Below are 229,890 nucleotides of genomic sequence, written 5' to 3' on the forward strand. Positions count from 1 at the left end.
GTCAGCATGAAGGGAGCGAGGGTGCTGCGGATCACCCTGTGGGTGTTCTGGGGCTTATGGGCAGCCGCCTGTGTGGTGTTGGCGGTGGGCGCTGTGGCCAACCACCTGGCCTCACGAACGCAGACCCTGCCGCTGGTGCTGAGCCCCGGTGCGAGCGCGGAGATTGTGGTCTACCGCTTCATCGACGATCGCCTGCGGTTGCGGCTGCGCTACCCGCCCAACGCTACCGACCCGGCCCTCGATCCCGACGTGCTGATGCGCATCGAAACGCCCAACGAGCACGCGGACTTCCGCGCAAGCGTGCGATCAGGCCCGCCCGCGACGGAGGTCGTGCGCAGGGTGGAAACCGTTGAAACGGCAGGTTTCACCGCCGCGTACTTCGGCTATGGCCGCGGTGACGCATTGCCCCGTGGCCGATCCTGGCTGCGGGTGACCGTGCTGGAGGTGGAGCCGGCGCTGCTCGGCAGGCCGGCAACGATCGAAGTGCAGCCGCCGCTGGATCTTCTGAAACTGACCGACCTGGACTACATCTGGCTGTGGCCGTTCTTCTTCTGGAAACTGGTGGCGCTGTTGCTGCTGATTCCCGGCATCGCACTGGTGATCTTCACCATCGCGCTGCGCAGGCAGCGTCCGCGCGCTGTATAGGCGCCCCGAAAAGAACGTGCGGGTTGCGGCTTATTCCCCTCCGTCACCTTTTTTCAGCAGCGGATAGGGGTTGAGCGACTCACCCTTCCACCACTGCTTCTCCGGCCCCAGCGTGTGCACTTCGAAATGCAGATGGGGCGCTTCGGGGTTGGCATTGCCGGTGCTGCCGACGTAGCCGATCACATCACCGCGCTTGATGGTCTGCTTCTCGGCCAGGCCGTCGGCGTAGCGCTGCAGGTGTGCGTAGTAGTAGCACCAGCGGCCGCTGGGTTCGAACTGGTAGAGGGTGAGGCCGCCGCGTTTGCTGTCGAACAGTTTCTCGACATGGCCATCGGCCACGGCCAGCACCGGCGTGCCGGCAGCGGCCATGATGTCGATGGCATCGTGCACACGGCCTTCGCTGCGTGCGTCGGTGAAGGTGTCCTGCAGTTGCGACGGCGCAATGCCCTGTACCGGCAGCAGCAGGCCGGAGGGTGTGTCGCCCGTTACCGCTGGGGCGGGCGCAGCGATTGCCGTCGCTGCCTGCTCCGCGGGTACGGCAGGGGCCTTGTCCGCCGCAGCCGAAGTCGGCGCCACTGTAAGGGGGCGGGCAGCCGTGTCATCGGACGGCTCGCCATCGCGCTGCAGCCACCATCCGGCGGCCACGCCCATCACCAGTCCCAGCACGATCAGTTGCGCAAGTCGCATCGGCTTACTCCTGCATCACCACGACAACCGAGGTATCCACCGCCGCGGCCACGCGCAATGCATCCCAGTTGGTCATGCGCACGCAGCCGTGTGATTCAGTCTTGCCGACATGGCCGGGCACCGGCGTGCCGTGCAGGCCGTAATGCGGCTTGGACAGGTCGATCCAGACCCGGCCGACGGGATTGTTCGGGCCGGGCGGAATCGTCGCCTTGCGATCGCCCTTCTTTGCGTCCCAGAACAGTTTCGGGTTGTAGTGGAATGGCGGATCCGGGTACACGCCGAGGATCTTCCACTCACCGATCGGCAGCGGGTCATGCTCGCTGCCCGACGACACCGGCACCTGCGCGATCACCTTGCCCTGCGCGTCCAGCAGTTGCAGGGTGGAGTCGGATTTGTCGACCACCAGCTTGGCCGCTTTGGGCAAAGCGGCAGGCGCAATGTTGGGCACCTGGATGCGAGTGCCGGCCTTGCTCAGATCCACGCCGGGATTGAGGGCCTTCAGCAGCGCCGGGGCGGCATGGAAACGCTCGCCCAGTGATTCTTCGATACTGCTGAAGCCCAGGGATTTCAGCTTGGCTTGTTCGGCCGGCTTCTTCGGGATGGCGACAAACGGACCGGCCACGTCTTCGGCGGTCAGCGTATAGCTGGCCAGCGGAGTGACCGTATCGGCCTGCAGGGCTTTCCAGGTAGCGTCGTCCAGTTCACCGCTGACGGTCAGCCCGTGCGCAGCCTGGAAGCCGGACACCGCACGCCGCTGGTTGCTGCCCACCTCGCCATCGATCTCGCCCGGAGAGAAATTCGCACGGTCGAGCAGGACCTGCGCATGCAGGGGCGAGTGCGCCGCCGTGTCAGGGCCTGCTTTCTCGGCAATCGGTGCTGGCAGGCCGGCGGGTGGCGGGGCCTGCGCGAAGGCGGGCGACATCAGCAGCGAAAGCGCAAGCAGGGCGGGGCGGCATACGGGCATGGGCATCTCCAGGCAGATAACGCCTTCACCCTGCCTGCAAACGCTGCGTAGCTGCCGTGAAAAGGAACTGATGCCGGCATGAGCAGCTGGGTCGCATCGCTACGCCAAAGACCCACCGCAGAAGGGGAGGGTGGCACCTCACCAAGGTGAACGGCTTCCGACGCAGGCGAGCGTGGGGCGATCAAGATTCCCGGTCGACAGGCCGATATGGGCGCATCCCCCCCGTTTTGGATTCACCCCATGAACTACTTGAGGAACGTCAGGGTTGCCTGGCGTCTTGGGCTTGGCTTTGGCCTGTTGTTGCTGCTGGTTGCCGCCGTGGTGGCCACCGGCGCTACCGCCACCACCGTGCAGAAGCGCGCGATGGAGCAGGTGGTCGAGGTTGGCGTAGCCAAGGTACGGCTGCTGTCGGAGATGCTCGATGCCAACAACCAGATGATGGTCGTGCGTCGCGAGATGCTGATCCGCCAGGGCGAAGACCGTGCCAACGACGAGCAGCGCATCGCCGATCTGGTCAAGCGCTACGAGGCCAGCTGGACTGCCTACCAGGCCCTGCCCGGCGATGCTGAGGGCAAGGTGATCGGCGAGACCATCGCCGCCAAGCGTGCGCTCGCCCGTCCGCTCAACAAGCAGACCAGTGAGCTGATGGAGCAGGGCGATTTCCCCGGTGCCGTGGCGCTGACCCTGGGCCCGGTGCAGGAAGCGGCCAATGGCTGGAACAAGGCCCTGGCCGACGGCGTGGCCTATGAGGAAAAGGAAAGCCGCGAGGCCGCTGCCGAGGCCATCCGCCTGGGCGAGCGCAGCCTGCTGCAGCTGCTGGCGCTGGGCGGCGTGGCCCTGCTGGTCGGCGTTGCCGCGTCGGTGTTGATCGGCCGCAGCATGACCGGCCCGCTGGCACGTGCGGTGCAGTTGGCCGAGCGCCTGTCCAAGGGCGAACTGGACCAGGAATTCCGCCTTGGCGGTCGTGACGAGCTGACCCAGCTTGGTGAGGCCATGGCCAGCGTGCGCCAGAGTGTTCAGGCCGCGATCGGCGCGCAGCTGCAGATGGCCGAGCAGCATGAAGCCGGTGCGATCCGTTATCGGATGGATGCCAGCGCGTTCCCCGGCGACTTCGGCCGCATGGTGCAGGCCACCAATCACCTGGTTGAATCGCACGTGCAGGTGCAGCTGCTGATGGCCGAGGTGATGCAGCGCTATGCGATCGGCGATCTCAGCCGCGATCTGCCCGAGTACCCGGGCGAGAAGGGCACGCTGACCCGCACCCTGGCGGCGGTCAAGCAGAGCCTGATGGCGATCAACGCGCAGATCGATGAACTGGCCCGTGCCGCGCGCGCTGGCGACTTCAGCATGCGTGGCGACGCTGCAGCATTCCAGTACCAGTTCCAGGCGATGGTGAACCACCTCAACGGCATGATGGCCAGCTCGCAGGCCAGCATCGCCGATGTTTCCGACGTGCTGCGCGCCATCTCGCATGGCAACCTCACCGCGCGCATGGACGGCGAGTACGAAGGTGTGTTCGCGCGCATGCGTGATGATGCCAATACCACTACCACGCAGCTGACCGGTATCGTGCGTGGCATCCAGGTGGCCGCCGACAGCATCAACAACGCGGCGCAGGAACTGGCGGCCGGCAACAACGATCTGTCGCGCCGTACCGAGCAGCAGGCCGCGAATCTGGAAGAGGCTGCTGCCTCGATGGAAGAGCTGACCTCGACCGTGCGCCAGAACGCCGAGCTGGCGCGCCAGGCCGACAGCGAAGCGCACGCGGCCGGTGTTGCCGTGCGCGAGACCGAGCAGGCCATGGCGCAGATGGCCACGGTGATGGGCGAGATCGATCAGTCTTCCGCGCGCATTTCGGAGATCTCCACGGTGATCGATGGCATCGCCTTCCAGACCAATATCCTGGCGTTGAATGCCGCGGTGGAAGCAGCGCGTGCCGGTGAACAGGGCCGTGGCTTTGCCGTGGTCGCCAGTGAGGTGCGTACGCTGGCCCAGCGTGCGGGTGTGGCCGCCAAGGAGATCAAGGAATTGATCGAGGACGCCGCCGCCAAGGTGCAGAGCGGCCTGGCGGTGACCGTGCAATCCGAAGCCGCGATTGCGCGCGTGGCCCAGGCCAGCTCGCGTACCACCTTGCTGATGAGCGATATCGCCGCCGCCAGCAAGGAACAGGCGGCCGGCATCGAACAGGTCAACCAGGTAGTGGTGCAGATGGACCAGGTGACCCAGCAGAACGCGGCCCTGGTGGAAGAAGCCACCGCTGCCAGCCGTGCGCTGGAGGAGCAGGCACATGCGCTGACCACGTCGGTGTCGGTGTTCCAGCTGGAGCAGGGTGTTCGCAAGCTCGCCGTGTCCGCGCGCGCGGCGTAAGCAGTCCGTAGCTGGATGTTGGATGACGCCCTGCATGCGATGGCCCGCATGCAGGGTGTCAATGCACGCAACGAGTGGGCACAGCTAACGCCCGCGCGCAGAGCGTTCGATCAACCAGCCAGCCGCGTACAGCAACAGCAGCGTTGGCGGAACCAGCACCGCATACGCGGTCGACCAAGGCTTGCCGTACAACAGGCCGCCTGCGCCGATGGCATCAAGCGCGGCAGACTGCAGAGTGATGGGCAGCGCCATCAGGATGTAGGTACCTTTCGGGTCCGCATCCGACTGTGCGCCATGAACCAGCCACGCGGTAAACAGCAGGTAGGCCACGCACAGCGCCAGGCCGGCCCAGCTAAGGAGTCGTCGCTTCTTCATCCGCAGGCCTCCTTTCAACGGACCTCGAAGCGCGACTGCAGCGGCAGGCTCACACCCCGCAACAGATCCCTGACCACCACCTGTGCGGTCCACGTGCCCTTCGGATCACCTGCCTCGGCGACGAATTTCAGCTGCACGTTGGTCATGTACAACAAGGTGGGTGGACCCGGCAGACGGGCGGTGAAGCAGGGAACATCGCGCTCATCCGCGCTGGCGCTGCCGTCCGGGCGCAGCATGCGCACGTCGCAGTGGACCTTGGCTGCGCCATCCTCGCCCAGTTGCGGGTTGGACAGGAACGTCAGTACGAACAACTCTCCGCCCAGCTGCACGTCGCTGGCCTCGGTGAAGTTCGGCGTGGTGTCCGCTGGAGTTTCCCACTTGGCCCGCCAATCGGCGTCGGAGGTGACCAGCAGTGATGCCGCAAATCCATCCCTGGACTTCATGGCATCGGTCTGCGGCACCGCCTTGCCGTCGCCATTTATCCAGCCATCGCCGGCAAAGGTGGTCAGTGGCAGCATCAGGGCCATCATGGCCAGTGCGTAGGTCCATCGCATCAACAGCTCTCCCGGGTAGCCGCATCCTGCGGCGAAGCCGCCAGTATCGCGCAACCTTGACCGGCACAGCAGGGGAGCGCCAAAGAAGAGGTTTCTTCGCCCGCCGATCCGGGTGATGCTTGCCAGCAAAGGAGATGGCATGGGAATTGGACGCGAGGAAAAGCAGGGCGGTGATGCCGCGTCGACCACGCCGCTGCACGTAGTGATGCTGCCTGGCCTGGATGGCACCGGCAGGATGTCGACCTCATTCCTGTCCGCACTGCAGGCTCATGGGCTGACGACGCAGGCGATCGCGCTGCCTGCGCAAGGAGGGCAGGGTTACGCCACGCTTGCCGAATGGCTGTGGCCGCAGCTGCCACACCAACCATTCGTACTGCTTGCCGAGTCTTTCTTAGGCCCCTTGGCGATTCAACTCGCCGCACGACAGCCCGCCGGCCTGCGCGGACTGGTGCTGGCCGCGACTTTCGCGCGTCGGCCCGTGCCAATGCCGGCAGCCGGCGCGGCACTGCTGTCGCCGGCCTGGCCGATGCCTCCTGTGGCATTGCTGTCACGCCTGTTGCTGGGGCGATGGCGCAACTGCCAGCACCTGTCGATGCTGCACGATGTGTTGGCTCAGCTCCCGGCGGCCACGTTGCGGCAGCGCGCCGCAGCGACCCTGCGGGTGGACGTACGCGGGTTGCTGCCGCAGATCACGGTGCCGACGCTGTGCCTGCAGGCGCGTCAGGACCGGTTGCTGTGGCCGCCGAGCGTGGCCGAGCTGCAGGTTCTTTTGCCGGATGCGCGGCACATTGCCCTGGAAGGGCCGCATCTGCTGCTGCAGGCCTGCGCCGACCCGGCCGCCGCGGTGGTGGCCGGTTGGGGGAGGGCGCTGCCCGCTACCGGCTAACTACCGGCGCGGGTACGTGCGGCCTTCTTCGCCGCGGTCTTGCGTACCGCCTTGTTTGCCGCACGTGTCTTCGCGGCCTTCTTTGCTGCGGTGCTGCGTGAGGCGGTCTTCTGCGTTGCCGTCCTGGCGGTCGCCTTCTTTGCAGCTGACTGCTTCGCAGGAGCCTTCTTCAGCGCCTTCTTTGCAGCAGACTTCCTGGTGGCAGCGTTCTTTGCAGGCGTCTTCTTCGCAGCGGTCGTCTTCGCCACCTTCTTTGCAGGCGCCTTGCTGGCCGAAGTCTTCTTCGCAGTTGCCTTTTTGACTACCTTCTTCGTTTCCTTGCGCGCGCTGCCGCTGCGCTTGCCACCGCCATCCTGCTTGTTCACGGTAGCCCAGGCGATACGCTCTGCGGTGCCTTCGCTGGCACCGCGCTCGCGCTCGCTCTCTTCGATGTGCTCGGCCTGGCGCTTCTGCTTGTCGGTATAGGCGGATTTGTCACCTCGGGGCATGAGCGTTCTCCTGTCGGATGATCAGGCCAGCAGGCGCAGCTTCGGCTCGCGCGCCCACTGTCGGGTAGCGGCAGCGGCAAGGAACGCCTTGCTGTCTTCCGCCTCGACGGTGCCGGCATCGTTGCCGACGCGCGCTGCTTTCAGCAGCGCCTGTGCGCCTTCGTCACTGGCGATGGCTTTCAGGTGCGCCCAGGCGTCGCTGACGAAGCCAACGGCCGCCGCTTCCTTGGCCAGCGCTTTGCCGGCGTCGGCACTCAGCACCACGGCCACGGCATCAAACACCACCGACGGGGTACCGGCCAGCTGTCCATCGGCGGCCTGCACCTTGCCGTCGCTGAGCGTGGCGCCACCGACTTTCGGTGCGACCAGCTTGACGCTGGCGCCGGCCTTTTCAGCGGCTTTGCGCAGGTTGGCGATCACTCGTGCATCGGAACCTTCATCGAACAGGATGCCGATGCAGCGCCCCTGCAGCACTGGCTTGTTGCGGCCGATCACCCGTACTTCGGGGGCGACGGGCAGGTCCTGAGCGGGGGTTGCCGTCGGTGCCGGGTCGGGCAGGGTACGCAGGGCCAGCCCATCGGCCACGCGTTTGGCCAGTCCTTCGTCGATGTTGCGCAGATGGCTGACGGTGCGCACGCGCACCTTCTCCGTTTCCACCTTCGACAGCTCGAACACCAGCGCCGAGGCCAGGTGCGCCTGTTCCGGTTTTTCCAGGCTGCGGAAGAACATCCGTGCCTGGCTGTAGTGGTCGGCAAAGCTTTCTGCACGGGTGCGGCCCTTGCGCCCGTCATCGGCGCTGGCGTGGCTGCGGAAACCGGCGGGGGTCTCGCGCGGGCTGTCCTCCTGCAGCGAACTGGGATCGTAGGCTACGCGTCCCTTCGGCACCTGCATCTGCATGTGGCCATCGCGCTGGTGGTTGGCGAACGGGCACTTCGGTGCGTTGATCGGGATCTGGTTGAAGTTCGGCCCGCCCAGGCGGATCAGCTGGGTATCCAGATAGGAGAACAGCCGTCCCTGCAGCAACGGATCGTTGCTGAAGTCGATGCCGGGCGGCACGTTGGCCGGGCAGAACGCAACCTGCTCGGTCTCGGCGAAGAAGTTGTCCGGCCATCGGTCCAGCACCATGCGTCCGATCACCTGCAGCGGCACCAGCGACTCGGGGATGATCTTGGTCGGGTCCAAGTGGTCGAACGGGAAGCCGTCGGCCTGTTCCTCGCTGAACAACTGCACCGCCAGCTCCCACTCGGGGAAGTCGCCACGCTGGATCGCTTCGAACAGGTCGCGGCGGTGGAAATCGTTGTCGGCGGCCTGCAGTTTCAGCGCCTCGTCCCAGATCGTGGACTGCAGCCCCAGCTTCGGCCGCCAGTGGAATTTGACGAAGGTGGAGTTTCCTTCGTCATCCAGCAGGCGGAAGCTGTGGATGCCGAAGCCTTCGATGGTGCGCAGCGAGCGCGGAATCGTGCGGTCGCTCATCGCCCACATGATCATGTGCATCGATTCGGGCATCAGCGAGACGAAATCCCAGAACGTGTCGTGCGCGCTGGCGGCCTGCGGGAACGCGCGGTCCGGTTCCATCTTCACCGCATGGATCAGGTCGGGGAACTTGATCGCATCCTGGATGAAGAACACCGGGATGTTGTTGCCGACCAGGTCCCAGTTGCCTTCCTTCGTGTAGAACTTCACCGCGAAGCCGCGCACGTCGCGCGGGGTGTCGACCGAACCGGCGCCGCCGGCGACGGTGGAGAAGCGGGTGAACACCGGCGTCTTCACCCCGACTTCGGTGAGGATCTTGGCCCGCGTCACCTTGCCCAGCGACTTGGTCAGTTCGAAGAAGCCATGGGCGGCCGAACCGCGCGCGTGGACGATGCGCTCGGGAATGCGCTCGTGGTCGAAGTGGGTGATCTTCTCGCGCAGCAGGAAGTCCTCCAGCAGGGTCGGGCCACGCGGCCCCTGGCGCAGGGAATTCTGGTTGTCGGCAACCGGGATGCCCTGGTTGCTGGTCAGTACCGGATGTTCTCCTCCCGCCAGTTGATGCAGTTCATCGCCCTGGCCGCGGCTGTCACGGTCGGCGGCGGGGGTGGCGGGAGCGCGCTTGCCGGTCGGCTTGCTGGCGGCCATGGAGGATCTCCTGGAGCGGGTAGGGGGCAGACCCCAGACACTGGCGCCGTCGGCGTTAATGCAGGGTCCCGTGGGAGTGAACGCGCAGACAAATCGGCGGCTCGGGTATGCTTGCCGCATGCGAGTCGAACCCGCCGACATCGAAGCCCTGTTCGACGCCATTCCGGACGTGCTGTTCTTCATGAAGGACCGCCAGGGCCGCTACACCTACGTCAACCAGACCATGCTGCGACGGCTGGGCCTGCGTGCGCGCAAGGACGTGATCGGCCGCACCGCAGCCGAGATCTACCCCACCGGCCTGAGTGCGGACTATGTCGACCAGGACGCCCGCGTGCTGTCCGGCGAGGTGATCGAGAACCTGATGGAGCTGCACCTGTTCGCCAACCGCGAACCGGGCTGGTGCCTGACCTGCAAGCGCCCGCTGGTGGTCGACGGGCAGGTGGAAGGGCTGATCGGCATCTCCCGCGACCTCGGCCAGAAGGACAGCCTGGGCACCCAGTACGAGCAGCTGCGGCTGGCCCTGGCGCACCTCAATACGCACTACGCCGAGAACGTGCGGATGCAGACTCTGCTGGACATCACCGGTTTTTCGTTGTCCAAGCTGGAGCGCAGCTTCCGCAAGGTGTTCCAGATGACCCCGCAGCAGGTGCTGACCCGGCTGCGGATCCAGATGGCCATGCACCTGCTGCATGGCAACGAGAGCATCGCCTGCATCGGCCAGGCCTGCGGTTTCAGCGACCAGAGCGCGTTCACCCGCAAGTTCAAGGCTGAAACCGGTTTCTCACCACGCGCCTATCGGGCCCGTATTGGTGGCAATGTCGGCGAGCCGGTACCGGCCTGAGTTTCCTGCTGCGCTGTGCCTATCCCCGCAGCGGCTGGACACGGTAAGGTGTCGCCCTTGTCGCCGCCGCCAGCCCTGCCGATGCCCGCCACCCCCGATCAGACCGCTTCGCCCTCCCGCCTCGGCCATTCGCTCAAGCCACGCCAGCTGATCATGATGGGGCTGGGCAGCGCCATCGGCGCCGGCCTGTTCCTCGGCTCCGGCGTAGGCGTGCAGGCGGCCGGCCCGGCGGTGCTGGTGTCCTACCTGGTGGCCGGTGCGCTGGTGATCATCGTGATGAACGCACTGGGCGAAATGGCCGCCGCCAAGCCGACCAGCGGTGCGTTCTCGGTGTATGCGGCCGATGCCATGGGCGCCACCGCCGGCGCCACCGTGGGCTGGCTGTGGTGGGTGCAGCTGGTCATCGTCATCGCCGCCGAGGCGGTGGGCGCGGCCGGATTGCTGGCCACGGTCTGGCCGGTGGTGCCGGTACCGATGGCGGCACTGGCCTTCATGTTGTTCTTCACCGCGATCAACCTGCTCGGGGTGAAGAACTTCGGTGAGTTCGAATTCTGGTTCGCCATCCTCAAAGTGGCGGCGATCCTGGCCTTCATCGCCGTTGGCGTGGCGCTGCTGATGGGCTGGCTGCCGCAGGTGGCCTCGCCGGGCCTGAGCAACTTCACCGAGCACGGTGGCTTCGCGCCGAAGGGCCTGGCCGGTATCGGTGCGGCGCTGCTGGTGGTGGTGTTCGCCTTCGGCGGCACCGAGATCGTGGCCGTCGCGGCGGCGGAGACCGAAGACCCCGAGCGCAGCATCGCCCGTGCCATCCGCACCGTTGCCTGGCGCATCCTGGTGTTCTACATCGGTTCGCTGAGCGTGATCATCGCCGTGGTGCCATGGACCAGTGAAGCGCTGAAGTCGCCGTTCGCCGCGGTTCTCGATGTCGCCAATATCCCGGGGGCAGCCACGGCCATCACTCTGATCGCGGTGATCGCCCTGCTGTCGGCGCTCAACGCCAATCTCTACGGCGCCTCGCGCATGATGTATTCGCTGGCGCAACGCCGCGAAGCACCGGCCGTGCTGGGCTGGACCGACCCGCGCCAGGTGCCGGTGATCGCGGTGCTGGCCAGCGTCCTGTTCGGCTTCGCTGCCACCATCATGGAACTGCTGTTCCCGGACAAGGTGTTGCCGGTGCTGCTGAACATCGTCGGTTCCACCTGCCTGCTGGTGTGGACGCTGTCGCTGGTCTCGCAGCTGGTGCTGCGCCGTCGCGCCGACCGCCTGGGCACGCGCCTGCCGTTCCGCATGGCGGGCTTCCCGTGGCTGACCGTCTGCGCGCTGGGCATCCTTGCGTTGATTTTCGGCCTGCTGCTGAGTGAAGCGCATACGCGCCTGCAGTTCCTGTCGATGGTGGCGCTGACGGCGACCATCGCGGCCAGCAGCGCCATCGCCCGGCGCATGCGCGAGGCTTGATCCTGTAGAGCCGACCCTATGGTCGGCTGCGGTCGCCGAATTTTCTGTAGAGCCGACCCTATGGTCGGCTGCTGTCTGCGTGGTCGCTGGCCGAGCATGGGCTCGGCTCTACAGCAGGCATACATCGGCCGTGCCATCCTGATCGCGTGGGCCATCACCGGCCCGACGAACGGGAGCACCGCATGCTGCGCAGCCGTCCCTTCCTGATGTTCACCGGCCAGGCCGAAGCCGCGCTGGCCCTGTACGCCGAAGCCTTCGCCGAATTCCGCCTGCTGGCCCTGCAGCGCCATCCGGACGGGGCGGGTGCGGGCATACCCGGTCAGGTCCGCCAGGCCATTTTCCTGCTCGGCGGCACCCACTACCTGTGCTTCGACAGCCTGGATGTGCACGACTTCACGTTCACGCCCTCGATGTCGCTGTTCGTGGAATGTGCGGGTGCCGAATCGTTCGAACGTGCCGCGCGCGTGCTGGGCGACGGCGGGCATTGGCTGATGCCGGTGGGCGACTACGAGTTCAGCAGCCGCTACGGCTGGGTGCAGGACCGTTTCGGCGTGTCGTGGCAATTGAGCCTGGGTCAGATGCCCGACCCATGATGGCAAAGCATCCACGCATGGCGTGGATCTACTACCTGCCATGGCGCACTCTCCAGTAGATCCACGCCATGCGTGGATGGAAACGAAAACGGCCCGCTTGCGCGGGCCGTTCTGTTACCGATGCCGCGAAGGCTTACGCCTCGACTTCATCGTCCTTGTAGGCATCGACCGGGATGCAGGCGCACATCACGTTCTTGTCGCCGTACACGTTGTCGACGCGGGCCACCGGCGGCCAGTACTTCTGCAGCTTCAGGCTCGGCAGCGGGAAGGCGGCCAGTTCACGCGGGTAGGCGTGGGTCCATTCGCTGGCGGTCACTGCCGTGGCCGTGTGCGGGGCGTTCTTCAGCGGGTTGTCCTCGCGGTCCAGGCGGCCGTCTTCGATCGCGGTGATCTCTTCGCGGATCTGGATCATCGCGTCGATGAAGCGGTCCAGCTCGTGCAGCGATTCGCTTTCGGTCGGCTCGACCATCAGCGTGCCGGCCACCGGGAAGCTCAGGGTCGGGGCATGGAAGCCGAAGTCGATCAGGCGCTTGGCCACGTCTTCGGCACCGATGCCGCTGGTCTTCTCCAGCGGACGCACGTCGAGGATGCACTCGTGCGCGACCAGGCCGTTGCGGCCGGTGTACAGGGTCTTGAAGTGCGGGGCCAGGCGCTTGGCGATGTAGTTGGCGTTGAGCTGGGCGACCTGGGTGGCCTTGCGCAGGCCTTCGGTGCCCATCATCGCGATGTACATCCAGCTGATCGGCAGGATCGAGGCGCTGCCGAAGCTGGCGGCGCTGACCATGCCGACCGGGCCGTTGTCACCCAGCTTGCCCGGCAGGAACGGGGCAAGGTGCGACTTGACCGCACACGGGCCAACGCCCGGGCCGCCGCCGCCGTGCGGGATGCAGAAGGTCTTGTGCAGGTTCAGGTGCGAAACGTCTGAACCCCACTTGCCCGGCTTGGCCACGCCGACCAAGGCGTTCATGTTGGCACCGTCGGTGTACACCTGGCCGCCGTGCTTGTGGATGATCTCGCAGATCTCCACGACTTCTTCCTCGAACACGCCATGCGTGGACGGGTAGGTCATCATGATCGCGGCCAGGCGGTCGCTGTATTTCTCGGCGTTGAGGCGGATGTCCTCGACGTCGACATTGCCGTTGGCATCGGTCTTGGTGACCACGACCTTCATCCCGCACATCTGTGCCGAGGCCGGGTTGGTGCCGTGCGCCGAATCCGGAATCAGGCAGATGTCACGGTGATCTTCGCCGCGCGAGCGGTGGTAGGCGCGGATCGCCAGCAGGCCGGCGTACTCGCCCTGCGCGCCGGAGTTCGGCTGCAGGCTGACGGCGTCGTAGCCGGTGCACTCGACCAGCATTGCTTCCAGCGAATCGATCAGTTCCTTGTAGCCCAGCGCCTGCTCGGCCGGCACCAGCGGGTGGATCTGCGAGAACTCCGGCCAGGTCACCGGGATCATCTCGGCGGTGGCGTTGAGCTTCATGGTGCACGAGCCCAGCGGGATCATCGTGCGGTCCATCGCCAGGTCCTTGTCGGCCAGCGAACGCAGGTAGCGCAGCAGCTCGTGCTCGCTGTGGTGGGTGTTGAACACCGGGTGGGTCAGGAACGCGGACTGGCGCAGCAGGCCGGCCGGCAGCGCGTCGGCGGTGCTGGCATCCAGCGCGTCCACATCAACGTTGGCACCGAACAGCGCGCCCACGGCGATGATGTCGGCGCGGGTGGTGGTCTCGTCCAGGCTGATGCCCACCGAGCTGCTGTCGATCGCACGCAGGTTGTAGCCGGCCGCACGGGCCTTGGCATGGATCGCGTCGGCGTCGACACCGGTCACGTGCAGCGTGTCGAAGAAGTCGGCGCCGACCTGCACACCGGCGGTGCGCAGCGCGCTGGCCAGGATCGCGGCCAGGCGATGGGTGCGGCGGGCGATGCGGGTCAGGCCTTCCGGACCGTGATAGACGGCGTACATCGAGGCCATCACCGCCAGCAGCACCTGTGCGGTACAGATGTTGGAGGTGGCCTTCTCGCGGCGGATGTGCTGTTCGCGGGTCTGCAGGGTCAGGCGGTAGGCCGGGTTGCCCTGCGCGTCGATGGAGACGCCGATCAGGCGGCCCGGCATCGAACGCTTGTAGGCGTCACGGCAGGCCATGAACGCCGCATGCGGGCCACCGAAACCGAACGGCACGCCGAAACGCTGGCTGTTGCCGACTACGATGTCCGCACCCCATTCGCCCGGGGCGGCCAGCAGGGTCAGGGCCAGCAGGTCGGTGGCCACGGCCACCAGGCCGCCGCGCGCGTGCACGGCATCGACCAGCGCCTTGTAGTCGCCGACCTGGCCGAAGGTATCCGGGTACTGCAGCAGCAGGCCGAAGGCTTCCGCTTCCAGCGCTTCGGCCGGGGTGCCCACGCGCAGCACGATGCCCATGGGCTCGGCGCGGGTACGCAGCAGTTCCAGCGTCTGCGGGTGCACGGCATCGTGCACGAAGAAGGTGTCCGACTTCGACTTGGCCGAGCGCTTGGCCAGGGTCATCGCTTCAGCAGCGGCAGTGGCTTCGTCCAGCAGCGAGGCGTTGGCGATTTCCATGCCGGTCAGGTCGGCGCACAGGGTCTGGAAGTTGATCAGCGCTTCCATGCGGCCCTGCGAGATTTCCGCCTGGTACGGGGTGTAGGCGGTGTACCAGGCCGGGTTTTCCAGGATGTTGCGCAGGATCACGTTCGGCGTGTGGGTACCGTAATAGCCCTGGCCGATGAAGCTGCGCAGCACGGTGTTCTTGTCGGCGATCGCGCGGATCTTCGCCAGCGCCTGCACTTCGGTGATCGACTCCGGCAACGCCAGCGGTGCCGGCGACTTGATCTTGGCCGGGACGATGGCATCGGTCATCGCATCCAGCGATGCGTGGCCGATGACGCCGAGCATCTGCGCGATCTCGGCATCGTTGGGGCCGATGTGGCGCTCGACGAACGCCGAATGGTGCTCGAGCTCACGCAGGGAAGGGGTGTTCTGGGACATGGCGAAGGATCCGTCAGGAAAGGGCACACGCACGGGCACAAGCCGCCGGTCGGCGGTCTGCGGGCGCCCCTCTGTCCTTTTGCCTGAGAGTTTAAAAGCGCGGAAAACCGCAGCTTCGTGCCCCTTCGGCGCCGGATCGAACCGGTCTCTCCAGAGTTCTGTTACGGGTGGTATCGGGCCTGAGCGATTACGGGCGTTGCGCCTTCGGCAGCGGTGACCTGCTTCTCCCACCGTGTTGCCCGCCGATTATAGCCTCTTGCCGGCGCCCGACGGTGGCCCGCAGCGGCCTCACAGGCCTGAATGGCCGATGGCCCGGGCGTGCGTTCTGTGCACCCGTGCATGGCGTCGCACGCATTCCCCACCTATGATGGTCGGATTCTCGTATTCATCTGGCGCCGTCCCTGCCGCAGGGGATCGGCGCCCGCCGTGCGTGTCACGCATGGCCCTGCCGGACGCTTGCCCGATGACCGCCGCTGTTGCTCCTTCCACCCGCCGCATGGCCCTGTTGCTCGCTGGCCTGGCCATGTTCGGTCCGTTCTCGATCGACACCATCTTTCCTGCGTTTCCGCAGCTGGCCCAGCGCCTGGCGGTGGACGAGGTGGCGGTGCAGCAGACCATCAGCGTCTACCTGCTGTTCTACGGCCTGATGAGCCTGGCCCACGGCCCGCTGTCCGATGCGTGGGGGCGCAAGCGGGTGATCCTCGGCGGCCTGGTGATCTTCGTCGGCGCCTCGGTGGGCTGCGCGTTGTCCACCGACCTGACCACGCTGCTGGCGTTCCGCGCGCTGCAGGGCCTGTCTGCCGGTGTCGGCATGATCGTCGGCCGCGCGGTGATCCGCGACCTTTACCACGGCCACGACGCGCAGCGGCTGATGAGCCAGGTGTCGATGCTGTTCGGCATCGCCCCGGCCATCGCGCCGATCATCGGCGGCTGGATCCTGCTCAGTGGTGCCGGCTGGCCGCTGATCTTCTGGTTCCTGGTGGTATTCGCGCTGGTGCTGCTGGCGGCCACCGCGCGCTTCCTGCCGGAAACCCATCCGGCGCAGGCACGGGTCGCACTGTCGCCACGCACGTTGATGCGCGACTACGTGCGCATCGGTTTCAACCCGCGTTTCCTGCGCCTGGCGCTGGCTGGCAGCATCGGCTTCGGCGGCATCTTCCTGTACATCTCCTCGGCCCCGGCGATCGTGATGCAGCACCTGCATCTGGGTGAAGGCGGCTTTGCCTGGCTGTTCATTCCCACCATCGGCGGCATGACCACCGGTTCGTTCCTGTCCGGGCGCATGGCCGGGCACAGCACACCGACGCGGCAGGTGGCCCTCGGCTTCACCTTGTGTGCGGTCTCTGCCGTGTTGAACATCGGCTACGTCAGCCTGGCGCCGCAGTTCGCGTTGCCGTGGGCGGTGATGCCGATCTTCCTGGGCGGTATGGGCATGGCGCTGATCTTCCCGATCCTGGCGCTGGCGGTGCTGGACATGTATCCGCAGCAGCGCGGCCTGGCCTCGTCGCTGCAGGCGTTCGTGCAGCTGATGATCAGCACCGTGGTGGCCGGCGTGGTATCGCCACTGCTGCACGACAGCCCGCTGCATCTGGCACTGGGACAGGCGGCCTTCTTCGCGGCCGGCTTCGTGTTCTGGTACTGGGAGCACCAGCGCGAGCGCGCAGCAGAGGCAGCCGGCACGGCGCTTTGAGCGTCGCGCAGGGGTAGGGCACAGCATCACGCAGCGCCCCCTTGCGACGCTGCGCGCAGGGACTAGGCTGGGGTTTCCAGCAAGCCGGTTCGTGGATGCACGACAGCCAGCCATCCCGATGTCGTCGCATGAGGTATCCCATGGCTGCGCAGCAGACCTACCGCCTGTTCGAGGTGGCGCTGAAGGAGCGCCGCGTTCTTTCTCCTTCCCTGGACCGCATGGTGTTCACCGGCGCCGACGTGGCGCGCATGAAGACCGAAGGCCCGGACCAACGCATCAAGGTGTTCTTCCCCTTGCCCGGCCAGGACGCGCCGGACGTGCCCAGCGGCGAAGACTGGTACGCCCGTTACCGGGCACTGCCCGATGACGCGCGGCCGCCGATGCGCACCTTTACCCTCCGCCAACTGCGCGCCGGCGAGTGCGAGGTCGACGTCGACTTCGTGCTGCATGGCGAGACCGGACCGGCCTCGCGCTGGGCCACGCACGCACGGCCGGGCGACCGCGTGGTGCTGCTGGCCCCCGACGCTGACTGCGCGGACAGCAGCGAAGGCTGGGAATGGAAGCCGCCAGCCGGGGTCGGCCAGGTGTTGCTGGTGGCCGATGAGACCGCATTGCCGGCGGTGGCCGGCATCCTCGAGGAACTGGCCGGGCTGGTCGATCCGCCGCGCACGCTGGCCCTGCTGGAGATCGCCCAGGCGGGCGATGCGGTGCCATTGAAGGCACCGGTCACGGCCGAACTGGTGTGGTTGCCGCGCGGGCAACAGGCCCATGGGCAGCGGTTGCTGCAGGCCGTGCAGGCGCGGCTGGCGGCAGCCCCGGCCGTGGCCGAGGGCGCCGAACTGGACGACATCGACGTCGATGCGCAGATCCTGTGGGAGCAGGCTGACGCCAGCGCAGACGGCGCGATGTATGCCTGGGTGGCGGGCGAGGCCGGCGCGGTGATGGCGATCCGCCGGTATCTGGTGAAGGACTGCGGCCTGGATCGCCGCGCGATCACCTTCATGGGCTACTGGCGGCAGGGGCGGGTGCTGGACTGAGCCGACGCCGTACCGGTGTGAACCAGCATGCAGGGGGCGTGGGTTATCCTTGCGCCCCCGCAATGCAAGCCCCACCGATGTCGACCTCTTCCAAATCCCGCCGCGACCAGCGCCGTCGCCAGGAACAGCAGGCTGCCAACAAGGCCGCCGCCACCGCCTCGCCCGTCGAGCCGCACGCCGAACTGCGCGACACCCAGCGCACGCTGCTGGCCGGGGTCGTCCGTCGCGATGGCGAATGGGTGCTGGGCATGGATGGCCGCATTGCCGGCCAGAGCGAAAGTGCGGCGCAGGTGCTGGCGCTGATCATGCAGGCCGGTGAACTGCACGAACGGCAGGGCACGCCGGTGCGCTTGATCTATTCGGATGCGCTGCGCGATGCGGCGCAGGCCGAAGCCAACGAGAAGGGTCAGACCTTCGAGGAATTCAAGGCCGCGCTGGCTGCGCAGCTGGCGGCGAAGAAGAGCAACTGATCGCGCCGAATCTGTAGAGCCGAGCCATGCTCGGCTGCTTTTCCACCGTGCTGCGCACGGTAAGCCGAGCATGGCTCGGCTCTACAACACCTGGAAAGGGGCGGATCCTCGCGGACCCGCCCCTTCTTTCATTTCGCCGTCGCTGCCGGTGCCGCGCTGGCCTGCCAGCCGCACATCTGGCCTTCGTTCTGTTGCTTCAACCAGGCATTGACCGGGCTGAAGTACTCGATCATCGGGCCGGCATCGAGCTTGTCCGAGCCGGTCAGTTCCTTCAGCGTGGCCTGCCACGGCTGGCTGGCGCCCTTGCTCAGCATCGCCCAGTACTTCTGCCCCGCTTCCTTGTTGCCGTAGAAGGTGCACTCGTGCAGCGGGCCCTTGAAGCCGGCGGCATCGCACAGGCCCTTGTAGAACTGGAACTGCAGGATGCGCGCCAGGAAGTAGCGGGTGTACGGGGTGTTGCCCGGCACGTGGTACTTGGCACCCGGGTCGAAGAACTCCTCGCCACGGGTGCTGGCCGGTGCCACGCCCTGGTACTTGGCCTTCAGGTCCCACCAGGCCTTGTTGTAGTTGTCCGCGGTGATCGAACCATCGAACACGCCCCAGCGCCAGCGGTCGATCATCAGCCCGAACGGCAGGAACGACACGCCCGACAGCGCCATGCGCATCTGGTTGTTGATGACCGCCTCGCGGCTTTCGGTCGGCGCGTCGACCAGCCCGATCGAGCTGAGGTACTTCGGCGTCATCGCCAGCACGATGGTGTCGCCGATCGCTTCATGGAAGCCATCGTTGGCACCGCCCTGGAACAGCGGCGGCAACGGGTTGTAGGCCAGGTCGTAATAGATGTGGCCCAGCTCGTGGTAGATGGTGGTGAAGTTCTCTTCGTTGGGCTTGATGCACATCTTGGTGCGCACGTCGCCTTCCATGTTCATGTCCCAGGCACTGGCGTGGCAGACCACGTCGCGGTCATCGGGCTTGATGAACTGGGTCTTGTCCCAGTACGACTGCGGCAACGACGGCATGCCCAGCGACACGTAGAAATCCTGCGCACGCTCGGTCATCTGCTTGGCGGTGCGCAGTTCGGCTTCGCGCTGCGCCTTGTACTGGGCGGCCACGTTCGCATCCTTGCCGGCCTTGGCCAGCGCCGCGCTCAGGTTGGTCTGGTACTGCTTTTCCAGTGCCGCGGTGATGTCCAGGCTGCCGGCACCCGGGTACGGTTCCAGCTGGTCCCACAGGTTGGACCAGTCCTGCTGCCACATGTTGCCCATCAGGTGCGCGGCGATCAGGCCGTTGCCCACCTCGGCCTTGTCCTTGCCATAGGTCTTGTCCAGCTTGCCGCGCGCATAGCAGTGCAGCTGCTCGTACATCGGCTTGACCTGTTCCCACAGGCGATCGGTTTCCGGGCCGATCTGCTCCGGCGGCATGTCATAGCCACTGCGCCACATCTGCCCGGCATCGGTGAAGCCCATGCCCTTGGCACCTTCGTTCACCAGGCCGACGAACTTCTGGTAATCACCGCGCATGCTCTTGGTGGTGCTGTGCCAGCCCTGCCAGGCATCGAGCTGCTGGTCGTAATCGCGGCTGCGCGCCAGCACCTGCTCCAGCTCGCCCAGCTGGCGGCAGGAGTTCGGATCGTTGGCGTCGGTGCAGTACTTGCCTGCGCCGTAGCTGCCTTCCATGCGGGTGGCGATCTGGGTCAGCTCGGCCAGCTTGGCCGGATCGCGCGGCGCCGGCATCGAGGACATCAGCTTCAGCAGATGGATCGCGCGCTTGCTGTCCTCGCTCATCGGCTTGCCATCGAACTTGGCGGCCTGCTCGATCCAGCTGTTGAGCTGGGTCAGCGAACGCTCGTTGGCCTTGGCCGCGATGCGCTCTGAATCACTGTTGATGTAGGTGGAGGACAGCCACTGGGCCGAGGTCATCTCCGGGTAGGCCGCCTTGAATTCGGCATTGATGCGGGCCACGAACTGGTCAGCGGTTTCGCCGGCCGGTGCGCTGCTGCTGGCGGTGTCGGTGCCTGGGGCTGCTTCCTTCTTGCAGGCGGCCAGGGCCAGCGTAGCGGCGGCGATTGCCGCGGCCAGCAGGAGATGACGGTGTTTCACAGGCGATCCTTGGGTGGTGAACGACCGCCGAAGGCTAGTGGGCAGGGCTTGCCACCGCAAGTGGCGGAAGTCGGCCGGGCGGCGCCCGGCACCCGCAGAGGCCTTTAGGCAACGGCAAAAGCCGGAGCAACAGCAAGAGCGGGCCATCTGTGGTTTGGCGGGGTGGTGTGGGCTTGCAGGACACGCCGTAAACCCATCCATGGGGGCTCGATGGCGCCATCCATGGCGCCAACGGTCCTGCAAGCCCACACCGCCCCACCTCTGACAGATCGCCGCGGCTGTTGGTGGGTGTCGACCTTGGTCGACACATCTGTCAGGTATCGACAATAAAAACGGGGTCAGATCCGTTTTCCTCCGGAAAACGGATCTGACCCCGAGAGATGGCCTGACAGATTGCGGCCAACTGTCGAAGGCGGGGTGGGGCCGGTGGCGGGAGTGTCCGCGGCATGGATGCCGCGGCCAAGCCCCCATGGACGGGTTTACGGCGTCTCCCGCCACCGGACCCACCCCGCCATCCCACAGGAAACCAGCCTTTGCTGTTGCTTCGGCCGTTGCCGTTGCCTGAAGGCCTCTGCGGGTGCAGGGCGCAGCCCTGCCGACAAACCCTAACTCTCGCAGTTGGCGAACAGGTCGCGGTCGCGCTCGTACAGCGAGGTCTTCACCTGCATCAGCCCCAGCACCGACGGGAACAGGTTGTCGTGGTCGGTGTAGCTGGCCGCGCGCTTGCGCACGCACTGCAGGTCCAGCCCGCGGCTGCTGGCAAAGCCCGGTGAGAACCACATCGTCATTGGTACCCGGGTCTGCTCGGCCGGTGCGATCGCGTATGGCACGCCGTGCAGGTACAGGCCCTTTTCGCCCAGCGACTCACCGTGGTCGGACAGGTAGATCATCGCCGTGTCGTAATCCTGCAGGCCCTGCAGCGTGCCGATGGTCTTGCTCAGGAAATGATCGGTGTACAGCACGGCGTTGTCGTAGCTGTTGGTGATTTCTTCGCGCGTGCAGCGGCCGATGTCGCGGGTATCGCAGGTCGGGGTGAAACGGCGGAAGGCGGGCGGGTAGCGCTCGAAATAGGCCGGGCCATGGTTGCCCAGCTGGTGCATCACCACCACCCGGTCACCCGGGCGCGCACGCACCTGGGTCGCCAGGTCCTGCAGCAGGATTTCGTCCATGCAACGGCCATCGGCACACAGCCCCGGCGTGGTCGCGTCCGACAGTGACTGGAAGTCCAGGCCCTCGCATACGCCCTTGCAGCCGGACTGGTTGTCGCGCCACAGCGGTGCGATGCCCGCGCGGTTCAGTACATGCAGCAGCGATTGGTGCGCACGGATCTTCTTTTCGTCGTACTCGTGGCGTCCCCACGGCGAGAACAGGCACGGCAGCGAGACCTCGGTACTGGTGCCGCAGGAGTGCATGTCGGGGAAATTGACCACCGCCGCCTGGGCCAGCTCCGGCGTGGTGTTGCGGCCGCCATTCAAGCCCCAGTTCTGCGCGCGTACCGTTTCGCCCATCACGATCACCAGCAGGCGTGGCTTGCTGGTCGGTGCGCGCCGGGTCGCCTTGGCATCGGTACCGATCGGCAGCTTCGGCGCGCGTTGTACCGGGTTTTCGCCGCGCAGCGCACGCGGCAGCCCCAGCAGCACATTGGCGGGCGTTGCCAGGTAGCGCACTTCGCGCTGGTTGCGCATCAGGGCCGACACATCTTGGAAGGACACCAGTGCGCCACCGAGTGCGGTGGCCGCAGCGACCAGCAGGAAGCCGATGCGCCACAGCAGGCCGCGGCCCCAACTGCGGCGGCGCAGTTCAACGCGCCACAGCACCACCATCGGTAGCGCGGCCAGCAGCAGTACCGGCCACAGCAGCGACACCGTCATCAGTTCGCGGCTTTCCTTCGGGTCGGTGGCCAGCACGTTGCGCAGCATGTCCGCATCCAGATAGATGTGGTAACGGCTCATGTAGTGCGCGGCGAACGCGGTGACGAGCAGCAGTACGCTGATCACCACCTTGGCATTCCAGCGCCACACCAGGATGCCCAGCAGCACGCCGTGTGCACCCAGCAGCAGCAACAGCAGCGAAAGCGCATAACGCAGGCTGCCTGGATGGCTGGCCATGGCGCTGTGCCAGAACAGGCCATTGCCGGCCACAGCGAAGAACAGGCTGGTGAGAATGATCAGCGCTTCGGTGGACAGCTGCGGCCGCCATGCGCGGATGCTGGCCAGTGTCGGCAACCGGAAGGACCGTTGGACCGATGCGTTCATGCAATTGCCTCCTGGCGGGTCGAGCGGTCCAACTGGCGGCGGACCATCAGGTACAGGCCCAGCGACAGCAGCCAACATATCAATGCGGTAGCAACGTCATGCGAAAGGAAATGGGCGCCGCGAAGCTGCTGGCCGATGCCGAACACCAGGCCACTGCCGAGGCCGATCCACAGCCCGGCCCGGCGCCACGACGGTCGCCACAGCAGCGCGAAGAAATACAGGCACAGCCACGCGTATCCCGCGCTGGCGTGGCCGCCGGGGAAGCAGGCACGGGCAGCCATCCCAGTTGGGCGGCTGCTGAAAAGACCGACGAAAGGGTCGTGTCCGCCGTAGCGCAGCAGATCCCACGGGCAGTCCATCGGCACCAGCGACTTCAGCAGGGAAATCACCCCGGTACCCAGAGCCATGGCAATCACGACGTACAGCAGCGCCCAGCGCAGCGTGCGATCGCGACCACGACGCCAGTGGTGGAAGCACAGCAGCATCACCACCAGGGCCGCAGCCGTGCTCAGCCATTTGCCGCCCTTGTGCACGACCGAACGGGTCAGCCAGCTGTTCTGCAGGGCCCATTGACCGCCCTCCAGGCGGAACAGATGATCGGCCAGCCACTGGTCACCGCCGAAGCCCATCAGCATGGTGAACAGAGGGAGGCCGATCGCGACAGGCAGCCAGAAATGAGTGACGGCAAATCTTGACGCCAGTGGCGAAGACGCGAGCGGAACTACCGGGGCGAGAGGACGGACAGGCATGCAGGCATGAGGTCGGTGCGGGAAACCGTGGCCATGCTCGTCACCTTGATGTCGGAGAAGGGTCGTACGCTCGTTCGTGTCGGGTTAATGATTCACCGGCACGTGTGAATGTTCAGTCTTCGTCATCGTTGGCGCCGGCGCGTTCGGCGTGACACGCCGGGTCCCACGCGGTGCCCGGAAGCAACTGCCAACGATTGCGATTTGCAACACCGATCTCGATGACCTGGGCCGGGTCGACGCAGGGGCTCATCGCCTTGTCCAGCACCAGCAGCCAGCGCTTGTCCGGGGCCTCGGCCAACCATGGGCCGGCGTCCTGCCACTGCTCCGCCCAGGGGCGCTTGAAGCCGAACTCGCGCACCGGCCGGTCGGCCTGCAGCAGGTTCTGTTCGCGCCAGGCCACCAGCGCCAGTTCCGCATCGGGGCCGATCCGCATGCCCACCCGGCGCATCACCGCCGACGCCGAGGCATAGGGGTCCAGCGCCGGTATCAGCACCAGTCCATACAGCATCCACAGCAGGCCGTGGGTGAGCAGTACCAGCGTGGCCGCGCGTCGTACCCGCAGCCACACCGCCAGTGTCGCCACGGCGATGGCGAAGGTCAGCAGGCCGTCGCCGAACGCGGGCAGCAACGTGTCGGGCATCGCCCGCCGCGCCAGCTGCGCCTGCGCCCAGGGGCTGTCGGTCAGCATCATCACGCCCAGCGCGCCGGTGACCAGCATCAGCAGCAGGCTGTAGCTGAACAGGTAGCGACGCACGCACAGGCGACGCAGCAGGCCGGGCAGCAACGGTGCCACTGCCAGTGCCATCGCCGGCAACATCGGCAGCACATACACCTCACGCTTGCCGGGGCTGGCAGTGAAGAACAGCAGGACCAGCGCGGCCCAGCCCAGCAGCAGCCATTGGCGCTGGTCACCGCGACGCAGGCGACGCCACCACGGCTTGATCATCAGCGGCAGCAGCAGGGCGCCGGGCAGCCACAGGGTGGCGATCACCTGCAGGTAATACCAGGCCGGCTGGCGATGGTGCCAGGCGTTGGCATAGCGGGTGCCGGTCTGCTTGAACAGCAGCTCGTGTGCGTACGACTGCAGCGATGCACTGGGTTCATGCAGCAGCGCCCAGCCCAGCGGCGCCAGCCATACCGCCGTGCCCAGCAGGAACGCCGGAACCAGCCACAGCAGGCTGGCGGGGTGGGGGCCGTCCACCGGCTGGCCGCGACGGCGCTGGTACAGCCACCAGCCGAACCAGGGCAGCACCATCAGCAGCGGCAGGAAACCCACCCCCTTGGTCACCGTGCCGACGCCGGCGGCGAAGCCGGCCAGCCACAGTGCCGGCAGGTTGCGGCGCTCGCAGAGATGGCGCAGCAGGCCCCACAGGGCCAGCGTGGTCATGCCCACCAGCACCATGTCGATCTGCGCACGCTTGGCCATCAGTCCGAACTGCAGGGTGCAGAACAGTGCGCCCAGTGCGTACAGCGAATGACGTGGCGACCACAGCCGGCGCGCCAGGTCTGAAACCAGCCACAGGCTGAGCAGCGCGGCCAGCAGCGACGGCAGCAGGAACGACCACTGCCAGCTGCCGACCACCTGATGGGCAGCGGCCTGCAGCCACATGAACACGGGCGGCTTTTCGGCGTACAGCTCGCTGCCGCGGTGCGGCAGCAGCCACTCGCCGCTCTCCACCATGGCCCGCGCGGCCAACACGAAGCGGGGTTCGTCCGGCGGCTGCGGCTGGCGCATGCCGAGACCGGCCGCCAGCGCCACCACGATCAACAGCCACAGCAGGGGCAGGTGCCAACGGCGGGGCAGGGCTACGGGCACGGCGGGCTCCGGGAGCAAAACGGCCATACTGATGGAGGGCACGTGGGAAAGCCGTCAGAGCCGCCGCCACGGCGACCGCATTCCGACATCCCCAGCGCTACCATGGTGGCACTTCCCGTGGATGTTTCGTGCATGCGCCTGTTGGTGATCGAGGACAACCGCCAGCTGGTGGCCAACCTGTTCGACTATTTCGAGTCGCGCGGGCATGTGCTCGACGTTGCCCCGGACGGCATCACCGGCCTGCACCTGGCTGGCAGCCACCCGTATGACGCGGTGATCCTTGACTGGATGCTGCCGCGCATGGAAGGCCCGGAGGTGCTACGGCGGCTGCGCTCCGAGCACGCCTCGGAAGTGCCGGTGATCATGCTGACCGCGCGCGACGAACTGCCGGACAAGATCGCGGGCTTCCGTGCCGGCGCGGATGACTACCTGACCAAGCCATTCGCCTTGCCGGAACTGGAAGTGCGCCTGGAGGCGCTGCTGCTGCGGGCGCAGGGGCGCAATCCGCGCAAGCGCCTGCAGGTGGGCGACCTGGTGCTGGACCTGGCGACCCTGGAGGCGCAGCGTGCCGGCCAGGTGCTGCACCTGTACCCGGCCTGCCGCAAGCTGCTGGAGGTGCTGATGCGGGCCAGCCCGGGTGCGGTGACCCGGCAGCAGCTGGAATTCGCTCTGTGGGGGGATGAACCGCCGGACGGCGACCTGCTGCGCTCGCATGTGTACGAGCTGCGCCGCAGCGTGGACGGCCCGTTTGCCGACAAGCTGATCCACACCCTGCCGCGCGTGGGCTACCGGCTGGCGTCCACCGCAGGCGCCGATGCACGGAACGATGACGATGGCGCGTAAACCGGGCCCGCTGTACCGGCGGGTGGTGTGGTGGTTGCTGGGCTACCTGGCGCTGATCTCGCTGGCGGTGTTCAGCGTGGGCAACTATGTGCACGAACACGCCGAGCACGCGGCATGGCGCGCGCTGCTCAATTCCGAACTGGACAGCATTGTCGACCACACCGAGCACGAGCCGCACTATCGCTGGCAGGACTCGGACACGCTCAGCCTGTTCCGTTTCAATGAAGCCAACATGCCCGCCAGCCTGCGCAGCCTGCATCCGGGCCTGCATGACGGGGTGATGATCGGCGAGCGCGAGACGGCGGTGATGGTGCGCGATACCGGTTCGATGGGACGGGTTGCGCTGGCCCTGGACATCTCCGACTTCCACGACCTGGAACAGTTCGCCACGCGCTGGGTGATGCTCGCCGGCATCATCATGATCTTCGTCACCGTGTTGATGGCCTCGTTCGGCATGGAGCGCATGGTGCGCCCGCTGAGCCTGCTGGCCCAGCACATCGGTGCACTGCGGCCGGGCGTGCAGGGCCAGCGCATCCACGTCGATCCGCGCGGTAGTTCCGAGCTGCACACCATTGCCGATGCGCTGAACGACTACCTTGATCGCAACGAGCAGTTCGTCGAGCGCGAGCGGGTGTTCATCAGCACCGCAAGCCATGAACTGCGCACGCCGATCGCGGTGATGACCGGTGCCGCCGAACTGGCGCTGGAACAGCCGGGCCTGCCTGAGCGCGCACGCCAGCAGATGCAGCGCGTACTACGTACCGCGCAGGGCGTCGAGCAGCTGATCGAGTTGCTGCTGGTGCTGGCGCGTGATCCCGCACGCCTGGCCAGCCGCGCCGAGCGCATCGCCCTGGACCAGCTGCTGCCGGAGATCGTCGACGACCATCGCCACCTGCTGGGCGACAAGGACCTGAGCATCGGCATCCAGGCCGCGCCGGTGGACATCGTCGCTCCTCTTGCCGTGGTGCAGGCGGCGATCGGCAACCTGCTGCGCAATGCCATCGAGAACAGTGGCCGTGGTCATATCGAGCTGCGCCTGACCTCGGCGGCGGTGCTGACCCTGCAGGACCCCGGCCATGGCATGAGTCCGGAAGAGATCGCTGCGATCCACGCGCGGATGGCGCGCGGCGGGCGGAGCGATCGCGGTGGCATCGGCCTGGAACTGATCGCGCGGCTGTGCGAGCACCTGGGCTGGACCCTGCAACTGCAGCCCTGTGAACCGCGCGGTACCCTGGCTTCGCTCGACTTTGGTACATCGCGGCCAGGCTGACCTGTCCGTCGACCGAGGTCGACGCCTACCAGGCAATGGCCGCGTGCGTTCTGGTAGGTGCCAACCTTGGTTGGCACGCTGGCCGCGTCACCGCGCCGTCGGCCGCGGCACATGCTGGTCGATCAGGATCACGTTGCCATCCGGATCGGCCAACTGCAGGTAGCCCGTGCCCTGGCCATCAGGATCGGTGCGGAGCGCCAGTTCAATGCCCTTGGCATCCAGTTCGGCCTGTATCTCGCGGACGTCCTGGAAGGATGCCAGTTCCTGCTTGTGCTGGTCCCAGCCGGGGTTGAAGGTCAGCAGGTTGCCCTCGAACATGCCCTGGAACAGGCCGACCACGATGCCGTTGTTGCGCAGTACCAGCCAGTTCTGCGCCGTATCACCCCCGGTTACCGAGAATCCGAGCGCCTCATAGAACGCACGCGAGGTGGCCAGGTCCTTCACCGCCAGGCTGACTGAAAAAGCGCCGAGTTGCATGGGGCAGGCTCCAGAAGGGAATGCTGCGATTCTCGACAGGCCCGCGCGCTGCCGCAAGCAGCGCAGCATGACCCTGCGTGAAGACTATGTTAATTTCGACCCGCGCCGCTTATGCGGCGCTTTTCTTTTCCGCTCTTTCGATCGACAGAGGATCCCATGCCGACCGAACCCGCTGCCGCTACTGCCCTGATCAGCAACGATATCGTTGGCCTTGGTCTGATCGCCGCCACCCTCGCTCTGATCTTCTGGGCTGCCAGCGGCCCAACGCCCTTGCTGAAGAAGATCTTCGCCTGGGTACCCGCACTGCTGCTGTGCTATTTCATCCCCGCCATCTACAACACCGCCGGTATCATCGATGGCCACAACACCTCGCTGTACAACCCGGTCGCACGTGATGTGCTGCTACCGGCGGCACTGGTCCTGCTGACCCTGTCGATCGACCTGAAGGGCATCGCCAAGCTCGGGCCGAAGCTACTGCTGGTGTTCTGCGCCGGCACCGCCGGCATCATGCTCGGCGCCATCGTCTCCTTCCAGGTGATGAAGCTGATCCACCCGGAAACCGTCGCCGGTGACACCTGGGCCGGGATGGCTGCATTGGCCGGCAGCTGGATCGGCGGTGGCGCCAACATGGTCGCCATGCGCGAAGTGTTCGGCACCGATGCCACCACCTTCGGCCAGTTCGCGGTGGTCGACGTGGCCTGCGCCAGCCTGTGGATGGCGATCCTGCTGTTCATGGCCAACCGCGCCCAGCAGATCGATGCCCGCAACGGTGCCGACACCCGCGCCATCGATGAGATGAAGGCACGCATCAGCGCCTACGAGGCGCAGAATGCCCGCATCCCGAGCATGACCGACCTGATGGTGATTGTCGGCGTGGCACTGGGCGGGGTCGGCCTGGCCCATGCCATCGCCGCACCGTTGTCCGGCTGGTTCAAGGCCAATGTCAGCTGGGCCAGCCAGTTCAGCCTCGACAGCCAGTTCGTCTGGGTGATCCTGCTGTCCACCGCGATGGGCCTGACCCTCAGCTTCACCCGCGCGCGGCGGCTGGAAGCTGCCGGTGCTTCGCGGCTGGGCACCGTGTTCCTGTACTTCCTGATCGCCTGCATCGGCATGCAGATGAACCTGCTGTCGCTGCTGGATCGTCCATGGCTGTTCCTGCTCGGTGCGATCTGGATGGCCACCCACGTGCTGGTGCTGTGGATCGTGGCCAAACTGGTGCGCGCGCCGCTGTTCTTCTTCGCGATTGGTTCGCAGGGCAACATCGGCGCGGCAGCGTCGGCACCGGTGGTGGCGGCAGCGTTCCATCCGACGCTGGCGCCGGTGGGCGTGCTGCTCGGCACGGTTGGTTATGCCACCGGTACCGGACTGGCATACGTGACCGGGTTGATCCTGAAGTGGATGGCCAACGGCTGAGCCCTCTCGCGGCCGCCACGGAAGTCAGAAACGGGTAGAGCCGAGCCCACGCTCGGCTGCTTTGCGCAGGATACTGCCGGAACTGTGCGGCACATACCGGAACGTATGGCGCGTGCGACGTAGCGTGGGAAGCTCCTGCCGGCGTTGCCGGCGACGTTCGATGGGGCCGTCGATGACGAAGCAATGGAGGTTTCGGGTTTCCGCACTGGTGCTGTTGCTGGCCAGCACGGGGGCATTCGCGCAGGGACCGGTGAGGGCCGGCGGCGCCGATGTGCAGGTGCTGACCGATGCCGGTGCGCGCGAGGTGGCGGCACTGATCGGCCAGCCAGGGTTCGCCGATGCAGTGCGCAGCTCGCTGCATGCGGCGCCGGAGCAGGGCGTGTCGGTGCAATCGTTGATGGACCGTTTCGATCCGCAGGCGCATACGCTGGCCAGTGCAGCGCTGGCAGCCGGCGATCGCCAGCTGCGCCAGCGCAAGGGGCTCCCGGCACAGGGGCAGGGGCTGCTGCAGCTGCGTGCGTACGTGCCCGAGGGGCACTCGCTGGCGGCCATCAATCCGCATCCGCTATGGGTGGCCAGTCTGCCGCGTGGCAATGATCGCGACTGGACCACGATCACCGCCTACGATGCGCAGGGCCGCGCGCATGTACTGGATGCGAAACAGGCCCCGGATTTTCCGGTGCTGATCGTCGACGTCGACACGCGGCGTGCGGTGCAGGAGGGCATGGCCCTGGTCAATGCGGGGCTGAAGGCCCGCGGCCTGCAATCGCCCGAACGCATCCGGCTGTCGGCTGACGGCACGCAGGCTTCGCTGGATATCACCCGCCTGGACCGCATCCGCCTGGCCGACGACCAGGAGCCCTGGGCGCTGGGGGCGGCCGAGGTGTTCGCTGTTGTTTCCGGCCTGCAGGTGGGCGCCACCGCACCGGAGATGGTGACCGTCGACATGCCGTACCTGGACTACGACGGTACCGACTACACCCCGGAGCAACCGCTGATCATCTGGGGCAACTATCGCTTCAACGCTGCCAACGTACAGCTGTTCGAGGACGACGGCGATACCAATTACCAGGAGCTGCTGGTGGCGCTGAGCAACGGCGTCAAAGCGGCACTGGGCGCCTTCGCCCCTGAGTATGCCGTCATCGCCGACATCGCAGGCGCGATCCTCAAGGCCATGCCGACGTCGTGGTTTGCTAATGACATCGACTATCTCGACAGCTACTACCTGTTGCAGCGCGGCAAGGCCTACCAGGACCGCAGGGGCGCGGCCAACAACGCCAAGGTCACCCTGACCCCGATCACGCTCACGGAGTAGTCCCGCCGGACCGCGCCCGAAACCGCCATCCGCGGATCAATTCCATCGGCATCCACGAACAAAAAGGGGTCGGATCCGTTTTCCAAAGGAAAACGGATCCGACCCCTGATGTTTCCGCACCGTCACCGTAAATCTGTCAAAGGTGGGGCGGTGTGGGCTTGCAGGACCGTTGGCGCCATGGATGGCGCCATCGAGCCCCCATGGACGGGTTTACGGCGTGTCCTGCAAGCCCACACCGCCCCGCCAACCCAACAGAAAGCCAGAGCCGACGCTTCGGCCGTTGCCGTTGCCGTTGCCGTTGCAGTTGCCGTCGCTTCTGCGGGCGCCGGGCTGCAAGCCCGGCACCCACCGAGAACCTCAACAGCAGCGACCACCGTTGCGCCCGCCATACCGCGCTTCCTGCCGCTCGCGGAAGAACGTCTTGTAGTCCATCGGCTCGCGGTCCGGATGCTTCTCCCGCACATGCCGCACATAGTTGTCGTAGTCGGGAATGCCACAGCACAGCCGTGCCGTCTGCACCAGGCGTCGCCACAGGCGGCGATGCGCCTGGTACTGCCCCACCGGAACCAGTTGCGTACTCATTACAGGTCCACCATTTCATGCGGCTTGAGGGCCACGTACGGGGTCTCGCGGTCGCTGCGCTGCGGATTGCGGCGCGCCGCCACGATCGTCTTGATCGAATACACCAGCACCGACGCCACCACCAGCAAGAACAGCGCAGTCAAGCCGGTGTTGACGTACGCATTGACCACGATCTGCTGCATCTGTGCGACCGACTTGGCCGGTGCGGTGATGGTGCCGCTGGCCAGGGCGTCCTGGAACTTGTGTGCCTGGGCCAGGAAGCCCTGCGCCGGGTTGCTGTCGAAGATCTTGATGAAGCCGGCATAGGTGGTGCAGATCAGCAGCCACACCGCAGGCACTGCAGTGACCCACGCGTAGCGGTCACGCTTCATCTTGAACAGCACCACCGTGCCCAGCATCAGCGCGATGCCTGCCAGCATCTGGTTGGAGATGCCGAACAACGGCCACAACGTCTGGATGCCGCCGAACGGATCGACCACGCCGGTGTACAGCAGGTAGCCCCACAGCGCCACGCAGCCGGCAGTACCGATGATGTTCGCGGTCCACGACTCGGTCTTCTTCAGCGCAGGAACGAAGTTGCCGAGCAGGTCCTGCAGCATGAAGCGACCGGCACGGGTACCCGCATCCACAGCGGTGAGGATGAACAGTGCTTCGAACAGGATGGCGAAGTGGTACCAGAACGCCATCATCGCGTCGCTGCTGCTGGGGATCGCCTCATGCAGGATCTGCGCGATGCCCACCGCCAGCGTCGGCGCACCACCGGCACGATGCAGGATGGTCGGTTCACCGATCGCTGCGGCCGTGGCCGTCAGCTGTTCGGGGGTGATGGTGAAGCCCCAGGTATTGGTGATGTAGTGCGCGGCCGAGGCCGCGTCGGCACCGATTACCGCCGCCGGGCTGTTCATGGCGAAGTAGATGCCCGGATCGATGATCGAGGCGGCCACCAGTGCCATCACCGCCACGAACGACTCCATCAACATGCCGCCGTAGCCGATGTAGCGCATGTGCGCTTCATTGGCCAGCAGCTTCGGTGTGGTACCCGAAGAGATCAGTGCATGGAAGCCCGACACCGCGCCGCAGGCGATGGTGATGAACAGGAACGGGAACATCCCGCCCTTCCACACCGGGCCGTCGCCGCTGGCAGCGAACTGGGTCAGCGCCGGCATCTTCAGTTCCGGCATCACCACCAGGATGCCGATGGCCAGCGCGATGATCGTGCCGATCTTCAGGAAGGTCGACAGGTAGTCGCGCGGTGCCAGCAGCAGCCACACCGGCAGCACCGAGGCGACGAAACCGTAGCCGATCAGCATCCAGGTGATCTGGGTGCCGGTGAAGGTGAAGGCTGGGCCCCAGGTCGGGTCTGCCGCCACCTTGCCACCGAACCAGATCGCGGCCAGCAGCAGCACCAGGCCGACCACCGAGATCTCACCGATCTTGCCCGGCCGGATGTAGCGCATGTACACGCCCATCAGGATCGCGATGGGCATCGTGGCGATCACCGTGAACATGCCCCACGGGCTTTCCGCCAGCGCCTTGACCACCACCATCGCCAGCACGGCCAGGATGATGATCATGATCAGGAAGGCACCGAACAAGGCGATGGTACCGGGCACCTGGCCCATCTCCTCGCGCACCAGGTCACCCAGTGAGCGGCCGTTGCGGCGGCTGGACAGGAACAGCACCATGAAGTCCTGCACCGCGCCGGCCAGCACCACGCCGACCACCAGCCACAGCAGGCCGGGCAGGTAGCCCATCTGCGCGGCCAACACCGGGCCGACCAGCGGACCAGCACCGGCAATGGCGGCAAAGTGGTGGCCGAACAGCACGTGCTTGTTGGTCGGCACGTAATCCAGGCCATCGTTGTTGATCACCGCCGGGGTGGCCCGGGTCGGATCGAGCTGCATCACCTTGTCGGCGATGAACAGGCTGTAGAAGCGGTAGGCGACCAGGTACAGCGATACCGCCGCCACCACGATCCACAACGCGTTGATGTGCTCACCGCGCCGCAGCGCCACCGTACCCAGGCAGAACGCGCCGAGCAGGGCGAGGGCCGCCCAGCCTATTTTGGAAAAACCTTTCATGAGGTGCTCTCTCCCGGAAAGACAGGCAAAGAGTCCCGCGTGCCCCTGGCAGGGTCAATGTGCACGGGACCATTCTGCGGTAGTACTTTGGTCGTACATGGGTGTGGCAGGTGGCGATGTTTCCTCGCTGCCCACAACGCAGGCGGTGCCGGCGTGCGGACATGACGCGCGGCGAACACCAGGGATGGAACAATCGGTTGCGACGGCATCCATTGGCGTTGCGCGCTGCAGCGTCCATTTTTACCGGCATCCATCCAACAGGAGTCACCATGAGCCTTCCCGAGCCGGTCCGCGTCCTGCGCACCATCCGTGGCATGCCCACCTCCGACGGTGCCGGTGTTCGCCTGACCCGGGTCATCGGCGGCCCGTCGCTGCCCGACCTCGATCCGTTCCTGCTGCTCGATGAATTCGGCACCGATCGCGCCGAGGACTACATCGCCGGTTTCCCGGAGCATCCGCATCGTGGTTTCGAGACCGTTACCTACATGCTCGATGGCCGCATGCGGCATCGCGACAATCACGGCAACGAAGGCCTGCTGACCCCGGGCAGCGTGCAGTGGATGACCGCCGGCCGTGGCCTGGTGCATTCGGAGATGCCCGAGCAGGAAAGCGGGCAGATGCGCGGCTTCCAGTTGTGGGTGAACCTGCCGGCGCGCGACAAGATGACCGCGCCGAAGTACCAGGAATTCGCTCCGGAAAAGATTCCGGTGGTGCGGCCGGCCGAAGGCGTGCAGGTCAAGGTGATCGCCGGCACGGTCGATGGCACGGCGGGCCCGATCGCGCAGCCCGCCACCGATCCGCTGTACCTGGATATCGAACTGGCCGCCGACCGCGCCTGGACGTATGTGCTGCCGGAAGGCCACAACGCGTTCGTCTATGTGTTCGAAGGCGCGCTGACGGTGGGTGAGCAGGATGCTGCGCGCGACGTGGCACGGCAGGAACTGGCGGTGCTGGGCGGCGGCGAGCAGCTGCATCTGTCGGCAGGTGCTGACGGTGCGCGGTTGATCCTGGTGGCGGGTCGACCGCTGCGCGAGCCGGTGATGCGCCACGGCCCGTTCGTGATGAACACCCGCGAAGAACTGATGCAGGCTTTCGTTGATTTCCAGGAAGGCAGGTTCTGAGCGGTAGCGCCGGGCCATGCCCGGCGGATGCCGGGTGTGCCGGATCCTGCGGGGACGCTGCCAAGCAGTCATCCCCGCACCCTCTCAGCGGCCGTCGGCCACGGCAGACGGCGTCAGGTTCATGCCCTGCGCAAGCTGCTGCAGCGTGCCCAGTTCCTGCGAACTGTCAGGATACAGCGCGATCTGCGCGTAGCGGCCCTTGTCCAGCTTGACCACGCTGATGCGGCGCTCGGCATAGCCCGGCGGCTGCTGGCCGCCAAGATCCGGCTGGTACCAGTACATCGATTCACCGGCAAAGCTGCCCTTTTCCTGGCGCAGCGAGCGGGTCAGCGGAATGCCCGGATCGCGCTGGCTGAGCATCAGGCTCAGCACTTCACGACCATCACTGGTGGCCGCGCGGCAGACCAGGAAACCGGACTGTGCCTGCTGCTGCCATTGCAGGCCGCTGCTGGCGGGCAACGAAGGGCATTCGACCGGGGCCTGCGCGCAGGCAGACGCCGCAACGAACAGCAGGCTCGACAAAACAACAGGCGCGAACTTCATGCATCCCCCAAGGTGGCGTGTCGTTGGCACCGCCGGCGTCACCGGCGGCCGAGGCATCCCATCCCCGGATGCCGTCCTGCCCGGCACAAGCACGGGCGGATGACCAGACCTTAACGGAACGTGAGCGATCGCACAAATCGCGGTTACATCCGTAACCATTGCGGCCGGAGCGCGGCCGCAATGGCACGGTCACGGCTCAGCGGTCGTTGCCGATCCACTTGTAGATGATGCCGCCGATCGCACCGCCCAGCAGCGGGGCGACCCAGAACAGCCACAGCTGGCCGGTGGCGCCGCTGCCGGCGAAGAAGGCCACCGCCGTGGAGCGGGCCGGGTTCACCGAGGTATTGGTGACTGGAATGCTGATCAGGTGGATCAGGGTCAGGGCCAGACCGATGGCCAGCGGCGCGAAGCCCGCCGGCGCCTTGCCATGGGTCGCGCCCATGATCACGATCAGGAACACCGCCGTGAGCACCACTTCGCACAGGAACGCGGCTGCCACGCTGTAGCCACCGGGCGACAGCGCACCATAGCCGTTGCTGGCGAACGCACCGGCCTGGCTGCCATCAACGGCGAAGCCGCTGGCACCGGAGGCGATCTGCAGCAGGATGAAACCCGCCAGCAGGCCGCCGGCCACCTGGGCAATGATGTAGGGCAGCAGATCCTTGGTCGGGAAGCGGCCGCCGGCCCACAGGCCCACGCTGACCGCCGGATTGAAGTGCGCACCGGAGATATGGCCGAACGCGTAGGCGCCGGTCACCACGGTCAGGCCGAAGGCCAGCGCCACGCCGAGGAAACCGATACCCAGCGGATTGCTGTCGCCACCGAACTTGGCGGCGAGCACGGCACTGCCACAGCCACCCAGAACTAGCCAGAACGTGCCGAGGAACTCGGCGGACAAGCGTTTACCCATGCTCATGTGTTGCACTCCTTTGACGGTCGAAAGTGTGATTTATGTCACATTTCAGTGATCAGCGGGTGACTGTAGCGTCAACGCCGGGTGCAGGGATACACCCTCGGATGTGTGCAACACGCGATGCTCAATGCTCGGGCAGGGGAATGAATTCCTTGTCGTCGCCGGGAATGGTGCCGAAACGTCCGGCTTCCCAGTCGTGCTTGGCCTGCTCGATACGTTCCTTCGAACTGGACACGAAGTTCCACCACAGATGGCGCGGCCCATCCAGCGGCTCGCCGCCGAACAGCATCGCCTTTACCGGCGTCTTCGCGCGCAGGCGGCCACGCGCACCGGCTTCGGGAATCACCAGGTGCTGGGCGGGAATGTCCACGCCATCCAGTTGCGCTTCGCCTTCGAGGATGTACAGCGCACGCTCGCGGTGACCGTCATCGATGTCGATCTCTGCATCCGGGTCGAGATCGATCGCCACGTTGAGCGTATCGGCGAACACCTTGACCGGCGACTCCTCGCCATAGGCGCGTCCGGCGATCACCCGCAGCCAGGCGCCGTTGCGACGCTGCTCGGGCAGCGTGGCGGCCGCGTGGTGGTAGAACGCCGGTTCGATTTCCTCATGCGACTTCGGCAACGCCACCCAGGTCTGCATACCGTGGATCGGGTTGTCATGGTCGCGGTCCGGTTGTGGCGTGCGCTCGGAATGGGCGATGCCGCGGCCGGCGGTCATCCAGTTGACGTCGCCGGGGCGGATCACCTGGTCCGAGCCCAGCGTGTCGCGGTGGCCGATGGCGCCCGACCACAGGTAGGTGACGGTGGCCAGGCCGATATGCGGATGCGGGCGCACGTCGATGGCGGTACCGGGGTGCATGAGTGCCGGGCCCATCTGGTCGACGAACACGAACGAGCCGATGCTGCGGGCCTGCAGGGTGGGCACTGCACGGCGCACTTCCAGGCCGCCGATGTCGTGTACGCGCGGGGCGATGATGGTGGTCATGCGGGCGTTCTCGCTGGCAGGGATCAAGGCGGTCAGGATCGCACGCTGTCGTTACGGTGGCATTCCCCGTTCGGGTAACAGGTTGTTCCAGCCAACGGCGCAGCCCCTCGTGGCTGTTGGTTGGTTGGTCGCGCGTAAGGCAGAAGCAAATTCAAAAGCCGCGCTTGGCCGGGCGGGGTGGGTTCGCGGGGGACGCCGTGAATCCGTCCCTGGAGGCTTGGCCGCGGCATCCATGCCGCGGACACCCCCGCGAACCCACCCCGCCCGACCTCTGACAGTTTCCGTGTGCCGTCCAGCCACGGAGAAGAAAAAAGAAAATCAAAATCAAACGCTGGTCGCTTCGCTCGCATCCACGCATGGCGTGGATCAAGTGTGTCGACCAAGGTCGACATCTACCAGCAATCGCAGTTCACCAACCGTCACCGGGAAACTGTCAGGGGTGGGGCGGTGTGGGTTGGCAGGACCGTTGGCGCCATGGATGGCGCCATCGAGCCCCCAGGGATGGGTTTACGGCGTGTCCTGCCAACCCACATCGCCCCGCCCAACAAACAGAAAAGCCAGAGCCGCTTTGGCTCTGGCTTCTGCTGTAGCTGTAGCTGTAGCTGTTGCCTCTGCGGGTGCCGGGCCGCAGGCCCGGCCGTTACACCACCGGTTCGCGCAGGAGCGGGTTGTCCCAGCCCGGGCGCGGGGCGAAGCGGTCGCCGTGACGCTGCTGCAACGCCTTCAGTCGCTCCACGATGGCATCGGCACCGACCGCACGGATGTGCTGGATCGGACCGCCGCGGAACGGTGCGAAACCGGTACCGAAAATTACGCCCGCATCCAGCAGGTCCGCGTCGGCCACCACGCCCTCGTGCAGGCACGCCACTGCCTCGTTCAACAGCGGCAGGATCAGGCGATCTTCCAGATCGGCAGGCGCCTGGTAGTCGCGCGCCACGTCCGGCTTCTTGGCCCGGCCGTTTTCCCAGGTGTAGATGCCCTGGCCATCCTTCTTGCCGCGCTTGTCCGGTTCCACCGCCTGCAGCGCCGCCGGAATCTGCAGGCCCAGGAACGGTGCCAGTTCCTTGCCCACGCCAGCGGCCACGTCCAGGCCCACGGTGTCGATCAGTTCGATCGGGCCCATCGGCATGCCGAACTTCACCGCCGCCTTGTCGATCACCGGCCCCGGAATGCCTTCGGCATACGCGGTGGCGGCTTCCAGCATGTACGGGAACAGCACGCGGTTGACCAGGAAGCCGGGGGTGCCGGCCACCGGCACCGGGAACTTGCCCAGCGCCTTGCAGAAGGCCGCCAGGCGACGCTCGGTCTCAGCGGCCATGCCGTCGTGATGGATGATCTCCACCAGCGGCATCTGCGCCACCGGGTTGAAATAATGCAGGCCGGCGAACTGCGCCGGACGCTGGATGTGATCGCGCAGTTCCACCAGCGGAATCGACGAGGTGTTGGTGGTCAGCAGCGCGTCGAGCTTCATCTTCGGCTCCAGCGTCTGGTACAGCGCACGCTTGGCTTCCGGGTTCTCGATGATCGCTTCGATCACCAGATCGGCCTGGGCCACGCCGTTGCCTTCCAGGTCCGCACGCAGACGCGCGGCTACGGCCGGGCGCTTGCTCTCGTCACGCACCTTCTTGGCAAACAGTGCCTGCGCGCGTTCCATGGCGGGGTCGATGAAACGCTGCTCGCGGTCCTGCAGGGTCACGTCGAAGCCCTTGTAGGCGGCCCACGCTGCGATGTCACCGCCCATCACGCCGGCACCGACCACGTGCACGTGGCGGATGCCGGAATCTCCACCACCGAGGCCCTTCAGGCGTTCGGTGAGGAAGAAGATGCGGATCAGGTTGCGCGCGGTCGGCGTGCTGGCCAGCTTCACCACCGCGCGTCGTTCGGCATCCAGGCGTGCCTGCACCGGCTTGCCGCCGCTGCGCTGCCAGGTGCTGATCAACGCATACGGCGCCGGGTACTGGTCCTTCTTCGCCTTGCGCGCAACCTGCTTGACCATCTGCGGTGCCAGCAGCTGGCGTGCAAGCCAGGTATTGGTCGCCCACGCCGTCGCGCGCTGCTTGAACGGACGGGTGGTGCCGGACAACGCCAACGCCACCGCGGTGTCGAGCACGACGGCCGGTGCCACCACCTTGTCGACCAGGCCGATGCCGCGTGCGGCCGAGGCCGACAACGTGCGTCCGGTCAGCATCATGTCCATCGCCGCGGGTGCGCCGACCAGCTGCGGCAGGCGCGCGCTGCCACCCCAGCCCGGGAAGATGCCCAGCTGGGTTTCCGGCAGGCCGATGCGGGTGGAACTGTCATTGGACGCGACGCGATAGCGGCAGGCCAGGGCCAGCTCGGTGCCGCCGCCCAGGCAATGGCCATGGATGGCGGCCACGGTCGGGCAGGGCAGCTCGGCCAGCTTCTGGTAGGTCGACTGGCCACGACGGATGGCATCGTTGACCGTGCCGCGGCGATCGAACTCCTGGAATTCCTTCAGGTCGGCACCGGCGATGAAGCCTGCCTTCTTGATCGACTGGATCACCACGCCCTTGGGCGGGTCCATGGCGATGCGCTCAAGCAGATCGCCCAGCTCCAGCAGGACATCCTGCGACATTGCGTTGACACTGCTGTCCTGACGATCAAGGGAGAGGACCACCACGCCATCGTCGCGGATCTCGGGGTGCCAGTGGCTGAAGCGGAGACCATCGAAGCTTGAGAGCATGGACGTTCCATCCGGTTGTGTATGGAGAAGGGGGCTATGATCCAGAGGTTGTTTCCCCCGCGTCAAATCCCAATAGCAGGGGTGTGGCGCCCCGGATCGCAGGCCTTGGACCGGAACGTTAACGGAACGGTGGTTAAAAGCTGGTGCGGCGCCAGGTGATCGGCGACTGAACTTTTCCCGGGATTGGCAGTCTCATTGCCCGACGTCGGTTGGGCTGACAGGAGTGCGGCCCCTCATGGCCGATGTTGATACACCACAGGAGCTGGATCTGGAACTGGTCCGGCGCGTGCAGCACGGCGAGAGTGCCGCCTTCGATGTCCTGGTGCGCAAGTACCAGCATCGGGTCGTGGCCCTGGTCGGTCGCTACATCGCCGACTGGAGTGAATGTCAGGACGTGGCCCAGGACACTTTCATCCGTGCCTACCGTGCGATTGGAAGCTTCCGTGGCGACGCCCAGTTCTCAACCTGGTTGCATCGGATCGCCGTGAATACCGCCAAAAATCATCTGGCTTCGCACAATCGCCGCCCGCCGACCGATGACATCGACATCGGTGACGCCGAGCAGTTCGACAGTGGCACACGCCTGCGCGACACCGACACGCCGGAGCGCGAGTTGATGCGCCAGGAGCTGGAACAGACGGTGATGAAGGCCGTCAACGCGCTGCCGGAAGAACTCCGGTCAGCGATCACCCTGCGCGAGGTGGAAGGCCTGAGCTACGAGGAAATCGCGCAGAAGATGGGGTGCCCGATCGGCACCGTGCGTTCCCGGATCTTCCGGGCGCGCGAGGCGATCGACACCGAACTCCGGCCGCTGTTGGACATCGGCAGCGCCACCCGCGAGAAGAGCCGTATATGACCCGCATTCCGAACAACGAATCGCACAACCACCAGTCTCCCGCCGGGCAACGCCTGGACGAACGCCATCGCCAGCAGTTGTCGGCGCTGGTCGACGGCGAGCTGGGGGCAGACGAGGCGCGCTTCCTGGTGCGCCGCATGGAACACGATCCGGAACTGGCCGGCTGCCAGGAACGTTGGCAGCTGCTGGGTGACGTCATGCGTGGCCAGGCGTCACTGCTGGCACCGGCCGGTTTCAGTGCCGCCGTGGCTGCCGCCATCGCCGCCGAGCCTGCGCAGCAGGCCGAGCCGAAGCGTCAGGCCCGCCGCAGTGGTTGGCGTGCCTGGGGTGGCGGCGCACTGGCGGCTTCGGTTGCCGCCGTGGCGCTGTTCGTCGGCCGCGAAAAGCTGCAGGAGGCGCCGCCCGTCGATGTCTCCGCACCGCAGGTGATCGCCAGCCAGGCGCAGTTGCCGCCGGCATCCGGGCAGCCTGCGGCTGTCACCGAGGCGTCGGTGGACACCGCCGCGATGGCCGTGGCCAGCGTGCCGGCGGTGGCCATGGCCGCCGCCAGCCGTCGCCAGGACGTGCGCCGCGCCAGCGCCACCCGCAGCCAGCAGGCCGCACGCGTGGCCCAGCGCGATGACACCCCGTTGCGCGCGGTCGCCAGCCAGGCGCCGCTGACCCCGACCATGCCGGCCGGTAGCGCGCGCAACCTGCCATTTGGCGAGGTCGGCAGCCTGCAGGCACGGCCGTGGCCGCGCTCCAGCCTGGCGCCCGCCGCCGGTGGCGCTCTCAATGCCAGCTTCCCTGCCCATGCCGGTGGCGCCGCGTTCTATCCGTTCGAGCCGCGCCTGCAGGATGATCTGCCGGCGCCGCAGCGCCCGCGCGACTGAGCCGGGTAACGTCACACGCCCCGCCGCCAGCGGGGCGCTTCTTTCCCTTTCCATCCGACCCGGAGGTTGCCGTCCGATGACTCCCCGACTCCGCACACAGGCCATTGGCCTGTTCGCCCTGACCCTGCCGCTGGTGGCCTGCGCCCAACCGGCGGCGCCGACCGCCCCGCCGCAGGCCGCCGCCGCCGCTGCGGCGCCGCGCGCACCGGCGCAACCGCTGGTCAGCGGTCTGCCTGACTTCACCAATCTGGTGGAACAGGTTGGCCCCGGCGTGGTCAACGTCGACACCACCATTGTCCGCAGCAACCGACAGGCACGCGGCGGCATGGGCCCGGGCGATGACGAGATGCCCGAGTTCTTCCGCCGCTTCTTCGGCCCGGATTTCCCGATGCCCGGGCAGGGGCCCGGCGGCCAGGACGGCGGGCCCAGCATCAAGGGCCGCGGGATGGGCTCGGGCTTCATCATTTCGCCTGACGGCTACGTGCTGACCAACTACCACGTGGTCGCCGACGCAAGCGAAGTGAAGGTCAAGCTCGGCGATCGTCGCGAGTTCACCGCCAAGGTGGTCGGCAGCGACCAGCAGTACGACGTGGCCCTGTTGAAGATCGACGGCAAGAACCTGCCGACCGTGCGCGTGGGGGATTCCAACAGCCTGAAGCCCGGCCAGTGGGTTGTCGCGATCGGTTCACCGTTCGGCCTCGACCACTCGGTTACCGCTGGCGTGGTCAGTGCCCTCGGCCGCAACACCGGTGGGCCGGATCAGCGCTATGTGCCATTCATCCAGACCGACGTGGCGATCAACCAGGGCAATTCCGGCGGCCCGTTGCTGAATACCCGTGGTGAAGTGGTCGGCATCAACTCGCAGATCTTCTCGGCCTCGGGCGGCTACATGGGCATCAGCTTCGCGATCCCTATCGACCTGGCGATGAGCGCGGTCGAGCAGATCAAGAAGACCGGCAAGGTCACCCGTGGCCAGCTCGGCGCGGTGGTGCAGGAGATCGACGGCCTGAAGGCACAGGCCATGGGCCTGCCCGACAGCCGCGGCGCGCTGGTCAACCAGATCGTGCCGGACAGCGCTGCGGCCAAGGCCGGGGTCAAGATCGGTGACGTGATCCGCACGGTGAACGGCGCGCCGGTCAACAGCTGGTCCGATCTGCCGCCACTGATCGGTGCGATGGCGCCGGGCAGCCGGGTCACCCTGGGCGTGATCCGCGACGGCAAGCCGCGTGACCTGAGCGCGACCCTGACGGCCCTGGCCGAGGATGCGCAGGGCAACGCCCGCAGCCCGTCCGCAGGCAATGACACGGCAGCCCCGCAGACCGGCGCCAATGCCCTGCTGGGATTGGAGGTTGCCGACCTGACTGCGCCGCAGCGCAAGCAGCTGGGCCTGGAGACGGGCGAAGGCGTCCGCATCACCGCAGTGAAGGGCGAGGGTGCCCGGGATGCCGGCCTGTCCGGCGGCATGGTGATCCTGCAGGTGGCCAGCACCCCGGTCGGCAGCGTGGAAACCCTGAACCGTGCACTTGCCGGGTACAAGAAGGGTGACGTGGTCATGCTGCTGGTCCGTACCGGCAGCGGCAACAGCGCCTTCGTGGCGGTCAAGGCCGGCCCGTAAGAACGGATGGCCGCCTTCACGGCGGCCCATGTGGTATCCCCGAAGCCCCGCCCCGGCGGGGCTTCGGCCATTCCGGGGCTTGCCCGGACAGGTCAACCACGCGGTCACCCTCCGGGCATGCGATAATCGACCGTTACCCTGACGACGCCGCGCGCCGCCGCCACCTCTCTATGTCCTCTGATTCGATGCGGAACATCCGCAACTTCTCCATCATCGCCCACGTCGACCACGGCAAGTCCACGCTGGCCGACCGTATCATCCAGCTCTGTGGCGGCCTCCAGGCCCGCGAGATGGAAGCGCAGGTGCTCGACTCCAACCCGATCGAGCGCGAGCGTGGCATCACCATCAAGGCGCAGTCGGTGTCGCTGCCGTATGTGGCGAAGGACGGCCAGACCTACCATCTGAACTTCATCGATACCCCCGGCCACGTCGACTTCTCCTATGAAGTCAGCCGCTCGCTGGCCGCCTGCGAGGGCGCGCTGCTGGTGGTAGATGCGGCCCAGGGCGTGGAAGCGCAGTCGGTGGCCAACTGCTACACCGCAGTGGAGCAGGGGCTGGAAGTGGTGCCGGTGATCAACAAGATCGACCTGCCCACCGCCGATATCGAGCGCGCCAAGGCCGAGATCGAGGCCGTGATCGGCATCGATGCCAGCGACGCGGTCCCGGTCAGTGCCAAGACCGGCCTGAACGTGGTCGACGTGCTGGAAGCGATCGTGCATCGCATTCCGCCGCCGGTGCCGCGTGATACCGACAAGCTGCAGGCGCTGATCATCGACTCGTGGTTCGACAACTACCTGGGCGTGGTCTCGCTGGTGCGCGTGATGCAGGGCGAGATCAAGGCCGGCGACAAGCTGCAGGTGATGTCCACCGGCCGCAACCACCAGGTCGACAACGTCGGTGTGTTCACCCCCAAGCGCAAGGTGCTGCCGGCACTGCGCGCGGGCGAAGTGGGCTGGGTCACCGCCAGCATCAAGGACGTGCATGGCGCGCCCGTCGGTGACACCCTCACCCTCGCTGCCGACCCGGCGCCGAAGCCGCTGCCGGGCTTCCAGGAAATGCAGCCGCGCGTGTTCGCCGGCCTGTTCCCGGTCGATGCCGAGGATTACCCGGACCTGCGCGAAGCGCTGGACAAGCTGCGCCTGAACGATGCCGCGCTGCGCTTCGAGCCGGAAAGTTCCGAAGCGATGGGCTTTGGTTTCCGCTGCGGCTTCCTCGGCATGCTGCACATGGAAATCGTGCAGGAACGCCTGGAACGCGAATACAACCTGGACCTGATCAGCACCGCGCCGACGGTGGTGTATGAAGTCCTGAAGACCGACGGCACGATCATCAACATGGACAACCCGGCCAAGCTGCCGCCGGTGAACCATGTGCAGGAGATCCGCGAGCCGATCATCCGCGCCAACGTGCTCACCCCCGAGGAGTACATCGGCAACATCATCAAGCTGTGCGAAGAAAAGCGCGGCAGCCAGCTCGGCATCAACTACCTGGGCAGCCAGGTGCAGATCAGCTACGAGCTGCCGATGGCCGAAGTGGTGCTGGATTTCTTCGACAAGCTGAAGTCGGTCAGCCGTGGCTATGCTTCGCTGGACTACCACTTCGTGCGCTTCGATGCCGGTCCGTTCGTGCGCGTTGACGTGCTGATCAACGGTGACAAGGTCGATGCGCTGTCGCTGATCGTGCACCGCAGCCATGCCGATCGTCGCGGCCGCGAGCTGTGCGAGAAGATGAAGGACCTGATCCCGCGCCAGCAGTTCGACGTGGCCATCCAGGCGGCCGTCGGCTCGCAGATCATCTCGCGCACCACGGTCAAGGCCATGCGCAAGAACGTTCTGGCCAAGTGCTATGGTGGCGACGTTTCGCGCAAGAAGAAGCTTCTGGAAAAGCAGAAGGAAGGCAAGAAGCGCATGAAGCAGGTCGGCCGCGTGGAAATTCCGCAGGAAGCCTTCCTGGCCGTGCTGCAGATGGACAACAAATAAGCCCCGAAACCGGCCTTCGGGCCGATCGTCCGGTGACGTTGCAAAGGACCCTGAATGAAACTGTTTGAGATCCTCCTGGTCGTGCTGACCCTGGCCTCCGGCCTGATCCTGCTGGCCGACAAGCTGTACCTGGCCAAGCGGCGCGCCCAGCGCGCCGGCCTGCTCGACACCGAGCCGGTGCTGGTGGACTACTCGCGTGCGTTCTTCCCGGTGCTGGCGATCGTGCTGATCGTGCGCAGCTTCATCGCCGAGCCGTACAAGATCCCGTCCAGCTCGATGATGCCGAACCTGCTGATCGGCGATTTCATCCTGGTCAACAAGTTCTCCTATGGCCTGCGCCTGCCGATCACCAATACCCGCTTCGTGCCGGTCGGCGATCCGGCCCGCGGCGACGTGGTGGTGTTCCACTTCCCCGGCCATGGTGACAACGACCCGGCCAAGGGCGAGAACTTCATCAAGCGCGTGATCGGCGTGCCGGGCGACACCGTCGTGTTCGAAGGCGACGGCGTGATCCTCAACGGCGAGCCGCTGAAGTACGACAACAAGGGTATCTACGCCGGCCACAAGGGCCAGGGCGAGGGCGCCAACCTGCTGGTCGAGCACCTGCCGGGCCGTACCCACACCGTGCTGGAGACCGACTATCCGCGTGGCCAGGGCCAGTGGACCGTGCCGGCCGGCAAGTACCTGGTGATGGGCGACAATCGTGACAACAGCGACGACGGCCGTTTCTGGGGCCTGCTGCCGGAAGAGAACCTGCGCGGCAAGGCATTCCTGATCTGGCTGAACTGCCAGGGCTGGTTCTGCAAGGACGGCTTCGAACCGTCGCGGATCGGCTCGAGCATCAACTGACTTCACATCCACTCGCGTATCTGGGGAGAACGCAATGAAGACGATGAACACGCAGCGCGGCATGACCCTGACCTCGTTCCTGACGGTCCTGATCGTGGTTGGCTTCTTCCTCTACATCGGCATGAAGCTGTTCCCGATGTACCAGGAGTACTACGCGGTGCGCTCGGCGATGAAGAGCCTGGCCAAGGAACCCGGTATCGGCAGCATGGCGCCGGCCAACATCCAGGAGCTGTTCTTCAAGCGGCTGTACATCAATTACTCGGACAACGTGAAGCCGGCCAACGTCAAGTTCGACCGTCGCGACAATGGCTGGACCCTCAAGGTCAACTACGAAGTGCGCCGCCAACTGGTCGGCAACCTGGATGTGGTTGGCAAATTCGATTCTTCCCAGGACCTGACCCGTAGCGGTGCCGAATAAATCTTTCCAACGTGAAGACCTGATCGGTCACGCCTTCCGCGATCCAGGCCTGCTCAAGCAGGCGCTGACCCATCGCAGTGCCGGCGCGCCGCATAACGAGCGGCTGGAGTTCCTTGGCGACAGCATCGTCAACATGATGGTCGCCGAGGCGTTGTACCTGCGCTGGCCCAAGGCGGACGAAGGCGCGATGACCCGCGCCCGCGCCGAGCTGGTGCGCGAGGGTGCACTGGCGGTGATCGCGCGCACCCTGCAGCTGGGTGACCGGCTGACCATGGGGCCCGGCGAGATGAAGTCCGGCGGCCATCGGCGCGACTCGACCCTGGCCGATGCATTCGAGGCCGTGGTCGCGGCGATCTACCTGGATGCCGGCTTTGAAGCCTGCCGGGCGATGGTCCTGCCCTGGTTTGCCGCCTCGATGGAGGCGCTGCCGGCCACCGGGCGACCGGAGAAGGACCCCAAGACGCGCCTGCAGGAATGGCTGCAGGGCCGACAGAAGGCGTTGCCCCAGTACGAACTGGTGTCAGAATCCGGTGACGACCACGCCAAACACTTCCGGGTACGCTGCAACGTAGCCGACCCCGCCGCCAGCACCGAGGGCGAAGGCTCCTCGCGGCGGATTGCCGAACAACAAGCGGCTGCGGCCGTCCTTGAACAACTGGATTCCAAGTGAGCGAACAAACTCCCCATCATTGCGGCAGCGTGGCCGTCATCGGCCGCCCGAACGTGGGCAAATCGACCCTGACCAATGCCCTGGTCGGGGCCAAGGTCAGCATCGTGTCCAACCGGCCGCAGACCACCCGTCACCGCCTGCTGGGCATCGCCACCTACCCGGAAGGGCAGCTGGTGCTGGTCGACACGCCCGGCCTGCACAAGGTGCAGAAGCGTGCGATGAACCGGGTCATGAACCGCGCCGCGCGCGGTTCGCTGGAAGGCGTCGACGCCGGCCTGCTGGTGATCGAAGCCGGACGCTGGGACGAAGAGGACAGCCTGGCCTTCAACGTGCTGCGCGACGCCGGTATCCCGGTGGTGCTGGTGGTCAACAAGATCGACCGCATGAAGGACAAGGGTGCACTGCTGCCGTTCCTGCAGGAAGTGACCGCCGGCCGTGACTTCTCGTCGGTGCATCCGATTTCGGCGCAGAAGCGCAACGGCCTGGAAGCCCTGGTCCGCGACGTGCTGGCACTGTTGCCGGAAGCCCCGCCGATGTTCGGCGAAGACGAAATCACCGACCGCAGCCAGCGCTTCCTGGCCGGCGAACTGGTGCGTGAACAGCTGATGCGCCAGTTGGGCGAAGAGCTGCCGTACGCCACTACGGTGGAGATCGAGCGCTTCACCGAGGACGGCAACCTGCTGCGCATCGGTGCGGTGATCTGGGTCGAGCGCGAAGGCCAGAAGGCGATCGTGATCGGCAAGGGCGGCACCCGCCTGAAGGAGATCGGGGCCAAGTCCCGCCTGCAGATGGAGCGTCTGTTCGGTGCCAAGGTGTTCCTGGAAACCTGGGTGCGCGTGCGTGAGGGCTGGTCCGATGACGAGGCCGCGCTGAAGGCCTTCGGCTACGAATAAGCCGCGACGGTCGCTTCGATGCTGATCGAGGACGACACCGGCTTCGTGCTGCATGCGCGGGCCTATCGCGAGACCAGCCTGCTGGTCGAGGTATTGAGCGCCGAGCACGGCCGTATCGGCCTGCTTGCGCGTGGCGTTTCCACTGCCAAGGGCCAGGTGCTGCGAGCGGCCCTGCAGCCCCTGCAGTGGATCCGCTTCAGCGCGCTGCAGCGTGGCGAACTGGCCCAGCTGCGCGGTGCTGAAGCGCTGGATGTGGCGCCGCGCCTGCTTGGCCAGGCCATGCTGGCCGGGTTCTATCTGAGTGAACTGACCCTGCGGCTGGCGCCACGCCAGGATCCGTTGCCGGAGTTGTACCTGGCCTACGGCGAAGCGCGTGCGCGCTTGGCTGTGGGTGCCGGATTGGCCTGGACCCTGCGTCGTTTCGAGCGCGAGCTGCTGGCAGCGCTGGGTGTGGGCTTCGATCTGGAGACCGCCAGCGATGGCCAGCCGATCGACCCGGCGGCACGCTATGAACTGGACCCGCAGGAAGGACCGCAGCGCCTGCTCAGTGAGCGTGGCGGCGAGCGTCGGGCGGCGGCTACCGGCTCGGCGCTGTTGGCGCTGGCAGCCGACGACGAACCCGACGCAGCCGATCTGGCCAGCCTGCGCCTGCCGATGCGGCGGGTGCTGGCTCATCACCTTGGCGCGCGTGGCTTGAAGTCGTGGGAGATGCTGGAGCAGCTCGCGCCCAGGCGTTGAGGGGTGTTCGGCAGGTCTTGCAGCCCTGCACCTGCCGAATCAACGTCAACGTCAACGTCAACGGCAAGAGCTGGCTATCCGTGGGTAGGCGGGGTGGGTCCGGTGGCAGGGGACGCCGTAAATACGTCCCTGTAGGCTCGGTCGCCGCATCCATGCGGCTCACGCCCCTGCCACCGGACCCACCCCGCCTTCGACAATTGTCCGCGAGCTGTCGGAACGGCTTCCGGCTCTGGTAGGTGTCGACCTTGGTCGACACGTAGATCCACGCCATGCGTGGATGCTCTTCGTTCAATTGTCGAAATCTTCGATTTCGTTGGAGATTCATCCACGCATGGCGTGAATCTACCAGCCATCGGGAAACTGTCAGGGGTGGGGCGGCATGGGCTGGCAGGACCGTTGGCGCCATGGATGGCGCCATCGAGCCCCCAGGGACGGGTTTACGGCGTGTCCTGCCAGCCCATGCCGCCCCGCCATCCCGCAGGAAGCCGCTTTGGCTGTTGCCGTTGCTCCGGCCGTTGCCTCGGCGGGTGCCGGGCGCAGCCCGGCCGAACCCCTCAGTGCAGCAGGGCCGCTACGGCGGCGCGGAACCCCGCTTGTGCCTGCCCCGATTCGGGCATGTGATGCAGCTGCCGCACCGCCCGCGCCAGTCGCGCGGCACCCACGAACCCGCAGCTGGCCTGCAACCGGTGCAACTGGCTGCGCAGCTGGCGCTCGTCGTGCTGGTCCACGGCCTGTTCGACCGCGTCGCGCACGCCCGGCAGTTCGGCCAGGAACAACTCGCGCAGGGCGATCAGGTGGTTGCGCTGGCCATTGAGCGCGGCCAGGGCGGCGGTTTCGTCCCAGTCCTCCAGCGCCAGCTCGACCGCCGCCGGCGGCACCGTGGAACCGGCAGGGCTGTTGACCAGCGCACGGCGGACCGCCTTCAGCAGCTGGTCGCGGCCCAGCGGCTTGACCAGGGTGTCGCTGAAGCCGGCCTCGCGCAGGCGTGCGTGAATGGCGGCATCGCCGTCGGCGGTGTGCGCCAGCGCCGGGGTGTCCGGGTGCGAGCGGCGCAGCTGGTGCAACAGCTGGGCACCATTGCCATCGGGCAGGTTGACGTCGATCAGCCACAGATCGTGGGCACCGGGCTCGGCGCGCGCCAAGGCGCTGGCCAGTGAGTCGGCGGTGTCCACATCCGCTGGTAACGTTTCCAACGCCGCTTTGAAAAAACCGCGGCTGATGATGTCGTCCTCGACAAGCAGGAAGCGGGGTCGACTGGCCCGCGGGGTCATCTGCATCAGGGCTGCCTCCATGTCAGCTGGGGTCAATCATCAAGCACGGCGGCGGCGGGCGCAAGCGGCCAGCGGCCCCGCCGGTCAGGATCTGCGACAATACCGCCCCACTTTTGCCCGCAGCCTGTTGCCACGTGGCCCGATCCCGCTCCCGCATCGACCGTACTCCCTTCCAGACCGAGATCCTCGACCTCAGCCATGATGGCCGCGGTGTTGCCCGCCGTGAAGGCGAGGGCGGCAAGGTCACCTTCATCAGCGGCGCCCTTCCGGGCGAAGTGGTGATGGCCGAACAGACCGCCCGCAGCCGCCACTTCGATGAGGCGCGCACGGTGCAGGTGCTGCAGGCCTCGCCGCAGCGGGTGACCCCCAAGTGCCCGCATTTCGGAACCTGCGCCGGCTGCGTGCTGCAGCACCTGGATGAAGACCAGCAGATCGTCGCCAAGCAGCGCGTGCTGATGGACAACCTGGAGCGCATCGGCCATGTGAAGCCGGGCACCGTGCTGCCGCCGCTGGTCGGCGACAGCTGGGGCTATCGCCGCAAGGGCCGGTTCTCGGTGCGCCGGGTCGAGAAGAAGGACAAGACCCTGGTCGGCTTCCGTGAACAGGATCCGCGTTTCGTCGCGGACCTGCAGCAGTGCCTGACCGTGATCCCGGAGATCGGCACCAAGGTGGAGGTGCTGTCGACTTTCATCGAATCGCTGGACGGCAAACGCGACATTCCGCAGATCGAATTCATCGCCGGTGACCAGGCGGTGGTACTGACCGTGCGCCACCTGCAGCCGCTGAGTGACGCTGATCGCGCTGCCTGGGCGGCCTTTGGCCAGCAGCAGGGCTTTGTCATCTACCTGCAGTCGGGTGGCGTGGACACCGTGCAGCCGCTGGACGGGCAGGGCGTGGCGCTGTCGTTCCGGCTGGCGCCGTGGGATGTCGAACTGGCATTCCGTCCGCTGGATTTCATCCAGGTCAATGCCAAGCTCAACGAGAAGATGATCGCCCACGCGCTGGACCTGCTTGAGCCGGGTGCCGACGAGCGCGTGCTGGACCTGTTCTGTGGCCTGGGCAACTTCACCCTGCCGCTGGCACGCAAGGTGCGCGAAGTGGTGGGCGTGGAAGGTGATGCCGGGCTGGTGGCGCGTGCGCGTGAAAACGCCGAGCGCAACGGACTGGCCAACGCGCAGTTCTACAGCGCCGACCTGACCCAGGACCAGCGCAGCACGCCGTGGATGCGCCAGGGCTTCGACAAGCTGCTGCTGGATCCGCCGCGTTCCGGCGCCATCGAAGTGCTGCAGCAGCTGCCGTTGAAGCAGTTCAAGCGCATCGTCTATGTCAGCTGCCATCCGGGCTCGCTGGCCCGCGATGCCGGCTACCTGGTCAACGAACAGGGCTTCACCCTGGTCAGCGCCGGTGCGATGGACATGTTCCCGCATACCGCGCACGTGGAAAGCATCGCGGTGTTCGAAAAGCGTTGATGCCTGCGGCGCCGGGGTCTACCCGGCGCCTGCCTTGCTGCCTGCACGCAGGCAACGCGCTCAGTCGGCCGGGGCGTTCTGCCACTGGCCGTCCACGCGCACGAAGGCCATCGACTGCTCGCCGTGCTCGCTGCCGTCGCCCGCGCGCACCGTGCATTCGATGACGGCCCTGTCGCTGGCGACGTCGCAGTTCCTCACGTCCTGCACCTGCAGAGTGCCGGCCGCCTGCGCGTAGCGCGTGCGCAGGGCGGGGTCGGCCTGCTGCTGCGCCTGTGCGGCGATCCGTTCCCGCAGCAGGGCCTGCACCCGATCCTTCGGCGGCGCCGGAACTGGGACATCGCGCTGGTCAGGCAGGGTCCACACGCCGGCCACCAGGGCCAGCCGCAGCAGCTGCGGTCGCGAGTTGATGCCTGCGTTGGCGGTGGCGATGCAGTCGACGGCATCGCCGGCCTCGGCGGCTGCGCAGCTGTCCAGGGCCTGCAGGCGGGGCCGGAAGGTCTCGGCAACCAGGCGGCTGCTGTCGCTGGCGGGGCGATCGGCAATGGCCTGATCGAACATCCGGTCCATCGCGGCCTGTGCCTGCTGCAGCGATGGCATCGCCGTTGATGCGGCATTGGCGGCCACACACGGCAGCAGTGCCGACAGGGCAAGACAGCGACGAAGACGACGGGAAAGTGCCATGGGCGACCCTTCCTTGGTTGGGGGCTGCGCAGTGTAGTCGTGCCTGTCGCCGCGCTGATAGGCAGCATCTGGCGTGAGCCGCATACTGTGCCCATGGGCATCGAAATCGAACGCAAATTCCTCGTCACCCATGATGGGTGGCGCACCGCCGCGCACCGGGTCATCCCGATGGCGCAGGGCTACATCAACGATCTGGGCGCGCTCGACCGCGGCACCCAGAACGCCTCGGTGCGGGTCCGCATCGAAGGCGAGAAGGCCGCACTGAACCTGAAGTCGCGAACGCTGGGCCATACCCGGCAGGAGTTCGACTACCCGATCCCGGTGCAGGATGCGCGCGACCTGCTGGCGCTGTGCGTCGGCGGCCTGATCGACAAGCGCCGGCATCTGGTCGCGTACGCCGGCCTGACCTGGGAAGTGGACGAGTTCCTGGGTGACAACGCCGGCCTGGTGGTCGCCGAAGTCGAACTCGACAGCGCCGACCAGGCCATCGACCTGCCGGACTGGGTCGGCGCCGAGGTCACCGACGACGCGCGCTACTACAACGTGGCGCTGGCCAACAATCCCTATTCACAGTGGTGAAATCCTGAAGTGGGGCGAACGGAATAGCGACATTCCTTCCGTCCCCCTTTTTTCGGGGCGAGCAGGCCACATGTCGCAGGGATGAGAATCGACATCTACTCCGACGTGGTCTGCCCCTGGTGCTGGATCGGCAAGCATCGCTTCCAGCAGGGTGTGCAGTTGCTGGGCGCCGACGCGCCCGAACTCGAGATCCACTGGCAGCCGTTCCAGCTCGACCCGGATGCGGACGCCACCCCGGTGCCGCTGCGCGAGGCCTATGTGCGCAAGTTCGGCGGTGCCGAGCGCACCGAGCAGATTCTTGGCCAGACCCAGACCACCGCGCGGGCCGAGGGCCTGCCGATGGACTTCAGCCAGGGCCAGGTGCGGGTAACCACGCTGCCGGCGCATCGCCTGCTGTGGCTGGCGGGCCAGAACGGCGTGCAGGAGGCGGTCGGCGAGGCGCTGTTCCGCGCCCACTTCGAGCATGGACAGAATCTGGCCGACCCGGCAGTGCTGGTCGAGGCCGGCGCTGCGGGTGGCCTGGCTGCAGACGAGATCCAGCAGATGCTGGCCGGCGATCGTGGCCTGGCCGAAGTGGAAGCGGGCCTGGCGCAGGCCCATGCGCTGGGTATCTCCTCGGTGCCCACCTTCGTCATCGACGGTCGCTGGGCTGTATCCGGCGCCCAGCCGCCGGAAGCCTTCGCCAACGCGCTGCGCCAGATTGCCGCCGAGCAGGCGGCAGGGCAGGGCGCGCAGGGTGCCGCGGATGGCAGCGACGACGCCTGCGGCGCGGACGGCTGCAAGGTCTGACCGGACCGCAACAGGGGACGGGGGGGATCAAGTCGTATTCGGCACCAGTGGGCCGATTGCGCGTTAATCCCCTCCGTCCCCTTTTTTGACCACTGCGCCTGTTGGCCGGTTCTGCGACAATGCGGCACTGCGCCATGCGGGCGCCCGTTGTGGAGATCGACCATGCTGCTGATCGGCGTTGCCGGTACTGAACTGACCGCCCAGGAACGTGACTGGCTGCAGCACGATGCTGTGGCCGGGGTGGTGCTGTTCAAGCGCAACTTCGCTTCGCGGCAGCAGGTGACCGAACTGTCGGCGGCGATCCGCGCTGCCGCTCCGCGTCCGCAGTTGATCTGCGTGGACCAGGAGGGGGGGCGCGTGCAGCGCTTCCGTGAGGGCTTCAGCGAGCTGCCGCCGCTGCAGGACATTGGTGTCCAGTACGCCAGGGATCCCGACGCTGCGCTGGCACTTGCCGAGCAGCACGCCTGGCTGATGGCCAGCGAAGTGCGCGCCAGCGGTGTGGACCTGAGCTTCGCGCCGGTGGTCGACCTTGGCCGTGGCAATCGCGCCATCGGCAACCGTGCCTTCAGTGCAGACCCGCAGGTCGTGGCCGCGTTCACCGCCGCCTATGTGCGTGGCATGCACGCGGTCGGCATGGCCGCCACCCTCAAGCATTTCCCCGGCCATGGCACCGTGCTGGAAGACACCCATGTGGATACCGCGATCGATCCGCGTGCGCTGGACGAACTGCGCGCACAGGATCTGGTCCCGTTCGCGGCCGGTATCGCCGCCGGCGCCGATGCGGTGATGATGGCGCACGTGATCTATCCGCAGGTTGCGCCGGAACCGGCTGGCTACTCGCCGCGCTGGATCCAGCAGATCCTGCGTGACGAACTCGGCTTCCGCGGCGTGGTGTTCTCCGATGACATCGGCATGGCCGCCTCGCACAGCGCCGGTGGCGTGCCGGCGCGCGTGCACGCGCACCTGGATGCCGGCTGCGACGTGGTGCTGGTCTGCCACCCGGAACTGGTCGATGAAGCCCTGCACGCGGTGCAGGGACGCTCCCTCAATACCGCTGCGCTGCTGGGCCTGCTCGGCCGCGGCGCACTTGGCTGGGATGGCCTGCTGGCCGATGCCCGCCATGGCGACACCCAATCCCGTCTGCTTCAAACCCTTGGAAGAACCGTCTGATGCCGAACCTCACCATTTCCCAGGCCCTGGCCCAAGCCGACCTGCTGGTCGACCGTCCCACCATCGACAAGGCCATTGCCGGCATCGCCGACGCCATCGCGCGCGATTACCAGGGCGAGGTGCCGCTGTTCCTGTCGATCATGCATGGTGCGCTGCCGTTCGCAGGCCAGCTGGCACTGGAACTGGGCGCGCGTGGCCAGGACGTGCAGTTCGATTACCTGCACGCCACCCGTTACCGCGGCGAGACCACCGGCGGTGACCTGGTGTGGAAGCACAAGCCGGCCACCGCGCTGTTCGGCCGTCGCGTGCTGCTGGTCGATGACATCCTCGACGAGGGTTACACCCTGCAGGGCGTGCGCACCTGGTGCCTGGAGCAGGGCGCGACCGACGTGCGCATTGCCGCGATGACCGTGAAGAAGCACGACCGCGCGCTGCCGGACGTCACCGCCGACTACGCCGGCATCGAACTGCCGGATCGCTACGTGTTCGGTTTCGGCATGGACGTCAACGAAACCCTGCGCTGCGTGCCGGCCATCTACGCGATGAAGGAATAACAACGCGGCCGCCTGCGGCCTGCGTTTCCTGCCGCCGGCATCCTCGGGTGCCGGCGTTCTTTTTTCTCTGGAGTGCTTTTCATGCAACAGATCGCCCTGGCCGTGATTGGCGGCACCGGTGTCTACAACCTGGCCAAGCTTGACGACGTGCAGACCCACGAAGTCTCGACCCGTTTCGGACAGCCGTCCGGCCCGGTGCGGGTCGGGACATTGCTCGGTCATCGCGTGGCTTTCCTGGCGCGCCACGGTGAAGGTCATTCGCTGCCGCCGCACAAGATCAACTACCGCGCCAACCTGGCCGCGCTGCAGCAGATCGGCGCGCAACGGGTATTGGCACTGAATACCGTGGGTGGCATCGGTGACGACTTCGGACCGCGTGTGCTGGCCTGTCCGGATCAGGTAATCGATTACACCTGGGGCCGGATCAGCACGATCTGCGAGGAAGAGGGCACCGACGTGGTGCACGTCGACTTTGGCCATCCGTACACGCCGATGCTGCGCAGCAAGATCCTGGCGGCAGCGAAGGTAACCGGTGTGAAGGTCCACGACGGCGGTTGCTATGGCGCAACGCAGGGCCCGCGACTGGAAACCATCGCTGAAATCGCGCGCATGCGCCGCGATGGCTGCGACCTGGTGGGCATGACCGGCATGCCCGAAGCGGCGCTGGCACGCGAGCTGGGGCTGGATTATGCCTGCCTGGCGATCGTTGCCAATTGGGCCGCCGGGTGCGGTGACGGCGAGGAAATCACCATGGCCGAAGTACTGGCCAATGTGCAGGCCGCCAGCAACGGACTTCCGGAACTGGTCGGCGAATTGGCGCGGGGGTGATTGTCTTCGCGTAACAAGCTTTGCATACTCAGCTTGTGCGCGGGTTCAGCGTACACCACCCATTCATTGCATAAGGTCACGCATCACCATGCCGAACGGTACCGTCAAGTGGTTCAACGACGCCAAGGGATTTGGCTTCATCTCGCCGGAGGACGGCAGCGCCGACGTCTTCGCGCACTTCTCCGCGATCAACTCCAAGGGCTTCCGCAGTCTGCAGGAAGGCCAGAAGGTCACCTACGACGTGACCCAGGGCCCGAAGGGCGCCCAGGCCTCGAACATCGTTCCGGCCGAGTGATCCACTCGATAGTGCGTTGAAAACCCCGCTTCGGCGGGGTTTTTTTTCGGGCCGTGAAGATGCCCTTGCTGCGGGAGCGCCTGTCCTTGCGTGCGAATGTCCCCCGGCGCTGGCCTGCGGCCATCGCCTCCTCCTTTACTTCGCACGCAAGGACAGGCGCTCCCGTTGCGGAATCGCGCGCGCGCCAACAGAGGCCATGAAAGCTGAGCGCCGCCACCACTGCCGGCTCTCCTGCGAAGTAAAGGAGGAGGCAGCCGCGCAGAGGCTGCCGGGGGACATTCGCAGGAGAGCCGGCAGTGGTGGCGGAGCCCGATGCAAATCTGCTCGGAAGAGGAGGCGGTCGATGTACCACCCCTGCGCCGATGGCACAATGCGGGCATGACGGAACGACTGCGCATCGCCGTAATTGGATACGGCACCGCTGGCCAGGCCTTGGCCATCCTGCTCACCCGTGATGGCCACGAGGTGGAGATCTTCGAACGCGTGCCGACGCCAGGGCCGGTGGGCGCAGGGTTCCTGCTGCAACCCAGCGGACTGCAGGTGCTGTGGCAGATGGGCCTGCTCGATGCCGTGCGCAGCTACGCCATGCCGGTGCGCCGGCTGTATGGCGACACGCCGTGCGAGCGCGCGGTGATGGACATGGGCTATGACGGCCTGGATGCGCGCCTGCACGGTCTGGGCATGCAGCGCGGGGCGTTGTTCTCGGTGCTGGACAAAGCGCGTGAAGGCGCCGGCGAACTGCATGTGGGTACGACCATCGTCGAGGTCGACCACCAGCAGGGGCGGCTGCGCGACAGCGACGGCCGCACGCATGGACCGTTCGATCTGGTGGTTGCCGCCGATGGCGCTGCATCCACGCTGCGCAACGGCATCGACGGTGGCGCCGCACTGGATCGGGTGTACCCGTGGGGCGCGCTGTGGTGCCTGTTGCCGGCCGAAGACTGGCCGCACATGCAGCAGTTGCGGCAGCGCTACGTCGCCGCGCGCAAGATGATCGGCCTGCTGCCGGTGGGTACCCGTCCGGGTGACGATACGCCTCGCCTGAGTTTCTTCTGGAGCCTGCCGCGTGCGGATTTCGAGCGTTGGCAGGGCGACGGCATGGCGCCCTGGCTGGAAGAACTGCATGCGCTGTGGCCACAGGCAGGCGCGCGCTTCGCCCATCTGCAGGACGCCGGGCAACTGGCGCGCGCGGTGTACCGCGATGCCGTGATGAAGCGTTGGCATCAGGGCCGGCTGGTACTGGTCGGTGATGCAGCACATGCGATGAGCCCGCAGCTGGGGCAGGGCGTGAACATGGCGCTGCTGGATGCGCTGGCACTGCGCGATGCGTTGCGTACCCACGGTGCAGGCGAACCTGCATTGCAGGCTTACCAAGCGCAACGGCGTGCGCACGTGGCGGTCTATCAGCGCTGGAGCCGCTGGCTGACGCCGCTGTTCCAGTCCGATCGCGATGCGTGGGCGAAGGCGCGCGACGTGCTGCTGGGGCCGATGGGACGACTGCCTGGCGGGCGCGGGCACATGCTGCGCGTGCTCAGCGGTACCCAGCACGGGTGGCTGGGCGCGTTGCCGCTCGATCCGGCATTCATCGAAGCGCTCGCCGCTGCGCCCATGCCGGTACAGGGCGTGGCGATGCCCGCCACTGCGTGAAGCCATTCATCGGCTTAACGATTACCTCACCCCGTATATGCGACAAGAGATGAGCACGCGACAGCCGCGTCGCCCGCTTTCCTTTTCGTGATCGATCATCGCGTGGCCCGGGTGGCGCCGCCGTCGCTGCCTGCTGCGGCCCGGATGCGCCGCACGATGCACGAGGAGGACGCCATGTTGTTCGCGGTCGAGAAGCTGGAATCGGAAATCTGCAAGCTGCGCGGTCTGCTGCGGATGCTGCACGAGGACCAGCCCGACGTACTGGAAGATGTGTTCGAGTTCCATGTCGGCAGTTTGATCAGCCACGCATCACCGGAAAACCACGACCATATCCGCGCCTGCGCCCACGAGATGCTGGTGGCGATACAGGCATTGCCGCGCCACGCCGACGAGGAAGCGCCGGATTTCAGCCTTATGCCCGGGATCGTCGCGCGCCCGTCGTAAGGCAGGGCAGGCCTCGACGCAGGCCTCGACGAATCAGCGAACCGGCAGCGGCACCACGCTGTCTTCCACGCAGGCGAGCAGCTGTTCGCCCGGTGCCAGTACAGGCACGACACCGGCGGTGAATGCCGAGAACGCCGGCAGGATGGTGATGCCCTGGCGCAGCCAGAACGCGGGGAAGCGCCGACGCAGTGCCGGCAACGCCACCTGCGGATGCACATGGCCGGCCAGCACGTGCGCAGAGGCATCGGCCAGCGGCTCGTGCCGCAGCAGGAACGGTCCCAAGCGTGCATCGTCATGCATCTGCACCTGCAGCGCCGCCTTCGGAAGATCACGGTCGTGATTGCCACGCACCACGTGGATGTCCAGCGCATCGTGCTGCTCGCGCCAACCAAGCCATTGCTGGTACCAGGCCGCGCGATGCGCCGGGCCATGCAGGACGTCGCCGAGAATCCACAGTTGCTGGCAGTGGTGGGTGGCCACCAGGTCCTGCAGGCGCTGCAGGTCATCGCCGGTACCGCCGGCCGGCAGGGCGATTCCCGCGCGCCGGAACACGTCCGCCTTGCCCAGGTGCAGGTCGGCGATCAACAACGCGCGACGTGCCGGCCACAGCAGCGCCCGTCCGCCCAGCAGCAGCATCGACTCACCGCCCAGCTGCAGTGGCAGATCAGCGGCCATGGCGGCGCTCCAGCTGTTGCGCGGCACGCTGCACGCGCGTGCGCCAGTCTTCATTGCTGAACTGCCCGCGCAGACGCTCGGCCCATAGCGGAAACGCCAGTGGTGTCAGCGACGATGGCTGCTGCAGCGACAACGAACGTGTGGCGATGCCTGCCAGCACCTGCTGCAGTCCGGGAAGATCCAGGCTGTCGTGCAGCACCTCATGCTCGGCCAATGCCAACAGCAGATGCTCCGGATCATGCTCGCGCAGCACGTCGTGCAGCAGACCGGCGGAAGCCTGCAGCTGGCGCAGCGAGCGTGGCATGCCACCAGGCAGGCTGGGCACCAGCAGGCCCGCCACGCGCGCGATGCCGCGGAACTGACGGCGCGCCAATTCGCCCAGGTTCACCGCTTCGCGCAGGTCCTGCAGCAGGCCGTCAGCATCCAGCATCGCCCGCCAGTCCTGTTCCTGCAGTTGCACCGGCGTCGCCGGAGCGAGCACCAGGCCATGGTCGTTCACCGCATAGCCGATGCTGTTGCGCTGTTGCCGGGTGCAGCGCAGGGCCAGCAGCGCGGCCAGCGCTTCATGCACATGGCGGCCCGCAAAGAGATAGACGAACAGGAACTGGCCCTCGCGCCGACGCACATCTTCCACCAGCAGGTGGCCAGGTGATGGCGGCGCAGACAGCTGCGACTGCAACGCCAGCAGCGGCGCAAGCCAGCGCGACTCCGCACTCTGGTCGGCGCCCGACAGCACCCTCTCCAGTTCGCGCCCCAGTGGCATCGACAACGGCAGCTGCCCGCCCTGCCAGCGCGGCACCACGCCATCGCCGCCACCGCGTGCCACGCGCACGAACGCGGTCATGTCGCGCAGCTGCACCAGCTCCAGCAGACGCCCGGCAAACTGGAAGCGGTCGCCCCGGCGCAGGCGGCTGGCGAACTGCTCTTCCACCGCGCCCAGGCTGCCGCCACGCAGGAACTGCACGCGCACGCTGCCGTCGCTGCTGATGGTGCCGATCGACAACCGATGGCGCAGCGCCTGGCGGCGATCGGGCATGCGGTAGAGACCATCGGCATCGCGTACCACCTTGTGGAACTCCGGATACCGCGACAGCGCACGTCCGCCCTGCACGATGAAATCAAGCACGGCATTCCACTGTGCGTCGTCCAGCGTGGCGAAGGCATGCGTGTCACGAACCTGCTGCAGCAGTGCATCGGCATCGAAGCCGCCAGCCAGTGCGCGGCTGACGGCATGCTGAGCCAGTACATCCAGTGACAAGGTGGGGGGACGTCGTGCTTCGATCACACCATCATGCAGCGCGCGTCGGGCTGCGGCGTACTCAGCCAGTTCCAGCGCATGGCTGGGAATGCACAGTATTTCGCCGCTGGCACCGGGCCGATGGCGTGCACGCCCGGCCCGCTGGCGCAGGCGGGCCACACCCTTCGGGCTGCCCAGCTGCAGCACCTGGTCCACTTCCGGAAAGTCCACGCCCAGATCCAGGCTGGACGTGGCCACCACGCACCGCAGCGTGCCGGCACGCAGTCCGTCTTCCACCTGCTGGCGCAGCGTAGGATCCAATGAGCCGTGGTGCAGGGCGAGCGTGCCGGCATCTTCCGGCCACACCGCCGCGAGGGCCTGGTGCCACAGTTCCGCCTGCGCACGCGTATTGGTGAAGAACAGGCTGCTGCGTGCGCGGAACACTGCATCGAGCACGCGCGGAAGCTGGGAAAGACCGAGATGCCCGGCCCAGGGAAAGCGTTCGCCGGGTTCGGGCAGCAGGCTGCGGATCGTTACCGGCCGCTGCCGTGCACCTTCCACGATGGGTGACTGTGGCCGGTGCGGCAGCAGTACGTCGCGTGCCTGCGGCAGGTTGCCCAATGTTGCCGACAGTCCCCACAGCTGCATCGCGGGCGCCGCCGCACGCAGCAGCGCCAGGTTCAACTGCAGCAGCACGCCGCGCTTGTTGCCCAGCAGTTCGTGCCATTCGTCCACCACCACGCAGCGCAGCTGGCGCATGCGTTCGAGGGTATCGGGATAGCTGAGCAGCAGCGCCAGCGACTCCGGTGTGGTCACCAGCACATCGATGCGACCTTCGCGCGCCAGGCGCCTGTCACGGTTGCTGGCATCGCCGCTGCGCAGCCCCACGCGCCAGCCCAGGCCAAGGCCATCGATAGGCGCCTGCAGCGCGCGTGCGGTATCGCTGGCCAGCGCCCGCAGCGGTGTCACCCACAGCACCTGCAGCGGGCGTACCGCGCTGGCGCGACGCGGTGCGGGGGGCGGGTCGAGCATCGCCTGCAGCAACGGGCCACCGAACATGGCAAGGGTCTTGCCGCTGCCGGTGGGCGTGTGCAGCAGGCCCGATTCGCCGGCCAGGTAGTGTCGCCACATCGCGCGCTGGAAGGGCAGCGGGCGCCAGCCGCGGCTGCCGAACCAGTCGTTCAGTCGCTGCAGCGCATCGCTGCGCTTCATCGCGCCAGCGCCTGCAACTGGGCCAGATGGTCGGCTTCGGCAGCCGGTTTGTCGTGGCGCCAGCGCAGGATGCGTGGAAAGCGCACGGCGATGCCGGACTTGTGCCGCGCGCTGCGGTTGACGGCTTCGAAACCGAGTTCGAACACCTGCTCGGCACTGACGCTGCGCACCGGGCCGAAGCGCTCGCGGGTATGCGCGCGGATCCAGCGGTCGAGGGCGAGGATTTCCTTGTCGTCCAGCCCGGAATAGGCCTTGGCCACGGGAACCAGCGTGTCGCCGTCCCAGACCCCGAAGGTGTAATCGGTGTACAGCGTGCTGCGCCGGCCATGACCCGCCTGCGCATACAGCAGTACGGCATCGATGGTGAGCGGCTCGACCTTCCACTTCCACCAGTCGCCACGACGGCGCCCGGACTGGTAGATCGAATCGCGGCGCTTCAGCATCAGCCCTTCCACGCCGCGCTCGCGCGATGCTTCGCGCAGCTGCGCGGCATGCTGCCAATCGTCGGCGGGCACCTCGGGCGACAGCTGGATGCGCGGATCGCCGAGCGCGCCGACCACCTCGGCCAACTGCGCGCGACGTTGCTGCAGCGGCAGCGCACGCAGGTCCTCACCGTCGCGTTCCAGCAGATCGTAGGCGAGCACGCGCACCGGCGTGTTGCGCAGGGTGGCGGCGCCGGGTTTGCGGCGCTGGATGCGGGTCTGCAGCGCGGTGAATGCACGCGGTAGATTGTCGGCGTCATCCCATGCCAGCAGCTCGCCATCCAGCACGCAGCCATCGGGCAGCGAGGCGGCGGCCTGTTCGATCTCCGGGAAGCGACCGTCCAGCCGTTCTTCGCCGCGCGACCACAACGCCACCTCACCCTGGCGCCGCAGCAACTGCAGGCGGATGCCATCCCACTTCCATTCCAGCAGCCAGTTGCCGATGTCGCCCAGCCGCTCGGTGGGCTCACCTTCCAGCGGCGAGGCCAGGAAGAACGGATAGGGCTGCTGGCGATCGGTCGGCAGTTCTTCGGCAGACAGCAGCGTGGCCAGCAGGCCGGGGGAGGGCACCCAATCGCCGAGCATGCGCTGGGCGATGCGGGCGATGTCCAGCCCGGACCACTCGGCCAATGCCTGCTGCACCACGCGCTGCGACACGCCAACGCGCAGTGCACCGGTCAGCAGCTTGTTGAAGACCAGGCGTTCGGCCGATGCAAGCTGTCGCCAGCCCTCGACTACAGCGGCACGACGCACGGGCTCTGGCTGGTTGGCGACGGCAAGCAGGTGCTGTTCGATCCAGTCGGCCAGGGGGCGATCCTCGCCTTCGCTGGCAGGATCATCCAGCAGCAGCGTGAGCGTCTCCGCAAGGTCGCCGACCTGCGCGTAGCTGTCCTCGACCAGCCATGGCGGCAGCCCGGATTCTTCGGCGATCCACGCCCGCAGTTCGCCACTGCCTGCGATCTTGCGGCGCGCGCCGCCCACCTTGCCACCGCTGAGCAGGTACAGCGCCCACGCCGCGTCGTGCGGACGTGCGTGCTGGAAGTAGTCGATCAGCGCCGCGCGCTTGTCCAGCGTCGCGGTGCTGCGATCCAGCCGCTGGTACAGCGCGGCGAAGGCCTTCACTCCTCGCCTCCGAAATCGGTGCGGAAGGCTTCGGCGGCAATGCCGCGTTCGCGCAGGTACGGAATCAGCGCATCGGTGTTGCCGTGGGTGGCGATGATCCTGCGTGCGCCGGTCTGCGTGATGGTCTGCAGCAGTGCTGGCCAATCAGCATGGTCGGAGATCACGAAGCCGCGGTCGACGTTGCGTCGGCGGCGATTGCCGCGCAACTGCATCCAGCCCGAGGCGAAACCAAGCTGGTGGCGGCCGAACCGGCGCAGCCAGGGCGTGCCGGCGGCCGAGGGTGGCGCCAGGATCAGCTGGCCTGCGGCATCGGGCTGACGTCCCTGTTCGGCAACGGTGAGCGTATCGAGCATCGGCACACCGGCCTGGCGATAGACGGCAACGCCGTTGGCGATGGCACCGTGCAGCCAGGCAGGCTGGTCATCCACCGCGCGCAGCTCGGCCAACACGCGTTGCGCCTTGCCCAGCGCGTAGCAGAGCAGCACGGCCGCTTCCCCGCGTTGCGCGCACTCGCGACGCCAGGCGGCGATCTCGGCCGCCACGGCGCGGGTATCGGGCCAGCGATAGATCGGCAGCGCGAATGTGGCTTCAGTGATGAAGGTATCGCAGGGCACCACTTCGAACGGGGTGCAGGTGGGGTCGGGCTGGCGCTTGTAGTCGCCAGACGCCACCCAGACCTGCTCACCGTCGTCGATGCGCACCTGCGACGAGCCGAGCACGTGCCCGGCCGGATGCAGCGATACCTGCACCCGGCCCAAGGCAAACGGCACGCCCTCGGCATGCGCGTGCAGCGGCACATCGCCCAGGCGCCAGCGCAGGATCGGCACGCTGCCGGTGCTGCAGTGGTATTCGCCCATGCCGGGTCGCGCATGGTCGCCATGGCCATGGGTGATGACCGCACGCGGCACCGGCCGCCAGGGATCGATATGGAAATCGCCTGCCGCGCAGTACAGCCCTTCCGGCCGCAGTACCACCAGATCGTCATTGCCTGCCATGCCGTCACTGTGGCGTGGCGGTCGTGCACGCGGCGAGAATCGGCCTGAACGCGGGGTTGCCGGGCGATACGGCACAATCGGGCCGCACACCTCTTGCCGGCGGGGAAGGAACCGATGAGTGGACCGAGCTTCAACAGCAGCGCTCCCTACGAAACCCACGTGGTGCTCAACCAGCCGCCACCGTTCGCCGGTCGCCAGTTGTGGACCGACGACATCGCACTGATGGAGGCCATACAGCGCGAGGGTGCGGCAGCGTTCGCGCCTCGCCTGGCGGTGTATGGAGGACTGGCCGGCGACGAGCTGTACCGCATCGGCTTCGACGCCAACCGCGACCGCCCACGCCTGCGCACCCATGATGCGCAGGGCCATCGCATCGATACCGTGGAATTCCATCCGGCGTACCACCAGCTGATGCAGGCGGCGAAGGAGCACGGCGTTGCCGGGCTGTCCTGGCACGAGCCACAGCCCGGCGCCCATGTCGCGCGCGCTGCGCTGAGCTACCTGCACCACCAGGCCGAAGCCGGCACCAGCTGCCCGCTGACCATGACCCATGCCGCAGTGGCCGTGCTGCGCGGGCAGCCGCATCTGGGCGAGTGGTCGCGCAAGGCCGCCGCACCGGTATACGACCCGCGTGATGTGCCGGTGGCCGACAAGGCAGGCATCACCCTGGGCATGGGCATGACCGAGAAGCAGGGCGGCTCGGACGTGCGCGCCAACACCACCCGCGCCGAACCCATCGATGGCGAGCGCTATCGGTTGATCGGGCACAAATGGTTCTTCTCTGCGCCCATGTGCGATGGCTTCCTGGTCCTGGCGCAGGCGCCGGCCGGATTGACCTGCCTGCTGATGCCACGGCGGCTGGCCGACGGCGATCGCAATGCGTTCCGCCTGATACGCCTGAAGGACAAGCTGGGCGACTGGGCCAACGCCTCCAGCGAAGTGGAGTTCTGCGGTGCCCAGGCCTGGCGGGTGGGCGAGGAGGGGCGCGGCGTCGCCACCATCATCGGCATGGTGATGATGACCCGGCTGGACTGCATGCTGGGCGCTGCGGCGGAAATGCGCATGGCGCTGGCGCAGGCGCTGCACCACGCGCGGCATCGTCGTACCTTCGGACAGCCATTGATGGACCATCCGCTGATGGGCAACGTGCTGGCCGATCTGGCGCTGGAATCGGAAGCTGCCACGGTGCTGGCGATGCGTATCGCGCGCGCGGTCGATCACGCCGGCAGCGATCCGGTCGAGGCCGCGCTCGCGCGGCTGGGGACGGCATTGGGCAAGTACTGGATATGCAAGCGTGCGCCTGCATTCGTCAACGAAGCGCAGGAATGCCTGGGCGGTGCTGGCTACGTGGAGGAATCGATGTTGCCGCGGCTGTACCGGCAGGCGCCGTTGAATTCGATCTGGGAGGGCAGCGGCAACATCCAGTGCCTGGACGTGCTGCGTGCGCTGGCGCGCGAACCGGAGGTGCTGGCGGCACTGCACGGTGAGCTGGAGGCGGTGGCCGACCGTGATGCGCGCTATGCGGCGGCGCTGCAGCGTTGGCACGATGCGGCGGCACCGGAGGAGGCACAGGCGAGGGTGTTCTGCGAACGCACGGCCCTGCTGCTGCAGGCGGCGTTGTTGCTGCGTGCACGCAGCCCGATGGCCGAAGCGTTCATCCGCAGCCGGCTGCAGGGCGAACATGGGTTGGCATTCGGCACGCTGCCGGCGGGGTTGGATGTGGCGGGGATGCTGGCGCGCGCGCTGCCGTAGCGGCGGCCAACGGCGAAGCCCCTCGTGGTGGGCGCTGCAGGAGCGTGGGCAGGGCCGCGCGGGTGGGCTGCGCAGGGGGCGCTGCAAGTACGTCCCTGTAAGCTCGGTCGCCGCATCCATGCGGCTCACGCCCCTGCGCAGCCCACCCGCGCGGCCTTGGACGGCTTCCGTGCGCGTCCAGCACGGAATCACAGAAGAAGCGAAAAGCGGAAAGCAGAAAGCAGAAAAGCCGCGGCGATGCCGCGGCTTTTCCTGTAGGGCCGAGCCCGTGCTCGGCTTTTCCGGTAGCGCCGGGCCATGCCCGGCGAACGCGAAGGCCTTAGTGCTTGGCTTCTTCCTTGGCGGCAGTGGCCTTGGCATCGTCGGCCACGTCGCGAGCCTTGTCGGCAACCTTCTGCGCGGCATCGGCAGTGGCGTCGCTGGCGTGCGCGGCGGCATCGGTCGCTGCGACCTTGGCCTTGTCAGCCGCGTTGGCGGTCGCGGCGGCAGCGCTGTCCAGCGCCTGCTGGGTGTCGGCGGCAGCCTGCTCGGAGGCGGCGGCGGTCTTGTCGGCGGCCTCACGGGTGGCTGCGGCAGCCTTGTCGACGGCATCGCGTGCGGCAACACCGGCGCTGTCGGCGGCCTGCGCGGCATCCTGCTTGGCCTGTTCGGCTTCCGGGCCCTTGCAGGCAGCCAGTGCGAGCAGCAGGGAGGCGGCCAGCAGGGTGGTGGTCAGCGGGCGAATCTTCATGGCGGTCTCCGGTACTGCAATGGATGGGGACGCCAGCCTATTCATACCGTTGTGAAGACGTGGTGGTGACCTGCGCGCGGAATGGCGCGCAAAGAAAAAGCCGCTGGCGAACCAGCGGCTTCTTCAGAACAGCTTGAAGAAAGAAGTTATTACTTCTTGGCTTCTTCAGCAGCGTCCTTGGCCTTCTCGGCGGTGCCTTCAGCAGCCTTGGCAGCGTCGGCAGCAGCGCCGGCAGCAGCGTCGGTGGCAGCGCCAGCAGCCTGGGCAGCGGCGTCAACCGAAGCGTCAGCAGCGGTGGCGGCGGTGTCAGCGGCCTGCTGGGCAGCGTCGGCGGTCTGGGCGCCAGCAGCGGCGGCCTGGTCGGCAGCAGCCTGGGCTTCGGTGGCGGCCTGGTTGGCCGAAGCAGCGGCGTCCTGGGCAGCTTCCTGCTTCGAGCAGGCGGCCAGGGCCAGAGCCAGGGACATCGCGACCAGCAGCTTGTTGATGCTCATTGTGTAAATCCTCGTCGTTAGAATTAGGCAACGCGCATGCTGCGCGCCGACAACATGATGACAAGCCAAGATTGGGTGTCAAGCGATCCCGCATTCATTTTTGCGAAATAGACGTTAAACCCTTTCAGATCAACTCGATGGCGATAGCCGTCGCTTCGCCGCCGCCGATGCACAGGGTGGCAATGCCGCGCTTGCCGCCGCGCGTGCGCAATGCGTTGACCAAGGTGACCACCAGGCGTGCGCCGGAGGCACCGATCGGATGGCCCAGCGCGCAGGCGCCGCCATTCACGTTGAGCTTGTCATGCGGGATGCCCAGTTCGCGCATCGGTGCCATCGCCACCACGGCGAAGGCCTCGTTGATTTCGAACAGATCGACCTGGTCCAGCGACCAGCCGGTCTTCGCCAGCAGGGTGTGGATGGCGCCGATCGGGGCGGTGGTGAACCACTCCGGTTCCTGCGAATGGGTGGCATGGCCGACGATGCGGGCCAGCGGCTGCAGGCCGCGTGCGGCCGCATCTTCTTCGGTCAGCAGGACCACGGCGGCAGCGCCATCGGAAATGCTGGAGGAGCTGGCGGCGGTCACGCTGCCGTCCTTCTTGAAGGCCGGGCGCAGGGTCGGGATCTTGGCAATGTCCGAGCGGCCGGGTTGTTCGTCGCTGGCGACCTCGACATCACCCTTGCGGGTGGCGACCTTCACCGCAACGATTTCGTCGGCGAAGGCGCCGTTGGCCTGGGCCGCCTGTGCGCGCTTGACCGATTCGATGGAGTAGGCGTCCTGCTCTTCGCGGGTGAACTGGTACTTGTCCACGGCACATTCGGCGAATTCGCCCATGGCCTTGCCGTCGTAGGCATTGACCAGGCCGTCATGGGCCATGTGGTCCACGGCCTGGAAGTTGCCGAAACGGTTGCCGGTGCGCGAGTTGGGCAGCAGGTGCGGGGCGTTGGACATCGATTCCATGCCGCCGGCGACCACGACCTTGGCCGAGCCGGCCTTGATCAGGTCATGGCCGAGCATGATGGCCTTCATGCCCGAACCGCAGACCTTGTTGAGGGTGGTGGCGCCGACCGACAGCGGAATGCCGGCGGCGATCGCCGCCTGGCGGGCAGGGGCCTGGCCGAGGTTGGCCGGCAGCACGCAGCCCATCAGGACTTCGGAGACGTCGCTGGCAGGCACGCCCGACTGTTCCAGCGCGGCGGCGATGGCGGCCGCGCCGAGGGTCGGGGTCGGAACGCCGTTGAACTGGCCGAGGAAGGAGCCGATGGCGGTGCGCTTGGCGGCGGCGATGACGATGTTGGACATGGCAATCTCGTTGATGCGTGAGCAATGTTCGGAAAGGAGACGACGGGCGTTGGATACGGCGCCGTTTCCCGGCAGACTGCGTGGGGGTCGGCCCAGTATAGAGGGTCGGCAAAGACTGCCGCTGGGCAGTACTGGATGCCTGCCCGGATGGCGGCAGGCCAACGTTCATGGGAAGGAAACGATGGAACGTAAGACGATGGGAAGGTCGGTCCTGGCATCGGCGCTGGCGGTGGCGCTGTCGGCGTGTGGCGGTGGAGGCGGCGGCAGCAACGTGCGCATCGACCCGCCTCCGACCACGCCGCCGGTCACCCCACCGGTCACCCCGCCTCCCGCTGCCAGGCCGCTGGAGCCGGCTGTGGATGCGCATCTGGCACAGACCAACGCGCGTGCCGCATTGGCCACGGGCGCGACCGGCCGTGGCGTGCGCATCGGCATCGTCGATTCGGGCGTGCTGCGCAGTGCCGAGGCGCTGAACGGGCGGGTGGTGGCCAACCTCAACTACATCGACCCGAGCCGCAACAATCTCAACGTCGATGACGTGCTTGGCCATGGCACGGCCGTCGCCAGCCTGGCTGCCGGTGCATCGGTGGGCGTCTGGCCGGGCGGCATCGCACCGGGGGCGGAGATCGTCTCGGCACGGATCATTTCCGACACCACGCCCAAGGATGACGGCAGTGGCAAGGGCAATTCCTTCAGCGGCACGCTGGGCGTGGCCGGGGTCCACCAGGACCTGATCAACTACGGCGTGAAGGTGATGAACAATTCCTGGGGCGGCCTGTACTGGACCGACCTCGGCACCACCGCGCAGGTCGCTGGCGAATACCGCCCCTTCATCATCAATCACGGTGGCCTGGTGGTGTTCGCCGCCGGCAACGAGGGGCGCGACCAGCCCAGCAGCGTGGCCGCGCTGCCCAGCCAGCGAGGCGTCGGCGGATCGCTGCCGGCAGCCGACCTGGAGAAGGGCTGGCTGGTGGCCACCGCGATCGATCCGAACAAGCCCGGTGAGCGTGCACCGTGGGCCAATGCCTGTGGCGACGCCGCACGCTATTGCCTGACCGCTCCCGGCAGCGCGGTGTTCCCGGAGCCGGGTACCGGCAAATACCTGTGGAACTACGGCACGTCCTTCGCCGCGCCGCTGATCTCCGGTGCCGCGGCGCTGGTCTGGCAGCGCTACCCGTACTTCGACAACGACCTGGTGCGGCAGACCCTGCTCGGCACCGCCACCGACATCGGGGCGCCGGGCGTCGATCCGATCTACGGCTACGGCATGCTCAATGTCGGCAAGGCGGTGAACGGTCCCGGCCGCTTCGACTGGGGCGATGTCACGGTCAATGTCGATGCGGCTTCCTCTGGCTCGATCTGGAGCAACGACATCGCCGGCGCTGGCGGCCTGGTCAAGCGCGGCGATGGCCGGCTGGAACTGAGCGGCAACAACAGCTACAGCGGTGCCACCCGCATCGAGCGCGGCAGCCTGGCCCTGCGCGGCGGGGCAGTGATCCGTTCCAACGTCAGCATCTCTGGTGCCGGCGGTGCTTCGATGGCCGGCCTGCAGTTCATGCCGGGCACGCCGCGGGTGATCGGCAACGTCGACAACGGCGCCAGCGTGGTGCTGGTCAACGCCAATACCACCGCAACCATCGAAGGCAATTACGCCCAGCGGCCGGATGCGCAGCTGATCGTCGCGTTGGGTGTGAACCCGCTGCAGGTGACCGGCACTGCACGCCTGGCCGGTGGCGTGGTGGTCGATGGCATCGTTTCCGGTTACGTGCCGCAGGTTGGCAGCCGCCAGGGCCTGATCCATGCCAACGGCGGTATCAACGGTACGTTCACCACGCCGGTGGCCAACACCGGGGCCAACGGCCTGACCCTGCTGCAGGCACAGTACGGCTATGGCAGCAACGATGCGTGGATGGACCTGACCCAGGTCAACGTTTCCGCTGCCGCGTCGGGCCTGGGCGCCAATGCGCAGGCGTCGGCACTGCGGGTGGCGTCGGCATTCACCGCGCTGGACCGCAATGCGGATCTGCAGGGTTCGGCATTCGGCGCGGCCGCCGGCGCGCTGCAGCGTACGGCGGGCGGCACCGATGGCCTGTCGGCGAGCCTGGAGAGCCTGTCCGGACAGGCGCATGCGCGTGCCGAAGCCTCGACCTTCGACAGCGTGGACATGTCGCGCCGTGCGGTTGCCGAGCGCTTCGACCGCGTGCAGGCGGCGCCGAAGCTGCGTGGCGCCTGGCAGAGCGCGCTGGGCGAAGCCGGGCAGGGCAGCTTTGCCGGCAACGCCGCCGACAGCCAGGGCTGGATGGCCGGCCAGGACGTGGCACTCGGCAGCAACGGTCTGCTCGGCATGGCCTTCGGCGAAACGCGCAGCAACGGTGGCAGCAACTTCAGCGGTGATCGTGGCCGCGATCGCCAGACGCAGGCGCAGCTGTATGCCGGCTGGAACCTGGGACGTGGCTATGCCCTGGCCCAGTTCGGTACCGGCCAGTTCACCCGTGAGCTGGACCGCCAGTTGCTGCTGGGCGCCGGTGCCTACGGTGTGTCCGCGCGCTACGGCGGGCGTTTCAGCAGTGCCAGCGTCGAAGGCGGCTATCGTTTCGGCCGCATCGGTGCATCGTTCACCCCGTACTTGGGGGCCAGCAGCACGCGTCTGGATACCGACGGCTTCAGCGAGCAGGGGGGCTTCGGCTTCGGCCTGCGCGGGGAGGCGTCACGTGCACAGCGCAGCCAGATGCTGGCGGGCCTGCGTGGCGAGCGGCAGTGGGGGCGTTGGACCCTGCGCGGCCATGCCGAATGGCAGCAACGGCTGGATGGCAGTGAGCAGGACTGGCAGGCAAGCTTCGTCGGCGTTGATGCCTGGGCGCCGTTGGCCGGTGTCGACGCGCCGCGTGGCAGTGCCTTGTTCGGCCTGGCGCTGGAATCGTGGTGGGGCCGCAATGGCCGCCTGAGCCTGGGTATCGACCAGCGCGTGGGTGGCAATGATGCCCGGCAGGCGGCGCTGCGCTACAGCACGGGCTTCTGATCATGGCGCCGGGCTTGCCCGGCGCGTCTATCCGGCGGTGCCGACCTACGGTCGGCACGCGCCCGGTCCGCCAGGGCGGCGATCAGCCGCCGCGCAGATTGCCCAGGCGCGGCGTGCTGCGGCCCAGCGGCATCTTCAGCTTGCCGATCGACAGGATGCGCGCTTCGGCGATCCGGTCGGCGGCGCGCTGCGGGGCGATGTTCTCGCGCTGCGACAGTTCGAAGATGCGCGTCAGGTTGTGGTAGATGCTGCGGATCAGCCGCATCGCGCGCTCGCGGTTGTAACCGTCGATTTCCAGCGACACGTTCATCACGCCACCGGCGTTGACCGCGTAGTCCGGCGCATACAGGATGCCGCGCGCATGAAGCTCGTCGCCGATCTCCAGGCTGGACAGCTGGTTGTTGGCGGTGCCGCAGATGATCTTCGCCTTGATCCGCGGCAGGGTGTCGGCGTTGATCGCGCCTTCCAGCGCGCACGGCGCGAACACATCGGCGTTCACTTCGTGGATCTCGTCCGGCTTGACGGCCTCGGCGCCGAAATCGCTGACTGCACGATCCACCAGCGCGCTGTCCAGATCGGTGACATACAGCTTGGCGCCACGGTCGCGCAGCAGCTTCACCAGTTCCATGCCGATATGGCCCAGACCCTGCACCGCGATGCTGGTCTTGCCCACTTCCTCATGGCCGAACTTGAAGCGCATCGAGGCCATCAGCGCCTGCAGCGCGCCATAGGCGGTGAACGGGGCCGGATCTCCCGAGCCGCCATGGACCTGGTGCACGCCGGTGACGAACTGGCTCTCCAGGTAGATGTTCTCCATGTCGTTGACGTCGGTACCGACATCCTCGGCGGTGATGTAGCGACCGCCCAGCGAATCGACATAGCGGCCGAAGGCGCGGAACAGCACTTCGGTCTTGTCGACCTTGGGGTCGCCGATGATCACCGCCTTGCCGCCACCGACATTGAGACCGGCCAGCGCATTCTTGTAGGTCATCGTGCGGCTCAGCCGCAGCACATCGGCCAGCGCATCGTCGGTGCTGGCGTAGGGGCGCATGCGCACCCCGCCCAGGGCGGGGCCCAGGGTGGTGTTGTGGATGGCGATGATCGCCCGCAGGCCGGCATCCTGGTTGTGGCAGAACACCACCTGTTCGTGGCCGGTGGTTGCGAGGGTTTCGAATAGCATGGGGTCTCCGATGGCGCGATCTGCGGTGAACTGCGGCGAACTGCCAATGAACGGTAGGGTCCGAAAACAAAAAAAGCGACGTCGTCAGTACAGGGGGACGGGTCGCGCGGCGCCATTCTAGTCCATTCGCCCGGGATATGCCGTCGACGCCGGAGGCGCCCGGGTTAAAGAAGATGAAAGTGCGGCCGATGCTGCGACGACGGCAAGTGGCCGGATGTGATGAAGGCGCAGGCAGTGGCAGCAGCAGGACAACGACAGGATGGGCGGCGATGACCGCAGCGTGGTGGCGATCCGTGCTCCGTTGGCTGTCGCGGCTGAGCGGGCAGGCCCCGGCACGCCTGGCCGCAGCCCCCCGCCAGGCCGTGGCTGCGGCGGCGGCCAGCCTGCAGGGTGACGCCTTGCCGGCGGCCGAGGTTGCCGCTCACCTGCAGCGCGGACTGCATGCGCTGGCCCTGTATCCGCGCTTGGCCGGCGAGCCCGCCGAGGTCAGCGCATCGGGTCTGGCCGAGGCGGTGGACCGCGCGCTGCAGGACCGCGACTGGGCCACCCGGCAGCTGCCGCGGCGCCCGCAACTGCTGCCGCAGCTGATCCAGACGGTCAATGACGACGTTGCATCGGCGCGGGTGATGGCGGCGATCATCGGCCAGGATCCGGTGCTGACCGGCAACCTGCTGCGGATCGCCAACAGCCCGGCCTACAAGGTGCACGAGCGGCCCGTGGAAAGCCTGCAGCGGGCGGTGACCCTGGTCGGCACCGAAGGCGTGCGGCAGATCATCAGCGCAGTGCTGGTGCAGCCGGTGATGCAGGTGCAGTGCGAGGTGTTCCCGCAGTTCAGTTCGATCATCTGGGAGCACGCCCTGCTGGCTTCGCGCGCGGCCGCCGACCACGCGCGCACGGTCACCTTCGGCGATGCCTTCGCGGCGCAATGGCTGGGCCTGGTGCAGGGCCTGGGCGCGGCGCTGGTGATGCGGCAACTGCTGCAGGAAGCGCAGGCGCGCGGCGAAGAGGTGGAGCCCGCGCTGGCCCTGCAGTTGCTGCAGCAATGGTCACTACCGCTGGCACAGCGGGTGGCTGCCGCCTGGGAACTACCCGAACCGGTGCATCAGGCCCTGGCGCCTGACGCTGACGGTGCGCTGGCCGACAGCCTGCGCCTGGCCAGTGCCGCTGCGGCGGCCAGCCTGCTGTGCCGGCACGGGCATGCCAGCCAAGGCCGCATGCTGGCCTTGCTGGAGCAGTTGCCGGCAGCGCCGCCGCACGCGCTGCGCTGGATCTGGCGGCGCCTGCACGGGCGCAATGTGGAGACCCTGGACGAGAGCCTGCACGGCGATGGCGAAGGGCCCGCCCGCTGATCGTTACAGCTGGGATTCCAGCGGCAACCAACTGATTACCCGCGCCGTCCAGCGCTTGCCGAGGCTGCTGCCGGGCTCGGCTTCGACCCAGTGCGGTGGTGGCTCGCGCTGCAGCCAGCGCAGTTCGTCATCAGCGCCCAGTGCCAGCCACCAGCTGTGTTCCGGGCTGGCCAGGCGCAGGTATTCCGCGCGCAGCTGCGCACCCAGTACCGGGTCGTCGAACAGCACGCCCATCTCGGTGTTGAGATAGGCCGAACGCGGATCGAGGTTGAACGATCCGACGAAGCCGCGTTGGTCGTCGACCAGCAATGCCTTGGTGTGCAGGCTGGCGCCACTGCTGCCGAACAGGCTGCCGTCACTGCTCTGGCCGCTCGCCTTCAGTTCGTACAGCTGCACGCCGGCCTTCAGCAGCGGCACCCGGTAGCCCATGTAGCCACCGTGCACGGCGGCCACATCGTTGGCCGCCAGTGAGTTGGTCACCACGCCGACCTGGGCGCCACGACCGGCCATCGCCGAAAGGCCGGCCAGCCCTTCGCTGCCCGGCACGAAGTACGGCGAGATCAACAGGGCCTTGTAGCGCGTCGACTGCAGCTGCCGGACCAGTTCGGTGACCAGCCAGTCGTCATGCGCATCGCCGTGGTGCTTCATCGGCGGATCGGACACGATCCGTACCTGCGTGCTCCAGTGCAGCGGCTCGGGGCTGGCGCGCTGGCGCTGGCGCGACTCGGCCACGCGCTGCAGGTACGGTTGCGCCTGCGCATGCAGCGCGTCCAGATCGGACTGGCGTACCAGCTGGCGCAGCTGCGCATCGGTGTAGGTCGCCAGCGCCGAGATCGGAATCGCCGCGTCGCTGTTCCAGTAGTCGTCGAAGATCTGGTTGGCCTGCTGCACGGCCGGGCCGGCCACCACCAGGTCCAGGTCCTGGAAATTCACGTCGCTGCGCGCGCTGAAATATTCCTCACCGATGTTGCGGCCCCCCACGATGGCGATGCGCCCATCGGCGATCCAGCTCTTGTTGTGCATGCGGTGGTTCACGCTGAAGGCGCGCTGCACCAGCTCCAGCGTACGGGCGATACCGCTGCGGTTGCGGAACGGGTTGTACAGGCGAAGCTCGATGTTGGGATGCGCATCGAGCGCCATCATCAGCGCATCCTTGTCCTTGGCGTTCATGTCATCGAGCAGGATGCGCACGCGCACGCCACGTTCGGCAGCGTCGTACAGCGCCTTGGCCATCAGGTGGCCGATCAGGTCGTCGTGCCAGATGTAGTACTGCAGGTCCAGGCTGCGGCCGGCATGTTCGGTGATCATCGCGCGGGCAGCGAATGCATCCATGCCATCGCTGAGGAAGGCCACGCCCGACTGCCCCGGATGGGCAGCCTGCAGCGGCATGATCTGTCGATCGATGGGCGTCTGCGCAGGCTGCAGTGGCAGGACCTGCGACGCTTCACCGCGCGCTTGTGGGGTCAGGTGGTCGGCCAGCAGCAGGCCGGACAGGACCAGCAGAAGCAGGGCGGCGACGATGATCGCGGCGACGCGCAGCAGGCGTCGCCATAGGGGGTTGCGCAGACTCATGACGCCGATGGTAGATCCACGCCACGCGTAGATCCACGCCACGCCTGGACGTAGATCCACGCCATGCGTGGATGAAACACCATCCGTAGATCCACGCCATGCGTGGATGAGTCGCCATCAGTAGATCCACGCCATGCGTGGATGAAGTGCCGTGACTCAGAACCGCTCGTCGCTGCCCAGGTAGCGCCACTGGCCCACGGCCAGCGGACCCAGCGCCACACGGCCAATGCGCAGGCGGCGCACCGCCACAACCTGCAGGCCGGCAGCCGTCACCGCAGTCCTCAGCCCCTTCGCAGTCAGCCCCTTGCCTGCAAAGCGCAGGCGCTGCTCGCTCTGCCAGCTGACCTTGGGGCCGCCGGCTTCATGCTGCAGCCGGGCCATCAGCCATGGGCCACGTTCCGGGCCGCCTTCAGCCACTTCGACCAGATACTCCTGTTCGGTGCGGCCCAGGTTGCGCTGCAGGTGCGCGAGCACCGCCGGATCCTGGCTGACCACCACCAGCCCGTTGTCGTCGGCCGGCAGCGAGGAGGCCAGCTGCAGGCCGTGGAAGTGCCGCTGCAGCGGACGGATGTCACTGGCGTCCAGCTCGCTGCGGGTCTCGGTGCGGATCAGCGCGCACAGGGCGTCGGCCGGTACGCCTGCCGGTTTGTGCAGCAGCATGCTGGCGCGCTCGGCCTTGCTGTCGCTGGCCTGTTCGGCCACCACGATGCTGGCGCTCTCGTCCACCGGACGTTGCGGCTGTTCCACCACCTCGCCATCGACGCTGACCCAGCCGCCCTCTATATAGCGCCGCGCTTCACCACGCGGGATGCCGAGCAGGGCGGACAGGCGTTTGTCGAGTCGGGTCGGTTCCATGGCGAAAGGTCGGGCAGGGGGCGCGCAGTGTAGCCGCTACGCCGGCTCAGCGCTGGCCACGGTTGGCCAGCTCGGTCAGGTACAGCCGGGTATCGAACTCCAGCTGCAGGTAATCGGGCTCCATGTGCTGGCACAGCTGGTAGAAGGCCTTGTTGTGGTCGGCCTCCTTCAGATGGGCCAGTTCATGCACCACGATCATGCGCAGGAAGGCGGCTGGCGCCTGCCGGAACACGGTAGCGATGCGGATCTCGCGGCTGGCCTTGAGCCGGCCACCGTGCACCCGGGAAATGGCGGTGTGGGTGCCCAGGGCGTGCTTGATGACCTCCAGCGTGTTGTCGTAGCAGACCTTGTTGAGCGGTACCGACTTCCGCAGGTAGCGGTCCTTCATGTCCTGGGTGTAGTCGTACAGCTGGCGGTCGCTGCGCACCTCATGCGGGTCGGGGTAGCGCTGCTGCAGCCACGGGCCGAGCTTGCCCTGTGCCAGCAGGTCGCTGACCTGGGCGACCAGGGGTTCGGGGTAGCCGGTGAGGTACTTCAGGACAGCCATGCAGGGGCGTCGGCGCGTCGGTAGAATGGGGCATCCAGATTACACGCGGTACGTATCGACCATGGCAAAGCCCAACGCGCTGCAGGAACAATTGCTCAAGGCCGGCCTGGCCAAGAAGTCGCAGGCCAGCGCCGCCGCGCGTGAACATGCCAAGGCCCGCCAGGGCAAGGCCGAGTCGACGTCGGCGGAAGTCCAGCGTGAAGCTGAACGCGCTCGCGCCGAGAAGGTCGAGCGCGACCGCGCGCTGGCCGCCGAACGCAACGCGCAGGCCAAGCTGGCTGAACAGAAGGCGCAGGCGAAACAGATCATCGCGGCCCACGCCGTGCCGCACAAAGGCGAGGACGAGTACCGCTTCAGCGATGGCGCGGTGATCCGCACCCTGTTGATCGATACCAAGCTGCGCAAGGCGCTGTCGGTGGGCGTGCTGGTCATCGTGGCCCACGGCGACGGCTACGCGGTGCTGCCGCGCGCGGCGGCTGAAAAAGTGCGCGAGCGCGCCCCGGAAGCGATTGTTGTCGACCATGGCACGCCCGGCTCCAGCGCCGAGATTTCCACCGGCAACGCCGAGGACGACGCCTACTACGCGCAGTTCCAGGTTCCCGACGACCTGGTCTGGTAAGGCGGCGCTGAACCGGCCGCAGCGTCCGCCGGGCATGGCCCGGCGCTGCCGATTGCGGCGGGGTGTATTGTCCCCATATCAGGCGACACCCCTGCGGAGGATGGCCATGGCTACCGGTTGGGCCGGAGATGGCGCGGTCCAGGACCAGATCGACGCCACCGTCGACGATGCGATTGCCCGCGCGCGGCGCCAGCTGCGCCAGGGCCCAGGTCTGGAACACTGTGAGGAATGCGACGCGCCGATTCCGTTGGCGCGGCGTCAGGCAGTGCCTGGGGTTCGGCTGTGCGTGAACTGCCAGCAAGCGCACGACGAAGAGGAACAGGCGCAGAGTGGCTACAACCGGCGCGGCAGCAAGGACAGCCAGTTGCGGTAAGGGGGTTCGGCAGGGCTGCGCCCTGCACCCGCCGAGGCCGTCAAGCCACAGCAACAGCGGGATTCCGTGGGATGGTGGGGCGGTGTCGGATTGCGGGGACGCCGCAAGTACGTCCCTGTAGGCTTGGCAGCCGCATCCATGCGGCTGACACCCCGCAATCCGAAACCGCCCCACCTCTGACAGTTTCCTGATGTCTGTTGGATCCACGTGCGCGTGGATGAATTTCGATGGAAATCGAGTATTTCGATATCGGATCGAACAGCATCCACGCATGGTGTGGATCTACGTGTCGACCAAGGTCGACACCCACCAAGGGCAGGCCATGCCGTTCCGACAGCTCGCGGAAAACTGTCGAAGGCGGGGTGGGGCCGGTGGCAGGGGCGTGAGCCGCATGGATGCGGCGACCGAGCTTACATGGACGTACTTGCAGCGGCCCCTGCCGCCGGCCCCACCCCGCCAACCCACAGGAACCCAGCTTTTGCTGTTGAGGTTGCCGGCCAGCGGCCGGCACTACCGCCTCTGCGGGCGCAGGGCGCAGCCCTGCCGACCAACCTAACCTCAGCCGTCGCCCTGGATGCCGCCGGGCGCCTGCGTCGGGTCGCGCCAGCGGCGCACCGTGCGTTGGAAGAACAGGTTGTTCGGCAGCTGCAGCACCGTGCCCTCGTGGCCGTCACCGGTTTCCTGCAGCGTGGTGTAGATCAGGTTGACGTCGATCACCCGGCCCTTCAGCCCGGGCTTTTCGCCGTTCTCCAGCACTTCGATGTAGTCATGCAGGCGGAACGGCCGCGTGGTGAAGATCAGCAGCGTGCAGAAGATGTTGGACAGCACGCTCCAGGCCGCGAAGAACGCCACCGCGCCCACCGCGGCAAAACCGGTGAAGGCCGTCCACAACACCGAGGGCGAGGCGCCGAGCAGGCTGAGGATGTACAGCACCGCGCTGAAATAGACCACGAAACTGGTGATCCGGCGCGCACCCATCACCATTTCCGGTGGCAGCGTGTAGTGGTCGGCGAAGCGGCGGATCAGGCGCCGCGCCAGCACCCGCAGCAGCCAGGCGGCGAGCAGGGTGACCAGGATCTGCAGGGCGATCCCGATGTCATGCAGCCAGGGGTGGGTCCAGGCGGGCAGGTGGTCCTTCAGCGACAACATCATGGGGCGACAACGTGTGACGGAAACGGGGCTTGATGTTACCCGGCGCGTGTCGGCGTTTCGACCGCCTGTGTCCAGGCAAGGCAGACAAGGTCCTGTTTGTGCTGCTGCAGGCAGGCGCGGCCGCTGTCGGTGCGCCAGTGCAGGGAAACGCCGAACGCCTGCAGCAGCATGCAGACCACGATCGCCAGCAGGGCGGCGCAGGAAGGACTGGACATGGGAGGCTCCTGGCCGGGCAGGCCTGCGGGGGACCTGGGATGGATGCAGCCAGCCGCGAAAAGGTTGCAAGCGGAAAGCGCCTCGGCAGATCTAAACCTTTTTCCGGCAGGCTGCATCCAACGGATATGCTCGACACCACCATGCCCGCGCCGCCTGCCGCCATCGACGTCGTCGACGAAACCGCTTTGGTGCGTGCGGCGGCGGCCGGCGATACCGCTGCCTACGAACTGCTGTATCGGCGGCACTCGCCGCGGGTGTTTGCCACCCTGTGGCGGCTGTGCGGCGGCCAGCAGGCACGTGCCGAGGATGCACTGCAGGAGGCGTTCCTGCAGGCATGGAAGGCACTGCCCGGCTTTCGTTTCGAGAGCAGCGTGTCGACCTGGCTGCATCGGTTGGGGGTCAATGCCGCGTTGATGGAACTGCGCGGCCGTGCCGCCGGGCATGACCACGACAGCCTGGACGACGTGGACGGTGGGTTGCCGGAGATGGCGGTGCATGACGGTTGCGCCGGCACCGAACGCGATCTGGAACGCGCATTGGCGACCCTGCCACCGCGCGCACGTGCGGTGCTGGTGCTGCACGATATCGAAGGCTGGAAACACCATGAAATCGCCGGCCAGCTGCAGATGGCGGTCGGTAGTTCCAAGGCACAGCTGCATCGCGCGCGTGGCCTGCTGCGCGCGCGGCTGGGAGACATGACATGAGTACTCACGACCACGATTCCGACCACGACCTTCTGGCCCGGCTGCGCGCGCTGCCGAGCGAACGCAGCGTACCCACCGATGGCTGGGAACGCCTGTCGGCGCGGTTGCCACCCCGCGAACCGGTTGCCGCGCAGGTGCCGACGGACAACGTGGTGGCCTTGCCACTGCGCAGCCGTCGACGCTGGTGGTTGCCGGTTGGCGCGGCGCTGGCGGCCAGCCTCGCGCTCTACGCGGTGGCGCCATGGCGGCATGCGCAGCTGGACGCGCCGGCACCGTCCGCCCTGCAACTGCAGGCCGCGGCGATGACCGAGCAGTACCAGCAGGCCGTGGCTTCGCTGCCTGATGGGCGGGCGCCGGAATGGCAGCCCGCCCTGCACGAACTGGATGAAAGTGCGGCACAGATCCGTGCCGCGCTGGCGCAGGACCCGCGTGCACCGCACCTGCTTGGCCAGCTCAGGCGCACTTACGCGCTGCGGCTGGAACTGACCCGGCAGGCGGCCTATGCCGCCGAATCCGGCTTGACGACCTGAGGAGACCCCCCGATGCGAACCCTTTTCCCCTTCTGCGCGACCCTGCTGCTGGTGCCCACCATGGCGCTGGCCGACACCCGCATCGACGAACGCCACACGCTGGCTGCGGGCGGTCGTATCGAATTGAGCAATGTGGCCGGCAAGGTGAGCGTGCGCGGCTGGGACCGCAACGACGTGCAGCTTACCGGCACGCTCAGCGACGGCCTGCAGCTGCGCCAGGAAAAGAGCGCCAACCGTGTGCGTTGGGAAATCGAGTATCCGCGACGCGGCAACAGTGGCGGCGCCACCCTGACCCTCAACGTGCCGCGCTCGGTGGAACTGCTGCTGAGCACGGTCAGTGCCAGCCAGGACATCAGCGGCATTGACGTGCGCCGACTGCAGGCCGATACGGTCAGTGGCAGCCTGAGTGCATCGGGTCGCAGTGGCGACAGCAAGCTCAATACGGTCAGTGGCAGTGTCAATGCGCGACTGCAGACGCCGAAGCTGGACGTGAACACGGTCAGTGGCCGCATCGAAGCCGGCGGCGGCGTGTCGGGCGATATCGGTGCGCAGACGGTGTCCGGCCGGGTCGAGGTCGACGCCGGTCGCGTGCAGCGGCTTGCGGTGGAAACCGTGTCGGGCAGCATCGACCTGTCGGCGGCCGGGCTGGCACCGGGCGGGCGCATCAACGTGGAGTCGGTCAGTGCATCGGTCAGCCTGCGGCTGCCGCGCACGGTGTCGGCGCAGCTGTCGGTGAACAGCTTCAGCGGGTCGATCAACAGCGACGCCGGCAAGGTCGAGCGGCCGCGCTATGGACCGGGCAGCAGCCTGGATGCCCGCCTGGGCAGCGGCGACGGCGATATCCGCGTGCAGTCGCACTCGGGCAGTGTGCAGGTACGCCTGGACCGCTGAGCGCGGCCCGGCAGGCCGCGGCGGCAGCGCCGCCGCGGTCGGGGGTGGGTCAGCTGGCTTTCTTCAGCGCCCAGGTGGTACCGAGAACTTCAATCTTGCCACCGCTCTTGCGGAACGCGGCCAGGTCGGAGGCGATCGAGTCGCTGTTGACCACGGTGCTGGCGGATGCGCCCTTGCGTTCGCTGCGGATGCTGTTGCTGGCCTTCGCGGGGGTCTTTGCCTTGCGGGGCATGGTTGCTCCTGTCAGGTGGAAGGGGAGGAAAGCGCGCAGGACTCAGCCTGGCGCAGGTAGTCCTGCCGCTCGCGGCGGCAGTCGTCGCCGCCCATCGAGAACTGGCGGCAGATCGCCGGGCGCTGCGAATAGATCGTGCAGCGCAGGTGATACGGATCGATCGCCGCGCACCAGCCTTCCTCGTTGCGCGCCATCACGGCACGGCCGTGGGCGTCGCGCGACAGGAACTGGCCGGGCACGTGATCGCCGGGCTGCAGCAGGACCGGCAACCGGCAACAGACCGCGTCACAACGGCGGCAGTCGATGGGTGCTGGTTCAGCGTCAGGTTGTACGGCCACAGGGGCCTGGCGGGTGCCCAAAGCGGGTCTCGATGGCGGCTCGGGTAGTACGCAGACCATGATCGAGCCAGAGGGCATGGTCGCCAGACCCGCTGGGCGGGGCAGGCTGCACCATGGGTACACACACCGGCGAGGCCAGCGGAAGGTGCAGCGGTTTTCTAGCCGGCCAAGGGTAGCGCAGACCGCGTAACGTTTTGTTAATCCCGGCTGGCTGCCGCCAGCGCAAGGCCCTGGACGACTCCCAACGAGGGCTCGCCGTGGACCATGCGGGCGCCCGGGAAGGCCTCGGCAGCGGCCTGCCGCAGGTAGCCGGCGCGGGACATGCCGCCGGTCAGGAACACCGCGTCCGGGTCGCCGCCGATGTCATTGCGGACCTGCGCAAGCAGTTCGCGGATCTGGGTCAGGTAACCATGGGCGGCGGCGGCCAGACCGTCGGCGCTGTTGTCCACGTGCAGGTCGCGGGCGATGTAGTCCAGTGTGCTGCGATGCTCGCTGGCGCCGCTGAGGGCGATCTTGGCGCGCTCGACATCGCGGTACAGGCGGGCAGTGTTGCCGGTGTCCTGCAGTGCCTGCAGGCGCGCGCCCCACGGCGCATCCACGTTGTCGTAGTTGTGCTGGCGGAACTCGCGCTGGCGGGTCATGTCCTGCACGGTGGCCGCTTCCACGTAGTGGTGGGTGGGTACGCGGGTGATGCCACGGCCGAACAGCGGCATGTAACCGGACAGGCTCAGGGCCAGGTCGATATCGGTACCGCCGCGGGCTATACCCCAGGCGCGGTGGATGCGTGGCGCTTCGCTGCCGCCCACTTCGGCGTGCGCGATGTCGGTGGTGCCGCCGCCGATATCGACGATCACCGCCTGATGGCGATCGCTGCTTTCAGCGTGGTAATGCATCGCGGCGGCAGCGGGTTCTTCAAGGAAGTCGATCTGGTCGAAGCCGGCCTGGCTGGCCGCTTCGCGCAGGATGTCCAGGGCCTGGTCGTTGCCGGCCTCACCGATCGAGCTGCGGAACTGCACCGGGCGGCCGAGCAGGGCGCTGCGCAGCGGCTGGCCGAGCTGGGCGCTGGCAGTCAAGCGGATGTGTTCGAGGATGTGCGCGGCGATGCCGGTGATGGTCTGCCGCGCGCGCGGGTGCAGGTTGTAGCCGAGCATGGACTTCGGGCTCTGCACGAGGTTGCCCTCGTGCTCCTCGAAATACGCTTCCAGCGCGTCGTCGCCATAGACCGCGTTCTGCAGCAGGTCGCTGGCACTGCGTTCCTTTCCAGCGCGCGCCTCCATCCACTCCCGGCGCAGGGCGCGCAAGGCCTCGCGGCGCAGGGCCTGTGGCGTGCGTTCCTGGCCGGCGGCGCGGGCGGCACGGGCGGCGCTGTCGATCAGCTGCTGTAGTTCGTGTTCCTGCCCGGCGTCGAGCTGGAAATCGTCCGGGTCAGGCACCACGCCGGGGAAGTACACGCTGGTACGGAACTGTTCGGCCTCGCCGAAGCGGATCGGCAGCAGCGTCCCATCACGCACGATGGCGGCGGCGGAGTTGCTGGTACCGAAGTCGATGCCGAGGCGCATGGGGAGGTCCGGGGACGATCAGGGGCCGCGCACTCTGCTGGAGTTTGCCGCGCGCTGCAAGTTCCGCTGCCTGCCTTGTGCGGGGGCGGGCGGGGGCCCAGCCGGGACGCCGCCGGAAAATGAACGAAAAGGCCGGGCGGTTACAATGGCGGCTGTTGATTCATTTTGAGGTACTTGCGATGTCTTCTGTTCCCGCCTGCCCGCAGTGCACCCTGGAAAACACCTATGCCGATGGTGCGCTGTGGATCTGCGCCGACTGCGGCTTCGAGTGGACGGCCGAAGAGGGTGCTGGCTCGACCCTGGTCGTGCGTGACAGCAACGGCAATACCCTGCAGACCGGCGACACCGTCACCGTGATCAAGGACCTGAAGGTCAAGGGTTCCTCGATCCCGCTCAAGCAGGGCACCGTGATCCGCAACATCCGCCTGGTCGAAGACGATGCCGAACACATCGAAGGCAACTCGGACAAGATCAAGGGGCTGGTGCTGAAGACCTGCTTCCTCAAGAAGGCCTGATCGCGCCTCAGCGCTTGGCCTGCTGCGCCCGCCAGCGGGCCAGGCTGTCCAGCTTGGCCTGGTAGCGGGCCTGCTGGGTTGAACCGCCCAGTTCCTGCGCCCGCAGCAGTTCGCGGTCTGCACGCTGCAGCCGGCCGGTCAGGAAATACACCCGCGCCAGGCCGAAGTGGAACTGGTGCGCGGTGTCGTACAGGCGCACCGCGCGCCGGTAATAGGTGATCGCTTTGTCCAGGTCGCCAGCGCGTTCGGCCTGGGCACCCTGCATGTACTGTGCGAACGGATCCTCGCGTTGCACCGACTGCAGCTTCTTCTGCATGGCCTGCGCCTGCGCCGTCATGCCGAGCTTGCGATAGAGCGCACTGGCGTTGTTCAGCGCCGCGCTCTGGCGTCCGTCCAGGCGCAGGGCGGTGTCCAGCGCCGTGCGAGCTCCCTGGTCATCGCCCAGGCGGTTGTCGAGCACGCCGATGTTGTTCCACGTCGCGGCGAATGTGGGGTCCTGCGCCAGCGCCGCATCGAAGAAGGCACGCGCGCCGCTCAGGTCGCCATCGGCCAGATGTTCCGCGCCGCGGTTGTTGTAGTAGTGCGCCAATGCCCGCTCACGGCCGATGGGCTGCGGCCCATGGCGGTCGTACAGCACGTTGCGGTCCAGGTCGACGGTGCCGTAGCGGCCGCCGACATCCACGCCGGCGTTGACGTGCCCGACGTTGTAGACCACGCCCTGGTCCTGGTCCTGGTACCACGACACCACCTGGCCGACTTCCTGCACCCGCGCCTGGATGCCGGCCTCACGGGCGAGCGTGACGAACAGCAGGGTGAAGGCGAGGCAGTTGGCGCGCTGGTGCTGCCAGATCTCGCTGACGGTGTAGGTCGCATCGGCGTCGTACTGCAGGTCCAGGCCGTGCTGGCTGAAGATCATTTCCACCAGTGCCTGCAGGCGCTGGTCGCGCGAGTAGCTGCGGCTGATCACCTGCTTCTGCAGCATCTCGCGCATTGCCGGCGGGATCGCGAACACCTGTTCGGGCGTCGGCACGCTGGCGGCGGTGACCTTTACGGCAGAGATGGTCGGAATGGCGGGCGCGGGGGGCGGAGCATCCTGCGCAGACAGGGCTGGCGCGCCGAGCGCAGCCAGGGACAGGAGAAAGCATCGAGCGGCAAGACGGCGCATGACGGTTTCCGGCAGCGGCGGGCGCTCCCGCCTGCGGCCAGTGTAGACCTGCATGTGGCAGTCCGCATCCACTGGCGGTCGGCACGCCGCTCATCCACAGCCGGTGTGGACCAGCACGCGACAAACCTGTGGACAACTGTTGCCAGGCCTTGCCTGGCGCGGCGTGTGAAGTGCTGGTGAAAAAACAGCCAGCTTGCCCGGCGTTGCCAAGGGCGGGATCATCCACGCATGGACTTCGCCCCGCTGACTCTCGCTCCCGCGCATTGGCAGGCATTGCAGGATGCCTATGCGACGCCGCCGCGCGCCTACCACCACTTCGGCCACGTACGCGCGGTGCTGCAGCATTGCCAGGCGGTGGCCGAGGGGCCCGGCTGGCAGCAGCCGGCCGAGGTCTATCTGGCGGCGCTGTACCACGATGCGATCTACCAGGCCGGCCGCAAGGACAACGAGGCAAAGTCGGCCGCGCTGGCGCTGCGGGCCATCGCGGACTCACCGGAGCTGGCATCGGTGGACGCCGGCCGGGTCGAGCAGTTGATCCTGCTTACCGCCCGCCATGGCGAGCTGGGCCCGGCCGATGTCGATGCCGAAGCCGCGTTGTTCCTCGATTGCGACATGGCGATCCTGGCAGCGCCGGAAGCGGTGTTCTCCGCCTACGACCGTGGCGTGGCCGAAGAGTACAAGGGCGTGGTGCCGGGCTTCCTGTACCGCGCCGGACGCCGCCGCTTCCTGCAGGGGCTGCTGCGCGCGCCGCGGATCTTCCTCAGCGACTTTTTCGACCAGCGACTTGATGCTGCCGCGCGGGCCAACCTGCGCCGCCAACTGGGCGCCTGAGCGCGCCGCTACACTATCCACCTGCAATCGCGTGGTGCTGTTTCCAGCCGTGACCGTCTCCGATACCCCTGCCGATCCCCGTCCGCTGCCGCCGGAAGAACCCGGCCCCAACGAATGTTGCGGCAGTGGCTGTCCGCTGTGCGTGCTCGACCTGTACAGCGAGGAGCTGCAGCGTTACCGCAAGGCGCTGGCTGACTGGAAGGCACGGCACCCGGACGCCGACCCATGAGCCGTGCCCGTCCAGCCGCGATGCTGGCGCTGGTGGCACTGCTGTTGTTCGTGGCGACCGCGTTGTGGACGCAGTTCTCGCGCGCGGATCTGGATTGGGTGAAGGCCACCCTGAGCCTGTACCTGCATGGGCCGTGGGGCCTGGCGCTGCGCACGGCCTACTGCCTGCTGGCACTGGCCATCGCCGTGCTGGGCATCGCGTTGTACCGGTACAGCGTGGGGCCACGGCGCAGCGCAGCGGCACCGTTGCTGTTCTGCGTGGCTGCCGGCGGCCTGGCCACCGTTGCCATCGGTGACAGCTGGCTGCCCGAGGCAACACCGTTGCTGGCACCGCTGATCCACGGGCTGGCCGCCAATACCGCGTTTCTGTGCGCCAGCGTGGGCATGCTGCTGCAGGCCTGGTACCTGCGCCGCGAGCCGGGCTGGCAAGGCAATGCGGCGCTGCTGTGGGGCTGGGCATGGCTGGCCTTCGTGCTGCTGTGGATGCACGTGCTCTGGCGCGGGGGACCACCGCGTGGGCTGGGGCAGAAACTGGTGATCGCGGTGATCGTCGGCTGGCTGCTGTGGCTGGCGCTGGCGCTGTATCGCCGCGGGCGTGCCACCGGCATCCGCTGAATCGACCACCTGCTGCGTTGCAGGTCGCCTGTACCGGTACGTGCCGTGCACGCAGTGGCGGCGTATCGTGTGCGCATTCCAACGGGATGCGAAACGATGCGTGCAGGGCTGGGCAGGGCGATGGGACTGGTGTTGACGCTGGCGGCATTGCCAGCGATGGCGGCAGTGCAGCAGGTCAGCCACGGACGCTTCGATCAGGTGCCGGTGCATGTGCCGGCCGGGGCGCCACAACGGGTGGTGATCTGGTTCCATGATGGCGCCGATGCCGGCCATACGCCGATCGAAGCGCTGCGTGCCGATGGTGCGCTGGTCGCCTCGGTGGATGTGGCCCACCTGCGCGGCGTGCTCAAGCGCGAAGGCAACAGCAGTTGCGCGTTCGGGGCGGGCGATGTCGAGAATTTCTCGCGTTGGGTGCAGGCATTCCTGCATCTGCCGGGGTATCACCTGCCGTTGGTTGGCGGCAGCGGTGAAGGTGCTGAACTGGCCTATGCACTGGCAGCACAGGCCGACACCCAGGTCTTTGCCGGCCTGTTGACCTCGGGTTTCTGCCCGGCCCACACGCACGAGCGCATGGTCTGCGGCGATGGCGTGAAGCACGACCGCCTGCAGCCCAGTGAACTGAATTTCCCGTGGTTGAACGCGGCCGGTGCGCCGGGGTGTTCAACCAACAGCGCCGGCCCGTTCGTGCAGCAGGTTGCGATGGCCCGCGAATTCAAGCGCACCGCTGCCGGCGATGCGACACCGGGGCTGGTGGCAGCCGCCCGGGTAATCGGCGCGCAGGCCGGGGTCGCGCTGGCACCGCCGCCGGATGCCCTGAAGGGGCTGCCGGTAGTGGAAGTGCCGGCGCAGGGCAGCGGTGACACACTGGCGGTGTTCGTTTCCGGCGATGGCGGCTGGGCCGGCCTGGACAAGGACGTAGCGGGTGCCCTGGCCGAACATGGCGTGGCGGTGGTCGGCCTCGATTCGCTGCGTTACTTCTGGAGCGAACGCACGCCGCAGGGATTCGCTGTCGATCTGCAGAAGATCATCGGTCACTACCGCCAGCAATGGCAGCGCGACAAGGTGATGTTGATCGGTTTCTCGCAGGGCGCCGATGTGCTGCCGGCCACCATCAACCAGCTGGATGCAGGCACCCGCGCTGGTCTCGAGCGCATCGTGCTGCTGTCGGTGGGCAAGAACGCCGACTTTGAATTCCATGTCAGCAACTGGCTGGGCGGTGGTGGTGGCGGCCTGCCGATCGCGCCGGAAGTGGCCAAGCTGCCGGCGGACAGGACTCTGTGCGTGTACGGCGACAAGGACGAGGACGCGCTGTGCCCGGATCTGCCGAGCAACGATGGCGTGCACAAGGTCAAGCTGCCGGGTGACCATCACTTCGGCGGTGACTACGATCGCCTGGCCGAGGTGATCCTCAAGGGCGGCGCGTAAGCCGCTGGTAGACGCCGACCTTGGTCGGCGCTTGGGCTTGGAACTCCATGGCAGGAAGTGTATCGACCAAGGTCGACACCTACCGGGCGGCAGGTAGCGCCGGGCCATGCCCGGCGGATCGTGACCTCAATTCCGCCGCGGGTCCAGCGAGATCAGGCGCGTGGCATCCAGCAGTGCGGCCGGCAGGTGCATGCCGCCGGGCGCGGCCAGGTAGCGCGGTCGCCACTGCGGATCGAACTTCGACTTGAACCGGCGCAGGCCGCTGAAGCCATAGAAGCGTTCGCCATGCCGTGCGAGCAGGCCGGCCAGGCGGTTCCAGCGACCGGCCAGGCGGTGCTGGGCCAGGCCGGACAGCGGCGCCATGCCCAGCGAGAACCGCGCATACCCCTGCGCGCGCCCCCACAGGAACAGCTCGATGAACAGGAAATCCATCGTGCCCTTCGGCGCGTCGCTGACGTGGCGCATCAGGTCCACTGACAACTCAGCGCCCGCCGGTGCCTGCCACAGGTTGGCAAAGGCCACGATGCGGCCTTCGGCTTCGACCAGGGCGATCGGGAAACGCACCAGATAGTCCGGGTCGTAGCTGCCCAGCGAGAAGCCCTTCTCGTCGCCGGACTTGTCGTCCAGCCACGCGTTGGAAATGGCATGCAGGCGTGGCAGCAGGGCAGGGATCTCTTCCGCTGGTGCTACGCGGAAGGACAGCCCGCCGCGCTTGCCGCGGTTCCAGGCTTGCCGCAGGTCGGCACGCTCGCGGCCATCCAGGCCGAAGTCGTGCAGCGGCACCATGGCCTCTTCACCCAGCTTGACCAGGCCCAGCCCGAGATCGAGATAGGTCTGCCAATACGCTTCACCCACCTGGTAGAACACCGGGCGCAGGCCGAGCCGGTCGGCTTCCTCGCGGAAGCGCCAGATCAGTGCACGCGCCACCTCGGGCGGCCCGACCGGATCGCCCATCGCGATCAGCGAGCCGCCGTAGCGCTGCATCATCACAAAGCCCTTGTGTTCCGCATCGCGCAGCACCGCCTTGTCGGCGGTCAGCACCAGGCAGGCCTGGGTGTCGGTAGCGCCGGCGAGCACCGGTGCCAGTGCCTGCAGGGTTGCATCGTCGGCAGGCGGCAGCGGGCTGCGCGTGCTGTGCAGCAACCGCGCCAGCCCGAACATCACCAAAGCCATCGCCACCAGCAGCAGCGCACGCAGCGCGCGCGGTGCATTGCCGGACACCGCGAACTGCCACCACAGCTCGTTCTGGTATTCGACATGGCTGTAGGTGAAGAACAGCAGCCACGTCACTGCCACCAGCACCAGGCCGAGGTTGCGCAGCCAGGGCCACGACCAGGCTTCGTCCAGCAGCGCGCCCTGGCGATAGAACTCGCGTCGCGCCGCCCACAGCGCCATCGCCACCAGCAGCGCCGACAAGGCGATCAGTGGTTGGCCGCCGCGCAGCCAGATCGGCAGCGGCGCGATCACGCAGATCGCCATCGCCAGCATCCACGCCGCGTGGCTGCGGCGGGCCAGGCCCTGGCCGATCAGCAGCAGGGCGACGCCGCCGAGGCTGCCGATCAGGTGCGAGGTTTCCAGGATCGGCAGTGAGGCATTGATGAGGTGCCGCCGTGGCGTGGGCAGGGTACCGTCGATGACCAGCGCGGCGCCGACACTGAAGGCAGCCAGCGCGATGATCTGCGGCAACCACGGGCGCAACGCGTACCAGCCGGCGCGGGTTGCGCCTGCGCTGGCCTGCAGCGGTTGCCGCAGCGCCGGCGCCAGCGCCAGCACGGTGGCCAGCAGCAGCGGCAGCACGTAGTAGCTGACGCGGTAGATCAATGCCGCCGCCAGCACCGCAGCGGGCGCCACCTGCGGCAGCAGCTTCAGCAGGCTCCACTCGAACACACCCAGACCGGCCGGCACGGTGGAGACCAGGCCGGCCAGCACGGCCACCAGATACAGGCCGACGAAACCGGGCAGGCCGGTCGGCGTGGAATCCGGCAGCAGCACGTAGAACGCGGCGCTGGCCAGCACCAGCTCGACCACGCTGAGCACGGTGACACCCAGCATGGTGCGTCGGTCGGGCAGCCACAGGCCATGGCCGAAGATGCGGAACTGGCGACCGTCGCGGCCGACCAGGATGAAGGTGGCGGCAAAGGCGATCAGTGCAACGATGCCGACCACGCGCACCGCCGCGGGATCCAGCGGCAGTGCAAGCGCGGCAGCGGCCGGCTCCGTGCACAGCGCCACGCCGATCAGCAGCCACGCGCCGAAGATGAAGCCCAGCGTGCTCATCAGCACCACCTGGCCGATCTGCGCCAGATCCAGGCCGGCACTGCGGTAGCCACGCAGGCGCACGGCACCACCGGTGAGTGCGGCAAAGCCCACGGTCTGGCCCAGGGTGTGGGCCAGGAAGGCGGTGATGCCGATCCGCGCCGGGTGCACGCGGATGCCGCTGCGGCGCAGGCCGATTGCATCGAAGCCGATCAGGCACGCGTAGCTGGCCAGGCCGAGCAGCACGGTCAGTGCGATCTGGGCACCGCTGAGCTGACGGAAGGCCTGGCGGATCGCGCGATAGCCGTGCTCATCGAATTCACCGGCCAGCCCGTGCAGGGCCAGCGCCAGGATCAACAATGGAACGACGATGGTGACGACCCGCTTCCAGGTCGGGGCAGAGGCGGCAGGGACGGAATCGGTAGGGGCGGTCATCGGCGCAAGGGTGCGGCAGCAAGGGCGAGGGCGGTGTCAACGCAGGGCGTCGCGCATCGTGCGCCTGCCAGCGCGCTTTGACCAGCGCCACGGCTGTGCCGCCGCTGGCGGTGTTCAGTGGCCGCACAGGGCACACACTTCCAACGCCGGCTGGGTGAGAATGCAGTTCAGACCACCCGCAGGAGCCACGCCCATGATGGAGCGTTACGACGTCGGACCGCGCATGTCCGAGATGACCGTGTACAACAAGGTCGCCTACCTTTCCGGCCAGATTCCGGAAGACACCAGCCAGGACATCACCGGGCAGACCCGTCAGGTGCTGGCCGAGATCGACAAGCTGCTGGCGCTGGTCGCCAGTGACCGCCAGCACGTGCTGCGTGCGGAGATCTTCCTGGCCGACATGGCTGATTTCGAGGGCATGAACAAGGCGTGGGACGAGTGGGTGGTAGAGGGCGCGACCCCGGCCCGCGCCACCGTCGAAGCCAAGCTCGCGCACGCCGAATGGAAGGTCGAGATCATCGTTACGGCGGCCGTGCCGTAATCACCGGACAGGGGTCAGATCCCTTTTCCGGAGGAAAAGGGATCTGACCCCGTTACAGTTTCACCAGCTCGATGCAATCCACCGGACACGGCGGAATACACAACTCGCACCCCGTGCACAGATCGGCGATCACCGTGTGCATGTACTTGGCGCCGCCGACGATCGCATCCACCGGACACGCCTGTATGCACTTCGTGCAGCCGATGCAGTCAGCCTCCACGATCAACGCCACCTGCGGCGCCTTGTGCTCGCCCCGCGATCGATCGAACGGCAGCGCCGGCACACCCAGCACCTGCGCCAACGCACGCGCACCGGCATCGCCACCCGGCGGACAACGATCCACGCCCACCTCGCCACGCGCCATCGCCTGCGCGTACGGGCGGCAGCCGTCGTAGCCGCATTGCCCACATTGGGTCTGCGGCAGCAAGCGGTCCAGGCGTTCGGTCAGGGGCGGAATCAGGCTCATGCGTGGCGAAGGCTGCGCGTGTGGTTACTTCAGGGGTTTGCCGCGGTACCAGCGCTCGTGCGCCAGCGCCAGCATCGGACGATCCTCGGCGCTGTCACCGTAGGCATGGATGCGTGTGTAGCGTGACAGATCGAACTGGCGACGGATGTGCTCGACCTTGCGCGGGCCACAATCGCCGCCGGCGTAGCGGCCGGTCAGGCGTCCGCTTTCGCTTTCCAGTCGATTGCAGATCAGCTGCAGGCCCAGTTGTTCGCACCACGGCCGCAGGTACAGATCCAGTGAACCGGATACCACCACCACGGTGTGCTGCTGCGCCTTGTGCCAGCGGATCTGCTCCAGCATTTCCGGACGCACGACATCGGGCAGGAACTCGCGGGAAAAGCCCGCCGCCAGCGTCTCGATGTCATCGGCGTGGCGCTCGCTGAAGGTCAACCGGGTCACCCGTGCACGGATGCGCTCGGCAGAGATCAGCTTCAGCTTGTACGCCAGCAGCCATGGGCCGACTTTCCACCAGGCCTGTGCCAGCTGTTCGGCGGTGGCGACCCGGCGCAGGAAGCGGCCATAGGTGTCGCAGGTGGTAACGGTGTGGTCGAAGTCGAACAGCGCCAGTTCCAACGCAGCATCTCCCATCACGGTACCTCCCTTCGCGGTGCTCAAGGCTGGGCGCGGCCGGGGCCGCGCCCGTGTTGCATCAACGCACCGGCATGCCCGGCTGCGCGCCGCTGTCGGCGTCCAGCAGGGCCAGCGCGCCGCCATCGAAACCGGCCGACAGGATCATGCCTTCGCTCAGGCCGAAGCGCATCTTGCGCGGGGCCAGGTTGGCGATGAACACCACGCTGCGGCCGACCAGCGCTTCCGGCTCGCCGTAGCTGGCGCGGATGCCGGAGAAGATCTGGCGCTTGCCGAGTTCGCCCGCATCCAGTTCGAAACGCAGCAGCTTGTCCGAACCTTCCACGAACTCGCACACCAGCACCTTGCCGATGCGCAGGTCGAGCTTGGCGAAGTCGTCGATGCCGATGTAGGCCGGCGCGTCAGCGCTGTTTGCTTCGTCCTTGACCACTACCGGTGCGGCAGGCTTTGCGGCTTCCACCTTCGCTGCGGGGGCTGCAGCGGCAGCGGTCAGGGTGTCCTTGGAGGCGTCGATCATGGCGTCAATCTTCTTCGGGTCGATACGGGTGAACAGCGGGGTGTATTCGGTGATGCGGTGGCCCAGCAGCGGCTGCGCCAGCTCGGTCCAGTCATTCACCGGCGCAGCCAGGAAGGCCTCGGCCTGCGCGGCGGTGGCCGGCAGCACCGGCTTCAAGGCGGTGACCAGCACGCGGAACAGGTTCAGGCCCTGGCTGCAGACCGCCTGCAGCTGCGCGTCGGCGCCTTCCTGCTTGGCGATCACCCACGGCTTGACGTCGTCGATGTAGCGGTTGGCTTCATCGGCCAGGGTCATGGTCAGGCGGATCGCCGCGGCCGGGTCGTTGCGCTCGTACGCCTCACGGATCGGCGCCAAACCATCGACGAAGCGCTGGTACTGCGCCGCGTCGGGCAGCTGCGCGGCCAACTGGCCATCGAAGCGCTTGCTGATGAAACCGGCGCAGCGGCTGGCGAGGTTGACGAACTTGCCGACCAGGTCGGCGTTGACGCGGGCGATGAAGTCGCCCAGGTTCAGGTCGAGGTCGTCGACGCCGCCACCGGACTTGGCGGCGAAGTAGTAACGCAGCGCTTCCGGTTCCAGGCCGGCATCCAGGAACGTACGCGCCATCACGAAGGTGCCGCGCGACTTGCTCATCTTCGCGCCATCGACGGTCAGGTAGCCGTTGACGTGCAGGCGCGTCGGCGCGCGGTGGCCGGTGCCGTGCAGCACCGCCGGCCAGAACAGGCCGTGGAAATTGACGATGTCCTTGCCAAGGAAATGATGCAGCTCGGTGCTGGTGCCGGCGCGCAGGTGCGCTTCGAAATCCTCGCCGATCTTGCCGCACAACGTCTGGAAGCTGGACAGGTAGCCGATCGGCGCGTCCAGCCAGACGTAGAAGTACTTGCCCGGCTGGCCGGGGATCTCGAAACCGAAGTACGGCGCATCGCGCGAGATGTCCCACGCGCGCAGGCCACCTTCGGCGTTGAGCCATTCGCCGAGCTTGGCCTTCACGCCGGGCAGGGCGACATCGCCGGCCAGCCAGTCGCGCAGGAAACCGTCGAAGTGGCCGACCTCGAAGAAGAAGTGCTCGGAATCGCGCATTTCCGGGGTGGCCCCGGAGATCACCGAGCGCGGTTCCTTCAGGTCGGTCGGCGCATAGGTGGCGCCGCAGACTTCGCAGTTGTCGCCGTACTGGTCGGCGCTGCCGCAGTTCGGGCAGATGCCCTTGACGTAGCGGTCGGGCAGGAACATGCCCTTGGCCGGGTCGTAGAACTGCGCCACGGAACGACGGCTGATGTGGCCAGCGGCTTCCAGCTTCAGGTAGAACGCCTCGGTCAGTGCCTTGTTGGCCGCCGAATTGGTCGAGTCGTAGTGGTCGAAGGCGACGCCAAATGCGGCGAAATCGCGTTCGTGACTGGCCTGGATGTTGGCGATGAAGGTTTCCGGGGTGACCCCGGCCTTCTCCGCAGCCAGCATGATCGGCGTGCCGTGGGTGTCGTCGGCGCACACGAACCAGGCCTTGCCGCCGCTCATTCGACGCGCACGCACCCAGATGTCAGCCTGGATGTAGCCGACCAGGTGGCCCAGGTGCAGCGGGCCGTTGGCGTAGGGCAGGGCGGTGGTGACGAGCGCGGTACGGGTCATGGTCACGGGGTGCAGCCAGGGGGAACCGAGGATTATCGCATGCCCGCAACGAGGTGACCCGGCCTGGGCCGGGTCACGGGAGCAAGGCGGGGGCCGGGGCGCTTATTCGCGCTGCCAGGTCTGCGCGCGGCAGATGAAGGCGATGCAGCCGGACACGTCCAGCTTGGTGCCGCCGGGCTGCAGTTCCATCTTCGATCGGTAGGTCTTGCCGTTGGCCGGGTCGAGGATGGTGCCGCCGGACCACTTGTTGGCGCCGTCGGCCTTCAGATTCCAGAGGATGGTCATTCCCTTCACCGGCTTGTTCTTGTTGGCGCCCTCACAACCATCGCAGACCGGGTTCGGGCCCTTGTCCGAATGCAGGATCTCGACCACCCGGCCGGTCAGCGTGCCGTTGGCGGCCTGGCTGATCTCGACGATCGACTTCACCTTGCCGGTCTTGTCGTCGATGGTCTTCCAGCGGCCGGCGGCACTGTCGGCGGCCTGCGCGGAGAGCGCGGCCAGGCACAGCGGCAGCGCCAGCAGCAGGGTCTTGAAGGTCTTGCGCATGGTCCCCTCCCAGGGTTCATTCCGGCACGATGCCGGTACGGGTCGACTGTATACCCATTCGGCGGGGTATGGGGAAGAGGGGCTCGGCCGGGCGGCGCCCGGCACCCGCAGAGGCAACGGCCGGAGCAACGGCAAAAGCTGGCGTTCCGTGGGATGGCAGGGTGGGTCCGGTTGCGGGGGACGCTGCCAGTCCCCCTCCGGGGCCCGGCCCAGCCGCTGGCGGCTGTGCGTTCGGGCGCTTGCGAAGCAGTGTTTCGCAAGCAAAGCGCCCTCACCCCTGTAAGCTCGGTCGCCGCATCCATGCGGCTCACGCCCCCGCAACCGGACCCACCCCGCCTTCGACAGAGTCCTGCGATCTGTCGGAATGGCATGGCCTGCTCTCGGTAGGTGTCGACCTTGGTCGACACATGTGGAGGCGATGGGGTCGAGGCGATGGGGTCAGATCCCTTTTACCTTGGAAAAGGGATCTGACCCCGGGGGCCTCAACCGACTTCGTACAGCTCCAGCGGCAGGTCGTCGGGGTCGGCGAAGAAGGTGAAGCGGCGGCCGGTGTATTCGTCCACGCGGATCGGTTCGCAGGCTACGCCGTGGCTGGCCAGGCGTTCGATGAACGGTTCGAGGGCGGCTACCCGGAACGCGAGGTGGCGCAGGCCCTGGGCTTCGGGGCGGCTGGGCCGTGCGGGCGGCGAGGGGAAGGAGAACAGTTCCAGCTGGCCGCCATCGGGCAGGGCCAGGTCCAGCTTCCACGAGTCGCGTGCGGCGCGGTGGTTCTCGGCCATTATGCGCAGGCCCAGCACGCGCACGTAGAAGTCTTTCGAACGGGCGTAGTCGCTGCAGATCAGTGCGGCATGGTGGATGCCCAGCAGGCCGGTGGTAGCGGTGGTCATTGCAGGGTGTCCAGCCAGCGCTGGGCGATCTTCAGCGCCAGCGGATAGGGTTCGGGGGCGTTGCAGTTGCTCAGCACGATCACGGTCAGGTGTTTGTCCGGGTAGCGCAGGATCACGTTGCGGAAGCCGATGCTCTCGCCGCTGTGCCAGTGCATGCGGCCGTTCAAGCGCCAGCCGAAACCGTAGTGCGGTACGTCCGCTTCGGTGGTGGCGGTGGCCGGGCTGAACATCGCTTTGCGCGATGCGGCTGACAGCAGGCGGTCGTCGTACAGGGCCGCATCCCAGCGCGCGAGGTCGTCCAGCGAAGCGTAGATGCCGCCGTCGCCGAGCACGGCGCTGGTCGTGCTCTGGTCGGTACGTTGCCAGCGGCCCTCAACCTCGCTGTAACCATAGGCACGCTGCGCCACCACGTCGACACCGTCCTGGTGGGCGACGGTGTGTGCCATGCCCAGCGGCCGGAAAATGCGCTGCTGCAGGAAGCTGGCAAAGTCGCTGCCGGCGGCGCGGCCGACGATCAGCGCCAGCAATGCGTAGCCGCTGTTGCTGTAGCGATACTGCGTACCGGGTGCGAAGGCGAGCCGATCTTCGCGGGCGAGCAGCGCCAGCACATCAGCGTCGTGCACCTGCCGGGTGTCGGCAGGGTCCATCAGGTCTTCGTAGTCCAGCAGGCCGCTGGTGTGCGACAGCAACTGCCTCAAGGTGATGGCGGCAGCGGCGGGCGGCAGTTCCGGCAGCCAGCGCCGCGCCGGCTGGTCCAGCGCAAGGCGACCATCCTCGACCAGCAACAGCACGGCGGCGGCAGTGAACTGCTTGCTGACCGAGGCCAGGCGGAAGTTGCTGGCCGGCGTCACGGCGCTGCCATCTTCGACCACGGCCAGCCCGTAGCCGCGGCGGAATACCGGCTGCCCATCGTGCAGCACCAGCACGGCCGCGCCCGGCACCTGGCCGTCATAGGCCTGCATCAGTCCATCGATGCCTGCATCCGGCGGCACCACCGGTGCCGCCGCCAGCGTGATCGACGGCAGCAGGGCGAGAACGGTGGCACACAGCAGGGCGGCAGGGCGCATGGCAGCTCCGTGATGGTCAGGGCGCCGGTGCAGGCGTTGCAGCGGCCGGCTGGGCCAGCCAGCGTTCGATCTTGTGGTCCAGCACATCCAATGGCATCGAACCGTCCTTCAGCACTTCGGCATGGAAGCGGCGCAGGTCGAACGCTGCCCCCTGGCGTGCCTTGGCCTTGTCGCGCAGCGCGATGATCGTGGTCAGGCCCGCCACGTTGGACAGTGCCTGGCCCGGCTGGGCCATGATCCGCTCCACTTCCGCATTGGCATCGTCAGCGCTCATGTCGACGGTCTTCTGCAGATAGGTCACGGCCTGCTGCTTGCTCCAGCCCTGCGCATGCACGCCGGTGTCGGCGACCACGCGCGCGGCACGCAACAGGCGCGAATACAGATAGCCGATGCGGTCGTACGGATCGGTGTACACACCGAGGTCTTCGCCGAGGGTTTCCGCATACAGGCCCCAGCCTTCGACGAAGGCGAGGTCACCGCCGAGGCGGCGGAAGCGCGGCAGCTTGGTCAGTTCCTGCTGCAGGCCCAGCTGCACATGGTGGCCGGGAATGGCTTCGTGCAGGTACTGCACCGGCACGTTCCAGCGCTTGCGGCTGGGCAGGTCGCGGGTGTTGACGAACAGCACGCCGGGCTGCCCCGGGGGCGACGGCTGGTAGGAGGCGGCGGCGGCGGTCATGGCACGCTCCGGTTCCACTGCATGGATCTGCAGCGGCGCCTTCGGCAGGGTGTCCAGCACCTGCGGCAGGCGTGCATCAACCTGCTGCTGCACCTGCCGGTAACGGTTGAGCAACGCGTTGGCATCGCTGTACTGGAACTGGCGGTCGTTGCGCATGCTGCGCAGCAGCTTGGCCTGCGAGCTGCGCAGCTTGCCATCGCGCATCACCGTGGTGATCTGTGCCTGCAGCTCCTGCACACGCTGCTCGCCCAGCGCATGCAGCTGCGCGGCGGTCTGCTGGCTGGCAGTGGTCTGCACGATCAGGTTGGCGTACCAGGCCTGGCCGTCGGGCAGGGCACCCAGGCCGCTGCTGCTGCGCGTGGCAGGCAGGTATTCGGTGGCGATGAAGCCACGCAGGGCGCGGTAGGCCGGCATGATGCGCAGTTCGATCATGCGCTTGTACTCGGCGCTGATGCGCGCCTTGTCTTCGGCGGAGATGGACTCCGGCATGGTCCGGATCGGCGACCAGAAGATGCTCTCTTCGGCGGTCGGCTTGATCACCGCGTCCAGCTGCGGGAGTACTTTTTCCATCAGGTCGCGCGGCTGCACCACGCCGGCCTTCATGCCCTGGCGCATGTTGGCGATGGCCTGGTCGAACAGATCGGGAATGCCCAGCGAGCGTCGCGACCAGGTGTCGTAGTCCTTGGCCGTGTTGAACGGCTGCGCGCCGGCACCGGCGCCGAGGATGGCCATGATGCTGCCGACGTTGTAGTACTGGCTGATCGGCATCATCCAGCTCGGATAGCGTTCGGCGGCCAGCGAGGCACGGGCATCACGCACGAAGATCTCGTAGCTGAGCAGGTCCTGTCCCTGCAGGCCATCGCTGCCGATCTTCTCGACCTTGCCCAGCCATTCGGTGGTGAAGTCGTGCGATTGTTGGCGCCAGGCGGCGGACAGGATGTTGGGCAACTGGTCGTTGTAGCGCGGCTCGCCCTGGAAGGTCGCCTGCAGCGGGTTCAACCGCATGGAGGCATCCCAGTATTCGTCGTACAAGCGCTCCAGCTGCACCTGCTTGGGCACTGCGCGGGCTGGGGCGACCGGACGCGGCGCGGCGCGGCGCGCCGAACTGCCGCGGGCCGGCGGGGTGGCACGTGTGCCGGCGCGCGCCTTCGGCTTGGCCGCCTGGCGGGTCTGCGCGGCGGCGGGGCGGCTGCCCTTCTTCTTCGCTGCTTCGGCCGGCGGAACGGCGCTGAACAGGAACAACGCGGCGATGGCGGCGGCCAGGACGCGGGGGGAATACGGCATCAAGAAGCTTCCGTGGAACACAGACCGTGGAGCTTGCACGATCCGCGCGCGTACGGCCAGCGTGAGGGCGCAGTCAGCTTGCGCGCCGCTGGGGCTTCAGTCAGCCGCGGCTGCGGCGCGCAGGTCGGCGGCGCGGTGCTCGCCCAGATAGCGGGTGATTGCACGCCGCATCAGGTACAGCAACGGAATCAGGGCGATCGCGAAGCCCATCTTGTAGACGTAGTTGACGCTGCTCACCGCCAGGAACAGCGATGTCGGCCAGTGCTGCGGGCCGAGCACGAAGGCGATCCAGATCACCACGAAGCTGTCCACCAGCTGCGAGACCGCGGTGGAACCCGTGGCACGCAGCCATACATGGCGCTCGCCGGTGGCCTGGCGGATGCGATGGAACACCGCCACGTCGATCAACTGGCCGAACAGGAACGCCACCAACGAACCGGCGATGGTCCACATGCCCTGTCCGAACACCGCCGCGAACGCGGCCTGGTAATCGGGCACGCCATGGGCATCCATCGAGGTCACCCACCAGCTGGCCGGCGCCAGCGAGATCGCAGCGAAGGCGAACAGGAAACCGTAGGCGATCAGCACCACCGCCAGCCACGAGATGAAACGTACCCCGCGCTTGCCGAAGAATTCGTTGATGGTGTCGGTCATGATGAACACCACCGGCCACAGCAGGGTGCCGGCGGTGAAGCTCAACGAGCCGGTCTGGCCGAACAGGTTCCAGTTCAGCGGATCGATGCCGAGCGTGTCTTCCAGGGCGAAGATCTTCACCCCGATCAGTTCGGCCAGTACCGCGTTGCCACAGAAGAACGCGGCCAGCACGATGAACAGCAGGACCGCGCGGTCCTGCAGCGGGCGCGCGTGCGACGCCTCGCTCATTCGGAACGATCGCCAGCGCGGGTGAACGGAACGCTGGAGGGCGCCACTGCACCGCCGGAAATGATGAAGCTCATCGCCTGGTCCACCGTCCAGTCGGTCGGGGTGAGCAGCTCGACGGGCACGATCTCCAGATAGCCCGAGGTCGGGTTCGGCGTGGTCGGCACGTAGACGGCTGCCAGTTCGCGGTCGGTGCCCTGTTCCTTGATGACCCGGGTGACCAGGCCGACCGATTTCATGTCGCGGTGCGGGAAGTCGATCAGCACCACGCGCTGGGTGCTGCCCGGCTCGGTCTGCAGCATGTCCAGCAGCTTCTTGGCGCTGTCATAGATGATGCTGGCCAGCGGAATGCGCTTGATGATCGCGCCGACCCAGCGCAGCAGGCGCTGGCCGACCACGCGGCGGCTGGCTACGCCCACCGCCAGGATCACCAGCAGGGTGGCCAGCAGGGCGATGGTGTTCTGGATCCATTCGGCGCGGACCCAGCCGAGGTAATGCGGGAAACTGGTCGCGATCTGTTCGGACAGCGGTACCACCAGTGGGCTGGAAATGCCCGACAGCAGCACGAACACGAATTTGACCACCACCCAGGTCAGCCAGATCGGCAACAGGGTCAGCAGGCCGGTCAGGAACAGGCGCTGCAGGGAGGGGCGGGGAACCAGGGCGGGGGCATCGAGCGACATGCGCGCATTGTAGCGGTCGCGGCCGCTCGTTTACGCTGCCCGTTGGCGGCGCTGGCCATGCAGGGAAAGGATGCTGTGTTGAAGATGCTGCGGTGGTTGGGCTGGGCAATGCTGGCCCTGGTGGTGATGGCCGTCGCGGCATGGCTGCTGTCGAGGTTCTGGCCGTTGTCGGCCGCGCAGCGGGAAGACAGGCGTCTGCTTGAGGCCGTGCGACCCAATGAAGGTCGCAACGGCTTCGCCCTGCTGTGGACGCTGCCCTTCGATGGGCTGGACCCGGCCCAGCGTGAGGCGGCATTGGCCGACGATGTGCAGCGCTGGCAGACGACGCCCTCGCAGGCGTCGCATGCCTCGGTGCTGGCCGCCAGGCACGCACCGTTGAAGCTGGATGGGGCAGGTCGTTGTGCCGTCGGGCCCGTCGGCTGCCTGGCACAGGTGCGCGCTGATCCGCAGCGTTTCGCTGACGCTCACGCCGGGCATGCCGGCCTGCACCAGCGACTGGCCCGGTTGGCAGACTTCGATCGTTTCGATTCCCCGTTCCAGCCCAGCGGAATCGAACTCATGCCACTGCCGGCGTACACGCCGCTGTTGGATGGCGCCAGTGCGCAGGCACTGGCCTATCTGCAGGGTGATGTTGCCGGTGCCGTCGAGGGTAGCTGCAGCGCGGTTCGGTTCGGGCGGCGGATGATGCGCACCGGCAGCACGCTGATGGACAGCATGATGGGCGCTGTTGTGGTGAGGACCCATGCCGGGTTGCTGGGCGACATGCTGGTCGAGCAATCACCGGATTACGTCCTGCCCGCCTCCTGCGAGGTGGCGCTGCAGCCGCTGGACGCCGACGAGCAGAGCCTGTGCCAAGCGATGCAGGGCGAATTCGCGATGAACAAGGCTGCCATCGAGGCGTCCACGCAGACGGCAGGCAGCCGCCTGCTGCTGGATCGCGACCACACCCTGGCCCGGATCGCCAGCAATTTCGGTTGGGCATGCCGGCCTGGTGCGGCCACGGCGCTGGCAGCCGATGTCCCGCTCCTAGCCCCGCCATCGCCCCGATGGGACGTGGGCTGCGTGGCCAATCCGCTGGGATGCACAGTGAGCGCCATCGCCGGGCCGTCCTACGCACAGTACGCGGCGCGCAGCCAGGACGCAGCGGCGATGATCCGCCTGCTCGGCGCACAGCGCTGGCTGCGGCAGCAGCCCGGGCCCGCCGACAAGGCGCTGGCGCGGTTGCCGGCGCAGTGGCGTTCGGACGCCCGCATGCCACAACTGTCTGCAGACGGCCGCCACCTGCAGGTACTGCGGCGTGGACCGGCACGCGAAGGCGAGGGTCCGTATCTGTCGATGCCGTTGCAGGCTGACTGACCCGGGCTCAGCCGCCGTCGCCGAGCGGATTGAACGCCCAGCCATCGCCGACGCTGTCCAGTGTCCAGCGCCTGCGGTCACCCAGGGTCTGCCAGCGCACCTGTTCCTTGTCGTCCTGCATGCTGCCTTCGGTCAGCTTCACCTTGTCGGTGGAGTAGTTCACGCTGAGGCCTTCGGTCTGCCCGGAATTGCGCATCATCGAGTCGCGGTCGTAGCCGATCAGCGCGAAGGCGCCTTCCTGCCAGCGGAACGTGAACGTGGTGGTGCTCGTCGACCAGCTGCCCGCGCTGGAGAACGAGTACAGCCCCACCCGCAGCGCGCCGCGCTGGATCGACACGCCGGTGCCTTCGGCCAGCGCATCGCTGAGCACCGGCGAGTCCGGTCGAGGAATGAGGGTGTGGTTCTGCGCGGCCAGCAGGTAACCGGAGGGGCGCGCAAAAGCGATGGCGAGGATGCGCGGGTTGCTGTCATACGGCGACGGCCCGAACCCATCGTGCTCGATGATGTTGCGCTGGTCCTGCTGGCGCAGCACCAGCGCAAGGTCGGCGCGCCCGTCCTGGTCGAGGTCGCCTTCGATCCTGTATTCCAGCGCCCAGCCGGCAGGTACAAAACCCTCGGCCGTAGCGGCGTGCGCCGGCAGGGAGGGATAGCGCACTGGCGGCACGTCCAGTGCGGTGGCGGCGAAGGGCAGGGCGGCCAGTGCCGCAGCAAACAACGAAAGGCGCATTGCAGCCTCCATGGCAGGGCTGCAGAGGATAGCGGGGCGTCGGCCGACCCGCTTTACCGTGCGTGTGGCTTCAGGCGCACATAGACCTGCTTGCGTACCTGCGCGACGACCTCGCCAGCTTCGTCGACCACGTCGTTGCTGAACCAGCGCAGCACTTTTTCGCCGCCGGCCGCCGCCGTACGCAGTTCATCCAGCAGGGCGTCATCGATGCGGAACGAGGTGCGCACCGTTCCGCGGCCGGGCTTGAGGAAATCGATCGCACCGGCGCGATCCCAGACGTAATAGTCACGGCCGAGGGTGTGCATCAGGCCCAGCATCCAGAACGGATCGGTCATCGCGAACAGGCTGCCGCCGAAGTGGGTGCCGACGTAGTTGCGGTTCCAGGGACGCAGGCGCAGTTCCACGTCGATCTGCCGGTAGTCCGGGGTGATCCGGGTGACATGGATGCCGGTGAACAGGAACGGTGGCCACAGATTGATGCCGAAGCGGAACGTGCTGGCTTTCATGCGGGAACCGGGCAGGGGGCGGGGCCCCAGTCTAACCATTCGCATGCGTATGTTGTAGCCCGTAGGGGCCGCATGAGGGCTGCCGGGCGTTACGGTCCGGGCGTGCCGCCGTCGATCACGTAACCGTCGCGGCCATTGTCCTTGGCCCGGTAGAGCGCGTTGTCGGCGCCTTCGACGAAATGATGCGGTTGCAGGTCGCTGTCCGGGACACGGGTGTAGACGCCGATGGTCAGGGTGACACCGGTCTCGCTGCCATCGCCGGGCGGCGGCAGGGCGCGGATGCAGGAGATCAGGTCTTCGATCACCTGCCGAGCGCCTTCCACCGGGGTATCGGGCAGCACCAGGGCGAACTCGTCGCCGCCGTAGCGCGCGGCCATGTCACGGGGGCGTCGGGCATGCGCCTGGATCAGGCGGCCCACTTCGCACAACACGCGATCGCCGACCTGGTGGCCATGGCGATCGTTGTGGTGCTTGAAGTGGTCGACGTCGATCAGGGCCAGGGTCAGTGGCTTGCCACTGCGGCGCGCCGCATCACATTCCTGTTGCAGCGATTGTTCGAAGCGCAGGCGGTTGCCCAGCCCGGTCAGCGCATCGCGGTTGGCCTGGCGGTGCCAGGAGGCGATGCGCCAGGTCGCCCACGCCGTCAGCACCAGCACGATGCCGAGCAGAGCGCTGGCCGGCGCCCACCAGAGGCTGCTGGTGCGCAGCAGCAGCCAGCTCAGCAGCGGCGCGGCCGGCAGCGAGCACAGGGCAACGACCCAGGGCAGGCGCAGCCCGAGCAGCAGTACGCACATCGCCACCAGCACGCCGGCCAGGGTGTCCTGCCAGGCGCGGGGCAACACGTCGATCTGCTTGTCCTGCAGCAGCATCGAGGCGAGGTTGGCCTGGTACTCGCTGCCGCTCATCCAGTATTCGCGGGTGGTGGGTGTCAACAGCCGCAGGGCGATGCCGCTGGCCGTCATGCCGACCACGATGCGCCTGCCACGGAGCATCGAGTCATCCACGCGCCCTTCCAGCACATCGGCGTAGGACACCTGTGGCAAGCGTTCCGGTGGCCCGGCATAACGTACGCGCACGTAATCATTGCGGCGCCATTGATAGGGCGAGTCCAGCGCCGGGTCGGGGTCGGGCAGACCGTGTGCGCGTTGCGGCGGCAGATCGGTCAACGCCAGGCCGAGTGCCGGCCAGTGCGCTTGGCCGATGCCGGCATGCAGGTAGACCCCGCGGGCGACACCATCGCCGTCGACTTCAACGTCGCTGTGGCCCATGGCGGCAGCGCTGGCGGCAATCAACGGGATGGGCAGCATCTCCTCGGCCATGCGGTCGCCGGCCGCCGGCGCGGCCAGCACCGGCAGCACCACGCGGCCGTTGCGACGGATCGCCGCGGCCAGCTCGGCGTCCTGGCGTGCATCGCGGCGGTCGGGCTCGGACAGCATGAGGTCCAGCGCGACGCGCTCGGCACCAGCGTCGGTCAGGCGGTCCAGCAGGCGGGCATGCACCGAGCGCGGCCACGGCCACTGACCCAGCCGCTGCAGGCTGCCCTCGTCGATGGCGACGATCAGCACGCTGGGGTCAGGACGGTAATCCCAGCTGCCGACCATCATGTCGTACGCCGTTTCGTCCTGCCGCCACAGCCATTGGCCGTGGCTGACCACCGCAGTCGCTACACCTGCCAGCAGGGCCAGCAGGATCCGTCGCGACCACGGCAGCGGCGAGCGCCTCACAGCAACAGCCACAGCAGCAGGACACCGCCGCCCGCGCCGTAGCACAGGCGGCACGGCAGCTTGACCTGCTGGGCAGGCGAGAACGGGCCCGCGTGGCCGTCATCGTCGATGTACTGCACACGGATGTGCAGCGTGCCGCGCCACGGGCGCTTGAAGCTGACCTGCGGTTCGTCAACGGTGGTATCGAGCAGCGGCGCGCTGAAATCACCGCGACGATCAACCTGCACCCGGTAGCGCTGGCCATCGCTTCCCGCCTGCCAGCGCAGGGTCAGCTCGCCGTCGATGGCCTCGGGTGGCTGCAGTGCCGGGTCCACCGGTTCATCGCTCAACTGCAGCGCCAACGCCTGGCCATAGCGACCCTGGCGGCCCTGGCCATCACGCGAAGCGATCCGCCAGTAGTACTGGCCGGGCGGCAGCGGCTCACCCAGGCGCAGGTCGGTGCTGCCGGTGCTCTGCTCGCGCAGCGGCTGCAGGAACTGCGGCTCGTCGGCCACCTGCAGCACGCTGCTGCTGGCACCGGGCGCCTGGCTCCAGTGGAAGCGCGGCCGGTCGCTGTTGACCGTCTGTCCCTGCAGCGGGGAAATGGTCAGTGGCGGTGGCGGCTGGTCGCCGAGGAGGAAATTCTCGCTGGCATCGAGACCTTCCACGCCCTGTGCATCCACTGCGCGCAGCAGCAGGCGCAGCGCACCCGGCGGCAGCTCGCCGATCGCCAGCCCGGTGTCGGTGGTGGTGGCCGCAAACAACAGGATTTCCGGAGTGGCGGCCTGCACCACTTCCACCCGGTAGTGGTCGGCACCGGTCACCGGTTCCCAGGCGAGCTGGGCCGGCAAGGCGCCCAGGCGGGTCGCATCGGCGCGCAGGCGCGGTGCCGGCAGCAGGCCGGAAACCGCTTCGGGTGCTGTTGCGCTGCCCGCGCTGCGGCTGGCCTGGCCGGGGTGGACCAGACGCTGGCCATGCGGGTTGCCGACCTGCACCTTGCCCTCCAGTACTTCGGTGGCACCTACATGGGCGTCATCGCCGGCGCTGACCCGGAACACGGTGCCGCGCACGCTGCTGGTGGCCGTGGGTGCATCGATGATGTAGCGCGATGCCGGCCCGCGCGCCGGGGTGACCCGGTTGCTGGCGCGCCCCTGCTGCAGGCGCAGGCGGGTATCGACCATGCCGGTGCGGCCATAGCGGCTGAGCTGGTCCAGGCGCAGGCGTGAGTGTTCGCGCAGCTGCAACCGCGAGGCGTCGGCGAATTCAAGGGTGATGCTGGAATCGGCCTTGGTCTGGATCGCATCGCCGATGTGCAGCTCTTCGCCTGCGCGCACGGCGCGGTTGCTGCTGCCATCGGCTGCGCTCAGTTCAACCTGCCCACGCACGGCGAGTACCCGCGCCGGGGCGGGTTCAACGCGGAGCCAGCCGATCGGGAAGCGCAGCAGTTCGCCCGGCGGCAACCGGTATGGGTTGTCGATGCGGTTGTGCTGCTGCAGCTGCTGCCAGCCCACGCTGGGCTTGAGATAGGCCGCGCCCAGATCCCACAGGGTATCGCCGGGGCGGACCCGGTAGTTCCAGTCCTGCGCGCCGGCAAACGTCGGCAACAGGCAGAGGGCACACAGCAGTGTGCGCAGGAAACGCATGATGAAAGACGACGAGCGGCCAACGGTCACGGATTGCTGTCCCGGCAAAGCGGGGGCGCAGCTGCAAGACCCCATGGCCCCGACCTCATCCCCCCGAACGGATCGTGGCGGCCCTGGGGGCCACCATCGCGGGCATTATTGCCCGCGTTCAGTGCAGGGATTCTGAACGATGCCGGTGCCGTTCAGAACAGCAGGGAGGCCATCCGGCGCCGCGAGCGGCCCACCAGGTCTTCATCGGCGATGACATTGAAGGCGTCGATCAGGGCCTTGCGCGGCAGTCCTTCCTGGAAACCGCGGTCGATCCGCAGCATCTCCAGGAACTGTTCCAGCGCGGCTTCGTCCTCGCCCGCCAGCAGCAGCTGCACACCGCGCAGGTGACGCGCCTGCAGATCCTTGCCATCGGCGGCGATGCGCGCATCCAGCACCTCCGCAGGCGGCGCGTCCTTCAGCGCGGCGGCGAAGGACAGCCGGGCGCGGCCACGCACGGCGCGGTCGTCGGTGGCCAGGTTGGCGGGCAGGGCATCGATCAGCGTGCCGGCCTCGTCCACGCCGCCAACCTGCAGCAGCGCCAGGGCCAAGTCGAGCTTCAGCTCGTCCTTGTCCGGCTCGGCGGCGATCTGCGCGCGCAGTACGTCCACCTGCGCCTGCGGGTCCAGCGGGGCCTCGTCCTCGGCAATGCTGTCGCCGACATCGGCCGGCACCACGCCGTGCTGGGCCAGGAATTCACGCAGCTGGCCTTCCGGCAGGGCGCCGGGGAAGCCGTCCACCAGCTGCCCACCCTTGACCAGGAACACGGTGGGCACCGAACGGATCTGGAAGGCCGCAGCGATCTGCTGTTCCTTGTCCACATCGACCTTGGCCAGTTCGAACGCGCCGTTGTATTCGCCGGCCAGCTTCTCCAGCATCGGGCCGAGGGTCTTGCACGGTTCGCACCAGGTCGCCCAGAAATCCACCAGGACCGGCGTCTGCAGCGACTTCTGCAGCACGTCCGCCTCGAAGGTAGCGGTGGTGGCGTCGAATACGTAGGTCGTCTCGGTCATGGGGCATCGTTCGGCATCTGGAGACCGATTCTATGGTGACGAACCCTGTCGGTCTCAACCCTGGGACCACGTCTCCATGAAATCCGGGACAGCTTGGCGGAGCTGGCAGCTGCCGCGACAATGTGCTGATGTTCTTGTGGAGAGTGGCTGCGATGTCCGTGGTTCGGCTGGATCGTTGGGTGGGCGTGCTCGCCGCAGCCCTGTTCGTGCTGTCGGTGGCCGGCTTCGGTGCGGCGCTGCCGGACTACTCGCAGGCGCTGCATCCGGTGACCTGGCTGGGCGCGCACGGCATTCCCCATGCGCTGGGCTTCAACCTGCTGGGGCTGGTGCTGCCGGGTGCGCTGGCGGTGGTGGTGGCCGAGCGCCTGCGCCGGCAACTACCGGTGGATGCCGCCTGGACGGCACGCGTGGGCAGCCAGATGCTGCTGCTGGCCGCGCTTGCCTTCATCGCGATGGGTCTGCTGCCGCTGGATTTCGAGGACCAGATGGACATGCAGGGCCCGGCCAGCAAGCTGCACGCCAGCGTGTGGATGGTCTGGGCGCTGGCTTTTGTCGCAGGCAGCGTGCTGCTGGGGGCGGCGCGACTGCGGCATCCGGGTGGCCGAAGGCTGGGCCTGCTGGCGCTGGGCTGCGGAACCGGCGCTGGTCTGCTCGCGTTCGGCCTGCCGGGAGTACTGCCGGCGGCGCTGGCGCAACGGCTGGCCTTTGCCTGCTGGGCGCTATGGCTGGCCTTGGCCCTGCCGCTGTCGCGCAGGCGCTGAGACGCGTTCCAGCGCCTCGCCGCGCGCCGGCCCGGCAGGCGGGATTGGAGCCATTTGCCGCACTGCGGTACGCTGTACCGCTTTGCCGCCGCAACCGCGTGTTACATGACCAGCGTCGAACCCAACGTTTACGATCCGCAGCAGGTTGAATCCGCCGCCCAGAAGTACTGGGACGCTACCCGTGCCTTCGAGGTCGATGAAGCCTCGGACAAGCCGAAGTACTACTGCCTGTCGATGCTTCCGTATCCGTCCGGTGCGCTGCACATGGGCCACGTGCGCAATTACACGATCGGCGATGTGATCAGTCGCTACAAGCGCATGACCGGCCACAACGTCCTGCAGCCGATGGGCTGGGACGCGTTCGGCCTGCCGGCGGAAAACGCTGCGATCAAGAACAAGACCGCGCCGGCCGCCTGGACCTACAAGAACATCGACCACATGCGCAGCCAGCTGCAGTCGCTGGGCTATGCCATCGACTGGTCGCGCGAGTTCGCCACCTGCCGCCCGGACTATTACGTCCACGAGCAGCGCATGTTCACCCGCCTGATGCGCAAGGGCCTGGCCTACCGCCGCAACGCGGTGGTGAACTGGGACCCGGTCGACCAGACCGTGCTGGCCAACGAGCAGGTCATCGACGGCCGCGGCTGGCGCTCCGGCGCGCTGGTGGAAAAGCGCGAGATTCCGCAGTGGTTCCTGCGCATCACCGATTACGCCCAGGAACTGCTGGACGGCCTGGATGAGCTGGACGGCTGGCCGGAGTCGGTCAAGACCATGCAGCGCAACTGGATCGGCCGCTCCGAGGGCCTGGAAATCCAGTTCGATGTGCGTGATGTGGATGGCACCGCACTGGATCCGCTGCGCGTGTTCACCACCCGCCCGGATACCGTGATGGGCGTGACCTTCGTGTCGATCGCCGGCGAACACCCGCTGGCCCTGCATGCGGCGAAGAACAACCCGGAACTGGCTGCGCTGCTGTCGGAAATGAAGCAGGGCGGCGTGTCCGAGGCCGAACTGGAAACCCAGGAAAAGCGCGGCATGGATACCGGCCTGCGCGCCGTGCATCCGGTTACCGGTGCCCAGGTGCCGGTGTGGGTCGCCAACTTCGTGCTGATGGGCTACGGCACCGGCGCGGTGATGGCCGTACCGGGCCACGACCAGCGCGACAATGAATTCGCCAACAAGTACAACCTGCCGATCCGCCAGGTCATCGCGCTGAAGTCGCTGCGCAAGGACGAGGGCGCCTACGACGCGACGCGTTGGCAGGACTGGTACGGCGACAAGACCCGCGAGACCGAACTGGTCAACTCCGACGAGTTCGACGGCCTGGATTTCCAGGGCGCCTTCGAGGCGCTGGCCGAACGGTTCGAGCGCAAGGCCCAGGGCCAGCGCCGGGTGAACTACCGCCTGCGCGACTGGGGCGTGAGCCGCCAGCGCTACTGGGGTTGCCCGATTCCGGTGATCTACTGCGACAAGTGTGGCGCGGTCCCGGTGCCGGAAGACCAGCTGCCGGTGGTGCTGCCGGAAGACGTCAACTTCGTCGGCACCGGTTCGCCGATCAAGGCCGATCCGGAATGGCGCAAGACCACCTGCCCGGAATGCGGTGGCGCGGCCGAGCGTGAGACCGACACCTTCGACACCTTCATGGAGTCGAGCTGGTACTACGCCCGCTACACCTCGCCGGGCGCCCGTGATGCGGTCGACAAGCGCGGCAACTACTGGCTGCCGGTGGACCAGTACATCGGTGGCATCGAGCACGCGATCCTGCACCTGATGTATTTCCGCTTCTACCACAAGCTGCTGCGTGACGCGCGGATGGTGGACAGCAACGAGCCGGCGCGCAACCTGCTGTGCCAGGGCATGGTGATCGCCGAGACCTACTACCGCCCGAACCCGGACGGCTCGAAGGACTGGATCAACCCGGCCGATGTGGAAGTGCAGCGCGACGAGCGCGGCCGCATCACCGGCGCCACCCTCATCGCCGACGGTCAGCCGGTGGTGGTCGGTGGTACCGAGAAGATGTCCAAGTCGAAGAACAACGGCGTGGACCCGCAGGCAATGGTCGGCAAGTACGGCGCCGATACCGTGCGCCTGTTCTCGATGTTCGCTGCACCGCCGGAACAGTCGCTGGAATGGAACGAAGCCGGCGTGGACGGCATGGCCCGGTTCCTGCGCCGCCTGTGGGCACAGGTGCAGAAGCACGCTGCCGACGGTGCCGCACCGGCGCTCGACGCGGCCGCGCTGGATGCCGGCCAGAAGGCCCTGCGCCGCAAGACCCACGAGACCATCGGCAAGGTCGGCGACGACTACGGGCGCCGCCACAGCTTCAACACCGCCATTGCCGCGGTGATGGAGCTGATGAACGCGCTGGCCAAGTTCGAGGACGGCAGTGAACAGGGGCGCGCCGTGCGTCAGGAAGCACTGCAGGCCATCGTGCTGCTGCTCAACCCGATCACCCCGCATGCCAGCCACGCCCTGTGGCAGGTGCTGGGCCATGGCGAAACGCTGCTGGAAGACCAGCCGTTCCCGCAGGCCGACAGCAGTGCGCTGGTGCGCGATGCGCTGACCCTGGCCGTGCAGGTCAATGGCAAGCTGCGTGGCACCATCGAGGTCGCCGCAGATGCCGCGCGCGAGCAGATCGAAGCGCTGGCCCTGGCCGAGCCGAACGCGGCCAAGTTCCTGGAAGGCCTGACGGTGCGCAAGATCATCATCGTTCCCGGCAAGATCGTGAACATCGTCGCTGCCTGATGTACCTGGCGCCGGCCGCCATTGTGGCGGCCGGTGCGTTGTCGCCACGCCGGGCGCGCCCGGCCGATGGCCCTGCGTTCACGCGGCCTCGGGCACCCTGTCTGTTGCCGTGATCGCCCGGCTCCGCCAGACTGTCTCCATGACCCGAATCCTGCTTGCCCTCGTTCTCGCCCTCGGCCTCGCCGGCTGCGGTTTCCACCTGCGCAACAAGCTGATGCTGCCGACCGACACGGCACCGGTGAAGGTGGTATCCACCGCGCCCTACAGTGAGCTGGTCAAGCTGTTGAACCGCAGCCTGCTGGCCTCCGGTGCTCGCTTGGCCGATGAGGACAGCAAGGGCCCCAATGCCCAGCTGCAGGTGCTGTCCGAACGCTGGGGCGACCTGCCCATCGCCATCGACTCGCAGGGCCGCGCGCAGGAATACAGCCTGCGCTATGCGGTGATCTTCATCTTCCGCCGCGAAGATGGCAGCGAACTGGTGCCGCAGCAGGTGATCGAACTGTCGCGCGACTACGTGTCGCCGCCGACCGACGCCACCGGTACCACCACCGAACGCGAGATCCTGGCTGACGAACTGCGCCGCGAAATGTCGGCCTCGATCATCCGCCGTATCGACAGCGTGGTCCGCGCCGAACTGGAAAAGGGCGGCAGCCTGTCGGCGCCGAAGCCGGTCGAGCACGATCCGGTCGAGCCCGCACCCGCCGTCCAGCACTGAGCCGGGCGCCTGATGGAACTGCGACCGGAACAGCTGGCCGGGCAGGGCGCTGACACGGCGCTGGCGCCGGTCTATCTGATCGCCGGTCCGGAAACACTGCGTGTGCTGGAGGCGGCTGACGCCGTGCGTGCCCGCGCACGCGCGGCCGGCATCGACGAGCGCGAAGTGTTCGATGCCGATGGCCGCGACTTCGACTGGAACCAGCTCGACGCCAGTTTCCACGCCCCCAGCCTGTTCAGCGCCCGCCGCCTGGTGGAAGTGCGCCTGCCCAGTGGCAAGCCGGGCAAGGACGGTGGCGAGGTGATCAGCCAGTTCTGCGCCAATCCGGCGCCGGACGTGATCCTGATGATCACCGCCAATGAGTGGAGCAAGGCCCACCAGGGCAAGTGGGCCGAGGCGGTGAACCGCGTCGGCGTGCTGTCGGTGGCCTGGGCGATCAAGCCGCACGAGCTGCCGGACTGGATCGAACGGCGCCTGCGCAGCAGAGGCCTGCGCGCCGAGCCCGCCGCCGTGCAACGCCTGGCCGAGCGCGTGGAAGGCAACCTGCTGGCCGCGGCGCAGGAGATCGACAAGCTCGCACTGCTGGCCGATGGCCAGACCCTGGACGTGGAACGGATGGAATCGCTGGTGGCCGATGCCGCCCGCTACGACGTGTTCCGGCTGGTCGAATCCACCTTCTCCGGCCAGCCGCAGGCGGTGCTGAGGATGCTGGCCGGTCTGCGCGGCGAAGGCGAGGCCGTGGCCGCGCTGATGCCGATCGTGATCCGCGAACTGCTGGCTGGTGCCGGCCTGGCACGGGTCCAGGCACGCGGCGGCAACCTGGCTGCGGAGATGAAATCCCGTGGTATCTGGGAATCGCGGCAGGCACCCTACAAGCGTGCGCTGCAGCGGCACCCGGAAGGCAAGCGCTGGGAGCGTTTCGTGGCCGAAGCCGGGCTGGTTGACCGCATCGCCAAGGGGCGAGCCGACGGCGATGCCTGGCTCGCGCTTGAGCGCCTGCTGGTGGCGGTGGCCGAGGCGCGCGCGGTACGGCTGCTCGCCCGGGCCTGATCCATGAGCCTGCGGATCTATTACGGGGGCACCTTCGACCCGGTGCATCTGGGCCATCTGGCGATCGCGCGCGCTGCACGCGATGAACTGCAGGTGGCGGTACGCATGCTGCCTGCCGCCGACCCGCCGCACCGCGCGGTGCCGGGCGCGACCGCCGAACAACGCTGCACCATGCTCGGCCTGGCCATCGGCGATGAGCCGGGCCTGCTGCTGGACCGTCATGAGCTGGATCGGGCCGCGCGCTTTCCCGGCCGGCCGTCCTATACCGTCGATACCCTGCGCGAACTGCGTGCCGAACTTGGCCCCAGCCGCCCGCTGGCGTGGCTGGTGGGGGCCGACAGCCTGCTCGGCCTGCCCAGCTGGCATGAGTGGCAGGCGCTGTTCGGGCTGGCCCATTTCATCGTCGCCGAGCGTCCGGGCAGTCCGCTGCGGGCCAGTGTCGACGGCGCGCTGGGGCAGGCCACCGAGGGCCGCTGGGCCGACAACGAACAGGCGCTGTTTGCCAGCCCGGCCGGTCGCATCCTGCGCCTGCACCACCCGCTGCGCGAGGAATCGGCCAGCGCCGTGCGCACCCAGATCGCCGCGGGTGGTCCCTGGCGGGCCATGCTGGCACCGGCGGTGGCCGACTATGTTTCTGGCCATGGCCTGTACCGCTCCGCCACCTCGTGAATACGGTTGCCGCGCTGTGGCCGTATAATCGCCCCCACGTTTATCGAGTCGACCCGCTTTGAGCAACCAGACCCAGCCCCAGACCATCAAGGTCGATCTGCCCAGCCCGCCGCCCTCCGTGCCGGAACTGCTGGCCAGCGTCCGTCAAGCCACCGAAGACCTGAAGGCCAAGGACCCGGTCGAGATCGACGTGCGCGGCAAGTCCAGCGTCGCCGACTACATGGTGGTCGTGTCGGGTACGTCGACCCGCCATGTGAAGTCCATCGCCGATGAGGTCGTGCGCTTCGCCAAGAAGATCGACGTCATGCCGCTGGGTGTTGAAGGCGAGCGTGAAGCCGAATGGGTGCTGGTCGACCTGGGCGACGTCATCGTGCACGTGATGCTGCCGCGCGTGCGCGAGTTCTACGCGCTCGAGCGCCTGTGGACCGTTGGCGACCAGCCGCCGTCCTACGACGACGACGAAGTGGCCTGAGCCATGCGTTGATGCAGTTCTCGACGGCGCCGATGGCGCCGTCGACGTTTTGGAGGAATGTTGATGAAAGCCCGCCTGATCGCCACCGGCGAACGCGCGCCCAGCTGGGTCGCGCAGGGGTTTGCCGAGTACCAGAAGCGGCTCTCGCACTGGCTGCCCTTCGAGCTGGTGGAGATCGAGCCCGGCCTGCGCGGCAAAGGGCGCGACGCGCGTCGCGCCACCGAAGACGAAGGCAAGCGGGTGATCGCTGCGCTGCCGAAGAATGCCTATGTTGTTGCACTGGACGTACCGGGCCGCCAGCTCAGTTCCGAACAGCTGGCGCAGCGCCTGGAGCACTGGCGCGGACAGGGCAGGGACCTGGCGTTCCTGATTGGTGGGCCGGAAGGCCATTCGCCGGAAGTGTCTGCGCTGGCCGATGAAAAGTGGTCGATCGGCCCGCTGACGCTGCCGCACATGCTGGTGCGGCTGGTGGTGGCCGAACAGTTGTATCGCGCCGCTGCGATGTTGGCCAATCACCCCTACCATCGCGCGTGAAGAGTCGTTATACTGGCGGTCTGCCCGAATAGCTCAGCCGGTTAGAGCACTTGACTGTTAATCAGGGGGTCGTTGGTTCGAGTCCAACTTCGGGCGCCACATTCAAGAGGCCTGCATCGCAAGATGCAGGCCTTTTTTGTTGCGTCGAACCCTGCAGTCGCGTGCGCAGGTAGATCCACGCCATGCGTGGATGCACTGCGCGCACTCTGTCGAGCGAACCCGACTCTACAATGCGGTTTCATCATGTGGATGCTGACGATGCGCGCGATCGGCTTCGCTGTTTCACTGCTGCTGGCCGTGCAGCCGTTCGCTGCATCTGCCGCCGCGCCAGCGACCTGGCAACCGCCCGCCGGCACCACGGAACTGCCGCTCTGGCCGGATGGCCAGGTGATGGCGCCGCCGAAGCTGAAAGGCCCCGAGCAGGTCAGCGAAACCGTCTCCCGGGCCAGTGGCGAGCACTGGATGATGCTGCAGAACGTAGCCGTGCCCACGCTCACCGTGTTCCCGGCGAAAGGCTCGCCCACCGGCACCGCAGTGATGGTGGTGCCGGGCGGTGGCTACAACGTGCTGGCGATGGACCTGGAAGGCAGCGAGATCTGTGATTGGCTCACCGCACAGGGCGTCACCTGCGCGCTGCTGAAGTATCGCGTACCGGCCTCGGGGCCGAACTGGGATCGCGAATGCAACTGCCGCGACATTCCCGCCGTGCCGATGGCATTGCAGGATGCGCAACGGGCAATGGGCCTGCTGCGTGCGCAGGCCGCCCACTGGAAGATCGATCCGCAACGGGTGGGGGTAATCGGCTTCTCGGCCGGCGGCCATGTGGTGGCCGGGTTGAGCACGCATGCGCAGCGCAGCTATGCAGCGCTGGATGCGGCGGATGCGCAGTCCAGCCGGCCGGACTTTGCGATGCTGCTGTATCCGGGGCATCTCTGGGTACGCAAGGATGATTCGCTGGAAAAAGACATCGTGGTCGATGCCAAGGTGCCGCCGACATTCATCGTGCAGGCCGCCGACGACCCCACGGACGATGTCCGTCACGCGTTGACCTATCAGCGTGCACTGATCGAAGCGGGAGTGCCGGTTGAAATGCATCTGTTCGCACGCGGCGGCCACGCGTTCGGCCTGCGCCTGAAAGATGCGCCGGTGTCGGCATGGCCCAGCCTGGCCGAACGCTGGATGCACGACATCGGCATGCTGCCGAAACGCCGGTTGTAGAGCCGAGCCGGGAGGAACATACAAGCCATGCTCGGCTGCCTGTGCGAAGCCGAGCGCGGGCTCGGCTCTACAGCGTCAGCTGGCCTTTCCAGAACGCCACCAGTGTAGCGATGGCCACCACCAGGATCGCGCCGAACAGCACCCACTCCCAGCGCGTGAACACCCGCTCGCCGCGCTGGCGCCGGGTCAACGCGTACAGCACCACGCCCGGCACATACAGCAGTACCGACAGCAGCAGGTTGTCCAGGCCGCCGGCATACACCAGCCACAGCGCATAGGCGCTGGCCAGCAGCGCGACGAGGAAGTCGCGCCAGCGGGCGCCGGCGGCGCTGGCGTACGCCTCGCCCTGCCAGGCCAGCTTCACGCCGAATGCGCTGGACAGGAAGTACGGCACCAGGCTCATCGACGCCGCCAGCAGCACCAGGCTGGTGTAGCTGCCCGAATTGAACAGCACCAGCAGCAGGAACAACTGGATCAGGCCGTTGCTCAGCCACAGCGCATTGGCGGGCACGCCGCGCGTGTTCTCGCGGCCGAGAAAGGCCGGCATCGTGCCATCGCCAGCGGCGGCAAACAGCACTTCGGCGCACAGCAGCACCCACGCCAGCAGCGCGCCCAGCACCGAGATGATCGAGCCGATGATGATCACCGTCGCGCCCCATTCGCCAACGATCGCGCGCAGCACATAGGCCATCGAGGGGTTAGGCAGGCCCGCCAGTTCGGCCTGTGACAACACACCCATCGACAGCAGGCTGACCAGCACCAGCAGCAGCCACACGCCGATGAAGCCGATCACGGTGGCGCGGCCGACATCGGCGCGTCGTGCTGCGCGCCGCGAATAGATGCTGGCGCCCTCGATACCGATGAACACCCACACGGTGACCAGCATCATTCCGCGCAGCTGCTGGCCCATGTCGCCCAACGCGGGAGCGCCGAAGAAGTCGGCGCGGAACACGTCCATGCGGAATGCGCCGGCCGCCAGGATCAGGAACAGCGCGATCGGCACCAGCTTGGCCACGGTGACCAGGCCATTGATGATCGCGGCGGTACGCAGGCCTCGCAGCACCAGCAGGTGCACCGTCCACAGCAGAACGGACGATGCGGCGATGGCAGCGGGAGTATTGCCTTCACCAAACACCGGCGCGAAGTGGCCGAGACCGCTGAAGATCAGCACGAAGAAACTGGCGTTGCCGAGCACCGAAGCCACCCAGTAGCCCCAGGCGGCGGAGAATCCGATGTAGTTGCCGAAGCCTGCGCGCGCATACGCATAGATGCCGGTGTCCAGGTCAGGGCGACGATTGGCCAGGGCCTGGAACACGAAGGCGAGCATCAGCATGCCGGCGCCGCTCACTGCCCAGCCGATCAGCGCGGCCGCCGGGCCGGCGCTGCGCGCCACGTTCTGTGGCAGCGAGAAGATACCGGCACCGACCATCGAGCCGACCACCAGTGCGGTCAGGGCGGCCAGGCCAAGGCGTTGGTTGGAAGAGGGCATCACGCGCGCCGCAGCTGTCGGGGTGCCCATGATGGACGCTGTCGCGTGCGGAAAAAAGCAAAGGCCCGGGCAGGAGCCCGGGCCTTTGCAGGTGATGCTGCAGCAGGATTACTTGAACGTGTACTTGGCGCCGACGGTGAAGTAACGGCCCAGCGCACCGGAGAAGTGCATCGGGTTGTAGTTCACGCCACCGTAGGTGGTCGGATCGAGCGGGGCGATACGGTCGAACACGTTGGCCACCGAGGCATTGAGCTCGAAGGCTTCGGTGATGTTCCAGCGGCCGGACAGATCGAAGGTGGTGAACGAAGAAATCTTCGTCACCGGCGTGCCGTCCTCATAGAACGCCTGGTAGTCGCCACCGCGCTTGTCGGTGTTGTCCATCTTGGCGATGTAGTTGGCAACGCCGCTGACGCTCCATACACCCTGGCGCCAGGTGGTGCCGAAGTTGATCTTGTCCTTCGGCGTGCCGATGCAGTTGGTGACATCGCAGTTGCCGTGGGTTCCGGCATAGTCAACGGTTTCACCGCCTTCGGTACGCTCGAACTTCAGGATGTGGCTCCACTGCAGATCCATCTCCAACTGGCCCGGGCCGATATCGAAGGTCTGGCGGATATCGGTGTCGATGCCGCGAACGCGCGAGGAGCTTGCGTTCACATAGCCGGTGTTGACGGCCAGGATGCTGCCGGAGTTGGCCACGCCGCCGATGTTGTTGGAATCACGCAGCACGCTGCCGGCGAGGATGGCGGCGGCGGTGCTGCCCTGCACGATCTCGTTGGTACGCTTGATCTGCCAGGCATCGACGGTCAGCGAGGTGCTGGAGGTCGGCTGCAGCACCAGGCCCACCGAGTAGCTCTTGGACTCTTCCGGCTTCAGGTCCTTGTTCGGGCGGGTGATGATGGCGACCGAACGCGCGGTGCACTCGGCCGGATCGATGGCGCAGCGCACCGGGTCGCGTGCGTTGGAGAAGGCGGCCAGACCACCGTCACCGTTCTCGGCCGGGTTCGGTGCGCGGAAGCCCTCAGCGTAGCTGGCGCGCAGGGCGATCCAGTCGGCCGGGGTCCACTTCACGCCCAGCTTCGGCGTGGCCTTGCCTTCACCGCTTTCGTACTTGTCGTAACGCAGCGCGGCCGACAGTTCCAGTTGCTCCAGCACCGGTGCGGACAGCTCGACGTAGCCGGCGTACACGTTCTGGGTGCCGTCGTAAGCCGAATAGCCCAGGCCGATGATGTCACCCTGGTCGGTGTAGGTCTGCGGGGTCAGGCTGTTGCTGGTCTTGCGCCATTCGGTACCGAACGCCAGGCCCAGCGGGCCGCCCTTCAGGTCCATCAGGCTGCGCGAGATGGTGAAGTCGAACATGTCCAGGCTGGACTTGGCGCGCGCGCTGATGGTCGGCGAGATGTAGTCGTACAGCGCCTGCGAGTTCTGGCTGGCGTTGTCGCCAATGCGCCAGGTGCCGCCAGCGCAGTTCGGGTTGCCCAGCGCGCACAGCACGGAGCTGTAGCGCAGGAAGCCGGTGCGCTTGTTGGTCAGGTCGGTGCCCGAATGCAGGTAGGCGGTGTCGTAGCTCCAGTCACCCCAGTTGCCCTTGACGCCCACCAGGAAGCGGTTGAACTCGTTGGTGTTGTTGGTCACGCGCGGGCCGACATCCCAGGCGCTGTAGCGCAGGCGCGCGGCGTAGGGCAGCGGATTGTCCGGGTGGCCGGCATACAGCATCGTCGCGCCGGGGCCGCTGCTGGCGTTGACCGGGCCGCCGGGGTAGCCCCAGCCGCCGGACACGCCGGACGGGGTGTTGCTGAAGATGGTTTCCTTCTTCGAGTAGCCGATCTCGGTGTAGACCTCGCCGCCTTCGCCGAAGGCGAAGCTGGCGCGACCGAACACGTTGACGTACTTCTCTTCAGGCGTCAGGTCGCGGTACTGCTGGGCCGGATCCCACAGGCAGCCCTGGGACGCCGCAGTTGCATCGCTCTGGCCCGGGATGGTGCTCAGGTTGGCACAGCCCGGCAGGGCGACCAGGTGCGGCGACGGAGCGTCGTTGTTGAACACCGAACCGTTCGGACCGACGCCGCCGTTGGTGCGGCCGCTGAGGTAGGCGCCGCCAAGGAACTGTGCGTCGGTGGCGTCATAGCCCCACGGACGGGTGTCGCCGGTGCCGATCCACTTGCGATTCTTGCGGTCGCTGATCTTGATGGCGTCGGACTTGCCGACGTCCAGGCTGAAGAACGCGTTCCAGCCATCGCTGGCCAGGTCGCCGGTACCGGCGGTCAGCGTGGCCTTCTTGGTGTCGCCGTCGCTGTCACCGGACAGGCCGTACGAGGCACGCAGGATGGCACCCTGGAAGTCGCTGCGCAGGATGATGTTGACCACGCCGGCGATGGCGTCGGAGCCATAGATCGCCGAGGCGCCGTCCTTCAGTACTTCCACGCGCTCGACCGCGTCGAGGGGGATGGTGCTGAGATCGGTGAACACCTTCTGGCCATCATCGGCCAGGCCGTAGGTGGCCATGCGACGGCCGTTCAACAGCACCAGCGTCGAGCCGGCACCGAGGCCGCGCAGCGAAATGCCGGCGCCGCCGCCGGCGAAGCCGTTGCCGAAGGTCTTGGGGATGGAGCCGGCGCCATCAGCGGTGATGGTCTGCAGGTACTCGGCAAGCGTGGTCTTGCCGGTGCGATCGATTTCCTGGCGGGTCACCACCTGCACCGGTGACGGTGTCTCGGTGTTGGTACGCGGGATGTTCGAACCGGTGACGGTGATCCGGTCAAGGTTGGTGGCCTGCTCCTGCGCGAATGCAGAGGAGGAAGCCACCGCGCCGGCCAGCAGCAGGGCGCCGCCGGTAAGGATATGGGTGATGGACGATGCCAGGTGGTTATGGCGGCGGCTGGCGGGCCGTTGGATCGGGTGTTTCACAGCTTCTCTCCTGACTGGAAAACTCGAGCATTGAGGGCTGTCTCCGGTGTGTCCCGGGACGCGTCAATCTAGGTTTCCAGCAGGTGACGAAGGTGTGAAGTTTTACTAAATTCGTAACGGATTTCCAACGAACTTCAAATAACCGGGCAGCTTGGCCCTGTTCCGGCCCATTCACCGTTACTGCCGGCCCGGCAGGCGCCGGGCCGGCCCTTGGTCAGTTGGGCAGAGAGAACTGCACCGGCACCATGCCGATGGCCGGAACGGCCATGCCGTCACGTTCGGCCGGCACAAACCGCCAGTGGCGCAACACCTGCTGGCGGGCGGCCTGGTCCAGGCTGCGCGAGCCGCTGCTGCGCTCGATGCTGACGTTCACCGGCTGGCCACTGGGGTCCACTTCCACCCGCAGCAGCACCGTGCCCTGCTCGTGGTTGCGCAGCGCCTGGACCGGGTAGCTTGGCGGCGGATTGCTGCGGTACTGCAGCTGGGCGCCGGCCAACGGCGTGGACGGGGCGATCGTCGGTGCCGCCTGCACCGCTGTCGGCTCGGCGGCCGGCAGGATGATGCCCTGGGCCTCCTCGACGGTCGCGGTGGGGGCGGGCAGTGTCTGCGGGGCCGGCACGGCCTGCTTCTTCTGCACCACTTCCACTTTTTCGGGCTTGGGTGGCAGCGGCAGCGGCTCGATCGGCTTGGGCTCTTCCTTCGGAATGAACCGGATCGTGGTCTGGTCGCGGGGAAGTGCGGTGACGGCCTGGTAGGTCGCCGGGATCAGCAGCATCAGGAACGCAAGCAGATGCAGGGCGATGGCCGCACTCCAGGCGGCAACGCGGGCGGGATCGAAGTGCAGGGGTACTACGGGATACGTACGAACCATGGTCCACCTCCATGCCAGTGTCGAAGTCCTCAACGCACCAGGGCCGCCATCGGGGTTGCCGCACGCGGCTGGCAGTCAATCATTAGCGCGCCGCCTCCACCACTGCCTAGAGGCAGGGGCGGCAGCGTTGAGCTGGCCTTCATCTAGCGGGGCGCGCGCGGCGGCGGCGGAAACGAAAACGGCGCCCCGCAGGGCGCCGTTGCAGCAAGCGGGCAGGGGCCTCAGCGGCCCAGTTCGAACACCACGTCCAGGTTCACCGACACGGTCGACTCACCCGGGGCGACCGGGGTCGCCTTGTCCATGGCCATGCCGGCGGCCTGCGCACGCATCATCGGCATCGGGCGGAAACCGCCACCGGAATTCTCGGAGATGCTGACAATACGGCGCACCTGCAGGCCAAGCGATTTCGCATAGGTCTGGGCGCGGGCCTGGGCCTTCTTCAGTGCCGCCAGGCGGGCTTCGTCATAGACAGGTTCGGGCTGGTCGATCTCGAACTGCGGACCGTTGATCTGGTTGGCGCCCTGCGCGGCCAGCGCATCCAGCACTTTGCCGAGCTTGGCGATGTCGCGGACCTTCAGGCTGACGGTGTTGCTGGCCTGGTAGCCGGTGATCTTCGGTGCTTCGTTGTCGGCATAACGGTACTGCGGGTTGAGGCTGACGCCGCTGGTCTGCACGTCGCGCTCGGCGATGCCGGCGGCCTTGATCGCGGCCAGTACCTTGTCCATCTGCTGGGCGTTCTGGCGCATCGCGCTGTTGCCGTCGGCAGCCTGGGTGACCACGCCGGCCGACAGGGTGGCGACGTCCGGCACGCGGGTGGCTTCGGCGTTGGCCGAGATGTTCAGCAGCGTGCCTTCGGCCGCGGCGGCGATCGACGGCGACGACGGGTCGGCATGGGCGGTCATCGAAGCTCCAAGAGCGAGGGACAGGGCAAGCAGCAGCGGGGTGGCGGTGCGGCGCATGGGATCTCCTTGTTGTGGCGGTGAGGGTGGTGTCGTAGCGATGAACGCGCTGTGAGTCCGTTCGGGGTTGCAGGCGCCGGGGACGGATTGTCCGACGATTCAGGTACCGGCGTCAGGTTATGCTGTGTCGATGCTCTATCTTGCTTCCCGCTCCCCCCGACGCAACCAGCTGCTGGCCCGACTCGGACGCCCTTTCCAGGCCTTGGACCTGGAGGTCGTCGAGCAGCGTGCGGCCTCTGAAAGTGCCCAGGACTATGTGTGCCGGGTCGCCGCCGACAAGGCGCGCGCCGGCCTGGCGCGGGTGCTGGCCGATGACCCGCAGGCGCGGGTGCTGGGCTCGGATACCGAAGTGGTGCTCGATGGCGACGTGTTCGGCAAGCCGGCCGACGCCGCCGACGCGCGGGCGATGCTGGCGCGGCTGGCCGGGCGCACCCACCAGGTGATGACCGCCGTGGTGGTGGTGGACGCGCAGGGGCTGGACAGCGAACTGGTCGTTTCCGAGGTCACTTTCGCCGCGATCGATGCGGCCGACATCGCCGCCTACGTTGCCAGCGGCGAGCCGCTGGACAAGGCCGGTGCCTATGCCATCCAGGGCGGCGCCGAGCGCTGGATCGAACACCTTTCCGGCAGCTACTCCGGTGTCATGGGGCTGCCGTTGCTGCATACCGATCGTCTGCTGGCCCGCTGCGGCGTGCTGGCCCCAACTGCTGATGCCGCCAGGGAGGCTGCCGATGTCTGAGGAAATCCTGGTCAATGTGACCCCGCGCGAAACCCGGGTCGCGGTGATCGAGAACGGCATGCTGCAGGAACTGCACATCGAGCGCGGTTGGCGCCGGGGCGTGGTCGGCAACATCTACAAGGGCAAGGTGCAGCGGGTCATGCCGGGCATGCAGGCGGCCTTCGTCGAAGTGGGGCTGGAGCGCGCCGCGTTCCTGCACGCCAACGACGTGGTGCGGCCGGCGCCGGTGGCCAGCGCCGATACCGAGAACACGACCCTGCCGCCGCCGTCCAGCGTGCCGATCGTGGAGCTGCTGCGCGACGGCCAGGACATCGTGGTGCAGGTGGTGAAGGACCCGATCGGGACCAAGGGTGCACGCCTGACCACCCAGATCAGCATTCCCTCGCGCTACATGGTGCTGCTGCCGCAGTCGAAGGTGGTGGGCGTGTCGGCGCGCATCGAGGACGAAGGCGAGCGCGCGCGGCTGAAGGCGCTGGTGACCGAGCTGTCGGCCCAGCACGGCGGCTACGGCTATATCGTGCGCACCAATGCCGAGGGCCAGCCGGCCGAGGCCATCGCCGAAGACATCGCCTACCTGTCTCGGGTGTGGAACGTGGTCGAGCGCCGCGGCCGCGAGGCGGCCTCGTGCAGCAACATCTATGAAGACCTGAGCCTGCCGCTGCGTTCGGTGCGCGACCTGATCCGCAAGGACGTGGACAAGGTGAAGGTGGACTCGAAGGAGACCTTCGCCCAGCTGCAGGCCTTCGTGGCCAAGTACATGCCGGTGCTGGCCGAGAAGATCGAGCTGTACAGCGGCGATCGTCCGATCTTCGACATGTTCGGGGTCGAGGACGAGATCGGCCGTGCACTGGACAAGCAGGTACCGCTGAAGTCGGGGGGCTACCTGGTGATCGACCAGACCGAGGCGATGACCACGATCGACGTCAACACCGGCTCGTTCCTTGGCCAGCGCAACCTGGAAGAAACCGTGTTCCGCACCAACCTGGAGGCCGCGCAGGCGGTGGCCAGGCAGCTGCGCCTGCGCAACCTGGGCGGCATCATCATCATCGACTTCATCGACATGGATGACGCCGAGCATCGCCGCCAGGTGCTGCGTACCCTGGAGAAGGCGCTGGCCCGCGACCACGCCAAGACCACGGTGTACGACTTCTCGCCGCTGGGCCTGGTGGAGATGACCCGCAAGCGCACGGTGGAAAGCCTGGAACGCCAGCTGTCGGAAACCTGCCCGCAGTGCAGTGGCCGCGGCACCATCAAGACCACCGAAACGGTGACCTACGAGATCTTCCGCGAGATCACCCGTGCGGTGCGCCAGTTCGATGCCGCGCGCCTGCTGGTGATTGCCTCCAGCAAGGTGGTGGCGCGGATCACCGATGAGGAATCCACGGCCGTGGCCGAGCTGGAGGAGTTCCTCGGCAAGAGCATCCGCTTCCAGGCGGACGAGCAGTACCTGCAGGAGCAGTTCGATGTTGTTCTGCTCTGATCCAGGCCGACTGTCTGCCTTCGGTGGCCGATGAGCGCGCCGCCGCGCCTGCGACTGCGAAGGATCCGCCGTCATTTCATCGCCGCATGCGCGGTCGGCCTGGTCGGGCTTGCCCTGCTGGTCGGCACCTTCAGCCAGCTGCTGCCGCTGGCTGAGCGCCATCCGGACAGGATCGCGGCCTGGCTGAGCGCGCGTGCCGGACAGCCGGTGCGCTTCGAACGCCTGGACACCACCTGGACCCGTCGCGGTCCATTGCTGCAGTTGAAGGGCCTGCGCATCGGCGCGGGCCAGGGCCTGGCCATCGGTGAAGCCGAAGTACTGGTGTCGATGTACAGCGGCCTGTTGCCGGGCCGCTCGCTGACCGAACTACGCCTGCGCGGCCTGGCGCTGGATCTGCAGCAGGCTGCCGATGGGCGCTGGTCGGTGCGTGGCCTGCCGCAGTCCAGTGCTGGCGGCGATCCACTGGACGCGTTGCGCCGGCTGGGCGAACTGCAGGTGATTGGCGGCCGCCTGGGCGTGCACGCACCTGCGCTGGGCGTGGACACCACCCTGCCGCGCATCGACCTGCGCCTGCGCGTGGATGGCGACCGCCTGCGGGTGGGCGTGCGTGCCTGGGCACAGGCCGACGCCTTGCCGCTGACGGCGGTGCTGGACCTGGATCGCCAGCGCGGCAACGGCCAGGCCTGGGTGGGTGCCGATCCAGTTGATTTCCGCGCCTGGTCGCCGTTGCTGGCGGCCGGTGGCATGCGCCTGCGCGAGGGCAAGGGCGAACTCAACCTGTGGCTGACCCTGCGGGATTTCGCGCCGGTGGCGCTGACCACCGATTCGGACCTGCGCGATCTGCGTATCGAAGGCGCGCCGATGCCCGGCATCGCGGCTCCGCAGATGCAGCTGCAACGGCTGCAGGCGCGCCTGCGCTGGCAGCGGACGGCAGACGGTTGGGCGCTGCAGGTGCCGCGCCTGCGCCTGCAGGCCGATGGCAGCCAGCAGCAGCTGGACGGCCTGCACGTGCGGATGGGCAAGCAGATGCGGGTGCAGGCCGGGGCGGCGCAGGCGGGTATCGCGCTGCGCGCGCTGTCACTCAGCGATCGGCTGGATGCGGGCCTGCGCCATTGGCTGTACCTGGCCACGCCGCAGCTGGATGTGGCGCAGGTGCAGGTGCGCGGTCAGCAGGATGGCCCGTTGTCGGTACAGGGCGAACTGCAGTCGCTGGGCTTTGCCAGCGTTGGCAACTCGCCGGGCCTGCGCGGCCTGGGCGGCCGCTTCGAGGGCGATGCCGATGGCTTCAGCCTGCAGCTGCAGCCGCAACGCCAGCTGCAGTTCGATTGGCCGACCGGTTTCGGCGTGCGGCACGATCTGCACCTGGCCGGACAGATTGTCGGTTGGCGCGACGAGGCCGGTGGCTGGCGCATCGGCACCCCGGCGATGCGCGTGGAAGGCACCGACTACGCCGCCGACGTGCGCGGTGGCCTCTGGTTCCAGGGCGACGGCACCCGGCCGTGGATGCAGCTGGCGGCCAAGCTGGACGACGTGCCGATGACCGCCGCCAAGCGTTTCTGGATCCATTCCAAAATGAGCAAGGGCGCCACCGACTGGCTGGACATGGCCCTGGCCGGCGGCCAGGTGCGCAACGGCATCGGCCTGGTCAGCGGTGACCTGGACGACTGGCCGTTCGACAACAACGATGGCCGCTTCGAGGCCACCGGCCACATCACCAACGGTGACATCCGCTTCCAGCACGACTGGCCGTTGATGAGCCAGGTGGACGCCGATGTCGCCTTCATCGGCCCCGGCTTCCACATGCAGGGTCGCGGCGATCTGGCCGGCGTAGCGGTACAGACGTTCGAAGCCGGCATCCAGGATTTCGGCCAGCAGCCCCTGTACGTGCGCGCCGACAGCCAGGGCGATGCCGGCAAGCTGCTGGCAATGCTGCGGCAGAGCCCGCTGCACAAGGAATACGGCGACACCCTGGACAACCTCGCGGCAAGCGGCCCGGCCAACGTGCATTTCGACCTGCTGCAGCCTCTGCATCATGACCAGGGCGGTGGCCACCTGCAGGGCACGGTGGACCTGGCTGGGCTGAAGCTGGTCGACAAGCGCTTCCAGCTGGAATTCGACAACATGCGCGGGCAGGCCCGCTACAGCAACGCCGGCTTTGCCGCCGAGGAACTGGCGGTGCGCCACCTCGGCCAGGACGGCCGGCTGAGCCTGCGCGCCGGTGGTTTCGTGCGTGACCCCAAGCTGGCCTTCGAATCGGAACTGGCCGCCACGCTCGACGCGGGCGTGCTGATCGACCGCGCACCGGAAATGGCGTGGCTGAAGCCGTACATCAATGGCACCTCGCCGTGGACCATTGCGGTGAATTTGCCGAAGGTGGCACCGGGTGCGCCGGCGCCGCCGAGCGAGCTGCGCCTGCGCTCGGACCTGGTGGGCACCCGCCTGGACCTGCCGGCACCGCTGCAGAAGCCGGCCAGCGAGCCGCTGCCGACCACCGTGGCCGCGCAGTTGCCGATGGGTGCTGGCCGCATCGACGTGGCATTCGGCCAGCGTCTGGCGCTGGCCGCGCGCAGCCACAACAACCAGACCGGCGTGCAGGTCACCCTGGGCAGCGACCGTGTCGACCGCGAGCCACCGCCCAGCGGGCTGACCGTCAATGGCCGCAGCCCGACGCTGGATGCGCTGGAATGGATCGGCCTGGCCCGTGGCGCCGGTGGCGATGGCGATCCGATGCCGCTGCGCGCGGTTGACGTGCAGGTCGGCCAGCTGATGCTGATCGGTGGCGTGTTCGAGCAGACCCGTCTGCAGCTGCATCCCGGCCCGCAGGCGCTGGACGTGCGCCTGGATGGCCCGTCGCTGGCCGGCAAATTGAACGTACCCAACGCCGAGGGCGGCACCATCAGCGGCCAGCTCGAGCGGGTGTACTGGCAATCGCTGCCGACCCTTCCCGGAGCCACTGCGGCACCGGCACGGGTGCAGGCCGGTGCCGACGACATGGACCCGGCCAAACTGCCGCCGTTCGCACTGGACATCGCCGACCTGAAGTTCGGCAAGGTGGTGCTGGGCCAGGCGGTGCTGCGCACGCGGCCGATCGCCAATGGCCTGAGCGTGGAAGAACTGCGCTTCCGTGCCCCCAGCCAGGAGATCGACATCCGTGGCCGTTGGCTCGGCAAGGGCGGCGGCTCGCGCACCGCGCTCGATGCGCAGGTGCGCAGTGAAGACCTGGGCGGGTTGCTGCAGAACCTCGATTACGGCGGCCAGCTGCGCGGCGGCTCCGGCCACGCCCAGCTGCAGGCGTCGTGGCCCGGTGGTCCTTCGGACTTCCAGCTGGGCAACCTGCAGGGCCAGCTTGATGTGAATGCCCGCAATGGCCAGCTGCTGGAGCTGGAGCCAGGTGCCGGCCGCGTGCTGGGCCTGCTCAGCGTCGCCCAGCTGCCGCGGCGGTTGATGTTCGACTTCCGCGACTTCTTCTCCAAGGGCTTCGCGTTCAACCAGGTCGAGGGCAGCGTGCAGTTCGGCGAGGGCATGGCCCGTACCGACAAGGTGCTGATCGAAGGGCCGGCAGCGAACATCACCATCCGTGGCGAAGCCGACCTGCGCAAGCAGCAGTTCGACCAGACCATCGACGTCAACCCGCGCGCGGGCAACCTGCTGACCGTGGTCGGTGCGGTGGCCGGCGGCCCGGTCGGCGCGGCGCTGGGTGCCGCCACCAATGCGGTATTGTCCAAACCACTGGGCGAGATCGGCGCCCGCACCTACAAGGTGACCGGCCCGTGGAAGGAGCCCAAGGTGGAAGTGATCGAGCGCAGCCGCGAACGCGCGCCAGCGCCGGCACCGCCGCCGCGCATCCAACCATTGCCGGCCGCGCCGCCGACCGTCACCGAACCGCCGCCGCCGCGTTGAGCCCGGCGTCCCCGTTTCCCCCGGCGGACTTGCCTGGCCGCCTTCACACCCCCAGATCGAGACCATGACTGACAACGCCCTGACGCTTGCCCAAGACCGCCTGTTGCGCCCCGGTGGCCTGGATACCGCTGGCCTGGAGCGCACCTTCGGCCAACTGCTCGGCCCCGGTGTGGACTTCGGCGACCTGTACTTCCAGCACGCCCGGCGCGAAAGCTGGAGCGTGGAAGACGGCATCGTCAAGGACGGCGCCCATTCCATCGAGCAGGGCGTGGGCGTGCGCGCGATTGCCGGCGAGAAGACCGGCTTTGCCTATTCCGACGACATCCACGCCGGTGCGTTGCTGACTGCGGCGCAGTCGGCACGTGCGATCTCGCGCGAAGGTGGCGCACAGACCGGACGCTCGCTGCTGCGCGGCGATGCGCGCGTGCTGTATCCGGCACTGGACCCGATCGACGGCATCGGCAACGAAGCCAAGGTCGAGGTGCTCAAGCGCCTGGACGGCTACCTGCGCGCGTCCGACCCGCGCGTGAAGCAGGTGATGGTCAGCCTGTCCGGTGGCGTCGATACCGTGCTGGTTGCCCGCACCGATGGTGTGCTGGGCGCCGATGTTCGCCCCCTGGTGCGCTTGAACGTACAGGTGATCGTTGAACAGAACGGTCGCCGTGAGTCGGGTTATTCCGGCGGCGGCGGTCGCTATGGCTACGAAACGCTGTTTGCCGATGGCCGCCCGGAAGCCTTCGCCCGCGAAGCGCTGCGGCAGGCACTGGTCAACCTGGAAGCGGTGCCGGCGCCGGCCGGTGTGATGCCGGTGGTGCTGGGGCCGGGCTGGCCGGGCGTGCTGCTGCACGAGGCGGTCGGGCATGGCCTGGAAGGTGACTTCAACCGCAAGGGCACCAGTGTCTACGCCGGCAGGATCGGCGAGCGCGTGGCTGCCCCGGGCGTGACCATCGTCGACGACGGCACCCTGGATGGGCGCCGTGGTTCACTCAACATCGATGACGAAGGCCATCCGACCCAGTGCACCACGCTGATCGAGGACGGCATCCTGGTCGGCTACATGCAGGACAGCCTCAACGCGCGGCTGATGGGCGTGGCCCCGACCGGCAACGGCCGTCGTGAATCGTTCGCGCACATGACCATGCCGCGCATGACCAACACCTACATGCGCGCCGGCCAGCACGATCCGCAGGAAATGATCCGTTCGGTGAAGAAGGGCCTGTACGCGGTCAATTTCGGCGGCGGCCAGGTCGACATCACCAGCGGCAAGTACGTGTTCTCGGCCACCGAGGCCTACCTGATCGAGGATGGCCGGATCACCGCGCCGGTGAAGGGCGCGACCCTGATCGGCAACGGCCCGGAAACCATGCAGAAGGTGCGCATGGTCGGCAACGACCTGGCCCTGGACGAGGGCGTGGGCATCTGCGGCAAGGACGGGCAGAGTGTGCCGGTCGGTGTCGGCCAGCCGTCGCTGCTGATCGAAGGCATCACCGTCGGCGGTACCCAGGCCTGAGCACGGCGATGGCCACAGCCACCGCCATGCCCGACGGGGACTCAGTCCTCGTCGGCGTCGTCGACCGGCGCGTCTGCCTCGACATCCTCACCGGATGCCTTCAGGCCCAGGGCGGCCGGCAGCATCAGCGCGCGCAGCACCTGGAAAATCTCGCGGTAGGCGCGCGGCGGCTTGTTCTTGGCCTTTTCGGCCTGGGCGTTGCGTACCAGCGTGCGCAGCTGCTGGCGGTCAGCCTGTGGGTAATCGTTGAGCAGTGCGGCCAGCGCGGTATCGCCCTCGGCCAGCAGGCGCTCGCGCCAGTCTTCGGCGCGGTGCATCATCGCCACTTCGCGGCGACCGGTGTCGCTGTTGGCGTCCAGCGCATCGCGGATCGCGTCCAGCGCGGCATCGTCCTCGCGGCGCATGTGCTTGGCCAGGAACGCCAGCTGCCGCTTGTGCGCGATATGCGCGGTGATCCGCTTGCACTCGGCGATGTGCGGCAGCAGGTCCTCCGGGATCGGCAGGCGCGCCAGCTGGGCCGGGGTCAGCGACACCAGCTTCTCGCCCAGGGCCAGGACGTCGAGCGCGTCGCGCCGGTTCTGGCTGCGGCTCTTGTCGTGGAATTCACCGGTTTCTTCGTCGCGTCCGCGCATCGTCCATACCTGATTTCAAAAAAAGTCGCCCGGCGTGATGCCGGGCCCAACCCGCACAGGATAAAGCATTGAACGTGATCGCCCCTGAAGTCGCCGTCGGCGACGACAGCCCGGCCCGGCTGGAACGGCTGGCCGACATCTCCCAGCAGCTGTTGCAGCGTGCCCGCGCGCTGGGCGCCAGCCAGGCCGAGGTCAGCTGCAGCGAGGACCGCGGGCTGGAGGTCAATGTCCGTCTCGGCGAGGTCGAGACCGTGCAATCCACCCGTGACCGCGGCATTGCCGTGACCGTCTACTTCGGCCAGCGCAAGGGCAGTGCCAGCACCGCCGACCTGCATGAGGCCAGCCTGCTGGCCACCGTCGAGCAGGCCTGCGCGATCGCCCGCCATACCGAGGACGACCCGGCTGCGGGGCTGGCCGAGGCCGGCTTGATGGCCCGCGACTTCCCCGAGCTGGACGGCTGGCACCCCTGGGAGCTGCAGGCCGACGAGGCGGTGGACCTGGCACTGGCCTGCGAGGCAGCGGGTCGCGAGGCCGATGCGCAGATCCGCAATTCCGATGGCGCCTCGGTGTCGAGCATGCAGAGCGTGTCGGTCTATGCCAATTCGCATGGGTTCATCGGCCGCGAGCGCGGTACCCATCATTCGATCGGCTGTGCGCTGATTGCCGGCACCGGCGATGGCATGCAGCGCGACGGCTGGTACACCGGCGCACTGGCCCGAGAGGACCTGGAAGATCCGGCCAGCGTCGGTCGCCGCGCCGCAGAGCGCACGGTCGCCCGCCTGCAGCCGCGCTCGCTGCCGACCGGCAGCATGCCGGTGCTGTACGCGCCGGAAGTGGCGCGCAGCCTGGTGGGCCATCTGCTGTCGGCGGTGTCCGGCGGCGCACTGTACCGTCAGGCCAGCTTCCTGCTGGACAGCGTCGACCAGCAGCTGTTCCCCGACTGGATGCAGATCGAGGAGCTGCCGCACCTGCGCCGCGGCCTGCGCTCGGCCGCCTTCGATGGCGACGGCGTGGCCACGCGTGCGTCGGCCCTGGTCCGTGATGGCGTGCTGCAGCGTTACGTGCTGGGCAGCTATTCGGCACGCAAGCTGGGCCTGCAGACCACCGCCAATGCCGGTGGCGTGCACAACCTGCAGCTGGCGGCCAATGCCGGTTCGCTGCAGGACATCGCCGCGCAGATGGGCAACGGCCTGCTGGTGACCGAGCTGATGGGGCAGGGGGTGAACGGGGTGACCGGCGACTACTCGCGCGGCGCCGGCGGCTTCCGCGTGGAGAACGGCCAGATCCAGTATCCGGTGGACGGCATCACCATCGCCGGCAACCTGCGCGACATGTTCATGGCCATCGAGGCGGTCGGCAGCGACGTCGATCCGCGCTCGCATATCCGCACCGGCTCGATCCTGGTGGGACGGATGACGATCGCCGGCAATGATTGATGCCATTGATGGCGTAAGCTAGGCCCGCCTGACGCGACCGGCCTGCCGCCGGTCGGTCAAGACCACCCAATAAAAAGGAGTTTTGTCGTGAGCGAATTCGAGAACGTCCCGGCGGCGAGCAGCGTACCTGCCGACCAGCGCACCATGGCCCTGGCAGCGCACCTGCTGGGCATCTTCACCGGTTTCATCGGCGCGTTGATCATCTGGCTGATCAACAAGGATGACGCCAGCAAGGCCTTCGTCACCGACCAGTCGAAGGAAGCGCTGAACTTCCAGATCACCGTGGCCATCGCAATGGTGGTGTGCATCATCCTGACCATCGTGGTCATCGGCGCGATCCTGATGCCGATCGTCGGCCTGATCAGCCTGGTCTTCAGCATCATCGCTGCGGTCAAGGCCAACAACGGCGAAGCTTACCGTTACCCGTTCGCGCTGCGCCTGATCAAGTAAGACAGGCTGTACGCGGATACGAAAACGCCCGGCACTGCCGGGCGTTTTTTGTTGCTGGCGGCACGCTGCCTCAGTGGTCGCGTTCCACCGCCAGCGTGGCCAGCGCGCGCAGTGCATCGGCTTCGTCGTGATAGCCCGCCAGCGCCTGCTGCATGCGAGCAGACAGTTCGCGCAGCTGCGCCTCGGCACCGTCCATGCCGAGCAGGGCGGGGAAGGTGCTCTTGTCCTGGGCCTGGTCCTTGCCGGCGGTCTTGCCCAGCTGCTCGGAACTGGCTTCGACATCGAGGATGTCGTCGCGGACCTGGAAGGCCAGGCCGAGCGCATCGGCGAAGCCGTCCAGCTGGGCCAGCACGGGTGCGGGCGCATCACCGCACAGCGCGCCCATGCGCACCGCGGCGCGGATCAGCGCACCGGTCTTCAGCGCATGCATGCGGGTCAGGGCTGCCAGCGACTGCTGCCGGCCGGTGGCATCGATGTCCAGCGCCTGGCCACCGCACATGCCGGCCGCACCGGAGGCATGGGCCAGGGTCTGCAGGCACGCCACGCGCAATGCCGCCGGCAGCGGCGCATCGGCCAGCAGGCCGAAGGCACGGGTCTGCAGGGCGTCACCGGCGAGGATCGCGGTGGCTTCGTCGAAGGCGATGTGAGTGGTGGGCTTGCCACGGCGCAGGGCGTCGTCATCCATCGCGGGCAGATCGTCGTGCACCAGAGAGTACGCGTGGATCAGCTCCACCGCCATCGCTGCGGCATCAAGCCTGTCCAGCGGGGCGCCGAACACCTGGCCGGCGGCATAGACCAGCAGGGGGCGCATGCGCTTGCCGCCACCGAGCACGGAATAGCGCATCGCCTGGTGCAGGCGCTGCGGGGCTTCGGCCGGTGAGGGCAGGGCGGCGTCGAGCTGGCTTTCGATACGGTCGCGCCAGCGCGCGAACAACGCCTCAGCCGTCATGGCTGGGCGGATCGAACGGTTCGGCGGTTTCGGGCTGGGCCGGATCGCTGAGCAGGCGCACGCGCAGTTCGGCCTGCTCCAGCGCCTGCTGGCACTGGCGGTACAGACCCACGCCACGTTCGTAAGCACTGAGCGAGGCTTCCAGGCTCAGCTCGCCGGTTTCCATCTGCTCCACCAGTTGTTCCAGCGATTCGAGCGACTGCTCGAACTGGGCGACGGGGGAGGCGTTTTCGGGGGACTTCTTGGCCATGCGACAAGTGTGGACGGCGCGCGCGCGAGGGTCAATTCACCAGCCGCCCGGATGCCACTGCAACTGTGCATGGTGTGCCTGCAGCCAGGCCTGCAGCGGCGCGGCGATGACTACGTCGGCGGCCGCCAGCAGCTGCCCGCCGTCGAACAGCAGGGGCAGCTGTGCGCGCCGCCAGGGCGCCAGGTGTTCGCGCTGCAGGCAGTCCTTCAACGCGGATGAATGCGTACGGCCGGGCAGCACGATGCGTTCGCCGCCCTGGCGGGCGCGCAGTTGCAGCGGGTGCTCGAAGCCGTCCGTGCCAAGCAGGCGCAGCTGGCCGCCGTCGGGCAGCTGCAGCGGCGCGCGGCCGTCCCATGTCGCCTGCCAGTTCTTCGGCAGTACCGGCAGTTCTGTGGGCAGCAGGTAGGCATGCTGGCGCCACTGGTGGATGGCGTGCTGCTGCCAACGCACCTGCGATTGCCGATCGGCACCTGCCGCCATCAACTCGTTCTGCACCTGCCGCAGCACATGCGCCGGCAACGGGGCTGCGTCATGACGGCGCACCCACGCACGCAGCACGCGCGCCGCACGCTCCGGTGCAACCTGGCGCAGCAGCTCCAGCGACAGCACCCGTGGTGCCACTTCCAGGTGAGCGAGCAGCTCGGCGTCTTCTTCATCCAGCAATGCACGGGTCTGCGCGCAATGCGCGGCGCTGCCGGCCAATGCGGCCGTGGCGTGTGGCCAGCGCTGGCGCAGCAGTGGCAACACCCGCAGGCGCAGGAAATTGCGGTCGGCGTGGTCTTCGCTGTTGCTGGGGTCTTCGATCCAGTGCAGGTCGTGTGTGGTGGCGTAGGCCTGCAGCCCGCTGCGAGGCACATCGAGCAATGGCCGCCACAGCCGATGGCCGTCGAGTTGGCTGTCAGCGGTCATCGCCGCCAGCCCATCAATGCCCGAGCCGCGCAGCGCGCGCAGCAGGAAGGTCTCGGCCTGGTCGTCCTGGTGCTGGGCCAGCGCCAGGGTTTCTCCAGCCTGCAATTCGGCGGTGAATGCCGCGCGGCGTGCCAGCCGGGCAGCACCTTCGAGGCCATGGCCGCCCTCACGCGCGACCTGCACGTGGTGCACGGCCAGTTCGATGCCCAGCGCAGCACATTGCTGCTGACAGTGGCGCACCCAATCATCGGCAGCCGGTTGCAGGCCGTGGTGGACATGGATGGCACGCAGTGGTGTGCCGGCGGCCCGCGCCGATTGCCACAGCCAGTGCAGCAGCACGGTCGAATCCAGGCCACCGCTGTAGCCGACCAGCAGCGGTACATCCAGCGGAACGAGGGCGGGGAAGGCGGTCACGGCGGCAAGTATAGGGTGGGTCGGCAGGGCTGCGCCCTGCACCCGCAGAGGCTGGAGCAACAGCCGAAGCAACAGCCGAAGCAACAGCAACAGCGAGCATTCCGTGGGATGGCGGGGTGGGTCCGGTTGCGGGGGACGCTGCAAGTACGTCCATGTAAGCTCGGTCGCGCCATCCATGGCGCTTACGCCCCCGCAACCGGACCCACCCCGCCTTCGACAGTTTCCCGCGATCTGTTGGAATGGCACGGCCTGCCTTTGGTGGGTGTCGACCTTGGTCGACACGGATCTGACCCCAGAATTTCATTCGATATCTGAAAGAGATTCATCCACGCATGGCGTGGATCTACTGGCCACCGGCCAACTGTCGAAGGCGGGGCACTGTGGGTTTGCGGGGTGTGAGCCGCATGGATGCGGCGACCAAGCCTCCATGGGTGAGGGCGCTTTGCTTGCGAAGCACTGCTTCGCAAGCGCCCGAACGCACAGCCGCCAGCGGCTGGGCAGGTCTGGGGATTCACGGCGTCCCCGCAAACCCACAGTGCCCCGCCATCCCACGGAATGCCGCTTTGGCTGTTGCTTCGGCCGTTGCCGTTGCTTCGGCAGGTGCAGGGCGCAGCCCTGCCGATAAACCCCTTACTTCAGCCGGCGACCGGAACGATCGATACGGAACCACTCGCCGCCTTCCATCGGCGTATGCCCGTCGCCATCGGGCGTGCCACGACGGCAGCCGTTGCAGACCTCGGCCACGCCGTCCTGGAACGGCCAGGCAAAATCGAACGTGGCCGCAATCACCTGCTCGAAGGCAGCGTTGAAGTAGCCCACGCGATCACCGACGCGGCCGCGGAACAGGCCTTCCTGCAGCGGATCTGCGCCGTTGTCCCAGGCGATCACCGCCTGGCTGCGGCCGCGACGGTCGACGTAGTGGAAGCCGTCGGCGGTCTGTACCAGCGCCAGGCCATCGCCGTCGTAGGGAAGATCCTGCAGGGTGTCCGCGCTGATCTGCGGCTTGTGATCGACGACTTCGCAGCCAGGCAGCATCCACAACCCGTGTTCTTCGGTCATGACCTTGCAGGCCGGCCCCTGCGCCGACGCCCAGGTGCTGGCCAGCACGCCCAGCAGGGCCAGCCAGCGCGCACGGCGCCGGCTGGCCAGGGCAGGGCGTGCCGGCCGTGCCATCACTTGCTGTCCGCCTTGCGTTCGAAGGTGGCCGGTGCCGGCAGTTCCACCGGTACGCCCTTGTCGTCGCAGGTGCCGGCCTTGCACAGGCGATCGCGCAGGGCCGGGGTGGCCTGCACGATCATGTGGTAGATCGCGTTCTGTTCCAGGGTGCCGCGGATCGCCTTGCTGCCCGGGCCGCGTGCCCAGATGCCGACGTCCTCGCCACCATGCGATTCGGACTTCATCGGGACCAGCGCTTCCTGCATGTAATCCGGATGCTCGGTATCGACATCGTGCAGGTTCGGGCGGCCAGTGGCCGGTTCGAAGCTGCTCGGGTTGTGCGGGTAACGCTTCGGGCCGGCCGGCTGCTGGTTGCTGCTGCCGGTGTGGCCCGGGCCGTTGGCGTAGCTCAGCGTGGTGTACGGCTGGCCGGTGCCGTCCAGCGCGTAATCCAGCTTGCCGGCGCCGTCTTCGCCGCCCTTGTCCTTCACCTTGCCCAGGATCGGGTTGCCACGGGCCGGGTAGCCGACGAAGTTCAGGGTGTGCGAATGGTCGGCGGTGACGATGATCAGGGTGTCGTCGGCCGAGGTCAGCTCGTTGGCCACGCGCACGGCATCGGACAGGGCCACGGTTTCGGTCAGTGCACGGTAGGCGTTGCCGCTGTGGTTGGCGTGGTCGATGCGCGCGCCTTCGATCATCAGCACGTAGCCTTCCTGGTGGCGCGACAGGTTCTTGATCGCTGCAGCGGTCAGCTCGGCCAGGCTCGGCTCACCGGCCGGGTCCTGCGGGCGTTCGTACTCGTAGCGCATGTGGTCCGGCTCGAACAGGCCGAGGATTGCCGGTGCGTTGGCGGCGGCCTGCAGCTGCTTGCTGTTCCACACATAGGCGCCCTGCGGATGCGCCTGCTGCCATTCCTGCACCAGGCTGCGGCCGTCCAGGCGCTGGCCGACCTTGTCGTCGTACTCGGGGTCGCGCTCTTCCACGGTGGTGAACTCACCACGACCGCCACCAAGGGCGACCAGCGGGCCACGGCCGTAACGCGAGGTCGACAGCAGCTGCTGGGCGATGTCCTTGCAGCCGGCGGCCTTGGCCGCTTCGGTCAGGTCGGTGTCGTTTTCCCAGTTGCGCTCGGGCGAGTGCGCATAGGTCGCGGCCGGGGTGGCATGGGTCAGGCGTGCGGTGGAGACCACGCCGGTGGCCAGGCCGGCGCTGTCGGCCAGCTGCAGCCAGGTCAGCAGGCCCTTGGACAGGCTGTCGGCGCAGTCGGTGCGGCTGCCGGCACTGACACCGATCGCACCCATGTGGGTCTTCACGCCGGTGGTGATGGCGGTCATGGTGCCGGCCGAATCCGGCGTCTGCGAATCGGTGTTGTAGGTCTTGCTGAACGCGGTAGCCGGGAAGCGCTCCCACGACAACAGGTTCTCTTCGCCCGAGCCGCCCTTCTGCTGGCCTTCGTAGATACGCGAGGCAGCCACGGTGGTCAGGCTCATGCCGTCACCCAGGAACAGGATGACGTTTTTGGCCTTGCCGGCCATCGCACCATTGGCGGCCGCTTGGGCGGCACCGCTGCGGTACCACCACTGCGGGGTTTCACCGGCAGGATGGGCGACGGGGGCGACGCTGACCTTCAGGCCGGCCGGGGCGGACGCGGGGGCGGTGCTGGCGCAGGCGCCGAGCAGCAGGGTCGTGGCGCAGGCGGCCAACAGGGAGACGGAACGACGCATGGACGCTGGGATCTCACAAAGTGTAACGGGACGTTCATTATGCCCGGCCTCGCAAGGCACGCCGATGACACACTGATTTGCCATGTGGGCGGTCGTTCTGCGGCCCGCCTTGGGCTATCGTGCCAGCATCCCTTCCTACCCCCTTGGATTGCCTATGAAGCTGGTCTCTGCCTGGCTGCGGATTCCATTCTGGCAGCGCGTGGTCGGTGGCTTCGTGCTCGGTGCGTTGGCCGGCTGGGCGCTTGGCCCGGCCGCTGAAACCTGGTTCGGCCCGCTCGGCGAGCTGTACGTCACCCTGATCAAGATGATCGCGGTGCCGCTGGTGTTCTTCGCGGTCATCAACGCGATCTCTTCGCTGCACGGCCAGAAATCGGTGGCCGCGCTCAGCGGGCGCACGTTCCTGTGGTTCGTGATCACCGCCGCGCTCGCGGTATGCGTGGGCCTGGGCGTGGGTACGGTGCTGCAGCCCGGCGCCGGTGGCCTGCAGCTGTCGATGGCCAGCAACTATGTGCCGCGCGAAGTGCCCAGCGTGGTGCAGGTGCTGCTGGATGTGGTGCCGTCCAACGTGTTCTACGCGCTGTCGGGAATCGGCACCAAGGTCAACGCCGCCGGTGAAACCGTGTTGGCCGCAGGCCGTGGTTCGATCCTGCCGGTGATCTTCTTCGCTGGCCTGGTCGGCTTTGCCATCGTCAAGCTCGGCGAGAAGGTGACCGAAGCACGCAAGCTGGTCGGGCAGATGAGCGACATCATGATCCAGGTGACCCGCTTCGTGCTGGAAGTCACCCCGATCGGCACCTTCGGCCTGATCGCCGGCCTGGTCGGCAGCTATGGTTTCGAGAAGCTGCTGCCGCTGGGCCACTTCGTGCTGGCGCTGTACGTGGCCTGCGCGCTGCACATCGTGGTGGTGTACAGCGCGCTGCTGCTGGCGCATGGCCTGAACCCGCTGAAGTTCTTCCGCGGCGCGGCGCCGGGCATGCAGGTGGCGTTCGTCAGCTCCTCCAGCTTCGCGGCGATGCCGGTCGCGCTGCGTTCGATCACCCACAACCTGGGCGTGAACAAGGATTACGGTTCGTTCGCGGTGCCGCTGGGCGCGAGCATCAAGATGGACGGCTGCGGTGCGATCTATCCGGCGCTGTGCGCGGTGTTCATCGCGCAGTACAGCGGTGTGCCGCTGACGCCGGAGCAGTACGTGGTGGTGCTGATCGCTTCGGTGCTGGGCAGCTTCGGTACCGCCGGCGTGCCGGGTACGGCGGTGATCATGGCGACGGTGGTGCTGAGTGCGGCCAACCTGCCGCTGGAAACCATCGGCTATCTGTATGCGATCGACCGCATCCTGGACATGATGCGCACGATGACCAATGTGACGGGCCAGATGCTGGTTCCGGTGATCGTGGCCAAGGAAACGGGCCTGCTCGACCAGGCGGTGTACGACAACCCGTCGACCAGCGTCGGCATCGATGATCCCGACCCGAGCCCGCCGCGCGCCTGAAGCGGCACTGCATCGGGCTGTATCAGTACCTGTAACACTACTGATACAGCCCCGATGGCGCCTTGCGCAGTGGTGTTTCCTGCGCGTTAAGGCCAACGAAATCCGAACGAAGTTGTAACACTGCGGCGTCATGCCGTCGTGCTGTTGCCGGTCAAACCCCTGCTGCGACAGCCTCCCGGAGTTGGCACGAAAGCTGCTCACTCCCTGCGCATAGGCAACGGGAGAGCGGCATGGACGGCAGCACCACCCTTTTCACTGTTTCTGGCCGGCAGCTGGCGCTGCTGCTGGTGCTGATCGTTCCGCTGGCGGCTGCGGCCTCGGGTGCCCGCCAGGGGGTGAAGGCGCAGCCGGGTGAGATCGTCCTGCTGCGCGACGTTGCCACGCGCCCGGCCTACCGCATGGCGCCGCCCGGGGTGGCATTGATCGCCGATCCGAAACCGCAACATGAGATCGCCGCTGCACTCGGCAGCGGTGGCGCCGCCAGCGGCATGGATGAACTCAGCGAGGACGACTACGCCGGCCTCGGCGCTGGCCAGTCCGGCAACGTGCACGCGCACGGCGTCACCACGGTCGAGCGGGTGACCCAACAGGCGCTGGGCGGAACCCTTGGTCGCTCGGGTGAGGGAATGATGAGTGGCAGCAGCCTCAGCGGTGCGATGAGCGGCCCGCTGGGGGCCGTCGGCAATACCACACGCGGCATTGGCGATACGGTGCGCGGCGCACTGTCGCAGTTCCCGCTGGGCGCACCAGCGCAGGCGGGTGGCAAGTGAAGCGCGCAGTGTTGCTTGCGGTCTGGCTGGCAGTGCCGGCCGTAGCCTTGGCCGACGACTACAGCGGCATGCTGGCCTACCTCGATGTGACCCGCATCGACGGCCGCGCACTGGCGGGTGCCAGCGGCGCCATCGCCATCAACCAGGCGGCCGGCGATCTCAACCTCCAGGCCAACCTGCATGGCATGGCCAGCGGTGACCGCGCCGACGTGGCCATCGCCGCACGGCAGCAGCACAGCAACGATGTGGTGCTGTCGGCACCACTGGAAGCCAGCGCGCACATCGCCGGACAGGCACTGGCAGGGGCCAGTGGCATTGCATCGATCAACCAGGCCAGCGGCATCGCCAACACGACGCTCAATGTCGTCAGCGCGACGCTGGCCTGGCAAGGAATACGCGAATCCGATGACACGGCGTTGGCCGCCTCGGACATCGCGTCAGCAGGGGGGCAGGGCGATACCGGTGACGGTGTTGCGGCGGGTATCCGCAGTGTCGGCGTTTCCTCGACGGCACTGCGGGGCTTCGACGGTGTCCTGCAACTCAATCAGATCGCGGGAGCGCGAAACGATACGGCCAATGTTCTGGGCCTGGTCGTGCAGGGCAACCCGTGAGTACCACCCACCCGAACCAATCACCTGATGAGAGAGAGGGCACCATGAAAGCGACTGTCAAAAAGACCGTACTCGCCATGGCAATTGCCACTGCCTCGACCGCTGCTGCGGCCAATGGCTGGGACAACCAGAACGCCAATGCGAACATCAACCACAACCACGTCGTGACCGAAACCCGCAACGACACGCACAACCATACCGACAACGAAGTCCGCAACTGGACCCGCAGCAACACCACGGTACGCAACAACACCGACACCTCGAACGTGACCCGCAATCGTACGGTGAACGTCAACGAGCAGGTGCAGAAGAACAGCAACATCCAGGCCGACGAGCGCAAGGAAAAGAACAACCACGGCGTCGACGTGAACCTGGAGAAGGACCTGCGGCTGAGCTCGGACATCAACTTCTCCGGTGACCCGACCATCAGCGGTGACATCGACCTGGACTCGGCCGCCATCGCCGTGATCGACAACCGCCAGTCGATCAGCAACAACGTCACCGGCAACAGCCTGGTCACCAACAGCGCTTCGATCGCCGATGATGTCGGCGCCGGTGCCTCCGGCAACCTCGGCTTCAACGTGGTGGCTGGCGACAACAACGCGCAGGACAACGCTGCGTCGCTGTCGGCGGCGGATGCCTCCTTCAGCTTCGGCATGGCCGACGCCGAGGTGTTCGTCAACCAGGCCGGCTTCGGCAACACCACCATGAACTCCGGCGTCACCAACGCCGCTGGCCTCGGTGGCAATGCCTTCGGTGGTGCATCGGGCAACATCGGTGTGAACATCGCCTCGGGCAACAACAACGAGCAGAAGAACGCGCTCGCTGCATCGGTAGCCACCAGTGCGATGGCGCAGTCGAGCATCAGCTCCAACCAGGTGTCCACCGGCAACACCGTGTCCAACGCCGGCTTCGTGCAGTCCTACACCGATACGGTGCAGGTCGGCCTGAGCGGTCGCGTCGCTGGCGGTACCCTGGCCGTGGGTGCCGGTACCTATCGCGGCACCGGCAATGCCTACCAGATGGCCAACTACTACCTCGATACGTGGAGTGGCGATCTGCCGCATCCGGGTGGCAACGCGACCGGGCACATCGATCTGGACAACGAGATCCAGAACGCAACGATGAACCCGAACCGGCCGGGCGTGGGTGGCCTGGGCTTCGATACGCGTGAAAGCGGCACCAGCCAGTTCGTCGAGCTGGGCGTGGCCGACCTGTATGCCAGCCTCAGTGGCACGGTCAGCACCACCCGCTGGGTGAACGTCAATGCGACCAACACCTCGGCACTGTCCGGCAGCGCGTTCTCCGGCGCGTCCGGCAATATCGGCGTGAACGTGGCATCGGGTACCGGCAACCTGCAGGCCAACAGCCTGGCATTGGCCGTGGCACAACCGAGCACCGGCGGTGGGACCGGCGGCGGCGAGTGATCCACGGTGTGACCGCTTTCGCAGCGAACCTGCGTTGAGCGCAACAAGCCCGGCCATCCGCCAATGGCCGGGTTCCCCCGGGGGCCCCTGTCCCTCCTCCCCCTTGGGGCAGGGGCTCCTTCCTTCTCGTGGAGAACGGCATGGCCGGTCATCGCTGGTGGTTGCGTTTGCTGCCCTGCCTGCTGCTGTTGACCAGCGCATCTGGCTGGGCAGGCGAGGTGGTGTTCAGCGGGGTGCTGCCCAATGGCGCGCTGCTGCAGCAGAAGGTGGAAAGCATGCAGGAGCGGCGGTATCGCAACCTGGTGCGGCAGCACACCGACTACAGCTGCGGGGCGGCCGCTCTGGCCACCATCCTGCGTTACGCCTACCACCTGGACACCACCGAGGCGACGGTGATCGAGGGAATGATGGGGGTATCCGATCCACAGCTGGTCAAGGAACGTGGTTTCTCGCTGTTGGACATCAAGCGCTATGTCGAATCGCTGGGCATGCGTGGACGCGGCTATCGCATCGATGAATCGCGGCTGCGCACGTTGCGGGTTCCTGGACTGGTGCTGATGGATGTACGCGGCTTCCGGCATTTCGTCGTGCTCAAGCAGGTGCGCGACGGCGTGGTGGAAGTAGCCGATCCGATCCTGGGCAACCGCAGCCTGTCGCTGGCCGAGTTCAGTGCCGCCTGGCCGTCACGCGCCGTTTTCGTCGTGATCGGCAGCGACTTCGATCGCAACACGGTGCTGCTGCAACCCAGCGAACGGCCCAGTGCCCGCGCGTTGTATGCGCGGCAGGGACCGATCACCGATGCCGAACTGGTCGACTTCGGCTTCAGCCACGCCGACCTGTTCTGAAGGAGGCACGATCATGCAATGCCAACGTGTGTTACTCGCCCTGCTGCTGATGCTGCCTTTGTCGCCGTTGATGGCGGCAGACGGCGCACCGGGGCGGGGCCTGAAGGAAATTCCCGATCCCGAACTGAACCTGATGCGTGGCCGCTACACCGTCGGTGGCAACAACGTGGCCTGGTTCGGGGTGACGATGATTTCGCAGTGGCAGGGACCCAACGGTGCGGTGGTGCAGGGCGCGCTGACCCTGGGCATGGATTTCCGCAATGGCGGAACACCGAAGCTGAGTTTCCAGCCCAGCGTCCACGTCACCGCCGCTGACGCACCGTTGCCGACGACGGCGGGGCGCAGCATCGACAGTACCGGTCTGGCCAATGCCAGCGGACTGGTGCAGAGCGTGCAGGTGGCCGGCGATGGCAACACCGCGCGCAACGTGACCACGCTGACCGTGCGTGACGGTGCGGTGCCGACAGCAATGAGCGACGACGGCAGCCGCATGGTGCAGGCACAGCAGGGGGGCGCTACCGCCACGGCCATGCTCGATGGCAACCAGGCGCGCCTGCTGCTGCAGGTCGATGGACAGAGCCTGGTACAGCAGTGGATCCGCAATGGCAGCGTGGGGCAGGGCATTGCCCTGGCCGGCGATGGACAAACCGCCAGCAACCGGCTGCAGCTGGAGCTGGTACGCAATACCGCGGCCAACAACCTGCCCTTGAGCCAGAACGTGGCCCAGGCGATCGGGATGAACCGCGGCATGGGCCCAGGCCAGTAACACGGCCTGGTCGGGGGGAATCGACGTACAACGCAGGTCACCGACATGCACACTCTCTACCGGCTTACTCCGCTGGCGCTGGCGGCGCTGGCGGTCACTGCCTTCGCCCAGCAGCCCGCGCCCAGTGACGGCGCCGACATGCAGGCATTGATCGCGCAACTGGAACAGCTCAAGGCCAATTACGCACAGGAGGTACGCCGCCTGCGCGAACTGGACATGCAGGTGCAGGCGATGCAGGCGCGGCTGAGCGGCCGCGCAGGACCCGCTGCGACCCCCGCTGCACCGTTGGCGTCCGCTGCGGCATCTGCGGTTCCACCCAGCAGCGAAGGCTATGCCAGCAGCGCCGCCGAGGCACAGCAGGCCAAGCAAGAGGCACGGCGCAGCGTGGACGACGTCAAGCAGCAGCAGGCGGCGTTGTTCTCGCGCCGGTTCACCATCGAGAACGGCCTCACCTATGCGCGCTACGACCGCAAGCAGCTCACGCTCAACGGCTTCCTCGCCCTGGATGCGATCTTCCTCGGCAACATCGCGATCGAGAACGTCGAATCCGATTCGTTGACCTACAACCTGGCCGCGCGCTGGGGCGTCAGCCCCAACCTGACCTTGAACATGGACGTACCGTACCTGGCACGGCGCACGGTCTACCAGAAGGGCGGTGCCGGCGGCGCCGCGGCGGCGGTCGCGCAGGAAGAAACCAACGGCAGTGGCATCGGCGATGTCAGCCTGAGTGCCAATTACCGGCTGTTCGCCGAACGCGGCTGGCGCCCGGAGACGGTGCTGACCGGTGGTGTTACCGCGCCGACCGGACGCGCACCCTACGGCCTGGACTGGAAAGTGATCGAGCGCGACGACGATGATTACATCCGCTTCGCGGTGCCGCAGGAACAGCCGACCGGCAACGGTGTGTGGCAGGCCAACCTGGGCGTATCGATGGTGAAGACCGCCGATCCGGCCATCCTGTTCGCCAACGCCGGCTACATCCATTCCTTCCCGCGCGGCTTCAGCGATATCGACAGCAACCCGGATACGGTCAACCCCGGTGACGTGAAGCTGGGTGGTTCGGTGTACTTCGGTGCCGGCGTGGCCTTCGCGTTCAACGAGCGCACCAGCCTGAGCATTTCCTTCAGCGACAAGATCAGCACGCGCGCCTCGACCCGGTTCAAGGGCGGTGAATGGGTGAAGGTGATCGGCAGCGATGCCAATGCGGCCTCGCTCAATCTCGGCGTGACCTACGCGTTGAACCAGCACACCACGCTGGTGACGATGCTGGGCATCGGCCTGACCCCGGATGCGCCGGACTTCACGCTGGCCTTCAAGGTGCCGTACATGTTGTAGGCGGGGCGGCCGGGCCATCCCGGCTGTTTCACGCGGCCAGCGGTCAGCGCTGCGCCGGCAGCTCAAGATGATGTTTGCGGCACAAGCGATAGACCGTCACCCGCGAGATCTGCATGTGCCGCGCGCACGCCGACACGTTGTAGCCATGCTGGCGCAGGGCCTGCAGCAGCACGTCGCGTTCCACCTGGCCACGTGCATCCTGCAGCAGCGCACGCCGTGCGGGCGCATCGGGTTCGGCCAGATCCAGGTCGGCCGCGCTGATCAGTTCGCCCTCCGCCACGATCGCCGCCCGCTGTACCCGGTTCAACAGTTCGCGCACGTTGCCCGGCCAGTCGAACCCGCGCATCGCCTGGTGCGCGCCAGGATCGAAACCACGTGCGCGGCCGGCATGACGTTGGCGGAATGCGCGCAGGAAGTGTTCGGCCAGCAGCAGGACATCGGCGCCACGTTCGCGCAGCGATGGCATCGGCAGGCGCAGCACGTTGAGGCGGTAGTAGAGATCGCGCCGGAAGCGCCCCTGGGCGACCGCCTGCTCCAGTTCGACATGGGTGGCCGCCAGCACGCGCACATCCACCCGCAGTGGCTGGTTGCTGCCCACCCGTTCCAGCGTGCCCTCCTGCAGCACCCGCAGCAGGCTGGTCTGTGCATCGGCCGGCAGGTCGCCGACCTCATCGAGGAATACGGTGCCGCCATGGGCTGTTTCGAACAGGCCGATGCGACGTTGGGAAGCGCCGGTGAAAGCGCCACGCTCGTGGCCGAACAGTTCGGACTGCACCAGGTTGGCGGGAATGGCGCCGCAGTTCACCGCCAGGAAGGGTTTTCCTGCGCGCCCGGACAGCGCATGCAGCGCCTGCGCGGCCAGCTCCTTGCCGGTGCCGGTTTCGCCCGTTACCAGCACCGGCAGCTCGACCGGGGCGAATTTGTGCAGGGCAGTGCGGACGGCCAGCAGGGGGGCGCTGTTGCCGATCAGTGCGGGAAGACCGCCACCGTTGTGGGTCGCGGCAAGTGGCAGATCATCGCCATCGCACTGGCGCTGCAACGCCGACAGCAGGTCGGGAAGCTCCAGCGGCAGCGAGAACTGATCCTGGCAGGCCCGAAGCAACGCGCCCCAGGCGGGAGGAGGGCTGCCCAGCCCGGCGGGCAGCACGGCCAACCACGGCAGGTGATGGTGCTGCTCGACCCACGGCAGCAACAACTGCGCCGCCTCTGCATCCAGATGGCGAAGATCGACGACGGCGACCAGATGATCGCGGCCGCGCAGGCCAATGGCCATGGCAGGTGCAGGGCTGACACAGCGCAGTTGCCATCCTGCGGCTGCCAGCGCATTGCGCTCGGCTGCCGGTGGCTGGCCGAACCAGATCACGCAGCGCGATGGAATCTCCAGGCTTGCCGCCATGCCTCCCCCCAGCATCCGGGCAACGCGGGCGGCTGACAGGTCATCATCGGTGTGCCGCCCCACGCCGCGATGCTGCGGCCACGCGTGGGTGGCCGGTTGCGGCCCAACAGGACCGTGACATCAATGACCAACGCAGCATGCGGCGGACAGCGGCCATGCTTTCGGTCAGCCAACAAAAAAGCCGCTGCAGGGCAGCGGCTGGTCAGGTCACGCGCAGACGGCCTCGAATCAGAGGTCGACCCGGCGGGCCTGCATGAACTTGTTGCCCCAGTAGCCACTGAGCAGGGTGTCGACGCGGACGTCCTTGCCGGTGCTCGGGGCATGCAGGAAGCGGCCGTCGCCCACATAGATGCCGACGTGGTCGACCCGGCCCTTGCGGCCGAAGAACACCAGGTCGCCTGCGGCCAGGGCGGCGCGGTCGTTGATCAGTTCGGCATTGGCGTCATGCGCCATTTCACGCGAGACGCGCGGCAGCTCGATGCCCAGGGCCGAGCGGAACACATAACCGACCAGGCCGCTGCAGTCGAAGCCGCTGTCTGGATTGCTGCCACCCCAACGGTAGGGGGTGCCAAGCAGGGTCATGGCCCGGCGCAGCAGCGACTGCACCTTGCCGTTGTCGGCAGCGTTGCCGACCACGATGCTGCCATTGGCGGCGCTACTGGTGTCGTAATTGGCGAGCAGGCGGCTGAGGTCACCGGCCACCATGGCCGAGCGGTCCATCAGGGGAATGGTGTCATTGGCGGCCAGATGCGGCAGCAGGGCGGCCAGGGTGGCGCTGGCGGCGGCATCGGCGCGGCTGCGCTGCGGAGCGGTGGCGTCGGCCTTGGCGGCTGCGCGGGGGGCGGTCTCGGCGGTCGAAGCCGGGGTCGCATCGGTACGGGTGGGAGCGGACTGCGACCAGGCCGGAAGGCTGGTCAGACACAATGCCAAGCCCAGCAGAAGCGGGCGGACACTACGCGAAGAAGCGGCGGTCTGGCCTTGGCACGTCGGGTCGTTTGTCGTCACGCGTCGGTCACAAGGAAAAAAACGATGGGGCATCATGCCCTGTAAAAGCAGTAATAAGTTAAAAATTCCGTTAGTAAATCGTTAGTTGCATGGTGATGGCTGTCACAGTTTTGAACATATCGCCTGTTCATTTTAGCGAAGGACGCGTTTTGCCCCTGTGTAGTGGTCCTTCCAATAGGGGCCGCTGAGCGAATCCAGGCGGACCGTCCCGCCGGTGCTCGGGGCGTGCACGAATCGACCTTCGCCGACGTAGATCCCCACGTGACTGACATTGCCGCGGCTGCCAAAAAAGACCAGGTCGCCCGTTGCCAGGCGCTTCGGGTCGATCTTCGGGCCCTGTACCGCCGCCAGGTCGCGTGAGGTCCGCGGCAGCTTCAGGTCCAGCATTTCACGGTAGACGTAAGCGACCAGGCCGCTGCAGTCGAAGCCGGATTCGGGCGTGTTGCCGCCGTAGCGGTAGGGCGTGCCGACCAGGCTGATGGCACGCATCAGCACCGAATTGGCGGCCTCGGGGTTGTCCGGTGTGGTGCTGGGCCAGCTTGCCGCAGGCGGTGGCGGTGCGGAACGGACGGCCTTGCCGCCACCACAGGCGGTCAGCAGCAGGGGCAGGGCGAGCAGCAGGGCGGGCGCGAGGCGCCGGCGCGTGCCGGACGAAACTGGCGTGATGTGCATGTTCTCCGGATAATGCGCGACCTTGGATTGGCCGTCATGATGGCGGCGTCCCCGCCGGGCGACAACCCGCCCCAACCCGCCTGCCTCCGGCAGATCCAGACAGAGTTGCGCATGAAGATCGAAAAAGACCGCGTTGTCCGCTTCCACTACACCGTCTCCGAGGCCGGCCAGGAGCCGATCGAATCGTCCAAGGACCGCGGCGAGCCGCTGGCGATCCTGATCGGCCACGGCAACATCATCCCGGGCCTGGAAAACGCCATGATGGACAAGGAAGCCGGCGCGACCTTCGACGTCGACGTCAAGGCGGCCGATGCCTACGGCGAGCGCCGTGATGGCCTGTCCCAGCGCGTGCCGAAGAAGCACTTCGGCACCGCCAAGCTGGTCCCGGGCCAGCAGGTCGTGCTGCAGACCAACTTCGGCCCGCGTGCCGTGACCGTGCAGAAGGTCGGCATGAGCGTGGTCGACGTCGACCTGAACCACCCGATGGCCGGCAAGGACCTGCATTTCGACGTCGAGATCGTCGACGTGCGCGAAGCCGGCAAGGAAGAGCTCGAACACGGCCACGTCCACGGCGACGGCGGTCACCAGCACTGATCGCGCTGCGATCGTGATGGCAGCAACGGCCCGCTTCGGCGGGCCGTTGCGTATCTGGAACAGGAGGGGTCATCCATGGCCCGCAGGCCGGCGGCATAATGACGGACCTGCACGCCGGATGCCCCGTGAACACCGCTTCCCCTTCCCTGCAACCGGTGGCTTCCGGCGAACGCATCGCCCTGCTGGACATACTGCGTGGGTTTGCCCTGCTGGGCATCCTGCTGATGAACATCGAGGCCCTCAGCGGGCCGCTGGACCTGGCCTTCACCGGCATCGACGCGCATTGGCAGGGCATCGACTACTGGGCCGATGCCTTCGTCTATGTGTTCGTGCAGGGAAAATTCTTCACCCTGTTCTCGCTGCTGTTCGGCGCGGGCTTTGCGGTGATGGCCCAGCGTGCCGAGGCAGCGGGGCGCCCGTTCACGCCGTTCTACCTGCGCCGCAGCGCCGGGCTCCTGCTGATCGGCCTGTGCCACGCATTGCTGGTCTGGTCCGGCGACATCCTGGTGTTGTATGCCTTGGCCTCGCTGCCGTTGCTGGCCTGCCGCGAAGCACCGCGCAGCTGGCTGCCGTGGATGGGGCTGCTGGTGTATGCACTGGGTGTCGCGCTGATGCTGCTGGTCGGCGCAATGGTGTCGATGGCCACCCCGCAGGACCTGCAGAAGATGCTGGTCGATGCGCAGCAGGGCATCGACCAGCAACGTCTGGTGTATGGCCAGGGCGACTGGATGCAGGCCAACGTGCAGCGCCTGCATGAGTTCGGCGCGTCGCTGGGCGGCATGTTCATTTCCGGACCCGAAGTGCTGGGTATGTTCCTGCTGGGTGCCTGGTTCGCTGGCAGCGGCGCATTGACCGCGCCGGAGCGTTTCCCCCGGTTGTATGCCGGCCTGCGCTGGGTCGCGCTGCCTGTGGGACTGCTGGTCACCCTGGCGGGTGTGCTGTGGAAGCCCTATCTGGCGCCGGGTGTCTATGACCTGCCGACCACCTCGGCAATGGCGCTGGTGGCCGTGGGCGGCGTGCCGATGTGCCTGGGCTACCTGGCCTGGATCGTGCACTGGCGTGCGCGCATGGGCTTGCTGGCGCCGGTCGGGCGGATGGCGCTGACCCATTACCTTGGTCAGTCGGTGGTCTGTACGTTGCTGTTCTATCACTACGGGCTGGGGTGGTTCGATGCAGTGCCGCGTGCCTGGCAACTGCTGTTCGCCTTGCTGCTGTTCGCTGCGCAGGTAATCCTCAGCCATCTGTGGCTGCGCCGTTTCCGCTTCGGTCCGATGGAATGGCTGTGGCGTGCGATGACCTACCAACAGTGGCCAGCGATGCGCCGTGAGGCCGGGCAGGGGTGATCGATACACGCGGCGCGCCTATCGATCTGCGTGGCTGCGTGCATCGTCAAGCACACCACTGCATACCCTCACGTCTGGCCTGCAGTGGGCCATGGCATGCTCGCAGCAGCATGAGCGCCTGCGCCAGCCAGCTGCCTGTCGATCTTTTCTGCGGGCGCGCGCCCGTCATCGATCCTGTTCCCTGTCGACCCGAGCGATTCCGATGAACACTCCCTCTTATGACTACGATCTGATCGTCCTTGGCGGCGGTTCCGCTGGCCTGGCCGGTGCCATCCGCGCTGCGCAGCATGGCAAGCGTGTTGCCCTGCTGGAGCCGGGTGAACTGGGCGGCACCTGCGTGAATGTAGGCTGCGTGCCGAAGAAGGCGATGTGGCTTGCCGCCGATCTGGCCGAGCGCATCGGCCTGGCCAGCGCGATGGGCTTCGACGTGGAGGCGCGTCCGGCGCTGTCGTGGAAGGAACTGGTGATCCATCGCCAGGCCTACATCAGCAACATCCACACCAGTTACCACAAGCGCCTGGATGAAACCGGCGTGGTGCGCATCCCGGCCCGTGGCCATCTGCTGGATGCGCACACCGTGGCGTGCAGTGATGGCGTGCAGTACAGCGCTGCACACATCCTCATCGCAACCGGGGCGCATCCGCAGCGGCCCGACATTCCCGGCGCCGAACTGGGTCTGGTGTCCGACGATTTCTTCGACCTGCGCGCGGCACCGGCCGAGGTCGCCATCGTCGGCGGCGGCTATATCGCGGTGGAACTTGCCGGGCTGTTGCAGGCGCTGGGCAGCAAGGTGAGCCTGCTGGTGCGCGGCAGTCGCCTGCTCGAGCGCTTCGACTACGAGCTGACCGCGCAGCTGGCCGAGAACCTGCGCCAGCAGGGTGTCCGCATCCACTTCGATTACCGTCTGCGTGAGTTGAAGCGCGACGGCGAACGCGTGCGCGCGTTCGGCCATGACGGTCCGACCGACAGCATGTTCGATGCCGTGTTCTTTGCGACCGGCCGGCGCGGCAACAGCAGGGATCTCGGCCTGGAAGCGCTGGGCATCGGCATCGGCGAGCACCAGCAGGTGGAGGTGGACGAGTGGCAGACCACGGCGGTGCCGAGCGTACATGCGGTCGGTGACATCGCAGGCAAGGTCGGCCTGACGCCGGTCGCCGTGGCTGCATCGCGCCGTCTGATGGATCGTCTGTTCGGCGGTCGCCCGGACGCGAAGATGGACTATGACAACGTGGCCAGCGTGGTGTTCTCGCACCCGCCGCTGGGCGCAGTGGGCATGAGCGAGGAAGACGCACGTGCGCGCTTCGAGCAGGTGACGGTGTACCACAGCCGGTTCCGGCCGATGCTGCAGGCACTGGCCAACGGCACCCAGCGCAGCCTGTTCAAGATGGTGTGTGCCGGGCCGGAAGAACGTGTGGTCGGCGTACACCTGCTGGGCGAGGCGGCCGACGAGATCCTGCAGGGTTTCGCGGTGGCGGTGAAAATGGGTGCGACCAAGGCCCAGTTCGACGACACGGTGGCGATTCACCCGACGTCTGCTGAAGAAGTGGTGTTGATGCGCTGACCCGGGCGGTGGTAGAGCCGAGCCCACGCTCGGCTGCGTTCCGCGCAGACAGGGGGCAGCCGAGCGCGGGCTCGGCTCTACAGGTCAGCAGGCGCCTCCATGCGACAATGATGGTCCCCACGCCTTTCCGGGCCGCCCCGCGCGGCCCGCCGTCGTCCTGATGTCCAGCCCCGCTTCTCGCATCGCCACCCAATCCCCGCGCATCGCCCTGGGCGGCATCGGCCTGGCTGCGATCGGCGCCGTTGCCGCATCGGGCAAGGCCATCATCGTCAAGCTGGGGCTGCGCCATGGCGTGGACGCGACCACGCTGCTGGCGCTGCGCATGCTGATGGCGCTGCCCCTGTTCGCGCTGATGGCGGTGTGGGCTTCGCGCCGTGCGGAGCGATTGTCCTGGGCTGACCGGGCGCGCGTGCTGTGGCTCGGCTTCACCGGGTACTACCTGTCCAGCCTGCTGGATTTCCAGGGCCTGCAGTACATCAGCGTGACCCTGGAACGGTTGATCCTGTACTTGAACCCGACCCTGGTGCTGCTGATCAACGTGCTGCTGGCGCGGCAGCGGCCGGGTCGATGGCAGGTCGGCGCGCTGGTGCTCAGTTATCTCGGTGTGCTTATCGCGTTCGGCCATGACCTGCAGCGCGAAGGTGGGCAGATCATTCTCGGCAGCCTGCTGGTGCTGGGCAGTGCGCTCAGCTATGCGCTCTACCTGTTCGGCAGTGGCCAGGTGGTCGCCCGTATCGGCGCGGTGCGCCTGACCGCCTACGCCAGTTGCGTGGCCAGTGTGCTGGTGCTGCTGCATTTCACCATTACCCACCCGCTGCCGCTGCTGTGGCAGGCACCCGCTGCGGTGCAGTGGCTGTCGCTGATCAATGCGACGGTCTGCACCGTGCTGCCGGTGCTGGCGATCATGCTGGCGGTGCAGCGCGTCGGCTCGTCGCTGGCCGCGCAGGTGGGTATGCTGGGCCCGGTTTCCACCATCGTGATGAGCCTATGGCTGCTCGACGAACCGATGGGGCCGGCGCAGATCGCCGGCACCGTGCTGGTCCTGCTCGGCGTACTGCTGGTGACGCGGCTGCGCCGCTGACGCCGGAGCAGGCGCGTGCGCGCATCCTGGCGGTGATCCACGCGATTCCGTCGGGACAGGTGATGGGCTACGGCCAGGTCGCGATGCGCGCGGGCCTGCCCGGACGTGCCCGGCTGACCGCGCGCATCCTTGGCCAGAATGAGGATCCCGCGTTGCCCTGGCATCGGGTGCTGCGTTCGGATGGGCGCATCGCCATGGCCGAAGGTTCCGCCGGTTGGCGCGAACAGTCGCAGCGGCTGCGTGCCGAGGGTGTCATCGTGGAAAACGGCCGGGTGCGGATGCCCGCGGTCGACCCGGCGGCGGCGCTGGATGCGGCCGTATGGGGGCCGGGCTGATCGCTGCCTGCGACTGAACGGGCGACCGGCCGCTCTGGTCAAAAAGGGCCGGTGCTGCGGCTATGATGGAGGCCGTTCCATGCCGGTGTCCCCATGTTCCCGCGACTGCCAACCGTCACCAAGGCCCTGTTGATCGCCAACGCGATCCTGTTCCTGCTGCAGCAGCCGTTCCTGCTCGGCATGCAGACCTTCGAGCCGTTCATGCTGCAGCCGCTGCAGCAGGGCTTCGATGCGTTCTCGCCGGGCGGCAACTTCCAGCCCTGGCAGCTGCTGACTTACGGCTTCCTGCATGGCAGCTTCTTCCATCTGTTCTTCAACATGCTGGCCGTCTTCATGTTCGGCGCGCCGCTGGAACAGACCTGGGGCGAGAAGCGCTTCCTGATCTACTACCTGGTGTGCGTGGTCGGCGCCGGTCTGTGCCAGTTGCTGGTCGGCACGATGCTCGACAATCCGGCCACGGTGCTGGGCGCTTCCGGTGGTGTGTTCGGCCTGCTGCTGGCCTACGGCATGCTGTTCCCCAACCAGCGGGTGATGCTGCTGTTCCCGCCGATTCCGATGAAGGCGCGTACGTTCGTGATCCTGTTCGGCGTGGGCGAGCTGGTGCTGGGCATGACTGGCTGGCAGCCGGGCGTGGCCCATTTCGCACACCTCGGCGGCATGCTGTTCGGCTGGCTGCTGATCCGCTACTGGCGCGGCCAACCGCCGTTCAACAAGCGTCGTCCCCCCGGCCCGCCGAAGCGCCCGAACCATCTGCGCAGCGTCAAATGATCCTGCGGATCATTTGACGCGGGTAGGTGCCAACCTTGGTTGGCACGCGTTGACGCCGGTAGATGCCAACCTTGGTTGGCAATCACCTCTGCCACGTTGTGCCAACCAAGGTTGGCGCCTACCAACAGCAGGTCATGCAGGCGGCGGGGCATACCGACATCCACGCATGGCGTGGATCTACAGATCCTGCAGCACCACCTGCGCGGCATTGTGTCCCGGCGCACCGGTCACCCCGCCGCCCGGATGCGTGCCCGCGCCGCACAGGTACAGGCCGGGCAGGGCGCCGCGATAGCCGGCCTGGCCCACCATCGGCCGCGCCGAAAACAGCTGGTTGGCGCTGAGCGCACCGTGGAAGATGTCGCCGCCGATCAGCCCGAACGTCCGCTCCAGATCCAACGGTGAAAGCGCCTGCCGACCGAGCACGCTGTCGGCGAAGCCCGGAGCGAAGTGATCGACGGTGGCGATCATCAGGTCGGCGACGGTATCCCGGTGATCATCCCAGTGCCGGCCATCGGGCAGCTCCGGCGCCACGTGCTGGCAGAACAGGCTGGCCACATGCTGCCCGGGCGGCGCCAGCGAATCGTCCAGCGTGCTCGGTATCAGCATCTCCACGATCGGCTCGCGCGACCAGCCATCGCGGCGTGCATCCAGCCAGGCACGGTCCATGTAATCCAGGCTGGGCGCCATGATGATGCCGGCACTGAGGTGGTCGCCGGGGCCGGGCAGGGCGCGGAAATCCGGTAGCCGCGACAGCGCCACGTTCATCCGGAACGTGCCCGAGCCGCAGCGCCAGTTCGCCATGCGTTCGCGGGTGGTGGCGGGAACCTGGGCGGGCTGAAGCAGTTGTTCGTACAGCAGCTTCGGATTGACGTTGGCCACCACCGCACGTGCGCGCAGGCTCTCGCCGCCGGACAGCGCGACGCCGACCACGCGTCCGTCTTCAACCAACAGGCGCTGCACGCCGGCATCCACGCGCAGCTCGGCACCGGCCGCACGCGCGGATGCGGCGATGGCCTGGCTGATCGCACCCATGCCACCGATGGCGTGGCCCCAGGCGCCCTTGACCCCGTTGCACTGGCCGAACACGTGATGCAGCAGCACGTACGCGCTGCCCGGCGTGTAGGGGCTGGCGTAGTTGCCGACAATGCCATCGAACCCGAACAGGGCCTTGATCGGCTCGCTCTCGAACCAGCGGTCCAGGTATTCGGCGGCCGACAGCGTGAACAGATCCAGCAGTTCCTGGCGCAATGCGGGATCAAGCGCGGCCAGCTCGCGCCCGAGCCGGCCCATCTGCCACAGCGCGGGCAGCGCGCGCCAGCCGGCCGTCACCCCGAGGTCGGGCGGCGGACGCAGCGCCCAGTCGCGCAGCACGTCGGCAAATACTTCCAGGCGCGCTTCATAGGCGGGCAGCGCCTGCGCATCGCGCTCGGAGAATTTCGCCACTTCCGCCTGGGTGCGGCCCGGTGCAGACAGCAGGTAGCGACCATCGGGCAATGGCAGGAAGTTGTTGGCCGGCCGCGCGACGATGCGCAGCCCGTGCGCATGCAGCTGCAGCTCCTCGATCACCTTCGGCTGCAGCAGCGATACCGTGTACGAGGCCACCGAGTTGCGGAAGCCGGGATGGAACTCTTCGGTGACCGCCGCGCCGCCGAGTACACCGCGGCGCTCCAGCACCAGCACGCGTTGTCCCGCACGCGCCAGGTACGCCGCACACACCAGCCCGTTGTGGCCGCCGCCAACGATGATCGTGTCCCACGTCGTCATGCGTTGCGGATCGCCGCTTCGATGGTGGCGATGTCGATCTTCTTCATCGGCATCATCGCGTTGAAGGCGCGCTTGGCCAGGGCCTTGTCCTTGCTGGTCACCGCTTCGATCAGCATGCGTGGGCTGATCTGCCAGGAGATGCCCCAGCGGTCCTTGCACCAGCCGCATTGGCTTTCCTGGCCACCGTTGCCGACGATCGCATTCCACAGGCGATCGGTCTCGGCCTGGTCCTCGGTGGAAATCTGGAACGAGAACGCTTCGCTGTGCTTGAAGGTCGGGCCGCCATTGAGCCCGACACAGGGGACACCGCAGACCGTGAACTCGACGGTGAGGACGTCACCCTGCTTGCCATCGGGGAAGTCGCCTGGCGCGTGATGCACGGCGGTTACTTCACTGTCGGGAAAGGTCTTTGCGTAGAACGTGGCGGCCTCGAGCGCACCGTTGTCGTACCAGACGCAGATCGTGTTCTTGTGAGCCATGGCGGGGCTCCGCAGTGGACGAAGGCGCAGCGATAGCACGCGTGGTGTTAATGCCGGATCGTGCTGCACTGCGGGAGCGGGCGGCGCCGCGCTACCATGGCCAGACGACACGACAGGGATGATGCGTGAAGATCCTGATTCTGGGTGGATATGGGGTGTTCGGGGGGCGTCTGGTCCGCTTGCTGGCGGACCTGCCGATGCTGGAACTGCTGATCGGTGGCCGCAACCTGGCGGCGGCACAGGCCTTCTGTGCAAGCTATGTGGGGCAATCGACACTGCGCCCACTGCAGGTCGACCGGCAGCAGCTGGCTGCGGCTTTGCAGGCCGAGCGACCGGAGCTGGTGGTGGATGCCTCCGGTCCTTTCCAGGACTACGGCGAACATCGCTACGGCGCGATCGAAGCCTGCATCGCCGCCGGCATTGATTATCTGGACTTCGCCGACGCGGCGGACTTCGTATTCGGCGTTTCGCAGTACGACGCGCAGGCCAGGGCGGCCGGCATCTACGTGCTGTCGGGCGTCAGCAGCTTCCCGGTGTTGACTGCGGCGGTACTGCGCGAGATGGCCACGCACATGGACATCGTCAGCGTGGAAGGCGGCATCGCGCCATCGCCGTATGCCGGCATCGGCCTGAACGTGATGCGTGCGGTGGTCGGCTATGCCGGTTCACCGGTGAAGCTGCGCCGCAACGGTCGCGACGGGCACGGCATCGGCCTGGCCGAGAGTCGCCGCTTCACCGTCGCGGTGCCGGGGCGGCTGCCGCTGCGCAACCTGCATTTCTCGTTGGTGGATGTGCCTGATCTGCAGGTGCTGCCGCCCGAACATCCGACGATGACCGACATCTGGATGGGGGCTGGCCCGGTACCGGAAATCCTGCATCGCGTGCTGAACCTGCTGGCCAAGGCGCGTCTGCATCTGAAACTGCCGTCGCTGGAGCCGTGCTCGCGGTTGTTCTACACCGTATTGAACCTGATGAAGTTCGGTGAACATCGCGGCGGCATGATCGTACGTGCAGTGGGTACCCGCGATGGTGCGCGTGTCGAACAGAGCTGGCACCTGCTGGCCGAGGCCGATGACGGCCCGTACATTCCGTCGATGGCGATCGAGGCGGTGATCCGCAAGCAACTGGCCGGTGATCGGCCGGCGCCCGGAGCGCGCGCGGCCACACATGCGCTGGAATTGAGCGACTACGACCGGCTGTTTGAAGGCCGCACCATCCACACCGGTTTCCGCCGGGACATGCCGGGTGCCAGCCTGTACCAGCGCGTGCTTGGCAGCGCATACGCGCAACTGTCGGCCAGCGTACAGGCGTTGCACGCACCGTCTGCAGCCAAGCGCTGGAGCGGCACGGCGTCGGTCGAGCGTGGTCGCGGGCTGCTGTCGCGCTTGCTGGGGAAGGTGTTCGGTTTTCCTTCGGCGGGCGCGAGTGTGCCGGTCAGTGTGGAGTTCACCCCGGAGGCGGGTGGTGAGCGCTGGACGCGGACCTTTGCCGGCCGTCGTTTCTCTTCGCTGCAGACGCAGGGGCAGGGGCGCAACGAGGCACTGCTGGTCGAGCGCTTCGGCGTGGTGTCGGTAGCGTTGGCGCTGCTGGTGGAGAACGGGCGGCTGCAACTGGTGCCGCGACGCTGGTCGATCCTGGGCATGCCGTTGCCGCGCGCGCTGCTGCCGGGGGACAACAGCTTCGAGCATGAAGTGGACGGGCGATTCGTGTTCGACGTGGAGATTGGTGCGCCAGTGGTGGGGCGGATCGTGCATTACCGGGGAACGCTGGAGGCGGTGTGACGGGTGTGCGTGCATCGCCAGCTACACCATAGGTGTCGCAACCAGAATGCGGGGCTGTCGTATCGAACGCTTAACGCAACATCTCGACGACGTTGATGTGACGGATATGACCTGTGTTGTCCCGTTGCGGAGGTTGCCAGAGCGATTGCGTTGATTGACTGGAACCTCCTTGTTTCCAGCTGTCTGGCCCGACTCAAGGGCAATGTCGAGGTCCGCTGCCTGACGCTTTTACCGCGGATTCATCGCGCGTTGCGGCACTGCCTCGCAGGGAAAACACGTGCCTATAAATCCCCGTCAGTTTCATCACGGGAGAGAGAGCTTCATGGCATTTGCATCCACACGTCGTGCGCTGAAGCGCAGTGCGCTTTCGGCAGTCTTGTTTTCCATCGTTGGTGCCGTTGCTGCTCAGAGCACGACGGGTACGTTGTACGGCACCGCCGCCGGTGGCGAAGGCGCTACCGTTGTCGCCCAGAGCGACAGCGGTCTGCGGCGGACGGCAGCCATCGATGCACAGGGCCGCTACAGCTTTGGCGCGTTGCCGGTGGGACGCTACAGCGTCAGCGTGCAGCGCGACGGCCGTGTCATCCAGCAGCAGGACAACGTCCAGCTGCGCGTGGGCAGTGGTACCGAAGTGAGCTTCGCCGCACATGACCCGGCCACCACGCTGGACGCGGTCAACGTCACTGCAGCAAACCTGCCGAAGATCGATGTGACCCACACGGTTTCCAAGTCCGTCATCACGTCCGAACAACTGGATGTGCTGCCGCTGGGCCGAAGTGCCGAGGCCATCGCTCTGTTGGCCCCGGGGGTGGTCGCCGGCAGCGGTGAATTCTCCAACGGTTCGCGATCCGTGCTGTCGTTCGGCGGCGCAAGCGTTACCGAGAACGCCTACTACCTCAATGGCTTCAATGTCACCAACCCGCTGAGCAACCTCGGCGGCATCAGCCTGCCCTATGGTTCCATCGATCAGCAGGAGACCTTCACCGGCGGGTATGGCGCCGGCTATGGCCGTTCCACCGGCGGTGTCATCAACCAGCTGGGAAAACGCGGCACCAACCGGTGGCGGTTCGGTGCCCAGGTGACGTGGGCACCGGCGGAGCTTGCCGAGTCGCCGGCATCGGTCAACTACCCCAACATGGCCCTGCCGGATGGGTATGCCTACGAGAACGAGTCCAGGCCGGGCACGTTGTACCGTTACCATCGCGGGGACAAGGCGACCACAACCACCTACAGCGGCTATGTCAGCGGACCGTTGATCGAGGATCGATTGTTCATCCATCTCGCGGCGGAGTCCGAACGGCGCGAAGGCATCTCCACAGCCAGCGAAGCCAGCGCGCAGCAGGCCCGCAACCACTACCGCGTGGATACACCGAAGTTCTACGGCAAGATCGACTGGAACATCAACGACAGCAACACGCTGGAATACACCCGCTTCCAGGACAATGATCGCTATGGCGGGTACTACACGGAGTTCGAATACCCGTCGTTGGCCGAAGGGGGGCGCACCGGCACCTTCCCCAACACCACCAAGGCCAGCACCGATGTCGACATCTTCAAGTACACCGGGTACATCAACGACGACCTGACCTTGAGCGCAGTGTGGGGGCGCACGCGCGTCGGCAACCTGGAGTTCAATCCATTGGATTCGGGCAACCCCTACATCAGTGGTGCCGGGAACCAGGATCCGTCCCTGATTGGTGGAACGCCGGTCCGCAACGACCAGGCCGACCTGTATACCAAGGCCCCCGATGCGGGCAGCAGGACACAGGGCCTACGCATGGATCTGCAGTACCGCATCGGTAACCACGAACTGACCGCCGGCATCGACAACATGGCGTACTGGGCGAACAACGAAGGCCAGTCCATGACCGGCCCCGGTCATGCCTGGATCTACTCCCGCGGCAATCCGGATGCGTCGCCCAACCCAGGCTTCGGCATCGCACCGCCGGGCGGGGAGGGTTACTTCGTGCAGAAGTACATCTTCTCCACCACCACCAGCATGTCGGTGAAACAGAAGGCCTATTACCTGGAAGACCGTTGGCAGCTGACCCCCGATTGGCTGCTGACACTGGGCCTGCGCAATGATCGTTTCACCAACTACAACAGCGATGGGCTTGCGTATGTGGAAAGTGGCGACCAATGGGCGCCGCGATTGGGCGCCAGTTGGGATGTGTTCGGTGACGCATCGCTGAAGGTCTTCGCCAACCTTGGCCGCTACTACCTGGCATTACCCAACAGCGTGGCCATCCGTGGTGCGTCCGCGTCGACCTACACCCGTGAGTACTTCACCTATACCGGCATTGACGCCGACGGCAATCCCACGGGCCTGACGCCTTTGGGCGACGGTCCGGTATCAACCAACAACGAGTACGGCCAAGCTCCGGATCCCCTTTCGGTGGCGCCCACGGACCTGCGTTCCCAGTACCAGGATGAGCTGATCCTGGGCTTCGAAAAAACCTTGGGCACTACCTGGAACAGCGGCGCAAAACTGACCTTCCGCCGGCTGCAGTCGGCCATCGACGATACCTGTGATTCCGGGCGCTTCGCCGACCGGCTCTCTGGCATGGGCCTGGATCCCGACGCGTACGAGCTCCCCGGCTGCGTGATCTTCAACCCGGGGCAGACCAATACGTTCCAGGTGCGCCATCGCGATGGGTCCGGCTATACGCCGGTCAGCATGAGCGCGTCCGATTGGGGTTACGACGGCAAGAAGGCCAAGCGCGACTACGTCGCGGTTGATCTGTTCATCGAACACCCGATGTCCGAGCGTTGGTACGCGCGCCTTGACTACACCTGGTCGCGCAGCTTCGGCAACACCGAAGGGCAGGTGAGGTCCGATATCGGTCAGGATGATGTTTCCAAAACCCAGGATTGGGATGCGGTGTCGCTGATGGAGTATGCCGGTGGCTACCTCGCAAATGATCGCCGGCATCAGTTGAAGGCATTCGGTGCGTATCAGATCAATGACGAGTGGACCGCCTCGGCGACCGTGCGCGTGATGTCCGGCATGCCCAAGAACTGCCTGGGCTACTACGGAAGCGACCAGAGCGATCCGGCGCATGGCTATGGCTCGGCGTACCACTACTGCAACGGCGAACCGTCACGACCCGGCGATGCCGGTCGACAGCCGTGGACGGCGCAACTGGACATGGGAGTGCTGTACCGACCAGCGTTTGCCGACAACCGCCTTGGCCTGGGGTTGAACGTCTTCAACGTACTCAACCAGCGCCGTCAGCTGCAGTCGACGGCGACGTACCAGACAGGTCCGGATACGGTTTCCAATCTCTACGGTATGGGAACCCACTTCACGCCGCCGCGTACGGTTCGCCTGACCGCCTCGTACGATTTCTGACCTGCGCGCATAGCGGCTCACTCTCCGCATGGGTTGGCTTGGCCCTGATCCTTCAGGGCCTTTTTCCAATGCGCACTCAACAGGAAAGGGCGCCCGAAGGCGCCCTTTCCGTTACCGCTATCGCATCAACCTCAGCGCCAGACCTTGATCTGCTCGGCGTCGGTACGCTGCATCGGCTGGCCCGGCTTGCAGCTGAAGCTGGCGCCGAACGCCGGCAGGTTCGACAACGGGCCGTTGGTGCGCCAGCGGCCCGGTGCACGGATGTCGGCGGTCAGGCGGCGTGCGGCCTCGTTCGGCGACAGCTGCTGCGGCCACAGCGCGGCCCAGGCGCGGAAGAAGCCCTGCTGCTGTGCCGGCTTGGCCTTCGGCTCCTGCGCGGTATACGCGGCCCAGGCCAGTTCCAGACCGGCGATATCGGCCAGGTTCTCTTCCTGGGTCAGCGTGCCGTTGACCTTGGCTCCCTTCACGCCGGGGAACTCGTAGCCGCCGTACTGCGTGGCGACACGGCTGCCGAGCAGGGTCCAGGCGGTCTTGTCGGCCGGGGTCCACCAGCTGCGCAGTTCACCCTTGGCATCGACCAGCGCACCCTTGGCGTCGATCGCACGGGTCAGCTCGTGGCCGACCAGGCCACCGAAGCTGCCGAACTTGTCGGCGGCATCGGCCTTGGCGTTGAACACCGGGCCCTGCAGGATCGCGGCGGTGACGATCAGCCGGTTCTGCGCCAGGTCATAGGCCAGCGACGGCTGCTGCGGCAGCACGTCCCAGCGGCGGTCGGCGTTGCCCTTGCCGATGCGCTTCATCTCCTCGCGGTGACGCCAGGTCGAAGCGATCAGCATGTTGCCGCCGAACGAACCACGGCCCATCGGCTGCACGCTGTAATCCAGGTCGCGCAGCGGGGTGCCGATCTCGATCTTCAGCGCGGCCAGCTTGGCCTGCGCTTCGGTCTTGGCCTCGGCGCTCATCCAGCTGTTGTTCTTGACCGCCTCGATCTGCACTTCGCGCACCTTGTCGACGATCCACGCCGCCTGGCGACGGTCTTCGGCAGACAGGTAACGCGCGGCGTATTCGCGGCCGACCATCGGGCCAGCGGCCACGTTGATCGCGTCCAGCACGCTTTCCCAGCGCTGCGGCGGCAGGGTCTCGCCACGCAGCACGCGGCCACGGAATTCGAACTCCGCATCGCGGTAGGCCTTGGACAGGTACGGCGCCATCGAGTCGCCCACGCGCCAGCGCAGGTAGGCCTTCCACTGGTCCGGCTTGAGCTTGGTGACCATGCCGTCGAGCTGCTTGAACAGCGCCGGATCGGCCAGCGAGACCAAGTCATCGTTGACGCCCTGCGCCTTCAGGAACGCATCCAGCTGCAGGTTGCGATAGCGGCTGTTGAGGTCCTTGGTGGAGATCGGCGCGTAGTTGTTGAACGGGTTGTTGATGCCCGCCAGCGACTGCGCGTTGCGGGCCAGTTCGGTTTCCAGCGCGATCACTGCCTGCGACTCGGCGTCCAGCTTGGCCGCCGGGGTGCCGGTCAGTGCCAGGATCTGCTTGACGTAGTTGCGGTAGCGGCCCATCAGCGCGACGGTGTCGGCGTCGGTGCGGGTGTAGAAGGCCGGGTCAGGCAGGCCCATGCCGCCCTGCATGAAGTAACCGATGTGGCGGTCCAATGCCTTCAGGTCCACGTCCGGACCGAAGTTGAAGGCCACCGGGATGCCGACCTGGTGCAGCGCAGCGATCGAGGCGGGAATGTCCTTGGCCTTCTTGATCGCGTTGATGCGGGTCAGCAACGGCGCGATCGGGTTGGAACCATCGGCCTCCACTGCAGCTTCGTCCAGGCCGCTGGCCCAGAAGTCGCCCAGCAGCTTCTGCACGTTGCCCTGCGGCGCCTTCATCGAGGCGTCCAGCAGCTCACGCTGCTGCTGACGGCTGCGGTCGACCAGCTGGCCCAACGCGGTGGCGGCGCCGATCTGCGGCACCGGGTTGGCCTTCAGCCAGCCCGCGTTGGTGGCATCGTAGAAATCGCTGCACTGCGCACTGACGGCCGGGGCGCGCGCGGCCTTCTTCTTGGCGGCGAACGCATCGTGGGTCGGAACCAGGGTCGCCAGGCTGATGCCCAGGGCGATGGCAAGCGGACGGAAGTTGGGCATGTAGAACGAATCCGTGATGGATTGAGGGCGGGCGAACTATAGCAAGCCGGGCATGGGCGCGGCATGCACGCATCACGGTGCATCCGCCGGGCATGGCTCGGCGCTACCGGGTAGGTGGCATGGGCGCGGCATGCACGCATCACGGTGCATCCGCCGGGCATGGCCCGGCGCTACCGGGTAGGTGGCATGGGCGCGGCATGCACGCATCACGGTGCATCCGCCGGGCATGGCCCGGCGCTACCGGGCGGGTGGCATGGGCGCGGCATGCACGCATCACGGTGCATCCGCCGGGCATGGCCCGGCGCTACCGGGTGGGTGGCATGGGCGCGGCATGCACGCATCACGGTGGTTCTTCGCGCCATGCGCCGACCAAGGTCGGCCTCTACCAACGGCGCGGACCGGCAGGCCGCCAGTAGATCCACGCCACGCGTGGATGGTTGGCGCCGCAAAAAAACAAAGGCCCGGAAAATCCCGGGCCTTTGCAGGCAAACCGTGGCCTCAGCCGTGGCTTACCAGATCACCACCTGCGAGTCGCCGGTGCGCGACATCGGCGTACCCGGCTTGCACTGGAAGGCCGCGGTGAAGGTAGGCAGGTTCGACGGCGCACCGATGGCGCGGAACTGCGCCGGCGCGTGCGGGTCGGTCGCCAGGCGGACCTTGGCGTTCTCCGGGGTGTACTTGGTGCGCCACACGGTGGCCCAGTTGAAGAAGAAGCGCTGATCGCGGGTGAAGCCATCGATCTTCGCGTCTTCCTTGCCGGCCGACGCCTTCTGCAGCGCGTCGTAGGCGGTGGCCAGGCCACCCAGGTCGGCGATGTTCTCGCCCAGGGTCAGATGGCCGTTCACGGCCTGGCCGTCGACCTTGTACTGGTCGAACTGCTTGACCAGCTTGCCGGTCAGGCCAGCGAAGTTCTTCGAATCGGCTTCGGTCCACCAGTTCTCGAAGTTGCCGGTCGGCCCGAAGCGGCTGCCCTGGTCGTCGTAACCGTGGGTCATTTCGTGGCCGATGACTGCACCGATACCGCCGTAGTTCAGCGCGTCGTCGGCCTTCGGGTCGAAGAACGGCGGCTGCAGGATGGCGGCCGGGAACACGATCTCGTTCTGCAGCGGGTTGTAGTAGGCGTTGACCGTCTGCGGGGTCATGCCCCACTCGGTCTTGTCCACCGGCTTGCCGATCTTGGCCAGGTTGTACTGGTAGTTGAACGCGGTGGCCGCGCGTACGTTGCCCAGATAGCTGTCACGGTTGGTCTGCAGGCCCGACCAGTCACGCCACTTGTCCGGGTAACCGATCTTCGGAGTGAAGGTTTCCCACTTGGCGATGGCCTTGGCCTTGGTCTCTTCGCTCATCCAGGACAGGCCCTGGATGCGTTCCTTCAGCGAGGCGGCGAGGTTCTTCACCAGCTCTTCCATCTTCGCCTTGGCTTCCGGCGAGAAGGCGACCTTCACGTACAGCTGGCCGAAGGCTTCGCCGGCGTCGCTCTCGATGGTGCCCAGCACGCGCTTCCAGCGCGGCTTCTGTTCCTTCTGGCCATTGAGGGTCTTGCCGTAGAACTCGTAGTTCTCCTGCACGAAGGCATCAGCCAGGTACGGCGAAGCGCTGTCCACGGTGTGGAAGCGCAGGTAGGCGCGCCACACCGACGGATCGGTGTCGCCCAGCGCCTTGCTCACTTCCTGGTGGAAGGCCGGGATGGCCAGCGAGAACTTCTCCGGCGCGGCCACGTTCTGCGACTTGAAGAACTCGGTCCAGCTGAAGTTCGGGGTCAGCGCATCGGCCTCGGCCAGGCTGACCGGGTGGTAGTACAGCGAGACATCGCGCGACAGCTCGACGCTGGACTTGGATGCCTTGGCCAGGCGGGTCTCGAACTTGACGACTTCTTCAGCCTGCTTGGCGGCATCGGCAGCGGCCACGCCGGACAGCTCCAGCACCTTGGCCACGTGGGCCTGGTAGGCCTTCAGCTTGTCGGCCTTGGACGCGTCGGTATAGAAGGTCTTGTCCGGCAGGCCCAGGCCGCCCTGGCTGGCGTAAGCCATGTTCACGGCCGAGTTCTTGAAATCGGCTTCGGCGCCGAAGCCGAACAGCACGTTCTCGCCCTTGGCGGCGCTGCTGCGCAGGTAGTTGGCGATGGCCGCCTTGTCCTGCAGGCCATCGATCGCAGCCAGGTCGGCCTTCAGCGGCTCGATGCCCTGGGCGTTGACCTTGGCTTCGTCCATGCCGGTGGCCCACAGGTCGCCGACGATCTTCTCGATGCCGGCCGGGTTCTTGACCTGCGCGACCTGCTCGGCCAGCTGGTGCTGCACGGCCACCGAGCGCTCGTCGAGGATGGTGAAGGCGCCCCAGCTGGTGCGGTCGCCCGGAATCTCGTTGGCGGCCAGCCACTTGCCGTTGACGTAGTCGCCGAAGGCGGTGCAGGCGTCCAGGTTGCTGTCCAGATCGCTGGCCTGGAAGGCGTTGTAGGCCGGCAGCTTGCTCTCGTCGAGCTTGTAGGTGGTGGCGGCGTCGGCCGCGGCCGGCGTGGAGGCGGTGGCATCCTTTGCCGGGGTTTCGTTCTTGCCGCAGCCGACCAGCGCGGCCGAAACGGCCAGGGTCAGCAGCACGATCTTGGGAGTACGGGTCACTTGAATGGCCTCCAGGCCGAGTGAGTCAGGGAAGGGCCGGGGGAACGGCCGTGGGCCGAACGATACGCCGCCGGCCCACACTGCAAGGGTGTCGAAGGTCATGGCCGGGCGCAAGGGCCTTGCCGGTACCGGAAAAAGACAGACCCGGCAAAAGCCGGGTCTGTCGGGGTACTGCATGTGTTGCTGGATCAGAACTTGTAGGTCGCGCCCATGTACATGTAGCGGCCGATGTTGTCGTACATCGCCGAACCGACGTCGGAGCCGAAGTAGTTCACCGGCGGATCCTTGTCGAAGGCGTTGTCCACGCCCAGGTAGACGTCGATCTTGTCGCCCGGGAAGCGGTAGCCGAACTGGAAGTTGTGGTAGACGTACGAGCCGTTGCGGATCGGGCTGGTCTGGCCCGGGTTGGCCTGGTAGCTCTTCGGCTGCACGCGCAGGTTGCTGCTCACGTAGTTCAGGTCCCACGACGCACGCCACTGACCCAGCGAGTACTTGGTCTGCAGCGAACCGCGCCAGCGCGGGTCGGTCACCCAGGTGACGTTCTCGTCGTACTCGTTCGGGAAGTCCTGGAAGGCCCATTCACGCGACTGCAGCAGGCGGGTACCGACCAGGCGGATCACCGTGTCACCCTCGGCCAGCTTGAACCGGTAGTCCATCTCCAGGTCGACGCCGACGCGACGCGAGCGTGCCAGGTTTTCGTTCAGCGCAACCCAACGGCTGATCGAATGTTCCGGGAAGGTACGACCGCCCGCATCGGTCTTGCCACCGACCGGTGCGCGCTCGATGAAGCCGCAGAAGCTGTTGTTGATGCCCCCCGGCGAATCCACGCAGCGGGTGGCGTTGGTCTGTGCGGTTACTGCACCGATGGCGTCCTTCAGGCTGATCCACCAGTAGTCCACGGACATGCCGAAGCCCTGCAGGAAGTCAGGCTGCCAGACCAGGCCATAGGTGAAGCTGCGCGCGCGTTCCGGCTTCAGGTTCGGGTTGCCGCCGCTGACACCCGGGCGGGTTGCGGTGTAGGTATCGACCCAGCCCACCGGCACGCCCAGCGCCGAGCAGTTGGCCTGGCGCAGGGCCGGGTCCGCTGCGGTGTTGGGGCGGTTGGAATTGGTGGCCAGGTAGTTGCAGGGGTCGTTGACGGTGGCGAAGTTCTCGCTCTGCGGGTTGTACAGTTCGCCGATGCTCGGCGCACGCACCGCCTGCGACAGGGTGCCGCGGGCACGCAGGGACGGGATGATGGTCCAGTCCAGGCCGACCTTCCAGGTGGTGGTCTTGCCGATGCTGCTGTAATCGGACCAGCGACCGGCAGCGTCCATGGTCAGGTTGTAGATGCCCGGGATGTCGGCCAGCAACGGCACGGTGGCTTCGACGAATGCTTCGCGCACGTCGTACTTGCCCATCCGGTTGGGGATCGCGTTGAGGAAGGTCAGGCCCTGCGCTGCCAGCGGATCGGTGATTTCACGGCTCTTCTCGCGACGGTATTCCACGCCGCCGGCCACGCCGACGTCGCCGGCCGGCAGGCTGAACAGCGAGGCGTTGGCCAGCGAGGCGCTGAACACCGACTGCTGCAGGCGCGAGTAGTTGAACGAATCGACGTTCATCCAGTCGCGTGCGGCCTGGGTCACCGCGCCATTGCCGAACACCGAGAACGGCACGCAGCCTTCGCGGGCGAACTGCGAGTACACGCGGTTGGCGTTGTTGGGATTGGTCGCGTTCGGGTTGAGCGTGGTGCGGCAGACGATCTGGCCGGTGGACGGATCGACCACGGTGTCCAGGCCCGCCTGCCAACGCTCGTTGATGCGGTTGTTGAGGTTCCAGCGCTTGACTTCGCTCTGGCCCCAGTTGCCGTACACGTCGTAGGTCCAGTTCTCGGTCAGGTTGCCCTCGACGCCGAGCACGAAGCGCTGGGTGTTGCGCTCCACGTGCTCGCCACGCTGGCCGGCATCGACGTTGAAGCGGCTCAGGGTCAACTGGCTGGCGCCGTTGGCGGCCATCAGCGCGCGCAGCTGCGGCGAAACGTAGGCATTGTCGCGCTGGATGCGCAGGGTCTGGTCGAACGACGGCTGGGCCAGGAAGTCCGACACGGTCTCGGTGTACTTGCCTTCGAAGTACAGGCGATGGTTATCGGTCAGGTCGAAGTTGACGACCGCGTTGACGCTCTTGCGGTCGAAGCCGGGCTGCAGATCGGCCACCGAATTGAGGTCGGCGAAGTCGCAGTTGACGCAGCTGGTGGTGCTCGGCATCACCCCGTCATAGCGCTGCGGGCGGTAGGTGCCATCCGGATTGAACTGGTAACGGTTGCCCCAGGTCGCCTTGTTGTTGGGCGAGAACGCACCCAGCGTGAAGGTGCCGCCGAAGGAGATCGAGTGGTTGCCGCCGGGGCCGCTCAGCACCGTCTGCGGATTGCTTTCGTTGGAGGGCTTGGTCGGGTCGTAGTTCGGGTTCGGCACCGACACCAGGAATTCGTTGCCGATCGCGCGGTCGCTGCGGACAAAGCGGTCCTGCTTGCTGTATTCCAGTGCGATCGCCGCGCTGCCGCGGCCATTGGCGAAGTCGGTACCGGCCGAGGCGCTGATGAAGGAGCGGTTGAAGCCGCCCTCACTGGCCATGCCGGTCTGGGCGCGCACTTCGGCACCGTCGAACGACTTCTTCATGATGAAGTTGACGACGCCGGCCACGGCATCGGCGCCATACACGGCCGAGGCACCACCGGTGATGACTTCAACGCGTTCGATCCACTCGACCGGGATCGTGTTGACGTCCACCGCCGAGGAGCCGGAGGTCGCGCCGACATGGCGGCGACCATTGACCAGCACCAGCGTACGCGAGGTGCCCATGCCGCGCAGGTCCATCAGGCCCACGCCGGCAGTGCCGATGAAGCGGGTGGAATTGCCCAGCGTGTAGGTCGGGCTCAGCGCCGGCAGGCGCGCCATCAGGTCGCCGATGTTGTTGGCGCCGGTGGCGCGGATTTCTTCGGCGGTAATGGCGGTGACCGGCGAGGGGGTCACGAAGCCGGTACGCGCGATGCGCGAGCCGGTCACGCTGACGCGGTCCAGGTCGATCGGGTTGCTGCCGGAGCTGGCCTCCTGGGCCAGGGCCGGGGCCGCGGCGGCCATCATCAGGCCGGCGAGCAGAGCGTTGGTCAGCGGGTGGCGACCGGGCGTGCGGTGGTGCGTCATGTAGTGAATCCCCCTAGTGGATGAAGATCGTCCGCATCCCTGCGGTTGTTACGGTCATGTTCATGGTTTGTCCTGACCTTCATCGAACCTAACACGCTCTTAACAAGAAAAGTACGGTTCCGTCACGCTTTGTCGCCAGAGATATCAATGGGATACATGAAATTGCAACAAATACAGAGACTTGGTCTCAGTTGTGATGTGCTGAGTCTGGCGTCTCGTGTCATATATGAATGGCCTGTTAAGTCCCGCTTTGCGCAAAAAGGTGTCTTGCTGGGACATCGCGCCGCTCCGGCGCGATGGCGGGGAGTAATGCGCGGGGGTGCGTTCAGGAGCCATTTGTGTGCGGCGGAGTGCGGTGTCAACGCTGGCGATGATCAGCGGTCATGGCACGTCGCCGGCGTGGCGCAGGCAAAAGAAAAGGGCGGCCGGAGCCGCCCTTTTCATGTGCTGCAATGCTGCGATCAGAACTTGTAGGACACGCGCGCGAAGAACGTGCGGCCGTACCAGTCGTACTGCGAGGCGTACAGCGGGACGTTGCCGTAGCGGGTGCCGGCGGTGTTGGAGATCGTGTCCGGCGCCTTGTCGAACAGGTTGCGCACGCCGACCATGAAGGTCCAGTCATCCATGTCGTAGGCCACCGAGGCGCTGTGGCGGAGCTGCCAACCGGCCTTGATGTCGCGGGTCGCGTTCTGGTAACCGGAATAGGTGAAGTTCCGGTCCAGGTCCTTGTTCTGGGTGCTGCTGACGTAGGTGCCCTGCCAGTTGAACGTCCAGTCACCGCGTTCCAGGCTGACGCTGGCCAGGCCGACGGTCTTCGGCCGGCCGATGTAGCCGACCTGGTCGGAGGTGTTGACGCCGCTGTCCGACGCCGACCCGAACAACTGGTAGGTATCTTCGATGGTGTAGGTGACCTGCGCTTCAGCGGAAATCTTGCCGAACGAGAAGTCGTTGTCGTAGTTGACCTGCAGGTCGTAGCCGCGGGTGCGCTCGCGGTTGATGTTCACGTATTTGTTGTAGATCGTGGTGATGTTGTTCGGCGCCGACGGGTTGGTCGGGCTGTTGCGCACAATCTGGTCACAGAATGCGTTGGGGAACACCGCCGAGCCGTAGCAGCCGAACACGATGTCGTACTCGTCGAGCTGAGTGATTTCACCGCGCACGTCATAGTCGAAGTAATCCAGCGCCACGTTGAGGTTGGCGAAGGTCGGGCTCCAGACCAGGCCCAGGGTCTTGGCCTTGGACGTTTCCGGCTGCAGGTTGTTCTTGCCGCCGCCGCCGGAGTAGATGGTGGCGCTACTGCCGCCGCCGCCGGTATAGGTGTCCGGAATGCCGGCCGCGCCGCAATTGGCACGGATGAAGGTGTTGTTGCTGTCGCCCCACTGGATGCAGGGGTCGATCTGGGTCTGCGGCAGGAAGCCGGTCTGATCGCCCAGGTACAGCTCGTACAGGCCCGGCGCACGGAACGAGGTGCCCATGGTGCCGCGCACGCGCAGTGACGGGATGATCTGCCAGTTCACGCCGGTCTTCCAGACGTGATCCGAGCCCGGCACCGAGTCGTATTCGAACACGCGGCCGGAGACGTTCACCGACAGCGATTCGATGCCCGGAATGCCCTTCAGCAGTGGCACGTCGACTTCGGCGAAGGCTTCCTTGACCTTGTCGGTGCCGCGGGTCGGGCCGGCAGAGGTGGAGTTCCAGGCGCGGTCGGCGAGTGCGAAATCCGACGGCGTGTCATCGATCTTGTACCTGCGGAACTCGACACCGAATGCCGAGGCGACATCGCCGGCGGGCAGGGTGAACAGGTTGCCGCTGAAGATCGCGTTGGCACTGGTCTGATCGTAGGTGGTCTTGCCGGTGTGGTACTGGCCCACCGCGGCAATCAGCTCGTTCATGCGGGTGCCGTTGAGGAAGCCCGGATCGAAGTAGTTCACCGGCATGTCATCGTCGGTATAGACGAGATCGCCGGCGCGGTCGACATCGATCGACAGCGTGCCGTACTTGCCGGTAGAGCGGCTGAAGCCGGCGTTGACTTCCCAGGTCCAGCTGTCGGTGGACTTGAACTGGCCATCGAACTTGGTGGTGCCGTAGAAGTAGTCGACCGTGATCTTCTGGTCACTCGGGAACGGCATGATGACCTGGAAGTAGTCATCGGCGGCCTCGCTGTAGACCGTCGGGTAGAACTGGCGCCAGCTGTGCGCCTTGGTCTCACGGCGGTTGTACAGGAACTGGGTCTTCCAGTTGAAGCTGTCGAAGCTGAAGTCGGTGGCGGCGTACAGCGAGGCACGCTCACGCTTATTGATCACTTCCTGGTCGTGGTAGAACGGGAAGTTCAGGACATCCTGGTAGTACGCGGTGCCGCCGTTGGCGTAGGTCGGAGTCGGACGCGGGCGCGGGCGGTAGCCCGGGAATGGGCCCACCGTGCTGCCATCGGGCGAGGGCACGTAGCGGATCGCCGGGTTGTTGTAGTTGATGATGGTGTTGGCGTACAGGTTGCCAGTGCTGCAGCCTGCCAGGTTGGTGCCGGCCAGGATCGAGCGATCCTCACGGTCGATGCGTTTGCCGTCAGTGCCCCACACCATGTCTTCAGCGCAGCGGAAGTAATCGCGATCACCCACGGTCAGCGCGTTCAGACGGTCCCACTGCGCGGCCGCCACGACACTGCCCTTCTCGAAGTTCCAGCCGTTGGCGATCGAGGCAGAGAACTGTTCGCCGCCACCATGCTGCGGCACGCTCATGGAGTAGGTCATCTCCGGCCGGTCCATGGTCTTGCGGGTGATCAGATTGACCACGCCAGCAAGCGCATCGGAGCCGTAGATGGAGGAGGAGCCGTCCTTGACGATTTCCAGCCGCTGCAGGATGGCCTGCGGAATGACGTTCAGATCGAACGCGGCGACCTGGCCGCGGGTACCGGCCGGGCCAGGACGCTGGCCGTCGAGCAGGATCAGCGTGCGGTTCGCGCCCAGGCCACGCAGCGAGACCGTCTGCACACCGGTACCGCCTTCGACGACGAAGCCGCCGAACTGGTTGTTCATCTGCGTGGAGCCCGCAGCGATCGAAGACGTCTGCAGGAAGTCGGCGGTATCGAACTGACCGGCAGAGATCGCCTTGTCGATCGAGATGACCTGCACCGGCGACGTGGTCTCGTACTCGGGGCGCTTGATCAGCGAGCCGGTGACGGTGACGGTGTCAAGTTCAGTGGCGCGCTTGGAAGCGGGGGTGGTGCTTGACGAAGCAGCTTCCTGCTGGGGTGTTTCCTGGGCAAAGGCAGGAGCGACATGCAGACAGGCCAGAACCGCGAGGGTCAGCGGGACGCGGCTCGGCTTTGAGAGGCGAATGACGTTGCGCATTTCGGTAATTTCCCTATTTGTTACGCTTCGGTTAACGGAGTGTATGGTTGCCGTAAAGTAAATGCAAGATGAACGAAGCGAAGCTGTAATGCTTTGATGTTTAAGGGGAATTCACCGTTTGAATGCGGAACGCCCCCGCTGGCGGATGGCCGGCGGGGGCGTTCGGTGACGCGATAAACGTGGGTTAGAGGCCGCCCGGACCGCAATCCTTCTTCAGGAAGCCTTCGATAAGGCCCAGCGTTTCGCGCTGCTGGCGTGGGTACCACGGCATGCTGTGCTGCTGGTCGGCAATCAGGTGGTACTGCGCGGGCACCTTGTCCTTCACTGCTTCGTAGAAGCCCTGGGCGTGGAAGGAGGGGGTGCGCACATCGCGGTCGCCGACGAACAGCATCACCGGGATGTTGGCGCTGGCGGTGTTGCGCATCGGATCCATGCCCTTGACCGTCTGCCCCTGCAGGATGCGTTGCAGGCGGTTGTCGCTCCAGCTGGTGCCCAAGCGTGCGAGATCGGTGACCGGAGCGCCGGCAATGGCGCACTGGTAGGGAGAGCCGGGGCGAACCGTGGCGGCCGCGGCGGCGAAGCCGCCGTACGAATAGCCGAAGATGGCGATGCGGTCTTTTGCCGCGAAGCCCTGCGATACCAGCCAGGCGGCGCCGTCATCATTATCGTCGGACATCTTCTGCCCCCATTCTCGATCACCGGCAGTCCACAGCTCGCGGCCCAGGCCGGACGATCCGCGGTACTGCGGACGCAGCACGGCGTAGCCGCGCGAGGTCAACAGCGCGACCCAGCCCGACGCGTCCCACTGCATGTAATCGCGGGCCCAAGGGCCGCCATGCGGATGGATGATGGCCGGCGCGGGGGGAGCGCCTTCCTTCCATCCGGCGGGTAGATCGAGGATGGCCGGAATGACGCGCCCGTCGCGCGCGGTATAGGTGATCCAGCGCTGCTCGCCCACTGCGCCCTTGGCGATCCACGGACGCTCGCTGCCCAGGCTCACCACCTTCTTGCGGTCCAGCAGCAGGTAGTGCGCAGTCGGGGCATCCGGGCCGGTGGCGCGGAACAGGATGCGGGAGAAATCGTCGTTGTAGCGAGTGATCTCGATCTGCCGCCCTGGCGCGGTTTGCTTGAGCGTGTCCTGGATGGATTTCAGTGTCGGGTCGACATACACCGTCTGCAGTGCCGGGCCATCGATGGTGAAGCCGACGACCTGGTTGAACGTGCTCGGCTGGGTGCTGAACACCAGGCTGGCGATGGAGAAGTTGGGGTTGGCCAGCACCGGTTCGGGATCGAACTTCTGCTGTTTGGCGTCGTAAAGGTGGGCCTGCACCTTGTCCGAGAACAAGTCGGTCAGTACGTAGTACTTGCCGGTGGCGTCGTCCACGCCGGCCAGTTCCACGGTGTGCCGGTTGGACAGGCGCGTCTGCAACGGCTTCTGCAGCACGTACTGACCCGAGGCCGCGTCCAGGATCAGCACCTGCTGGTCGTAGTCACCGCTGACCGGCTCGATCTGGCTCTTGGCGAGCACCTTGCCGCTGCGCGGGTCGAACAGCGCCGGCTGGGCGCGGGTGCCGCCGCGGAACAGCAGTTCGGTTTCCTTTGTCTTGAGGTTGTACAGGTAGTAATTGGCGGTCAGCGTTATCTCGCTGAGCTGGCGGATGATGACCCGGTCCGGATCCAGCGGCAGCATGTTGACCAACGATGCGCTGCCACCCAGTTCCAGGCAGCGCTGGGTCTGTTCGCTCACGCCCAGCTTGCGCGTGTTGTCGGCGAAGGCTTCGTTGAAGGTCTTCTGGCTCTGGTCGGTGAGGTAGGTCTTGACCACGAATGTCTTGGTCGCGCCTGATACGCTGCCTTCGCCGCAACCCCCAAGCTGCCCGGTCCACTCCTGGCGGCCGACCGCGAGGATCTGGTCGGACTTGAGGGCGCCCACGGCAATGAACTTCATCCGGTCGCCGGAGGGCGTGACCACCTTCGGTGCGCCTCCCATTGCGTCGGTATCCCAACTGGCCAGTGCGGTTTCTTCCGGGTTGCCCGGAGAGGGGATCAACGCGACCAGATGCTTGCCGTCCGGACTCATCGAGACCGACTGCAGCGCTGGCATGCGTGCCAGGTCCTCGATCGGAATGGGGGCGGCATGTGCCGTGGCGCTGGCCAGGGCCATGGAGAGGGCACCGCACAGGGTGCGAGCGGAAATCACGTGCATGTCTTGTCCTTTTGCTGCGCGTTGATCGGCTGAAACTGACTGGATTATGAACAAGGTCGAAAGGTAGCAGATCAACGACCTTCCTTGGCAGTGCCGCCGTCGCCCCCCTCCCTCCCGCACCGATGTCGCGCAAAGGAAAGACCCCGCCGGGGCGGGGTCTTCTGTTGTACGCGAACGCGCGGATGGATCAGTGGTTGCCGAACTCGTACTTGGCCTGCACGTAGATGGCCCGCCCGTAGGCGTTGTACAGATAGTTGTTGTACGGCTGGCCGCTGGTGCCGGCGAAGCTGTACCGCTGGTTGTCGGGCAGCTTGTTGAACACGTTGTTGACCATCAGCGACAGGGTCAGGTTGTCCATCGCCCGATAGTTCACGCTCAGGTTGTAGGTGGTGTACGAACCCCACTTGCCGGCCTTGTAGCCGGAGCTGTGGACGTAGTCGTAGCCATTGCCCAGGTAGGCCATGTAGTTCGGCGTCTTGCCGATGTAGTTGGCATACAGGGTGGTGGTCCACTTGTCCTTGGCCCAGCCGATCGAACCGTCGGCGCGCACCTTGGCATACGAGTCGTACACCCACATCGCATACGGGTCGCGCAGCAGGTCCAGGTACTCATCGCCCGGCTGCGGCTGCAGTTCGCGCTTGAGCATGTCGGTGTAGTTGCCGGAGAACTGCAGCGAACCGAAGCGGCCGATGTCCTGCACGTACTTGAAGCTGGCCGTCAGCGCCTGCAGGTTCTGGCTGGCCACGTTCATCTTCGGCGTATAGATCTCGTCGAGCACGCCGGAGGAATCGCGGGTGATCCAATCGGTCACGTTCTGGCAGCTGGCCGAGGTGTTGTTGGTCTGCCCATTGCGGCAGTAGTACTCGGCGAGCAGCAGCTGATCGGAGCTGAGGGTGTTGACCTCGTTCTTGATCTTCCAGTTGTAGTAGTCCACCGACACCGACAGGTTGTTGATCGGAGCCCACACGATGCCGGCGTTCCATACATCGGCGGTGATCGGTTCCAGGTCGGGATTGCCGGACTGGGTGCCGAACACCGACACGCTGTCATACGGGCAACCGGTGGTGTTGGCCGGGTCGTAGCCCAGCTGGCCACAACGGTAGTAGTCGGTGGAACCGTTGGCGTAGTAACCGCTGACACCCTGGAAGGCATCGGACAGGGTGGGCGCGCGGAACGCGGTGCCGTACTTGCCGCGGAACAGCAGGCTGTCGATCGGGCGGAACTCCAGGCCGACGCTGTAGGTCGCCTTGTCGATGGTGTTGCCGCCGATCTTGAAGGCGTCGTAGCGGCCGGAACCGGTCACCGTCAGCGACTCCAGCAACGGCATGCGCAGTTCGCTGGTCACCGCGTAGCTGCTGCGATGGCCGGCGCCGGACACCGCCGTGGTGCCCCACACGCTGCCATCCACCAGGCGGGTGTCGGGCGTGTAATCCCAGCCTTCGCTGCCACCTTCGACCACCACTGCGAAGCCGGCATCGCCGCCGGGCAGCTTGAACAACGAACCGTTGGTGACCTGCGCACGCAACAGGTTCTGCCAGGTGCGGCTCTGGCTGTAGGTGTAGCCGGTGAAGCTCTGGAAATCTCCGCTCGGCAGGGGCGAGTAGAACGCTTCCCAGTCCGGGCTGTAGATGTTGTAGCCGGTGCTGGTGGTACCCAGCACCGGACCCAGCACGCGCTGCTCGAAATAGTCGTTGATCGGATCGTTCCAGCGCACGAAGTTGCGCTCGGTCAGCTTGTACTCGCCGCGGGTGAAGCTTGCGCTGTAGTCCCAGTTGCCGGCCGTGCCGCGACCGCCGAGCGTGACCTGGTAGGCCTTGTTGCGATCGGTGTTCATGATGTCGCGGTAGCCGCCGCCGCCGATGTCCTCCGGCGCGAACACGCGCTGCAGGTTCATGTACTGGCCGCTGTCCTGATCATAGAAGCGGCCCCAGCCGGAGGAGGTGCCCCACCAGGTGTAGCCGGAGCCGGTGGCGTACTTCACTTCTTCCAGGCTGTAGAGCGCGTCGCCGAACAACTGGAAGTTGTCGTTCACATCGAAGGTCATCGAGCTGTAGATCTGCCCGCTTTCCTTGCCGTTCTTGATGGTCTTGTAGCCGGTGCCATACACCGAACCACAGGCCTGGCCGGTCGGGCGGGTGCCGAGCACGGTGGTGCCGTCGAACTGGCCCGCGACGTTGGCGCACAGGTTCGGGTCCATCATCGCGTAGCGGTTGCTGTTGGCCGGCAGCAGCACCAGGAAGTCGTTGGAGACGTACTGCGGGCTGTAGCCGTCGGGATTGTTGACCTTGGTCAGGTCGCGCTGGTAGCCCCAGATCGGGCTGGTCTTTTCGTACTGCACGTTGACCAGCGCATGGAATCGATCATCGACTCCGTTGAAACCGCGCGCCGCACTGACACGCACGCTGTTGCCGCCGCCTTCGGAGTAGGCGCCGCCGCGGACGTTGAGCACGCCGCCATCCATGCGCTCCTTGAGGATGATGTTGACCACGCCGGCGATCGCATCCGAACCGTACAGCGACGACTGGCCGCCCGGCAGGATCTCGATGCGTTCGACGATGTCGATCGGAATGCCGCTGATGTTGTTGAAACTGTCGCTGCCGTTGTACAGCGCCGGATACGAGAGCATCGGGCGGCCGTTGATCAGGTACTTGGTGTAGCCGGGGCTGAGCCCGAACATGCCGGCTGCCTCGGCACCCTGGGTGAACGAAGCGGATGTCTGTCCGCCCTGCAGGCCGCCGGTCGACAGCGAGGACTGCTGCAGGACGTCGGCGACACTGGTGAAGCCGCGGGTCTGGATGTCCTCGGCGGTAACGGTCAGGACCGGGGTGTGGTTCTCGATCTGCGTCTGCGGGATCAGTGAACCGGTGACGGTGACGCGGTCAAGCTGGGTTGGCCCGTTGTCCTGCGCGTGGACTGCACCGGAGGCGAGCAGGGTGCCGATCAGGGCGAGGGTCAAGGGGTGACGCGAAGGCGTGGAACGATGGCGAGACATGATGGATCCCCGTGTGAGCGATGTCGTCTGGCTGATGTCCTCCCTGACATCTTCATGACCTGTTCAGTTGCAATCCGTTCAGCCGGACCGTAACACGACGTTCACGCTGTCAAAATGAGGCCGTCACACGGATGTGCAAGGTATTTCCGGAAAATTCCTTTGCAATCAACCAATAAGCAGGTTTGTCTGGGAATGTTTCAAAATGTTGCGGTGCAGAACAGTATCGGTCAGTAACAAGTTTCTGCTTTTGATTCAAAGGCTTAGAGAGGTCCTAGGGGGCTTTTCAATTAATTAATTTATGGGACTTTCAACTCTTGCCCGTCTCAATTCGCATGCATGAAAAAAGGCCCCGCCGAAGCGGGGCCTTTGGGTACCTCGGGACCGGCGCTTACTTCTTGCCGAACTCGTACTTGGCCTGCACGTAGACCGCACGGCCGTACGGGTTGTAGATGTTGCTGTTGTATGGCGCACCGATGTTGCCGGCGTAGCTGTGGGCCTGGCCGTCGGGCATCTTGTTGAACACGTTGTTGACCATCATCGACAGGGTCAGGTTGTCCATCGCCTGGTAGTTCACGCTCAGGTTGTAGGTGGTGTACGAGCCCCACTTGCCGGCCTCGTACCCAGACGGATGCACGTAGTCGTAGCCCTTGCCCAGGTACGCCATGCGGTTGGGCGTCTTGCCGATATAGTTGAAGTACAGGGTGGTGGTCCACTTGTCCTTCGCCCAGCCCACCGCACCATCTGCGCGCACCTTGGCGTACTGGTCGTAGTTCCACATCGCGTACGGGTCACGCAGCAGGTCCAGGTAATCGTCGCCCGGCTGCGGCTGCAGTTCGCGCTTGATCATGTTGGTGTAGTTGCTGGAGAACTGCAGCGCACCGAAGCGGCCGATGTCCTGCACGTACTTGAAGCTGGCCGTCACCGCCTGCAGGTTCTGGCTGGCGATGTTCATCTTCGGCGTGTAGATCTGCTCCAGCTTGCCGGTGCCGTCACGGGTGATCCAGTCGCTCACGTTCTGGCAGCTGGCCGAGGTGTTGTTGGTCTGGCCGTTGCGGCAGTAGTACTCGGCCAGCAGCAACTGGTCGGAACTGAGGGTGTTGACCTCGTTCTTGATCTTCCAGTTGTAGTAGTCCACCGACACCGACAGGTTGTTGATGGGGGCCCACACGATGCCTGCGTTCCAGACGTCGGCGGTGATCGCTTCCAGATCGGGGTTGCCGGACTGTTCGCCGAACACCGACTCGTTGGCGTACGGGCACCCGACGGTGTCGCTGGGGTTGAAGCCAAGCTGGCCACAGCGGTAGTAGTCGACCGAACTGTTGGCGTAGTAACCGCTGCGGCCCTGGAACGCGTCGGACAGGCTGGGCGCGCGGAAGGCAGTGCCGTACTTGCCGCGGAACAGCAGGCTTTCAATGGGACGGAATTCCACACCGATGCTGTAGGTCGACTTGTCGACGGTCTTGTCGGCGATCTTGAACGCGTCGTAGCGGCCGGAGGCGGTCACGGTCAGTGACTCCAGCAGCGGCATGCGCAGCTCGCTGGTCAGCGCGTAGTTGCTGCGATGGCCGGCGCCGGCGACCGAGGTGGTGCCCCACACGCTGCCATCGAGCAGGCGCTGGTCCGGCGTATACGACCAGCCTTCGCTGCCGGCTTCGGCGACCACGGCCAAGCCCGCATCGCCACCGGGCAGCTTGAACAGCGAACCGTTGGTGATCTGCGCGCGGCCCAGGTTCTGCCAGGTGCGGCTCTTGTTGTAGGTGAAGCCGGTGAAGGTCTGGAAATCACCTGCCGGCAGCGGCGAATAGAACGCGCCCCAGTTCGGGTTGTAGATGTTGTAGCCGTCGTCGCTGACGCCCAGTACCGGACCCAGCACGCGGTCTTCGAAGTAGCTGTCGATCTCGTTGGCCCAGCGCGCGAAGCTGCGCTCGGTCAGCTTGTACTCGCCGCGGCTGAAGCTGGCGCTGTAATCCCAGTTGCCGACGTTGCCACGACCACCGAGGGTGACCTGGTAGGCCTTGTTGCGATCGGTGCTCATGATGTCGCGGTAGCCGGCGGCGCTGATGTCCTCTGGCGCGAACGCGCGCTGCAGGTTCATGTATTCGCCACTGGCCTGGTCGACGAACGCACCGAAGCCGACATCGCTGCCCCAGAAGGCATAGCCCGAACCGGCGTTGTACTGCACCTCTTCCAGGCTGTACAGCGCATCGGCGAACAGCTGGAAGTTGTCGTTGACGTCGAAGGACATCGACGAATAGATCTGGCTGCTTTCCTTGCCGTTCTTCAGGGTCTTGTAGCCGGCACTGAAGGGCGAACCACAGGATTCACCGGTGGCTCGCGTGCCCAGTACGGTGGTGCCGCCGAACTGGCCGGCTACGTTGGCGCAGCGGGTCGGGTCCATCATCACGTAAGCGTTCTGCTGGCCCGGCAGGTAGACCAGGAAGTCGTTGGTCGGCACCTGCGGCGTATAGCCCTTGGTGTTGTTCTGCTTGGTCAGGTCACGCTGGTAACCCCAGATCGGGCTGCTCTTCTCGTACTGCACGTTGACCAGCGCGTGGAAGCGGTCATCGAAGGCGTTGAAGCCATGCGCGCCACTGACGCGGAAATCGTTGCCGCCGCCCTCGGTGTGACCGCCGCCGCGCACGTTCAGCACGCCGCCGTCCATGCGGTCCTTGAGGATGATGTTGACCACACCGGCGATCGCGTCCGAGCCGTACAGCGACGACTGGCCACCGGGCAGGATCTCGATGCGCTCGACGATGTCGATCGGGATGCCGCTGAGGTTGTTGAAGGTGTCGCTGCCGTTGTAGAGGGCAGGGTAGGACAGCATCGGCCGTCCATTTATCAGGTATTTGGTGTAGCTCGGGCTGAGGCCGAACATGCCCGAGGCTTCAGCGCCCTGGGTGAACGAAGCCGAGGTCTGGCCGCCCTGCAGGCCGCCGGTGGTCAGCGAGTTCTGCTGCAGCACCTCGGCCACGCTGGTGAAGCCGCGGGTCTGGATGTCCTCGGCGGTGACGGTCAGGACCGGCGTGTGGTTCTCGATCTGCGTCTGCGGGATCAGTGAGCCGGTGACGGTCACGCGTCCGAGATCGGTGGGCGTGTTGTCCTGGGCGAGCGCGATTGCGCTGCTGCTGGCCAGGATCAGGCCGCTGAGGACGGCGCGGGTGAGCGGGTGACGCGGAAAGCCATTGCGAGACATGCGGTACTCCGTGTGGTCGTGAGAAACGCGTTTTCCCTTTCCTGGGAACTCATGGATTGTTCAGCAGCCTGCAGACACAGAAGGGCGGCGTTTTTCGAACGTAACACACGCTTAACTTGTTTTTCGCGGACTTGTCGCGCTCTCGCAATGGCTCGTTGCGAGTTAATAAAAACATCTTTAAAAACAATATATTGCGATATTGGTACGAATTTGCCGATTGTGGCTTAATGAATAATGCGTAAATGGTTGATGGGTTAACAATCGGGATATTCATGCGCTGATCGATGCACATGCGCCGCCCCAAAAAAAAGGCCCCGCCGAAGCGGGGCCTGGTCCGGAATCAAACCCGGAAAACGACGGGATTACTTGCCGAAGTCGTACTTGGCCTGCACGTACACGGTGCGGCCGTAGACGTTGTACAGGTAGTTGTTGAACGGCGTGCCGGAGGTTCCCTGGTAGCTGTGGGCCTGCTGCTCGGGCATCTTGTTGAACACGTTGTTGACCATCAGCGACAGGGTCAGGTCATCCTGCACGCGGTAGTTCACGCTCAGGTTGTAGGTGGTGTACGAAGCCCACTTGCCTGCCTTGTAGCCCGACGCGGTGTGGGTGTACTCGTAGCCGTTCAGGCCCGCCAGGTAGTTCGGGGTGTGGCCGATGTAGTTGGCGTACAGCGTGGTGGTCCACTTGTCCAGCGACCAGGCTACCGACGCGTCGGAACGGACCTTGGCGTAGCTGTCGTAGTTCCACATCGACTTCGGGTTGCCCAGCAGGTCCTGGAAGTCCTCGCCCGGCTGCGCCTGCACTTCACGCTTGAGCATGTTGGTGTAGTTGCCCGAGAACTGCAGCGAACCGAAGCGACCGATGTCCTGCAGGTACTTGAAGCCGACGGTCACGGCCTGCAGGTTCTGGCGGGCCACGTTCATCTTCGGGGTGTACAGCGAGCTCAGGTTGCCGGCCGAATCACGGGTGACCCAGTCAGCCACGTTCTGGCAGGTGGCCGAGGAGCCGTTCGGCAGGCCGTTGCGGCAGTAGTACTCGGCCAGCAGCAGCTGGTCGGTGCTGGCCGTATCGACTTCGTTCTCGATCTTCCAGTTGTAGTAGTCGGCCGAGATCGACAGGTTCGCCATCGGCGCCCAGACGATGCCCGCATTCCAGACGTCGGCGGTGATCGGCTCCAGGTCCGGGTTGCCGGCACGCTCGGAGTAGACCGAAACGCTGTCCGCGTAGCGGCAGGCGTCGGTGTTGCCCGGCACGTAGCCCAGCTCGCCGCAACGGTAGTAGTCGGTGGAGTTGGCGGCGTAATAGCCGCTGCGGCCCTGGAACGCGTCGGGCAGGGTCGGCGCGCGGAAGGCGGTGCCGTACTTGCCGCGGAACAGCAGGCTTTCGATCGGACGGAACTCGACACCCACGCTGTAGGTGGCCTTGTCGACGGTGTTGTCGGCGATCTTGAAGGCGTCATAGCGACCGGAAGCGGTCACCGTCAGCGACTCCAGCAGCGGCATGCGCAGCTCGCTGGTCACCGCGTAGTTGCTGCGATGGCCGTTGCCGGCAACAGCCGACGAGCCCCACACGTCGCCGTCCAGCAGGCGCTGGTCGGGGCTGTAGTCCCAACCTTCGCTGCCGCCTTCGACGACCACGGCCAGGCCGGCATCACCGCCCGGCAGCGAGAACAGCGAGCCGTTGGTGACCTGCGCGCGTGCCAGGTTCTGCCAGGTGCGGCTGTGGTTGGTGGTGTAACCGGTGAAGCCAGCGAAGTCTTCCGGCGAGATCGGCGAGTAGAACGCGCCCCAGTTGGTGTTGTAGATGCCGAAGCCATCCTTGGTGCCCAGCTGCGGGCCCAGCACCTTGTCGGCGAAGTAGCTGTTGATGGCATTGCCGAAGCGCTGGAACTTGCTCTCATCCAGGCGGTATTCGCCACGGGTGAAGCTCAGGCTGTAATCCCAGTTGCCGACCGCGCCCTTGCCGCCCAGGGTGACCTGGTAGGCACGGCTCTTGTCGTTGTTCAGGATGCCCTTGTAGCCTTCGCCGCCGATGTCTTCCGGAGCGAACGCGCGCTGCAGGTTGACCAGCTTGCCCGACGCCTGGTCGTAGAAGCCGCCCATGCCGCTCTTGGTGCCCCACCACAGGTAGTTCGAGCCCGAGGTGTATTCGGTCTTTTCCTTGCTGTAGAGCACGTCGGCGAACAGCTGGAAGTTGTCGTTCACGTCGAAGGTCATCGACGAGTAGAACTGGCCGCTGTCCTTGCCGTTCTTCAGGGTCTTGTAGCCGGCGCCGAACACCGAACCGCAGGACTGGCCGGTCGGACGGTTGGCCAGCACGGTGGTGCCATCGAACTGGCCGGCAACGTTGGCGCAGTTGCTCGGGTCCATCATGTACAGCGCGTTGGTCTTGGCGTCGATGACGGCGAAGTCGTTCGACGGCAGCTGCGCGGTGTAACCGTGGGTGTTGTTCTGCTTGGTCAGGTCACGCTGGTAGCCCCAGATCGGGTTGCTGCTTTCGATCTGCACGTTGACCAGTGCATTGAAGCGGTCGTCCAGCGCCGAGAAGCCGTGTGCGCCGCTGATGCGGAAGCTGTTGCCGCCGCCTTCGGTGGAGGTGCCGCCACGCACGGACAGGCTGCCGCCTTCCATGTGGTCCTTCAGGATGATGTTGACCACGCCGGCGATCGCATCCGAACCGTACAGGGAGGACTGGCCGCCCGGCAGGACTTCGATGCGCTCGACGATGTCGATCGGAATGCCGCTGATGTTGTTGAACGCGTCGCCACCGTTGTACAGCGCCGGGTAGGACATCATCGGGCGGCCGTTGATCAGGTACTTGGTGTAACCCGGATTCAGGCCGAACATGCCAGCGGCTTCAGCGCCCTGGGTGAACGAAGCGGAGGTCTGGCCGCCCTGGATGCCGCCGGTGGTCAGCGAGGACTGCTGCAGCACTTCGGCGACGCTGTTGAAGCCGCGCGACTGGATGGCTTCAGCGCTGATGGTCATGACCGGGGTCTGGGTTTCAACCTGGGTCTGCGGGATCAGCGAGCCGGTGACGGTGATCTTGTCCAGGTTGGTGGCCTTGTCCTGGGCCATTGCCGGCGAGGCGGCAACCAGGGCGGAGATCAAGGCGACAGCGAGGGTGTTGCGACGTGCGGAATTGCGAAGGTCTTTCATGTAGTTCCGTTCAGAGAGCAAATACGAGTACGGCACTGCGCATGCGCCATCGTGCGTGCTGTAGAACCAGCGACGCAGCCCAAAACCAGTGCTTAGCGAACGTAACATGAACTTAACAATCTGTGCACGAATCTGTAGCAATCCTGAATTTCAGTCAGCGTACGTCCAGCTTGTATGATGTTGGGTTCTTCTTATCGATTCACCCCGGAGTCCGCAGTGAACAGTTCTTCCCGTCGTCCGCATGCCAGCCAGGTGCAGAAGGGACTGGCGCCGCATGCGCGCATCCGCAACGTGATCGCGGTGGGCTCGGGAAAGGGTGGGGTGGGCAAGTCGACCACGGCGGTCAACCTCGCCGTTGCCCTGCAGCAGCTGGGTGCGCGCGTCGGCGTGCTTGATGCGGACATCTACGGCCCCAGCGTGCCGGCGATGCTCGGCCTGTCCGGCCGCCCGGAGAGCCCGGACAACAAGAGCATCGAGCCGATGCGTGCGTTCGGCGTGGACACCATGTCGATCGGTTATCTGGTCGAGGACGAGACACCGCTGATCATGCGTGCACCGCGCGCGACGGCGGCGCTGACCCAGCTGTTCGAAGACACGCTGTGGGACGACCTGGACTACCTGCTGATCGACCTGCCGCCGGGTACCGGCGACATCCAGCTGACGCTGGTGCAGAAGATTCCGCTGGCCGGCGCGGTGATCGTCACCACGCCGCAGGACATCGCCACGCTGGACGCGAAGAAGGCGCTGAAGATGTTCGAGAAGGTCGAAGTGCCGGTGCTGGGCGTGGTCGAGAACATGGCCGTGCATACCTGCAGCAACTGCGGGCACGTGGAGCACCTGTTCGGCGAGGGTGGTGGCGAGCGCATGGCGGCGCAGTACGGGGTACCGCTGCTGGGGTCGCTGCCGCTGCAGATCGGCATCCGCGAGCAGGGTGACGCCGGTACCCCGATCACCGCCGCGCAGCCGGATTCGGCCGCGGCCCAGGCCTACCATCGCGCTGCCCAGCGTCTGGTCGAGGAGGTGGGCAAGCGCCCTCGCGCCTCGATCCCGATCCTGTCCTCGCTGCTGTAAGGGCCCGCCGGCGGGGCTGCGGCGGCGACGCCCGGCCCCCTGCTAGAATCCTCGCGCCCCCTTGCACCCAGGACAGAGCATGAGCATCAAGAGTGACCGTTGGATCCGCCAGATGTCCGAACAGCACGGCATGATCGAGCCGTACGAGGCTGGGCAGGTCAAGCAGGTCAACGGCGAGCGCATCGTCAGCTACGGCACCTCCAGCTACGGCTACGACGTGCGCTGCTCGCGCGAGTTCAAGGTGTTCACCAACATCAACTCGACGATCGTCGACCCCAAGCATTTCGATCCGGGCAGCTTCGTCGACATCGTTGGCGATGAGTGCATCATTCCGCCGAACAGCTTCGCGCTGGCCCGCACGGTCGAATATTTCCGCATTCCGCGCGACACCCTGGTCGTGTGCCTGGGCAAGAGCACCTATGCGCGCTGCGGCATCATCGTCAACGTGACCCCGCTGGAGCCGGAGTGGGAAGGTCATGTGACCCTGGAGTTCAGCAACACCACGCCGCTGCCGGCGCGCATCTACGCCAACGAAGGCGTGGCGCAGATGCTGTTCTTCCAGTCCGATGAAGTGTGCGAGACCTCGTACAAGGACCGTGGCGGCAAGTACCAGGGCCAGACCGGCGTGACTCTGCCGCGCACCTGAAGGGGGCGCCGGGCGATGCCCGGCGTTCTGCGTGATCACGAAGGCGGCGCATGCGCCGCCTTTGCTTATTTGCCGCGACCGAACAGGATCGCGATGCCCACGGCCACCAGGCCGAGCGGCCACCAGGTCAGCAGCAGGCGCGACAGGTTCAGGTTGGTCCAGCCCAGATTGCTGGCCAGCATGAACAGGCCGATCAGGATCAGCAGGATGGCGGCGACGATATTGAATCGCATCGGGTCGGCACTGGCTCAGGAATGGGCCGGATATCCTAGCCGTTCCTTCCAGTAGGCGACATGCTGGTCCAGTGCGGCCGGTTCATAGCGGTGCGCCGGGCCGCTGCCCCAGACCGGTCCCGGCCACGCCGGATCGCCGTCGTGGCGGCCGATCACGTGGAAATGCAGCTGGCGCACGATATTGCCCAGCGCGCCGATGTTGATCTTCTCCACCCCGTCGGAACCGTGCAGCGCCTTGCAGGCGCGGTTGAGCTCGGTGCGCAGCTTGTCCTGCTGCTCGCCGTCCAGCTCGATCCACTCGGTCACCCCGGCCAGGCGCGGCACCAGGACCAGCCAGGGGAATCGTTCGTCGTTCATCAGTCGCACTTGCGACAACGGGCCTTCAGCCACCAGCACGCTATCGGTGGCCAGGCGTGAATCGAGTTCGAAATCGCTCATCCAAGATGCTCCGAGAAGAAGTCCAGGGTGCGTTGCAGCGCCAGGGCGGCGCTGTCTGGATCATACGCATGTCCGACCTCGCGGTTGAAGGCATGGTCGGCTGGATAGACGAAGGTCGCCATCTGCGGCAGCTTCTCGCGGTGGGCCTGGATCGCCTCCGGCGGGATGCTCTTGTCCTGCGCGCCGAAGTGGAACATCACCGGGGCCTTCGGCGTTTCATCCAGGAACTGCACGTTGCGTGCCCCGTAGTAGCTCACCGAGGGCAGGCCCAGGCGCAGCGCGGACAGCAGCGCGACGCTGCCGCCCCAGCAGTAGCCGACCGTGCCCACCTTGCCGTGCGGCGCCAGCCGGGTGGCTGCGGCGCGGACCACTTCCAGCGCCTTTTCCATGCCCAGGTCGGTGACCCGTTGCAGGCCATCCTTCACGCCTTCGGGGGTATAGGGCAGGGCATCCGGATCGGCCTCGGGGCCGTCCACCAGGTCGAAGAATGACGGTGCCAGCACCGCGTAGCCCTCGGCCGCGAAACGTTCGGCCACGTTGCGGATATGCGGGTTGGCGCCGAAGATTTCCTGCACCACCACCAGTGCGCCGCGGGGTTTGCCCTCGAGCAGTGCCTGCCAGGCGCGGACCGGGCCGTAATGCGTGTCCAGGGTGATCCATTCGGACATCGGGGGGTACCTCGTTGCAGGGGGACAGGCGTGCATTGTCGGTGCTGGGCGGGTTAGCGCGATGTCAGCGGCTGTGCGGGATCGGGCGGCTCACACGATTCAGAGGCCGCCGCCCAACCCCGGTATACTGGCGCCCTTTCAGGCCCCGGCCCCCAGGTTCCCCTGCCATGCCGGCAGGGGCCCAGGCCCCCAGAGTCCCGCGATTCCATGTCCCAGCTGAACCCCAAAGTCGGCTTCGTCAGCCTTGGCTGCCCGAAGGCCCTCGTCGATTCCGAGCGCATCCTCACCCAGCTGCGGTCGGAAGGTTACGACATCGTCCCGTCCTACGATTCGGCCGACGTGGTGGTGGTCAACACCTGTGGCTTCATCGATTCGGCGGTGACCGAATCGCTGGATGCCATCGGCGAGGCGATGAACCAGAACGGCAAGGTGATCGTCACCGGCTGCCTGGGCAAGCGCCCGGAGCAGATCCGTGAGGCGTACCCGAACGTGCTGGCGGTGTCCGGGCCGCAGGATTACCAGAGCGTGATGGAAGCCGTGCACGCCGCGCTGCCGCCCAAGCACGACCCGTTCGTGGATCTGGTGCCGGACTACGGCATCAAGCTGACCCCGCGCCACTACGCCTACCTGAAGATTTCCGAGGGCTGCAACCACCATTGCAGCTTCTGCATCATCCCCTCGATGCGCGGCAAGCTGGTGTCGCGTCCGGTGGACGAGGTGCTGCGCGAAGCCGAGCGCCTGGTGCGTGGCGGCGTGCGCGAACTGCTGGTGGTTTCGCAGGACACCTCGGCCTACGGCGTGGATGTGAAGTACGCCGAGAAGATGTGGCGCGACAAGGCCTACCAGACCCGCCTGAAGGCACTGTGCGAAGGTTTGTCCGAACTGGATGCCTGGGTGCGCATGCACTACGTCTATCCGTATCCGCACGTCGATGACGTGGTGCCGCTGATGGCCGAGAACCGGATCCTGCCGTACCTGGACATCCCGTTCCAGCACGCCAGCCCGCGCATCCTGCGCCTGATGAAGCGTCCCGGTGCGGTCGAGAAGACCCTGGAGCGCGTGCAGAACTGGCGCCGCATCGCGCCGGACATCACCGTGCGTTCCACCTTCATCGTCGGTTTCCCGGGCGAGACCGAGGCCGAGTTCGAAGAGCTGTTGTCCTTCCTCGACGAAGCGCAGCTGGACCGCGTGGGTGCATTCGCCTATTCGCCCGTCGAGGGCGCTACGGCCAACAACCTGCCGGACGCGGTGCCGGAAGAAGTGAAGCAGGAACGACTGGCGCGCTTCATGGAAAAGCAGGCGCAGATTTCGGCCTCGCGGCTGGAAGCCAAGATCGGCACGGTGCAGCAATGCCTGGTCGATGCCATCGAAGGCGATATCGCCGTGGCTCGTTCCAAGGCCGATGCGCCGGAGATCGACGGCCTGGTGCATATCCAGAACGCCGACCAGGTGGCGCTGCGCGTGGGTGAGTTCGTCGACGTGGAAATCACCGAGAGCGACGAGCACGACCTCTACGGCGATGCACTGCCGCCGACCACGCGCGCGGCCTTCGACCTCAAGGTGCTGTGACCGGGGCGGAGGCTGCTGATGGCGGCCCCCGCCGATTCGTGGCACCGCTGCGCGCGGCGGTGGATCGGTCTGCGTTCGATCATCCGCTGTTTGCCGGTATCGCCACGTTCGGTGATCTGCTGACGGCAGCGGACTGGCCAGGCGTGGTCGATCTGGACGCGCGCCTGACGCTGCCGGGCAAGCGCCTTGTTGAACAGGATGCGGCGTTGCTGGCCGACGGCCTGCACTACGAAACGCGCATTGCCGACGGGCGCATTGCAACCCGCGCGGGCAACTGGCACGACCTGTTCAATGCCTTGGTCTGGGCACGCTACCCGTCGATCAAGCGCGCACTCAACACGCAGCAATGCCGGCACATCGAGCGCATGGCCGCCGGACAGCGCAACCGCGCGCAGGCCGCGCTGACCCAGTTCGATGAAACCGGCGTGGTGGTGCGGGTGCGCGACCGGGCATTGCTGGCAGCCTGGGATGCTCACGATTGGCGCGCGTTGTTCGAACCCATCCATTGGCAGTCAGGGCGGATCGCCATTGCCGCTGTATTTGGTCATGCCTTGATGGAACAGGCGCTGCTGCCGGGCCGGCTGCTGGTGGGAAAATGCATCGTGCTGCAGGGCGATGAAGATGCGGACTGCGTCGGCGCGGTCGCGCAGGCCATCGACGAGGGCAGGGTGCTGCTCGACCCTCTGGAGCTGCGGCCGTTGCCATTGGCGGGCATTCCGGGCTGGCACACCGATCAGACACCAGCCTTCTACACGAACGACGATTACTTCCGCCCACTGCGCGAAGGCCGTCGTTACCCGCCGCCGCTGCTGTAGAGCGCAACCCATGCGCGGCTGAGCGCCACTGCCCGCTGGAGGCTCAGCCCTTGGCCGCAGTCTCGTACTCGACATCGATCACCGCAAAGGTGTGATGGCCACTGGGCAGTTCCACCGAAAACTCATCATCCAGGCGCTTCTTCAACAAGGCCCGCGCCAACGGTGAATCGATGCTGATCCAGCCCAGTCCTGCGTCGGTCTCATCCGGCCCGACGATGCGGTAGCGGCTGGTCTGGCCGCTGTCCACGTTCTCCAGTTCCACCCAGGCACCGAAGAACACCGCTTGCGGATCGGTCGGCGTGGTGTCGACCACGCGCAGTGATTCCAGACGCTTGGTCAGGTAGCGCACGCGTCGATCAATCTCGCCCAGCTGCTTCTTGCGGTAGGTGTATTCGGCATTTTCCGAGCGATCACCCTCTGCCGCTGCGGCGGCCAGCGCTTTCACCACTTCGGGTCGGCGCACACGCCACAGGTCATCCAGCTCGGCCTTCAAGCGTGCATGGCCGGCGGCGGTGATCAGCGCGGTGCTCTTTTCTGCAGGGGGACGCCAACGCGACATGTAATACGGCTTCTCGTACGGAATGAAACAACGACGGCGCGCCCTTGCCGGCGCGCCGCGGAGGTACTGGCGGGGTTCTCAGCGCTTGCCGCCGAAGATGCCACCCAGGATGCCGCGCACGATCTGGTTGCCCAGCTTGGTACCGACCGTACGCGTGGTCTGCTTGGCCATCGTCTCGATCATGCCCTGGCGGCGCTTGGTGCCGAAAATAGCGTCCTTGATCGACTGCCCGAAGCCACCTTCCTGCGCCTCGTCCTGTTCACGGCTGCGCGCAGCCGGCGCATCGGTTTTCTCGACGGCCTTCTGCGCGCGCTGCGCCAGCAGTTCGGCGGCCGATTCGCGGTTGATGGCGGTGTCGTAGCGCGTGCCGACCGGGCTGCCTGCACGCACCTGCGTACGTTCGGTGTCGGTGACCGGTCCCATGCGGCAGCGCGGCGGGGCGATCATCGTCTGCTGCACCGGCATCGGCACGCCCTTGTCCTGCAGGGTGGACACCAGCGCTTCGCCAGTGCCGAGCTGGCTGAGCACCTTCACCACATCCAGCTTGGGGTTCGGCACGAAGGTCTCGGCGGCGGTCTTCACCGCCTTCTGGTCGCGCGGGGTGAAAGCGCGCAACGCGTGCTGCACGCGGTTGCCGAGCTGGCCGAGGATGTTGGCCGGCACGTCGTCGGGGAACTGCGAGCAGAAGTACACGCCCACGCCCTTGGAACGGATCAGCCGCACCACCTGTTCGATGCGCTGGACCAGTGCGGGCGGTGCATCGTCGAACAGCAGGTGCGCTTCGTCGAAGATGAAGACCAGCTTCGGCTTGTCGAGGTCGCCCACTTCCGGCAGCTGCTCGAACAGCTCCGACAACAGCCACAGCAGGAAGGTGGAGTACAGCTTGGGCTTGAGCACCAGCTGGTCGGCGGCCAGGATGCCGATGACACCGCGGCCATCATGGTTGACCCGCATGATGTCGGCCAGTTCCAGCGCCGGTTCGCCGAAGAAATGCTCGCCGCCGTCCTGCGCCAGGCGCAGCAGGGCGCGCTGGATGGCGGCAACCGATTGCGCGCTGACCAGGCCGTACTCGGTGGAGATGTCCTTGCGCTCCTCGGCCACCAGGCCGAGCAGGGCGCGCAGGTCGTCCATGTCCAGCAGCAGCAGGCCGCGGTCATCGGCCAGCTTGAACACGATGTCGAGCACGCCGGCCTGGGTGTCGTTCAATTCCAGGATGCGTGCCAGCAGGGTCGGGCCCATCTCGCTCACGGTTGTGCGCACCGGGTGGCCGAGCTTGCCGTACAGATCCCAGAACACGGTGGGGCTGGCCGCCGGGGCATAGTCGCCCACGCCGATCTCGGCCGCGCGCTTGAGCAGGTTCTCGGCGCCGGTACCCGGCACGGCCAGGCCGGAGACATCGCCCTTCACATCGGCCAGGAACACCGGCACCCCGATCCGTGAAAAGCCCTCGGCCAGGGTCATCAGGGTCACGGTCTTGCCGGTGCCGGTAGCGCCGGCCACCAGCCCATGGCGGTTGCCGAGTTTCGGCAGCAGGGTGACAGCCACATCGTCGGTGATGCCTTTGCCGAGCAGAATCGGATCCATGGTCCAGCCCTTGTGATGAATGTGCCAATGTTAACCGCCGACAGTGACGGGCCGACGGTCGGCTTGCCCCGACCTTGGCCGCGCCGCTACTCTGCCTGCCTGTTTCATACACAGTGCCACCAATGCCCGTTCCTGTCCTGATTTCCCGCACCTGGCCGCTGCTGGCCCTGGCTGGCCTGGTTTCCCTGGCGCCGGAGGCCCACGCACAGCGGGTTTCGGCCCGGGACAAGGTGAAGGTGGATGCACTGCAGCAGCGCATGACGACTGCCGAGAAGCGCTACAGCGATGCCGTGCTGCTGGTGGCCAACGCCGATCCGAAGGGGCGCAACGAGGCCGATGCCGCGCTGGAGGACATGGAAGATGTCATCAGCGAGTGCGTGAAGCAGAAGGGCTGCCAGATGAGCAACATGCTGGCGACCTACAAGCGGCTGCTCAAGCATGACGCCGATGCCGCCGCCGATGATGACGTGGCCGATGAAGCCGGCGACCGCCTGGAAGCCGACCCGGATCATGTCGGCCCGCTGGCTGCCGACGTGCCCGAGGCGGCCCGCGCGGCGGCGCTGCTCAACGACAAGCGCCATGCCTTCGACAACATGGTCGAGTACAACCCGGCCGTGCAGGCTGGCATCCGCCGCTGGCTGACCGACATGCGCCCGGCGCTGATGACCACCTACGAGAACTACCAGAACCTGCGCGCGGTGATGTGGCCGGAATGGGAGAAGCGCGGCCTGCCCGAGGCGCTGCTGTTTGGCATCATGGCCAAGGAATCCAACGGCCGCGTGCATGCGTCCTCACGCGCCGGCGCCGCGGGCCTGATGCAGTTCATGCCGGCCACCGGTCGCCGCTTCGGCCTGGGCCCGGACGGCACCGGTTTCGATACCCGCTTCGACGCGCGCAGCGCCGCCGAAGCCAGCGCGACCTACCTCAACGAGCGCATGCGCGAGCTCAACAACAACGTCGAACTGTCGTTGGCCGGCTACAACGGCGGCGAGGGCCGCGCGGCGCGCGTCTACAAGCAGTACCCGGGCCAGAGCTTCTGGGTGGACAGCGTCTACAACCAGTTCCCCGGCGAGACCAAGGACTACGTGCCGATGGTGATCGCCGCGTCCTGGATCTTCCTGCACCCGCAGCAGTACGGCGTGGAGTTCCCGAAGATCAACGCACAGCCGGCCACCATCCGCCTGGCCCGCTCGACCACGATCTACGAGCTGACCATCTGCCTGGGCAGCCATGGCACCCGCGATGGCTACATGCGCGCACTGCGCAACCTCAACCCGCGCTATGAAGCCGATGGCTGGATTCCGGCCGGCACCCTCATCAACGCCACCAACCGCATTGCCGGCCTGTACGCGCGCAACTGCGTCAGCGGCCCGCGTGCGGATCTGGCCCGCACCCTGATCACCGCCGACCTCAATGCCGCGATCATGCGCCCCAGCGCCGCCAGCTACACCGGCAGCGTGGCCGTGGGCGGGGTGGTGCCGGTGGTCGATCCCAATGCCGCCAGCAGCGTGCCGACCACGCCCGCAGCGCCGGTGGCTGCGCCGCGCCCGGCGCCGGCACCGCGGGCCAAGCCGGCCCGCAGTTACAAGGTCGGCAAGGGTGAGACCCTGGGCCGGATCGCCGCGAAGTTCCAGTGCGATGTGCCGGTGCTGGCCCGCGCCAATGGCCTCAAGGCCCCCGGCTACAGCCTGCGCCACGGCCAGGTGCTGAAGCTGCAGGGCTGCGACAAATAATCTCTCCGCACTCTGGATATCGCATGGACCTCGAAGACACCCGCAACCTGTTCACCAACCTCCGCGAGAACACCGACTGGGACCTGGACGCCCCGCTGCTGTGGGGGTACTTCTTCGTGCACTCCACTGCCGAGCCGCTGCAGGCACTGGGCACCCACCTGCAGGCGCAGGGCTATGTGCTGGTGGAACTGTTCGAGCAGGAGCCGGAAGACGGTGACGCTGCCTTCCACGTGCTGCACGTGGAGCGCGTGGAAGTCCACGACGAAACCTCGCTGGACAAGCGCAACCAGGAACTGAGCGCGCTGGCCACGCAGATGGGCGTGGAAGACTACGATGGCATGGACGTCGGCCCGGCGCCGACCCTGCAGTAACGCCGCATCCGGTAGTGCCGGCCGCTGGCCGGCACTCCGTTGAAGCCATCCACGCATGGCGTGGATCTACTGGCCAAGCGTGAGCCCAGCACGGCTCGGCTCGGCTCGGCTCTACATGAACCTCAGCGCAGCTTCGCCAGTGCCTGGCCCAGCTGCACCGGATGCTCGGCATCCAGATGCGGGGCGAATTCGGCCACGCCCGGCGGCAGCAGCACGATCACGGTCGAGCCGTAATTGAAGCGCGCCATCTCTTCGAAGCGCTGCAGGGTGATGCCGCGGCCACGATAGTCCTTGCGGGTGATGCGGTCGCCGTAATGCGGAATTTCTTCGCCGCTCCACACCGTTTCCACGCCCGACACCAGCAGCGCACCGACCATCACGCTGACCATCGGCCCGAAGCTGGTGTCGAAGTGGCAGACCAGGCGTTCGTTGCGCGCGAACAGCCCCGGCACGTTGTTGACTGCGGCCGGGCCGACGCTGAACAAGCGGCCGGGCACGTGCACGGTTTCGCGCAGGGTGCCGGTCCACGGCATGTGCACGCGGTGGTAGTCGCGCGGCGACAGGTACACCGTGGCATACAGCCCATCGTTGAACGGCTTGGCGTCCTCGGCACTGCCCAGCAGTTCGGCGGCGGTGAAGGACTGGCCCTTGGCCTGGAAGATGCGCCCGGCGTCGATCTTTCCGAGCTGGCTGATGCGGCCATCGGCCGGCATCACCAGGCTGCGCGGATCGGCATCGGCCACGCGCGCGCCGGGTTTCAGCGCGCGGGTGAAGAACTGGTTGAAGGTCGGGTAGCTGCGCGGGTCCGGGTTGGCCGCTTCATCCAGGTTGACGTTGAACTTGCGGGTGACCGTGTCGATCAGCCAGCGCGATACGCGCGGGTTGTCCGAGTACGCCAGCGAACGCGCCATCGAGGACAGCAGGCGGTGGGGCAGGACGTACGTCAGGGCGGTGGTCAGACTCATGGGGCGGATTTCTCGGTCAGCTTCTGCAGGTCGCGGGCGATCGCCGGCGCGTTGAACGGGGGCCGCACCAGGCCGGCAAGCCGGCCCTGCGGGTCGAGCACGGCCAGGCTGGCGGAGTGCTCGAGGGTGTAATCCTCGGGATTCTCGTCGAAGTGCTTGCCCGGCACCTTCTGGAACACGAAGCCCAGCGAGGTGGCAAAGCGCTCCAGCGAGGGGATGTCAGCGGTCGCCGCCAGGGTGTCCTTGTGGAAGCCATGGGCGTACTCGCCCAGGCGCGTGGCGGTGTCGCGCTCCGGGTCGACCGAGACGAACAGCACGCGCGGGCGCAGGCTGTCGGGCAGGGCTTCCCACTGGTTCTGCGCACCGGCCAGCTCGGCCAGGGTGGTCGGGCACACGTCCGGGCAGAAGGTGAAGCCGAGGAACACCAGGGTCCAGTGGCCCTTCAGCTCGCCGGGGATCAGGCGCGTACCGTCGGACTGGGCCAGGTTGTAGTCGGGCAAGGCGCGCGGCTGCGGGTACAGGGTGATCGCTTCGGTGGCCGGCTGCCCGGCCGGAGGCTTCGGCGCGAACACCTGCTGGGCGGCGAGCAGGCCAAGGCCCGCTGCCAGAGCGATCAGCAGGATGATGCCGACGTTGCGATTGAACATGGGATTCCGCCGCAGGAAGTGGCCACCATCATACCGGCTGCGACTGGATCGTTTCTGCCGCAACGGATGCCGGCGCAGGCGGCAACCCCTATAATCGGGGGCCACTTTGCCCGCAGTACCGCCATGACCGCTGAAACGGCCGCCGAACTCCACACGATCATCGATCTGATCCGCTACGGCACCAGCCGTTTCAACGCTGCGGGCCTGACCTTCGGGCACAGCTACGACAATGCCCTGGACGAGGCCACCCAGCTGGTGCTGCACGGCCTGCACCTGCCGCACGACCTCGGCCCGGCCTACGGCCAGGCGCGCCTGCTGCGGGAAGAGAAGCTGGCGGTGCTGGAGCTGTTCCAGCGCCGTATCGACGAGCGCATCCCGGCCGCCTACCTGACCGGTGAAGCCTGGTTCGCCGGCCTCAGCTTCAAGAGCGATACGCGTGCCCTGGTGCCGCGCTCGCCGATCGCTGAGCTGATCGAGTGCGGCTTCGAGCCGTGGCTGGCTGGCCGCGACGTCAGCCGCGCGTTGGACCTGTGCACCGGTTCGGGCTGCATCGCCATCGCCATGGGCCACTACTACCCGAACTGGGAAGTGGACGGCGTGGACCTCAGCGATGATGCGCTGTCGCTGGCCGAAGAGAACAAGGAACGTCTGCAGGCGCACAACGTGACCCTGCTGAAGTCGGACCTGTTCAACGGCCTGACCGGCCGCCATTACGACCTGATCGTCACCAACCCGCCGTACGTCACCAACGACGAGACCGATGCCCTGCCGCAGGAGTACTCCTACGAGCCGGAGATGGGCCTGCGTGCCGGCGACGATGGCCTCGACCTGGTGCTGAAGATCCTGCGCGACGCGCCGCTGCACCTGAGCGAGGACGGCCTGCTGATCTGTGAAGTGGGCGAATCCGAACAGCACCTGATCAAGCTGCTGCCGGAAGTCGATTTCGCCTGGGTCGAGTTCAAGGTCGGCCAGATGGGCATCTTCGCGGTCGAGTGCCGCGAGCTGATCGCCCACAGCGCACGCATCACCGAACTGGCGGCACAGCGCCCGTGAGCTCCAATTCGTTCGGCAAGCTGTTCACCGTCACCACGTTCGGCGAATCGCACGGGCCGGCCATCGGCTGCGTGATCGATGGCTGCCCGCCGGGGCTGGCGCTGGACGCGGCCGAATTCAGCCACGACCTGCAGCGTCGCGCCACCGGCAAGAGCCGGCACACCTCGGCGCGGCGCGAGGCCGACGAAATCGAGATCCTGTCCGGGGTGTACGAGGGCCTGACCACCGGCACCCCGATCGCGCTGCTGATCCGCAACACCGACCAGCGCAGCAAGGACTACAGCAACATCGGCCAACAGTTCCGTCCGGGACATGCCGACTACAGCTACTGGCACAAGTACGGCATCCGCGACCCGCGTGGCGGCGGCCGTTCTTCGGCGCGCGAGACCACCATGCGCGTGGCCGCTGGCGTGGTTGCCAAGAAGTGGCTGGCCGAACGTTTCGGCATCACCGTGCGCGGCTACCTGTCGCAGCTGGGCGGGATCACCCCGGCCGGTTTCGACTGGTCGGTGGTCGAGGACAACCCGTTCTTCTGGCCGCATGCTGCACAGGTGCCCGAGCTGGAGGCGTACATGGATGCGCTGCGCAAGTCCGGTGATTCGGTCGGCGCCTGCGTGGACGTGGTCGCCGACAACGTGCCGCCGGGCTGGGGCGAGCCGATCTACGGCAAGCTTGATGGCGAGCTCGCAGCCGCACTGATGAGCATCAACGCGGTGAAGGGCGTGGAGATCGGCGACGGTTTTGCCAGCGCCATGCAGAAGGGCACCGAACACCGAGACCTGCTGACCCCGCAGGGTTTTGCCAGCAACCACGCCGGTGGCATTCTCGGTGGCATCTCCACCGGCCAGCCGGTGGTCGCCTCGATGGTGCTCAAGCCGACCTCCAGCCTGCGCCTGCCGGGTGAGTCGCTGGATACGGCCGGCAATGTGGTGGAGGTGGTCACCACCGGCCGCCACGATCCCTGCGTCGGCATCCGCGCCACCCCCATCGCCGAGGCGATGATGGCACTGGTGCTGATGGACCAGGCGCTGCGCCACCGCGCGCAGTGCGGCGATGTCGGCACCATCACCCCGCGCATTCCCGGCCAGCTTGATGGCTGATGCGCGGCCGACGGTGTGGGTGAGCCAGCCGCTGATCGACGCGGCCATCGCGCCGCTGCGCGATCGCGTGCAGCTGCGCACCACCGATGCCGTCACCGCCTGGTCGCCGCAGCAGATCGCCGCGCAGCTGGCTGACGTTGACGGGGCGATCATCACCCTCAACGAGCGCATCGGTGCGGCCCAGGTCGCCGATGCCGCGCAGCTGCAGGTGATCGCGAATGTCGGGGTCGGCTACAACAACCTGGATGTCGACGCGCTGAGCGCCGCCGGCATCCTCGCCAGCAACACCCCGGACGTCCTCACCGAAACCACCGCTGATCTCGGCTTTGCCCTGCTGATGGCCACCGCGCGCCGGATCACCGAATCCGAGCGCTGGCTGCGCGAGGGGCAGTGGGGGCAGTGGTCGTTCCAGACCATGCTCGGTGCCGACATCCATGGCAGCACGCTGGGCATCCTCGGCATGGGCCGCATCGGCCAGGGTATCGCCCGTCGCGGTGCGCACGGCTTCGGCATGAAGGTGCTGTACCACAACCGTTCGCGGCTGCCGGCCGACGTCGAAGCCGCGCTCGGCGCCACCTACGTGGACCTGGATACGCTGCTGGCGCAGTCCGACCATCTGTTGACCGTGCTGCCGTACTCCCCGTCGTCGCATCACATCATCGACGCCGCCGCGCTGGCGAAGATGAAGCCGTCCGCCACGCTGGTGAACATCGCCCGCGGCGGCATCGTCGACGAACTGGCGCTGGCCGATGCACTGGCCAACGGTCGCCTGGCGGCTGCTGGCCTGGATGTGTACGAAGGCGAGCCGAACGTGCGGCCGGAGCTGCTGGCCCTGCGCAACATCGTGCTGACCCCGCACATCGGCAGCGCCTCGCTGGCCACGCGTACGGCGATGGTGCAGATGGCCGTGGACAATCTGCTGGCCGGCCTTGGCCTGGACGGCAGCCCGTCGCACATGCCGAGCGCGATCAATGCCGACGCGGCCCTTGCCGCGCGCGCCTCCATGGATGAAAAAAGCGGGAAACGATAGGGAACCTCCGCGCATCCATCCGAGGAGGCTCCCCGAACCCAGCTGTCGTGCGTGAGTTTTCCCCCATTCCCGTTTTCGTGAGAGTTCCCCCATGAGCAATGCACAACGCAGCTTCCACGTCGCCATCGTCGGCGCCACCGGTGCGGTCGGCGAGACCATGCTGGCCATCCTGGCCGAGCGCGATTTCCCGGTCGGCACCCTGAGCCTGCTCGCTTCCGAGCGCTCGGCCGGCGGCGAAGTCGAGTTCAACGGCGGCAAGGTCAAGATCCAGGACCTGGCCACCTTCGACCCGAGTGGCGTGGATATCGCCCTGTTCTCGGCCGGCGGCAGCGTGTCCAAGGAGTACGCCCCGAAGTTCGCCGCCGCTGGCGCGGTGGTGATCGACAACTCCTCGGCCTTCCGTTACGACGATGACGTGCCGCTGGTGGTGTCGGAGGTCAACCCGGACCAGATCGGCAACCGTCCGCGCGGCATCATCGCCAACCCGAACTGCTCGACCATGCAGATGCTGGTCGCGCTGGCACCGCTGCACCGCAAGTACGGCATCGAGCGCATCAACGTGTCCACCTACCAGTCGGTGTCCGGCGGTGGCCGTTCGGCGCTGGAAGAACTGGGCAAGCAGACCGGCCAGCTGTTGAGCTTCCAGGAAATCGATCCGCAGCGTTTCCCGGTGCAGATCGCCTTCAACCTGATCCCGCACATCGACGACTTCCTGGACAACGGCTTCACCAAGGAAGAGATGAAGCTGGTCTGGGAGACCCGCAAGATCCTGGGCGACGACAGCATCCTGGTGAACCCGACCGCGGTGCGTGTGCCGGTTTTCTACGGCCACTCCGAATCGGTGGCGATCGAAACCCGTGACAAGGTGACCGTGGCCGAAGCGCGCGCGCTGCTGGAACAGTCGCCGGGCATCGAAGTGGTGGATCGTCACGAAGCCGGTGGTTACCCGACGCCGGTCACCCATGCCTCGGGCACGGACGCGGTGTATGTCGGCCGCATCCGCGAGGACCTGTCGCATCCGCGTGGCCTGAACCTGTGGATCGTGTCGGACAACGTGCGCAAGGGTGCTGCCCTCAACGCGGTGCAGCTGGCCGAGCTGGTCGCCGCCGAGACGCGTTGATGGAGAGGCCGGGCAACGCCCGGCCTTTTCTGTAGAGCCGAGCCCATGCTCGGCTCTCCCCAAGCAGCCGAGCATGGGCTCGGCTCTACATGGGTGCGGACCTTGGTCCGCACGCTTTATAGTGTCGCCCATGAATAAACGAGCCAAGGGCGCACGGCGTCCGCTCACCTGTCTCTCCGCCGCGCTGCTGGCCCTGGTCAGCAGTTCGGCCATGGCCCTGGGCCTGGGCGACATCCGGGTCCTGTCCAAGCCAGGACAGCCGTTGCTGGCCGAGATCCCGGTGATCTCCGCCGATCCATCCGAACTTGAGAACCTGCGCGTCGCGCTTGCCTCGCCGGTCACCTTCGAGCGCGTTGGCCTGCAGCGTCCGGCAGGCCTGGTCAGCGAACTGCAGTTCGAATTGACCCGCAATGCACAGGGCAGGGCGGTGGTGCGGGTCACCTCGCAGACGCCCGTGGAAACACCGTCGTTGAGCTTCCTGGTCGAGGCCGACTGGGGCCAGGGTCGGCTGGTGCGTGAGTACTCGGCGCTGGTTGATGCACCGGCCAGTGCACTGGCCGTGGCCGAACCGGAGATCGTCGCGCCGGCCGGCGTGCTGTCGGACACCATCGTCCGCGATGCGCCTGCCGCCGCTGCAACTGCAGCCGAGCCGGCACCAGCCACGCCGGCAGCCGTACCGGCTGCACCGCGTCCGCGCGCTGCGGCATCTGCGCCAGCGCCAGCAGCAACGGCATCGGCCGCAGACGGCAGCGTGACCGTGCAGCGCGGACAGACCCTTTCGCAGATTGCCGGTTCGCTGGCCCGTGGCAATCAGATCAGTCGCGACCGGGCGATGATCGCGCTGTTGCGTGCCAATCCCGAAGCCTTCATCCGAGGCAACGTCAACCTGCTCAAGCAGGGCGCGGTGCTGCGCATGCCGGGCGATACCGCACTGGCTGCGGTGGATGCGGCCGAGGCAGCCGCGCTGGTTCGCGAACATGCCGCGCAGTGGCGGCAGGCCCGCACCGTGCCACAGCCGGCCGGCGCCCCGATGCCGGTGGCCAAGGCCGACGGCGCGGCTTCTTCCCCGGCTGCGGCCACAGGGGCACGACTTGAAATCGCTCCGGCGCTGGCGTCCGACGCCGCGCACGCGGGCACAACCACCGGCACCACTGCCGGCAGCGAGGGTGACATGCTGGGCAACGAACAACTGCGCCAGGCCAAGGAGGACATCGCCACCCGCGATGCCGAGATCGGCGATCTGAAGCAGCGCGTGGCGGAGCTGGAGAAGCTCAAGGAGCAGCAGCAGTCACTGATCGCGATGAAGGACAATGACCTGGCCGCCGCGCAGCAGCGCTTGGCGCAGGCGCCGGGTGCGCCGGGTGCCGGCACGCCGTGGTACTGGCTGGGCCTGCCGCTGCTGGTGCTGGTTGCCCTGGGCGCCTGGGTGCTGCGTCGTCGCAAGCCCTCGCCGCTGCCGCCGCTGCGCGAAGAACACGATGCCGCCGGCCTGGCCGCAGCGCTGCCGGCAGGTGCCGCGCTGGATACCCTGGCCGAGCGCGACGCCGGGGCGGGCTTCGCAGCCGAAGGCGGGCGTCAGGAACCGGCGATGCCGGCCTGGGCCAGCCCTGCCGACCATGACGCGCCGGATGCGGAAGTCCGTGCGGATGCCGCGCCGGCCGAGTGGCGGGCGGGTGAGCTTGATGACGACGAACGGGCTGAACTGCCTGCAGCGGTGAACGATCTGCCGCGCTGGGACGATGCCGCTGCCCCGGTCGCGCCGCCTGAACCGGCCGAGGTGGCCGTGCCCGACTACGCGCTGCAGGCCGAACAGGAGCCGCAGTTCCGCGGTGTGTTCGATCTGCCTGCCGAACCGCATGAGCATGGGGCGGCTGCACCGATCGACCTGCACGACGACCACGCGGCCGCCGAGGACGCCGTCGGGTCTGCGGCAGGCAGTGGCCATGACTGGACGCCGCGGGTCGGCCAGGAGCGGTTGGAACTGGCCATCGCCTATCTGGATCTGGGCGACGCGCAGACTGCGCGCACCCTGCTGCAGGAGGTCGCCGAAGGTGGCGATCTGCATTGCCAGGCGCAGGCCCGTGAACTGCTCGCCCGTCTGCCATGACCCGCGAACGCCGCCTGGATTACGTTGAATTCGCCTCGAGCGACCCGGCTGCGAGCCGCGCGTTCTTCGAGGCCGTGTTCGGCTGGTCGTTCGTCGATTATGGCAGCGACTACACCGCGTTCGACGATGGCCGCCTGCAGGGAGGCTTCTTCCGCGGCCAACCGCAGCGTGCCAGCGAAGGCGCGCCACTGCTGGTGCTGTATGCCGATCAGCTGGCGCCGATGGAAGCGGCCGTGCGCGCGGCCGGCGGGCAGATCGTGCGGACCGTGTTTTCTTTCCCCGGTGGCAGCCGTTTCCAGTTCATCGAGCCCGGTGGCAACGAACTGGCGGTCTGGTCCGAGCGCAACCCGGCCTGATCGCCGCCCCATCCGCAACATCGAGGTAGCACATGCGTTACGCGCTCGGCGTCGAGTACGACGGCAGCGATTTCAGGGGATGGCAGAACCTGGGCGAGGGCGGACCCAGCGTCCAGGCCAGCCTGGAACAGGCCCTGTCATCGGTGGCCGATACCCCCTTGCAGGTGGTCTGCGCCGGCCGCACCGATGCCGGCGTGCATGGCCAGTGCCAGGTCGTGCACTTCGAGACCGACGTGGTGCGTGATCCGCGCGCCTGGATGCTCGGCACCACCACCCGCCTGCCGCGCTCGATCGCGGTGCGCTGGTGCGTGCCGGTGGCCGATGACTTCCATGCCCGTTTCTCCGCGCGGGCACGACGCTATCGCTACCGCCTGCTCAACCGCGAAGTGCGCCCGGCGCTGGGCCGGCAGACCCTCAGCTGGGAGCGGCGCCCGCTTGATGCCGAGCGCATGCACCTGGCCGGGCAGGCCCTGCTGGGCGAGAACGACTTCAGCGCCTTCCGCTCGGTGCAGTGCCAGGCCCTGCATGCGCGGCGTGAGCTGCAGTCGCTGCAGGTCAGCCGCCACGACGACGTCATCGAGGTGGCGGTGCGCGGCAATGCATTCCTTCATCACATGGTCCGCAATATTGTCGGCTCGTTGATTCTGGTTGGCAGTGGGGAGAAACCGGTGGAGTGGATCGCCGAACTGCTGGCCGGGCGCGACCGAACCGTAGCCGGTCCCACCGCTCCTGCGCAGGGACTGGTGTTCCTGGGGCCGCTGTACCCCGACAACTGGCATCTGCCCGCCGAGGTAACGCTATGAGCCGCTCCTACTACCGTACCCGCATCAAGTTCTGTGGCATGACCCGCGCCGGCGACGTGCGCCTGGCCGGCGAGCTGGGCGTGGACGCGGTGGGCTTCATCTTCGCCCGCGAGAGCAGCCGCCGGGTCGCACCGGCCGAAGCGCGCGCGATGCGCCAGGCGATCGCGCCGATGGTCGACGTGGTGGCGCTGTTCCGCAACAACAGCAGGGAAGAAGTGCGCGAGGTGCTGCGCACCGTGCGGCCGACCCTGCTGCAGTTCCATGGCGAGGAAGACGAGAGCTTCTGCCGCAGCTTCAACATGCCTTACCTGAAGGCGATCGCCATGGGCGGGCGCGAGGAGATCAATGCGCGCACCCTGCAGCTGCGCTACCCCAGCGCTGCCGGGTTCCTGTTCGACAGCCATGCGCCGGGCGGCGGCGGCGGTACCGGCGTGGCCTTCGACTGGTCGCGTATCCCCACCGGCCTGCACCGGCCGTTCCTGCTGGCCGGAGGCCTGACGCCGGAGAACGTGCATGACGCCGTGCTGGCGACCCTGCCGTGGGGCGTGGATGTCTCCAGTGGCATTGAACTGGAGCCGGGCATCAAGGACGGCTACAAGATGCGTACGTTCGTGGAAGAAGTCCGGCGCTCCGACTGCGCCGTGCTGGATTGAGACATGGTCACGTCCACGGTGTCCGGTCTTCACATTTGAGCCTGCACACCTTCTTCACATAGGATGATCCCAAGCGCGCTGGCCACGAGGGCCGGCACGAGGATCGACGGAGCCGCTGTTGGCGAGCTCCGAACGGGCGCCTGGCGCCCCCGCCCAGGAAGGCAAACGATGCAGGAATTCCTCACCGTCGTACTCGGTTATCCGACCCTCCCGTACAGCGTCGCGCTGGCGGTGGCGGTTCTGTATTGGGGAATTGCCGCCTTCGGCCTGGTCGATGACGGTTTCGGCGAGGCCGGTGCCGATGGCGCCCTTGAAGGCGATGCCCATCTCAGTGGCCTGTCCGCGCTGCTGGCGCGCTGGGGCCTGGGCGGCGTGCCGCTCATGGTGGTGGTGACGCTGCTGAGCCTGTTCGCCTGGACCCTGACCTACTTCATCCACCTGTACCTGCTGCTGCCGTTGCCCGACCTGCTGCGCTGGTCATTGGGTACCGTGGTGGCGGTGCTCGCGCCACTGCCGGCGGTGCCGGTCACCGCGCTGCTGCTGCGTCCCATCCGCCGCTTCCTGCTGCGCCTGCGCCCGGTGCCGCAGGCTTCGCTGCTGGGCCGGGTCGGTGTGGTCGCCTCGCCGAAGGTCGACGCACGCAGTGGCCATGCCACCGTCGATGACGGCGGCGCCGGCCTGGTCCTGCAGATCCGCAGCGACATCGAACTGCAGCGCGGCGAGCGCATCGTGCTGGTCGAGCATGTGGCAGCACAACACCATTACCGGGTGGTCCGCGCCGACGCGGTCGCCCTCGACTTCCAGGACAACCTGCTTCCGGGCAACAAGGAGAATCATCAATGACGTTGGCATCCGTGCTCCCCTTCCTGATCATCGTGGGCGGCGTCCTCGCCCTCCTGCTCGGCGTAGCGGGCCTGTTCAAGGCGTTCTACCGCAAGGTCGACCAGGGCGTGGCCCTGATCGTCAACGACATGAGTTCCACCCCGAAGGTGCATTTCACCGGCGCGCTGATCATTCCCGTGCTGTACCGCGCCGAGCTGATGCGCATTAGCCTGATCACCCTGCAGATCGACCGTCGCGGCAAGGAAGGCCTGATCTGCCGCGACAACATGCGCGCCGACATCGCCGTGGCGTTCTACCTGCGCGTCAACGAGACCCAGGCCGACGTGCTGCGCGTGGCCAAGGCCATCGGCGCCGACCGCGCCTCGGACAAGCACGCGGTCGATGAGCTGTTCAACGCCAAGTTCTCCGAAGCACTGAAGACGGTCGGCAAGAAGTTCGATTTCACCGAGCTGTTCGAGAAGCGCCAGGAATTCCGCGACGAGATCATTGCGGTGATCGGCAACGACCTCAATGGCTATGTGCTGGAAGACGTGGCCATCGACTACCTGGAGCAGACGCCGAAGTCGCTGCTGGACCAGTTCAACATCCTCGATGCGCAGGGCATCCGCAAGATCACCGAGCTGACCGCTGCGCAGAACGTGGTGACCAACGAGCTGGAGCAGAACGAGAAGCTGGCCATCACCAAGAAGAACGTCGAAGCCCGCGAAGCGTTGCTGGCGCTTGAACGCCAGCAGGCCGAGGCCGAGGCGCGGCAGAAGCGCGAGATCGAGACCATCCGTGCGCGCGAGGAAGCCGAGACCGCCAAGGTCCAGGAAGAACAGCGCCAGCTGTCCGAGAACGCCCGCATCGAAGCGCAGCAGGTGATCGACATCCGCGAGCAGAACCGCATGCGCGAAGTGGAAGTGGCCGAGCAGAACCGCCAGCGCGCCGTCGCCATCGAAGCCGAGCGCGTCGAACGTGCACGCCAGCTGGAGCAGGTCACCACCGATCGCGAAGTACAGCTGCAGGGCGTGGAGCGCGACAAGGTGGTTGAGCAGGGCAAGATGGACGTGGCCAACATCACCCGCGAACGCATCTCCATCGACAAGACCGTGGCGCAGGAAGAAGAGCGCATCAAGGAAGTGCGCGAAGTCTCCGAGGCCGACCGCCAGAAGCAGGTGCTGATCCTGGCAGCGGAAGCCAAGGCGCAGGAATCGCTGGTGCGCGAAGTGAAGGAAGCACAGGCCCGCGAGACCGCTTCCAAGCACCGCGCGGTAGAGCTGACCACCCTGGCGCAGGCCGAGCACGAAGCGGCCGGCAAGCAGGCCGAAGCCAAGCGCCTGCTGGCTGATGCGTTCCGCGCCGAGCAGGCCGCACCCGGCCTGGCCGAAGCGCAGGTGCGCGAAGCGTCGGCGCTGGCCATCGAAAAGGTCGGCATCGCCGAAGCGCGCGTGATCGAAGCCAAGGCCGAAGCGAACCTGAAGCAGGGCAGCAACGAGGCGCGCGTGCTGGCCGAGACGCTGCAGGCACAGGCACAGGGCGAAGAGAAGATGGGCCTGGCCCGCGCCACCGCCACCGAATCGCTGGGCAACGCCGAAGCCGGCGTGGTGCAGAAGAAGCTGCTGGCCGAGGCCGAGGGCCTGGTCCGCAAGTTCGAAGCGATCGCCTCGCTGAGCGACCAGGCACGTGGCCACGAAGAGTTCCGCATGATGCTCGACAACAGCCTCAAGCAGGCGCTGGCGTCGATCGAAGCCGGCAAGGAAGTCTCGCGCGAGAACGCCGGCGTGATCGCCAGCGCACTGCGCAATGCCGACATCGACCTGATCGGTGGCGACGGCGGCATGTTCGAGAACCTGATCAAGGCGGTGTCGCTGGGCAAGTCGATCGAAGGCTTCGCCGGCAAGAGCCCGATCGTGCAGGACCTGATGCAGCGCTACCTGGGCGTCAACGTTGCCGACAATGCACCGCGGCAGATCGCCGAGGACGCGGAGACCGTGCCCGTCGCGGCGACCGTTGTGGTCGACAGCGCGCGCTGATCCACCCGGCGATGGCCACCGCCATCGCCCACCCGTGCCGGCCGCATCGACGGCCGGCCGTCCGTGAGCCGGAAACCTGCTGATGTCCGAAACCAAACCGTCCACCGAGTCCGCCGCACCAGAGGCTGCCGGCGATACCGTCGACCAGGCCGTTGCCCAGGGCGGCGCCTATGAAGTCCTGCGACGCCGTCTCGGCGAACAGGGCCAGCGCCTGCAGGCCGTTGCCGAGCAACTGAACCGCCAGCGCCTGGCCGAGTTCGGCGACAGCCGCCTGGAGGTGGTCGGCCGCTTCCGCATCCGCAGCGAGAACAACTGCGTAGGCCGCGACATCGTGCAGGTCGGCCCCGACCGCCTGCTGTTCGGCTACAACGTGTTCATCGGGCTCAAGACCCAGACCCGCATCGAAGATGTGTTCGGCCTGTACCGGCTGGTACAGGGCACGGAGGGCTACGACGTCGCCGCGCTGGAGCTGAAGGGCAGTTTCCTCGACCAGCCCGGCTTCGTGCACGACTTCAAAGAACTGTACGCGTACTACAAGCATGCACGCCTGCTGCAGCTCATCGTGGTGGGCGACAAGCTGCTGGCCTCGTTCCAGATCGGCGAGCGCAGCAGCGACGTGCGCGTGTTCCGCTGGGCGCTGTCACGCGAAGGTGAACTGACCTATCTCGATGCACGTGGCGAGCGTGACATCGCCTTGCCGCCGCCCTTCGATTTCGAATGGACCCGCGCCACGCGCGACCTTGCCGTCAACGGCCGCCACTCGCATCTGAACATCCTCGACACCCTGTTCGTGGAAACCACCGGTGGCGACCTGACCATCAAGGTGGAGAACAACACCGAAACCGGGCAGGGCATCTACAGCGAACCGGTGGAGGACAGCACGCAGTCGCTCGACGACGCCCAGTTCGAGTTTGCCCGGGTCGGCTCGCTGGTGCTGCTGAAAGTGCTGCCCTACCGCGAAACCGAATGGCGCGGACTGATCTACAACACGCTCACCGGCGACATCGTGCGCAACGATGCCATCGTCCAGGCCTGTGTGCAGCTGCCCGAGGACCACGGCATCATCTTCCCCGGCGGCTATTACCTGCAGGGGGGCGAGCACAAGGCGTTCGACGCCTCGATGGATGGCATGCAGTTCAAGCGCAGCATCCGTTCGCCCAACGGCGAGGACGTGCTGTACATCTTCTACGAGCGCGAAGGCGGGCGCTCGGCGCTGTTCGTCTACAACACCATCCAGCGCGTGCTGCAGAACCCGGTGTTCGGCCACGGCTATGCCTTCATGCAGGACGGGCGCATGGTGCTGTTCCATGCCGAAGGCAGCGAGCCGACCCGCATCCATCCGATGCAGGTCTGGCAGACGCCTTTCAGCAGCGATGAGTTCGCCGCCAGCCGTCCGCCCGGCAATACCTTCATGGGGCGCATCGGCAACGCCGAGCTGGTGCGCGGCATCTCCAACCTGTTCAACCTGGCGCGCGAGATCGACGGCCAGGATGTATCGGTGCAGCGCTACCAGCGCCTGGTGGCCGACACCCGGCGGCTTTTCGATGCGCATCATTGGCTGGGCGACGAGGCCTGCGATGGTGCCGAAGCGTTGCTGCGGCAGATCAGCGCCACCGGTGAATCGGTGCTGGACGAATACGAGAAAGTGCAGTCGATCCGCCAGCAGTCGGCGCAGGCGATGGCCGAGGCCGAGAGCACGCACAAGGCGTTGCTGGGCCGGCTGCAGCCGGAAAACTGGAACGAGGTGCAGGCCTTCGTCGAAGCGCTCAACGCGATCACCGCGTTGCGCGGTCGACTGCTGACCATCCGCGAACTGCGCTACATCGATACCGCGCGCATCGAGGCGATGGCCGCCGAACTGGTGCAGGCACACGACCGTGTCGGCGCCGCCACCGGTACCTTCCTCGCCGGCGATGCGGCACTGGCGCCCTTGACCGCTCGCATGCAGGCGCTGGACGACGCCGCACAGCAGGCCGCCAGTGCACGCCAGCTGGATGAGCAACTGGACGGCCTGCGCGGCATGGCCGGTGATCTGGACATGCTGTCCGAGCTGATGGCCGGGCTGAAGGTGGACGATGCGACTGCACGTACCCGCGTGGTCGAATCCATCTCGCTGTTGTACGGGCGCCTGAACCAGGCGCGCGCACGTGCCGAACAGCGGCGCAGGTCGCTGGGCTCGGCCGAAGCCGTGGCCCAGTTCGCCGCCCAGTTCGCCCTGTTCTCGCAGTCGATCACCAGCGCGCTGGCGATGGCCAGCGACCCTGAGCGGGCCGACGAACAGCTGTCGCGCCTGCTGGTACAGCTGGAAGAACTGGAGAGCCAGTTCGGCGAGCACGAGCAGTTCCTCGGCGACATCCTGAGCAAACGCGAAGAGCTGGTCGAGGCCTTCGACACGCACAAGCAGGCCCTGCTGGATGATCGCCAGCGCAAGGCGCGCTCGGTGCTCGATGCCGCCAACCGCATCCTCGACGGCCTGGGCAAGCGTACCGAGCGGTTCGGCACGGCCGACGAACTCAACGCGTTCTTCGCCGGTGATCCGCTGATCCTCAAGCTGCGTGAACTGGCCGAGCGCCTGCGTGCGCTGCGCGACAACGTCAAGGCGGACGATGTCGAGGCGCGCCTGAAGGGCGTGCGCGACCAGGCCGTGCGCCAGCTGCGTGACCGCAGCGATCTGTACGAGGCCGGCGGCAACGTAGTCCGCCTTGGCCCGCGCCATCGATTCAGCGTGAACACCCAGGCGCTGGACCTGACCCTGCTGCCGCGTGGCGAAACCCTTGCCATCCATCTCACCGGCACCGACTTCCTGGAGACCCTGCACGATCCCGAGCTGGATGCGCTGAAGCCGTTCTGGCAGGTGACCCTGGATTCGGAATCGGACGCGCTCTACCGCGGCGAATACCTGGCCGGGTGCCTGTTGCTGGCTGCGGAGCAGGGCCGCGATGGCCTGGACCTGGCCCAGCTGCAGCATGATGCAGCCGAACCCGAAGCGCTGGACCAGCGGGTCCGCGCGTTTGCCGCGCCGCGTTACCGCGAGGGTTACGAGCGCGGTATCCATGACCATGATGCGGCCCTGATCCTGCGCGCGCTGTTACCGTTGCAGCAGGCCGCCGGCCCGCTGCGGCATTCGCCGCATGTGCGTGCGCTGGCACTGCTGTTCTGGGCTGCGCGGCAACGCGATGAAGCCGTGGCGCAGTGGCCTGGCCGGCAGGCCGGTGCAGAGGCGATCGCACGCCTGTTCGGTTCCGATGAGGGGCGTCAGGCCCTGCGCGCGGAAATGGCGAAGGCGCTGCATGAGCATGCACTTGCGCATGCACTGCCGTTCGACGCCGCCGCCGCCGATGCCGCAGCGGCGTATCTGGGCGAAGAGCTGGTCGCCGGCGAGCCGGTGTTCAGCAGCAGCCGCCACGCGCAGGCGCTGTTGGACGCGTTGTCGCAGCAACTGGAGCAGGCGGGCCAGCGTGAAGCGCTTGAACGTGCGCTGCAGCGCTCGCAGGATCCGCTGGCCACGCGCTGGGCGTTGGCCGGGCAATGGCTGCGGGCGCTCGCCGGGCTGCCGGCACAGTCGGCACATGCCGGCTATGTCGAAGAAGCGGCGGCACTGCTGCTGGTGCAGCGACAGCTGCGCACGCGTGCCAGCGATGCACCGCTGCAGGCGGAGGTCAGCGGCCTGCTGGGCGAGCATGCGCGCATCCACAATGGCAGCCTGACCGTGTCACTGGATGATTTCCTGGCACGCCTGCAGCACCACCTGCAGTCCTTCGTGCCGGCCTTCCATGCCTATCAGGCGGTGCGCCAGGGCATCATCGGCCGCGAGCGCGAAACCCTGCGGCTGTCGGAGTTCAAGGCGCGGCCGTTGTCGTCCTTCGTGCGCAACAAGCTGATCAACGACGTGTATCTGGGCGTGATCGGCGACAACCTGGCCAAGCAGATGGGCACCGTTGGCGAGAACAAGCGCAGCGACCTGATGGGCCTGCTGATGATGATCTCGCCGCCGGGCTACGGCAAAACCACCTTGATGGAGTACGTGGCGCATCGCCTCGGTCTGGTCTTCATGAAGATCAATGGTCCGGCGCTGGGCCACGAGGTGCGTTCGCTGGATCCGCAGCAGGCACCGGACGCGACCTCGCGGCAGGAGCTGGAGAAGCTCAACCTGGCGCTGGAGATGGGCAACAACACCATGTTGTATGTCGATGACATCCAGCACACCCACCCGGAGTTCCTGCAGAAGTTCATCTCGCTGTGCGATGGCACGCGCCGCATCGAAGGTGTGTGGCGCGGCCGTACGCGCACCTACGACATGCGTGGCAAGAAGTTCTGCGTGGTCATGGCCGGCAACCCGTACACCGAGTCCGGCGAAGTGTTCAATATCCCGGACATGCTGGCCAACCGTGCCGACATCTACAACCTCGGCGACGTGCTCGGCGGCATGGAAGCAGCCTTCACCCTCAGCTACATCGAGAACAGCCTGACCTCCAACCCGGTGTTGGCGCCGCTGGCCACGCGTGAGATGGCCGACCTGTACCTGCTGGTCGATCGCGCGATGGGCAAGGACGTGTCCAGCAACGGCCTGAGCCATGCCTACAGTGGCGCCGAGGTCAACGAAATCACCGCCACCCTGCAGCGCATGCTGCGCGTGCGCGACGTGGTCTACCGGGTCAACCAGCAGTACATCGCCAGTGCCGCGCAGGACGACCGCTATCGCACCGAGCCGCCGTTCCGCCTGCAGGGCAGCTACCGCAACATGAACAAGCTGGCGGAGAAGATTTCGCCGGTGATGAATGACGACGAGCTGCAGCAGCTGATCTCCGACCACTATCTGGGCGAAGCGCAGCTGCTGACCACCGGTGCCGAAGAGAATCTGCTGAAGCTGGCCGAGCTGCGTGGCGTGCTGGATGACGAGCGCGCGCAACGTTGGGCGCAGATCAAGCGCGATTTCCTGCGCAACAAGGCGATGGGCGCCGGTGACAGTGACGTTGGTGGCCGCGTGGTCGCGCAGCTGGCCGACATCGCCAGTGCGTTGCAGCTGCCACCGCCACCGCCGGCAGAGGTGGCCGTGGTGCCGGAGCCTGCGCCATGGCCGGCCCTGCTGGCAGCGCTGCAGCGCCTGGCGGATGCACGGCCGGCCAGCGCGCCGACCGCTGCCGCACCGCAGCCCGCAGCCACGCCATTGGCCGAAGACCTGCAGGCCGGTCTGGCACCGCTGCTGCAGGTGCTGGTCACTTCGCAGGAGCAGCAGGTGCAGCTGTCGCAGACGTTGGCAGCGTTCGCCGGGTGGGCACGGCAGCAGGTGACTGCCGATGTGGCCACGGCCGACACGCGTCGTCGTCCGCGCGTGCGTCGTGCAGCGACACCGGAAGAACGTGCGCTCGACGAAGCGCTGATGCGCCACTTCTACGGTGAATCATTGCCGCCGGAAACGGTGGCTGATGATGGCCCACGTCCGCCGCCACTTCCGTGACCTGCGTACGCTCCCTGCCCGAACCCATGCTTCCGGCGTGTGCCGACGTAGCCGCGCTGGCTGCGTATGGCAGCCCCTTGCTGCAGCTGCTGGCCGAGCCGACACCGTTGCAGGCCGACGCGGGCGGCGAAGGCCTGGTGGCTGCGCTGGCGCGGATCGCATTGGCCCTGCAGGCCGGCGATCCGGCGCGGCTGCGGCGGCAGGAGGGCTGGTGGGGGCGCCTGCTCGGCCGCGATGTTGCGCGCGAAGCGCAGGCGCAGGCGCTGCAGGCGCAGCTGGGTGTGCTGGCGCTGCAGGCCCGCGAGCAGGCACAGGGCCTCGCACAGCGCGTGCAGCAGCGTGCCCGGGCCATCATCGACAACGATGCGGCTGCCACCGCGTTGGAGGCCTGGGCCACGTTCGGCGCCACGCAGCTGGCGACGCTGGAAGGTGCTGCGCAGGCCGCACTGGCGCCGCGCGTGGACCACCTGCAGCGGTTGGCCACGCTGCGGCGCATCGAAGGCGGGCAATGGCAGCTGCTGCAGGAGCAGGATGAAGCCCTGCTGCAGCGCTTCGTCCGCATCCATGATGTGCTGCTGCCGGCCTGGCGCCAGGCCGCGCTGGCACGCCAGGCTCAGGCGCAGGCTGCACAGGCCACGCAGGCAGCCACGCTGCAGGCGCAGATCGACGACGAAGTGGCCGCTGCTCAGGCTAGACTGCGCTGAGCCGGCCGCCGCTGCCGCTTATCCACTGCAAGGACACTGCCCGATGACCCAGGACAGCCAGAACTCCGGCACGCTCGTGCCCGCCACCACGCCCGTTCCCGAACTTGATGACAGCACGTTGAAGGCCCTCGGCCTGGTCCGCGACGATCTGCCGCGCATCGCCGAAATCGGCCGCGAGCTGGAAGACCTGCGCCCAGGCAACCTGCAGGTGTTCGGCCGTGAAGCCGCCGCACGGACCACGGCCTTCTCCAGCCAGCTGCTGGACCAGGTGCGCAATCGTGACCTCGATGCCAACGGCGAGAAACTCGGGGAAGTGGTACGCATCGCGCGCGAGCTTAAGCTGGATGGTTTTTCGCAGCGCTCGAAGGTGCCCTTGATCGGTGGCCTGATCGATCGCCTGCGTTCTTCCAAGGGCGAACTGGTGCAGAAGTTCAGCGACACCAATTCGCAGATCGAACAGCTGCTCGGCGACGTCGGCGCGCAACAGGCGCTGATGGGCAAGCGGGTGAGCGATTTCGACCGCATGCACGACATCGTCCGCGAGGAGCGTCACGCCCTGGGCCTGTATGCCGCCGCCGGCAAGCAGCGCCTGGCCCAGCTGCAGTCCGAGCAGTTGCTGGGGCAGGGCAGCGAAGACCCGCAGCAGCGCATCCGCCAGAGCGAGATCGACAATGCGATCCGCCTGATCGAGAAGCGCGTCTCCGACCTGCAGCTGATGCAGCACGCGGCTGATCAGTCGCTGCCGATGATCCGCCTGATCCAGGCCAATGCGCTGCAGCTGATCGAGAAGTTCAACACCGTCCGCGACATCACCATCCCCTCGTGGAAGCGCCAGTTCGCGATCCAGTTGTCGCTGGGAGAGCAGAAGAACGCGGCCGAACTGGCCAATGCGATCGATGATGCGACCAACGAGCTGATGCGACGCAATGCCGACCTGATGCGCCAGGCTTCGGTGGACACCGCACGCAGCAACCAGCGCGGCGTGATCGACGTGGCCACGTTGCGCCACGTGCACGATCAGCTGATCGCCACCGTCGAGGAAGTGCGCAGCATCCACCGCGAGGGTATGCAGCAGCGTCAGCAGGCCGAAGTCGAGTTGTCGCGCCTGCGCGAGGACCTGCAGCAGCGCCTGGCGGCGCCGACGGCGTCGTAGGTCGCAATGGATTTGCTCTGTCTTTCCTCCCGCTGTTTCCGCGTTGCGCTGGTTCCTGGCTTGCTGCTTGCCCTGGGCGCGTGTGCGGCGGGAGATTCATCGAACCCCTCCGCAGTGTCGCCCGCCGCTGTTGCCGCGCCTGCCGCGGCCCCGGTCCCGGTCTCTGCAGCGACAGCGGTACCCGTGTCCACTCCGGCAGCGGCCCGCGATGGACTGGCCGCGCTGATCCGCGCCAGCGCGGTGGCGTGCAGCAATGCCAGTGCCGGTACTGGCTGCACGGCAGGTGATGCCGACAGCGGCGACTTCTACGACGTCGAACTGTCGCCGGACTGCGGCGACCAGGGATTCTTCGCTGGCGTGGCCGAGGCCAAGGGCGTGGAGACGCTGGACGCGGTACCGGGCAGCGGCAGCAAGGCCTCCGCCACCGCGAAACTGTCGAAGGGGCAACTGGTCTGCGTGCAGGGCATCGGCCGCACCGGACAGAATCCGCTGTTCTATTACGTTGTCGCCATTCCGGCCAACACGGTCGGCAAGTGCAAGGGCAACGCGTTGTGTGACACCTATGGCGACAGGCCCATCAGCGGCATGAAGGGCACCAGGGGCGAAGCCTGCCACGTGGCAGCGCCGGGACACTATGCGGGGAACTGCGCGCAGGGCTGGGTCAGCGCAGACACGCTCGAAGTGTTTTCCAGCGGCATGTAATGCCCGTAAAGCGAGGTTCTGCCGGCTGTCGCGTCCGTCTCTGCGCGGCGATCGTCACTGCAGTTGGGCGGCGGCCCAGTCCGCCAGCGCGTCCACGCGCGCATCGACAGGGCCATCCGGCCGCGCCAGCACCCAGAATCCGCCGGTCGCGGCAAACCCCCACGGTGCCACCAGCCGCCCTGCGGCCAGGTCCTCGGCCACCAGTGGCTCCGGCGCGATCGCCGGGCCCAGCCCCGCCACCGCCGCTTCCAGCAGGTAGTACAGGTGTTCGAAGCCGGTACCCAGTTGCAGCTGGGCCGGATCCAGATCATGTGCCTGCGCCCACGCCGGCCACGCTTGCGGGCGCGAACTGGTATGCAACAGCGTTTCCTGCAGCAGGGTGGACGGCGGCACATGGCGCAGCCGATGCGCCGCCGGGTGCGAGGGCGCCACCACCACGCCCACCCGTTCCGGTGCCAGTTCGCGCACCTGCCAGCCGCGTGGCCACGGCCCCTGTGCCAGCAGCAGCACCGCATCCAGCGTGGCTTGCGTTTCGGTGAAGCTGCCGTCCAAAGCCGACCACTGCAGGTGTACGCCGGGCAGGGCCGCCTGCAGGGCCGGCAGCCGCGGAATCATCCAGCGCGCCAGTACGCTGCCGCTGCACCCCAGCACCAGCGCCGGAGAGGCCGCCGGCCGCTGCAATGCGCGCACGCAGTCCTCGATGCCGCTGAAGGCCTCGCTGCAGGCTTCCTGCAGGCGGGTGCCGGCGGCGGTCAGGCGCAGGCCGCGACCGGCGCGCTGGAACAGGGCCAGGCCCAGATGGTCTTCCAGCAGCTTCAGCTGGCGGCTGATCGCGCCATGGGTCACATGCAGGGCCTGTGCAGCGCGGCCAACGCCGCCCAGGCGTGCGGTGGCCTCGAATGCCCGCAGGGCATTCAGCGGCGGCAGCAGTGACGTGCTCATGTGAGATTTCCTGACGGGATGCGCCAGATAATATCCATTTTCCGGACACAATCCGTGCGCTAGAGTATCCACCTGTCTGAACGACCGGTCGTCTCCATGTCTGCCTCTCCCATTGCCGATTTCCACGCATTCCCTGACGCCCAGGGCCACTTCGGCCGTTACGGTGGCAGCTTCGTCGCCGAAACCCTGGTCGGCCCGCTGCAGGAACTGGCTCAGGCCTATGACCAGGCCCGTCAGGACCCGGCATTCCAGCTGGCCTACGACCGCGACCTGGCCCATTACGTGGGCCGGCCAAGCCCGATCTACCATGCTGAACGCCTCAGCGACCACGTCGGCGGCGCGCAGATCCTGCTCAAGCGCGAGGACCTGAACCACACCGGCGCGCACAAGATCAACAACACCATCGGCCAGGCGCTGCTGGCGGCGCGGATGGGCAAGAAGCGCATCATCGCCGAGACCGGCGCCGGCCAGCATGGCGTGGCCAGCGCCACCGTCGCCGCACGGCTGGGCCTGGAGTGCGTGGTGTACATGGGCGCCACCGACATCGAGCGGCAGAAGATCAACGTCTACCGCATGAAGCTGCTCGGTGCGACGGTGGTACCGGTCACTTCCGGCTCGGCCACCCTGAAGGACGCCCTCAACGAGGCGATGCGCGACTGGGTCACCAACGTGCAGGACACCTTCTACATCATCGGCACGGTCGCCGGCCCGGACCCGTACCCGCGCATGGTGCGTGACTTCAACGCCATCGTCGGCCGCGAGGCGCGCGAGCAGATGCTGACCGAGTACGGTCGCCTGCCCGATGCGATCACTGCCTGCGTCGGCGGCGGCAGCAATGCGATCGGCCTGTTCCATGCCTTCCTCAACGACCGCGAGGTCGAGATTGTCGGCGCTGAAGCCGCTGGCGATGGCATCCACACCGGCCGCCACGCTGCCTCCATCGCCGCCGGCCGTCCGGGCGTGCTGCACGGCAACCGCACCTATGTACTGTGCGACGACGATGGCCAGATCATCGAGACCCATTCGGTATCGGCCGGCCTGGACTACCCGGGCGTCGGCCCCGAGCATGCGTTCCTGGCCGACAGCGGCCGCGCGCGCTACGTCGGCATCACCGACGAAGAAGCGCTGCAGGCCTTCCATCTGCTGGCCCACACCGAGGGCATCCTGCCGGCGCTGGAGTCCAGCCACGCACTGGCGCAGGCGATGAAGCTTGCGCGCGGGCGTCCGCGCGACCAGATCGTGCTGTGCAACCTTTCCGGTCGCGGCGACAAGGACGTGCATACCATCGCGGCGCGCGAAGGCCTGGTGCTGTGAGTGCGCTGATGCGCAACAGCAGCGTACTGCTGCTGGCATTCAGTCTGGCCGCGTGCCAGCCACCGGAGCCGCCCGTACTGGCGCCGGCGGCCAAGGCAACCACGCAGCCTGCGCAGCAGGCCGCCGCCAATGAAGATGTCGACCCTCTGGCGCGCACGCCGATTGATGACCCGCCCGCAGCGGAAGGTGAGGGCGACGACGAGGGCCCGGCCGTGGTCTCGGTGGCGCTGGATCATGCCGGCGAGGTGCTGATCGGCCAGCACTTGAACGATCTCAAGGCACTCGGGCCGTGGACGGCGCAAGGGGCGGTCGAAGCCCTCGGCGGCAGTTGCGAGTATTACGACGGCACGGCCCTGCCGGCGGGCGTGTCGATGATGACCGACGAGGATCGTGTGGTTCGTTTCGACCTCGGCCTTGATCCGGACAGCGGGGCGCCGGCCGAGCAACCCGGCCCGTTTGGCCTGCGCGTGGGAATGACCCGCGCCCAGGCGGTCGCCCGGTTCCCGAAGCCGCCTGTGTCCAGCCCGCATGCCTACGACGGCGAGCAGGGTGAATACCTGACCTGGCAGGATCCGGGCTCGGCCCTCGGCATCCGCGTGGAACTGTTTGAAGGGAGGGTCCTCCAGATGTACTGGGGAACCAGTGAAGCGATTGAACTGATTGAAGGGTGTGCCTGAAATGTCCGTATCCCGACTCGATGCCTGTTTCCAGCGCCTGCGCGAGCAGCAGCGCAAGGCCCTGATCCCCTTCATCACCGCCGGTGATCCGTCCCTGGAAGCCACGGTGCCGGTCATGCACGCGCTGGTCGAGGCCGGTGCCGATGTGATCGAACTGGGCGTGCCGTTCTCCGATCCGATGGCCGACGGCCCGACCATCCAGCGCAGTTCCGAGCGCGCGTTGGCCCGCGGCGCAGGCACCCGCTATGTGTTGCAGGCGGTGGCGCAGTTCCGCGAACGCGATGCGCAGACGCCCGTGGTGCTGATGGGCTATCTCAACCCGGTGGAGATCCACGGTTACGTGGCGTTCGCCAGCGCGGCGGTGGCCGCCGGCGTGGACGGCGTGCTGCTGGTCGATCTGCCACCGGAAGAAGCCGTCGAAGCCCAGCAGGCCTTCGACGCTGCAGGCTTGGCGCTGGTTCTGCTGGCATCGCCGACCACCAGCGAGGCGCGCGCCGACAAGCTGCTGGCGCTGGCCCGTGGCTATCTCTACTACGTCAGCTTTGCCGGTGTCACCGGCGCCTCCGAACGGCTGGACAGTGACGCGGCCAGTGCACGCCTGCAGGCGCTGCGGGCCAAGGCCAGCGTGCCGGTAGTGGCCGGCTTCGGCATCAAGGACGCAGCCAGCGCGGCGGCCATGGCGCGCCAGGCCGACGGCGTGGTGGTCGGCAGCGCGCTGGTGGCGGTGCTGGCCGACGCGGCCTCTGCCGAGGATGCAGCGCAGCGTGCCGCTGCGTTCCTGGCCCCACTGCGGCAGGCGCTCGACGTGTAACGGTAGTGCCGGCCGCTGGCCGGCACCCTCCGTACCCGCCCGCGTGCAAGCGCTGCCGGCCGGCGGCCGGCACTACCCAACACCTAAACGTACGTCCCAGCATGGTTTTTTCCGCCGGGCCCAAGGCCGGGCAGGGGGTGCACGGGCGGGGAAAGCGGAGCTAGACTGTCCGCCTTTGCGGCCCCCGGGCCGCCCTGAACGGAAGTGTCCTCCCGCATGAGTTGGCTCAGCAAGTTGATGCCGTCTGGCATCCGCACCGACAACACCCCCAGCAAGAAGCGCAGCGTCCCCGAGGGCCTGTGGGAAAAGTGCAGCAACTGCGGCAGTGCGTTGTACCGTCCGGAGCTGGAAGAGAATCTGGAGGTCTGCCCGAAGTGCGGCCACCATATGGCCATCCGTGCGCGTGCACGCCTGGCCGCGCTGTTCGACGCCGACAGCACCACCGAGATCGCTGCCCGCCTGGGGCCGACCGACCTGCTGAAGTTCAAGGACCAGAAGAAGTACAGCGAGCGCATCAAGATCGCGCAGAAGAACACCGGCGAGTACGACGCGCTGATTGCCATGCGCGGCCTGCTCAAGGGCCGTCCGCTGGTGGCCTCGTCGTTCGATTTCGCCTTCATGGGCGGCTCGATGGGCTCGGTGGTCGGCGAGCGCTTCGCGCTTGCCGCCGAGACCGCTGCCGAGATCGGCGCACCGTACGTGTGCTTCTCCGCCAGTGGTGGCGCGCGCATGCAGGAAGGCCTGTTCTCGCTGATGCAGATGGCCAAGACCTCGGCCGCGCTGGGCAAACTGCGTGAAGCCGGACAGCCGTACATTTCGGTGCTGACCCACCCGACCACCGGCGGTGTGTCGGCGTCGTTCGCGATGCTGGGCGACATCAACATCGCCGAACCGCGCGCACTGATCGGCTTCGCCGGCCCGCGCGTGATCGAACAGACCGTGCGCGAGAAGCTGCCGGAAGGGTTCCAGCGTTCGGAGTTCCTGCTTGAACACGGTGCCATCGACCAGATCTGTGACCGCCGTGAACTGCGCGATCGCCTGGCCGACCTGCTGGCGATGCTGCGTCGCGAGCCGGCACCGGAGGAGGTTTGATGGGGAGCCGCAAGTACTTCGGTACCGACGGCATCCGCGGTCGGGTCGGCCAAGGGCCGATCTCGGCGGATTTCGTGCTGCGCCTGGGCAATGCCCTGGGCCGCGTACTGGTCGCCCAGCGCGGCCAGGACGGGCGCCGTCCGATCGTGGTGATCGGCAAGGACACGCGGATCTCCGGCTACATGTTCGAAGCCGCGCTGGAAGCCGGGTTGGTCGCTGCCGGCGCTGACGTGCAGCTGCTCGGCCCGATGCCGACCCCGGCTGTTGCCTTCCTGACCCGTACCCTCGGCGTGGATGCGGGCATCGTCATCAGTGCGTCGCACAATCCGCACTACGACAACGGCATCAAGTTCTTCTCCGCCCAGGGCGAGAAGCTCGACGATGCCACCGAGCTGGCGCTGGAAGCCGCACTGGACGTGCCGTTCACCACGGCCGTTTCCGAGAAGCTCGGCAAGGCCTCGCGTGCACGCGAGGCCGTCGGCCGTTACATCGAGTTCTGCAAGTCCAGCGTGCCGCGCGCGTTCGACCTGCGCGGCGTGCGCCTGGTGCTCGACTGCGCACATGGCGCCACCTACCAGATCGCACCGCTGCTGTTCCGCGAACTGGGTGCGGAGGTCATCGGCATCGGTGCCGAACCCAATGGCGTCAACATCAACGATGGCGTCGGCTCGACCCACATCGACAACCTCGCTGCCAAGGTGCGTGAGACCCGCGCCGACCTGGGCATCGCCTTCGACGGTGATGGTGACCGGGTGTTGATGGCCGATGACCGCGGCAATCCGGTCGACGGCGATGACCTGGTCTACATCCTGGCGCGCGCGTGGCAGGCCGAAGGGCGCCTGCGCGGCCCGGTGGTCGGCACCCTGATGAGCAACTTCGGCCTGGAAAAAGCCCTGGCCGAACTGCAGATTCCGTTCCAGCGCAGCAACGTCGGCGACCGCTACGTGCACCAGGCACTGGTGGAGGGAGGCGGCGTGCTCGGTGGCGAAGCGTCCGGCCATCTGCTGTGCCTGGACCGCGCCACCACCGGCGACGGCATCGTCAGTGCCCTGCAGGTACTGGTGGCGCTGAAGCAGCAGGGAAAGAGCCTGCGCGAAGCGCTGCAGCCGTTGTCCAAGGTGCCGCAGAAGACGGTCAACGTGCGCCTCGGCGATGTCTCGGCCAAGGCCACCGTGCAGGCGGAGAGCGTGCAGGCTGCGCTGACCGAAGCGCAGCAGGCGGTATCCGGCCGTGGACGTGCCTTCCTGCGTCCTTCCGGCACCGAACCGGTGGTGCGGGTCACGGTCGAGGCCGACGACGCGACGTTGATGCAGGACACCCTGGACCGGCTTTCGGCGGCGGTCAGGACAGCGGCCGCGGCCTGAGCCCTGTCGCTGCATCGAACCGACAACATGGCCGCCTGTGCGGCCATGTTGCTGTCTGGCGCAGGCACGCCGTCAGGCGCTGCGCGGCATCGCCGTCTGCCATTTCCAGGTATCGCGGCACATGTCCGCCAGGCCATGGCGCGCGGTCCAGCCCAGCTCGCGCAGGGCGAGGGACGGGTCGGCAAAACTCACCGCGATGTCGCCGCTGCGGCGACCGGTGATGCGGAAGGGAATCGGCCGGCCGACGGTCTGCTCGAAGGCCTTGATCAGTTCCAGCACGCTGTGGCCCTGGCCGGTGCCCAGGTTCAGGGTGATGCTGCGGCGCTTGTCGCGCAGGTACTGCAGCGCCAGCACATGGGCCCGCGCCACATCTTCCACATGGATGTAATCGCGTACGCCGGTCCCGTCGCAGGTCGGATAGTCATCGCCGAATACCTGCACTTCGGGTAGCAGGCCGGCGGCCACCTGGGCGATGTAGGGCATCAGGTTGCTGGGGGTTCCGTGCGGCAGCTCGCCGATCAGCGCGCTTGAGTGCGCACCCACCGGGTTGAAGTAGCGCAGCGTTGCCACATGCAGCGTTGCATCGGCGCCGACCAGGTCGGACAGCAGCTGCTCCACTACCAGCTTCGAACGGCCATAGGGCGTCATCGCGCAGGTCGAGGCCGTCTCGGCCACCGGGCAATGGTCCTGGTCGCCGTACACCGTTGCCGACGAGCTGAACACAAACGTGCCTACACCGGTATCGCGCATGGCGCCGAGCAGGGCAAGGGTGCCGCTGATGTTGTTGTCGAAGTAGTCCAGCGGCATCTGCCGCGATTCGCCAACCGACTTCAGCGCGGCAAAATGCAGTACCGCATCGATCGAATGCTCGCGCAGCACCGCGGTGATCCGCGTACGGTCGCGCACGTCGGCCTGTAGAAACAGCGGCGTGATGCCGGTGATGTCGCCGATCCGGCCGATCACCCCGGCGTCGCTGTTGCACAGTGAATCGACGACGACCACCGTATGGCCCTGCTGCTGCAGTTCCACACAGGTGTGGGAGCCGATGAATCCAGCGCCGCCGGTAACCAGAACGTTCATTTCCTGTAGTCCTTCCACTCTGTTGGAGCTTCCTTGCCGAAGCCGTGTCAGCCCAGTGCTGGCAGCGCCATTACGGCCCCGGCACCATCTTCTTCTGCCGCGCCTTGAAGCCATTGAACAGCGGTGCGATCAGCGGGTTGTAGCTCCACGCGATGCGCTTGCGCAGCCAGCTTGCCGGCCGGTTGCGGATGGCGAAGCGGTAGATGCGCTCGGGATCGCCGCCGACCACGTTGCGTCCGAACGGATGGGTGGTATGCAGGTAGCGGAACCCCTGCTCACGCGCCACTTCGATGTAGTCCTGGTCGAAATCACCGTACGGCCAGCACAGCGTGTCCGATACCTCGCCCAGCTTCTCCAGCAGCACTTCCCTGGCCTTCGACAGGTCGCCACTGATACCGGCACGGCGCTGGGCGCGGTCCAGGTCCTGGCGGCGCAGCCAGCGCGTGTGGGTGTGGGTATGGCAATGGATCTCGAAGGTGCCCGCCTCGATGGCCGCACGTGCTTCGCTCCAACGCATCATCACTTCGTCGCTGCGGCCCTGCTTGTAGATCAGGTCCTCGCAGGCGCGGTGTTCGGGCGTTTCCGGCAGCGTGGCGCCGGTGATGCCGGCATGCGGACGCATCGGGCCCTCGTGCATCCAGCCGGTCACCACGAACACCACCGCGTGCATGCCGTACTTCTGCAGGATCGGATGGGCGTAGACCCAGTTGTCCAGGTAGCCATCATCGAAGGTGATCACGATCGACTTGCGCGGCACCGGCTTGCCAGCCAGGAAGCCGGCGTACTGGTCCAGCGTCAACGACGTCCAGCCGGTGCGCGCCAGCCAGGCGATCTGGCTTTCGAAATTCTCCGGCGACACCGTGATCATGCCGGGCGAGTTGCTGACGTGATGATGCATCAGCACCGGTACGGTTCTGGCATTAGCCATGACCCAGCTCCTTCATCCATTGGTGGTAGTAGTGTTCGGTGGCTTCAGCGTGGCCTTCGGGGCTGAAACGCTTGGCGCTGCGGATCCAGTCCCAGCCGGAACGTCCCATCTGCCGGCGACGCTCGGGATCGTCCACCAGCAGCCGCAGCGCGCCCGTGAGGGCGGCGCTGTCACCCAGCCGGGTGAGGATGGCATTGCTGCCTTCCACCAGCATTTCGGGCACGCCACCGACCCGGTGCGACACGATCGGCAGGCCCGCCTGTGCCGCTTCCAGGAACACCGTGCCCGATGCTTCCTTGTGTGTGGCCAGGGCGAAGATGTCGAAGCCGGGCATCAGCTGGCTGGCGTCGCTGCGGAAGCCCAGCAGATGGACCTGGCGCTGCAGATCGTGTTCGGCGCAGGTGGCCTGCAGGCGCTGCATCACGGCCTGGCCATCGCCGACCACCACCAGATGCAGACGCGGGTTGGCCTTGCACAGCGGCACCATGGCCTGCAGCAGTTCGGCGTGGCCCTTGGGTTCGCGCAGCACGGCCACGCAGCCCACCACGACGTCCTGCTCGTCGAATCCGAGCTCGGCGCGCACGCGTGCACGTGCCTCCTGCAGATCCTGCCAGGACGGTTCCTGCGCGGTGTCGATGCCGGTTGGAGAAACCGCCATCGGCGGCACGATGCCGATGTGATCAGCGGGAATTCCGCGGTCCGCCAGCAGTTGCTTGACGAAGTTGCTCACCGTGATGACCCGGTGCGGCAGGCCGGTGTAGGTCAGCAGCGAATTCACGGGGCTCATCAGGTGGCGCGAGCGCACCACCAGCGGTGTGCCGCCCAGGCGTGCACCCGCGGCGGCAATCAATGCATCGCGACGGCTGGTGGTGTTGACCACGTCGTAGCGCTCGCGGCGCACCAGCCGTGACACCGACCAGATGCCGCGCAGCAGGCGGGCCATGCCGCCCATGCGCAGCGTATGCACGGTGAAGCCATCATCGCGCGCGAGGGTGGCCAGGCGCGCGTCCGGCTGGCACAGCAGGGCGACGTCATGGCCACGTGCGCGCATCACCTGCATGTGGCGAAAAATGTAGATCTCCTGCCCGCCCATGCCTTTGGCGGCTTCGGTATGCAGGATGCGCAGCGGACGGTTCATGGTGGATCGGTCCTTGGATTCAGCGGTTGCGGAAGCGCGTCAGCGCTTCCCATGCCGCGCGGATGCTGGCGGCGTCGGGGGTCTGTTGCGGCAGGGGGCGGTAGCGCGCATCAAGCGCGGTGGCGTTGCCGAATTTGTCGAATACGTAGATCGCCTCGCCGTTGCGTACCGCGCGCTGCGACCAGCTTTCCACCACCAGCGCACGCTTGCCGGTCGGTGCAGCCAGCAGGTCATGGCCGGTGCTGTAGTCGGTCAATGCGTTCTCGCAGCCCAGGCCGTGGCGCATCAGCGTCGGCACCCAGTCTTCATGCGAACTGACCCGCGCGTCGCGGCCGCCACCCTGGCCGGGCCAATGCAGCACGAAGGGCACCTGCAGCTGGTAGTTGGAGAAGTTGCCGTTGTGGCCCCAGTAGTTGAGCTTGAGGTCGTTGAATTCCTCGGCGTGGTCACCGGTCACCAGCACGATCGTGTCCTGCTCCAGGCCCTGCGCGCGCAGGTCGTCCAGCAGCGATCCGATCAGGCTGTCGGCGTAATGCACCGCGGTGTGATAACGGTTCAATTCCGGCGTTGGATCGTGCTCGGGGCCGAACTTGAGAAAATCGATGGCATCGGCCATCGGCGTGGCGAGCGGCGGATAGCCGGCCGGCATGTGGTAGGGCGCGTGGGTGGAATCGAGGAACACGAAACCGAACCACGGGCGCTGCGCAGCCTGGCTGGCGCGGATATCCTTCTGCAGTCCAGCGACGATGGCGGCATCGCGGCCATCGGAGGTCAGTTCGGACGGCCCCTGGTGCAGCTGGTCGCGGACATCGGCGAACGCGGTGCGATCGAATTCCGGGCTGTACAGCGGCGCGCTGCCATACAGATGCAGGTCATAGCCCTGCTGTCCCAGCACCTTGAACAGCTGCGAGCCGCGCTGCTCGTCGAGCATGCTCGGCCAGTAGCCACCCGGCAGGCCATACAGCAGGCCGAACAGGCCATAGCGGGTGGCGTTGCCGGTGCTGAAATGATGCTCGTACACCCGCGAGGACCCGGCCAGTGCCGATGCGTTGGGCATGAACTGAGGGGTGAGCACGTCATGGCGCAACGATTCCAGTACCACCATCAGCACGTTCGGCCGCTGGTGGCTCTGGCAGCGCAGGGGCTGCAATGGATAGTTGAGCTGGGCATGGCGCGGATCGGGCAGGCCGACCTGGTGCTGGCTGACCACGCCGAAGCGGCGCATCGCGCTCTTGGCGGTGATCGGCTGCGCCCATGGCAGGTAATTCCACTGGCTGATCACTGCACGTTCGCCGAGCGCGTCGTAGTAGGCCGTGGCGACCTGGCCGCCGCCCATCAGCAGGGCGATCACGGCCCAGGCCTGCAGTACCCGCCGCCGCCGCGGAGCCGCGGGCAGCAGCTTCCAGCACGCCCAGGCCAGCAGGCCCTGCGCGGCGAAGATCGCCGAGACCATGGCAACCGCCTGCAGCCAGGTCTTCCAGGACAGGCTCACCTGGTCCTGCAGGGCGCCGCCGAAGACCATGTTGGCGACCATCGCATTGAGGTGGAAGCGATACAGCGCGAACACCTTGGCATCCACCAGCAGCAGGCACAGCCACAGGCCCTGGCAGATCACCGCCGACACGCTCAATGCGCGCGCGCTGCGCGGCCACAGGCCGATGGCCAGCGGCAGCAGGCCGGCCAGTGCGCCGAACGCGAGCAGATGGCCGGGCAGGGCGATCGCCAGATAGGCCAGGCCGAGTGTCCCGCCGGGGTTGTCGCGCAGCGGCACGTTGCCCAGCGCGATCAGCGCGGCAAACACCGCGTTGGCCGCGATGAACAGGGACCACCAGGCCAGCCGGCGCCAGCGTCGGGTTGGTCCGGGAAGAGCGGCGGCGGTGGCGTCGGGCAGAGCGGCGTCCATGGAGAAGGCGGGTTGGGATGGGGCAACGGGTGGCGTGTGCCGGCGTGACGAAGTCGTTAAACCGCGCGCGGGTGGCGCATTGTATCGGTTTGTTTCAGCATGTCGGTGGCGTGTCCCGATCTATCTGTCACAATGTTCAGATCGGTCGCCATGACATGGCGGGCCCGTACCGACTCAACGACAAGCCAGGAACCGCTGTGAGCCAGATCCCCACCCTCGACATCACCCGTTTCGACAGTGACCGCGACGCCTTCGTGGCCGAGCTGGGGGCGGCATATCGCCAATGGGGGTTCGCCGGCATCCGCAACCACGGCATCCCGCAGGCCGACATCGATGCGGCCTACGACGTCTTCAAGGCCTTCTTCGCACTGCCGGATGAGACCAAGCGCAAGTACCACGTGGCGGGCAGCGGCGGCGCCCGTGGCTACACCCCGTTCGGTGTGGAGACCGCCAAGGGCTCCAAGCACTTCGACCTGAAGGAGTTCTGGCACATCGGTCGCGAGATCGCCGACGACTCCAAGTACCGGGACGTGATGGCGCCGAACCTGTGGCCGTCCGAGGTCGAGGGCTTCCGTGAGCGTGGTTACGGCTTGTACCAGGCGTTGGACAACCTGGGTTCGCGCGTGCTGTCGGCCCTGGCCCTGCACATCGGCCTGCCGGAGCACTTCTTCTCCGACAAGACCAATTTCGGCAATTCGATCCTGCGCCCGATCCATTACCCGCCGATCACCACCGACGACATCCCGAACGTGCGTGCCGGTGCGCATGGCGACATCAATTTCATCACGCTGCTGGTCGGTGCCAGTGCGGCAGGCCTGGAAGTGCAGTCGCATGACGGGGACTGGGTGCCGTTCACCTCGGACGCGGACACCATCGTGGTCAACATCGGCGACATGCTGCAGCGCCTGACCAACCATGTGTATCCGTCGACCATCCACCGGGTGGTCAATCCCCCGGGCGAGCTGGCCCGCCAGCCGCGCTATTCGGTGCCGTTCTTCCTGCACCCGAACCCGGATTTCCTGATCGACGTGCTGCCGTCGTGCATCACCGAGGAGAACCCGAGCCGGTACCCGGAGCCGATCACCGCACACGGCTTCCTCGAAGAACGCCTGCGCGAGATCAAGCTGAAGTGATGAAGAAGCCGCCGAAAGGCGGCTTTTTCATTACGGGTAGCGCCGGGCCATGCCCGGCGAGCGCAGCGGAGGGTGTTCGGCAGGGTTGCACCCTGCACCCGCAGAGGCCAGGGCCAAAGCCTAAAGCCAAAGCGGCTCCGGGTTTCTGCGGGTTGGGCGGGGCGGTGTGGGCTGGCAGGACACGCCGTAAACCCATCCCTGGGGGCTCGATGGCGCCATCCATGGCGCCAACGGTCCTGCCAGCTCACACCGCCCCACCCCCGACAACTTCCCGCGGCTGTTGGTAGGTGTCGACCTTGGTCGACACGATCTATCCACGTCATGCGTGGATGAGATCTGTCAGATCTCGAAGCAGGGGAGGGGGCCGAAGCTCTGCTTTCGCTTTTGCTTTTGATCTTCTTTTTTCTTTCCGTGGCGGGCGGAACCGCCGGAATGTGTCAGGGGCCGGGCGGGTGGGGCTGGCGAGGGTGTCCGCGGCATGGATGCCGCGGCCAAGCCCCCATGGACGGGTTCACGGCGTCCCTCGCCAGTCCCGCCCGCCCGGCCAACCCCACAAATCCAGCCGGGGCTCTCCGCGACCAACCCCACCCCCGCCACGAGGGGCTGCGCCGTTGGCTGAAAACCCATGTAACCGCTTACAAAGAAACGGTTTTTTGCCGCAGCAGGTATCATGGGCGGCTGAGTTCATACAGGAGCCACCCGCTCATGCGCCGCAAGATCGTCGCTGGAAACTGGAAGCTGCACGGCAGCCGTCAATTCGCCACCGAACTGCTGGGGCGGGTCGCTGCCGGGCTGCCGAAGCGCGGAGTGGAGGTGGTGATCCTGCCGCCGATGCCCTACCTGGGGGAACTGGTCGAAGACTTCGGCGACACCGGCCTGGCCTTTGGTGCACAGGACGTCAGCAGCAACGAGAAGGGCGCCTACACCGGTGAGGTATGCGCGGCCATGCTGCACGAGGTGGGTGCCCGCTATGGCCTGGTCGGCCACTCCGAGCGCCGCCAGTACCACAACGAGAGCAGCGAGCTGGTCGCCCGCAAGTTCGCTGCCGCCCTGCATGCCGGCCTGGTGCCGGTGCTGTGCGTCGGTGAAACCCTTGAGCAGCGCGAGGCCGGGCAGACCGAGGCGGTCATCGCCAGCCAGCTGGCCCCGGTGCTCGAGCTTGTCGGGGCGGAAGGCTTCGCCAATGCGGTGGTCGCCTACGAGCCGGTCTGGGCGATCGGTACCGGCCGTACCGCCACCAAGGAGCAGGCGCAGCAGGTGCACGCGTTCATTCGTGGCGAAGTCGCGCGCATCGATGCTAGAATTGCTGATTCACTGCCCATTGTTTACGGCGGTAGCGTGAAGCCCGACAATGCCGGGGAACTGTTCGCGCAGCCGGATGTCGATGGTGGGCTGGTTGGTGGTGCCTCCCTGGTGGCCGCCGACTTCCTGGCCATCGCAGAGGCGGCGGCAAACAATTAGTTACGGTTGCCGGCTAGCCGCCGGCACTCTAGTCCGAGGGCGGATTTCCAATGCTGATGTTGATCCTCAATGTCGTCTACGTGCTGGTTGCCGTAGCCATGGTCGCGCTGATCCTGATGCAGCGTGGCTCGGGTGCGGCGGCAGGTTCGGGCTTTGGCGCTGGCGCCTCGGGGACCGTGTTCGGTGCGCGTGGCGCGTCCAACTTCCTGTCCAAGTCGACCAAGTGGCTGGCCGTGGTGTTCTTCGGTATCAGCCTCTTCATGGCCTGGTACGCCGGCCATGGCAACCGCCCGGCCGCCGATCAGGATCTGGGTCTGATGTCCGCCCCGGCGGCCAGTGCTCCGGCCGCTCCGGCGGGCGAATTGCCGGCCGTTCCGAAGGCCGATGCGGTCCCGGCCGCCCCGGTTCCGGCCGCAACTGTGCCGGCTCAGGCGGAATCTTCGGTTTCTGGTGAAGAAAAGCCTTCGGAAGGCTCCCAGAAAGACTGAAGTCGGTTACAATACGCGGCGCATCGGGAAGATAGTCTGATGTGATCGTTTGCCCAGGTGGCGGAATTGGTAGACGCACTACCTTGAGGTGGTAGCGACTTAGGTCGTAGGGGTTCGAGTCCCCTCTTGGGCACCATTTAGTAAGTAAGCGGGTTGGTCTGGCGCGCAAGGCGCCAGGCAGATTCCCGTCCACTCCCCCATGCCAAAGCGCCTGCAGGCGCAGCGGCAGAGGCAAGAGAGAATCGCTGTGCTGGCCGAATATTTGCCGTCTCTGCTGTTTCTGATCGTTGCCACCGGTATCGGCATTACGCTGATGCTGGTTGGTCGATTCCTCGGTCCCCGCCGCCCTGATCTGGAAAAGCTGTCGCCGTACGAGTGCGGCTTCGAAGCCTTCGAAGACGCACGTATGAAGTTCGACGTGCGCTACTACCTGATCGCGATCCAGTTCATCGTCTTCGACCTGGAAATCATCTTCATCGTGCCGTGGACGCAGGTCTTCATGGAGCTGGGCGCGCGTTCGCTCGTCACCATGGGTCTGTTCGTCGGCATGCTGTTCCTCGGTTTCATTTATGTCTGGAAGAAGGGAGCGCTGGAATGGGAGTGATTCAGACTCTCGATGGCCTGATGACCAATCCTGTCCCGGAAGGGCGGGTTGATGACATCCTGCGGCCGGAAGGCGACAACCCCTTGTTGGAAAAGGGTTTTGTCACCACCAGCGTCGATGCGCTGCTGAACTGGGCACGTACCGGTTCGATGTGGCCCATGACCTTCGGTCTGGCCTGCTGTGCGGTCGAAATGATGCACGCAGGTGCGGCGCGCCTGGACCTTGACCGCTACGGTGTGGTGTTCCGCCCGTCGCCGCGTCAGTCCGACGTGATGATCGTCGCCGGCACCCTGGTCAACAAGATGGCCCCGGCGCTGCGCAAGGTCTATGACCAGATGCCCGACCCCAAGTGGGTGATCTCCATGGGCAGCTGCGCCAACGGCGGTGGTTACTACCACTATTCCTATTCTGTGGTGCGCGGCTGTGATCGCGTGGTGCCGGTGGACATCTATGTCCCGGGCTGCCCGCCGACCGCCGAGGCGCTGGTGTACGGGATCCTGCAGCTGCAGAAGAAGATCTGGCGTACACAGACCATCGCCCGCTGACCCCTTCACCTGACAAGAGCGCGCCAAGCCCCCATGGCAGAGCAAGCATCCTTCATCGACCGACTCTCCGCACGTTTCGCAGGTGCGAAGGTCATCGTGGTCGAACCCCGCGGCGAAGTGACGCTGGAAGTGCCTGCCGCTGAGTGGCACGCCACCGCCCTTGCGCTGCGTGACGAGTTTGGTTTCGAGCAGGCCGTGGATCTCTGCGGCGTCGATTACCTCGGTTACGGCTCCGATGAGTGGGACACCGCCGACGTGTCCTCGCAGGGCTTCAGCCGCGGTGTCGAAGGCAAGGCCCAGGGCCGCTTCGCCTGGGGCGAGTTCCCCAGCGAAGAGAGCGCCGACGGTGCCCGCCCGCAGCACATGCCGACCCAGCGCTTTGCCGTGGTCGCACAGCTGCGTTCGTACCAGCACAACCTGATGTTGCACCTGCGCTGCTTCGCGCCTGACGAAGCGCTGCCGGTGGTGTCCTCGCTGACCGGCATCTGGCCGGGCCTGAACTGGTTCGAGCGCGAAGCGTTCGACCTGTATGGCGTGATCTTCG

The 229,890-nt window shown here is 66.7% G+C and carries 194 protein-coding genes, 2 tRNA genes and 1 riboswitch (1 of these 197 running past the window's edge); of the genes, 109 read left to right on the plus strand and 87 right to left on the minus strand.

Features of this window, described 5'->3' with window-relative positions:
• The first annotated feature begins 6 nt into the window (after positions 1–6).
• Positions 7–645 carry a hypothetical protein gene (locus CR919_RS03590; protein ID WP_099819107.1) on the plus strand — a complete coding sequence of 213 codons (639 nt, stop codon included), beginning with the start codon at positions 7–9 and terminating at the stop codon, positions 643–645.
• Positions 646–675: 30 nt separating this feature from the next.
• Here CR919_RS03590 and CR919_RS03595 read toward each other — a convergent pair whose 3' ends face one another.
• Together CR919_RS03595 and CR919_RS03600 are read right to left on the minus strand one after the other, a co-directional pair.
• Positions 676–1,332, minus strand: coding sequence for a peptidoglycan DD-metalloendopeptidase family protein (locus CR919_RS03595; RefSeq protein WP_099818906.1), 657 nt, complete (start codon positions 1,330–1,332; stop codon positions 676–678).
• A gap of 4 nt (positions 1,333–1,336) precedes the next feature.
• Complete coding sequence (locus CR919_RS03600; RefSeq protein WP_099818907.1) at positions 1,337–2,302, minus strand: L,D-transpeptidase; 966 nt, start codon at positions 2,300–2,302, stop codon at positions 1,337–1,339.
• A 234-nt stretch (positions 2,303–2,536) separates the two neighbouring features.
• Between CR919_RS03600 and CR919_RS03605 the strand changes: the two genes are divergently transcribed.
• Complete coding sequence (locus CR919_RS03605) at positions 2,537–4,663, plus strand: methyl-accepting chemotaxis protein (protein ID WP_099818908.1); 2,127 nt, start codon at positions 2,537–2,539, stop codon at positions 4,661–4,663.
• 84 nt (positions 4,664–4,747) lie between these two features.
• Here CR919_RS03605 and CR919_RS03610 read toward each other — a convergent pair whose 3' ends face one another.
• Together CR919_RS03610 and CR919_RS03615 are read right to left on the minus strand one after the other, a co-directional pair.
• The gene (locus tag CR919_RS03610; RefSeq protein ID WP_099818909.1) at positions 4,748–5,038 is read right to left on the minus strand and encodes a hypothetical protein; all 291 of its coding nucleotides are present in this window, start codon (positions 5,036–5,038) and stop codon (positions 4,748–4,750) included.
• Between the two features lie 14 nt (positions 5,039–5,052).
• Entirely contained in the window at positions 5,053–5,592 is a 540-nt protein-coding gene (locus CR919_RS03615) for a hypothetical protein (RefSeq protein ID WP_099818910.1), read from the minus strand.
• 139 nt (positions 5,593–5,731) lie between these two features.
• On the opposite strand from CR919_RS03615, the gene CR919_RS03620 reads away from it, so the two are divergent.
• Entirely contained in the window at positions 5,732–6,478 is a 747-nt protein-coding gene (locus tag CR919_RS03620; RefSeq protein ID WP_099818911.1) for an alpha/beta hydrolase, read from the plus strand.
• On the opposite strand, the gene CR919_RS03625 is transcribed toward CR919_RS03620, so the two are convergent.
• Positions 6,475–6,966, minus strand: coding sequence for a hypothetical protein (locus CR919_RS03625; RefSeq protein WP_099818912.1), 492 nt, complete (start codon positions 6,964–6,966; stop codon positions 6,475–6,477). The two genes, CR919_RS03620 and CR919_RS03625, sit on opposite strands and share 4 nt — an antisense overlap.
• Before the next feature lie 21 nt (positions 6,967–6,987).
• Positions 6,988–9,084, minus strand: a complete 2,097-nt coding sequence (locus tag CR919_RS03630; protein ID WP_099818913.1) for a catalase — start codon at positions 9,082–9,084, stop codon at positions 6,988–6,990.
• Positions 9,085–9,202: 118 nt separating this feature from the next.
• Here CR919_RS03630 and CR919_RS03635 point away from each other — a divergent pair, with 118 nt between their 5' ends.
• From CR919_RS03635 to CR919_RS03645, 3 genes are all read left to right on the plus strand, one after another.
• On the plus strand, positions 9,203–9,925 hold the full coding sequence (locus tag CR919_RS03635) for an AraC family transcriptional regulator (protein ID WP_099818914.1): 723 nt from the start codon (positions 9,203–9,205) through the stop codon (positions 9,923–9,925).
• Between the two features lie 81 nt (positions 9,926–10,006).
• Positions 10,007–11,377 carry an amino acid permease gene (locus CR919_RS03640; protein ID WP_099819108.1) on the plus strand — a complete coding sequence of 457 codons (1,371 nt, stop codon included), beginning with the start codon at positions 10,007–10,009 and terminating at the stop codon, positions 11,375–11,377.
• Between the two features lie 182 nt (positions 11,378–11,559).
• Positions 11,560–11,970: a VOC family protein gene (locus tag CR919_RS03645; RefSeq protein ID WP_099818915.1), complete on the plus strand. Its 411-nt coding sequence runs from the start codon at positions 11,560–11,562 to the stop codon at positions 11,968–11,970.
• A 133-nt stretch (positions 11,971–12,103) separates the two neighbouring features.
• Here CR919_RS03645 and gcvP read toward each other — a convergent pair whose 3' ends face one another.
• Complete coding sequence (gene gcvP, locus CR919_RS03650) at positions 12,104–14,971, minus strand: aminomethyl-transferring glycine dehydrogenase (protein ID WP_099818916.1); 2,868 nt, start codon at positions 14,969–14,971, stop codon at positions 12,104–12,106.
• A 61-nt stretch (positions 14,972–15,032) separates the two neighbouring features.
• A riboswitch (glycine riboswitch) is annotated at positions 15,033–15,135 on the minus strand.
• A 299-nt stretch (positions 15,136–15,434) separates the two neighbouring features.
• Between gcvP and CR919_RS03655 the strand changes: the two genes are divergently transcribed.
• The 3 genes from CR919_RS03655 to CR919_RS03665 all read left to right on the plus strand — a co-directional run bounded on the left by CR919_RS03655 (position 15,435) and on the right by CR919_RS03665 (position 18,168).
• Complete coding sequence (locus tag CR919_RS03655) at positions 15,435–16,661, plus strand: multidrug effflux MFS transporter (protein ID WP_099818917.1); 1,227 nt, start codon at positions 15,435–15,437, stop codon at positions 16,659–16,661.
• Between the two features lie 140 nt (positions 16,662–16,801).
• Complete coding sequence (locus CR919_RS03660; RefSeq protein WP_099818918.1) at positions 16,802–17,698, plus strand: siderophore-interacting protein; 897 nt, start codon at positions 16,802–16,804, stop codon at positions 17,696–17,698.
• A gap of 77 nt (positions 17,699–17,775) precedes the next feature.
• The gene (locus CR919_RS03665; protein WP_089236443.1) at positions 17,776–18,168 is read left to right on the plus strand and encodes a hypothetical protein; all 393 of its coding nucleotides are present in this window, start codon (positions 17,776–17,778) and stop codon (positions 18,166–18,168) included.
• Positions 18,169–18,296: 128 nt separating this feature from the next.
• Here the strand turns inward: CR919_RS03665 and CR919_RS03670 are convergent, their stop codons facing one another.
• The 4 genes from CR919_RS03670 to CR919_RS03690 form a co-directional block, all read right to left on the minus strand.
• Complete coding sequence (locus CR919_RS03670) at positions 18,297–20,267, minus strand: M2 family metallopeptidase (protein ID WP_099818919.1); 1,971 nt, start codon at positions 20,265–20,267, stop codon at positions 18,297–18,299.
• Positions 20,268–20,872: 605 nt separating this feature from the next.
• Positions 20,873–22,522 (minus strand): phosphoethanolamine--lipid A transferase, encoded by a 1,650-nt coding sequence (locus tag CR919_RS03680; RefSeq protein WP_099818920.1) that lies wholly within the window; start codon positions 22,520–22,522, stop codon positions 20,873–20,875.
• On the minus strand, positions 22,519–23,271 hold the full coding sequence (locus CR919_RS03685; protein WP_099818921.1) for a phosphatase PAP2 family protein: 753 nt from the start codon (positions 23,269–23,271) through the stop codon (positions 22,519–22,521). Before CR919_RS03685 ends, CR919_RS03680 begins: the two co-directional genes overlap by 4 nt.
• A gap of 112 nt (positions 23,272–23,383) precedes the next feature.
• Positions 23,384–25,087 (minus strand): glycosyltransferase family 39 protein, encoded by a 1,704-nt coding sequence (locus tag CR919_RS03690; protein WP_099818922.1) that lies wholly within the window; start codon positions 25,085–25,087, stop codon positions 23,384–23,386.
• 132 nt (positions 25,088–25,219) lie between these two features.
• Between CR919_RS03690 and CR919_RS03695 the strand changes: the two genes are divergently transcribed.
• Positions 25,220–25,930, plus strand: coding sequence for a response regulator transcription factor (locus CR919_RS03695; protein WP_099818923.1), 711 nt, complete (start codon positions 25,220–25,222; stop codon positions 25,928–25,930).
• Positions 25,920–27,200 carry a HAMP domain-containing sensor histidine kinase gene (locus tag CR919_RS03700; protein WP_099818924.1) on the plus strand — a complete coding sequence of 427 codons (1,281 nt, stop codon included), beginning with the start codon at positions 25,920–25,922 and terminating at the stop codon, positions 27,198–27,200. Before CR919_RS03695 ends, CR919_RS03700 begins: the two co-directional genes overlap by 11 nt.
• Positions 27,201–27,287: 87 nt before the next feature.
• Here the strand turns inward: CR919_RS03700 and CR919_RS03705 are convergent, their stop codons facing one another.
• Positions 27,288–27,677: a VOC family protein gene (locus CR919_RS03705; protein ID WP_099818925.1), complete on the minus strand. Its 390-nt coding sequence runs from the start codon at positions 27,675–27,677 to the stop codon at positions 27,288–27,290.
• Between the two features lie 156 nt (positions 27,678–27,833).
• On the opposite strand from CR919_RS03705, the gene CR919_RS03710 reads away from it, so the two are divergent.
• Both CR919_RS03710 and CR919_RS03715 read left to right on the plus strand, forming a co-directional pair.
• Positions 27,834–29,090, plus strand: coding sequence for a DUF819 family protein (locus CR919_RS03710; protein WP_099818926.1), 1,257 nt, complete (start codon positions 27,834–27,836; stop codon positions 29,088–29,090).
• A 172-nt stretch (positions 29,091–29,262) separates the two neighbouring features.
• Positions 29,263–30,405, plus strand: a complete 1,143-nt coding sequence (locus CR919_RS03715; RefSeq protein ID WP_165787237.1) for a DUF3103 family protein — start codon at positions 29,263–29,265, stop codon at positions 30,403–30,405.
• Between the two features lie 357 nt (positions 30,406–30,762).
• On the opposite strand, the gene CR919_RS03720 is transcribed toward CR919_RS03715, so the two are convergent.
• Both CR919_RS03720 and CR919_RS03725 read right to left on the minus strand, forming a co-directional pair.
• Complete coding sequence (locus CR919_RS03720; RefSeq protein ID WP_089236433.1) at positions 30,763–30,987, minus strand: CstA-like transporter-associated (seleno)protein; 225 nt, start codon at positions 30,985–30,987, stop codon at positions 30,763–30,765.
• Positions 30,987–33,068, minus strand: coding sequence for a carbon starvation CstA family protein (locus tag CR919_RS03725; protein ID WP_025877093.1), 2,082 nt, complete (start codon positions 33,066–33,068; stop codon positions 30,987–30,989). The genes CR919_RS03720 and CR919_RS03725 overlap by 1 nt, the downstream gene beginning before the upstream one ends.
• Before the next feature lie 269 nt (positions 33,069–33,337).
• Between CR919_RS03725 and CR919_RS03735 the strand changes: the two genes are divergently transcribed.
• Positions 33,338–34,189, plus strand: a complete 852-nt coding sequence (locus CR919_RS03735; protein WP_099818929.1) for a pirin family protein — start codon at positions 33,338–33,340, stop codon at positions 34,187–34,189.
• Between the two features lie 84 nt (positions 34,190–34,273).
• On the opposite strand, the gene CR919_RS03740 is transcribed toward CR919_RS03735, so the two are convergent.
• The 4 genes from CR919_RS03740 to CR919_RS03755 form a co-directional block, all read right to left on the minus strand.
• Positions 34,274–34,732 carry a hypothetical protein gene (locus CR919_RS03740; protein WP_099818930.1) on the minus strand — a complete coding sequence of 153 codons (459 nt, stop codon included), beginning with the start codon at positions 34,730–34,732 and terminating at the stop codon, positions 34,274–34,276.
• A gap of 196 nt (positions 34,733–34,928) precedes the next feature.
• Complete coding sequence (gene aqpZ / locus CR919_RS03745) at positions 34,929–35,648, minus strand: aquaporin Z (RefSeq protein WP_099818931.1); 720 nt, start codon at positions 35,646–35,648, stop codon at positions 34,929–34,931.
• Positions 35,649–35,769: 121 nt separating this feature from the next.
• Positions 35,770–36,633: a pirin family protein gene (locus tag CR919_RS03750; RefSeq protein WP_099818932.1), complete on the minus strand. Its 864-nt coding sequence runs from the start codon at positions 36,631–36,633 to the stop codon at positions 35,770–35,772.
• A gap of 640 nt (positions 36,634–37,273) precedes the next feature.
• Positions 37,274–39,337 carry a 3-hydroxyacyl-CoA dehydrogenase NAD-binding domain-containing protein gene (locus tag CR919_RS03755; RefSeq protein ID WP_099818933.1) on the minus strand — a complete coding sequence of 688 codons (2,064 nt, stop codon included), beginning with the start codon at positions 39,335–39,337 and terminating at the stop codon, positions 37,274–37,276.
• Between the two features lie 235 nt (positions 39,338–39,572).
• Here CR919_RS03755 and rpoE point away from each other — a divergent pair, with 235 nt between their 5' ends.
• The 9 genes from rpoE (at position 39,573) to recO (ending at position 48,227) form a co-directional block, all read left to right on the plus strand.
• Complete coding sequence (gene rpoE / locus CR919_RS03760; protein ID WP_025877103.1) at positions 39,573–40,193, plus strand: RNA polymerase sigma factor RpoE; 621 nt, start codon at positions 39,573–39,575, stop codon at positions 40,191–40,193.
• A complete protein-coding gene (locus CR919_RS03765; RefSeq protein ID WP_099818934.1) occupies positions 40,190–41,065 on the plus strand; it encodes a sigma-E factor negative regulatory protein in 876 nt (291 codons plus the stop codon). Before rpoE ends, CR919_RS03765 begins: the two co-directional genes overlap by 4 nt.
• Positions 41,066–41,141: 76 nt before the next feature.
• Positions 41,142–42,680, plus strand: coding sequence for a DegQ family serine endoprotease (locus CR919_RS03770; protein ID WP_099818935.1), 1,539 nt, complete (start codon positions 41,142–41,144; stop codon positions 42,678–42,680).
• A 185-nt stretch (positions 42,681–42,865) separates the two neighbouring features.
• Positions 42,866–44,659 carry a translation elongation factor 4 gene (lepA, locus tag CR919_RS03775; protein WP_162291979.1) on the plus strand — a complete coding sequence of 598 codons (1,794 nt, stop codon included), beginning with the start codon at positions 42,866–42,868 and terminating at the stop codon, positions 44,657–44,659.
• Positions 44,660–44,713: 54 nt separating this feature from the next.
• Positions 44,714–45,508 carry a signal peptidase I gene (lepB, locus tag CR919_RS03780; protein ID WP_025877111.1) on the plus strand — a complete coding sequence of 265 codons (795 nt, stop codon included), beginning with the start codon at positions 44,714–44,716 and terminating at the stop codon, positions 45,506–45,508.
• Between the two features lie 34 nt (positions 45,509–45,542).
• Positions 45,543–45,926, plus strand: a complete 384-nt coding sequence (locus CR919_RS03785) for a DUF4845 domain-containing protein (protein WP_025877113.1) — start codon at positions 45,543–45,545, stop codon at positions 45,924–45,926.
• A complete protein-coding gene (rnc, locus tag CR919_RS03790; RefSeq protein ID WP_099818936.1) occupies positions 45,916–46,596 on the plus strand; it encodes a ribonuclease III in 681 nt (226 codons plus the stop codon). Before CR919_RS03785 ends, rnc begins: the two co-directional genes overlap by 11 nt.
• Entirely contained in the window at positions 46,593–47,489 is an 897-nt protein-coding gene (era, locus tag CR919_RS03795) for a GTPase Era (protein WP_025877117.1), read from the plus strand. Before rnc ends, era begins: the two co-directional genes overlap by 4 nt.
• 18 nt (positions 47,490–47,507) lie before the next feature.
• Positions 47,508–48,227 carry a DNA repair protein RecO gene (recO, locus tag CR919_RS03800; protein ID WP_099818937.1) on the plus strand — a complete coding sequence of 240 codons (720 nt, stop codon included), beginning with the start codon at positions 47,508–47,510 and terminating at the stop codon, positions 48,225–48,227.
• 554 nt (positions 48,228–48,781) lie between these two features.
• Here the strand turns inward: recO and CR919_RS03805 are convergent.
• Positions 48,782–49,504 (minus strand): response regulator, encoded by a 723-nt coding sequence (locus tag CR919_RS03805; RefSeq protein ID WP_099819109.1) that lies wholly within the window; start codon positions 49,502–49,504, stop codon positions 48,782–48,784.
• Positions 49,505–49,632: 128 nt separating this feature from the next.
• Between CR919_RS03805 and rlmD the strand changes: the two genes are divergently transcribed.
• On the plus strand, positions 49,633–50,967 hold the full coding sequence (gene rlmD / locus CR919_RS03810; protein WP_099818938.1) for a 23S rRNA (uracil(1939)-C(5))-methyltransferase RlmD: 1,335 nt from the start codon (positions 49,633–49,635) through the stop codon (positions 50,965–50,967).
• Positions 50,968–51,027: 60 nt separating this feature from the next.
• Here the strand turns inward: rlmD and CR919_RS03815 are convergent, their stop codons facing one another.
• Complete coding sequence (locus CR919_RS03815) at positions 51,028–51,648, minus strand: hypothetical protein (protein ID WP_133119587.1); 621 nt, start codon at positions 51,646–51,648, stop codon at positions 51,028–51,030.
• 93 nt (positions 51,649–51,741) lie between these two features.
• Between CR919_RS03815 and CR919_RS03820 the strand changes: the two genes are divergently transcribed.
• From CR919_RS03820 to CR919_RS03855, 8 genes are all read left to right on the plus strand, one after another.
• Complete coding sequence (locus tag CR919_RS03820; RefSeq protein WP_099818940.1) at positions 51,742–52,227, plus strand: CYTH domain-containing protein; 486 nt, start codon at positions 51,742–51,744, stop codon at positions 52,225–52,227.
• Positions 52,228–52,308: 81 nt separating this feature from the next.
• Positions 52,309–53,016 carry a DsbA family oxidoreductase gene (locus CR919_RS03825; RefSeq protein ID WP_099818941.1) on the plus strand — a complete coding sequence of 236 codons (708 nt, stop codon included), beginning with the start codon at positions 52,309–52,311 and terminating at the stop codon, positions 53,014–53,016.
• Between the two features lie 162 nt (positions 53,017–53,178).
• Entirely contained in the window at positions 53,179–54,186 is a 1,008-nt protein-coding gene (gene nagZ, locus CR919_RS03830; protein WP_099818942.1) for a beta-N-acetylhexosaminidase, read from the plus strand.
• Positions 54,186–54,740 (plus strand): hypoxanthine-guanine phosphoribosyltransferase, encoded by a 555-nt coding sequence (locus CR919_RS03835; RefSeq protein ID WP_025879180.1) that lies wholly within the window; start codon positions 54,186–54,188, stop codon positions 54,738–54,740. Before nagZ ends, CR919_RS03835 begins: the two co-directional genes overlap by 1 nt.
• Before the next feature lie 81 nt (positions 54,741–54,821).
• Positions 54,822–55,568, plus strand: a complete 747-nt coding sequence (locus CR919_RS03840) for an S-methyl-5'-thioinosine phosphorylase (RefSeq protein WP_099818943.1) — start codon at positions 54,822–54,824, stop codon at positions 55,566–55,568.
• 88 nt (positions 55,569–55,656) lie between these two features.
• A complete protein-coding gene (locus CR919_RS03845; protein WP_019183439.1) occupies positions 55,657–55,863 on the plus strand; it encodes a cold-shock protein in 207 nt (68 codons plus the stop codon).
• Positions 55,864–56,241: 378 nt separating this feature from the next.
• The gene (locus CR919_RS03850; protein ID WP_099819110.1) at positions 56,242–57,510 is read left to right on the plus strand and encodes an NAD(P)/FAD-dependent oxidoreductase; all 1,269 of its coding nucleotides are present in this window, start codon (positions 56,242–56,244) and stop codon (positions 57,508–57,510) included.
• Positions 57,511–57,684: 174 nt separating this feature from the next.
• Positions 57,685–57,954: a hypothetical protein gene (locus CR919_RS03855; protein WP_099819111.1), complete on the plus strand. Its 270-nt coding sequence runs from the start codon at positions 57,685–57,687 to the stop codon at positions 57,952–57,954.
• Between the two features lie 33 nt (positions 57,955–57,987).
• On the opposite strand, the gene pdeM is transcribed toward CR919_RS03855, so the two are convergent.
• The 4 genes from pdeM to CR919_RS03875 are packed head-to-tail and all read right to left on the minus strand — an operon-like array spanning position 57,988 to position 63,677.
• Complete coding sequence (pdeM, locus tag CR919_RS03860) at positions 57,988–58,629, minus strand: ligase-associated DNA damage response endonuclease PdeM (RefSeq protein WP_099819112.1); 642 nt, start codon at positions 58,627–58,629, stop codon at positions 57,988–57,990.
• The gene (locus CR919_RS03865; RefSeq protein WP_099818944.1) at positions 58,619–61,078 is read right to left on the minus strand and encodes a ligase-associated DNA damage response DEXH box helicase; all 2,460 of its coding nucleotides are present in this window, start codon (positions 61,076–61,078) and stop codon (positions 58,619–58,621) included. The genes pdeM and CR919_RS03865 overlap by 11 nt, the downstream gene beginning before the upstream one ends.
• Positions 61,075–62,682 (minus strand): ATP-dependent DNA ligase, encoded by a 1,608-nt coding sequence (locus CR919_RS03870; RefSeq protein ID WP_099818945.1) that lies wholly within the window; start codon positions 62,680–62,682, stop codon positions 61,075–61,077. The genes CR919_RS03865 and CR919_RS03870 overlap by 4 nt, the downstream gene beginning before the upstream one ends.
• Positions 62,679–63,677: a ligase-associated DNA damage response exonuclease gene (locus CR919_RS03875; protein WP_099818946.1), complete on the minus strand. Its 999-nt coding sequence runs from the start codon at positions 63,675–63,677 to the stop codon at positions 62,679–62,681. The genes CR919_RS03870 and CR919_RS03875 overlap by 4 nt, the downstream gene beginning before the upstream one ends.
• Positions 63,678–63,791: 114 nt before the next feature.
• On the opposite strand from CR919_RS03875, the gene CR919_RS03880 reads away from it, so the two are divergent.
• Positions 63,792–65,429: an acyl-CoA dehydrogenase family protein gene (locus CR919_RS03880; RefSeq protein WP_099818947.1), complete on the plus strand. Its 1,638-nt coding sequence runs from the start codon at positions 63,792–63,794 to the stop codon at positions 65,427–65,429.
• Between the two features lie 319 nt (positions 65,430–65,748).
• Here the strand turns inward: CR919_RS03880 and CR919_RS03885 are convergent, their stop codons facing one another.
• The 3 genes from CR919_RS03885 to CR919_RS03895 form a co-directional block, all read right to left on the minus strand.
• Positions 65,749–66,159, minus strand: a complete 411-nt coding sequence (locus CR919_RS03885) for a hypothetical protein (RefSeq protein WP_099818948.1) — start codon at positions 66,157–66,159, stop codon at positions 65,749–65,751.
• A 149-nt stretch (positions 66,160–66,308) separates the two neighbouring features.
• Positions 66,309–66,650: a hypothetical protein gene (locus tag CR919_RS03890; protein WP_089236409.1), complete on the minus strand. Its 342-nt coding sequence runs from the start codon at positions 66,648–66,650 to the stop codon at positions 66,309–66,311.
• Between the two features lie 124 nt (positions 66,651–66,774).
• Positions 66,775–67,950, minus strand: coding sequence for a thiolase family protein (locus CR919_RS03895; protein ID WP_099818949.1), 1,176 nt, complete (start codon positions 67,948–67,950; stop codon positions 66,775–66,777).
• Between the two features lie 181 nt (positions 67,951–68,131).
• On the opposite strand from CR919_RS03895, the gene CR919_RS03900 reads away from it, so the two are divergent.
• Positions 68,132–70,969, plus strand: a complete 2,838-nt coding sequence (locus CR919_RS03900; RefSeq protein ID WP_099818950.1) for an autotransporter serine protease — start codon at positions 68,132–68,134, stop codon at positions 70,967–70,969.
• Positions 70,970–71,051: 82 nt separating this feature from the next.
• Here the strand turns inward: CR919_RS03900 and CR919_RS03905 are convergent, their stop codons facing one another.
• Positions 71,052–72,149, minus strand: coding sequence for a Glu/Leu/Phe/Val dehydrogenase dimerization domain-containing protein (locus CR919_RS03905; protein WP_099818951.1), 1,098 nt, complete (start codon positions 72,147–72,149; stop codon positions 71,052–71,054).
• 269 nt (positions 72,150–72,418) lie between these two features.
• On the opposite strand from CR919_RS03905, the gene CR919_RS03910 reads away from it, so the two are divergent.
• Entirely contained in the window at positions 72,419–73,498 is a 1,080-nt protein-coding gene (locus CR919_RS03910; RefSeq protein WP_099818952.1) for an HDOD domain-containing protein, read from the plus strand.
• Positions 73,499–73,501: 3 nt separating this feature from the next.
• Here CR919_RS03910 and CR919_RS03915 read toward each other — a convergent pair whose 3' ends face one another.
• The 3 genes from CR919_RS03915 to CR919_RS03925 all read right to left on the minus strand — a co-directional run bounded on the left by CR919_RS03915 (position 73,502) and on the right by CR919_RS03925 (position 76,472).
• The gene (locus CR919_RS03915; protein WP_099818953.1) at positions 73,502–75,112 is read right to left on the minus strand and encodes a phospholipase D family protein; all 1,611 of its coding nucleotides are present in this window, start codon (positions 75,110–75,112) and stop codon (positions 73,502–73,504) included.
• 114 nt (positions 75,113–75,226) lie between these two features.
• Complete coding sequence (locus tag CR919_RS03920; protein WP_025879164.1) at positions 75,227–75,925, minus strand: RNA pseudouridine synthase; 699 nt, start codon at positions 75,923–75,925, stop codon at positions 75,227–75,229.
• Between the two features lie 46 nt (positions 75,926–75,971).
• A complete protein-coding gene (locus CR919_RS03925; RefSeq protein ID WP_059064772.1) occupies positions 75,972–76,472 on the minus strand; it encodes a M48 family metallopeptidase in 501 nt (166 codons plus the stop codon).
• Between the two features lie 61 nt (positions 76,473–76,533).
• Here CR919_RS03925 and CR919_RS03930 point away from each other — a divergent pair, with 61 nt between their 5' ends.
• Positions 76,534–77,091, plus strand: a complete 558-nt coding sequence (locus tag CR919_RS03930) for a DUF2058 domain-containing protein (protein ID WP_099818954.1) — start codon at positions 76,534–76,536, stop codon at positions 77,089–77,091.
• 106 nt (positions 77,092–77,197) lie between these two features.
• Complete coding sequence (locus CR919_RS03935; RefSeq protein WP_025879161.1) at positions 77,198–77,464, plus strand: DksA/TraR family C4-type zinc finger protein; 267 nt, start codon at positions 77,198–77,200, stop codon at positions 77,462–77,464.
• 558 nt (positions 77,465–78,022) lie between these two features.
• On the opposite strand, the gene CR919_RS03945 is transcribed toward CR919_RS03935, so the two are convergent.
• Both CR919_RS03945 and CR919_RS03950 read right to left on the minus strand, forming a co-directional pair.
• Positions 78,023–78,616 carry a mechanosensitive ion channel family protein gene (locus tag CR919_RS03945; protein WP_099818956.1) on the minus strand — a complete coding sequence of 198 codons (594 nt, stop codon included), beginning with the start codon at positions 78,614–78,616 and terminating at the stop codon, positions 78,023–78,025.
• Between the two features lie 35 nt (positions 78,617–78,651).
• Positions 78,652–78,831, minus strand: coding sequence for a hypothetical protein (locus CR919_RS03950; RefSeq protein WP_099818957.1), 180 nt, complete (start codon positions 78,829–78,831; stop codon positions 78,652–78,654).
• A gap of 126 nt (positions 78,832–78,957) precedes the next feature.
• On the opposite strand from CR919_RS03950, the gene CR919_RS03955 reads away from it, so the two are divergent.
• From CR919_RS03955 to CR919_RS03965, 3 genes are read left to right on the plus strand one after another with little or no spacing between them, the layout of a single operon-like run.
• On the plus strand, positions 78,958–79,536 hold the full coding sequence (locus CR919_RS03955) for an RNA polymerase sigma factor (protein WP_099818958.1): 579 nt from the start codon (positions 78,958–78,960) through the stop codon (positions 79,534–79,536).
• The gene (locus CR919_RS03960; protein ID WP_099818959.1) at positions 79,533–80,066 is read left to right on the plus strand and encodes a hypothetical protein; all 534 of its coding nucleotides are present in this window, start codon (positions 79,533–79,535) and stop codon (positions 80,064–80,066) included. Before CR919_RS03955 ends, CR919_RS03960 begins: the two co-directional genes overlap by 4 nt.
• Before the next feature lie 12 nt (positions 80,067–80,078).
• Positions 80,079–80,957 (plus strand): DUF4097 family beta strand repeat-containing protein, encoded by an 879-nt coding sequence (locus CR919_RS03965; RefSeq protein WP_099818960.1) that lies wholly within the window; start codon positions 80,079–80,081, stop codon positions 80,955–80,957.
• A 49-nt stretch (positions 80,958–81,006) separates the two neighbouring features.
• On the opposite strand, the gene CR919_RS03970 is transcribed toward CR919_RS03965, so the two are convergent.
• From CR919_RS03970 to CR919_RS03980, 3 genes are all read right to left on the minus strand, one after another.
• Positions 81,007–81,189, minus strand: coding sequence for a hypothetical protein (locus CR919_RS03970; RefSeq protein ID WP_025879072.1), 183 nt, complete (start codon positions 81,187–81,189; stop codon positions 81,007–81,009).
• Positions 81,190–81,200: 11 nt separating this feature from the next.
• Positions 81,201–81,494 (minus strand): YkgJ family cysteine cluster protein, encoded by a 294-nt coding sequence (locus CR919_RS03975; RefSeq protein ID WP_051501656.1) that lies wholly within the window; start codon positions 81,492–81,494, stop codon positions 81,201–81,203.
• 230 nt (positions 81,495–81,724) lie between these two features.
• Positions 81,725–83,086, minus strand: a complete 1,362-nt coding sequence (locus CR919_RS03980; protein ID WP_099818961.1) for an Hsp70 family protein — start codon at positions 83,084–83,086, stop codon at positions 81,725–81,727.
• A 179-nt stretch (positions 83,087–83,265) separates the two neighbouring features.
• On the opposite strand from CR919_RS03980, the gene CR919_RS03985 reads away from it, so the two are divergent.
• The gene (locus CR919_RS03985; RefSeq protein ID WP_099818962.1) at positions 83,266–83,601 is read left to right on the plus strand and encodes a zinc ribbon domain-containing protein YjdM; all 336 of its coding nucleotides are present in this window, start codon (positions 83,266–83,268) and stop codon (positions 83,599–83,601) included.
• 7 nt (positions 83,602–83,608) lie between these two features.
• Here the strand turns inward: CR919_RS03985 and CR919_RS03990 are convergent, their stop codons facing one another.
• Positions 83,609–84,766: a tetratricopeptide repeat protein gene (locus CR919_RS03990; RefSeq protein ID WP_099819113.1), complete on the minus strand. Its 1,158-nt coding sequence runs from the start codon at positions 84,764–84,766 to the stop codon at positions 83,609–83,611.
• 228 nt (positions 84,767–84,994) lie between these two features.
• On the opposite strand from CR919_RS03990, the gene CR919_RS03995 reads away from it, so the two are divergent.
• The 4 genes from CR919_RS03995 (at position 84,995) to CR919_RS04010 (ending at position 87,865) form a co-directional block, all read left to right on the plus strand.
• Positions 84,995–85,597, plus strand: coding sequence for a hypothetical protein (locus tag CR919_RS03995; RefSeq protein WP_099818963.1), 603 nt, complete (start codon positions 84,995–84,997; stop codon positions 85,595–85,597).
• Between the two features lie 49 nt (positions 85,598–85,646).
• Complete coding sequence (locus tag CR919_RS04000; RefSeq protein ID WP_236512968.1) at positions 85,647–85,826, plus strand: oxidoreductase-like domain-containing protein; 180 nt, start codon at positions 85,647–85,649, stop codon at positions 85,824–85,826.
• Positions 85,823–86,440 (plus strand): DUF998 domain-containing protein, encoded by a 618-nt coding sequence (locus CR919_RS04005; protein WP_099818965.1) that lies wholly within the window; start codon positions 85,823–85,825, stop codon positions 86,438–86,440. Before CR919_RS04000 ends, CR919_RS04005 begins: the two co-directional genes overlap by 4 nt.
• A 96-nt stretch (positions 86,441–86,536) precedes the next feature.
• Complete coding sequence (locus CR919_RS04010) at positions 86,537–87,865, plus strand: AcvB/VirJ family lysyl-phosphatidylglycerol hydrolase (RefSeq protein ID WP_279324045.1); 1,329 nt, start codon at positions 86,537–86,539, stop codon at positions 87,863–87,865.
• A 126-nt stretch (positions 87,866–87,991) separates the two neighbouring features.
• Here CR919_RS04010 and mprF read toward each other — a convergent pair whose 3' ends face one another.
• Positions 87,992–90,556: a bifunctional lysylphosphatidylglycerol flippase/synthetase MprF gene (mprF, locus tag CR919_RS04015; RefSeq protein WP_099818967.1), complete on the minus strand. Its 2,565-nt coding sequence runs from the start codon at positions 90,554–90,556 to the stop codon at positions 87,992–87,994.
• Positions 90,557–90,749: 193 nt separating this feature from the next.
• Between mprF and CR919_RS04020 the strand changes: the two genes are divergently transcribed.
• Complete coding sequence (locus CR919_RS04020; protein ID WP_025879081.1) at positions 90,750–91,097, plus strand: RidA family protein; 348 nt, start codon at positions 90,750–90,752, stop codon at positions 91,095–91,097.
• Positions 91,098–91,149: 52 nt separating this feature from the next.
• Here the strand turns inward: CR919_RS04020 and rnfB are convergent, their stop codons facing one another.
• The 9 genes from rnfB to CR919_RS04065 all read right to left on the minus strand — a co-directional run bounded on the left by rnfB (position 91,150) and on the right by CR919_RS04065 (position 100,355).
• On the minus strand, positions 91,150–91,563 hold the full coding sequence (rnfB, locus tag CR919_RS04025) for an Rnf electron transport complex subunit RnfB (RefSeq protein ID WP_099818968.1): 414 nt from the start codon (positions 91,561–91,563) through the stop codon (positions 91,150–91,152).
• A 24-nt stretch (positions 91,564–91,587) separates the two neighbouring features.
• Complete coding sequence (locus CR919_RS04030) at positions 91,588–92,178, minus strand: HAD family hydrolase (RefSeq protein ID WP_165787242.1); 591 nt, start codon at positions 92,176–92,178, stop codon at positions 91,588–91,590.
• A 76-nt stretch (positions 92,179–92,254) separates the two neighbouring features.
• The gene (metG, locus tag CR919_RS04035; protein ID WP_099818970.1) at positions 92,255–94,333 is read right to left on the minus strand and encodes a methionine--tRNA ligase; all 2,079 of its coding nucleotides are present in this window, start codon (positions 94,331–94,333) and stop codon (positions 92,255–92,257) included.
• A 102-nt stretch (positions 94,334–94,435) separates the two neighbouring features.
• Positions 94,436–94,879 carry a DUF2147 domain-containing protein gene (locus tag CR919_RS04040; RefSeq protein WP_099818971.1) on the minus strand — a complete coding sequence of 148 codons (444 nt, stop codon included), beginning with the start codon at positions 94,877–94,879 and terminating at the stop codon, positions 94,436–94,438.
• A gap of 482 nt (positions 94,880–95,361) precedes the next feature.
• Positions 95,362–95,766: a VOC family protein gene (locus tag CR919_RS04045; RefSeq protein WP_099818972.1), complete on the minus strand. Its 405-nt coding sequence runs from the start codon at positions 95,764–95,766 to the stop codon at positions 95,362–95,364.
• Complete coding sequence (locus CR919_RS04050; protein ID WP_099818973.1) at positions 95,763–96,833, minus strand: serine hydrolase domain-containing protein; 1,071 nt, start codon at positions 96,831–96,833, stop codon at positions 95,763–95,765. The genes CR919_RS04045 and CR919_RS04050 overlap by 4 nt, the downstream gene beginning before the upstream one ends.
• Positions 96,834–96,849: 16 nt before the next feature.
• Entirely contained in the window at positions 96,850–98,793 is a 1,944-nt protein-coding gene (locus CR919_RS04055) for a DUF885 family protein (RefSeq protein ID WP_099818974.1), read from the minus strand.
• A gap of 96 nt (positions 98,794–98,889) precedes the next feature.
• Positions 98,890–99,675 carry a queuosine precursor transporter gene (locus CR919_RS04060; RefSeq protein ID WP_025879090.1) on the minus strand — a complete coding sequence of 262 codons (786 nt, stop codon included), beginning with the start codon at positions 99,673–99,675 and terminating at the stop codon, positions 98,890–98,892.
• Positions 99,672–100,355, minus strand: coding sequence for a DUF502 domain-containing protein (locus CR919_RS04065; RefSeq protein ID WP_099818975.1), 684 nt, complete (start codon positions 100,353–100,355; stop codon positions 99,672–99,674). The genes CR919_RS04060 and CR919_RS04065 overlap by 4 nt, the downstream gene beginning before the upstream one ends.
• 84 nt (positions 100,356–100,439) lie before the next feature.
• Here CR919_RS04065 and CR919_RS04070 point away from each other — a divergent pair, with 84 nt between their 5' ends.
• A complete protein-coding gene (locus CR919_RS04070; RefSeq protein WP_243379916.1) occupies positions 100,440–101,711 on the plus strand; it encodes a hypothetical protein in 1,272 nt (423 codons plus the stop codon).
• Between the two features lie 7 nt (positions 101,712–101,718).
• Here CR919_RS04070 and CR919_RS04075 read toward each other — a convergent pair whose 3' ends face one another.
• The 5 genes from CR919_RS04075 to trxA form a co-directional block, all read right to left on the minus strand.
• On the minus strand, positions 101,719–102,438 hold the full coding sequence (locus CR919_RS04075) for a hypothetical protein (protein ID WP_099818976.1): 720 nt from the start codon (positions 102,436–102,438) through the stop codon (positions 101,719–101,721).
• Positions 102,439–102,491: 53 nt separating this feature from the next.
• Complete coding sequence (locus CR919_RS04080) at positions 102,492–102,944, minus strand: DUF4442 domain-containing protein (RefSeq protein ID WP_032975063.1); 453 nt, start codon at positions 102,942–102,944, stop codon at positions 102,492–102,494.
• An 89-nt stretch (positions 102,945–103,033) separates the two neighbouring features.
• Positions 103,034–104,668 carry a CHASE2 domain-containing protein gene (locus CR919_RS04085; protein ID WP_099818977.1) on the minus strand — a complete coding sequence of 545 codons (1,635 nt, stop codon included), beginning with the start codon at positions 104,666–104,668 and terminating at the stop codon, positions 103,034–103,036.
• Positions 104,665–106,365: a FecR domain-containing protein gene (locus CR919_RS04090; protein ID WP_099818978.1), complete on the minus strand. Its 1,701-nt coding sequence runs from the start codon at positions 106,363–106,365 to the stop codon at positions 104,665–104,667. The genes CR919_RS04085 and CR919_RS04090 overlap by 4 nt, the downstream gene beginning before the upstream one ends.
• Before the next feature lie 107 nt (positions 106,366–106,472).
• Positions 106,473–107,330 carry a thioredoxin gene (gene trxA / locus CR919_RS04095; protein ID WP_099818979.1) on the minus strand — a complete coding sequence of 286 codons (858 nt, stop codon included), beginning with the start codon at positions 107,328–107,330 and terminating at the stop codon, positions 106,473–106,475.
• Between the two features lie 152 nt (positions 107,331–107,482).
• On the opposite strand from trxA, the gene CR919_RS04100 reads away from it, so the two are divergent.
• The 9 genes from CR919_RS04100 (at position 107,483) to CR919_RS04140 (ending at position 115,494) form a co-directional block, all read left to right on the plus strand.
• Complete coding sequence (locus CR919_RS04100) at positions 107,483–108,091, plus strand: DUF998 domain-containing protein (protein ID WP_099818980.1); 609 nt, start codon at positions 107,483–107,485, stop codon at positions 108,089–108,091.
• A gap of 105 nt (positions 108,092–108,196) precedes the next feature.
• Complete coding sequence (gene leuS, locus CR919_RS04105; protein ID WP_099818981.1) at positions 108,197–110,836, plus strand: leucine--tRNA ligase; 2,640 nt, start codon at positions 108,197–108,199, stop codon at positions 110,834–110,836.
• A 139-nt stretch (positions 110,837–110,975) separates the two neighbouring features.
• Positions 110,976–111,551, plus strand: a complete 576-nt coding sequence (gene lptE / locus CR919_RS04110) for an LPS assembly lipoprotein LptE (protein ID WP_099818982.1) — start codon at positions 110,976–110,978, stop codon at positions 111,549–111,551.
• Between the two features lie 12 nt (positions 111,552–111,563).
• The gene (gene holA, locus CR919_RS04115) at positions 111,564–112,601 is read left to right on the plus strand and encodes a DNA polymerase III subunit delta (protein WP_099818983.1); all 1,038 of its coding nucleotides are present in this window, start codon (positions 111,564–111,566) and stop codon (positions 112,599–112,601) included.
• A 3-nt stretch (positions 112,602–112,604) separates the two neighbouring features.
• Positions 112,605–113,270, plus strand: a complete 666-nt coding sequence (nadD, locus tag CR919_RS04120) for a nicotinate-nucleotide adenylyltransferase (protein WP_099818984.1) — start codon at positions 112,605–112,607, stop codon at positions 113,268–113,270.
• Positions 113,271–113,328: 58 nt separating this feature from the next.
• Entirely contained in the window at positions 113,329–113,742 is a 414-nt protein-coding gene (rsfS, locus tag CR919_RS04125; RefSeq protein ID WP_099818985.1) for a ribosome silencing factor, read from the plus strand.
• 63 nt (positions 113,743–113,805) lie between these two features.
• Complete coding sequence (rlmH, locus tag CR919_RS04130) at positions 113,806–114,276, plus strand: 23S rRNA (pseudouridine(1915)-N(3))-methyltransferase RlmH (protein WP_025879294.1); 471 nt, start codon at positions 113,806–113,808, stop codon at positions 114,274–114,276.
• 22 nt (positions 114,277–114,298) lie between these two features.
• Positions 114,299–114,375: transfer RNA gene (locus tag CR919_RS04135), tRNA-Asn, on the plus strand.
• Between the two features lie 159 nt (positions 114,376–114,534).
• A complete protein-coding gene (locus tag CR919_RS04140; protein ID WP_099819115.1) occupies positions 114,535–115,494 on the plus strand; it encodes an alpha/beta hydrolase in 960 nt (319 codons plus the stop codon).
• Between the two features lie 67 nt (positions 115,495–115,561).
• On the opposite strand, the gene arcD is transcribed toward CR919_RS04140, so the two are convergent.
• From arcD to CR919_RS04160, 4 genes are all read right to left on the minus strand, one after another.
• Positions 115,562–116,983 carry an arginine-ornithine antiporter gene (gene arcD, locus CR919_RS04145; protein WP_099818986.1) on the minus strand — a complete coding sequence of 474 codons (1,422 nt, stop codon included), beginning with the start codon at positions 116,981–116,983 and terminating at the stop codon, positions 115,562–115,564.
• Between the two features lie 108 nt (positions 116,984–117,091).
• Entirely contained in the window at positions 117,092–119,887 is a 2,796-nt protein-coding gene (locus CR919_RS04150; protein WP_099818987.1) for a TonB-dependent receptor, read from the minus strand.
• A gap of 214 nt (positions 119,888–120,101) precedes the next feature.
• Positions 120,102–120,758, minus strand: coding sequence for an energy transducer TonB (locus CR919_RS04155; RefSeq protein WP_099818988.1), 657 nt, complete (start codon positions 120,756–120,758; stop codon positions 120,102–120,104).
• Positions 120,759–120,979: 221 nt separating this feature from the next.
• Positions 120,980–121,717, minus strand: a complete 738-nt coding sequence (locus CR919_RS04160; RefSeq protein ID WP_099818989.1) for an SIMPL domain-containing protein — start codon at positions 121,715–121,717, stop codon at positions 120,980–120,982.
• Between the two features lie 130 nt (positions 121,718–121,847).
• Here CR919_RS04160 and CR919_RS04165 point away from each other — a divergent pair, with 130 nt between their 5' ends.
• From CR919_RS04165 to tldD, 4 genes are all read left to right on the plus strand, one after another.
• Positions 121,848–122,456 carry a Maf family nucleotide pyrophosphatase gene (locus CR919_RS04165; RefSeq protein WP_099818990.1) on the plus strand — a complete coding sequence of 203 codons (609 nt, stop codon included), beginning with the start codon at positions 121,848–121,850 and terminating at the stop codon, positions 122,454–122,456.
• Positions 122,449–123,936 (plus strand): ribonuclease G, encoded by a 1,488-nt coding sequence (rng, locus tag CR919_RS04170; protein WP_025879287.1) that lies wholly within the window; start codon positions 122,449–122,451, stop codon positions 123,934–123,936. Before CR919_RS04165 ends, rng begins: the two co-directional genes overlap by 8 nt.
• 30 nt (positions 123,937–123,966) lie before the next feature.
• Positions 123,967–127,836 (plus strand): YhdP family protein, encoded by a 3,870-nt coding sequence (locus CR919_RS04175; RefSeq protein WP_099818991.1) that lies wholly within the window; start codon positions 123,967–123,969, stop codon positions 127,834–127,836.
• A gap of 64 nt (positions 127,837–127,900) precedes the next feature.
• Complete coding sequence (gene tldD, locus CR919_RS04180; RefSeq protein ID WP_099818992.1) at positions 127,901–129,346, plus strand: metalloprotease TldD; 1,446 nt, start codon at positions 127,901–127,903, stop codon at positions 129,344–129,346.
• A gap of 41 nt (positions 129,347–129,387) precedes the next feature.
• Here the strand turns inward: tldD and yjgA are convergent, their stop codons facing one another.
• A complete protein-coding gene (gene yjgA / locus CR919_RS04185; protein ID WP_099818993.1) occupies positions 129,388–129,978 on the minus strand; it encodes a ribosome biogenesis factor YjgA in 591 nt (196 codons plus the stop codon).
• A gap of 68 nt (positions 129,979–130,046) precedes the next feature.
• On the opposite strand from yjgA, the gene pmbA reads away from it, so the two are divergent.
• Positions 130,047–131,414: a metalloprotease PmbA gene (pmbA, locus tag CR919_RS04190; protein ID WP_099818994.1), complete on the plus strand. Its 1,368-nt coding sequence runs from the start codon at positions 130,047–130,049 to the stop codon at positions 131,412–131,414.
• Between the two features lie 87 nt (positions 131,415–131,501).
• Positions 131,502–131,864, plus strand: a complete 363-nt coding sequence (locus CR919_RS04195) for a DUF4870 domain-containing protein (protein WP_099818995.1) — start codon at positions 131,502–131,504, stop codon at positions 131,862–131,864.
• A gap of 70 nt (positions 131,865–131,934) precedes the next feature.
• Here CR919_RS04195 and CR919_RS04200 read toward each other — a convergent pair whose 3' ends face one another.
• The 5 genes from CR919_RS04200 to CR919_RS04220 form a co-directional block, all read right to left on the minus strand.
• Positions 131,935–132,813 (minus strand): farnesyl diphosphate synthase, encoded by an 879-nt coding sequence (locus tag CR919_RS04200; RefSeq protein ID WP_099818996.1) that lies wholly within the window; start codon positions 132,811–132,813, stop codon positions 131,935–131,937.
• Positions 132,803–133,063: an exodeoxyribonuclease VII small subunit gene (locus CR919_RS04205; protein WP_006381978.1), complete on the minus strand. Its 261-nt coding sequence runs from the start codon at positions 133,061–133,063 to the stop codon at positions 132,803–132,805. The genes CR919_RS04200 and CR919_RS04205 overlap by 11 nt, the downstream gene beginning before the upstream one ends.
• A 36-nt stretch (positions 133,064–133,099) precedes the next feature.
• Positions 133,100–134,386: a tRNA lysidine(34) synthetase TilS gene (tilS, locus tag CR919_RS04210; RefSeq protein ID WP_243379896.1), complete on the minus strand. Its 1,287-nt coding sequence runs from the start codon at positions 134,384–134,386 to the stop codon at positions 133,100–133,102.
• 630 nt (positions 134,387–135,016) lie between these two features.
• Positions 135,017–135,562 carry a WG repeat-containing protein gene (locus CR919_RS04215; protein ID WP_099818997.1) on the minus strand — a complete coding sequence of 182 codons (546 nt, stop codon included), beginning with the start codon at positions 135,560–135,562 and terminating at the stop codon, positions 135,017–135,019.
• The gene (locus CR919_RS04220; protein WP_099818998.1) at positions 135,559–137,265 is read right to left on the minus strand and encodes an alkaline phosphatase; all 1,707 of its coding nucleotides are present in this window, start codon (positions 137,263–137,265) and stop codon (positions 135,559–135,561) included. The genes CR919_RS04215 and CR919_RS04220 overlap by 4 nt, the downstream gene beginning before the upstream one ends.
• Positions 137,266–137,419: 154 nt before the next feature.
• On the opposite strand from CR919_RS04220, the gene CR919_RS04225 reads away from it, so the two are divergent.
• The 7 genes from CR919_RS04225 to CR919_RS04255 all read left to right on the plus strand — a co-directional run bounded on the left by CR919_RS04225 (position 137,420) and on the right by CR919_RS04255 (position 144,508).
• Positions 137,420–138,754, plus strand: coding sequence for a dicarboxylate/amino acid:cation symporter (locus tag CR919_RS04225; RefSeq protein ID WP_099818999.1), 1,335 nt, complete (start codon positions 137,420–137,422; stop codon positions 138,752–138,754).
• A 230-nt stretch (positions 138,755–138,984) separates the two neighbouring features.
• The gene (locus CR919_RS04230; protein WP_099819000.1) at positions 138,985–139,524 is read left to right on the plus strand and encodes a hypothetical protein; all 540 of its coding nucleotides are present in this window, start codon (positions 138,985–138,987) and stop codon (positions 139,522–139,524) included.
• A 68-nt stretch (positions 139,525–139,592) separates the two neighbouring features.
• Entirely contained in the window at positions 139,593–140,135 is a 543-nt protein-coding gene (locus CR919_RS04235) for a hypothetical protein (protein WP_243379918.1), read from the plus strand.
• Between the two features lie 44 nt (positions 140,136–140,179).
• Positions 140,180–141,562 carry an adhesin gene (locus tag CR919_RS04240; RefSeq protein ID WP_099819002.1) on the plus strand — a complete coding sequence of 461 codons (1,383 nt, stop codon included), beginning with the start codon at positions 140,180–140,182 and terminating at the stop codon, positions 141,560–141,562.
• Positions 141,563–141,702: 140 nt separating this feature from the next.
• Entirely contained in the window at positions 141,703–142,407 is a 705-nt protein-coding gene (locus CR919_RS04245) for a C39 family peptidase (RefSeq protein WP_099819003.1), read from the plus strand.
• Between the two features lie 13 nt (positions 142,408–142,420).
• Positions 142,421–143,173, plus strand: a complete 753-nt coding sequence (locus tag CR919_RS04250; RefSeq protein ID WP_099819004.1) for a hypothetical protein — start codon at positions 142,421–142,423, stop codon at positions 143,171–143,173.
• 45 nt (positions 143,174–143,218) lie between these two features.
• Positions 143,219–144,508, plus strand: coding sequence for a transporter (locus CR919_RS04255; protein WP_099819005.1), 1,290 nt, complete (start codon positions 143,219–143,221; stop codon positions 144,506–144,508).
• Positions 144,509–144,551: 43 nt separating this feature from the next.
• On the opposite strand, the gene CR919_RS04260 is transcribed toward CR919_RS04255, so the two are convergent.
• From CR919_RS04260 to CR919_RS04270, 3 genes are all read right to left on the minus strand, one after another.
• Positions 144,552–145,904, minus strand: a complete 1,353-nt coding sequence (locus tag CR919_RS04260) for a sigma-54 dependent transcriptional regulator (RefSeq protein ID WP_099819006.1) — start codon at positions 145,902–145,904, stop codon at positions 144,552–144,554.
• Positions 145,905–146,132: 228 nt separating this feature from the next.
• Positions 146,133–146,909, minus strand: a complete 777-nt coding sequence (locus tag CR919_RS04265) for a C40 family peptidase (protein ID WP_099819007.1) — start codon at positions 146,907–146,909, stop codon at positions 146,133–146,135.
• Positions 146,910–147,041: 132 nt separating this feature from the next.
• Positions 147,042–147,581 carry a C40 family peptidase gene (locus CR919_RS04270; protein ID WP_099819008.1) on the minus strand — a complete coding sequence of 180 codons (540 nt, stop codon included), beginning with the start codon at positions 147,579–147,581 and terminating at the stop codon, positions 147,042–147,044.
• A gap of 111 nt (positions 147,582–147,692) precedes the next feature.
• Here CR919_RS04270 and CR919_RS04275 point away from each other — a divergent pair, with 111 nt between their 5' ends.
• The 6 genes from CR919_RS04275 to CR919_RS04300 all read left to right on the plus strand — a co-directional run bounded on the left by CR919_RS04275 (position 147,693) and on the right by CR919_RS04300 (position 153,263).
• Entirely contained in the window at positions 147,693–148,175 is a 483-nt protein-coding gene (locus tag CR919_RS04275) for a peptidylprolyl isomerase (RefSeq protein ID WP_025876084.1), read from the plus strand.
• Between the two features lie 98 nt (positions 148,176–148,273).
• Positions 148,274–149,518, plus strand: coding sequence for a DUF418 domain-containing protein (locus CR919_RS04280; RefSeq protein WP_099819009.1), 1,245 nt, complete (start codon positions 148,274–148,276; stop codon positions 149,516–149,518).
• Between the two features lie 202 nt (positions 149,519–149,720).
• On the plus strand, positions 149,721–151,079 hold the full coding sequence (gorA, locus tag CR919_RS04285) for a glutathione-disulfide reductase (protein WP_099819010.1): 1,359 nt from the start codon (positions 149,721–149,723) through the stop codon (positions 151,077–151,079).
• A 160-nt stretch (positions 151,080–151,239) separates the two neighbouring features.
• A complete protein-coding gene (locus CR919_RS04290) occupies positions 151,240–152,160 on the plus strand; it encodes a DMT family transporter (RefSeq protein WP_099819011.1) in 921 nt (306 codons plus the stop codon).
• Complete coding sequence (locus CR919_RS04295; protein ID WP_243379899.1) at positions 152,067–152,495, plus strand: MGMT family protein; 429 nt, start codon at positions 152,067–152,069, stop codon at positions 152,493–152,495. Before CR919_RS04290 ends, CR919_RS04295 begins: the two co-directional genes overlap by 94 nt.
• 93 nt (positions 152,496–152,588) lie before the next feature.
• The gene (locus CR919_RS04300) at positions 152,589–153,263 is read left to right on the plus strand and encodes a rhomboid family intramembrane serine protease (protein ID WP_099819012.1); all 675 of its coding nucleotides are present in this window, start codon (positions 152,589–152,591) and stop codon (positions 153,261–153,263) included.
• Positions 153,264–153,440: 177 nt separating this feature from the next.
• On the opposite strand, the gene CR919_RS04305 is transcribed toward CR919_RS04300, so the two are convergent.
• Positions 153,441–155,027, minus strand: coding sequence for an NAD(P)/FAD-dependent oxidoreductase (locus CR919_RS04305; protein ID WP_099819013.1), 1,587 nt, complete (start codon positions 155,025–155,027; stop codon positions 153,441–153,443).
• The gene (locus CR919_RS04310; protein ID WP_099819014.1) at positions 155,024–155,506 is read right to left on the minus strand and encodes a VOC family protein; all 483 of its coding nucleotides are present in this window, start codon (positions 155,504–155,506) and stop codon (positions 155,024–155,026) included. The genes CR919_RS04305 and CR919_RS04310 overlap by 4 nt, the downstream gene beginning before the upstream one ends.
• A gap of 125 nt (positions 155,507–155,631) precedes the next feature.
• Between CR919_RS04310 and CR919_RS04315 the strand changes: the two genes are divergently transcribed.
• Together CR919_RS04315 and CR919_RS04320 are read left to right on the plus strand one after the other, a co-directional pair.
• Positions 155,632–157,287: an SDR family oxidoreductase gene (locus CR919_RS04315; RefSeq protein ID WP_099819015.1), complete on the plus strand. Its 1,656-nt coding sequence runs from the start codon at positions 155,632–155,634 to the stop codon at positions 157,285–157,287.
• A gap of 322 nt (positions 157,288–157,609) precedes the next feature.
• A complete protein-coding gene (locus tag CR919_RS04320) occupies positions 157,610–160,639 on the plus strand; it encodes a TonB-dependent receptor (protein WP_099819016.1) in 3,030 nt (1,009 codons plus the stop codon).
• A 131-nt stretch (positions 160,640–160,770) separates the two neighbouring features.
• On the opposite strand, the gene CR919_RS04325 is transcribed toward CR919_RS04320, so the two are convergent.
• The 8 genes from CR919_RS04325 to CR919_RS04360 form a co-directional block, all read right to left on the minus strand.
• Positions 160,771–162,777, minus strand: a complete 2,007-nt coding sequence (locus CR919_RS04325) for a M13 family metallopeptidase (protein ID WP_099819017.1) — start codon at positions 162,775–162,777, stop codon at positions 160,771–160,773.
• Positions 162,778–163,286: 509 nt separating this feature from the next.
• On the minus strand, positions 163,287–165,392 hold the full coding sequence (locus CR919_RS04330; protein WP_099819018.1) for a M13-type metalloendopeptidase: 2,106 nt from the start codon (positions 165,390–165,392) through the stop codon (positions 163,287–163,289).
• A gap of 188 nt (positions 165,393–165,580) precedes the next feature.
• Positions 165,581–168,571 carry a TonB-dependent receptor gene (locus CR919_RS04335; RefSeq protein ID WP_099819019.1) on the minus strand — a complete coding sequence of 997 codons (2,991 nt, stop codon included), beginning with the start codon at positions 168,569–168,571 and terminating at the stop codon, positions 165,581–165,583.
• A gap of 461 nt (positions 168,572–169,032) precedes the next feature.
• On the minus strand, positions 169,033–171,918 hold the full coding sequence (locus CR919_RS04340; RefSeq protein ID WP_099819020.1) for a TonB-dependent receptor: 2,886 nt from the start codon (positions 171,916–171,918) through the stop codon (positions 169,033–169,035).
• A gap of 184 nt (positions 171,919–172,102) precedes the next feature.
• Positions 172,103–174,124, minus strand: a complete 2,022-nt coding sequence (locus CR919_RS04345) for a prolyl oligopeptidase family serine peptidase (protein ID WP_243379901.1) — start codon at positions 174,122–174,124, stop codon at positions 172,103–172,105.
• Positions 174,125–174,311: 187 nt separating this feature from the next.
• Positions 174,312–177,116 carry a TonB-dependent receptor gene (locus CR919_RS04350; RefSeq protein WP_099819021.1) on the minus strand — a complete coding sequence of 935 codons (2,805 nt, stop codon included), beginning with the start codon at positions 177,114–177,116 and terminating at the stop codon, positions 174,312–174,314.
• 388 nt (positions 177,117–177,504) lie between these two features.
• The gene (locus tag CR919_RS04355; protein ID WP_099819022.1) at positions 177,505–180,312 is read right to left on the minus strand and encodes a TonB-dependent receptor; all 2,808 of its coding nucleotides are present in this window, start codon (positions 180,310–180,312) and stop codon (positions 177,505–177,507) included.
• A 362-nt stretch (positions 180,313–180,674) separates the two neighbouring features.
• Positions 180,675–183,470 carry a TonB-dependent receptor gene (locus CR919_RS04360; protein WP_099819023.1) on the minus strand — a complete coding sequence of 932 codons (2,796 nt, stop codon included), beginning with the start codon at positions 183,468–183,470 and terminating at the stop codon, positions 180,675–180,677.
• A gap of 216 nt (positions 183,471–183,686) precedes the next feature.
• Between CR919_RS04360 and apbC the strand changes: the two genes are divergently transcribed.
• Both apbC and dcd read left to right on the plus strand, forming a co-directional pair.
• The gene (apbC, locus tag CR919_RS04365) at positions 183,687–184,541 is read left to right on the plus strand and encodes an iron-sulfur cluster carrier protein ApbC (RefSeq protein ID WP_089236336.1); all 855 of its coding nucleotides are present in this window, start codon (positions 183,687–183,689) and stop codon (positions 184,539–184,541) included.
• Between the two features lie 79 nt (positions 184,542–184,620).
• Entirely contained in the window at positions 184,621–185,187 is a 567-nt protein-coding gene (gene dcd, locus CR919_RS04370; RefSeq protein ID WP_089236335.1) for a dCTP deaminase, read from the plus strand.
• A gap of 65 nt (positions 185,188–185,252) precedes the next feature.
• Here the strand turns inward: dcd and CR919_RS21165 are convergent, their stop codons facing one another.
• The 3 genes from CR919_RS21165 to CR919_RS04385 are packed head-to-tail and all read right to left on the minus strand — an operon-like array spanning position 185,253 to position 186,526.
• Positions 185,253–185,420 (minus strand): DUF5668 domain-containing protein, encoded by a 168-nt coding sequence (locus CR919_RS21165; RefSeq protein ID WP_025876120.1) that lies wholly within the window; start codon positions 185,418–185,420, stop codon positions 185,253–185,255.
• Positions 185,421–185,435: 15 nt separating this feature from the next.
• Positions 185,436–185,858: an HIT family protein gene (locus tag CR919_RS04380; protein ID WP_032975033.1), complete on the minus strand. Its 423-nt coding sequence runs from the start codon at positions 185,856–185,858 to the stop codon at positions 185,436–185,438.
• Positions 185,855–186,526 carry a dienelactone hydrolase family protein gene (locus CR919_RS04385; RefSeq protein WP_099819024.1) on the minus strand — a complete coding sequence of 224 codons (672 nt, stop codon included), beginning with the start codon at positions 186,524–186,526 and terminating at the stop codon, positions 185,855–185,857. The genes CR919_RS04380 and CR919_RS04385 overlap by 4 nt, the downstream gene beginning before the upstream one ends.
• Before the next feature lie 207 nt (positions 186,527–186,733).
• Here CR919_RS04385 and rimO point away from each other — a divergent pair, with 207 nt between their 5' ends.
• Positions 186,734–188,095 carry a 30S ribosomal protein S12 methylthiotransferase RimO gene (gene rimO, locus CR919_RS04390; RefSeq protein ID WP_099819025.1) on the plus strand — a complete coding sequence of 454 codons (1,362 nt, stop codon included), beginning with the start codon at positions 186,734–186,736 and terminating at the stop codon, positions 188,093–188,095.
• The gene (locus tag CR919_RS04395; RefSeq protein ID WP_099819026.1) at positions 188,092–188,910 is read left to right on the plus strand and encodes a DUF3025 domain-containing protein; all 819 of its coding nucleotides are present in this window, start codon (positions 188,092–188,094) and stop codon (positions 188,908–188,910) included. The genes rimO and CR919_RS04395 overlap by 4 nt, the downstream gene beginning before the upstream one ends.
• 43 nt (positions 188,911–188,953) lie before the next feature.
• Here CR919_RS04395 and greB read toward each other — a convergent pair whose 3' ends face one another.
• Complete coding sequence (greB, locus tag CR919_RS04400) at positions 188,954–189,469, minus strand: transcription elongation factor GreB (protein ID WP_099819027.1); 516 nt, start codon at positions 189,467–189,469, stop codon at positions 188,954–188,956.
• A 78-nt stretch (positions 189,470–189,547) separates the two neighbouring features.
• Entirely contained in the window at positions 189,548–191,053 is a 1,506-nt protein-coding gene (locus CR919_RS04405; protein ID WP_099819028.1) for a helicase HerA-like domain-containing protein, read from the minus strand.
• A 122-nt stretch (positions 191,054–191,175) separates the two neighbouring features.
• Here CR919_RS04405 and CR919_RS04410 point away from each other — a divergent pair, with 122 nt between their 5' ends.
• Together CR919_RS04410 and CR919_RS04415 are read left to right on the plus strand one after the other, a co-directional pair.
• A complete protein-coding gene (locus CR919_RS04410; RefSeq protein WP_099819029.1) occupies positions 191,176–192,786 on the plus strand; it encodes a transglycosylase SLT domain-containing protein in 1,611 nt (536 codons plus the stop codon).
• 23 nt (positions 192,787–192,809) lie between these two features.
• Positions 192,810–193,157 (plus strand): ribonuclease E inhibitor RraB, encoded by a 348-nt coding sequence (locus CR919_RS04415; protein WP_099819030.1) that lies wholly within the window; start codon positions 192,810–192,812, stop codon positions 193,155–193,157.
• Between the two features lie 122 nt (positions 193,158–193,279).
• Here CR919_RS04415 and asd read toward each other — a convergent pair whose 3' ends face one another.
• Together asd and CR919_RS04425 are read right to left on the minus strand one after the other, a co-directional pair.
• Complete coding sequence (asd, locus tag CR919_RS04420; RefSeq protein WP_099819031.1) at positions 193,280–194,122, minus strand: archaetidylserine decarboxylase; 843 nt, start codon at positions 194,120–194,122, stop codon at positions 193,280–193,282.
• Positions 194,119–194,769 (minus strand): SCO family protein, encoded by a 651-nt coding sequence (locus CR919_RS04425; RefSeq protein ID WP_099819032.1) that lies wholly within the window; start codon positions 194,767–194,769, stop codon positions 194,119–194,121. Before CR919_RS04425 ends, asd begins: the two co-directional genes overlap by 4 nt.
• A 123-nt stretch (positions 194,770–194,892) precedes the next feature.
• Here CR919_RS04425 and prmB point away from each other — a divergent pair, with 123 nt between their 5' ends.
• The 14 genes from prmB (at position 194,893) to CR919_RS04495 (ending at position 213,866) form a co-directional block, all read left to right on the plus strand.
• The gene (gene prmB / locus CR919_RS04430; protein ID WP_099819033.1) at positions 194,893–195,822 is read left to right on the plus strand and encodes a 50S ribosomal protein L3 N(5)-glutamine methyltransferase; all 930 of its coding nucleotides are present in this window, start codon (positions 194,893–194,895) and stop codon (positions 195,820–195,822) included.
• Positions 195,819–196,922 (plus strand): chorismate synthase, encoded by a 1,104-nt coding sequence (gene aroC, locus CR919_RS04435; RefSeq protein WP_099819034.1) that lies wholly within the window; start codon positions 195,819–195,821, stop codon positions 196,920–196,922. The genes prmB and aroC overlap by 4 nt, the downstream gene beginning before the upstream one ends.
• On the plus strand, positions 196,915–197,952 hold the full coding sequence (locus CR919_RS04440; protein WP_099819035.1) for a D-glycerate dehydrogenase: 1,038 nt from the start codon (positions 196,915–196,917) through the stop codon (positions 197,950–197,952). Before aroC ends, CR919_RS04440 begins: the two co-directional genes overlap by 8 nt.
• Positions 197,953–198,043: 91 nt before the next feature.
• Complete coding sequence (locus CR919_RS04445; RefSeq protein ID WP_099819036.1) at positions 198,044–199,072, plus strand: aspartate-semialdehyde dehydrogenase; 1,029 nt, start codon at positions 198,044–198,046, stop codon at positions 199,070–199,072.
• A 130-nt stretch (positions 199,073–199,202) separates the two neighbouring features.
• Positions 199,203–201,179, plus strand: coding sequence for a FimV/HubP family polar landmark protein (locus CR919_RS04450; RefSeq protein WP_099819037.1), 1,977 nt, complete (start codon positions 199,203–199,205; stop codon positions 201,177–201,179).
• Positions 201,176–201,535: a VOC family protein gene (locus CR919_RS04455; RefSeq protein WP_099819038.1), complete on the plus strand. Its 360-nt coding sequence runs from the start codon at positions 201,176–201,178 to the stop codon at positions 201,533–201,535. The genes CR919_RS04450 and CR919_RS04455 overlap by 4 nt, the downstream gene beginning before the upstream one ends.
• A gap of 32 nt (positions 201,536–201,567) precedes the next feature.
• Entirely contained in the window at positions 201,568–202,338 is a 771-nt protein-coding gene (truA, locus tag CR919_RS04460; protein WP_099819039.1) for a tRNA pseudouridine(38-40) synthase TruA, read from the plus strand.
• Positions 202,335–202,991: a phosphoribosylanthranilate isomerase gene (locus CR919_RS04465; protein ID WP_025876155.1), complete on the plus strand. Its 657-nt coding sequence runs from the start codon at positions 202,335–202,337 to the stop codon at positions 202,989–202,991. Before truA ends, CR919_RS04465 begins: the two co-directional genes overlap by 4 nt.
• A gap of 168 nt (positions 202,992–203,159) precedes the next feature.
• Positions 203,160–203,834 carry a DUF1449 family protein gene (locus tag CR919_RS04470; protein WP_089236317.1) on the plus strand — a complete coding sequence of 225 codons (675 nt, stop codon included), beginning with the start codon at positions 203,160–203,162 and terminating at the stop codon, positions 203,832–203,834.
• On the plus strand, positions 203,831–205,849 hold the full coding sequence (locus CR919_RS04475) for a hypothetical protein (RefSeq protein ID WP_099819040.1): 2,019 nt from the start codon (positions 203,831–203,833) through the stop codon (positions 205,847–205,849). The genes CR919_RS04470 and CR919_RS04475 overlap by 4 nt, the downstream gene beginning before the upstream one ends.
• A gap of 82 nt (positions 205,850–205,931) precedes the next feature.
• A complete protein-coding gene (locus tag CR919_RS04480) occupies positions 205,932–211,307 on the plus strand; it encodes a DNA repair ATPase (RefSeq protein WP_099819041.1) in 5,376 nt (1,791 codons plus the stop codon).
• A gap of 26 nt (positions 211,308–211,333) precedes the next feature.
• Positions 211,334–212,011 (plus strand): cell division protein FtsY, encoded by a 678-nt coding sequence (locus CR919_RS04485; protein WP_099819042.1) that lies wholly within the window; start codon positions 211,334–211,336, stop codon positions 212,009–212,011.
• A 43-nt stretch (positions 212,012–212,054) separates the two neighbouring features.
• Entirely contained in the window at positions 212,055–213,164 is a 1,110-nt protein-coding gene (locus CR919_RS04490) for a toxic anion resistance protein (protein ID WP_099819043.1), read from the plus strand.
• Between the two features lie 6 nt (positions 213,165–213,170).
• Complete coding sequence (locus tag CR919_RS04495; protein WP_099819044.1) at positions 213,171–213,866, plus strand: hypothetical protein; 696 nt, start codon at positions 213,171–213,173, stop codon at positions 213,864–213,866.
• A gap of 54 nt (positions 213,867–213,920) precedes the next feature.
• Here CR919_RS04495 and CR919_RS04500 read toward each other — a convergent pair whose 3' ends face one another.
• The gene (locus tag CR919_RS04500; protein ID WP_099819045.1) at positions 213,921–214,808 is read right to left on the minus strand and encodes a LysR family transcriptional regulator; all 888 of its coding nucleotides are present in this window, start codon (positions 214,806–214,808) and stop codon (positions 213,921–213,923) included.
• Positions 214,809–214,904: 96 nt separating this feature from the next.
• On the opposite strand from CR919_RS04500, the gene trpB reads away from it, so the two are divergent.
• From trpB to glmM, 5 genes are all read left to right on the plus strand, one after another.
• Positions 214,905–216,122, plus strand: a complete 1,218-nt coding sequence (gene trpB / locus CR919_RS04505) for a tryptophan synthase subunit beta (RefSeq protein WP_099819046.1) — start codon at positions 214,905–214,907, stop codon at positions 216,120–216,122.
• Positions 216,119–216,799, plus strand: a complete 681-nt coding sequence (locus CR919_RS04510) for a hypothetical protein (RefSeq protein ID WP_099819047.1) — start codon at positions 216,119–216,121, stop codon at positions 216,797–216,799. Before trpB ends, CR919_RS04510 begins: the two co-directional genes overlap by 4 nt.
• Before the next feature lies 1 nt (position 216,800).
• Entirely contained in the window at positions 216,801–217,610 is an 810-nt protein-coding gene (gene trpA, locus CR919_RS04515; protein WP_099819048.1) for a tryptophan synthase subunit alpha, read from the plus strand.
• A 216-nt stretch (positions 217,611–217,826) separates the two neighbouring features.
• Complete coding sequence (accD, locus tag CR919_RS04520) at positions 217,827–218,702, plus strand: acetyl-CoA carboxylase, carboxyltransferase subunit beta (protein WP_025876176.1); 876 nt, start codon at positions 217,827–217,829, stop codon at positions 218,700–218,702.
• A complete protein-coding gene (gene glmM / locus CR919_RS04525; RefSeq protein ID WP_099819049.1) occupies positions 218,702–220,066 on the plus strand; it encodes a phosphoglucosamine mutase in 1,365 nt (454 codons plus the stop codon). Before accD ends, glmM begins: the two co-directional genes overlap by 1 nt.
• Positions 220,067–220,138: 72 nt before the next feature.
• On the opposite strand, the gene galE is transcribed toward glmM, so the two are convergent.
• The 4 genes from galE to CR919_RS04545 all read right to left on the minus strand — a co-directional run bounded on the left by galE (position 220,139) and on the right by CR919_RS04545 (position 225,115).
• The gene (galE, locus tag CR919_RS04530; RefSeq protein WP_099819050.1) at positions 220,139–221,146 is read right to left on the minus strand and encodes a UDP-glucose 4-epimerase GalE; all 1,008 of its coding nucleotides are present in this window, start codon (positions 221,144–221,146) and stop codon (positions 220,139–220,141) included.
• A gap of 70 nt (positions 221,147–221,216) precedes the next feature.
• The gene (locus tag CR919_RS04535; RefSeq protein WP_099819051.1) at positions 221,217–222,074 is read right to left on the minus strand and encodes a polysaccharide deacetylase family protein; all 858 of its coding nucleotides are present in this window, start codon (positions 222,072–222,074) and stop codon (positions 221,217–221,219) included.
• Complete coding sequence (locus CR919_RS04540; RefSeq protein ID WP_099819052.1) at positions 222,067–223,212, minus strand: glycosyltransferase family 4 protein; 1,146 nt, start codon at positions 223,210–223,212, stop codon at positions 222,067–222,069. The genes CR919_RS04535 and CR919_RS04540 overlap by 8 nt, the downstream gene beginning before the upstream one ends.
• Positions 223,213–223,231: 19 nt before the next feature.
• The gene (locus CR919_RS04545) at positions 223,232–225,115 is read right to left on the minus strand and encodes a DUF3413 domain-containing protein (protein WP_243379905.1); all 1,884 of its coding nucleotides are present in this window, start codon (positions 225,113–225,115) and stop codon (positions 223,232–223,234) included.
• 155 nt (positions 225,116–225,270) lie between these two features.
• Here CR919_RS04545 and CR919_RS04550 point away from each other — a divergent pair, with 155 nt between their 5' ends.
• The 7 genes from CR919_RS04550 to CR919_RS04580 form a co-directional block, all read left to right on the plus strand.
• Positions 225,271–226,248 carry a 2-oxoglutarate and iron-dependent oxygenase domain-containing protein gene (locus tag CR919_RS04550; RefSeq protein WP_099819053.1) on the plus strand — a complete coding sequence of 326 codons (978 nt, stop codon included), beginning with the start codon at positions 225,271–225,273 and terminating at the stop codon, positions 226,246–226,248.
• Positions 226,249–226,953: 705 nt separating this feature from the next.
• On the plus strand, positions 226,954–227,709 hold the full coding sequence (gene tpiA / locus CR919_RS04555; protein WP_099819054.1) for a triose-phosphate isomerase: 756 nt from the start codon (positions 226,954–226,956) through the stop codon (positions 227,707–227,709).
• A gap of 50 nt (positions 227,710–227,759) precedes the next feature.
• Positions 227,760–228,197: a preprotein translocase subunit SecG gene (secG, locus tag CR919_RS04560; RefSeq protein ID WP_025876192.1), complete on the plus strand. Its 438-nt coding sequence runs from the start codon at positions 227,760–227,762 to the stop codon at positions 228,195–228,197.
• Positions 228,198–228,248: 51 nt separating this feature from the next.
• Positions 228,249–228,333: transfer RNA gene (locus tag CR919_RS04565), tRNA-Leu, on the plus strand.
• A 111-nt stretch (positions 228,334–228,444) separates the two neighbouring features.
• Positions 228,445–228,801, plus strand: a complete 357-nt coding sequence (locus CR919_RS04570; protein ID WP_005414075.1) for an NADH-quinone oxidoreductase subunit A — start codon at positions 228,445–228,447, stop codon at positions 228,799–228,801.
• Positions 228,792–229,346, plus strand: coding sequence for an NADH-quinone oxidoreductase subunit B (locus CR919_RS04575; protein ID WP_089236302.1), 555 nt, complete (start codon positions 228,792–228,794; stop codon positions 229,344–229,346). The genes CR919_RS04570 and CR919_RS04575 overlap by 10 nt, the downstream gene beginning before the upstream one ends.
• A gap of 33 nt (positions 229,347–229,379) precedes the next feature.
• A protein-coding gene (locus CR919_RS04580) for an NADH-quinone oxidoreductase subunit C (protein WP_099819055.1) crosses the window boundary here: on the plus strand, positions 229,380–229,890 show its 5' portion. 236 nt of this gene lie beyond the right edge of the window; 511 of the gene's 747 nt are visible here — the first part of the coding sequence; its start codon is at positions 229,380–229,382; its stop codon lies off the right edge, out of view.

Origin of the sequence: Stenotrophomonas sp. LMG 10879, from assembly GCF_002750935.1 — a bacterium.
GTDB lineage: Bacteria > Pseudomonadota > Gammaproteobacteria > Xanthomonadales > Xanthomonadaceae > Stenotrophomonas > Stenotrophomonas lactitubi_B.

What these genes read in the sequence shown, in the direction of transcription:
- CR919_RS03590 (WP_099819107.1), top strand. Translation starts at nt 7, where the DNA reads ATGAAGGGAGCGAGGGTGCTGCGGATCACCCTGTGGGTGTTCTGGGGC.
- CR919_RS03595 (WP_099818906.1), bottom strand. Translation starts at nt 1,332, where the DNA reads ATGCGACTTGCGCAACTGATCGTGCTGGGACTGGTGATGGGCGTGGCC.
- CR919_RS03600 (WP_099818907.1), bottom strand. Translation starts at nt 2,302, where the DNA reads ATGCCCATGCCCGTATGCCGCCCCGCCCTGCTTGCGCTTTCGCTGCTG.
- CR919_RS03605 (WP_099818908.1), top strand. Translation starts at nt 2,537, where the DNA reads ATGAACTACTTGAGGAACGTCAGGGTTGCCTGGCGTCTTGGGCTTGGC.
- CR919_RS03610 (WP_099818909.1), bottom strand. Translation starts at nt 5,038, where the DNA reads ATGAAGAAGCGACGACTCCTTAGCTGGGCCGGCCTGGCGCTGTGCGTG.
- CR919_RS03615 (WP_099818910.1), bottom strand. Translation starts at nt 5,592, where the DNA reads ATGCGATGGACCTACGCACTGGCCATGATGGCCCTGATGCTGCCACTG.
- CR919_RS03620 (WP_099818911.1), top strand. Translation starts at nt 5,732, where the DNA reads ATGGGAATTGGACGCGAGGAAAAGCAGGGCGGTGATGCCGCGTCGACC.
- CR919_RS03625 (WP_099818912.1), bottom strand. Translation starts at nt 6,966, where the DNA reads ATGCCCCGAGGTGACAAATCCGCCTATACCGACAAGCAGAAGCGCCAG.
- CR919_RS03630 (WP_099818913.1), bottom strand. Translation starts at nt 9,084, where the DNA reads ATGGCCGCCAGCAAGCCGACCGGCAAGCGCGCTCCCGCCACCCCCGCC.
- CR919_RS03635 (WP_099818914.1), top strand. Translation starts at nt 9,203, where the DNA reads ATGCGAGTCGAACCCGCCGACATCGAAGCCCTGTTCGACGCCATTCCG.
- CR919_RS03640 (WP_099819108.1), top strand. Translation starts at nt 10,007, where the DNA reads ATGCCCGCCACCCCCGATCAGACCGCTTCGCCCTCCCGCCTCGGCCAT.
- CR919_RS03645 (WP_099818915.1), top strand. Translation starts at nt 11,560, where the DNA reads ATGCTGCGCAGCCGTCCCTTCCTGATGTTCACCGGCCAGGCCGAAGCC.
- gcvP (WP_099818916.1), bottom strand. Translation starts at nt 14,971, where the DNA reads ATGTCCCAGAACACCCCTTCCCTGCGTGAGCTCGAGCACCATTCGGCG.
- CR919_RS03655 (WP_099818917.1), top strand. Translation starts at nt 15,435, where the DNA reads ATGACCGCCGCTGTTGCTCCTTCCACCCGCCGCATGGCCCTGTTGCTC.
- CR919_RS03660 (WP_099818918.1), top strand. Translation starts at nt 16,802, where the DNA reads ATGGCTGCGCAGCAGACCTACCGCCTGTTCGAGGTGGCGCTGAAGGAG.
- CR919_RS03665 (WP_089236443.1), top strand. Translation starts at nt 17,776, where the DNA reads ATGTCGACCTCTTCCAAATCCCGCCGCGACCAGCGCCGTCGCCAGGAA.
- CR919_RS03680 (WP_099818920.1), bottom strand. Translation starts at nt 22,522, where the DNA reads ATGAACGCATCGGTCCAACGGTCCTTCCGGTTGCCGACACTGGCCAGC.
- CR919_RS03685 (WP_099818921.1), bottom strand. Translation starts at nt 23,271, where the DNA reads ATGCCTGTCCGTCCTCTCGCCCCGGTAGTTCCGCTCGCGTCTTCGCCA.
- CR919_RS03695 (WP_099818923.1), top strand. Translation starts at nt 25,220, where the DNA reads ATGCGCCTGTTGGTGATCGAGGACAACCGCCAGCTGGTGGCCAACCTG.
- CR919_RS03700 (WP_099818924.1), top strand. Translation starts at nt 25,920, where the DNA reads ATGGCGCGTAAACCGGGCCCGCTGTACCGGCGGGTGGTGTGGTGGTTG.
- CR919_RS03705 (WP_099818925.1), bottom strand. Translation starts at nt 27,677, where the DNA reads ATGCAACTCGGCGCTTTTTCAGTCAGCCTGGCGGTGAAGGACCTGGCC.
- CR919_RS03710 (WP_099818926.1), top strand. Translation starts at nt 27,834, where the DNA reads ATGCCGACCGAACCCGCTGCCGCTACTGCCCTGATCAGCAACGATATC.
- CR919_RS03715 (WP_165787237.1), top strand. Translation starts at nt 29,263, where the DNA reads ATGACGAAGCAATGGAGGTTTCGGGTTTCCGCACTGGTGCTGTTGCTG.
- CR919_RS03720 (WP_089236433.1), bottom strand. Translation starts at nt 30,987, where the DNA reads ATGAGTACGCAACTGGTTCCGGTGGGGCAGTACCAGGCGCATCGCCGC.
- CR919_RS03725 (WP_025877093.1), bottom strand. Translation starts at nt 33,068, where the DNA reads ATGAAAGGTTTTTCCAAAATAGGCTGGGCGGCCCTCGCCCTGCTCGGC.
- CR919_RS03735 (WP_099818929.1), top strand. Translation starts at nt 33,338, where the DNA reads ATGAGCCTTCCCGAGCCGGTCCGCGTCCTGCGCACCATCCGTGGCATG.
- CR919_RS03740 (WP_099818930.1), bottom strand. Translation starts at nt 34,732, where the DNA reads ATGAAGTTCGCGCCTGTTGTTTTGTCGAGCCTGCTGTTCGTTGCGGCG.
- aqpZ (WP_099818931.1), bottom strand. Translation starts at nt 35,648, where the DNA reads ATGAGCATGGGTAAACGCTTGTCCGCCGAGTTCCTCGGCACGTTCTGG.
- CR919_RS03750 (WP_099818932.1), bottom strand. Translation starts at nt 36,633, where the DNA reads ATGACCACCATCATCGCCCCGCGCGTACACGACATCGGCGGCCTGGAA.
- CR919_RS03755 (WP_099818933.1), bottom strand. Translation starts at nt 39,337, where the DNA reads ATGCTCTCAAGCTTCGATGGTCTCCGCTTCAGCCACTGGCACCCCGAG.
- rpoE (WP_025877103.1), top strand. Translation starts at nt 39,573, where the DNA reads ATGGCCGATGTTGATACACCACAGGAGCTGGATCTGGAACTGGTCCGG.
- CR919_RS03765 (WP_099818934.1), top strand. Translation starts at nt 40,190, where the DNA reads ATGACCCGCATTCCGAACAACGAATCGCACAACCACCAGTCTCCCGCC.
- CR919_RS03770 (WP_099818935.1), top strand. Translation starts at nt 41,142, where the DNA reads ATGACTCCCCGACTCCGCACACAGGCCATTGGCCTGTTCGCCCTGACC.
- lepA (WP_162291979.1), top strand. Translation starts at nt 42,866, where the DNA reads ATGCGGAACATCCGCAACTTCTCCATCATCGCCCACGTCGACCACGGC.
- lepB (WP_025877111.1), top strand. Translation starts at nt 44,714, where the DNA reads ATGAAACTGTTTGAGATCCTCCTGGTCGTGCTGACCCTGGCCTCCGGC.
- CR919_RS03785 (WP_025877113.1), top strand. Translation starts at nt 45,543, where the DNA reads ATGAAGACGATGAACACGCAGCGCGGCATGACCCTGACCTCGTTCCTG.
- recO (WP_099818937.1), top strand. Translation starts at nt 47,508, where the DNA reads ATGCTGATCGAGGACGACACCGGCTTCGTGCTGCATGCGCGGGCCTAT.
- CR919_RS03805 (WP_099819109.1), bottom strand. Translation starts at nt 49,504, where the DNA reads ATGCAGATGACCCCGCGGGCCAGTCGACCCCGCTTCCTGCTTGTCGAG.
- CR919_RS03815 (WP_133119587.1), bottom strand. Translation starts at nt 51,648, where the DNA reads ATGGCACTTTCCCGTCGTCTTCGTCGCTGTCTTGCCCTGTCGGCACTG.
- CR919_RS03820 (WP_099818940.1), top strand. Translation starts at nt 51,742, where the DNA reads ATGGGCATCGAAATCGAACGCAAATTCCTCGTCACCCATGATGGGTGG.
- CR919_RS03825 (WP_099818941.1), top strand. Translation starts at nt 52,309, where the DNA reads ATGAGAATCGACATCTACTCCGACGTGGTCTGCCCCTGGTGCTGGATC.
- nagZ (WP_099818942.1), top strand. Translation starts at nt 53,179, where the DNA reads ATGCTGCTGATCGGCGTTGCCGGTACTGAACTGACCGCCCAGGAACGT.
- CR919_RS03835 (WP_025879180.1), top strand. Translation starts at nt 54,186, where the DNA reads ATGCCGAACCTCACCATTTCCCAGGCCCTGGCCCAAGCCGACCTGCTG.
- CR919_RS03840 (WP_099818943.1), top strand. Translation starts at nt 54,822, where the DNA reads ATGCAACAGATCGCCCTGGCCGTGATTGGCGGCACCGGTGTCTACAAC.
- CR919_RS03845 (WP_019183439.1), top strand. Translation starts at nt 55,657, where the DNA reads ATGCCGAACGGTACCGTCAAGTGGTTCAACGACGCCAAGGGATTTGGC.
- CR919_RS03850 (WP_099819110.1), top strand. Translation starts at nt 56,242, where the DNA reads ATGACGGAACGACTGCGCATCGCCGTAATTGGATACGGCACCGCTGGC.
- CR919_RS03855 (WP_099819111.1), top strand. Translation starts at nt 57,685, where the DNA reads ATGTTGTTCGCGGTCGAGAAGCTGGAATCGGAAATCTGCAAGCTGCGC.
- pdeM (WP_099819112.1), bottom strand. Translation starts at nt 58,629, where the DNA reads ATGGCCGCTGATCTGCCACTGCAGCTGGGCGGTGAGTCGATGCTGCTG.
- CR919_RS03865 (WP_099818944.1), bottom strand. Translation starts at nt 61,078, where the DNA reads ATGAAGCGCAGCGATGCGCTGCAGCGACTGAACGACTGGTTCGGCAGC.
- CR919_RS03875 (WP_099818946.1), bottom strand. Translation starts at nt 63,677, where the DNA reads ATGGCAGGCAATGACGATCTGGTGGTACTGCGGCCGGAAGGGCTGTAC.
- CR919_RS03880 (WP_099818947.1), top strand. Translation starts at nt 63,792, where the DNA reads ATGAGTGGACCGAGCTTCAACAGCAGCGCTCCCTACGAAACCCACGTG.
- CR919_RS03885 (WP_099818948.1), bottom strand. Translation starts at nt 66,159, where the DNA reads ATGAAGATTCGCCCGCTGACCACCACCCTGCTGGCCGCCTCCCTGCTG.
- CR919_RS03890 (WP_089236409.1), bottom strand. Translation starts at nt 66,650, where the DNA reads ATGAGCATCAACAAGCTGCTGGTCGCGATGTCCCTGGCTCTGGCCCTG.
- CR919_RS03895 (WP_099818949.1), bottom strand. Translation starts at nt 67,950, where the DNA reads ATGTCCAACATCGTCATCGCCGCCGCCAAGCGCACCGCCATCGGCTCC.
- CR919_RS03900 (WP_099818950.1), top strand. Translation starts at nt 68,132, where the DNA reads ATGGAACGTAAGACGATGGGAAGGTCGGTCCTGGCATCGGCGCTGGCG.
- CR919_RS03905 (WP_099818951.1), bottom strand. Translation starts at nt 72,149, where the DNA reads ATGCTATTCGAAACCCTCGCAACCACCGGCCACGAACAGGTGGTGTTC.
- CR919_RS03910 (WP_099818952.1), top strand. Translation starts at nt 72,419, where the DNA reads ATGACCGCAGCGTGGTGGCGATCCGTGCTCCGTTGGCTGTCGCGGCTG.
- CR919_RS03920 (WP_025879164.1), bottom strand. Translation starts at nt 75,925, where the DNA reads ATGGAACCGACCCGACTCGACAAACGCCTGTCCGCCCTGCTCGGCATC.
- CR919_RS03925 (WP_059064772.1), bottom strand. Translation starts at nt 76,472, where the DNA reads ATGGCTGTCCTGAAGTACCTCACCGGCTACCCCGAACCCCTGGTCGCC.
- CR919_RS03930 (WP_099818954.1), top strand. Translation starts at nt 76,534, where the DNA reads ATGGCAAAGCCCAACGCGCTGCAGGAACAATTGCTCAAGGCCGGCCTG.
- CR919_RS03935 (WP_025879161.1), top strand. Translation starts at nt 77,198, where the DNA reads ATGGCTACCGGTTGGGCCGGAGATGGCGCGGTCCAGGACCAGATCGAC.
- CR919_RS03945 (WP_099818956.1), bottom strand. Translation starts at nt 78,616, where the DNA reads ATGATGTTGTCGCTGAAGGACCACCTGCCCGCCTGGACCCACCCCTGG.
- CR919_RS03950 (WP_099818957.1), bottom strand. Translation starts at nt 78,831, where the DNA reads ATGTCCAGTCCTTCCTGCGCCGCCCTGCTGGCGATCGTGGTCTGCATG.
- CR919_RS03955 (WP_099818958.1), top strand. Translation starts at nt 78,958, where the DNA reads ATGCTCGACACCACCATGCCCGCGCCGCCTGCCGCCATCGACGTCGTC.
- CR919_RS03960 (WP_099818959.1), top strand. Translation starts at nt 79,533, where the DNA reads ATGAGTACTCACGACCACGATTCCGACCACGACCTTCTGGCCCGGCTG.
- CR919_RS03965 (WP_099818960.1), top strand. Translation starts at nt 80,079, where the DNA reads ATGCGAACCCTTTTCCCCTTCTGCGCGACCCTGCTGCTGGTGCCCACC.
- CR919_RS03970 (WP_025879072.1), bottom strand. Translation starts at nt 81,189, where the DNA reads ATGCCCCGCAAGGCAAAGACCCCCGCGAAGGCCAGCAACAGCATCCGC.
- CR919_RS03980 (WP_099818961.1), bottom strand. Translation starts at nt 83,086, where the DNA reads ATGCGCCTCGGCATCGACTTCGGTACCAGCAACTCCGCCGCCGCCATC.
- CR919_RS03985 (WP_099818962.1), top strand. Translation starts at nt 83,266, where the DNA reads ATGTCTTCTGTTCCCGCCTGCCCGCAGTGCACCCTGGAAAACACCTAT.
- CR919_RS03990 (WP_099819113.1), bottom strand. Translation starts at nt 84,766, where the DNA reads ATGCGCCGTCTTGCCGCTCGATGCTTTCTCCTGTCCCTGGCTGCGCTC.
- CR919_RS03995 (WP_099818963.1), top strand. Translation starts at nt 84,995, where the DNA reads ATGGACTTCGCCCCGCTGACTCTCGCTCCCGCGCATTGGCAGGCATTG.
- CR919_RS04005 (WP_099818965.1), top strand. Translation starts at nt 85,823, where the DNA reads ATGAGCCGTGCCCGTCCAGCCGCGATGCTGGCGCTGGTGGCACTGCTG.
- CR919_RS04010 (WP_279324045.1), top strand. Translation starts at nt 86,537, where the DNA reads ATGCGTGCAGGGCTGGGCAGGGCGATGGGACTGGTGTTGACGCTGGCG.
- mprF (WP_099818967.1), bottom strand. Translation starts at nt 90,556, where the DNA reads ATGACCGCCCCTACCGATTCCGTCCCTGCCGCCTCTGCCCCGACCTGG.
- CR919_RS04020 (WP_025879081.1), top strand. Translation starts at nt 90,750, where the DNA reads ATGATGGAGCGTTACGACGTCGGACCGCGCATGTCCGAGATGACCGTG.
- rnfB (WP_099818968.1), bottom strand. Translation starts at nt 91,563, where the DNA reads ATGAGCCTGATTCCGCCCCTGACCGAACGCCTGGACCGCTTGCTGCCG.
- metG (WP_099818970.1), bottom strand. Translation starts at nt 94,333, where the DNA reads ATGACCCGTACCGCGCTCGTCACCACCGCCCTGCCCTACGCCAACGGC.
- CR919_RS04040 (WP_099818971.1), bottom strand. Translation starts at nt 94,879, where the DNA reads ATGCGCAAGACCTTCAAGACCCTGCTGCTGGCGCTGCCGCTGTGCCTG.
- CR919_RS04045 (WP_099818972.1), bottom strand. Translation starts at nt 95,766, where the DNA reads ATGACCACCGCTACCACCGGCCTGCTGGGCATCCACCATGCCGCACTG.
- CR919_RS04050 (WP_099818973.1), bottom strand. Translation starts at nt 96,833, where the DNA reads ATGCGCCCTGCCGCCCTGCTGTGTGCCACCGTTCTCGCCCTGCTGCCG.
- CR919_RS04055 (WP_099818974.1), bottom strand. Translation starts at nt 98,793, where the DNA reads ATGCCGTATTCCCCCCGCGTCCTGGCCGCCGCCATCGCCGCGTTGTTC.
- CR919_RS04060 (WP_025879090.1), bottom strand. Translation starts at nt 99,675, where the DNA reads ATGAGCGAGGCGTCGCACGCGCGCCCGCTGCAGGACCGCGCGGTCCTG.
- CR919_RS04065 (WP_099818975.1), bottom strand. Translation starts at nt 100,355, where the DNA reads ATGTCGCTCGATGCCCCCGCCCTGGTTCCCCGCCCCTCCCTGCAGCGC.
- CR919_RS04070 (WP_243379916.1), top strand. Translation starts at nt 100,440, where the DNA reads ATGCTGCGGTGGTTGGGCTGGGCAATGCTGGCCCTGGTGGTGATGGCC.
- CR919_RS04075 (WP_099818976.1), bottom strand. Translation starts at nt 102,438, where the DNA reads ATGCGCCTTTCGTTGTTTGCTGCGGCACTGGCCGCCCTGCCCTTCGCC.
- CR919_RS04080 (WP_032975063.1), bottom strand. Translation starts at nt 102,944, where the DNA reads ATGAAAGCCAGCACGTTCCGCTTCGGCATCAATCTGTGGCCACCGTTC.
- CR919_RS04090 (WP_099818978.1), bottom strand. Translation starts at nt 106,365, where the DNA reads ATGGGGTCTTGCAGCTGCGCCCCCGCTTTGCCGGGACAGCAATCCGTG.
- trxA (WP_099818979.1), bottom strand. Translation starts at nt 107,330, where the DNA reads ATGACCGAGACGACCTACGTATTCGACGCCACCACCGCTACCTTCGAG.
- CR919_RS04100 (WP_099818980.1), top strand. Translation starts at nt 107,483, where the DNA reads ATGTCCGTGGTTCGGCTGGATCGTTGGGTGGGCGTGCTCGCCGCAGCC.
- leuS (WP_099818981.1), top strand. Translation starts at nt 108,197, where the DNA reads ATGACCAGCGTCGAACCCAACGTTTACGATCCGCAGCAGGTTGAATCC.
- lptE (WP_099818982.1), top strand. Translation starts at nt 110,976, where the DNA reads ATGACCCGAATCCTGCTTGCCCTCGTTCTCGCCCTCGGCCTCGCCGGC.
- holA (WP_099818983.1), top strand. Translation starts at nt 111,564, where the DNA reads ATGGAACTGCGACCGGAACAGCTGGCCGGGCAGGGCGCTGACACGGCG.
- nadD (WP_099818984.1), top strand. Translation starts at nt 112,605, where the DNA reads ATGAGCCTGCGGATCTATTACGGGGGCACCTTCGACCCGGTGCATCTG.
- rlmH (WP_025879294.1), top strand. Translation starts at nt 113,806, where the DNA reads ATGAAAGCCCGCCTGATCGCCACCGGCGAACGCGCGCCCAGCTGGGTC.
- CR919_RS04140 (WP_099819115.1), top strand. Translation starts at nt 114,535, where the DNA reads ATGCGCGCGATCGGCTTCGCTGTTTCACTGCTGCTGGCCGTGCAGCCG.
- arcD (WP_099818986.1), bottom strand. Translation starts at nt 116,983, where the DNA reads ATGCCCTCTTCCAACCAACGCCTTGGCCTGGCCGCCCTGACCGCACTG.
- CR919_RS04155 (WP_099818988.1), bottom strand. Translation starts at nt 120,758, where the DNA reads ATGGTTCGTACGTATCCCGTAGTACCCCTGCACTTCGATCCCGCCCGC.
- CR919_RS04160 (WP_099818989.1), bottom strand. Translation starts at nt 121,717, where the DNA reads ATGCGCCGCACCGCCACCCCGCTGCTGCTTGCCCTGTCCCTCGCTCTT.
- CR919_RS04165 (WP_099818990.1), top strand. Translation starts at nt 121,848, where the DNA reads ATGCTCTATCTTGCTTCCCGCTCCCCCCGACGCAACCAGCTGCTGGCC.
- rng (WP_025879287.1), top strand. Translation starts at nt 122,449, where the DNA reads ATGTCTGAGGAAATCCTGGTCAATGTGACCCCGCGCGAAACCCGGGTC.
- CR919_RS04175 (WP_099818991.1), top strand. Translation starts at nt 123,967, where the DNA reads ATGAGCGCGCCGCCGCGCCTGCGACTGCGAAGGATCCGCCGTCATTTC.
- tldD (WP_099818992.1), top strand. Translation starts at nt 127,901, where the DNA reads ATGACTGACAACGCCCTGACGCTTGCCCAAGACCGCCTGTTGCGCCCC.
- yjgA (WP_099818993.1), bottom strand. Translation starts at nt 129,978, where the DNA reads ATGCGCGGACGCGACGAAGAAACCGGTGAATTCCACGACAAGAGCCGC.
- CR919_RS04200 (WP_099818996.1), bottom strand. Translation starts at nt 132,813, where the DNA reads ATGACGGCTGAGGCGTTGTTCGCGCGCTGGCGCGACCGTATCGAAAGC.
- CR919_RS04205 (WP_006381978.1), bottom strand. Translation starts at nt 133,063, where the DNA reads ATGGCCAAGAAGTCCCCCGAAAACGCCTCCCCCGTCGCCCAGTTCGAG.
- CR919_RS04220 (WP_099818998.1), bottom strand. Translation starts at nt 137,265, where the DNA reads ATGCGTCGTTCCGTCTCCCTGTTGGCCGCCTGCGCCACGACCCTGCTG.
- CR919_RS04225 (WP_099818999.1), top strand. Translation starts at nt 137,420, where the DNA reads ATGAAGCTGGTCTCTGCCTGGCTGCGGATTCCATTCTGGCAGCGCGTG.
- CR919_RS04230 (WP_099819000.1), top strand. Translation starts at nt 138,985, where the DNA reads ATGGACGGCAGCACCACCCTTTTCACTGTTTCTGGCCGGCAGCTGGCG.
- CR919_RS04235 (WP_243379918.1), top strand. Translation starts at nt 139,593, where the DNA reads ATGCTGGCCTACCTCGATGTGACCCGCATCGACGGCCGCGCACTGGCG.
- CR919_RS04240 (WP_099819002.1), top strand. Translation starts at nt 140,180, where the DNA reads ATGAAAGCGACTGTCAAAAAGACCGTACTCGCCATGGCAATTGCCACT.
- CR919_RS04245 (WP_099819003.1), top strand. Translation starts at nt 141,703, where the DNA reads ATGGCCGGTCATCGCTGGTGGTTGCGTTTGCTGCCCTGCCTGCTGCTG.
- CR919_RS04250 (WP_099819004.1), top strand. Translation starts at nt 142,421, where the DNA reads ATGCAATGCCAACGTGTGTTACTCGCCCTGCTGCTGATGCTGCCTTTG.
- CR919_RS04255 (WP_099819005.1), top strand. Translation starts at nt 143,219, where the DNA reads ATGCACACTCTCTACCGGCTTACTCCGCTGGCGCTGGCGGCGCTGGCG.
- CR919_RS04260 (WP_099819006.1), bottom strand. Translation starts at nt 145,904, where the DNA reads ATGGCGGCAAGCCTGGAGATTCCATCGCGCTGCGTGATCTGGTTCGGC.
- CR919_RS04270 (WP_099819008.1), bottom strand. Translation starts at nt 147,581, where the DNA reads ATGCACATCACGCCAGTTTCGTCCGGCACGCGCCGGCGCCTCGCGCCC.
- CR919_RS04275 (WP_025876084.1), top strand. Translation starts at nt 147,693, where the DNA reads ATGAAGATCGAAAAAGACCGCGTTGTCCGCTTCCACTACACCGTCTCC.
- CR919_RS04280 (WP_099819009.1), top strand. Translation starts at nt 148,274, where the DNA reads ATGACGGACCTGCACGCCGGATGCCCCGTGAACACCGCTTCCCCTTCC.
- gorA (WP_099819010.1), top strand. Translation starts at nt 149,721, where the DNA reads ATGAACACTCCCTCTTATGACTACGATCTGATCGTCCTTGGCGGCGGT.
- CR919_RS04290 (WP_099819011.1), top strand. Translation starts at nt 151,240, where the DNA reads ATGTCCAGCCCCGCTTCTCGCATCGCCACCCAATCCCCGCGCATCGCC.
- CR919_RS04295 (WP_243379899.1), top strand. Translation starts at nt 152,067, where the DNA reads ATGGCTGCTCGACGAACCGATGGGGCCGGCGCAGATCGCCGGCACCGT.
- CR919_RS04300 (WP_099819012.1), top strand. Translation starts at nt 152,589, where the DNA reads ATGTTCCCGCGACTGCCAACCGTCACCAAGGCCCTGTTGATCGCCAAC.
- CR919_RS04305 (WP_099819013.1), bottom strand. Translation starts at nt 155,027, where the DNA reads ATGACGACGTGGGACACGATCATCGTTGGCGGCGGCCACAACGGGCTG.
- CR919_RS04310 (WP_099819014.1), bottom strand. Translation starts at nt 155,506, where the DNA reads ATGGCTCACAAGAACACGATCTGCGTCTGGTACGACAACGGTGCGCTC.
- CR919_RS04320 (WP_099819016.1), top strand. Translation starts at nt 157,610, where the DNA reads ATGGCATTTGCATCCACACGTCGTGCGCTGAAGCGCAGTGCGCTTTCG.
- CR919_RS04325 (WP_099819017.1), bottom strand. Translation starts at nt 162,777, where the DNA reads ATGCCCAACTTCCGTCCGCTTGCCATCGCCCTGGGCATCAGCCTGGCG.
- CR919_RS04335 (WP_099819019.1), bottom strand. Translation starts at nt 168,571, where the DNA reads ATGACGCACCACCGCACGCCCGGTCGCCACCCGCTGACCAACGCTCTG.
- CR919_RS04340 (WP_099819020.1), bottom strand. Translation starts at nt 171,918, where the DNA reads ATGCGCAACGTCATTCGCCTCTCAAAGCCGAGCCGCGTCCCGCTGACC.
- CR919_RS04345 (WP_243379901.1), bottom strand. Translation starts at nt 174,124, where the DNA reads ATGCACGTGATTTCCGCTCGCACCCTGTGCGGTGCCCTCTCCATGGCC.
- CR919_RS04350 (WP_099819021.1), bottom strand. Translation starts at nt 177,116, where the DNA reads ATGTCTCGCCATCGTTCCACGCCTTCGCGTCACCCCTTGACCCTCGCC.
- CR919_RS04355 (WP_099819022.1), bottom strand. Translation starts at nt 180,312, where the DNA reads ATGTCTCGCAATGGCTTTCCGCGTCACCCGCTCACCCGCGCCGTCCTC.
- CR919_RS04360 (WP_099819023.1), bottom strand. Translation starts at nt 183,470, where the DNA reads ATGAAAGACCTTCGCAATTCCGCACGTCGCAACACCCTCGCTGTCGCC.
- dcd (WP_089236335.1), top strand. Translation starts at nt 184,621, where the DNA reads ATGAGCATCAAGAGTGACCGTTGGATCCGCCAGATGTCCGAACAGCAC.
- CR919_RS21165 (WP_025876120.1), bottom strand. Translation starts at nt 185,420, where the DNA reads ATGCGATTCAATATCGTCGCCGCCATCCTGCTGATCCTGATCGGCCTG.
- CR919_RS04380 (WP_032975033.1), bottom strand. Translation starts at nt 185,858, where the DNA reads ATGAGCGATTTCGAACTCGATTCACGCCTGGCCACCGATAGCGTGCTG.
- CR919_RS04385 (WP_099819024.1), bottom strand. Translation starts at nt 186,526, where the DNA reads ATGTCCGAATGGATCACCCTGGACACGCATTACGGCCCGGTCCGCGCC.
- rimO (WP_099819025.1), top strand. Translation starts at nt 186,734, where the DNA reads ATGTCCCAGCTGAACCCCAAAGTCGGCTTCGTCAGCCTTGGCTGCCCG.
- greB (WP_099819027.1), bottom strand. Translation starts at nt 189,469, where the DNA reads ATGTCGCGTTGGCGTCCCCCTGCAGAAAAGAGCACCGCGCTGATCACC.
- CR919_RS04405 (WP_099819028.1), bottom strand. Translation starts at nt 191,053, where the DNA reads ATGGATCCGATTCTGCTCGGCAAAGGCATCACCGACGATGTGGCTGTC.
- CR919_RS04410 (WP_099819029.1), top strand. Translation starts at nt 191,176, where the DNA reads ATGCCCGTTCCTGTCCTGATTTCCCGCACCTGGCCGCTGCTGGCCCTG.
- CR919_RS04415 (WP_099819030.1), top strand. Translation starts at nt 192,810, where the DNA reads ATGGACCTCGAAGACACCCGCAACCTGTTCACCAACCTCCGCGAGAAC.
- asd (WP_099819031.1), bottom strand. Translation starts at nt 194,122, where the DNA reads ATGAGTCTGACCACCGCCCTGACGTACGTCCTGCCCCACCGCCTGCTG.
- CR919_RS04425 (WP_099819032.1), bottom strand. Translation starts at nt 194,769, where the DNA reads ATGTTCAATCGCAACGTCGGCATCATCCTGCTGATCGCTCTGGCAGCG.
- prmB (WP_099819033.1), top strand. Translation starts at nt 194,893, where the DNA reads ATGACCGCTGAAACGGCCGCCGAACTCCACACGATCATCGATCTGATC.
- CR919_RS04440 (WP_099819035.1), top strand. Translation starts at nt 196,915, where the DNA reads ATGGCTGATGCGCGGCCGACGGTGTGGGTGAGCCAGCCGCTGATCGAC.
- CR919_RS04445 (WP_099819036.1), top strand. Translation starts at nt 198,044, where the DNA reads ATGAGCAATGCACAACGCAGCTTCCACGTCGCCATCGTCGGCGCCACC.
- CR919_RS04450 (WP_099819037.1), top strand. Translation starts at nt 199,203, where the DNA reads ATGAATAAACGAGCCAAGGGCGCACGGCGTCCGCTCACCTGTCTCTCC.
- CR919_RS04455 (WP_099819038.1), top strand. Translation starts at nt 201,176, where the DNA reads ATGACCCGCGAACGCCGCCTGGATTACGTTGAATTCGCCTCGAGCGAC.
- truA (WP_099819039.1), top strand. Translation starts at nt 201,568, where the DNA reads ATGCGTTACGCGCTCGGCGTCGAGTACGACGGCAGCGATTTCAGGGGA.
- CR919_RS04465 (WP_025876155.1), top strand. Translation starts at nt 202,335, where the DNA reads ATGAGCCGCTCCTACTACCGTACCCGCATCAAGTTCTGTGGCATGACC.
- CR919_RS04470 (WP_089236317.1), top strand. Translation starts at nt 203,160, where the DNA reads ATGCAGGAATTCCTCACCGTCGTACTCGGTTATCCGACCCTCCCGTAC.
- CR919_RS04475 (WP_099819040.1), top strand. Translation starts at nt 203,831, where the DNA reads ATGACGTTGGCATCCGTGCTCCCCTTCCTGATCATCGTGGGCGGCGTC.
- CR919_RS04480 (WP_099819041.1), top strand. Translation starts at nt 205,932, where the DNA reads ATGTCCGAAACCAAACCGTCCACCGAGTCCGCCGCACCAGAGGCTGCC.
- CR919_RS04485 (WP_099819042.1), top strand. Translation starts at nt 211,334, where the DNA reads ATGCTTCCGGCGTGTGCCGACGTAGCCGCGCTGGCTGCGTATGGCAGC.
- CR919_RS04490 (WP_099819043.1), top strand. Translation starts at nt 212,055, where the DNA reads ATGACCCAGGACAGCCAGAACTCCGGCACGCTCGTGCCCGCCACCACG.
- CR919_RS04495 (WP_099819044.1), top strand. Translation starts at nt 213,171, where the DNA reads ATGGATTTGCTCTGTCTTTCCTCCCGCTGTTTCCGCGTTGCGCTGGTT.
- CR919_RS04500 (WP_099819045.1), bottom strand. Translation starts at nt 214,808, where the DNA reads ATGAGCACGTCACTGCTGCCGCCGCTGAATGCCCTGCGGGCATTCGAG.
- trpB (WP_099819046.1), top strand. Translation starts at nt 214,905, where the DNA reads ATGTCTGCCTCTCCCATTGCCGATTTCCACGCATTCCCTGACGCCCAG.
- trpA (WP_099819048.1), top strand. Translation starts at nt 216,801, where the DNA reads ATGTCCGTATCCCGACTCGATGCCTGTTTCCAGCGCCTGCGCGAGCAG.
- accD (WP_025876176.1), top strand. Translation starts at nt 217,827, where the DNA reads ATGAGTTGGCTCAGCAAGTTGATGCCGTCTGGCATCCGCACCGACAAC.
- glmM (WP_099819049.1), top strand. Translation starts at nt 218,702, where the DNA reads ATGGGGAGCCGCAAGTACTTCGGTACCGACGGCATCCGCGGTCGGGTC.
- galE (WP_099819050.1), bottom strand. Translation starts at nt 221,146, where the DNA reads ATGAACGTTCTGGTTACCGGCGGCGCTGGATTCATCGGCTCCCACACC.
- CR919_RS04535 (WP_099819051.1), bottom strand. Translation starts at nt 222,074, where the DNA reads ATGGCTAATGCCAGAACCGTACCGGTGCTGATGCATCATCACGTCAGC.
- CR919_RS04540 (WP_099819052.1), bottom strand. Translation starts at nt 223,212, where the DNA reads ATGAACCGTCCGCTGCGCATCCTGCATACCGAAGCCGCCAAAGGCATG.
- CR919_RS04545 (WP_243379905.1), bottom strand. Translation starts at nt 225,115, where the DNA reads ATGGACGCCGCTCTGCCCGACGCCACCGCCGCCGCTCTTCCCGGACCA.
- CR919_RS04550 (WP_099819053.1), top strand. Translation starts at nt 225,271, where the DNA reads ATGGCGGGCCCGTACCGACTCAACGACAAGCCAGGAACCGCTGTGAGC.
- tpiA (WP_099819054.1), top strand. Translation starts at nt 226,954, where the DNA reads ATGCGCCGCAAGATCGTCGCTGGAAACTGGAAGCTGCACGGCAGCCGT.
- secG (WP_025876192.1), top strand. Translation starts at nt 227,760, where the DNA reads ATGCTGATGTTGATCCTCAATGTCGTCTACGTGCTGGTTGCCGTAGCC.
- CR919_RS04575 (WP_089236302.1), top strand. Translation starts at nt 228,792, where the DNA reads ATGGGAGTGATTCAGACTCTCGATGGCCTGATGACCAATCCTGTCCCG.